General features: G+C 70.1%; 216 protein-coding genes and 16 pseudogenes (2 of these 232 cut by a window edge). 127 read left to right on the top strand and 105 right to left on the bottom strand.

Annotated features, from left to right (window positions below):
- A protein-coding gene (locus tag PV343_RS04625) for a PIG-L deacetylase family protein (protein WP_319145461.1) crosses the window boundary here: on the top strand, positions 1 to 499 show its 3' portion. Its footprint begins 377 nt before the window's first position; only the last 499 of its 876 coding nucleotides appear in the window; the start codon falls outside the window, past its left edge; the stop codon is at positions 497 to 499.
- Between the two features lie 133 nt (positions 500 to 632).
- On the opposite strand, the gene PV343_RS04620 is transcribed toward PV343_RS04625, so the two are convergent.
- On the bottom strand, positions 633 to 1178 hold the full coding sequence (locus PV343_RS04620; RefSeq protein ID WP_319145460.1) for a TetR/AcrR family transcriptional regulator: 546 nt from the start codon (positions 1176 to 1178) through the stop codon (positions 633 to 635).
- 171 nt (positions 1179 to 1349) lie between these two features.
- Here PV343_RS04620 and PV343_RS04615 point away from each other — a divergent pair, with 171 nt between their 5' ends.
- Complete coding sequence (locus PV343_RS04615; RefSeq protein WP_319145459.1) at positions 1350 to 2183, top strand: oxidoreductase; 834 nt, start codon at positions 1350 to 1352, stop codon at positions 2181 to 2183.
- A gap of 62 nt (positions 2184 to 2245) precedes the next feature.
- Here PV343_RS04615 and PV343_RS04610 read toward each other — a convergent pair whose 3' ends face one another.
- Complete coding sequence (locus tag PV343_RS04610) at positions 2246 to 2725, bottom strand: ATP-binding protein (protein WP_319145458.1); 480 nt, start codon at positions 2723 to 2725, stop codon at positions 2246 to 2248.
- A gap of 221 nt (positions 2726 to 2946) precedes the next feature.
- Here PV343_RS04610 and PV343_RS04605 point away from each other — a divergent pair.
- Positions 2947 to 3162: pseudogene (locus tag PV343_RS04605) on the top strand (DUF2975 domain-containing protein); the annotation flags it as partial.
- A gap of 96 nt (positions 3163 to 3258) precedes the next feature.
- On the opposite strand, the pseudogene PV343_RS40305 reads toward PV343_RS04605, so the two are convergent.
- From PV343_RS40305 to PV343_RS04585, 4 genes and pseudogenes are all read right to left on the bottom strand, one after another.
- A pseudogene (locus tag PV343_RS40305) lies at positions 3259 to 3411 on the bottom strand (dihydrofolate reductase family protein); the annotation flags it as partial.
- Between the two features lie 149 nt (positions 3412 to 3560).
- Positions 3561 to 3902 (bottom strand): SRPBCC family protein, encoded by a 342-nt coding sequence (locus PV343_RS04595; RefSeq protein WP_319145457.1) that lies wholly within the window; start codon positions 3900 to 3902, stop codon positions 3561 to 3563.
- A gap of 197 nt (positions 3903 to 4099) precedes the next feature.
- Positions 4100 to 5047, bottom strand: coding sequence for a sigma-70 family RNA polymerase sigma factor (locus PV343_RS04590; RefSeq protein ID WP_319145456.1), 948 nt, complete (start codon positions 5045 to 5047; stop codon positions 4100 to 4102).
- Positions 5048 to 5057: 10 nt separating this feature from the next.
- Positions 5058 to 6347, bottom strand: coding sequence for an NAD(P)/FAD-dependent oxidoreductase (locus PV343_RS04585; protein ID WP_319145455.1), 1290 nt, complete (start codon positions 6345 to 6347; stop codon positions 5058 to 5060).
- Positions 6348 to 6891: 544 nt separating this feature from the next.
- On the opposite strand from PV343_RS04585, the gene PV343_RS04580 reads away from it, so the two are divergent.
- Positions 6892 to 7050, top strand: a complete 159-nt coding sequence (locus PV343_RS04580) for a hypothetical protein (protein ID WP_319145454.1) — start codon at positions 6892 to 6894, stop codon at positions 7048 to 7050.
- 10 nt (positions 7051 to 7060) lie between these two features.
- Here PV343_RS04580 and PV343_RS04575 read toward each other — a convergent pair whose 3' ends face one another.
- Positions 7061 to 7807, bottom strand: a complete 747-nt coding sequence (locus PV343_RS04575) for an alpha/beta hydrolase (protein ID WP_319145453.1) — start codon at positions 7805 to 7807, stop codon at positions 7061 to 7063.
- A gap of 342 nt (positions 7808 to 8149) precedes the next feature.
- On the bottom strand, positions 8150 to 8638 hold the full coding sequence (locus tag PV343_RS04570) for a DUF3515 family protein (RefSeq protein ID WP_319145452.1): 489 nt from the start codon (positions 8636 to 8638) through the stop codon (positions 8150 to 8152).
- Between the two features lie 582 nt (positions 8639 to 9220).
- Here PV343_RS04570 and PV343_RS04565 point away from each other — a divergent pair.
- Complete coding sequence (locus PV343_RS04565; RefSeq protein ID WP_319145451.1) at positions 9221 to 9757, top strand: TlpA disulfide reductase family protein; 537 nt, start codon at positions 9221 to 9223, stop codon at positions 9755 to 9757.
- 217 nt (positions 9758 to 9974) lie between these two features.
- On the opposite strand, the gene PV343_RS04560 is transcribed toward PV343_RS04565, so the two are convergent.
- The 3 genes and pseudogenes from PV343_RS04560 to PV343_RS04550 all read right to left on the bottom strand — a co-directional run bounded on the left by PV343_RS04560 (position 9975) and on the right by PV343_RS04550 (position 11433).
- The gene (locus PV343_RS04560) at positions 9975 to 10331 is read right to left on the bottom strand and encodes a hypothetical protein (RefSeq protein ID WP_319145450.1); all 357 of its coding nucleotides are present in this window, start codon (positions 10329 to 10331) and stop codon (positions 9975 to 9977) included.
- 83 nt (positions 10332 to 10414) lie between these two features.
- Positions 10415 to 10515, bottom strand: a pseudogene (locus PV343_RS04555).
- Positions 10516 to 10773: 258 nt separating this feature from the next.
- On the bottom strand, positions 10774 to 11433 hold the full coding sequence (locus PV343_RS04550) for an MSMEG_1061 family FMN-dependent PPOX-type flavoprotein (protein WP_319145449.1): 660 nt from the start codon (positions 11431 to 11433) through the stop codon (positions 10774 to 10776).
- Positions 11434 to 11652: 219 nt separating this feature from the next.
- Here PV343_RS04550 and PV343_RS04545 point away from each other — a divergent pair, with 219 nt between their 5' ends.
- Together PV343_RS04545 and PV343_RS04540 are read left to right on the top strand one after the other, a co-directional pair.
- Positions 11653 to 12192 carry a winged helix-turn-helix domain-containing protein gene (locus tag PV343_RS04545; RefSeq protein ID WP_319145448.1) on the top strand — a complete coding sequence of 180 codons (540 nt, stop codon included), beginning with the start codon at positions 11653 to 11655 and terminating at the stop codon, positions 12190 to 12192.
- The gene (locus tag PV343_RS04540) at positions 12189 to 13484 is read left to right on the top strand and encodes an MFS transporter (RefSeq protein WP_319145447.1); all 1296 of its coding nucleotides are present in this window, start codon (positions 12189 to 12191) and stop codon (positions 13482 to 13484) included. Before PV343_RS04545 ends, PV343_RS04540 begins: the two co-directional genes overlap by 4 nt.
- A gap of 216 nt (positions 13485 to 13700) precedes the next feature.
- On the opposite strand, the gene PV343_RS04535 is transcribed toward PV343_RS04540, so the two are convergent.
- Both PV343_RS04535 and PV343_RS04530 read right to left on the bottom strand, forming a co-directional pair.
- Positions 13701 to 14378 (bottom strand): class I SAM-dependent methyltransferase, encoded by a 678-nt coding sequence (locus PV343_RS04535; protein ID WP_319145446.1) that lies wholly within the window; start codon positions 14376 to 14378, stop codon positions 13701 to 13703.
- A gap of 250 nt (positions 14379 to 14628) precedes the next feature.
- Entirely contained in the window at positions 14629 to 15228 is a 600-nt protein-coding gene (locus PV343_RS04530; protein ID WP_319145445.1) for a DUF6058 family natural product biosynthesis protein, read from the bottom strand.
- Positions 15229 to 15587: 359 nt separating this feature from the next.
- Here PV343_RS04530 and PV343_RS04525 point away from each other — a divergent pair, with 359 nt between their 5' ends.
- Together PV343_RS04525 and PV343_RS04520 are read left to right on the top strand one after the other, a co-directional pair.
- A complete protein-coding gene (locus PV343_RS04525; protein ID WP_319145444.1) occupies positions 15588 to 16802 on the top strand; it encodes an NAD(P)/FAD-dependent oxidoreductase in 1215 nt (404 codons plus the stop codon).
- A complete protein-coding gene (locus PV343_RS04520; protein WP_319145443.1) occupies positions 16799 to 17719 on the top strand; it encodes an RNA polymerase sigma-70 factor in 921 nt (306 codons plus the stop codon). Before PV343_RS04525 ends, PV343_RS04520 begins: the two co-directional genes overlap by 4 nt.
- A gap of 148 nt (positions 17720 to 17867) precedes the next feature.
- Here the strand turns inward: PV343_RS04520 and PV343_RS04515 are convergent, their stop codons facing one another.
- A complete protein-coding gene (locus PV343_RS04515) occupies positions 17868 to 18137 on the bottom strand; it encodes a DUF3761 domain-containing protein (RefSeq protein WP_319145442.1) in 270 nt (89 codons plus the stop codon).
- 273 nt (positions 18138 to 18410) lie between these two features.
- Complete coding sequence (gene sigJ, locus PV343_RS04510) at positions 18411 to 19331, bottom strand: RNA polymerase sigma factor SigJ (RefSeq protein ID WP_319145441.1); 921 nt, start codon at positions 19329 to 19331, stop codon at positions 18411 to 18413.
- Between the two features lie 301 nt (positions 19332 to 19632).
- Between sigJ (PV343_RS04510) and PV343_RS04505 the strand changes: the two genes are divergently transcribed.
- The gene (locus tag PV343_RS04505; RefSeq protein ID WP_319145440.1) at positions 19633 to 20040 is read left to right on the top strand and encodes a hypothetical protein; all 408 of its coding nucleotides are present in this window, start codon (positions 19633 to 19635) and stop codon (positions 20038 to 20040) included.
- 23 nt (positions 20041 to 20063) lie between these two features.
- Positions 20064 to 20816, top strand: a complete 753-nt coding sequence (locus tag PV343_RS04500) for an SDR family oxidoreductase (protein ID WP_319145439.1) — start codon at positions 20064 to 20066, stop codon at positions 20814 to 20816.
- Positions 20817 to 21011: 195 nt separating this feature from the next.
- Here the strand turns inward: PV343_RS04500 and PV343_RS04495 are convergent, their stop codons facing one another.
- Positions 21012 to 23906 carry an XRE family transcriptional regulator gene (locus PV343_RS04495; protein WP_319145438.1) on the bottom strand — a complete coding sequence of 965 codons (2895 nt, stop codon included), beginning with the start codon at positions 23904 to 23906 and terminating at the stop codon, positions 21012 to 21014.
- 156 nt (positions 23907 to 24062) lie between these two features.
- On the bottom strand, positions 24063 to 24275 hold the full coding sequence (locus PV343_RS04490; protein WP_319145437.1) for a hypothetical protein: 213 nt from the start codon (positions 24273 to 24275) through the stop codon (positions 24063 to 24065).
- 253 nt (positions 24276 to 24528) lie between these two features.
- Here PV343_RS04490 and PV343_RS04485 point away from each other — a divergent pair, with 253 nt between their 5' ends.
- Positions 24529 to 24948, top strand: a complete 420-nt coding sequence (locus tag PV343_RS04485; RefSeq protein ID WP_319145436.1) for a hypothetical protein — start codon at positions 24529 to 24531, stop codon at positions 24946 to 24948.
- Between the two features lie 222 nt (positions 24949 to 25170).
- Here the strand turns inward: PV343_RS04485 and PV343_RS04480 are convergent, their stop codons facing one another.
- From PV343_RS04480 to PV343_RS04470, 3 genes and pseudogenes are all read right to left on the bottom strand, one after another.
- A complete protein-coding gene (locus PV343_RS04480) occupies positions 25171 to 25392 on the bottom strand; it encodes a hypothetical protein (protein ID WP_319145527.1) in 222 nt (73 codons plus the stop codon).
- A gap of 124 nt (positions 25393 to 25516) precedes the next feature.
- A pseudogene (locus PV343_RS04475) lies at positions 25517 to 26407 on the bottom strand (S41 family peptidase); the annotation flags it as partial.
- Positions 26408 to 26878: 471 nt separating this feature from the next.
- Positions 26879 to 27457 (bottom strand): TetR/AcrR family transcriptional regulator, encoded by a 579-nt coding sequence (locus tag PV343_RS04470; RefSeq protein WP_319145434.1) that lies wholly within the window; start codon positions 27455 to 27457, stop codon positions 26879 to 26881.
- A 90-nt stretch (positions 27458 to 27547) separates the two neighbouring features.
- Between PV343_RS04470 and PV343_RS04465 the strand changes: the two genes are divergently transcribed.
- Together PV343_RS04465 and PV343_RS04460 are read left to right on the top strand one after the other, a co-directional pair.
- Positions 27548 to 27994, top strand: a complete 447-nt coding sequence (locus tag PV343_RS04465; RefSeq protein ID WP_319145433.1) for a DUF1772 domain-containing protein — start codon at positions 27548 to 27550, stop codon at positions 27992 to 27994.
- Between the two features lie 51 nt (positions 27995 to 28045).
- Complete coding sequence (locus tag PV343_RS04460) at positions 28046 to 28474, top strand: DUF4267 domain-containing protein (RefSeq protein WP_319145432.1); 429 nt, start codon at positions 28046 to 28048, stop codon at positions 28472 to 28474.
- A 140-nt stretch (positions 28475 to 28614) separates the two neighbouring features.
- Here PV343_RS04460 and arr read toward each other — a convergent pair whose 3' ends face one another.
- Positions 28615 to 29025, bottom strand: a complete 411-nt coding sequence (gene arr, locus PV343_RS04455; RefSeq protein WP_319145431.1) for an NAD(+)--rifampin ADP-ribosyltransferase — start codon at positions 29023 to 29025, stop codon at positions 28615 to 28617.
- A 285-nt stretch (positions 29026 to 29310) separates the two neighbouring features.
- Positions 29311 to 29913 carry an NAD(P)H:quinone oxidoreductase gene (wrbA, locus tag PV343_RS04450; RefSeq protein WP_319145430.1) on the bottom strand — a complete coding sequence of 201 codons (603 nt, stop codon included), beginning with the start codon at positions 29911 to 29913 and terminating at the stop codon, positions 29311 to 29313.
- Between the two features lie 399 nt (positions 29914 to 30312).
- On the opposite strand from wrbA, the gene PV343_RS04445 reads away from it, so the two are divergent.
- A complete protein-coding gene (locus PV343_RS04445; protein ID WP_319145429.1) occupies positions 30313 to 30630 on the top strand; it encodes a CU044_2847 family protein in 318 nt (105 codons plus the stop codon).
- A gap of 163 nt (positions 30631 to 30793) precedes the next feature.
- On the opposite strand, the gene PV343_RS04440 is transcribed toward PV343_RS04445, so the two are convergent.
- Positions 30794 to 31747 carry a LysR family transcriptional regulator gene (locus PV343_RS04440; RefSeq protein ID WP_319145428.1) on the bottom strand — a complete coding sequence of 318 codons (954 nt, stop codon included), beginning with the start codon at positions 31745 to 31747 and terminating at the stop codon, positions 30794 to 30796.
- Positions 31748 to 31848: 101 nt separating this feature from the next.
- Here PV343_RS04440 and PV343_RS04435 point away from each other — a divergent pair, with 101 nt between their 5' ends.
- Positions 31849 to 32853, top strand: coding sequence for an NADP-dependent oxidoreductase (locus tag PV343_RS04435; protein ID WP_319145427.1), 1005 nt, complete (start codon positions 31849 to 31851; stop codon positions 32851 to 32853).
- 129 nt (positions 32854 to 32982) lie between these two features.
- Here PV343_RS04435 and PV343_RS04430 read toward each other — a convergent pair whose 3' ends face one another.
- The gene (locus PV343_RS04430) at positions 32983 to 34284 is read right to left on the bottom strand and encodes an MFS transporter (protein WP_319145426.1); all 1302 of its coding nucleotides are present in this window, start codon (positions 34282 to 34284) and stop codon (positions 32983 to 32985) included.
- Between the two features lie 337 nt (positions 34285 to 34621).
- Between PV343_RS04430 and PV343_RS04425 the strand changes: the two genes are divergently transcribed.
- The 8 genes from PV343_RS04425 to PV343_RS04390 all read left to right on the top strand — a co-directional run bounded on the left by PV343_RS04425 (position 34622) and on the right by PV343_RS04390 (position 43009).
- On the top strand, positions 34622 to 35533 hold the full coding sequence (locus PV343_RS04425) for a hypothetical protein (RefSeq protein WP_319145425.1): 912 nt from the start codon (positions 34622 to 34624) through the stop codon (positions 35531 to 35533).
- A gap of 281 nt (positions 35534 to 35814) precedes the next feature.
- Positions 35815 to 36855: a radical SAM protein gene (locus PV343_RS04420; protein WP_319145424.1), complete on the top strand. Its 1041-nt coding sequence runs from the start codon at positions 35815 to 35817 to the stop codon at positions 36853 to 36855.
- 46 nt (positions 36856 to 36901) lie between these two features.
- Positions 36902 to 37144 carry a hypothetical protein gene (locus PV343_RS04415; RefSeq protein ID WP_319145423.1) on the top strand — a complete coding sequence of 81 codons (243 nt, stop codon included), beginning with the start codon at positions 36902 to 36904 and terminating at the stop codon, positions 37142 to 37144.
- Positions 37145 to 37149: 5 nt separating this feature from the next.
- Positions 37150 to 37338 (top strand): hypothetical protein, encoded by a 189-nt coding sequence (locus PV343_RS04410; RefSeq protein WP_319145422.1) that lies wholly within the window; start codon positions 37150 to 37152, stop codon positions 37336 to 37338.
- Between the two features lie 84 nt (positions 37339 to 37422).
- A complete protein-coding gene (locus tag PV343_RS04405) occupies positions 37423 to 39783 on the top strand; it encodes a radical SAM protein (RefSeq protein ID WP_319145421.1) in 2361 nt (786 codons plus the stop codon).
- Positions 39784 to 39787: 4 nt separating this feature from the next.
- A complete protein-coding gene (locus PV343_RS04400; RefSeq protein WP_319145420.1) occupies positions 39788 to 40390 on the top strand; it encodes a GNAT family N-acetyltransferase in 603 nt (200 codons plus the stop codon).
- Positions 40387 to 41637: a cytochrome P450 gene (locus PV343_RS04395; protein ID WP_319145419.1), complete on the top strand. Its 1251-nt coding sequence runs from the start codon at positions 40387 to 40389 to the stop codon at positions 41635 to 41637. Before PV343_RS04400 ends, PV343_RS04395 begins: the two co-directional genes overlap by 4 nt.
- Before the next feature lie 529 nt (positions 41638 to 42166).
- Positions 42167 to 43009 carry an ANTAR domain-containing protein gene (locus PV343_RS04390; protein ID WP_319145418.1) on the top strand — a complete coding sequence of 281 codons (843 nt, stop codon included), beginning with the start codon at positions 42167 to 42169 and terminating at the stop codon, positions 43007 to 43009.
- A 232-nt stretch (positions 43010 to 43241) separates the two neighbouring features.
- Here the strand turns inward: PV343_RS04390 and PV343_RS04385 are convergent, their stop codons facing one another.
- Together PV343_RS04385 and PV343_RS04380 are read right to left on the bottom strand one after the other, a co-directional pair.
- Complete coding sequence (locus PV343_RS04385; protein WP_319145417.1) at positions 43242 to 45698, bottom strand: ABC transporter permease; 2457 nt, start codon at positions 45696 to 45698, stop codon at positions 43242 to 43244.
- Complete coding sequence (locus PV343_RS04380; protein ID WP_319145416.1) at positions 45692 to 46429, bottom strand: ABC transporter ATP-binding protein; 738 nt, start codon at positions 46427 to 46429, stop codon at positions 45692 to 45694. Before PV343_RS04380 ends, PV343_RS04385 begins: the two co-directional genes overlap by 7 nt.
- Before the next feature lie 198 nt (positions 46430 to 46627).
- On the opposite strand from PV343_RS04380, the gene PV343_RS04375 reads away from it, so the two are divergent.
- The 3 genes from PV343_RS04375 to PV343_RS04365 all read left to right on the top strand — a co-directional run bounded on the left by PV343_RS04375 (position 46628) and on the right by PV343_RS04365 (position 50053).
- Positions 46628 to 47896 carry a sensor histidine kinase gene (locus PV343_RS04375; protein ID WP_319145526.1) on the top strand — a complete coding sequence of 423 codons (1269 nt, stop codon included), beginning with the start codon at positions 46628 to 46630 and terminating at the stop codon, positions 47894 to 47896.
- Positions 47896 to 48528, top strand: coding sequence for a response regulator transcription factor (locus PV343_RS04370; RefSeq protein ID WP_319145415.1), 633 nt, complete (start codon positions 47896 to 47898; stop codon positions 48526 to 48528). Before PV343_RS04375 ends, PV343_RS04370 begins: the two co-directional genes overlap by 1 nt.
- Positions 48529 to 48799: 271 nt before the next feature.
- Positions 48800 to 50053, top strand: coding sequence for a PP2C family protein-serine/threonine phosphatase (locus tag PV343_RS04365; RefSeq protein ID WP_319145414.1), 1254 nt, complete (start codon positions 48800 to 48802; stop codon positions 50051 to 50053).
- A gap of 96 nt (positions 50054 to 50149) precedes the next feature.
- Here PV343_RS04365 and PV343_RS04360 read toward each other — a convergent pair whose 3' ends face one another.
- Positions 50150 to 50878, bottom strand: a complete 729-nt coding sequence (locus PV343_RS04360; RefSeq protein ID WP_319145413.1) for a TetR/AcrR family transcriptional regulator — start codon at positions 50876 to 50878, stop codon at positions 50150 to 50152.
- 87 nt (positions 50879 to 50965) lie between these two features.
- Here PV343_RS04360 and PV343_RS04355 point away from each other — a divergent pair, with 87 nt between their 5' ends.
- From PV343_RS04355 to infA, 3 genes are all read left to right on the top strand, one after another.
- Positions 50966 to 51826, top strand: coding sequence for an SDR family oxidoreductase (locus tag PV343_RS04355; RefSeq protein ID WP_319145412.1), 861 nt, complete (start codon positions 50966 to 50968; stop codon positions 51824 to 51826).
- A gap of 219 nt (positions 51827 to 52045) precedes the next feature.
- Positions 52046 to 52837, top strand: coding sequence for a GNAT family N-acetyltransferase (locus PV343_RS04350; RefSeq protein WP_319145411.1), 792 nt, complete (start codon positions 52046 to 52048; stop codon positions 52835 to 52837).
- Positions 52834 to 53058 carry a translation initiation factor IF-1 gene (infA, locus tag PV343_RS04345; protein WP_319145410.1) on the top strand — a complete coding sequence of 75 codons (225 nt, stop codon included), beginning with the start codon at positions 52834 to 52836 and terminating at the stop codon, positions 53056 to 53058. Before PV343_RS04350 ends, infA begins: the two co-directional genes overlap by 4 nt.
- 393 nt (positions 53059 to 53451) lie before the next feature.
- Here infA and PV343_RS04340 read toward each other — a convergent pair whose 3' ends face one another.
- A complete protein-coding gene (locus PV343_RS04340; RefSeq protein WP_319145409.1) occupies positions 53452 to 54459 on the bottom strand; it encodes a hypothetical protein in 1008 nt (335 codons plus the stop codon).
- A gap of 222 nt (positions 54460 to 54681) precedes the next feature.
- Positions 54682 to 55119 carry a peptidoglycan-binding protein gene (locus tag PV343_RS04335; protein WP_319145408.1) on the bottom strand — a complete coding sequence of 146 codons (438 nt, stop codon included), beginning with the start codon at positions 55117 to 55119 and terminating at the stop codon, positions 54682 to 54684.
- A gap of 271 nt (positions 55120 to 55390) precedes the next feature.
- Between PV343_RS04335 and PV343_RS04330 the strand changes: the two genes are divergently transcribed.
- Positions 55391 to 56170 carry a hypothetical protein gene (locus tag PV343_RS04330; protein WP_319145407.1) on the top strand — a complete coding sequence of 260 codons (780 nt, stop codon included), beginning with the start codon at positions 55391 to 55393 and terminating at the stop codon, positions 56168 to 56170.
- A gap of 299 nt (positions 56171 to 56469) precedes the next feature.
- Positions 56470 to 57120, top strand: a complete 651-nt coding sequence (locus PV343_RS04325) for an FMN-dependent NADH-azoreductase (protein WP_319145406.1) — start codon at positions 56470 to 56472, stop codon at positions 57118 to 57120.
- Positions 57121 to 57396: 276 nt separating this feature from the next.
- Here the strand turns inward: PV343_RS04325 and PV343_RS04320 are convergent, their stop codons facing one another.
- The 9 genes from PV343_RS04320 to PV343_RS04280 all read right to left on the bottom strand — a co-directional run bounded on the left by PV343_RS04320 (position 57397) and on the right by PV343_RS04280 (position 69379).
- Positions 57397 to 59847, bottom strand: a complete 2451-nt coding sequence (locus tag PV343_RS04320; protein WP_319145405.1) for a SpoIIE family protein phosphatase — start codon at positions 59845 to 59847, stop codon at positions 57397 to 57399.
- A 55-nt stretch (positions 59848 to 59902) separates the two neighbouring features.
- The gene (locus PV343_RS04315) at positions 59903 to 62365 is read right to left on the bottom strand and encodes a SpoIIE family protein phosphatase (protein WP_319145404.1); all 2463 of its coding nucleotides are present in this window, start codon (positions 62363 to 62365) and stop codon (positions 59903 to 59905) included.
- A gap of 307 nt (positions 62366 to 62672) precedes the next feature.
- The gene (locus PV343_RS04310) at positions 62673 to 63290 is read right to left on the bottom strand and encodes a helix-turn-helix domain-containing protein (protein WP_415923450.1); all 618 of its coding nucleotides are present in this window, start codon (positions 63288 to 63290) and stop codon (positions 62673 to 62675) included.
- A gap of 146 nt (positions 63291 to 63436) precedes the next feature.
- On the bottom strand, positions 63437 to 64144 hold the full coding sequence (locus tag PV343_RS04305; protein ID WP_319145402.1) for an alpha/beta fold hydrolase: 708 nt from the start codon (positions 64142 to 64144) through the stop codon (positions 63437 to 63439).
- A 285-nt stretch (positions 64145 to 64429) separates the two neighbouring features.
- Positions 64430 to 65365 carry a diacylglycerol/lipid kinase family protein gene (locus PV343_RS04300; protein ID WP_319145401.1) on the bottom strand — a complete coding sequence of 312 codons (936 nt, stop codon included), beginning with the start codon at positions 65363 to 65365 and terminating at the stop codon, positions 64430 to 64432.
- Positions 65362 to 66408: an alcohol dehydrogenase catalytic domain-containing protein gene (locus tag PV343_RS04295; RefSeq protein WP_319145400.1), complete on the bottom strand. Its 1047-nt coding sequence runs from the start codon at positions 66406 to 66408 to the stop codon at positions 65362 to 65364. The genes PV343_RS04300 and PV343_RS04295 overlap by 4 nt, the downstream gene beginning before the upstream one ends.
- Positions 66409 to 66430: 22 nt before the next feature.
- Positions 66431 to 67699 (bottom strand): cytochrome P450, encoded by a 1269-nt coding sequence (locus PV343_RS04290; protein ID WP_319145399.1) that lies wholly within the window; start codon positions 67697 to 67699, stop codon positions 66431 to 66433.
- A 61-nt stretch (positions 67700 to 67760) separates the two neighbouring features.
- Positions 67761 to 69164, bottom strand: a complete 1404-nt coding sequence (locus PV343_RS04285) for an FAD/NAD(P)-binding oxidoreductase (protein ID WP_319145398.1) — start codon at positions 69162 to 69164, stop codon at positions 67761 to 67763.
- Positions 69161 to 69379 (bottom strand): ferredoxin, encoded by a 219-nt coding sequence (locus tag PV343_RS04280; RefSeq protein ID WP_319145397.1) that lies wholly within the window; start codon positions 69377 to 69379, stop codon positions 69161 to 69163. The genes PV343_RS04285 and PV343_RS04280 overlap by 4 nt, the downstream gene beginning before the upstream one ends.
- Before the next feature lie 691 nt (positions 69380 to 70070).
- Here PV343_RS04280 and PV343_RS04275 point away from each other — a divergent pair.
- The 4 genes from PV343_RS04275 (at position 70071) to PV343_RS04260 (ending at position 71607) form a co-directional block, all read left to right on the top strand.
- Positions 70071 to 70472, top strand: a complete 402-nt coding sequence (locus PV343_RS04275) for a hypothetical protein (protein ID WP_319145396.1) — start codon at positions 70071 to 70073, stop codon at positions 70470 to 70472.
- A 6-nt stretch (positions 70473 to 70478) separates the two neighbouring features.
- Positions 70479 to 70901 (top strand): SsgA family sporulation/cell division regulator, encoded by a 423-nt coding sequence (locus tag PV343_RS04270; RefSeq protein WP_319145395.1) that lies wholly within the window; start codon positions 70479 to 70481, stop codon positions 70899 to 70901.
- A gap of 41 nt (positions 70902 to 70942) precedes the next feature.
- Complete coding sequence (locus PV343_RS04265) at positions 70943 to 71272, top strand: NIPSNAP family protein (RefSeq protein ID WP_319145394.1); 330 nt, start codon at positions 70943 to 70945, stop codon at positions 71270 to 71272.
- A gap of 146 nt (positions 71273 to 71418) precedes the next feature.
- A complete protein-coding gene (locus tag PV343_RS04260; RefSeq protein ID WP_319145393.1) occupies positions 71419 to 71607 on the top strand; it encodes a hypothetical protein in 189 nt (62 codons plus the stop codon).
- 278 nt (positions 71608 to 71885) lie between these two features.
- On the opposite strand, the gene PV343_RS04255 is transcribed toward PV343_RS04260, so the two are convergent.
- Complete coding sequence (locus PV343_RS04255; protein WP_319145392.1) at positions 71886 to 72560, bottom strand: TetR/AcrR family transcriptional regulator; 675 nt, start codon at positions 72558 to 72560, stop codon at positions 71886 to 71888.
- Between the two features lie 198 nt (positions 72561 to 72758).
- Here PV343_RS04255 and PV343_RS04250 point away from each other — a divergent pair, with 198 nt between their 5' ends.
- From PV343_RS04250 to PV343_RS04240, 3 genes are all read left to right on the top strand, one after another.
- Complete coding sequence (locus PV343_RS04250) at positions 72759 to 75980, top strand: bifunctional cytochrome P450/NADPH--P450 reductase (RefSeq protein ID WP_319145391.1); 3222 nt, start codon at positions 72759 to 72761, stop codon at positions 75978 to 75980.
- Between the two features lie 162 nt (positions 75981 to 76142).
- Positions 76143 to 77189 (top strand): zinc-binding dehydrogenase, encoded by a 1047-nt coding sequence (locus PV343_RS04245; RefSeq protein WP_319145390.1) that lies wholly within the window; start codon positions 76143 to 76145, stop codon positions 77187 to 77189.
- 109 nt (positions 77190 to 77298) lie between these two features.
- Positions 77299 to 77949: a TetR/AcrR family transcriptional regulator gene (locus PV343_RS04240; protein WP_319145389.1), complete on the top strand. Its 651-nt coding sequence runs from the start codon at positions 77299 to 77301 to the stop codon at positions 77947 to 77949.
- Here the strand turns inward: PV343_RS04240 and PV343_RS04235 are convergent.
- On the bottom strand, positions 77918 to 78553 hold the full coding sequence (locus PV343_RS04235) for a TetR/AcrR family transcriptional regulator (protein ID WP_319145388.1): 636 nt from the start codon (positions 78551 to 78553) through the stop codon (positions 77918 to 77920). The two genes, PV343_RS04240 and PV343_RS04235, sit on opposite strands and share 32 nt — an antisense overlap.
- A 138-nt stretch (positions 78554 to 78691) precedes the next feature.
- Between PV343_RS04235 and PV343_RS04230 the strand changes: the two genes are divergently transcribed.
- From PV343_RS04230 to PV343_RS04200, 7 genes are all read left to right on the top strand, one after another.
- Positions 78692 to 79837, top strand: a complete 1146-nt coding sequence (locus PV343_RS04230) for a VOC family protein (RefSeq protein ID WP_319145387.1) — start codon at positions 78692 to 78694, stop codon at positions 79835 to 79837.
- A complete protein-coding gene (locus tag PV343_RS04225; RefSeq protein ID WP_319145386.1) occupies positions 79834 to 80775 on the top strand; it encodes a fumarylacetoacetate hydrolase family protein in 942 nt (313 codons plus the stop codon). Before PV343_RS04230 ends, PV343_RS04225 begins: the two co-directional genes overlap by 4 nt.
- The gene (locus PV343_RS04220) at positions 80772 to 82394 is read left to right on the top strand and encodes a bifunctional 3-(3-hydroxy-phenyl)propionate/3-hydroxycinnamic acid hydroxylase (RefSeq protein WP_319145385.1); all 1623 of its coding nucleotides are present in this window, start codon (positions 80772 to 80774) and stop codon (positions 82392 to 82394) included. Before PV343_RS04225 ends, PV343_RS04220 begins: the two co-directional genes overlap by 4 nt.
- Positions 82391 to 84412 (top strand): acetoacetate--CoA ligase, encoded by a 2022-nt coding sequence (locus PV343_RS04215; protein ID WP_319145384.1) that lies wholly within the window; start codon positions 82391 to 82393, stop codon positions 84410 to 84412. The genes PV343_RS04220 and PV343_RS04215 overlap by 4 nt, the downstream gene beginning before the upstream one ends.
- Complete coding sequence (locus PV343_RS04210; RefSeq protein WP_319145383.1) at positions 84409 to 84759, top strand: DoxX family protein; 351 nt, start codon at positions 84409 to 84411, stop codon at positions 84757 to 84759. Before PV343_RS04215 ends, PV343_RS04210 begins: the two co-directional genes overlap by 4 nt.
- A gap of 106 nt (positions 84760 to 84865) precedes the next feature.
- Positions 84866 to 85576, top strand: coding sequence for a hypothetical protein (locus PV343_RS04205; RefSeq protein ID WP_319145382.1), 711 nt, complete (start codon positions 84866 to 84868; stop codon positions 85574 to 85576).
- 155 nt (positions 85577 to 85731) lie between these two features.
- Entirely contained in the window at positions 85732 to 86145 is a 414-nt protein-coding gene (locus tag PV343_RS04200) for an SRPBCC family protein (protein ID WP_319145381.1), read from the top strand.
- Between the two features lie 257 nt (positions 86146 to 86402).
- On the opposite strand, the gene PV343_RS04195 is transcribed toward PV343_RS04200, so the two are convergent.
- From PV343_RS04195 to PV343_RS04170, 6 genes and pseudogenes are all read right to left on the bottom strand, one after another.
- A complete protein-coding gene (locus tag PV343_RS04195; protein ID WP_319145380.1) occupies positions 86403 to 86999 on the bottom strand; it encodes a cadmium resistance transporter in 597 nt (198 codons plus the stop codon).
- A gap of 169 nt (positions 87000 to 87168) precedes the next feature.
- The gene (locus tag PV343_RS04190; protein ID WP_319145379.1) at positions 87169 to 88089 is read right to left on the bottom strand and encodes an MBL fold metallo-hydrolase; all 921 of its coding nucleotides are present in this window, start codon (positions 88087 to 88089) and stop codon (positions 87169 to 87171) included.
- A 154-nt stretch (positions 88090 to 88243) separates the two neighbouring features.
- Positions 88244 to 88543, bottom strand: a complete 300-nt coding sequence (locus PV343_RS04185; RefSeq protein ID WP_319145378.1) for a hypothetical protein — start codon at positions 88541 to 88543, stop codon at positions 88244 to 88246.
- Positions 88544 to 88978: 435 nt separating this feature from the next.
- Positions 88979 to 89119, bottom strand: a complete 141-nt coding sequence (locus PV343_RS04180) for a hypothetical protein (protein ID WP_319145530.1) — start codon at positions 89117 to 89119, stop codon at positions 88979 to 88981.
- A 38-nt stretch (positions 89120 to 89157) separates the two neighbouring features.
- Positions 89158 to 89259 (bottom strand): annotated as a pseudogene (locus PV343_RS04175) (IS5/IS1182 family transposase); the annotation flags it as partial.
- A gap of 430 nt (positions 89260 to 89689) precedes the next feature.
- On the bottom strand, positions 89690 to 90490 hold the full coding sequence (locus PV343_RS04170; protein ID WP_319145377.1) for a maleylpyruvate isomerase family mycothiol-dependent enzyme: 801 nt from the start codon (positions 90488 to 90490) through the stop codon (positions 89690 to 89692).
- A 460-nt stretch (positions 90491 to 90950) separates the two neighbouring features.
- Here PV343_RS04170 and PV343_RS04165 point away from each other — a divergent pair, with 460 nt between their 5' ends.
- The 3 genes from PV343_RS04165 (at position 90951) to PV343_RS04155 (ending at position 94068) form a co-directional block, all read left to right on the top strand.
- Positions 90951 to 91598: a DUF4291 domain-containing protein gene (locus PV343_RS04165; protein ID WP_387954499.1), complete on the top strand. Its 648-nt coding sequence runs from the start codon at positions 90951 to 90953 to the stop codon at positions 91596 to 91598.
- A gap of 185 nt (positions 91599 to 91783) precedes the next feature.
- Positions 91784 to 93334: an alpha/beta hydrolase gene (locus PV343_RS04160; RefSeq protein WP_319145375.1), complete on the top strand. Its 1551-nt coding sequence runs from the start codon at positions 91784 to 91786 to the stop codon at positions 93332 to 93334.
- 188 nt (positions 93335 to 93522) lie between these two features.
- Positions 93523 to 94068 carry a GNAT family N-acetyltransferase gene (locus PV343_RS04155; protein ID WP_319145374.1) on the top strand — a complete coding sequence of 182 codons (546 nt, stop codon included), beginning with the start codon at positions 93523 to 93525 and terminating at the stop codon, positions 94066 to 94068.
- A 210-nt stretch (positions 94069 to 94278) separates the two neighbouring features.
- Here the strand turns inward: PV343_RS04155 and PV343_RS40300 are convergent.
- Positions 94279 to 94725, bottom strand: a pseudogene (locus PV343_RS40300) (thioesterase family protein); the annotation flags it as partial.
- A 241-nt stretch (positions 94726 to 94966) separates the two neighbouring features.
- On the opposite strand from PV343_RS40300, the gene PV343_RS04145 reads away from it, so the two are divergent.
- The 3 genes from PV343_RS04145 to PV343_RS04135 all read left to right on the top strand — a co-directional run bounded on the left by PV343_RS04145 (position 94967) and on the right by PV343_RS04135 (position 97153).
- The gene (locus PV343_RS04145) at positions 94967 to 95749 is read left to right on the top strand and encodes a helix-turn-helix transcriptional regulator (protein ID WP_319145373.1); all 783 of its coding nucleotides are present in this window, start codon (positions 94967 to 94969) and stop codon (positions 95747 to 95749) included.
- A gap of 136 nt (positions 95750 to 95885) precedes the next feature.
- Positions 95886 to 96476: a DoxX family protein gene (locus PV343_RS04140; protein WP_319145372.1), complete on the top strand. Its 591-nt coding sequence runs from the start codon at positions 95886 to 95888 to the stop codon at positions 96474 to 96476.
- A gap of 101 nt (positions 96477 to 96577) precedes the next feature.
- Positions 96578 to 97153, top strand: coding sequence for a GNAT family N-acetyltransferase (locus tag PV343_RS04135; protein WP_319145371.1), 576 nt, complete (start codon positions 96578 to 96580; stop codon positions 97151 to 97153).
- A gap of 222 nt (positions 97154 to 97375) precedes the next feature.
- On the opposite strand, the gene PV343_RS04130 is transcribed toward PV343_RS04135, so the two are convergent.
- Positions 97376 to 98683 carry a cytochrome P450 gene (locus PV343_RS04130; RefSeq protein WP_319145370.1) on the bottom strand — a complete coding sequence of 436 codons (1308 nt, stop codon included), beginning with the start codon at positions 98681 to 98683 and terminating at the stop codon, positions 97376 to 97378.
- Between the two features lie 497 nt (positions 98684 to 99180).
- On the opposite strand from PV343_RS04130, the gene PV343_RS04125 reads away from it, so the two are divergent.
- The gene (locus PV343_RS04125) at positions 99181 to 99726 is read left to right on the top strand and encodes an EF-hand domain-containing protein (RefSeq protein WP_319145369.1); all 546 of its coding nucleotides are present in this window, start codon (positions 99181 to 99183) and stop codon (positions 99724 to 99726) included.
- 391 nt (positions 99727 to 100117) lie between these two features.
- On the opposite strand, the pseudogene PV343_RS04120 reads toward PV343_RS04125, so the two are convergent.
- Positions 100118 to 100384, bottom strand: a pseudogene (locus PV343_RS04120) (hypothetical protein); the annotation flags it as partial.
- Between the two features lie 15 nt (positions 100385 to 100399).
- The gene (locus tag PV343_RS04115) at positions 100400 to 101071 is read right to left on the bottom strand and encodes a LysR family transcriptional regulator (RefSeq protein ID WP_319145368.1); all 672 of its coding nucleotides are present in this window, start codon (positions 101069 to 101071) and stop codon (positions 100400 to 100402) included.
- 166 nt (positions 101072 to 101237) lie between these two features.
- Here PV343_RS04115 and PV343_RS04110 point away from each other — a divergent pair, with 166 nt between their 5' ends.
- Positions 101238 to 101645 (top strand): STAS domain-containing protein, encoded by a 408-nt coding sequence (locus PV343_RS04110; protein ID WP_319145367.1) that lies wholly within the window; start codon positions 101238 to 101240, stop codon positions 101643 to 101645.
- A 503-nt stretch (positions 101646 to 102148) separates the two neighbouring features.
- Here PV343_RS04110 and PV343_RS04105 read toward each other — a convergent pair.
- The 3 genes from PV343_RS04105 to PV343_RS04095 all read right to left on the bottom strand — a co-directional run bounded on the left by PV343_RS04105 (position 102149) and on the right by PV343_RS04095 (position 104950).
- On the bottom strand, positions 102149 to 102622 hold the full coding sequence (locus PV343_RS04105; RefSeq protein ID WP_319145366.1) for an HIT family protein: 474 nt from the start codon (positions 102620 to 102622) through the stop codon (positions 102149 to 102151).
- Positions 102623 to 102959: 337 nt separating this feature from the next.
- Positions 102960 to 103745 (bottom strand): maleylpyruvate isomerase family mycothiol-dependent enzyme, encoded by a 786-nt coding sequence (locus PV343_RS04100; protein ID WP_319145365.1) that lies wholly within the window; start codon positions 103743 to 103745, stop codon positions 102960 to 102962.
- Positions 103742 to 104950 (bottom strand): MFS transporter, encoded by a 1209-nt coding sequence (locus tag PV343_RS04095; protein ID WP_319145364.1) that lies wholly within the window; start codon positions 104948 to 104950, stop codon positions 103742 to 103744. Before PV343_RS04095 ends, PV343_RS04100 begins: the two co-directional genes overlap by 4 nt.
- 47 nt (positions 104951 to 104997) lie before the next feature.
- Here PV343_RS04095 and PV343_RS04090 point away from each other — a divergent pair, with 47 nt between their 5' ends.
- Positions 104998 to 106440, top strand: coding sequence for a PLP-dependent aminotransferase family protein (locus PV343_RS04090; RefSeq protein ID WP_319145363.1), 1443 nt, complete (start codon positions 104998 to 105000; stop codon positions 106438 to 106440).
- Between the two features lie 253 nt (positions 106441 to 106693).
- On the opposite strand, the gene PV343_RS04085 is transcribed toward PV343_RS04090, so the two are convergent.
- Positions 106694 to 107473 carry a DUF1206 domain-containing protein gene (locus PV343_RS04085; RefSeq protein WP_319145362.1) on the bottom strand — a complete coding sequence of 260 codons (780 nt, stop codon included), beginning with the start codon at positions 107471 to 107473 and terminating at the stop codon, positions 106694 to 106696.
- Positions 107474 to 107931: 458 nt separating this feature from the next.
- On the opposite strand from PV343_RS04085, the gene PV343_RS04080 reads away from it, so the two are divergent.
- From PV343_RS04080 to PV343_RS04070, 3 genes are all read left to right on the top strand, one after another.
- Complete coding sequence (locus tag PV343_RS04080) at positions 107932 to 108615, top strand: GNAT family N-acetyltransferase (protein WP_319145361.1); 684 nt, start codon at positions 107932 to 107934, stop codon at positions 108613 to 108615.
- Between the two features lie 385 nt (positions 108616 to 109000).
- Positions 109001 to 111433, top strand: coding sequence for an aminopeptidase N (gene pepN, locus PV343_RS04075; RefSeq protein ID WP_319145360.1), 2433 nt, complete (start codon positions 109001 to 109003; stop codon positions 111431 to 111433).
- 170 nt (positions 111434 to 111603) lie between these two features.
- On the top strand, positions 111604 to 112344 hold the full coding sequence (locus PV343_RS04070; protein WP_319145359.1) for a class I SAM-dependent methyltransferase: 741 nt from the start codon (positions 111604 to 111606) through the stop codon (positions 112342 to 112344).
- A gap of 236 nt (positions 112345 to 112580) precedes the next feature.
- Here the strand turns inward: PV343_RS04070 and PV343_RS04065 are convergent, their stop codons facing one another.
- The 4 genes and pseudogenes from PV343_RS04065 to PV343_RS04055 form a co-directional block, all read right to left on the bottom strand.
- Positions 112581 to 113162 carry a suppressor of fused domain protein gene (locus tag PV343_RS04065; protein ID WP_319145358.1) on the bottom strand — a complete coding sequence of 194 codons (582 nt, stop codon included), beginning with the start codon at positions 113160 to 113162 and terminating at the stop codon, positions 112581 to 112583.
- A gap of 190 nt (positions 113163 to 113352) precedes the next feature.
- Positions 113353 to 113898, bottom strand: coding sequence for a hypothetical protein (locus tag PV343_RS04060; protein WP_319145525.1), 546 nt, complete (start codon positions 113896 to 113898; stop codon positions 113353 to 113355).
- A gap of 231 nt (positions 113899 to 114129) precedes the next feature.
- A pseudogene (locus PV343_RS40295) lies at positions 114130 to 114234 on the bottom strand (PAS domain-containing protein); the annotation flags it as partial.
- Positions 114235 to 114340: 106 nt separating this feature from the next.
- A complete protein-coding gene (locus tag PV343_RS04055; protein WP_319145357.1) occupies positions 114341 to 115141 on the bottom strand; it encodes an NAD-dependent epimerase/dehydratase family protein in 801 nt (266 codons plus the stop codon).
- A gap of 826 nt (positions 115142 to 115967) precedes the next feature.
- Between PV343_RS04055 and PV343_RS04050 the strand changes: the two genes are divergently transcribed.
- A complete protein-coding gene (locus PV343_RS04050) occupies positions 115968 to 116354 on the top strand; it encodes a DUF4440 domain-containing protein (protein ID WP_319145356.1) in 387 nt (128 codons plus the stop codon).
- Positions 116355 to 116497: 143 nt separating this feature from the next.
- On the opposite strand, the gene thrS is transcribed toward PV343_RS04050, so the two are convergent.
- Positions 116498 to 117733 (bottom strand): threonine--tRNA ligase, encoded by a 1236-nt coding sequence (thrS, locus tag PV343_RS04045; protein WP_319145355.1) that lies wholly within the window; start codon positions 117731 to 117733, stop codon positions 116498 to 116500.
- A gap of 563 nt (positions 117734 to 118296) precedes the next feature.
- Here thrS and PV343_RS04040 point away from each other — a divergent pair.
- From PV343_RS04040 to PV343_RS04015, 6 genes and pseudogenes are all read left to right on the top strand, one after another.
- Positions 118297 to 118649, top strand: a pseudogene (locus tag PV343_RS04040) (hypothetical protein).
- Positions 118646 to 121039, top strand: coding sequence for a glycoside hydrolase family 65 protein (locus tag PV343_RS04035; RefSeq protein ID WP_319145354.1), 2394 nt, complete (start codon positions 118646 to 118648; stop codon positions 121037 to 121039). Before PV343_RS04040 ends, PV343_RS04035 begins: the two are co-directional and overlap by 4 nt.
- A 1101-nt stretch (positions 121040 to 122140) precedes the next feature.
- Positions 122141 to 122344 (top strand): cold-shock protein, encoded by a 204-nt coding sequence (locus tag PV343_RS04030; protein ID WP_319145353.1) that lies wholly within the window; start codon positions 122141 to 122143, stop codon positions 122342 to 122344.
- A 301-nt stretch (positions 122345 to 122645) separates the two neighbouring features.
- Complete coding sequence (locus tag PV343_RS04025) at positions 122646 to 124124, top strand: DEAD/DEAH box helicase (RefSeq protein ID WP_319145352.1); 1479 nt, start codon at positions 122646 to 122648, stop codon at positions 124122 to 124124.
- 45 nt (positions 124125 to 124169) lie between these two features.
- Positions 124170 to 124571 carry a CBS domain-containing protein gene (locus PV343_RS04020; protein WP_319145351.1) on the top strand — a complete coding sequence of 134 codons (402 nt, stop codon included), beginning with the start codon at positions 124170 to 124172 and terminating at the stop codon, positions 124569 to 124571.
- A 48-nt stretch (positions 124572 to 124619) separates the two neighbouring features.
- Positions 124620 to 124937, top strand: a complete 318-nt coding sequence (locus PV343_RS04015; protein ID WP_319145350.1) for an SCO5918 family protein — start codon at positions 124620 to 124622, stop codon at positions 124935 to 124937.
- 87 nt (positions 124938 to 125024) lie between these two features.
- Here the strand turns inward: PV343_RS04015 and PV343_RS04010 are convergent, their stop codons facing one another.
- Positions 125025 to 125384 carry a hypothetical protein gene (locus PV343_RS04010; RefSeq protein WP_319145349.1) on the bottom strand — a complete coding sequence of 120 codons (360 nt, stop codon included), beginning with the start codon at positions 125382 to 125384 and terminating at the stop codon, positions 125025 to 125027.
- A gap of 490 nt (positions 125385 to 125874) precedes the next feature.
- Between PV343_RS04010 and PV343_RS04005 the strand changes: the two genes are divergently transcribed.
- Both PV343_RS04005 and PV343_RS03995 read left to right on the top strand, forming a co-directional pair.
- Positions 125875 to 126075: a hypothetical protein gene (locus PV343_RS04005; protein ID WP_319145348.1), complete on the top strand. Its 201-nt coding sequence runs from the start codon at positions 125875 to 125877 to the stop codon at positions 126073 to 126075.
- Positions 126076 to 126096: 21 nt separating this feature from the next.
- Positions 126097 to 126939: pseudogene (locus PV343_RS03995) on the top strand (LysR family transcriptional regulator); the annotation flags it as partial.
- A gap of 80 nt (positions 126940 to 127019) precedes the next feature.
- Here the strand turns inward: PV343_RS03995 and PV343_RS03990 are convergent.
- The gene (locus PV343_RS03990; protein ID WP_319145347.1) at positions 127020 to 127625 is read right to left on the bottom strand and encodes a dihydrofolate reductase family protein; all 606 of its coding nucleotides are present in this window, start codon (positions 127623 to 127625) and stop codon (positions 127020 to 127022) included.
- Positions 127626 to 128817: 1192 nt separating this feature from the next.
- Between PV343_RS03990 and PV343_RS03985 the strand changes: the two genes are divergently transcribed.
- Positions 128818 to 128970 carry a hypothetical protein gene (locus tag PV343_RS03985; RefSeq protein ID WP_319145346.1) on the top strand — a complete coding sequence of 51 codons (153 nt, stop codon included), beginning with the start codon at positions 128818 to 128820 and terminating at the stop codon, positions 128968 to 128970.
- Positions 128971 to 129383: 413 nt separating this feature from the next.
- Here the strand turns inward: PV343_RS03985 and PV343_RS03980 are convergent, their stop codons facing one another.
- Positions 129384 to 129953, bottom strand: coding sequence for a hypothetical protein (locus tag PV343_RS03980; protein WP_319145345.1), 570 nt, complete (start codon positions 129951 to 129953; stop codon positions 129384 to 129386).
- A gap of 292 nt (positions 129954 to 130245) precedes the next feature.
- Here PV343_RS03980 and PV343_RS03975 point away from each other — a divergent pair, with 292 nt between their 5' ends.
- From PV343_RS03975 to PV343_RS03965, 3 genes are all read left to right on the top strand, one after another.
- A complete protein-coding gene (locus PV343_RS03975) occupies positions 130246 to 131211 on the top strand; it encodes a DUF1152 domain-containing protein (protein WP_319145344.1) in 966 nt (321 codons plus the stop codon).
- A gap of 302 nt (positions 131212 to 131513) precedes the next feature.
- Positions 131514 to 131717: a cold-shock protein gene (locus tag PV343_RS03970; RefSeq protein WP_093471257.1), complete on the top strand. Its 204-nt coding sequence runs from the start codon at positions 131514 to 131516 to the stop codon at positions 131715 to 131717.
- 973 nt (positions 131718 to 132690) lie between these two features.
- Positions 132691 to 134643, top strand: coding sequence for a hypothetical protein (locus tag PV343_RS03965; RefSeq protein WP_319145343.1), 1953 nt, complete (start codon positions 132691 to 132693; stop codon positions 134641 to 134643).
- A 714-nt stretch (positions 134644 to 135357) separates the two neighbouring features.
- Here PV343_RS03965 and PV343_RS03960 read toward each other — a convergent pair.
- Complete coding sequence (locus PV343_RS03960; RefSeq protein ID WP_319145342.1) at positions 135358 to 136227, bottom strand: NmrA/HSCARG family protein; 870 nt, start codon at positions 136225 to 136227, stop codon at positions 135358 to 135360.
- Positions 136228 to 136419: 192 nt separating this feature from the next.
- Between PV343_RS03960 and PV343_RS03955 the strand changes: the two genes are divergently transcribed.
- Positions 136420 to 136572, top strand: a complete 153-nt coding sequence (locus tag PV343_RS03955; protein ID WP_319145341.1) for a hypothetical protein — start codon at positions 136420 to 136422, stop codon at positions 136570 to 136572.
- Here PV343_RS03955 and PV343_RS03950 read toward each other — a convergent pair.
- Positions 136551 to 137207, bottom strand: coding sequence for a TetR/AcrR family transcriptional regulator (locus PV343_RS03950; protein ID WP_319145340.1), 657 nt, complete (start codon positions 137205 to 137207; stop codon positions 136551 to 136553). The genes PV343_RS03955 and PV343_RS03950 overlap by 22 nt on opposite strands.
- Before the next feature lie 175 nt (positions 137208 to 137382).
- Between PV343_RS03950 and PV343_RS03945 the strand changes: the two genes are divergently transcribed.
- Both PV343_RS03945 and PV343_RS03940 read left to right on the top strand, forming a co-directional pair.
- Positions 137383 to 138168: an SDR family NAD(P)-dependent oxidoreductase gene (locus PV343_RS03945; RefSeq protein ID WP_319145339.1), complete on the top strand. Its 786-nt coding sequence runs from the start codon at positions 137383 to 137385 to the stop codon at positions 138166 to 138168.
- Positions 138169 to 138506: 338 nt separating this feature from the next.
- Positions 138507 to 139475 carry an ABC transporter permease gene (locus tag PV343_RS03940; RefSeq protein WP_319145338.1) on the top strand — a complete coding sequence of 323 codons (969 nt, stop codon included), beginning with the start codon at positions 138507 to 138509 and terminating at the stop codon, positions 139473 to 139475.
- 232 nt (positions 139476 to 139707) lie between these two features.
- Here PV343_RS03940 and PV343_RS03935 read toward each other — a convergent pair whose 3' ends face one another.
- Together PV343_RS03935 and PV343_RS03930 are read right to left on the bottom strand one after the other, a co-directional pair.
- Positions 139708 to 140253: a PaaI family thioesterase gene (locus PV343_RS03935; RefSeq protein ID WP_319145337.1), complete on the bottom strand. Its 546-nt coding sequence runs from the start codon at positions 140251 to 140253 to the stop codon at positions 139708 to 139710.
- A 97-nt stretch (positions 140254 to 140350) separates the two neighbouring features.
- Positions 140351 to 140857 carry a winged helix-turn-helix transcriptional regulator gene (locus tag PV343_RS03930; RefSeq protein WP_319145336.1) on the bottom strand — a complete coding sequence of 169 codons (507 nt, stop codon included), beginning with the start codon at positions 140855 to 140857 and terminating at the stop codon, positions 140351 to 140353.
- A 108-nt stretch (positions 140858 to 140965) separates the two neighbouring features.
- Here PV343_RS03930 and PV343_RS03925 point away from each other — a divergent pair, with 108 nt between their 5' ends.
- The 4 genes from PV343_RS03925 to PV343_RS03910 all read left to right on the top strand — a co-directional run bounded on the left by PV343_RS03925 (position 140966) and on the right by PV343_RS03910 (position 145485).
- Positions 140966 to 141664, top strand: a complete 699-nt coding sequence (locus PV343_RS03925) for an SDR family oxidoreductase (RefSeq protein WP_319145335.1) — start codon at positions 140966 to 140968, stop codon at positions 141662 to 141664.
- Between the two features lie 12 nt (positions 141665 to 141676).
- Entirely contained in the window at positions 141677 to 143260 is a 1584-nt protein-coding gene (locus tag PV343_RS03920; RefSeq protein WP_319145334.1) for an MFS transporter, read from the top strand.
- 168 nt (positions 143261 to 143428) lie between these two features.
- The gene (locus tag PV343_RS03915; protein ID WP_319145522.1) at positions 143429 to 144037 is read left to right on the top strand and encodes a DJ-1/PfpI family protein; all 609 of its coding nucleotides are present in this window, start codon (positions 143429 to 143431) and stop codon (positions 144035 to 144037) included.
- A 1124-nt stretch (positions 144038 to 145161) separates the two neighbouring features.
- Positions 145162 to 145485: a hypothetical protein gene (locus tag PV343_RS03910; protein ID WP_319145333.1), complete on the top strand. Its 324-nt coding sequence runs from the start codon at positions 145162 to 145164 to the stop codon at positions 145483 to 145485.
- 25 nt (positions 145486 to 145510) lie between these two features.
- Here PV343_RS03910 and PV343_RS03905 read toward each other — a convergent pair whose 3' ends face one another.
- Positions 145511 to 145942 carry a hypothetical protein gene (locus tag PV343_RS03905; RefSeq protein ID WP_319145332.1) on the bottom strand — a complete coding sequence of 144 codons (432 nt, stop codon included), beginning with the start codon at positions 145940 to 145942 and terminating at the stop codon, positions 145511 to 145513.
- 243 nt (positions 145943 to 146185) lie between these two features.
- On the opposite strand from PV343_RS03905, the gene PV343_RS03900 reads away from it, so the two are divergent.
- Positions 146186 to 146977 carry a hypothetical protein gene (locus PV343_RS03900; RefSeq protein WP_319145331.1) on the top strand — a complete coding sequence of 264 codons (792 nt, stop codon included), beginning with the start codon at positions 146186 to 146188 and terminating at the stop codon, positions 146975 to 146977.
- Entirely contained in the window at positions 146970 to 147356 is a 387-nt protein-coding gene (locus PV343_RS03895; protein WP_319145330.1) for a GntR family transcriptional regulator, read from the top strand. Before PV343_RS03900 ends, PV343_RS03895 begins: the two co-directional genes overlap by 8 nt.
- Before the next feature lie 544 nt (positions 147357 to 147900).
- Here PV343_RS03895 and PV343_RS03890 read toward each other — a convergent pair.
- The gene (locus PV343_RS03890) at positions 147901 to 148440 is read right to left on the bottom strand and encodes a 2'-5' RNA ligase family protein (RefSeq protein ID WP_319145329.1); all 540 of its coding nucleotides are present in this window, start codon (positions 148438 to 148440) and stop codon (positions 147901 to 147903) included.
- A 232-nt stretch (positions 148441 to 148672) separates the two neighbouring features.
- On the opposite strand from PV343_RS03890, the gene PV343_RS03885 reads away from it, so the two are divergent.
- On the top strand, positions 148673 to 149104 hold the full coding sequence (locus PV343_RS03885) for an HIT family protein (protein ID WP_319145328.1): 432 nt from the start codon (positions 148673 to 148675) through the stop codon (positions 149102 to 149104).
- A 478-nt stretch (positions 149105 to 149582) separates the two neighbouring features.
- On the opposite strand, the gene PV343_RS03880 is transcribed toward PV343_RS03885, so the two are convergent.
- Entirely contained in the window at positions 149583 to 150080 is a 498-nt protein-coding gene (locus PV343_RS03880; protein ID WP_319145327.1) for a GNAT family N-acetyltransferase, read from the bottom strand.
- Between the two features lie 300 nt (positions 150081 to 150380).
- Entirely contained in the window at positions 150381 to 150863 is a 483-nt protein-coding gene (locus PV343_RS03875; RefSeq protein ID WP_319145326.1) for a GNAT family N-acetyltransferase, read from the bottom strand.
- A gap of 528 nt (positions 150864 to 151391) precedes the next feature.
- On the opposite strand from PV343_RS03875, the gene PV343_RS03870 reads away from it, so the two are divergent.
- Positions 151392 to 152378, top strand: a complete 987-nt coding sequence (locus tag PV343_RS03870; protein WP_319145325.1) for a hypothetical protein — start codon at positions 151392 to 151394, stop codon at positions 152376 to 152378.
- Positions 152379 to 152464: 86 nt separating this feature from the next.
- A complete protein-coding gene (locus PV343_RS03865; RefSeq protein ID WP_319145324.1) occupies positions 152465 to 152887 on the top strand; it encodes a hypothetical protein in 423 nt (140 codons plus the stop codon).
- A 305-nt stretch (positions 152888 to 153192) separates the two neighbouring features.
- Here PV343_RS03865 and PV343_RS40290 read toward each other — a convergent pair whose 3' ends face one another.
- The 5 genes and pseudogenes from PV343_RS40290 to PV343_RS03850 all read right to left on the bottom strand — a co-directional run bounded on the left by PV343_RS40290 (position 153193) and on the right by PV343_RS03850 (position 157698).
- Entirely contained in the window at positions 153193 to 153372 is a 180-nt protein-coding gene (locus tag PV343_RS40290) for a helicase associated domain-containing protein (protein WP_415923453.1), read from the bottom strand.
- A gap of 134 nt (positions 153373 to 153506) precedes the next feature.
- Positions 153507 to 154166 (bottom strand): helicase-related protein, encoded by a 660-nt coding sequence (locus PV343_RS03860; RefSeq protein WP_415923449.1) that lies wholly within the window; start codon positions 154164 to 154166, stop codon positions 153507 to 153509.
- A gap of 172 nt (positions 154167 to 154338) precedes the next feature.
- A pseudogene (locus PV343_RS40285) lies at positions 154339 to 154514 on the bottom strand (amino acid permease); the annotation flags it as partial.
- A 255-nt stretch (positions 154515 to 154769) separates the two neighbouring features.
- Positions 154770 to 156014 (bottom strand): D-mannonate dehydratase ManD, encoded by a 1245-nt coding sequence (gene manD, locus PV343_RS03855; protein WP_319145323.1) that lies wholly within the window; start codon positions 156012 to 156014, stop codon positions 154770 to 154772.
- Between the two features lie 238 nt (positions 156015 to 156252).
- Positions 156253 to 157698, bottom strand: a complete 1446-nt coding sequence (locus PV343_RS03850; RefSeq protein WP_319145322.1) for a gluconokinase, GntK/IdnK-type — start codon at positions 157696 to 157698, stop codon at positions 156253 to 156255.
- Between the two features lie 309 nt (positions 157699 to 158007).
- On the opposite strand from PV343_RS03850, the gene PV343_RS03845 reads away from it, so the two are divergent.
- On the top strand, positions 158008 to 158226 hold the full coding sequence (locus PV343_RS03845) for a hypothetical protein (protein ID WP_317447699.1): 219 nt from the start codon (positions 158008 to 158010) through the stop codon (positions 158224 to 158226).
- 735 nt (positions 158227 to 158961) lie between these two features.
- Here the strand turns inward: PV343_RS03845 and PV343_RS03835 are convergent.
- Entirely contained in the window at positions 158962 to 159561 is a 600-nt protein-coding gene (locus tag PV343_RS03835) for a TetR/AcrR family transcriptional regulator (RefSeq protein WP_319145521.1), read from the bottom strand.
- A 55-nt stretch (positions 159562 to 159616) separates the two neighbouring features.
- Between PV343_RS03835 and PV343_RS03830 the strand changes: the two genes are divergently transcribed.
- Positions 159617 to 160081, top strand: coding sequence for an SRPBCC family protein (locus PV343_RS03830; RefSeq protein ID WP_319145321.1), 465 nt, complete (start codon positions 159617 to 159619; stop codon positions 160079 to 160081).
- Between the two features lie 393 nt (positions 160082 to 160474).
- A complete protein-coding gene (locus tag PV343_RS03825) occupies positions 160475 to 161254 on the top strand; it encodes an ATP-dependent DNA ligase (RefSeq protein WP_319145320.1) in 780 nt (259 codons plus the stop codon).
- 461 nt (positions 161255 to 161715) lie between these two features.
- Here PV343_RS03825 and PV343_RS40280 read toward each other — a convergent pair whose 3' ends face one another.
- Positions 161716 to 162036 (bottom strand): thioredoxin family protein, encoded by a 321-nt coding sequence (locus PV343_RS40280; RefSeq protein ID WP_387954707.1) that lies wholly within the window; start codon positions 162034 to 162036, stop codon positions 161716 to 161718.
- Between the two features lie 1251 nt (positions 162037 to 163287).
- Between PV343_RS40280 and PV343_RS03815 the strand changes: the two genes are divergently transcribed.
- The 4 genes and pseudogenes from PV343_RS03815 (at position 163288) to PV343_RS03800 (ending at position 165043) form a co-directional block, all read left to right on the top strand.
- Positions 163288 to 163512 carry a hypothetical protein gene (locus PV343_RS03815; protein ID WP_319145318.1) on the top strand — a complete coding sequence of 75 codons (225 nt, stop codon included), beginning with the start codon at positions 163288 to 163290 and terminating at the stop codon, positions 163510 to 163512.
- Positions 163513 to 163639: 127 nt separating this feature from the next.
- Positions 163640 to 163814: pseudogene (locus PV343_RS03810) on the top strand (transposase); the annotation flags it as partial.
- A gap of 100 nt (positions 163815 to 163914) precedes the next feature.
- Positions 163915 to 164484: a hypothetical protein gene (locus PV343_RS03805; protein ID WP_319145317.1), complete on the top strand. Its 570-nt coding sequence runs from the start codon at positions 163915 to 163917 to the stop codon at positions 164482 to 164484.
- A gap of 58 nt (positions 164485 to 164542) precedes the next feature.
- Positions 164543 to 165043, top strand: a complete 501-nt coding sequence (locus PV343_RS03800) for a GNAT family N-acetyltransferase (RefSeq protein WP_319145316.1) — start codon at positions 164543 to 164545, stop codon at positions 165041 to 165043.
- 479 nt (positions 165044 to 165522) lie between these two features.
- Here the strand turns inward: PV343_RS03800 and PV343_RS03795 are convergent, their stop codons facing one another.
- Together PV343_RS03795 and PV343_RS03790 are read right to left on the bottom strand one after the other, a co-directional pair.
- Positions 165523 to 165981 carry a hypothetical protein gene (locus tag PV343_RS03795; protein WP_319145315.1) on the bottom strand — a complete coding sequence of 153 codons (459 nt, stop codon included), beginning with the start codon at positions 165979 to 165981 and terminating at the stop codon, positions 165523 to 165525.
- A gap of 109 nt (positions 165982 to 166090) precedes the next feature.
- Positions 166091 to 166354 (bottom strand): hypothetical protein, encoded by a 264-nt coding sequence (locus PV343_RS03790; RefSeq protein WP_319145314.1) that lies wholly within the window; start codon positions 166352 to 166354, stop codon positions 166091 to 166093.
- Between the two features lie 846 nt (positions 166355 to 167200).
- On the opposite strand from PV343_RS03790, the gene PV343_RS03785 reads away from it, so the two are divergent.
- Positions 167201 to 167761 (top strand): GNAT family N-acetyltransferase, encoded by a 561-nt coding sequence (locus tag PV343_RS03785; protein WP_319145313.1) that lies wholly within the window; start codon positions 167201 to 167203, stop codon positions 167759 to 167761.
- A gap of 34 nt (positions 167762 to 167795) precedes the next feature.
- Here the strand turns inward: PV343_RS03785 and PV343_RS03780 are convergent, their stop codons facing one another.
- The 3 genes from PV343_RS03780 to PV343_RS03770 form a co-directional block, all read right to left on the bottom strand.
- Positions 167796 to 168998, bottom strand: a complete 1203-nt coding sequence (locus tag PV343_RS03780) for an NAD(P)/FAD-dependent oxidoreductase (RefSeq protein ID WP_319145312.1) — start codon at positions 168996 to 168998, stop codon at positions 167796 to 167798.
- Between the two features lie 112 nt (positions 168999 to 169110).
- Positions 169111 to 170052 carry an RNA polymerase sigma factor SigJ gene (gene sigJ / locus PV343_RS03775; RefSeq protein WP_319145311.1) on the bottom strand — a complete coding sequence of 314 codons (942 nt, stop codon included), beginning with the start codon at positions 170050 to 170052 and terminating at the stop codon, positions 169111 to 169113.
- 10 nt (positions 170053 to 170062) lie between these two features.
- Positions 170063 to 170293: a hypothetical protein gene (locus PV343_RS03770; protein WP_319145310.1), complete on the bottom strand. Its 231-nt coding sequence runs from the start codon at positions 170291 to 170293 to the stop codon at positions 170063 to 170065.
- 215 nt (positions 170294 to 170508) lie between these two features.
- Here PV343_RS03770 and PV343_RS03765 point away from each other — a divergent pair, with 215 nt between their 5' ends.
- Positions 170509 to 170817: a hypothetical protein gene (locus tag PV343_RS03765; RefSeq protein WP_319145309.1), complete on the top strand. Its 309-nt coding sequence runs from the start codon at positions 170509 to 170511 to the stop codon at positions 170815 to 170817.
- A 66-nt stretch (positions 170818 to 170883) separates the two neighbouring features.
- A complete protein-coding gene (locus tag PV343_RS03760; protein ID WP_319145308.1) occupies positions 170884 to 171369 on the top strand; it encodes a hypothetical protein in 486 nt (161 codons plus the stop codon).
- Between the two features lie 525 nt (positions 171370 to 171894).
- Here the strand turns inward: PV343_RS03760 and PV343_RS03755 are convergent.
- Together PV343_RS03755 and PV343_RS03750 are read right to left on the bottom strand one after the other, a co-directional pair.
- Positions 171895 to 172332, bottom strand: a complete 438-nt coding sequence (locus PV343_RS03755; RefSeq protein WP_319145307.1) for a cupin domain-containing protein — start codon at positions 172330 to 172332, stop codon at positions 171895 to 171897.
- Positions 172333 to 173283: 951 nt separating this feature from the next.
- Entirely contained in the window at positions 173284 to 173583 is a 300-nt protein-coding gene (locus PV343_RS03750; RefSeq protein WP_319145306.1) for a hypothetical protein, read from the bottom strand.
- Positions 173584 to 174040: 457 nt separating this feature from the next.
- Between PV343_RS03750 and PV343_RS03745 the strand changes: the two genes are divergently transcribed.
- From PV343_RS03745 to PV343_RS03725, 5 genes are all read left to right on the top strand, one after another.
- Positions 174041 to 174403, top strand: coding sequence for an STAS domain-containing protein (locus tag PV343_RS03745; protein WP_319145305.1), 363 nt, complete (start codon positions 174041 to 174043; stop codon positions 174401 to 174403).
- A gap of 190 nt (positions 174404 to 174593) precedes the next feature.
- Entirely contained in the window at positions 174594 to 175157 is a 564-nt protein-coding gene (locus PV343_RS03740; RefSeq protein ID WP_415923448.1) for a SpoIIE family protein phosphatase, read from the top strand.
- Complete coding sequence (locus PV343_RS03735) at positions 175111 to 175233, top strand: hypothetical protein (RefSeq protein WP_319145529.1); 123 nt, start codon at positions 175111 to 175113, stop codon at positions 175231 to 175233. The genes PV343_RS03740 and PV343_RS03735 overlap by 47 nt, the downstream gene beginning before the upstream one ends.
- A 132-nt stretch (positions 175234 to 175365) precedes the next feature.
- Positions 175366 to 176787: a PP2C family protein-serine/threonine phosphatase gene (locus PV343_RS03730; protein WP_319145303.1), complete on the top strand. Its 1422-nt coding sequence runs from the start codon at positions 175366 to 175368 to the stop codon at positions 176785 to 176787.
- Positions 176784 to 177152, top strand: coding sequence for an STAS domain-containing protein (locus PV343_RS03725; RefSeq protein WP_093471215.1), 369 nt, complete (start codon positions 176784 to 176786; stop codon positions 177150 to 177152). The genes PV343_RS03730 and PV343_RS03725 overlap by 4 nt, the downstream gene beginning before the upstream one ends.
- A 95-nt stretch (positions 177153 to 177247) precedes the next feature.
- Here PV343_RS03725 and PV343_RS03720 read toward each other — a convergent pair whose 3' ends face one another.
- Positions 177248 to 177643 (bottom strand): hypothetical protein, encoded by a 396-nt coding sequence (locus PV343_RS03720; protein ID WP_319145302.1) that lies wholly within the window; start codon positions 177641 to 177643, stop codon positions 177248 to 177250.
- Positions 177644 to 178038: 395 nt separating this feature from the next.
- Positions 178039 to 178494, bottom strand: coding sequence for a hypothetical protein (locus PV343_RS03715; RefSeq protein WP_319145301.1), 456 nt, complete (start codon positions 178492 to 178494; stop codon positions 178039 to 178041).
- A gap of 151 nt (positions 178495 to 178645) precedes the next feature.
- Here PV343_RS03715 and PV343_RS03710 point away from each other — a divergent pair, with 151 nt between their 5' ends.
- The 6 genes from PV343_RS03710 to PV343_RS03685 all read left to right on the top strand — a co-directional run bounded on the left by PV343_RS03710 (position 178646) and on the right by PV343_RS03685 (position 183535).
- Complete coding sequence (locus tag PV343_RS03710; protein ID WP_319145300.1) at positions 178646 to 178960, top strand: hypothetical protein; 315 nt, start codon at positions 178646 to 178648, stop codon at positions 178958 to 178960.
- A gap of 281 nt (positions 178961 to 179241) precedes the next feature.
- Positions 179242 to 179418, top strand: coding sequence for a hypothetical protein (locus PV343_RS03705; RefSeq protein ID WP_319145299.1), 177 nt, complete (start codon positions 179242 to 179244; stop codon positions 179416 to 179418).
- A gap of 169 nt (positions 179419 to 179587) precedes the next feature.
- Positions 179588 to 180193 (top strand): hypothetical protein, encoded by a 606-nt coding sequence (locus PV343_RS03700; RefSeq protein ID WP_319145298.1) that lies wholly within the window; start codon positions 179588 to 179590, stop codon positions 180191 to 180193.
- A 278-nt stretch (positions 180194 to 180471) separates the two neighbouring features.
- A complete protein-coding gene (locus tag PV343_RS03695) occupies positions 180472 to 180663 on the top strand; it encodes a hypothetical protein (protein ID WP_319145297.1) in 192 nt (63 codons plus the stop codon).
- A gap of 148 nt (positions 180664 to 180811) precedes the next feature.
- Positions 180812 to 181636 (top strand): MBL fold metallo-hydrolase, encoded by an 825-nt coding sequence (locus PV343_RS03690; protein ID WP_319145296.1) that lies wholly within the window; start codon positions 180812 to 180814, stop codon positions 181634 to 181636.
- A gap of 1242 nt (positions 181637 to 182878) precedes the next feature.
- Complete coding sequence (locus PV343_RS03685; protein WP_319145295.1) at positions 182879 to 183535, top strand: hypothetical protein; 657 nt, start codon at positions 182879 to 182881, stop codon at positions 183533 to 183535.
- A gap of 153 nt (positions 183536 to 183688) precedes the next feature.
- Here the strand turns inward: PV343_RS03685 and PV343_RS03680 are convergent, their stop codons facing one another.
- From PV343_RS03680 to PV343_RS03645, 8 genes and pseudogenes are all read right to left on the bottom strand, one after another.
- Entirely contained in the window at positions 183689 to 184468 is a 780-nt protein-coding gene (locus PV343_RS03680) for a hypothetical protein (RefSeq protein WP_319145294.1), read from the bottom strand.
- A 29-nt stretch (positions 184469 to 184497) separates the two neighbouring features.
- A complete protein-coding gene (locus PV343_RS03675) occupies positions 184498 to 186111 on the bottom strand; it encodes a DUF2589 domain-containing protein (RefSeq protein WP_319145293.1) in 1614 nt (537 codons plus the stop codon).
- The gene (locus tag PV343_RS03670) at positions 186108 to 186470 is read right to left on the bottom strand and encodes a hypothetical protein (RefSeq protein ID WP_319145292.1); all 363 of its coding nucleotides are present in this window, start codon (positions 186468 to 186470) and stop codon (positions 186108 to 186110) included. The genes PV343_RS03675 and PV343_RS03670 overlap by 4 nt, the downstream gene beginning before the upstream one ends.
- 226 nt (positions 186471 to 186696) lie before the next feature.
- The gene (locus PV343_RS03665) at positions 186697 to 187440 is read right to left on the bottom strand and encodes a DUF2589 domain-containing protein (RefSeq protein ID WP_319145291.1); all 744 of its coding nucleotides are present in this window, start codon (positions 187438 to 187440) and stop codon (positions 186697 to 186699) included.
- 288 nt (positions 187441 to 187728) lie between these two features.
- Positions 187729 to 188391, bottom strand: a complete 663-nt coding sequence (locus PV343_RS03660; RefSeq protein ID WP_319145290.1) for an NADPH-dependent F420 reductase — start codon at positions 188389 to 188391, stop codon at positions 187729 to 187731.
- Between the two features lie 210 nt (positions 188392 to 188601).
- Positions 188602 to 188948 (bottom strand): annotated as a pseudogene (locus PV343_RS03655) (transposase); the annotation flags it as partial.
- Between the two features lie 761 nt (positions 188949 to 189709).
- Positions 189710 to 189922 carry a helicase associated domain-containing protein gene (locus PV343_RS03650; protein ID WP_319145520.1) on the bottom strand — a complete coding sequence of 71 codons (213 nt, stop codon included), beginning with the start codon at positions 189920 to 189922 and terminating at the stop codon, positions 189710 to 189712.
- Positions 189923 to 190186: 264 nt separating this feature from the next.
- Positions 190187 to 190482, bottom strand: a pseudogene (locus PV343_RS03645) (ATP/GTP-binding protein); the annotation flags it as partial.
- A gap of 484 nt (positions 190483 to 190966) precedes the next feature.
- Between PV343_RS03645 and PV343_RS03635 the strand changes: the two are divergent.
- The 3 genes from PV343_RS03635 to PV343_RS03625 all read left to right on the top strand — a co-directional run bounded on the left by PV343_RS03635 (position 190967) and on the right by PV343_RS03625 (position 196918).
- On the top strand, positions 190967 to 194842 hold the full coding sequence (locus PV343_RS03635) for a DNRLRE domain-containing protein (RefSeq protein WP_319145289.1): 3876 nt from the start codon (positions 190967 to 190969) through the stop codon (positions 194840 to 194842).
- A gap of 1 nt (position 194843) precedes the next feature.
- The gene (locus PV343_RS03630; RefSeq protein WP_319145288.1) at positions 194844 to 195353 is read left to right on the top strand and encodes a hypothetical protein; all 510 of its coding nucleotides are present in this window, start codon (positions 194844 to 194846) and stop codon (positions 195351 to 195353) included.
- 722 nt (positions 195354 to 196075) lie between these two features.
- Positions 196076 to 196918 carry an MBL fold metallo-hydrolase gene (locus PV343_RS03625; RefSeq protein WP_319145287.1) on the top strand — a complete coding sequence of 281 codons (843 nt, stop codon included), beginning with the start codon at positions 196076 to 196078 and terminating at the stop codon, positions 196916 to 196918.
- Between the two features lie 250 nt (positions 196919 to 197168).
- Here PV343_RS03625 and PV343_RS03620 read toward each other — a convergent pair whose 3' ends face one another.
- Entirely contained in the window at positions 197169 to 198050 is an 882-nt protein-coding gene (locus tag PV343_RS03620; RefSeq protein WP_319145286.1) for a helix-turn-helix transcriptional regulator, read from the bottom strand.
- A 246-nt stretch (positions 198051 to 198296) separates the two neighbouring features.
- Between PV343_RS03620 and PV343_RS03615 the strand changes: the two genes are divergently transcribed.
- Together PV343_RS03615 and PV343_RS03610 are read left to right on the top strand one after the other, a co-directional pair.
- A complete protein-coding gene (locus tag PV343_RS03615; protein ID WP_319145285.1) occupies positions 198297 to 199382 on the top strand; it encodes a ketopantoate reductase family protein in 1086 nt (361 codons plus the stop codon).
- Between the two features lie 256 nt (positions 199383 to 199638).
- The gene (locus tag PV343_RS03610) at positions 199639 to 200622 is read left to right on the top strand and encodes an aldo/keto reductase (RefSeq protein WP_319145284.1); all 984 of its coding nucleotides are present in this window, start codon (positions 199639 to 199641) and stop codon (positions 200620 to 200622) included.
- A 194-nt stretch (positions 200623 to 200816) separates the two neighbouring features.
- Here PV343_RS03610 and PV343_RS03605 read toward each other — a convergent pair whose 3' ends face one another.
- The gene (locus PV343_RS03605) at positions 200817 to 201002 is read right to left on the bottom strand and encodes a hypothetical protein (protein ID WP_415923447.1); all 186 of its coding nucleotides are present in this window, start codon (positions 201000 to 201002) and stop codon (positions 200817 to 200819) included.
- Positions 201003 to 201357: 355 nt separating this feature from the next.
- Between PV343_RS03605 and PV343_RS03600 the strand changes: the two genes are divergently transcribed.
- Both PV343_RS03600 and PV343_RS03595 read left to right on the top strand, forming a co-directional pair.
- Positions 201358 to 201696, top strand: coding sequence for a hypothetical protein (locus PV343_RS03600; protein ID WP_319145283.1), 339 nt, complete (start codon positions 201358 to 201360; stop codon positions 201694 to 201696).
- An 8-nt stretch (positions 201697 to 201704) separates the two neighbouring features.
- Positions 201705 to 201890 carry a hypothetical protein gene (locus PV343_RS03595; protein ID WP_319145282.1) on the top strand — a complete coding sequence of 62 codons (186 nt, stop codon included), beginning with the start codon at positions 201705 to 201707 and terminating at the stop codon, positions 201888 to 201890.
- A 1105-nt stretch (positions 201891 to 202995) separates the two neighbouring features.
- On the opposite strand, the gene PV343_RS03590 is transcribed toward PV343_RS03595, so the two are convergent.
- Together PV343_RS03590 and PV343_RS03585 are read right to left on the bottom strand one after the other, a co-directional pair.
- Complete coding sequence (locus tag PV343_RS03590; protein WP_319145281.1) at positions 202996 to 203205, bottom strand: hypothetical protein; 210 nt, start codon at positions 203203 to 203205, stop codon at positions 202996 to 202998.
- Positions 203206 to 203374: 169 nt separating this feature from the next.
- Positions 203375 to 204808, bottom strand: coding sequence for an MFS transporter (locus PV343_RS03585; RefSeq protein WP_319145280.1), 1434 nt, complete (start codon positions 204806 to 204808; stop codon positions 203375 to 203377).
- Positions 204809 to 204895: 87 nt separating this feature from the next.
- On the opposite strand from PV343_RS03585, the gene PV343_RS03580 reads away from it, so the two are divergent.
- The 14 genes from PV343_RS03580 (at position 204896) to PV343_RS03515 (ending at position 216308) form a co-directional block, all read left to right on the top strand.
- Complete coding sequence (locus tag PV343_RS03580) at positions 204896 to 205504, top strand: TetR/AcrR family transcriptional regulator (RefSeq protein ID WP_319145279.1); 609 nt, start codon at positions 204896 to 204898, stop codon at positions 205502 to 205504.
- 225 nt (positions 205505 to 205729) lie between these two features.
- The gene (locus PV343_RS03575) at positions 205730 to 205993 is read left to right on the top strand and encodes an acyl carrier protein (RefSeq protein WP_319145278.1); all 264 of its coding nucleotides are present in this window, start codon (positions 205730 to 205732) and stop codon (positions 205991 to 205993) included.
- A complete protein-coding gene (locus PV343_RS03570) occupies positions 205990 to 207186 on the top strand; it encodes a beta-ketoacyl-[acyl-carrier-protein] synthase family protein (RefSeq protein WP_319145277.1) in 1197 nt (398 codons plus the stop codon). Before PV343_RS03575 ends, PV343_RS03570 begins: the two co-directional genes overlap by 4 nt.
- 2 nt (positions 207187 to 207188) lie before the next feature.
- Entirely contained in the window at positions 207189 to 208253 is a 1065-nt protein-coding gene (locus PV343_RS03565; protein WP_319145276.1) for an AfsA-related hotdog domain-containing protein, read from the top strand.
- Positions 208250 to 209209 carry a beta-ketoacyl-ACP synthase 3 gene (locus PV343_RS03560; protein WP_319145275.1) on the top strand — a complete coding sequence of 320 codons (960 nt, stop codon included), beginning with the start codon at positions 208250 to 208252 and terminating at the stop codon, positions 209207 to 209209. The genes PV343_RS03565 and PV343_RS03560 overlap by 4 nt, the downstream gene beginning before the upstream one ends.
- A 139-nt stretch (positions 209210 to 209348) precedes the next feature.
- Positions 209349 to 210380: a thiamine pyrophosphate-dependent enzyme gene (locus PV343_RS03555; RefSeq protein ID WP_319145274.1), complete on the top strand. Its 1032-nt coding sequence runs from the start codon at positions 209349 to 209351 to the stop codon at positions 210378 to 210380.
- Positions 210377 to 211399 (top strand): alpha-ketoacid dehydrogenase subunit beta, encoded by a 1023-nt coding sequence (locus PV343_RS03550; RefSeq protein ID WP_319145273.1) that lies wholly within the window; start codon positions 210377 to 210379, stop codon positions 211397 to 211399. Before PV343_RS03555 ends, PV343_RS03550 begins: the two co-directional genes overlap by 4 nt.
- 8 nt (positions 211400 to 211407) lie before the next feature.
- Positions 211408 to 211956, top strand: a complete 549-nt coding sequence (locus PV343_RS03545) for a biotin/lipoyl-containing protein (protein ID WP_319145272.1) — start codon at positions 211408 to 211410, stop codon at positions 211954 to 211956.
- A 42-nt stretch (positions 211957 to 211998) separates the two neighbouring features.
- The gene (locus PV343_RS03540) at positions 211999 to 212805 is read left to right on the top strand and encodes an enoyl-CoA hydratase/isomerase family protein (protein WP_319145271.1); all 807 of its coding nucleotides are present in this window, start codon (positions 211999 to 212001) and stop codon (positions 212803 to 212805) included.
- Positions 212806 to 212894: 89 nt separating this feature from the next.
- A complete protein-coding gene (locus tag PV343_RS03535) occupies positions 212895 to 213311 on the top strand; it encodes a nuclear transport factor 2 family protein (protein ID WP_319145270.1) in 417 nt (138 codons plus the stop codon).
- 58 nt (positions 213312 to 213369) lie between these two features.
- Complete coding sequence (locus PV343_RS03530; RefSeq protein WP_319145269.1) at positions 213370 to 213732, top strand: hypothetical protein; 363 nt, start codon at positions 213370 to 213372, stop codon at positions 213730 to 213732.
- A gap of 107 nt (positions 213733 to 213839) precedes the next feature.
- Positions 213840 to 214850: an AfsA-related hotdog domain-containing protein gene (locus PV343_RS03525; protein ID WP_319145268.1), complete on the top strand. Its 1011-nt coding sequence runs from the start codon at positions 213840 to 213842 to the stop codon at positions 214848 to 214850.
- A complete protein-coding gene (locus tag PV343_RS03520) occupies positions 214847 to 215488 on the top strand; it encodes an HAD family hydrolase (protein WP_319145267.1) in 642 nt (213 codons plus the stop codon). The genes PV343_RS03525 and PV343_RS03520 overlap by 4 nt, the downstream gene beginning before the upstream one ends.
- A gap of 58 nt (positions 215489 to 215546) precedes the next feature.
- Positions 215547 to 216308, top strand: coding sequence for a 3-oxoacyl-ACP reductase family protein (locus PV343_RS03515; RefSeq protein WP_319145266.1), 762 nt, complete (start codon positions 215547 to 215549; stop codon positions 216306 to 216308).
- A gap of 310 nt (positions 216309 to 216618) precedes the next feature.
- Here the strand turns inward: PV343_RS03515 and PV343_RS03510 are convergent, their stop codons facing one another.
- On the bottom strand, positions 216619 to 217761 hold the full coding sequence (locus tag PV343_RS03510) for an acyl-CoA dehydrogenase family protein (RefSeq protein WP_319145265.1): 1143 nt from the start codon (positions 217759 to 217761) through the stop codon (positions 216619 to 216621).
- Between the two features lie 261 nt (positions 217762 to 218022).
- Positions 218023 to 218117: pseudogene (locus PV343_RS03505) on the bottom strand.
- 968 nt (positions 218118 to 219085) lie between these two features.
- On the opposite strand from PV343_RS03505, the pseudogene PV343_RS03500 reads away from it, so the two are divergent.
- Positions 219086 to 219181 (top strand): annotated as a pseudogene (locus tag PV343_RS03500) (IS5/IS1182 family transposase); the annotation flags it as partial.
- Between the two features lie 6 nt (positions 219182 to 219187).
- Here PV343_RS03500 and PV343_RS03495 read toward each other — a convergent pair.
- From PV343_RS03495 to PV343_RS03475, 5 genes are all read right to left on the bottom strand, one after another.
- Positions 219188 to 219787, bottom strand: coding sequence for a hypothetical protein (locus PV343_RS03495; RefSeq protein ID WP_319145264.1), 600 nt, complete (start codon positions 219785 to 219787; stop codon positions 219188 to 219190).
- A gap of 469 nt (positions 219788 to 220256) precedes the next feature.
- Entirely contained in the window at positions 220257 to 221219 is a 963-nt protein-coding gene (locus PV343_RS03490; RefSeq protein WP_319145263.1) for a hypothetical protein, read from the bottom strand.
- A gap of 14 nt (positions 221220 to 221233) precedes the next feature.
- The gene (locus tag PV343_RS03485; RefSeq protein ID WP_319145262.1) at positions 221234 to 222130 is read right to left on the bottom strand and encodes a hypothetical protein; all 897 of its coding nucleotides are present in this window, start codon (positions 222128 to 222130) and stop codon (positions 221234 to 221236) included.
- Positions 222131 to 222504: 374 nt separating this feature from the next.
- Positions 222505 to 223437 (bottom strand): hypothetical protein, encoded by a 933-nt coding sequence (locus PV343_RS03480; protein WP_319145261.1) that lies wholly within the window; start codon positions 223435 to 223437, stop codon positions 222505 to 222507.
- On the bottom strand, positions 223430 to 224056 hold the full coding sequence (locus PV343_RS03475) for a hypothetical protein (protein WP_319145260.1): 627 nt from the start codon (positions 224054 to 224056) through the stop codon (positions 223430 to 223432). The genes PV343_RS03480 and PV343_RS03475 overlap by 8 nt, the downstream gene beginning before the upstream one ends.
- 260 nt (positions 224057 to 224316) lie before the next feature.
- On the opposite strand from PV343_RS03475, the gene PV343_RS03470 reads away from it, so the two are divergent.
- Positions 224317 to 227297, top strand: partial view of a WD40 repeat domain-containing protein gene (locus PV343_RS03470; protein WP_319145259.1) — the 5' portion only. Its footprint extends 1213 nt past the window's final position; 2981 of the gene's 4194 nt are visible here — the first part of the coding sequence; the start codon lies at positions 224317 to 224319; its stop codon lies off the right edge, out of view.

The raw sequence follows: 227297 nt of genomic DNA, 5'->3' as shown, positions 1-227297 counted from the left end.
GAAGGCCCTCGGAGTCGACAAGGTCATCAACTTCAAGCTGAGCGACAGCCCGTACAACTCCGACGACAACTACTACCGGTTCGTGGACTCGGTCAAGGCGAAGATCAAGGCGCTCGCGAAGCAGTACCCGGGAGCGTCGCACAAGTTCACCGCCGGCTGGCTGGAGGAGACCGACACCCACAAGGCACTCGCGGACGCGGCGTACTTCCTCATGAACGAGGGCGTGCTGACGGACGTGCGGTTCAACTACGTCTACGCCTACGACAAGCCCAAGAGCCAGCGGGCCAACGGCGCCGCGTACGTGCTGAACATCCCCTCGGCCCATATGGCGATCAAGCGCAAGGCGATCTACTGCTACAACACGTGGGCTCCCGACCGTAACCTCTACGCACTCGGCTACCACAGCGTGCCGGACAAGATGGAGAGCGCACACGAAGACCCCCGGGAGTTCGTGTTCACCATCCCGTCGAGGTACACCCCTGGTCCGATCAAGCACTAGACAACGACGTCCGGTCAGCTCCGTGTCGCCTCCACCCGGAGGTGGCACGGAGCTGACCACTGCACCGCCCGCCGCCTGGTCTCGGGCGGGTGGGGGCGTGGGGTTGCCGGTCGCCGTGTGGCGCCGCGCTTCGTCAGCGCGCGCCGAGGCCTCGCAGGAAGGTGTCCGCGACCAGGTCTGCCGCCTGTGGGGCCTGCAGGGTGGGGAAGTCGTGGGCCACGGTGTCGACGAGCCGGCCGAGGGTCGCGTAGGTCCAGGATGCGTCGACGTCGCTGCGCACGTAGCCCTCGTCGGCGGCGCGCCGCAGGAACGTGAGCAGCCGCTCGCTCAGGGCGTCGCGCCGGTCCCGTGCTCCGGGGTCCTGCTCCATCATCCGGCGGGTGTCGACCGGCCACTCGCGGCTGACGGGGATGATCCCCTCCAAATACCGGTGGAGGGCGACGGGAACCGGGGCCTCGGCCAGGCGGGCGTCGTCCAGGACGCGCTCGGACGCGTCGAGTTTGGCGTGGAACACCGCCTGCAGCAGAGCCTCCCGGCTCGCGAAACGGCGATGAATGGTGGTGCGGTCCACCCCTGCGGCCAAGGCGATGGCAGCCATCGAGGTGCTCGGGTCCTCCGCGAGGAGGCGTGCGCCGGTGCGCAGGAGGGTCGTCATGTTGCGGGCGGCGTCGGCTCTCATGGTCGGGCCATGTTAACGCATCGCTGCACTTGAAACACCAATATCCCCACGAACGTCGCGTCTGGATTGCGATCTGCGTCATGAATGTTGCATTTACATGAGGAAGCGCTACAGTCGAACGGCAGAGCTGCTGAAAGGGGCAGCCAGAGAGAAGATCATGAGGAGTGCGTCATGACGCAGACATGGCTGATCACAGGAGCGTCTCAGGGGCTCGGCAGGGCGCTGGCCGTTGAGGCGCTGCGGGCCGGTCATCGGGTTGTCGCCACGTCGCGCAGTCCGGAAGCGCTCGCGGACCTGGAGGCGGAATACCCCCAGCGGTTGGCGCCCATGGCGTTGGACGTGACGGCGCCCTTGGAAGCCCGCAAAGTGCTGGCGGCCGCGGTGGAGCGGTTCGGCGGGGTGGACGTCGTGGTCAACAACGCCGGCTACGCCACCAGCGCACCGATCGAGGACTTTCCCGAGGACGAGTTCAGGGCCCAGATCGAGGCCAATCTCTACGGTGTGATCAACGTGACCCGAGCCGCTCTGCCCTTCCTGCGCGAGCAGCGGTCCGGCGCCATCGTGCAGATTTCCTCCATCGGCGGCCGCGTCGGCGGCACTCCCGGACTCGGCGCGTACCAGACCGCGAAGTTCGGTGTCGAAGGCTTCTCGGAGGTGCTGGCGAACGAAGTGGCCCCGTTCGGCATCGACGTGATCATCGTGGAGCCGGGCGGCATCCGCACCGGTTGGGGCGCAGGCGCGGCGACGCCGTCCAGCCCGGTCGCCCCCGACTACCAGCAGACCGTCGGAGCCTGGCTGCAGCGCCGTATCGAGCACAGCGGGAAGGAATCGGGCGACCCGGTGAAGATGGCCCGAGCCGTGCTCGCGGCCGTGGCCGCGGACCAGCCCCCGCGCCGCCTCCTGCTCGGCGCCGACGCCCTGGACATCGCGGTGAAGGCGGAGGAAGGCCGGTTGGCCGAGGCTCACACGTGGGGAGAGGTGAGCCGCTCCGTCGGCCACCGGTGAACGAGCCGGCAGCAGGTGCCGCGCAGCCAACGCGTGTCCGGGACGGGCGGGCCGACCCGTGTCTACTGGGGGGTGAGTCCGGTGACGGCGCCGCCGGGGTCGTCGGCCAGCGCGATACGGGCGGTGATGCGTTTGCCGACCGGTTCGCGCTGTGCCTCGAAGCCCTGTGCGACCGCCATGACGATCTCCAGGCCGTGTTGACCCACCCGGCCCGCGTCGGCGGCCCTGGCCACCGGCAGCACCGGGTCGGAGTCCCACACCACGACCTCGACCGTGTCCCCGGCGATCCGCAGATCGAGCAGGACCGGCCCGGGAGCGTACTTGCGGGCGTTGGTGACCAGCTCGCTGACCACCAGCTGGGTCAGGTCCATCGCCCGCTGGGAGACCGGCAGACCGTGCACCGACTGCACCCGGGCCAGGAAATCGGCCGCCAGATGACGGGCCTGGGCGATCACCGACCCGTCCCCGTCCAACGCCACCGTGGTCTGGATCAACCGCTCGCCCGGCGTGGTGTCGTCCTCCCCCACGGGCACTGATTCCATCGCGGCCGCCTTCACTGCCCCAGTCACCTGACGCGTATACCCGCACCAAGCAGGGTGACGCCTGACACCCCGGTGTTGCCTTCGTCTCATCCACGCACCACCTGGCATATGCGGGGCAACGACTCCAGGCGACGATCTCGCCGTGCCAGTATCACCCACCCACCCACCCGATCGAGCAAGAAGTGGCGGACCCCGACAAGAGAGCACTGCCGTCCTGAGACTTGGTGGTGCTCGCCGGCACCGTGTTCGTCCAGGCGTTGATGGTCCGGGCGTTGGCCACCGATCCGGAGGACGGGTCGCTACCGCTGACCCCGCTGCGCGTGATCACGATCCTGGGCCTGGTGTCGGTACAGGTCGCTCTGGTGTGCGTATGGCGGCTGGTGGCGATGGTGCGGCGCGGAACCGTGTTCTCCCGCGCCGCTTTCAGGTACGTGGACGGTGCGGATTCGGTCGCAGACGAGGGACAGCGTTCCGTTTCGCCGGCGGCCCGGCGGCCCGGCGGACGAGCGTCCACTGTGCTTGGGCAGGCCGTCGTCGAAGAGGCGGGGCCCGCAGCCGAGGGAGACGGGGAAGATCGTCAGCGCCGGCCGGTCCACGATTTCGGCCGCCAGCAGCGCCTTGATCACGCTCACGCTGGAGAGCACGAGGACGTCGCCGCCTTTTGTTGCCTTCGGATCTCCGGCCACCTCGGCGGCCGGCTTGTCGACGATCCTCGTCCGCTCCCAGGGCGCCTGGCCGAGGGGCGAGGAGAGAACCACCTTGTCGGTGTCGACGAGCCACCTGGCGAAGCCCTCGTCGCGCGGATCGGCGGAGCCCGTGTCGGCGGGCCCGAGGCTCAGCTCGACATGGGCGGTGAAGGCGGGGCGGCCGTCGGGGAGCAGCGCTCGCTGACGCGGAGGTCTTCGGGTGTCCACCAGTGGACGAGCAGGTCGGCCTCGGTCAGGTGGCGCCAGACCGTCTCGGGGCGCTCCGTAAGCGACCGGCGGAAGGTGAACGAGCGCGCGTCGGCCCATCCCGGTTCCGTGGCGGCGTACCGCACCGCGTTCAGGCTGCGCTGGTAGCTGTCGTACGTCGCGTGCGGGCCGCTGGCCCGCTCCGCGGTGTCGGCGAGAGCGTTGGGCGTGGTCGCCAGGTCCCGCAGAGGGCCGGGCGTGAGCGCGTGCGCAGCGCAGGGCACCGTGCGGGACGTAGGCGGTCTGCCCCGCCCCGTGCGGCCCCCTGGCCCCGGAGCACGGCATGGCTCCCCATGGGGAGCCCGCGTCAAGCGCTGCGCACATCAGAGGAGTTGGTGGAAAGCGCCTGGCGTGCCCCTGGCTCACCTGGCGCCTTGGAGTCTCGTGCCCGGGTGCGGAGGCCACCAGGGCCGGGCCAGGGTCACCAGGTGTGGAGGGCGGGCGTGCCGGGGTGGTGGTGCTGCCAGGCCGCGTTCAGGCGCGTGAGCCGGTCTGTCGCGGCGATGCCGTGCAGGGAGGTGACTCTGCCGTCAGCGACTTCGAACACCACGGTGCCCACGACGTGTTCGCCGATCACGGCGACGACGGCGGGGCAGCCGTTGACCGGTGCGAAATGCAGGACGGGCCAGCCCCCGGCCAGCCGCCGCTTGGCCGGTGTGGGCCTGAACCCGGCTCGCACGAAGGAGGCGATGCGCTCGCGCGTGGTGTGGCGCAGCAGCCGCCTGCCCAGCCCGGCGCCGTCGGAGAGGGCGGTCGCGTCCTCGGTGAGCAGTGCCACCAGCTGCTCGGTGCGCCCCGATACGGCGGCGGCGAGAAACTCCCGAACGACACGGCGCGCTACGGCCGGGTCGGCCTCGCCGCCACCACCGCGGCGGGGGCGGCTCGCGGCGAGGCGGGTGCGGGCGCGGTGGAGGTGCTGCTGGCTTGCGGACTCGGTGATGTCGAGGATCTGGGCGATCTCCGCGTGGGGGTAGGAGAACGCCTCGCGCAGCACGTAGGCGGCCCGCTCGGTGGGGGAGAGGTGTTCCATGAGGGTGAGTACCGCCAGGGACACCGATTCGCGCTGCGCGACGGTGTCCGCGGGATCCAGCAAGGGGTCGCCTTCAAGGAGGGGCTCGGGCAGCCAGGCGCCCGCGGCGCGTTCGTGGCGTGCCTGCGCCGAGCGCAGCCGGTCGAGGCAGATGTGGGTGCAGACCTTGGTCAGCCAGGCCTGGGGCACCTCGATGAGTGCACGGTCGGCGGCCTGCCAGCGCAGGAAAGTGTCCTGCACGGCGTCCTCGGCGTCGGCGGCCGAGCCGAGCAGACGGTAGGCGAGCGAGGCCAGCCGGCTCCGGCCGGCCTCGAACCGTGCGACGGCTGCGCTGTCCATACCGGGCAGCCTAGGCCGCGGCCCCCACGCCGCTTGCGTGGGGTGCGGCGGCCAGGCGGCGGGTGCGCGCGGGCAGGCCGAAGGTCGGGTGGGCGACGTTCCATCCCGCGCCGGTGAGGATGGCCGACTTCAGCCGCGCGGCGCTTGCGCCGCCCAGGTACCAGGACGCGGAGCGGACGTCGGCATCGACCATCTGGAAGATCGCGTCCCGCCGGCCGAGGCTGATGTGGTTGCCGTAGTACTTCAGCCCGGTCAGCGGTACTTTACGGCCGGTCAGGCGCGCGGTGATCGCGGCGGTCGCCTGCTGGGCGGTGAAGCCGGCCGTCGCGCAGGACATCGGCAGCGGCCGGCCGTTCTCGCCGATCGCGTGCGCGCAGTCACCGGCGGCGTAGACGTCCGGGTGGGTCAGCGAGCGCATGGTGCGGTCGACGACGATCCGCCCGCTGCCGGTGACCTCGAGGCCGCTTGCGGCCGCGAGGGGGTGCACGGCGAATCCGGCCGACCACACGGTGACGTCGGCCGTAAGGGACCTGCCGTCGGCGGTGATCGCCCGGCCCGGTTCGACGGCGTCGATGCCGCTGTTGTCGTGGACGGTGATGCCGAGCCGGTCGAAGGCCCGGCGCAGGTGACGGCGGGCCCTGGGGGACAGCCAGCCACCCACCTCACCGCGGGCGGCGAGCGAGACGCACAGGTCGGGCCGTGACTCGGCGAACTCGGTGGCTGCCTCGATCCCGGTCAGCCCCTCGCCGACGACCAGCACGGTGCCGCCCGCGCCCAGGCGGGTCAGCCGCTCACGCAGCCGCAGCGCCGAGGACAGGCCGGTCACATCGAAGGCGTGCTCCGCCACACCGGGGACGCCGTGCTGGGCCACCGAGCTGCCGAGCGTGTAGAGCAGCGTGTCGTAGGCGAGTTCGCCCTCGCCGTACTCGCCGTACTCGCCGTACTCGCCGTACTCGCCGTACTCGCCGTACTCGCCGTACTCGCCGTACTCGCCGTACTCGCCGTGCCGGCCGTGTAGGCCGCCTTCGTCGGTGAGGGTGACGGTCTTGCGCTGGGGGTCGACGCCGGTGACGCGCGCCACGCGCAGCCGTACCCCGGATCCTGCGAACACGCCGGTGAGGGAGCGGAAGGAGAGGTCGTTGCCGGCCGCGAGCTGATGCAGCCGCATCCGCTCGACGAAGTCGGGCACGGCGTTGACGACGGTGATCTCGGTGTCGGCGGGGGAGAGCCGGCGGGCCAGGTTTCCGGCAGCCCAGGCCCCGGCGTATCCGGCACCGAGGACGACGATGCGGTGCTTCATGACATGGCTCCTGTCTCGTTCGTGCCCCCTGAACGAGACGGAGCCCCGATGGCTGACACAAGCAGCGTGTGACGTGGATTACCCAGGGCTGGGGTGGGTGGTCGGAGGTCCTGCGGCACGCGCCGCGGTCCGCCCGGGCGGTTCGAATCGGGCGCCGGGAAGCGGCCGTTGACGTGCAGCCGGTGCCCCGGGCGTGGGCCCGGGGCACCGGGGCCGCTGCGGCAGCCGCTTCCCTGTGCCGCAGCGACGCCTTCTTCTGCTGCGGGACCATAGTGGCCCGTGAACCGTCCGGGCCGCATCTGCCAACGCGAGCACGTCACCGCTCCGTAAGAAGGGCCGGGGGGATCCCACAGCCAACCGACCAAGCCGCCCTCAGGTACACGGATGAACACGAGGCGGAAGAGATTCAGCCCAGGCCGCCCGCACGGCAGATCCGAGATCCTATTGAGCAGAGGCATCAAACAGGCTTGATCTGCAGGCGACCGGTTACGTGGGCGTGCCTCTGTGTCTTCTGTGTCTTCGGATGGGGCAGTCGGATTCGTTCATGCCTTCCGGCCGTGCGGGCCCCTGCCCAACCTGGCAGGGGCCCGCGACGCAGACGGCGCAGGAGTGCCGAGACCTGTACCTGTTCTTGATGGGCAGCTTCCTGATGAGCAACTACCGGGTCACCGCTGCGTGGTGGGTGTCGGGCTCGGCGGCCTGAGTGCCTGGGCCTACGTCAGGTGGCGGGTGAAGAACTGGGCCGCGGCATCCCCTGCTGCCTGCGGGACGCCGGTGTGGCCGCCCATGTGGGCGTGCAGGGACTTCTCCTTCGAGCCGAAGGCGTCGAAGAGGTCCAAGGCGGCCTGCCGGTCGTTGCCTTCGTCGTCCCACTGCAGCAGGACGTGCAGCGGAATGGTGACCTGGCGTGCCTCTTCGAACATGGTGCGAGGCACGAAGCTCCCGGCGAAGAGAGTGGCGGCCACGATGCGCGGCTCGCGCAGCGCGAGGCGGATGCCGATGGAGATCACTCCGCCCGAGTACCCGACCGGGCCGCCGATCTCGGGCAGCGGCAGCAGAGCGTCGAGGGTGGCCTGCCATTCCGGTACCGCCTGGTCGACGAGCGGGAGGATGAGGGCGTCGATGATCTCGTCGCTGACCGGCTCGCCGGCCTGCATTGCCCGGCGCAGGTCGGCGCGGGCCTGCTCGAGGGGGGCCTGTCGGGGCCGTTCGCCGCTTCCGGGAAGTTCGATGGTGGCCGCGGCGAAGCCGTCGGCCGCGGCGTGGCGGGCCCGTGCCACCAGCCGGGGGTACATCTTGTGCAGTCCGAGCGTGGGGTGGCCGAGCAGTATCAGCGGCACCGGCGCGGATACGGATGCGGACGCGGGCGTCCACAAGATGCCGGGAATCTCGCCGAGGACGAATCGGCGTTCGAGGACGCCGTCGTCGAGGCGCTGTTCGGAGGTGAAGTCAAGGGCCATGGTCGTGCCTTTCGGGAGTGCGCGTGAACGGCGCTCCCGGGCGACTTATCGCCCGACCGTGACCCCGGAGGAGAGCACCCATGTCGAAACGTTCACGGGTACCACCTCCTTGTTTCCTCGCACGGTCTTCGGTGAAGGTAGCAGCGGCCGCTGTGGCCCGCCAATCGGTTTTTGCGCGCCTCTCGTGGAGGGGTTCCGCGCACCCCTTACGCTTGCCTCGTGCGTCATCTGACGGAGTTCTTCACCCTCGGGGCGCTCAGGCGGGGCAGGTCGGTCGAGCAGTTGGCCGAGTTGGGACGTCACCCGGGCCGGCCGCGGCCGACGCCCCTGTGGGGTGCGCGGTCAACGGGACGGGATGCAGTGGGAGGTCTGCCGGATCGGGGCGATGAGCTTGGACAGGTCTACCAGGGCGGCGTCGGTGTGACCCCGGCCGTCGAAGACGACCTGGGTGGCGGGGGTGCGGCCGTAGCTGACTATGACCTTGCGGGTGCCGGTGGACTGCGCCCGGTCGATGATCCAGTCCACGCCGTCGACCGCGAAGCAGGGATCCGGGGTCAGGTGCGGTGGTGTGACCCCGCAGCGCAGGATGATGTCCTGCTGCCCCCACACCGCCACGCCGGCAAGGCTGCTGCCGCGGCGGGGCAGGCCCCCGAGCGAGGAGGGTGCGGTGTCGGTGATGCGCCGGCAGTGCGGTGCGCCCGAGGCCTTGGCCGGCTGTAACCCGGCATCGGCGTCGGCGCCGGTGAGCGCATGGACGGTCAGGGCGGCGCCGCCGGCGAGCAGGCCTGCCCCTGCGGTGAGAACGAGTCGGGTGCGGCGGGTGAGAGGCATGCGCTGTAGTCGTCTTCCCGGGCGAGTCGGCTGGGTCCGGGCTCACGGTAGGGCACGGCGGCGGGCGCACCGCACGGGGTACCAGCCGCATTCCACCCGGGGCTGTGCTACCGGTCGCCGGGGTCGAGGGTGACGCAGCGGACCCGGTCGCCCCGTGGCCCGGCGCGCGGCCGTTCCCGAACGAACTGCGTTTCTTTCTATAGCTGTTGTACGACCCTGGTGTCCTGAGAGACGGCGGACGCTATGGCCCCCCGCCCACAGGAGCGTGGAACACCGGGAGGACAATGATCGTGCAGCGGGCCGCCGCCGGGGCCCGCACCACACGGGGGCTGATGTGACTTACACCTGGCGCGGCGCCGCCCTGCACGCGCTCAGCGCCGTGGGGCCGCTGACCGAGCTGCCCGACGGCCACCCGTGGACCGCGCCCAGCAGCGGCCTGAGCTCCCCACCCCGGACCGCACCGATGCGAAGGATCCCGCAAAGCCGATGACGACGCTCCGACGGCCCCGATCGCCTCGACGATCCCGCCCGCCCAGACGAACCTTCCTGACCTGGGCCGGGGGTGTGGCCGCGCTCTGCGCGATGGGGGCCGGTTGCTCGACGCCCGCCACGATTGGTGACACCACATCCTCCGGTCCCCTCAGCCAGACGCTGAAGGAAGGCGAACGCCCACCCGCCCCTGACTTCTCCGGGACCACGCTGGAGGGCCGCACGGTCCACCTGTCCGACTACCGGGGCAAGGTCGTGGTGGTCAACGCCTGGGCCTCCTGGTGCGGACCCTGCCGTATCGAGGCACCGCAGTTGAAGAAGATCCAGCAGCGCTGGAAGAGCCGGGGCGTCCAGGTTCTCGGCATCGACCACGACAACAACCGCGCCGACGCACTCGCCTTCCAGCACGACCACCACCTCGGCTACCCGTCCCTGCACGACCCCTCAGGACACCAGGCCCTGAAACTCCCGCACGGCCTGGTCAACCCCCAGTCCCTTCCCTTCACGATCGTCGTCGACGGGGACGGCAAGATAGCGGCCGCCCAGATGGGAGCGGTGACCGAGACCGCGCTGAAGAAGGCCATCACCCCGCTGCTCCGCACGGCCGGCAAGACCCCTGGGGCTTCCTGACACCGGCCGCCGGGTGGCGGGTGCGGTGTCCGGACACGGTGCGAGGGCGGCGGCGGTGGGCACAGTGTGGTGGGGGCGGCGCCGGGCAGGCGGACGCGTCTGAAAAGGGTGTTACCGCCGGCGGTCGGGAGCTGCCGGCGCGCCGCCGACCAGACGGTCTCGGACTCCTGCCACTCGGCCAGTGACGCCTCGTCCCGGAAGCAGCGGATCCGGCGGGTCACTGGTCCACCGCGTCGAAGGGCTCGTCGTGCCAGCGCCAGCCCGCGGTGCCGTCGTCATGGATGTGCAGCATGAACTCGGCGACCGCGCCGCCGTCGGGAAACGTCAGGGTGAGCGCACCGCGGATCCGCGTACGGCAAGCGTCGGCCCGCTCCCAGTCCTCCTCCTCGACAGCCCGCTCCTGCTCGCGGAAGAGGGGACGGAACTCCTCGAAGCCGGGGAGCGTTTCGACTTCGGCGTGGGTCCAGGGCATGTCCGCTCCGGTCACGGTCGGCCGGGCGATCTCCCGGCCGCCGTGACGGAGCCGCCAGATGCTGCCGGGGCTCCCGCCGGCGGTGAGGGCGGAGCAGCCCACCCCCACCTGCTACCTGTCCGGACCGCCGACGCGCGATCCGGCTGCGGTGGTGCGCAGGTGCGGGGCGATGCCACTGTGCCGTCTGGCGGAGAGGGCAGGATTCGAACCTGCGTGGACCCCGCAAGGGGGTCCGACCGTGAGGCATGCTCGCTGGTCCCCGATCAACCACTCCGGGCACCTCTCCCCGTGTCCGGCCCCGGGGTTCGTCCCCCGTGCGCCGTTCACCTGCGTCACTGTGGCAGCGTCCGCTGACGGCGTTCTGACGCGCGGCTGACAAGGTGGCAGTGCACAACGCCCCAGGACGCAGCCGCAACCGGACCGCGGGCCGGAACACGCAGTGGGGTGCGAAGGCCCCTGGGGCCGCCGGCGGCGCCATCACGCGGCGTGAGGTGATGGTCCGAGGGTCGGGGCACCGCCGACTCGGCTGTCGCGGGTCGGCCCGTTACTCGTAGCGGTACTTCAGTGAATCCGACTCCGCCCGCTCGATGTCGGCGATCGTCAGCTCCGGCATCCGCAGTTGGGCCAGTGTCACCTCGGCCGAGGTCGGCTGGGCGTCGGCCGGCAGCCACTGCTCCGGCTTCCAGGCTCCGCTGCGCAGGAGCGACTTGGGGCAGTGCGGGTAGACCTCCTCGATCCCCAGTACCAGCGCACTGGCCGGCGGCTTGCCCACCGCGGTCAGTTGCGACAGCAGGTCCGGGCGGGTGGAGATCACGGCCCGGCCGTTCACCCGGAGCGTCGTGGTGCGTCCCGGGATGACGAAAAGCAGCCCGGCCCGGCCGGTAGAGATGACGTTCTGCAGGGTGTCCAGGCGCTTGTTGCCGGTCGCGTCCGGTACGGCCACGGTCCGTGAGTCCAGCACTGCGACGAACCCGGCCGGGCCGCCGCGAGGGGAGACGTCGCAGTTGCCCTCGGCGTCCGCGCTGGCGACCAGAACCAGTGATGAGCAGGCGATCAACCGCCGCGTCTGATCGGTAAGTTCACTCATCTGCTTGCGTACGGCCGCTTCGCTGGGCAGCGCGTAGGCCCGACGCAGCGTCTCCTGATCGGACACGGCGTCGAGGCGGAGCGAGTCGAAGGCACTGCCGGCAAGGGGTGATGTCATGCCCCGACCCTAGTCAGCCGGAGTGCGACTGATGCTGCCGGGTGTTCCCGGGATTCGGGAAGAGCCGGGAAGCCGGGGGAGTGCGGGTCCGGGAGACATCCGCGTGGGCCGGTCACCGAGAGGTGCGGACGGGGCGGCGACCTACGGGGCAGCGATTCTCGGACTCCGTCCGAAAATCACCCCTTGTCCAATGGTCAAGAATCGTTGACCATTGCTGACATGCCTACCGATGATCTCCCCGAGGCGTTTCACGTCACCACGGACGAGCAGTTGCGCGCCGTCTCGAATCTCACGCGTCACCGGATCATGGCCGTGCTCCGCTTCGAGCCGGCGACGATCACACAGATCGCAGAGCGGGTCGGCCTGGCGAAGGGCAGTTCCAGCTATCACGTGCGGCTGCTGGAGCGGGCCGGCCTGGTCCACGTGGTGCGCACGCGGAAGGTGCGCGGAGTCACCGAGCGGTACTACGCGATGGCCGCGCGGTCGATCGTGCTGCCGGATCCGGGCGAGGGAGGGCCGGATGTGCTGATGCGGCACGCGGTGGCGGACCTGGAGGCAGCTCCGACGGATGGCGAGCGGCATGTACGGATGGCGCATCTGCGGCTCACCGACGAGCAGTTCGCGCAGCTGGGCGCGCGGCTGGAGGCCCTGGCGGACGAGTACCGGGAGCTGTCCGATCCGTCGCTGCCCGACGCCTCGCTCGTCTTCGCGCTGTTCCACCCGGCAGCGCGCACGGAGGCCCAAGGAGACGCCAAGTGACCTCAGACGTCAGGACGTTGCCGACCGGGTTCGGACGACTGTGGACTGCGCAGACCGTCTCCTCACTCGGGGACGGGGTGACACACGCCGCGCTGCCGCTGCTCGCATTGACGCTGACGCACAATCCGATGGCGCTCGCCCTCGTCACCGCCGCCGGAACGCTGCCGTGGCTGCTCTTCGGGATGCTCGGCGGCGCGCTGGTGGACCGCTTCGACCGCCGCCGCACGATGTGGGTCGCGGACACGGCACGCGCGGTGCTGCTCGCGATATCCGCGGCGGCGGCCGCGCTCGACGTACTGAGCATCGGACTGCTCGCGGCCGTCGCCTTCCTGCTCGGCCTCGGCGGACTCTTCTTCGACACGGCCGCCACGGCCTACCTGCCCGATCTGCTCAGCCGCGACCCCGCACTGCTGCAGCGCGCCAACTCCCGCCTGCGCGGCGCCCAGACCGCCATGTCCGGCTTCGCGGGGCCGCCTGCGGGCAGTGCGCTGCTCACGCTCGGGCGGGCGGTCCCGCTGCTCACCGACGCGGTGTCGTTCCTGGCCTCCGCACTGCTCGTACGGACGTTGCCCGCCCTTCCCCGCCCCGCGCCGGAGGTCCGCGAGTCGCTGCTGCGGCAGACGCGGGCCGGGGCTGCCTACGTCATGCGGAACCGGCTGCTGCTCGGCCTCGCACTGCGCCCGGCGGTCGGGAACATCGCCTTTTGCGCCGTGGAGACCGTCCTCGCCCTCTTCGCGCACGACCGCCTCAACATCAGCACCTACGGCTTCGGCCTGCTCCTCACCGCGGAGGCCACCGGCGGCCTGCTCGGTGCGGGCATCGCCTCCCACCTTGGCCGGCGACTGGGCACCGGCACCGCACTGACCTGCACAGCCGCCGTCGAAGGGCTCGCCATCCTGGGCCTGGCCGCTGCCCCGAACCCGTACGTGGCCGGCCTCGCGCTCGCCGTCTGCGGGGCCGCGATGGGCGCCACGATGGTGCTCGGGCCCTCCCTGCGGCAGACGATCGTCCCCGCCCACCTCATGGGCCGGGTCGCCTCCACCTCCCGCATGCTGGCCATGTGCGCCGCCCCGGTCGGGGCCTTCCTCGGCGGTTGGCTGGCCACCACCTACGACATCCGCACCCCGCTCTACGCCGCCGCCGGCCTCCTGTTGGCGATGACGGCAGTCACCGCATCCATGACCAGCAACCGCCAGGTCGAAGCGGCGCTGCAAGCCGCAGCCCCGGCCCGCGCTCCGGGTCACCCAGCACTCGACGATCCTGCCCGGAAGCATGCATCCGACGTGTTGTGACTTGTGCCGCGACGGCGTCCCAACGCGTCGGATGCAAGGCCTCCGCGTGGCGCCAGGACGAAGACGCCGCCTGCCTCTCCCGGCTCAGGGTCCGGCACATCGACTTCCTGGGCCGCTGCCTGTTGAGCAACAGTGGGCTCGATGTGGCCCGGGGCGGGACGGTGCGGAGAACGAGCGGGCGGTCCAGGTCGGCTGGGTAGCGGTGGCGGTCTCGCCTCAGCGCGTAGCCGCCTCCTGAGTAGCCGCCTCCTGCGGAGGCGCGTCGGGGACCTGGACCGAGCCGGCCCGGAGTTCACGTCCTGCCGCGAGCCGGAGGCCGAGATAGGTCCAGGTCACTCCCGGACGTCCGTGCGGATCCTCACGCCGCGCTCGGTGGAGGACGTCCAGGCCGTGGCTGTGAGCGAGGCCGACGGTCTCCTCGGCGGAGACGGGAAACATACGGCTGCCCGCCGGGACCGGGCCATGGCGCAGGGAGAGGATCATCCGGCCATCGCTCTCGAGCAGTCCGACGAGACGGGCCATGGCTGAGGCGCGCTGTCGTTCGTCGAGATGCATCCAGACGGCGGTGAGCAGGATCAGGTCGAAGCGGCGCTTCTGTCCGGTCAGCTCAGGAAGGTCGGGAAGCGCGTCATCGAGCCATTCGATCTCCTGGTCGGCATGGAGGCGCCGGCCCAGTGCACGCAGCTCGGCGGTGGGTTCCGCGGCGACGACTCGGTGTCCCCGGGCGGTCAGCGCCGCCGCGTCGCGCCCGCTGCCCGCCCCGACATCCAGGACGGAGCTTGGCCGGGAGGGGAACAAGTGCAGCACCTCGCGGTGTACTTCGGCGAAGGTCTCGCTCTCGTACTGCTCGGCGAGGGCTTCAGCCGCCTCGCCGTATCCGGCGGTGGTGGCCATGGCCTGCACCTGTTCGCTGACTGTCTCGCTGGTCATGGCGAGGCACGCCACGTCTGCTCCGATCCGGTCACCACGATGAAGATCACTGCTCGCGGATGATGCGCCGCCGGGCCGTGCAGTGGTAGACCCGGCCGCCAAGGGCGTTGCTCCGCAGCGGTGTTCACGCCAGGCAGGCCCGCCGGGCCGCGGGCCTTCACGGTCGGCCAACCGACGACTTCCGGCGCCGCAGCACGTCACCCACGGCTTCGGATCACGGGCGCGGGAAGCGGGCGCGCATGGCGTCGATGCAGGTGTCCCGGGACGTGGGGCCGCCGAACCGGAGACGGTCATATGCCGTGAACGCCGGTTCCAGTGCGTCGAGTTCGTCGATCAGAGCGTGCAGCCGTTCACTCCACTGCGCCGAGGCGGCGTCCGGCTCGTTCGCTGCGGCGCCGATCGCCGCCGTCAGGTACTCCTTGCGCTGAATGGTGGCCGGGGTGACCGAGTGCAGACACACGTACTGCCCGCTGAGATAGGCATCCCACTCCGCCTTCCCGGTGGTCGGGTCGGCCCAGTGAGCGGTGAACCACGCTTCGAGCAGGTCTGTGCCGCCGGCCTCGTCGACGAGAGCGAACAGGTCGCCCGGCACCATCTCAGCACCGTCGGACCGCAGATATCCCGGTAGCGGCAGACGCCGCCCCAGCATCAACCGGCGGACCGCATCGACGTCGCGACCCCGGGCCGCGCACAGTTCCTCCAGGGCGACGAACTGCGCGCTGACATAGACGTCGTCCGCATCGGTCATCGGATGGTCGCCGTTGACCTCGTGGAAGCGCTCCATGAGCTGCTGCTTCAGGTCCGTCTGCTGCATAGGGGCCCTCCGGCTTCGTCAGTGCGGGCGTCTCCCGCACAAGACTGCGCACGCTACGGGCCGGACGGTTCGGCACTCGCCGAACTGTCGACGGAATCGGCTGGCTCCTGTCCGAGGACTGATCACCTGACCCGGTCCCGGTTCCAGTCGTTCGCGGCCGGGGTCGGTTCCGGCGGGGCCGACCCCGACCGGCCTCGACTGCGCCTTCTGCCCCCGGGCTTGTGCCGGTGAGCTGTCCGGATCCCCGGATTAAGAGCCTGGACCCGCCTGTGGCGCGCCTCACATCCGCCCCATGTCACGTTCGGCCCGTCCGCTCCCATCTGGTGGGTGTCAGCGAGCGAGACGAGGAGACGAGAGCGATGAGCGCATCACAGCAGACCGCCGGCACCACAGGCGCGCCCCACGTGGTGATCCTGGGGGCCGGATACGCGGGGATGGCCGCGGCCGTCCAGCTGGCGGCGCGGACCAAGCGACGCCAGGACGTACGGGTGAGCGTGGTCGACGCCCACGAGCGGTTCACCGAGCGGATGCGGCTGCACATGACGGCGACCGGGCAGCAGCTCGCCGAACTCAGCATCCCCGCACTGCTGGACGGCACCGGCGCACAGTTCGTACGCGGCTGGGTGACGGCCCTGGACGCCGACACCCGGACCGTGCGGATCGACGACGACCGTGTCCTGCACTACGACACACTGGTCTACGCCCTGGGCACGGTCGCCGACACCCCCTCCCTGCCGGGCGCCGAGGAACACGCCCACACCCTGAACAGCGCCGAGGACGCCGAGTTGCTGGCCGGCCGGCTGGCGCGGCTGCGGCTGACCGGCGGCACGGTGGCGGTCGTGGGCAGCGGACTGACCGGTATCGAGTCGGCCGCGGAGATCGCCGAACGGCACCCCGGCCTCGACGTCGTGCTGCTGGGCCGAGGCGAGCCCGGAGCGGCCATGAACCCGAGAGCCGGGGCGTACGTGCGCGCCGCACTGGACCGGCTGGGCGTGACGGTGCGCGCCGGCAGCGACGTGGTCAAGGTCCTGCCCGACGCCGTCGAACTCGCCGATGGGCAGCGGGTGACCGCCGATGCCGTGCTGTTCACCAGCGGCACACGGACCGCACCGTTGGCGGCCGCCGCCGGCCTCACCGTCGACGACCGCGGACGCATCGTCACCGACACCACCCTGCGCTCCGTCTCCCACCCCGAGGTGTACGCGATCGGCGACGCCGCCGCGATCCGCCAGCGCTTCGGCGTCCTGCACGGCACCTGCCAGAGCGGCATGCCGACCGGCGTGCACGCCGCGCTCAGCATCCACCGGGCACTCAAGGGCAAGCAGCCCAGGCCGTTCCGCTTCGGCTACTACCACACACCCGTCAGCCTGGGCCGCGCCGACGCGGTGGTGCAGTTCACCCGCCCCGACGACCGGCCTCGCCGTATCTGCCTGACCGGCAGCGCGGCCGTCAGGTACAAGGAGACGGTGACCGCCTCGCCTTGGCCGACTTACGGCCGCATGAAGAAGACGCCCGCCTCGGGGGCCCTGTGGCCCCGCGGGGGCCGCTACACCCGCACCCAGGAGGGCAGGTGAGCGGCCTTCCCACGGACGCGGGCCAACAGGTCTTCCACGAGCACCGTCGCCTGCTGTTCTCCGTGGCCTACCGCCTGCTGGGCAGCGCGGCCGACGCGGAGGACGCCGTACAGGACGCCTGGCTGAAGTGGTCCGCCGCTGACCGCTCGCACGTTGCCGACCCCAAGGCCTACCTGACTCGGATCGTCTCCAACCTGGCCCTGGAACGCCTGCGTTCCGCCCAGCACACACGCGAGAGCTACATCGGCCCCTGGCTGCCCGAACCCGTCCTCACCGCCCCCGACGCGGCCGACACCGTCACCGCCGCCGAATCGGTGTCGATGGCCCTGCTGGTCGTCCTGGAGACACTCAGCCCCCTGGAACGGGCGGTGTTCGTCCTCAACGAGGTCTTCGGCTACAGCCACGCCGAGACGGCACGGATGGTGGAACGCTCCGAACCCGCCGTACGCCAGGCCGCGCACCGGGCCCGCGCCCACGTGCGGGCGAGGCGACCGCGCTTCACCGCCGACCGGTCCCGTCAACGCCAGGTGACCGAACGGTTCTTCGCCGCCGCGACCGGCGGCGACGTGAGCGCCCTGATGGAACTGCTCAGCCCGGACGTCACCTTGTGGACCGACGGCGGCGGCAAGGTCCGCCAGGCCCTGCGCCCGGTCGTCGGCGCCACCACGGTGGCCTCCTGGTTCGCGGCCATCGGCACGGTGACCTACCAGGGCGTCGAACCCGCCGACATGCGCGCCGAACTCGCCCAGATCAACGGCAGTTCGGGCATCGTGTTCCGGGCGCCCGCACGCGTGATCGCCACCGTCACCTTCGACTTCGACGCCGACGGCCGCATCACCGCCATCCACAACGTCGCCAACCCGGACAAGCTCCAGGCCGTCACCGGCGGCACCACGCACGACCTCGGGACACGGTGAATTGCTTGTCTGGCGGCGAGGGCAGGATTCGAACCCGCGTGGACTCCTCAAGGGGGCCCGACCGTGAGGCATGCTCGCTGGTCACCCGGTCGGCCGCCACCTCCGGGGTACGGAGGAGACGGCCGGCGAAGTGCCGTGCGTGGGCGGCCTACTTGAACCAGTAGCGCACGCCGTGGTGGTGCGAGCAGGTGCCCTGCGAGTGCCGCGAGTACGACAGGGAAGCGTCCCTGCACTTCGCCGTCTCGTACTTGTCGGCCGGCTTCTTGTGGTGCGTCCAGCCGCACACCCCGGTGGTGTGGTGGACGCAGTGATGGGCCGTGTTGGTGGACGGCAGGGTCGCCGCAGACGCGGTCGGGGCGCTGAAGAAGACACCGGCGACAGCGACGGCAACGGCCGAGGCAGCAAGACGTGCGCGCAAAGGACCCCCCTTTGACATGAACGGAAACAGCGGGAGTTTATAGGATGTTCAACTAGGTGTCCGGTGGTTCCGGTGGTTTTCGTGTTTCCGGTCGTTTCGTGGCGGGCGGGCGCGCGCCACCGCCCGGCGGTCGTGCAGGACCCGCGACCGGCCGGTCGTCGCCCGGCGGCGGCTGACGTATCTGTTCGGGCACGGCTCCTGCACCGACTGCCTGGTGTCGGCCGCACCCCGCCGCCGGAGGGGCGCCCGCGGCCAGGTGGCCGGTCGGCCCGGTCAGCCAGGCGGCGCGGCGGGCGAGTTCCACAGCGAGAGCTTGTCCGGGTTGAGCATCATGCGCACCCCGGTGACCAGGCCGTCCGCCACGTCCAGCGTGATCACCCCGGTGATCCGGCCCTCATCCCACATCGCGAACCCCAGGCCGTCGGCGGTGTCCTGCTCCACCACCTCGACGTGGGGGCGGGACTGGGCGGCGCCGAGCAGGAAACGCGCCACCCGGTCGGCGCCCCGGACCGGATTGCGGGCGGCACTGACCTTCCCGCCCCCGTCCGAGCGCAGCACCGCCCGCGGATCCAGCGCCGCCATCAGCGAGGCCAGGTCACCGGCCCTGCAGGCTGCCGCGAAGGCCCGCACCACGGCGTCGTGGTCGCGCCGGGTCACCTCCCGTCCCGGCGAACTGCGCACCCGCGAGCGGGCGGACGCGGCGAGCTGCCGGCACGCGCCCGCACTGCGTCCGACGGCCTGGCCGATCTCCGCGTACGGCACCGCGAACACGTCGTGCAGCACGAAGGCGACCCGCTCCGCCGGGGTCATCGCCTCCAGCACCACCAGCAGCGCGGTACTCACCGAGTCGTCCAGCGTCACCCGCTCCAGCGGATCGGACCCGCCCGGCTCACCGAAGGCCGCGGTCGGCACCGGCTCCGGCAGCCACGGCCCCACATACCGCTCACGGCGCGCCCGCGCGGAGGTCGCCATGTCCAGGCAGATGCGGCTCGCCACCCGGGTCAGCCACGCCCGGGGCACCTCGATCGCGTCCCGCTCGGCCTGACTCATCCGGTACCAACGCGTGTACGTCTCCTGCACCGCATCCTCGGCCTCGGCGACGGTGCCGAGCATCCGGAACGCCAGCGAGACCAGGTACCGGCGCTCACCGAGCACCGCGCTGTCGACCTCGGCCGGCTGCTGTTCGTGCCCCACGGCCCACCTCCTCGCTGTCCATGACGACACAGCCACTCAGAACGTCAGGCCCGCCCGCAAAGTCCCCGCGCAACCACCCGGCCACCGGCCAACCTGCCCCACGGTCCCAGGGGGCCCATGTCCCCACGGCCCCACGCCTCAGGCTAGCCACGGCCCGCACCGACCGCCCCGGGGGACACGCACGACGCACCCCGTAGGCCACGGAGCCCTCGGAGGGGCGGGGACAGGGGTGAAAATTGAAAGTGGGCGGCGTCACACCGCCGCGACCTGACACTTGAACCGGGTGCGTCGTCATGCAGGCATGACCCTCCGCACCAAACAGGTCCTGGCGGCGCTGCTCGCGGCGACCGCCGGATACGTCGGGATGTGGGCCGCGTTCTGGCCCACCTCCTTCTACGACGGCTTTCCCGGCCTGGGCCGGCACTGGGTGACGGGGCTCGGCCCCTATGACGAGCACCTGGTGCGCGACGTCGGCGCCCTTTACCTGGCGATGGGCGTGGTCTCGGTGTGCGCGGCGGTGATGGCGCACAGCGAGCTGTTCACCGCTGCGGGGCTGGGATGGCTGGCGTTCAACCTTCCGCACGCGGTGTTCCACATGCGGCACCTGGACATGTACGGGCCCGCGGACACCGCGGGCAACATCGTCGCGCTGTGGGGGGTGGTGGTCCTGGCCGCATTGCTGCTGGTGCCCTCCCCGTGGCGCCCATGAGAAACAAGGACGGCACAACAGTCATGCGTATCGCAGTGGCCGGTGGCACCGGCCTCACCGGACGGCTCGTGGTCGACGCCTTGCGGGCCGACGGCGACGAGCCGGTGGTCCTGGCCCGTTCGGCCGGCGTCGACCTGACCACCGGAGCGGGCCTGGAACCCCGTCTGGAAGGGGTGCGGGCCGTCATCGACGTCAGCAACATCGTCACCACCCGCACGAAACCCTCCGTGGCCTTCTTCCAGGCCGCCACCGCCCACCTGCTCGCGGCCGAGGAGCGGGCCGGGGTCGCCCACCACGTCGCGCTGTCGATCGTCGGCGTGGACCGGGTGGATTTGGGCTACTACCTCGGCAAGCGTCGCCAGGAGGAACTGGTCCTCGGCGGCCCGGTGCCGGGCACGGTGCTGCGCGCCACCCAGTTCCACGAGTTCGCCGCGCAGACGCTGGCCCGCACCGGCCCGCTGGTGCTCGCCCCCAGTCTCCTCGCCCAGCCCGTCGCGCTCGCCGAGGTCGCCCGGCACCTGGTGGACCTCGCGCACGGCCGGCCGCTGGGCCTGGCACCCGAACTGGCCGGGCCCGAGGAGCGGTTGCTGATGCCGGACATGGTCCGCCGGCTCAAGCGGGTGGTCGGCGACCGGCGGCCGGTCGTCTCCGTCCGCCTTCCCGGGGCGGTCGGCCGCGCCATGGCCGGCGGCGGGCTGCTGCCCACCGGGCCGGGCCCGCGCGGCTCCGTCACCTTCGAGCAGTGGCTGGCCACCCGCCGCCCCGACCCCCGGTAGGAAAAGGGCCTGCGCCGGCCCTCTGTCGCGCTCGGGGACCGGGCATTCACGACACCGTCCCCGAGCGGGAGCCCGAGCCGGAGACAACGGGCGGGGCACCTGCCACGACACGGCCGCGGCCCCGGCTACGCCACGCCGGACGGATTCCGTCCGGCGGCCCCTCGTGCCGTGCGACGCTGTCGCCGCAGCGTGTACCTAGCACGGCCGGCGGTACGGCACGGAGCCCAGGTAGTGACGCCATTGGCCGTAGGTGAGGGGTGGGCCCGTGTAGGCGCATGCCCGGGGGAGCACCCGGCCGGGATTGGTGGGCAAGGTGTGGGCGGTCCCGTCGAACACGCCGGTGATCATCTGCTCTCCGTCCGCGGTGAACCTCAGTCCCAGGACCGCGGTCGTGAATCCCTCGAGCAGCATCCCCTTTCGTGGCCGCCGAGGTGAGGACACCTGCCAGATCCGGGCGGTGCGGTCGTCACTGCCGGCCGCCAGCATGCGGCCGTCAGGGCTGAACTCGACGTCGCCGACCACATCGGTGGGCCCGTCGAGCGCGGTGAGCAGCACCGGGCGGCGCGTCTTGGCGACCCGCCACAGCTTCACCGGCCGCTCCCCGCCGCCGGAGGTGGCCAGGACGGCGCCGCGCGGGCTGAAGGCCACGGACAGTGCGGTCGCCGTGTGGGCGTGCCAGTCGGCGCGCTCGACGGGGTGGGTGGGGGAGGTGGTGTCCCAGAGGATGACGCGTTCGTCACCGCCTCCCGCACTGGCCAGCAGTCGCCCGTCGGCGCTGAAGGCCACCGACCGCACCTCGTCGTGGTGGCCGGGCAGGCGGACGCCGCGGACGGGTCGTTCGACGGACCGGGTGTTCCACAGCACCACGTCCCCGTCGCTGCCGGCGCTCACGAGGGTCTGCCCGGACGGGCTGAAGGCCAGCGCGCGGACCGTCTTCGTGCCCGTGTGCAGGGTGGAGAGCCGGCGCGGCCGGTGCGGGTCGGCGATGTCCCACAGGATGACGGTCCCGTCGGCTCCCGCGCTGGCCAGTACGGAGTTTCCGGGGCGCAGGGCAAGCGCGTAGACCGCGTCCCGGTGGCCGGTAAGCACCGCTGTCTGCCGGGGGTGACGTGCGGCGCGCACGTCCCACAGGCGCACAGTGCGGTCCCGGCCCGCCGTCGCCAGCACGCTCCCGGCGGGGTTGGCGGCGATGGCGTACATCTCGGCCCGGTGGGCCCTCCACGTGGACATCAGCGTGCTCAGGAGCGCGTCCCGGTTGTGTCGGCCGGGCCGCATCCGGTAGGCGGCCAGGGCGACTTGTGCGGCAAGGCCCGGTGAACGGTGCCACAGTCCGGTGGCCACCGCGCTCGCGTTGCGGGCGACGGCTTCGTCGCGCTGGGCCGCGACCTCGCGGTCGGCGCGCACGGCGAGAAGGGAGGCGGTCAGGGAGACCACCACCAGCACCACGGACGCGGCGGTCAGCAGCCGCCGGACGCGCCTGCGCCGGGCCGCTGCCACGAGGTCCGCGCCTTCCGCCGCCAGACTCGCGTCGAGGAACTCCTTCTCACGTGCGGTCAGGCCCGCGTCCGTCGCCCGGGCCAGGGGGCGAGCCGCCTGCAGCCGGGTGCCGCGCAGCAGGGCGCCCGGGTCCTGCTCCAGGTGGGCCCACGTCGCGGCCGCTTCCGTCAACTGCCTTCGTGTGCGCAGCAGTTCCCGGTCCTCGTCGAGCCAGCCGCCCAGCCGTGGCCAGGCGCGGATGAGGGCTTCGTGGATGAGTTCCACGTGCTGCCCGTCCACGGTGATCAGCCGTTCGGCGGCGGCACGCTCGACGACCTCCCCGGTGTCCGGATCGGGGGACAGCTCCGAGCGGCCGATGCGGCGCTTGGTGTCCTCCGTGCTCTCCCCGACGGCGACGAGCCGCAGGAAGAGGTGCCGGGCCGCGTCCTTCTGCCGAGCGCTGAGCGCCTCGTAGAACCGTTCGGCGGTGTGTGTCAGGGCGTGCTCGATGAACCCCGCGCTCCGGCACGCCTCCATGGTCAGCACGGTGCCCCGGCGGCGCCTCCACGTCTCCAGCAGCGCGTGGGAGAGCAGTGGGAGCAGCCCGGCACTGCCCTGGGCCTGGGCGATCAGGTAGGCAAGCAGCCGTCCCTCGACGCGGCAGCCGACCGCCTCCGCGGGCCGGCAGATGGCGCGGTGGAGCTCGTCGCCGTCCATCGGTCCGAGCGTCACCATCGCCGCGTCAAGTGCCCTGGCGAGCTCGACGTGTGCGATGCAGGGGGCGTAGAAGTCCGCCCTGACCCCCAGCACGACCCGGCACGCGCTGTTCTCCGCCCGGGCGGCCACGAGGAGCGCTTCGATGAAGTGGTCACGTTCCTCGGGCCGGGTGCAGAGAGTGAAGAGTTCCTCGAACTGATCCACGATGAGGATCACCTCGCCCCGCCCGGATTCGTCGGCGGCGATCTGGCGCATGAGCAGGTGCAGGTTCCCCGGGTGCGCACGCAGTTCCTCCAGCAGGCGCCCGGGCGTGCCGCCCACGGTGGCCGCCAGACGTACCGCCAGCTCCTCCAGCGGCCGGGCCCCCGGGGTGAGCGTGACGACGACGCGGCCCCCGGAGCGCAGGCACGGTGACAACCCCGCGTGCAAGACCGAGGACTTCCCCGCCCCGGATGCGCCGAACAAGGCGATGAACCGCTGTTCCGTCAGCCGCCCTCGCAACTGTTCGACCACGCGTTCGCGCCCGAAGAAGAACCGGCTCTGCCGTGCGCCGAAGAAGGCCAGTCCTGGGTAGGGCGAGTCGTCTGGATCCTGCGGGTGGGCGGCGGTGTCCGCCGTGCTTTCGGCGGCGGCGATGCCGGCGGCCGTGGTGTGCCACAGGGCGTCCCACCGTTCCACGTCACCGCCGCAGGCCCGGACATAGCCCCGGGTCACCTGTAGCGACGGCAGCTTCCGGCCCGCGGCGGCACTCGACAACGTCGCCACCGAGTAGTGGGCGCGCGCCGCGAGTTCGGAGTAGGAGGGCCCACCCGCCGTGCGGCGCAGTTCCCTCAGACCGGCGGCGAACCTCACCACCGGGCCGTCGCCCTCAGGAAGCGGTGACTCTTTGCGCGGCATGCCATTTCCCCCGGGTTCGACCTGTTCTGCGACAAGTTTCGTCGCCCAGGTCAGGCCCCCGCTGCCACGACGCCGATTTTCGGCCCCTCGTCACCGTTCGGTACCGCTGGGGTCCGGCTGTTCCCGCGCAGCGCAGGCGCACACGGGCGTTCGACCCTACGCGTAGCGCTCGAACAGGGCCGCCATGTACGCCTCGAGTCGGCCGGCGAGAAGCGAAGGGGTGAGGTCGGTTCGGCCGAGTTCGCGCCAGGACGGGTAGTCGCACCGGCTCCCCGTCAGCGAGTCGCTGCTCCACCCACGATCGCGTGGCACCCCAGGCTTGCGTCCCGAGATCACCATCGATGCGCGCTCGTCCGCGTCTTTGATCATGAAGGCAGACTGTCGGCGCCGCAAAACAACCCATCCTCCGAAAACGGAACTTCACCCGCACCGAGCATGGGCGCTCATCCGGAGACGGTCGGTAAGCCGTCCCCGGCCGGACGGCCCGCGCCGGTCGGCCCTGTGATGTTGTGCGATTGATTGTTCACCGTCGCCGTTGGGACACCGAACAAAGAATTCCGGCTATCCCTGAGTCCGGGCCCGGCGCACGGCCGGGTCCAGCACCCCTCACACAGGAGGCATGATGCGTTCGGTACTTGTCGCGGCAGCGGTGTTCGGTCTGGTCGTAGGAAGCGGCACGGCCGCCTCAGCCGCGCAGGCGGCCCAGGCGTCCGGCGCGAACTGGACGTGCGCGAAGGACGTGTGTCTTCGGGTGGGCGACGAGTCCCAGCTGAAGGACGCGCACGGATGCAACCACAAGGTCTGCATCAACGTGACCGGCAACGCGTCCGGCTACACGACCAGCGGCTACTACAGCGGCTCGAACCGGTTCTACGGCCACATCAACGTCTGGGGCCCCAACATGAGGGTCAACGGCCGGGACAGCGCCTACCCCGGCGTCGCGGGGTCCGGCAGGGGATCGGGCCAGACCTGCGCCGAAGGCTGGGAGCTCTCCGGTGGCACGTACACCTCCGTCGGCCTGCCCTGCGAGGACGTCAGCTGACACCGACAGCCGCGGGGCCTGCGCGCCGAGCCCACCCACGACCGCCTGGACACCTCGGTCCGGGGGATCAGAGCTTGGCGCCAGGCCGGGCGTTCTCATCGGCGTAGTGCGCCCCTCGGCCGAGCAGGTCGCTGCAGCCGCAAGCCACGAGGAGCACGGGCAAAGCCTGCTCGGCGAGTGTCGAATGCGGGCCGGTCGCACGCAGCAAGGGCGTCCGGGGCCTCACCCCCTGCGGGCGGGGCCGTCCGAGGTGGGCGGCCGGCTGTCGTGGGCGCGCAGGGCGGCGAGGGCCTGCGTGAAGGCCGAGTCCGGCGTTCCCCGGCTGATGTCGTGGACGAAGTCGCCGGCGCGGATGTCGGGAGGGATGCCGGGGCCGTCGAACGTGGTGCCGGAGGGCGTGAGGTATTCCTCGTTCGGGAGACCGAAGGTCCAGCCGTCGGGCAGGGTGCGGGTCAGGATGTCGGAGAAGACGCCCTGGGTGTTCTGCCCGGACGGTGAAGGCCGGGCGCTGCATGAGGGCCTGGGTCAGGGTCTCGCCGGCGCTGTAGGTCTCGCCGCCGGTGAGCACTGCCAGGGGCCCGGTGTATCGGTGTCGCCCGGGGGCGGGGGTGACGCGGACCGGCTGCGGGCGGGTGAACCCTGTCGGATCGTGCGGGTTGTCGCGGGTGCGCTTGGCGTAAGCGAAACAGGGGTGGTCGGTGAGGCGTTCGGCGACCTGCAGTGCCAGCGCGTCGGAGCCGCCGCCGTTGATCCGCAGGTCCAGGATCAGGTGCTTCAGGTGGGGCGTGATGACCTCGGTCAGCGCGCCGTCCAGAACAGCGCTGTCGCGTGCGTAGGCGCGGCTCGCGCTGTCGTATCCGCCGAAGCCTGATATCCGCAGGTAGCCGGTGCCGTCGGTCAGCCGGGCGTAGCCGATGCGGCCGCCTGCGAAGCTTCGCGGCGCGGTACCGGCGAGGTCCTGCCGTTCGACGTAGTGCTGGGCCTTCTGGTCGAGTTCGGGGGAGGGGACCACGGTGCCGGGGCGGCCCTGGGCGAAGAACCCGGTGTCGCCGGCGTCGAGGAACACGTGTGCGTCGTGCAGCGGTCGCACCATCGCCCGCAGCAGCGCGAACAGTTCACCGTCCGGCATCCCGTCGTGGACCTTCGCCCGGTAGCGGTCCCGCACCGCGTGCCAGTCGAGGTGTTTGGCGGCGAAGAAGGGATAGTTCTCCTCGAACGTCTGCCAGAAGACGTCGAAGGCCGCCCGTGCGCCCGCCGGTTTCGCCTGCGTGCACCTGCCGGGCAGCGCGGGAAGACGGAGCAGCCGGCGGTCGCCGACGGAGCCGTCGGCATGCAGGCGTGCGCGGCCGCGTCCCTGGGCGCGTATCCGGTAGACGGTCTCGTCGTCGCCTGTGTAGAGCGCCGTGCCGTCGGCGCTGCGGCCGGTGAACTGCGCGCTGTCGCCGGGCAGACAGCTCACGGCGGTCGTCTGATATTCCCGGAGCTGCCCGTCATCCAGGGCCAGTACGGTGCCGTAACCGTCACTGCGCCATACACCGTCCACACCGTCGGCCGCACCGGACGCACCGGGTGCCCCGACGGCGGGACCCGCGGCCGCCGCCGGACCGGCCACCACTGCGAGCAGCACGGCAACCGCCCTACGCGTGCCCCGCGTTCGTCCTGCGAGCCTCTTGCCCGCCCCGCTTCGCCCGTCCCCCGTGCGCACGATGACCCTCCTCGTCAGCCTGTCCCGCTCCAGCCCTTCAAGGATCTTCAGTCAGGGCCGGGTGCGGTATCCGGCTGCCCGGCCCAACCGTGCGGGGGAAATCCCCACCTCGCACGCCGCCGAGGAGGGCTGAGGGCCGCCGTTCGGTTCCTGACATCTGATCAGGGGCGGCTCGGACCCCGTTCGGACCAGCCACCACAGCGCCGGGCGGCGGATCTCCCGCAGTCACAGACTCGCGAGCCGGTCCACCAGCAGTTCCACCCTCGACTCGGTGTACTCCGGCGGCAGTCGCCCCGACCGGGTCAGAGTCGCCACCCCGTGCAAGGACGCCCAGAACACCTCGGTGAACAGCCCGGGGTCGACGCCGTCCCCGGCGACCTCGCCCAGGCTTTCCAGCAGCGCGGCGAAAGCGTCCTTGAGAGGTTCGGGAGTGTCCTCCCGCGCGTACGCCAGACCGCCGTCGAGCTGGAAGATGGCGTCGTAGACCGCCGGGTTGCGTGCGGCGAAGTCGAGGTAGGCGTGGGCGAGGGCGGCGACCCGCGCGCGTGGGCTGTCCGCGGCGGCGGTCGCGGCCCGCACCGCCACGGCCATCTCGGTGGCGCCCTGGAGGGCGACGGCGCCGATGATCTCGCGCTTGCCGCGGAAATGGCTGTAGAGCACGGGTTGGCTGTATTCGATGCACTCGGCGAGGCGGCGGGTGGTGACCGCGTCCCAGCCCTGCTGCTCGGCGAGTTCGCGGGCTGTCGCCACGATGAGGCGCTCGCGCTCCGCCCGTTCGCGTTCCTTGCGTTCTTGTACCGACATGATTTGATTCTAGCACTGCTAGACAATCGAGCGGCAGTAGTACTAGCGTTGCCTCATCCGCTAGCAGCACTAGCCATCACGGGGGTCATCATGCTCAGCACGCTCGAGGTCGTCACCACCGTGACCGTCGGCCTGATGGTGGGGGTGGAGTTCTCCGTCCTCTTCGTCATCAACCCGATCCTCAACGCCCTCCCCGAGGACAGCGGCCAACTCGGCCACGCCCACGGGGGCCGGCTGCTCGGCGCCGTGATGCCGGTCTGGTACCTCGGTTCGCTCGTCCTCGTCGCGCTCTGGGCCGTCGCCGGACGGCACCACGACCACGTCGGCCTCGTCGTCACCGCCGCCGCGCTGCTGCTCCTCAGCGTGGTGATGTCGATCCTGCTGCTCGTCCCGATCAACAACCGCAACAAGACGTGGACCCCCGAGAACCGGCCCGAGGACTGGAAGCAGCAGCTGGACCGCTGGCAGCGCTGGCACTACGTCCGCGTCGCCGTCATCATCGCCGCCTTCGTCCTGCTGGTCACCACCCTCACCTGAGCCCACGGCTCACCAGCCCCGCTCACGAAGACTCGCAAGGAGAGGAGCACCATGCCGCTGAAGAAGATCAACACCTTGCTGACCGCCGCCTTCATCCTCTTCATCCTCTGGTTCGGGACGGAGTTCATCCTGAGCCCGGAGACGACGGCGCCGGGCTTCGGCCTGCCGAGCTGGCCGTCCGGCGACGGCGACGGGTTCCTGATCATCAAGGGAGTCCGCGACGTCGTTCTGGCCCTGGTCCTGGGCGTCCTGCTGCTGACGGGCCACCGGCGGGCACTGGGCTGGGTGTTGCTGGTGGAAGCCCTCGCCGCCTACGGCGACATGACCACAGTGCTGGCCCACCACGGCTCTGTCGCCACCGCGCTCGGTGTCCACGGCCTGACCGCGACACTGATGGTGGTCAACGGCCTGCTGATCATGCGCGAGACCCGCAAGGTGCCGTCCGCTCCGGCGACGCCCGCCCCGCCGCAGCCCGCCTGAACGCATCGGCCGAAGGTGGCCCGGACCCCGGCCGGGCCACCTTCGGGCGCGTGTCGCTCTTCGCGTGTCACCGCCTGCCGGGAAGGGCGGGGCAGCCGATCTTCCACCCCTGACGACCAGACGGCCATTCCCCGAAACCGTCAGTTGATGATTTCGGCGCGGTCATCCGCAAGGATCGCGGCCAGCCGGTCCCGCCACATCTGCAGGGCTTCGGGCGTCTGTCGCGTCCAGTCGGTGACCTCGCCAACGATCCGCAGCGGTTCCCTGCTGCGGTAGGAGCGAGTCGGATTGCCGGGGAACTTCTTGTCGGTGACGTTCGGGTCGTTCTCGAACTCCCCGGTCGGTTCGACGACGTAGACCCGCGGGACCCCGTCGCCGGCGGCGAGCTCCGCGGCGAGTCCCGCGCCGTCGCGCAAGGCGGTGAAGTAGATGTGGTTCATCACGATTTCGGGCCGATAGTTGGAACGGAAACCAGCGGTGAGGTGATCTCCGACCCGCAACTCGGCCTTTGTGCCGTGAAAGAACGGCCCCTCGTCCAATGGCTCATCCATCGCGACAGGCTATCAACCAGGCTGTCGCGACGGCGGGCGATCCAGGACGACTCAAGGACCGTACCGGAGCCGCACGGGCGGGCGTCGCGTGCCCGCTAAGGGGCCAGGCCGGCCAGGGAGCGGTCTCCCTCCCCGTCGTCGATCAGGTTCCGGATTGAGGTGGGCCAGGCGACAGGGCTGCTCAAAGGCATGTTGGCGCGCACCGACATGGACACCGGCACCGGCACCTGACGGTCGGGCCACCTCAGCATGGGTGGCCCTCGCTCTTCCTTCCCCAGGGGTGTTTCACCCGCGCAGTCGGTCGGCGACGTCGGCCAGGTGCCGACCCTGGTATCGCGCGGCCTCCAGCGTCGCCTCGTCCGGTCCTTCTCCGCCGCCGCTGGGCCAGCTCGTGCCGTAGGGGTTGCCGCCGGCCGCGTACACCAGCGGGTCCGTGTACCCGGGAGGCACGATGATGCAACCCCAGTGGTAGAAGACATTGTTCAGCGACAGCAGGGTGGACTCCTGACCGCCGTGGCGGTTCATCGCCGACGTGAAGCTGGTCGCCGGCTTGTTGTGGAAGACGCCCGCCTGCCACTGGCCGCCCGTGCGATCGATGAACTGCTTCAGCTGCGAGGCCACGTTGCCGAACCGGGTCGGCGTGCCGAAGGCGTAGGCGGTCGCCCACTCCAGGTCGTCCAGCGTCGCCTCCGCCACCTCGTGCTTGGTGGCGTCGACATGCGCGCGCCAGGCGGGATTGGCGTCGATGGCGGTGTCCGGCGCCAGCTCCTGCGCACGACGCAGCCGCACCTCCGCGTTGCGGCCGGCGGCGCCCTCAGCCACAGCCTCCGCCAGCTGGTGAACATTACCGGTGGCGCTGTAGTAGACCACGGCTACACGCACACTCATGAGCGAGCTCCCGACGTCGACGGCACGTGCGTCCCACTGTTCCTGCAATCCGGGGGCTCGAACGGCGACACACCAGACGCCTTCGGACACCTCATTCCAACGACGGACGCGCATCGGATCGAGCGCCGTACGAGCGGTGATCGTCCTCTCGAGCCCACGTGTGGGCCCATGCGGCACGGCCGCGCCGACATCGCATCCGCTTGCGCCAGGCGGGTGGGCGCGCCTCATGGCCGCGGCCACAGCGAAGTCCAGCCGGGCGGCCGGACGGCTGGTGGGCTGCACCCGGCCGATGTGGCGTCGTCTCCTGCGTATGGCTCACTCCGGGCTGCGGGATCGACCGCGCGGCCGGATGCTGGCCGGGATCCCTGACGAACGCCCTCGAGCAACGCAGGAGCCACCTTGACACCGCTGAACCGGATTCCGCTGGAGGGCGGAGGCTTCGTCCTGGTGGAGGCCTCGGCGGGGGTGGAGGGCCCGGTGAAGGCTGGGCGCTTCGGAGACGTCGTCCGGGAGGTGCCCGGCACCTTGCAGGATGCTCTGGAGCCGATCACGGAGGCGGCACAGGCGGCCCTCGACCAGCTCCGCAAGGCGCGGCCCGACGAGATCACGGTCGAGTTCGGCGTGGATCTGGCGGTCGAGGCCGGCGCGGTGATCACCAAGGGCAGGGCCGCCGGCCATCTGCAGGTGACGGTGTCGTGGAAGAACGGCGGTGGCTAGCGCCGGGCGAAGAGCCGATGGCAGCATGCGGTCGGATCCGCCCACCACGATGGGGACAGGCCACCCACGGGCCGGGGAGTGACCGCTGTGGGGCATGCCTCCTGTGGCGGTGCCGGCGAACCGCAGGGGGCGTCAGGGATGACATGCGTCCCAGCCGTGGACTTCATCCGGCTGAGAGGGACGCCGCCGGTGCGCGGGTGTGGGCGCGGAGCCGAGCAGAGTCCTGGGCGCTGGCGGCCCGCAGCTCCCGCACCAGAGCGCGTACGACGGCGGAGCCGGCAAGCTCCGGGGTGGTCACGTAGCCGATACGGCGCGTTGGGCGCTCCGGACCGAGATCGGTGATCTCGACCGAGTCCGGTGCTCCGACCAGGGAGAGCGCGGGCATGATCGCCATTCCGTGTCCCCCGCTCACAAGCGAGAGCACTGCTCCGTCGTCCTCGGCCTCGATCGTGGCCCTCGGGATCCAGTCCTGAGCGCCCCACCAGGCCCGGGTGTACGAGCCGCAGTTCTCGGCCCAGTCGACCAGGGGCAGCGAGCGTGGAGCGGGGTGTCCGGCCGGGTGCACCAGGAAATAGCTCTCCTCGAAGAGGCCGCTCGCCACCAGCCCCGTCGGCAGCCGTGCTCCCTCCAAGGTGGCGACGGCGAGATCCGACCGCCCGTCGGCCACCTCGCCCGCCGTGCCGCGCCCGACCTCGCGAACGATCCGTACCTGCGGCTCGATCTCGGGATACCGCGCGCGCAGCCGCTGCAGGACCGGCGGCATCAGGTGCAGCGCGGTGCTGCGGAAGGCCGCGATCCGCAGCGGGCCCTCCGGCTCCCGCGTCGCCTGTGACCGGGAGGCTTCCCGCGCCTCGGCGACGAGCACGTCCAGCAGCCGCAGGACACGGCGTGCATGCGCCACCGCCTTCTCTCCCGCCGGAGTGGGTGTCGCACCGCTGCGGCCGCGTTCGAACAGAACGGCGCCGATCTTGCGCTCGCTGCCGCGCACCGAGTGGGAGACCGCGGACTGCGTCAGGCCCAGTGCCTCGGCCCCGGCCGAGAAGCCGCCGGCGTCCGCAACCGCCACCAGGATGCGCAGTTCGCGCGGAGCGAGATCGGTGTCGGTCGTGCGGGCCACAGGGCGCTCACCTCAGGGTATGAGAACAATTCATGGAACGGCGCGTCACATGAGCCCAACCGCCTGCCCGAGGGTCCCATTCCCGTTCTACGGTCACCGTCATGTCCGAGAACGCGATCACCGTCCAGCAGACCGCCCGCCCCCACGGCTTCCCCACGCCCCAGGATTTCGTCTTCGTCGAGTCCGCGATTCCCGATCCTGCCGTCGGGACCGCGCTCGTGAAGAACCTCTTCTGGTCCGTCGACCCGTACCACCGCGAGATGATGGACGATGTGCCCGGCGGCTTCGCACTCCGCTCACCACTCGAGGGCCGGACTCTCGGGTGCGTCGTCGCCTCGCGGACGCCGGAGCTGACCGAGGGCGAGATCGTGTTCCACCGGCAGGGCTGGCGCACGCACTCCGTGGTCCGGCCCGAGGAGATCCGAAAACTCCCCCGCTTCGACGGGGTCCCCCTGACGGCTTACCTGAGCGTCCTCGGCGGCACCGGACTGACCGCCTACGTAGGCCTCACCCGCATCGCCCGACTCCGCGAGGGTGACGACCTCTTCGTCTCCGCCGCGGCGGGCGGCGTCGGCACCGCCACGGGTCGGTTCGCCCGGCTGCTGGGCGCCGGCCGACTCGTGGGCAGCGCGGGCTCGGCGGCCAAGGTCGACCACCTGACCCGGGACGTGGGCTACGACGCGGCGTTCGACTACCACGACGGCCCCGCCGCTGAACTGCTTGCCAAAGCCGCGCCGGACGGCGTCGACGTCTTCGTCGACAACGTCGGCGGTGAACAACTGGCCGCCGCGGTGGGCGCACTGCGCGAGTTCGGGCGCATCGTCCGGGTCGGCACGATCAGCCGCTACAACGCCCCGGACGCGCCCCCGCCGCACATCAATTACTCGGACATCGTGGAAAAGAGCCTCCGCATGGAGGGCTTTCTGGTCAGCAACTACCGTGATCTGCAGGACGAACTGTACGAGTTCGCGGTCCCTCATCTGCAGAGCGGCCGGCTGGCACTGGATGAGACGGTGGTGGACGGCTTCGAGCACATCGTGGACGCGTTCCTCGGCATGCTGCACGGCGAGAACACCGGCAAAATCATCGTGCGGGACCGCGCGTAGGCTCCGAGAAGTGGAGGGAAACGTGCGGCTCTGCCTGCTTGGTCTCCCTGTTCTGCATATCCTGCCCGCGCATCCGCACGCGAAGGGCCTGATGACGCAGAGAGAGGGTAATCGCGTAGGTTGCACAGATCAGGCAGGAGGCGCCTGCTCGTCCTCGGCCGACTGCGCAGCCCCTTCCGTGCCGGGGTCATCCGATCGTTCCGGCGACGGCATCCGGTAGAGCAGGGGAAGGCAGCCCAGGAGCAAGAGGCCTGCCGCGGCCCACGGGGCGCCGGGGCCCACGTGCCCCGCCAGGACGCCGCCCAGCGCTGCGCCTACGGGCATGGTCCCCCAGGCGGCGAGGCGGTATCCGCTGGTGACACGGCCCAGCATGTGCGGCGGAGCGAGCCGCTGCCGCAGCGAGACCGTGCAGACGTTCCACAGCACCACGGCGGCGCTGTTCACGGCCAGCATCACGGCCACCAGAGGCCACCAGGGCACCACCGCGACGACCAGGTAGCCGAGCGCGGACACGGTCAAGGACACCACCAGGCTCCGTGCGGTGCCCAGCCGCCGTGCCGTCCCGGGTGCCGCCCTGGCGCCGGCCAGGCTGCCGAGGGCCGCTGCCACCAGCATCAGGCCGTACCCCCAGGGCGGCAGGCCTAGCCTGCCCTCCACGTACACCACCAGCACCGCGTAGACCGCCTGCTGGCCTACGCCGAGCACCGCGACCACCAGCATCAGGCGGCGCAGGACCCGGTCCTGCGCGAGCAGCCGCAGACCGGACCAGGTGCCGCGCAGCAGGCCGGCGACACCACGCTCCGCCCGCGCGCCGCGTTCCCTCCACCCTGTCGGCGCGTGCGCGGTCAAGCCCCTGAGCAGCAGCGCCGATACGAGGAACGTCAGCGCGTCCACCGCGAACGGCCACGGCCGTCCGACCGCCCACAGCGCTGCCCCGAGCGGGGGCCCCAGGAAACCGGTCCCGGTGATCTGCGCGGCGATGATGTGGGCGTTCGCCCGCTCCAGCTCCTGGTCCGCGGCCAGTCGCGGCACCACCGCCTGGGCCGCGCTGTCGAAGAACACCTCGGCGATTCCGCACAGGAAGGCCGCCGACATCAGCAACGCGACAGGCATCCGTCCCGTGGCCACGCCCGCGCACAGCACGGTCAGCACGGCGCAGCGCGCCAGATCGGCGCCCACCAGGGAGCGGCGCGCCGGCATGCGGTCCACCAGGGTGCCGATGATCGGCGCCGGCAGCCAGGCCGCGCGGCCGGCGGCCGCGACCGCGGAGACCCAGAGCACATCGTGCGTGACGGTGGCCGCCAGCAGGGGCAGCGCGGCGAGCCGCGCGCCGTCCCCGACCGAACTGAGCGCGTTGGCGACGACCAGTCGGCCCAGCGGGGTCGCACGGCGAGGAAGGAAGGGGACGGCGGACCGGGAGCCGAAGTTCATGAGGTCCGCACGTTCCGCGTCGGCGGGGGAGGCAGGACTCGATGGCGGGTCGTTTCCCTCGTGATACACCACACCATGCCCCGGTACCCGGAGCCGGCTCCTCCGCACCCATGGGTGAACGGACTTTAATTCTTCTTTTCCGAGTCGCACGTGCATTGTGCACTACAACGACCGTGTGGTTGACATCCGTTGTGGCCCATGGCACGTTCGATGTAACGCAAGTGACCCCGAATAACGCTGAATTGACTGTTCGTCACGTCAATTCCGGCATGATTCGACCCTCTGACCGGGCTGTGATTCCGGTCCCTGAGGTCGGCTTCCGAGCAGGGACACCAGTATGCGAGAGCCCAGGATTGTGGCGCTGGCTCGGCATCCTGTTTTCGCCGATGCCGCCAATATCCTCAACCGGTTATACGAAACCTACGACTTCCTCCTCGAGTGCGTCGTCCCCGACATCCAGCCCGCCGCGTCGGACGGGCGCCGGATCGCACTCGGCACCGCCCTCGAACCCACCGTACGACATCGGCTCGACCGAGCCGTGCGAAGGATCCGTGACGTTCCGTCCTGCCGGGAGGAGTTGGCCGGCCTCCTGGGTGAACTGCGTGACAGGCGCGAGGTCACGCTCGCCGCGGAGGCGGAACGGGCCGGAACGCGGCGCGTGTTGGCCGCGAGTCGCGGACATGTGGACCTGCTCAGCCGCCCGGACACGCCGACGCGCACCCACCAGGACTTCACCGCGCTGTTCCGTGAACACCTCAGCGCCGGTGAAAGCGACGATCACCTCGCCCCGCTGACTCCGGACCAGGTCGCGGTCGCCCGGGACGCCGTGGACCTGATGACGGACACCGCGCCCGACCTGTGCGCGGGACTGTTCCGGCACGCCCGCTACCTCGTCGCTGTCGACGGCCCCGACGCCTTCGACAGTGCGTCCACCCGGGAGATCCCCGGCGCCGCGTTCGTCGCCCTGCGCTGCATGCGCACGCCCGAGCGGCTGGCCGAGGCCATGGTGCACGAGTTCGTGCACCTGCGCCTGTACGACCTGCAGATGACGCGGTCGGTCTTCGCTCCCGACTACGACACGCGCACGGCCCCCACGGTCGCACCCGAGTGGCACCGGGAATCGACGGTGTCCCGCTGGCCGGTCGCGACCGGGCACTCGCGGCCGCCCACGTCTACGTGCACCTGGCCGCCTGGTTCGAGGAACGTGCCCGCACCAGCCCGGACCCGCAACTCGAACGTTCCGCGCTGACGGCGGACTTCAGGGCATCGAGCCTGCTCGGCAAGGTGGCGCAGTCGGCGGACACGTGCCTCGGCCCGGCCGGCCGGGACTTCCTGGGCTGGCTGACGCAGGTGCACCAGGACAGAACGGCCCCGCGTCCGGCTACCGGCGTGCCGGTGGCCTCGTAACCCCGCCGCGACGACAGCGGACGAAGACTTCGCGGCCGTACCGTGCCCCGACGCGCCCAGCGCCCCGCCGTTTCCCTTCGGCGCGAGGCGCGTCCGCCCCCGTGCCGATCAGGACGGAGACCCATGGAACTCGTGCTCCACCAGCCACTCAAGAGCTGGCTGCAAGTCACCCAGTCGTGCAACCTGAAGTGCCGTCAGTGCTACGGCGACTGCTCCTCCCGGCCGCGGGACGGCGAACTCAGCCGCGACGAATACGCCGCGCTCATCAGGGAGATGGCCGACTCCGGGCTCATCGAGGTCTTCGTCGAGGGCGGGGAGCCGCTCAACCGCCCCGACGTCCTGGAGGTGTTGAGCGAGCTGACCCCGCACGTCATGACCCGCGTCCGCACCAACGCCACCCTGCTGACCCCCGAGGTCGCCCGGCGGCTGAAGGAGATCGGTGTCGGCGAGGTGTACGTGGACGTCATGGGGGCGACGGCCGTCACCCACGACTGGCACGTCGGCGTCGACGGCAGCTTCGCCCGGACCATCGACGGACTGAAGAACGCCCAGGCCGCCGGGCTGCCCGTGGTCCTCCTGGTCATCATGACCCGGCGCAACGTCGGCGAACTGCAGCAGGTGCTCGACATGGCCGCCGAACTCGGCGTGCCACGGGTCGGCGTACTGCGGCTCTACCCATTGGGACGGGCTCGCACCCAATGGAAGGAACTGGCGCTGCGCCTGCCCGATCAGATGGCCGCGCTGGACGCGCTGAGCGTTCCCGCGTCGGTGCACCTGATGACCTCCTGGCATCCCAAGGACGGCAACTGCTGCTGGCAGAACGCCGGCGTCGACGCCACCGGCCGCTCCGTCGGCTGTGCCTACCTGCGGGACTACGCCGACTACGGCAACGTCCGTGAAGTGAGCTTCCTGGAGACCTGGAACAACCCGGTCTACGTGAGCAACCGCTCCGGACACGTCGACGGCGGCTGCGGCGACTGCGAGGAGACCCAGGGCTCCTCGGGAGGTTGCAGGTCCACGGCGTTCGCCTTCACCGGCCGCTGGGACGCCCCCGACCCCTTCTGCTCCGAGACCGACGGAGGCATCGATGTCTCACAGCTCCCCGACGACCTTGAGGAACGACGCGTCCGTCCTGCCGTACCGGCGACGAGCCGACTGCTTTGAGCAGAGTTCCTCAGCCCGGTTCCGCCCGATCCCGGAGTGGAACTGCATGCTCGCCTACACCCCGCACAAGCCCGCCATCCACTACCTCAACCCGGTGGCCTGGGTGGTGACCGAACTGTGCGACGGATCGTCCGGATCACAGATCTACGCCTCGTTCGAGCAGCTCAACAAGGGCCGGATCGGTGAAACGGAACTCAAGGAGGCGTTCGAGTCGGCCATGGCCCAGCTCGTCGACGGCGGGCTGGTGACCGCCGAGGCAGCCGACTCGGCCCTGACGGGAAGGAGGTGACAGTCATGACCAGGAAGAAGACGGACCTCGAGCAGCTCATGGCCGCGGCCAGCGCGACCGGTGAGGGCCCGGCGGTGGAGGTGGTGCAGCCCGAAGTACGCACGGGCGCGCAGTACGCCCTGCTGCCGTCCATGAAGGCCAAGCGGCCGGAGACGTCCGCGGCGACGCCGCAGACGGGGGCGGAAGGCGAGTAACGACGTCGCCTGCCGACGTCGTGCCGGCCGGCATCCGGGCACGCTCCCGGATGCCGGCCGGTCCCGAAGACCGATGGGGAGAAGATGGGCAAGAAGACCGTCCTGGTGAACCCACCCCTGTGGAACGCGTACGCGCCGCACCTGGCGGTGCCCCTGCTCCTCGGTGACCTGCGGGCCCGCGGGTACGAGGCCGCCGCCTACGACCTGAGCATCGAGTGCGTCGACTGGATGCTGTCCGAGGCCGCCCTCACGCGGCTGCGCGACAAGGCGCACCGGCGTCGGGCGGTCGGCCTGCGCGACGAATGGGCGCGCCGGCGCGCCCTGCTGGTCGCCCCTGCCGCGATCGCCGGGGTCGAAGAGGCCAAGGCGCGGCTGAAGTCAATGCCGACCCTGCACGAACCGGACGCCTTCCACCGGGCCCGGCGCACCCTGCGCGACGCGCTGTGGCTGATCTCCGGCGCCTTTCCCGACTGCGAGTTCGACCTGGTGTCCAACACCTGTGCGTACTCGGCCGAATCGACGGCGCAGGTGCTCGCGGCGACGGAGGACCCGGACGGCAACCCCTACCGCTGGGCCTTCGACCACATGCTCGACCGTGACCGCTTCCTCGATGCGCAGGTCGGTGTCGTCGGGCTGAGCATGTCCGCCGACACCCAGTTGATCGCCGGCGTCACGTTCCTGCGGATGCTGCGGGAGTTCCGGCCGGACGTGCACGTCGTGCTCGGCGGCAACTACGCGACCCGGCTGGTGGACCGCTGGCAGCGCCGCCACCCGCTGTTCGACCACGTCGACACGGTCGTGACGGGCGAGGGCGAGGGAGCACTCGCCGCCGTCGTGGACGCGTTGGACGCGCCCGCCGAGGGCGAGGGAGACTTCCGCGAGAAGATCCCCGGCGCCGTCTGGGACGACCACGGCATCCTGCTGCGGACCCCGCGGCAGAGCGCCGACATCACCACCGCGGCCACGCCCGCCTACGCCGACCTGCCCCTGGACAAATACCTCGCGCCCGGCCCGATCCTGCCCGTCTACGCCTCCCGCAGCTGCCCTTGGGACTGCGCGTTCTGCTCGATCCCCTTCGCCAGCAACTCCTTCCGGCAGCGTCCCGCGGAAGCGGTGGTGGACGAGATCGGCCGGCTGCGCAGGGACGTCGGGTCCCCGTACTTCATGTTCGTCGACGAGATCATGAGCCTGCGCACGCTGCGCCACGTCGCCGAGGCACTGGTGCGGACGTCGGCCGGCGTGCGCTGGTACGGCGAGACCCGGTTCGCACGCGGCCTCGACGGGGAACTGGCCGAACTGCTGCACGCCTCCGGGTGCCGCCGGATGAACTTCGGCCTGGAGTCGGCCAGTCAACGCGTCCTCGACCTCATGCGCAAAGGCACCAGGATCGACGACGCCTGCGCGAACATCGAGGCCATGCTCTCCGCGGGCGTGCCCCTGCACCTGTTCGTCATCCACGGTTTCCCCGGAGAGACCGAGCAGGAAGCGGCGCGGACCGTGGCGTTCGCGGAGGCGGTACGGCGTCTGTCCGTGCACACGTACGGAGTCGCGCACACCACGTGGGGCGGCTCGCCGTTCGTGCTCGACGTGCACTCGCCGGTCGGCACGCGGCCCGATGCCTTCGACGTCCGCATCGAGCCCCCGGCGCCCGGGGACGACCTGAGCCTGCGGCGCGACTACACGGTCGGCTCGGGCATGTCCCAGCGGGACAGCGTGCGGATCGCCGAGACGGCGGCGGAGTCCGTCAGCGACACGAACGTCTGGTTCCGGGCCGCCCGCGACCCGCTGGCCCGGGAGATCGAGGAATTCACGTTCCTGCGGGCCTGTGCGGGGGCGCCGCTGCCCGAGACCCCCGACGTGCCGCTGTTCGACTGGCCGCCGCCGGATCCCGAGGCCCGGCTCCGCCTCGACCCGGACGTGACGTACAGCCGGGTTCCCTGGCCGGCCACCGAGACGGAGACCGGCCCCGCGACCGCGCTCTACCACCCGCGGCACGACCGGTTCCTGCAGCTCAACGCGCGGGACGCGGACTGGCGGGAGCTCGACGGCTCGATGTGGCGCGACCTGGAGACCTGGCTGGACGCACACGAGTGCCGCTACCTGGGCGCCGGCCCCGCCGCCACCGCGGCGCTGCTCGTACGGCACGGATTCCTGGTGCCCTCGCGGCGACGGGCCGGACCGGTCCCCGGCCGGCTCCGGCCCGAGATCGGCATCGCGGTGGAGAGCCGCGACGGCGTCCACTGCCTCACCAACCCGGTCACCGGAGTGACGGTCCGGCTGCGCGGCTCGGCCGTCGGGACGTGGGAGCGATGGACGAACGGCGAGGAGCCCCAGTCGGACCCGGCCGGCACCGACGCCCTGGTGCGGTTCGGGTTCCTGTACCGCGGCCCGGCCGACCACCGGACCTCGCGGCCGGCGTACGTGCGACAAGGCCAGGTGGTGTGAGCCGATGGAACCCAGCACGACGCGTATCCCGGGCGGGCCCGCCGTCCGGCCACTGCGCCCCGAGGACGAGCCCGCCGTCTCCCGGCTGCTGACGGACTGCGGCGACTACTTCGTCGCCGCCACCGGCTCGACCGCTCTGCCGGCGGATGTGCAGAGCCTGTACTACTCCCTGCCGGACGGTGCGGACTTCGCCGGCAAACATCTCCTGGTGCTGGAGCACGAAGACCGCCCAGTGGGTCTCGTCGACGCCGTGGAGGGCCACCCGGAGCCCGCCACCTGTTCGGTGGGGCTGTTCCTGGTCGGGCCACACGCCCGAGGGACGGGGCTCGGCCTCCGGGCGGCGCGGTACCTGCTCCGGGAGGCCGCAGGCCGGGGGACGCGACGTGTCACGGCCACCTGTCCGGAGGGCTGGACCACGGGCATCGCCTTCCTGCGGCGCCTCGACTTCGACGTGCGCCCGCCCGCACCCGAACCGTCCGCCACGGTCGGCAACCGGCTGCGCCGCCCCCAGGAGCGGCGCCTGTGCACCGCCGTGCGGACCCTCACCGAGGAGGACGCCGACGGTGCCGCCGCAGCCCCCGGCCGCGCCTGGGGCGGCACGCCATGACGGCCGCACCGCCGCTTCTCGAGGCCGGCCCCGGCGGCGTCGAGAAGGATTTGGCCGCAGCACACGCCCTGGTCAGCGCCTTCGACACGGACCAGGGCGGACCGGGGGCCGCTGATCCACACACGGAGTTCGCCGCCCTGCGCCGGACCGGCGCGGTGCACCGGTCGACCCTGGAACGGGTCTTCACCGGGGAGGACCTCCCCGGCACCACCGGCACACCGGTGTGGCACGTGGTGTCCTTCGCCGCTGCCGACCGGGTCCTGCGCGACGAGCACACCTTCTCGTCCTCCGCCTACGCCGACAGCATGGGCCAAGTGGTCGGCCGGTCCTTCCTCGAGATGGACGGCGGCGAGCACCGGGCCTGGCGCACCGTCCTGAATCGAGGCTTCCACCGGCAAGCGGCCGCCGGGTGGCAGACGCGGCTGCGCGCGGACGTCCAGTCCCGGCTGACGGCGATGGCCGGCCGCGGGGGAGGGGACCTGGTGGGCGAGCTCGCGTTCCCGGTCGCGCTGACGACCATCGCGGGCATCATCGGGTTCCCGCCCGGAACACGGATCGGCACCCTGTACACCTGGGCGGTCGGCCTGCTCGACGACACCGACGGCAAGATCGCCACCGCGGTGACGGAGTGGCTCGGCACGCCGTCGGCGTGGTCCGCGGACAGCGTTGTGGGGCGACTGCTGCGCTGCGAGGACCCAGCCATCGGCTCGCACCCAGCCGCCCTCCTGCCCGCGGTCCGCCTGCTGCTCTCCACCGGCACGGAACCCCCGTTCCGCGCCCTCGCCACCCTGATGTACGCGGTCCTGCACGATCCGACGGTCCTGGAGGCCGTCCGCGTGAACGCGTCCCTCACCCCGGCCCTGGTTCAGGAGTGCTGGCGATGGGAGTGCCCGCTGACCTGGGTCCTGCGACGCTGCACGGCTGACACGGAACTGTGCGGCGTGCGGCTGCGCGCGGGCGATTCAGTCTGCGTCAACCTGGCGTCGGCCAACCGGGACGAGAGCCGTTGGGCCGCCGCGGACCGCTTCGACCCCCATCGCCGGCCCCTGCCGCACCTGGCCGTGGGATCAGGCCCGCACCTCTGCCTGGGCCGGCACCTCGCCGCGCTCGAGGCCGAGGAGATCCTCGCCGGACTGCTCCGCGTGGCCGAGCCCACGCCGACGCGGCCGTCCGGCCCCGCTCTGGACACCGATGGCGTGAGCGGACGCGGCTTCCGGTCACCGCGACGGCTCACTCTGCGGTTCTGAACCCCGCCCCCGGCGGGGCCGCCGGCCCGCGCTTGGCGGCCGACCGTTCCGGTCGGCGCCGGCGGGGGAGCGGAGGGGCTGGCCTGGGGCGGTTCTTCAGCGAGCACGGCTGGGATCTCCTCCCTCCTGTCGGCCAGTTCGAGCAGAAACGCCTCACTGCTGAACGACTCTGAGGCGGGCTCGGTCGAGCAGAGCGACCCCGGCACGGTTCGAGTCGACTGCGGCGACACGGGTCTGGACGCCGATCTGGTGGTGGCGGCCGACGGCATCGGCAGCAAAGTTGTCCTTGACGGTGGCCGTGGGCAGGACGTCCAGGTAGGTGCTGATCTTGTTCCGGGCGTCGTTCCGCGTTCTTGCGGCACCGACCGCTCCGGGTACACGAGTGATGAGGCCGTCTGGCGGGCGTGAGGTCGCGTGTGCTTAGAGTGGGGTGGGTGCTTCGGCCAGCAGGCACTGCAGTGCTTCCGCTCGTGCGCGGACGCGGCAGCGTGCCGGCGTACGGGTGTTTCCAGTTGAGGGAGGCCCGTCAGTGACCGAACAAACCCGAGCACCGGCCACGCCGACTGCCGTGGGACGCCCGGGAGACCGACAGGCCGCGGGGCCGGTCATCGATGAGCGCAATCGCCGGTTGGCTCACGCGGGTGTCGCCCGCGCCGAGAACCTGCTTGTCAAGCATTACAACCTGTCCTCGCAGCGGCAGGCGTTCGACCTTCTCCGCGACGCCTCCCAGGAGTTCAACATCAAGCTGCATACGCTGGCCGATGTCGCCGCGCAGCTCCCCGCCCCTGAACTGGACGCCTCGGGCTGGATGCCCAGCCGTCCGCAGGGCGCCGCACCGCCGGTGCCCGCCCTACGAGCTGTCGGAGCCAGGCTCGACAGTCCGGGCGCCATCCTCACCGCTGCCCTGCGCCGAACGCTCGGGGTGACCGGTGCTCGGATGGGCAATGTGCAGTTGGTGGAGAACGGCATGCTGCGGATGGCCAAGCACGTTGGGGTGAACCGCCGTTTCAGCGACTACTTCGCCTTCGTCGAAGCCTCGACCACCTCGTGCGCTCAGGCGGCGCTGGACCGCCGGCAGGTGACCGTCAAGGATGTCGCCTCGTCCGGCACGTTCGACGACGGGTCCCGGCAGGCGATCCTGCAGACAGGCAGCCGGGCCTGTCACAGCGTTCCCCTGCTCCGCCCGAACGGCACCGTGATCGGGATGATCTCCTCCCATCACGGACACCCGTTGCGCGACCTGGCCCCCGCCCAACTGACGGGGTTGCAGGAACTCGGCATTCAGGTCGGCAGGTGGTTGTCGTGGTACCGCAACACCGCGGTCGTCACCGCCCTCAACCACCTCCACACCCGCGCGGTCGGCCACTCCTGATCGGGCTCCACAGCCTCGACCGGCCCCTCCCCGATGGGAGCCCCGATTACTTTGGCCCGACCACGAAGAGGCCAGGTTCCCCCGCTCCGCCGCTTCGAGGTCCGAAGAGAGGAGCGTTCCGTGTCCGGCACCGAGCAAGCCTCCGGCGCGGCGGAATCCCTGGCCGGCGCGTCGCTCGGCACCCGTCGGCTGGGGGCCGGGGCGCGGCCCTGGGCGGTCAGCCCGCCAACGGTCACTCGCGTACGCCCGCCAACTCCACGGCGCTGCGGCGCAGGGAGAGGGCGGCCGGGGCGACCGCCGAGATCACGGCGAGCACCGCGCAGGCGCTCAGGGCCACCGCGAGCGTCGCCCACGGGATCTCGATGGACGTCCACACCGAGAGCACGCCCAGCGCGCTCCACATACCCAGCAGGTCGAGCCCGGCGACCAGCGCTCCCAGCAGCCCACCGACCATGACCACCAGCAGCGCCTCGGCGCCCACCAGCCGCAGCACCTGTCGTCCAGTGGCGCCGGCGAGCCGCAGCACAGCCAGCTCGCGGACCCGGTCGGACGTCGCCATGACCATCGTGTTGGCCAGCGAGACGGCCGTGTAGAGGAAGGCGATCCCGAGGACCAGGAAGAAGCCCATCCGGGTCGTCCGGTCGGTCGGGGGGTACGCCGCCCGCACCCAGGCGTCCCTGGTGAGAACCTCCCCGCCCGACGCGCGCACCGCCCGACGCAGACCCGCGGCCACCATGCGCGCGTCGGCACCGTCCGCGAGGCGTACGTCAACCCGGTCGACGGGCGCCGCGGGGGCGTTGCGCGGAGTGACGTAGACGCCGTTGTCGCCGGTACCGATGGTCATGACCGCGGCGATCCGCAGGGACTTCCTCGTGCCGTCACCGAGCCACACGTCCACTCGCTCGCCCACGATGGGCTTCTCCCACTCCGCGTTGACGATGATCGAGTCGTCGTCCAGGTCGCTCACCTTCCCCGCCGCGAGCGGGAGACGGGCCGTCGCCGCGAGCGCTTCCGGCTCGACGGCCCTGGCATCGGACCTGACGAGCGCCACGCCGTCCTCCAGGACGTACACGGCGCTCGACGAGCTCGCGGAGACCTCGGCGCCGGACACGCCCCGAAGCCGCCGCAGCGTCGCCTCGTCGAAGCCGGCGTCGCCCACCGGAGTGACCACGAACTCGGCGGCCGTCCGCATGCGCAGCTCGGTGGCCTGCGCCTTGTCGAGCGTGGCGGTGGCACCCAGCAACGAGCCCGCCAGCGCGACCGTGACCAGCACGGGCGCCGCGACGGCGGCGGTGCGGCGCACCCCGGCGGCGGCGTTCTCCCGCACCAGCATCCCGCCCGCGCCGGGTAGTCGGGCCGGCAACCAGGCGACCAGCCGGACCAGTGGTCGCACCAGCACCGGAGCGAGCAACGCGACCGCGGTGATCAGCAGCATCGGCCGGCTCACATAGGTCTTGCGATGCAGCAGGTCGCCCGGATCCCTCACCAGGGCCACGGCCAGCGTCACCGCCGCGGTGATCAGGAGGGCCGCGCCCAGCAGCCGGCGGCCCCGTGTCATCGCCCGGACGTCCACGGACGCCTCGCGCAGCGCCTCGGCCGGATCGGTGCGCCCCGCCCGCCAGGACGCGGCCACCACGCCGCACAAGGCCACGAGCAGGCCCGTCCAGAACGCCATGAGGTAGGGCCAGGTATGGTCGCCGATGGTGAACCAGCGGGGCGCGAGGCTCTCGTCGACCGCCCACTCGGCGAGCCTGGGAGCCCCGTAGGAACCGAGCACACAGCCGGTGGCCGAGGCGAGTACGCCGACCACCAGCGCCTCGTGGACGACCATGCGGCGGATCTGTCCCGGCGTCGCCCCGGCGATGCGCAGCAGCCCGAACTCGCGGCGCCGCTGGGCCACCGTGAACGCGAAGGTCGAGGCCACCACGAACACCGACACGAACCCGCTCACGCCGCCGGCCGTGCCGAACATGGAGTTCATCGCGGTGAGGGCTTCGCTGTCCCGGTCGGGGTCGGCGTCGGCGTACCGGCGCGCGTCCCCGGTGAGGACCCGCACGCCCTGGCTGCCTCGTACCGCCTCGCGCACGGCCGCGGCGTCGGCGTCGATGACGAACTGCATTCCGCGCGGCGACAGTTCGGCGGCCCGGGCGTCGGTGTAGAACACGGCGTGCTCGAAGCCGAGCCCGACCACGGTGCCGACGACGCGCACGACCCCGCCGTCGGTACGCACCCGGGTGCCCGGACGGGCCCAGTCACCGCTGACGACGACCTCGTCCGCGGCCCTGGGCACGCGTCCCGCGTCTAGCTCGTACGGAGCGAAGGCCGCGGTCGACCAGGGGTGGCCCACCAGATCGGCGGGGCCGCCCTCGGCCCGCACGGCGAACGAGCGGTCCTCGACGACGGCCCCGAGGCGCCGCAGCTTCGCGACGACGTCGTCGGGCACGGGACGCGGCTGAGCGAGCTTCTGGGCGCGGTCGCCGATCGCGGTCGGCACCTCGAGGGTGTCCTGGCCCTTGACCACCACCGGCGCGGCGGCGAACCGCTCGGGCTGCCGGTCAGGTGCGTCCAGCGAGGACGCCAGGGCCAGCCCCATGACGGCGATCAGCGCCACGCCCAGGGAGAGGGCGACAAAACTGCCGAGGAAGGTGACCCAGCGGGTGCGCACGGTGCGCAGCGTGGTGCTCAGCACGGCGCCGCCTCCAGCTTGGTCAGGCGCGCCGCGATGTCCTCGGCCGAGGCGCCGGTCAACTCGCCGTCGACACGGCCGTCGACGAGCAGGACGACGCGATCCGCGAAGGAGGCGGCGACGGGGTCGTGGGTGACCATGATGATCGTCTGGTCGTCCCGGTCGACCATGCCGCGCAGCAGCGTCAGCACCTCGCGGCCGGTCTGCGAGTCGAGCGCGCCGGTCGGCTCGTCGCCGAACAGCACTTCGGGACGGGTGATCAGCGCGCGGGCCAGGGCGACCCGCTGCTGCTGGCCGCCGGACAGCTCCGTCGGCCGGTGCCGCGCCCGGTCGCCGAGGCCGACCTGTTCGAGCACCTGGCGCACCTGTGCCTTCTTCGGGCGGCGGCCGGCCAGCCGCAGTGGCAGGGCCACGTTCTGCTCGGCGGTCAGCGAGGGCAGCAGGTTGAACGCCTGGAACACGAAGCCGATGCGTTTGCGGCGTAGCAGGGTCAGCTTGGTCTCGCTCATCGTGGTCAGCTCCGTGTCGCCCACGGTGACCGAGCCCGACGTAGGCCGGTCAAGGCCCGCGGCGCACTGCAACAGGGTCGACTTGCCGGACCCGGACGGCCCCATCACGGCCGTGAAGGTGCCCCTCGGGAAGGCGAGCGACACCTCGTCGAGGGCGGTGACGGACGTACCGCCCGAGCCGTACCGCCGGGTCACGGAGCGCAGCCGGATCGCGTCGTTGGTCATGAGTCCCCCACCAGCACCTTCTCCTAGGCTCGTTGATGCCTCCACTCCATCCCGGAATCCCCTCGTGACGCAGTACGGCCAGAACGAGACCTGGGGTAGGGCCAGGCCTACCCCTGATATGGACACTGGACCGATGGCCGCGAACCGGTGGGGTCACTTACGGTCGTGGTCATGCATCCTCGGAACGTGTGGCAGGCCATGTCCCGGCCGGGCTTCCTGCTGTCGGCCTGGCCCTGGCGCTCGACCGCGTATCTGCTCACCGGCGCGGTGACCGGCGCCGTCGCCCTGGTGGGGATCCTGACGGTGTCCACGGTCTGTGGTGCGCTCGCCGTCGTCCTGGTGGGGCTGCCGCTGCTCGTCCTGGTCGCGCTCAGCGGGATCCCGGTGGCCGAGGTGGAGCGGCGCAGGCTGCGCCTGATCGACCAAAGCGCGGTGTCCGGCGGGCACTTGGTCCCGGCGGCACCGGGGCTGTGGGCCTGGCTGACCACCCGGCTGCGCGAACAGGCGACCTGGCGGGAGCTCGGGTACGCGCTGTTGTTCGCCGCGCTGCTGTGGCCGGTCGATGCCCTGGCGATCACGGGCGGCCTGTTCTTTCCACTGTCCATGGTCTCCACCCCGCTGCTGATGGCCACGGTCGGCGACGGTCAGACGAAGGTGCTCAAGCAGTGGACGGTCACCGGCTGGCCGGCCGCGTTCGGCGTCGCCGCGCTGGGCCTGCTCCTGATGGCCGTGTGCGGCTACCTGCTCGGCGTCACGGCGGGGGCCCGAGCCGCGCTGACCCGGCTGCTGATCACCTCTCGTGAGGGCGAGCTCGACGCCAAGGTGGTCGAACTGGCCCGCTCCCGCGTCCGGTTGGTCGAGGCCTTCGAGGCCGAGCGGCGCCGTATCGAACGCGACCTGCACGACGGCGCCCAACAGCGCCTCGTGGCCCTGACGATGGCCCTCGGGCTGGCCCGCCTCGACGCTCCACCCGGCCCGCTCGCCGACCAGCTCACCAAGGCCCACGAGGAGGCGGTCAGGGCACTGGCGGAGCTGCGCGAGCTCATCCACGGCATCCATCCCAAGGTCCTCACGGACTACGGCCTTCAAGCCGCGGTCGCCGACGCCGCCGACCGCAGCGTGGTTCCCGTCGATGTCGACCTCGAACTGCCGGGCCGGCCCACGCAAGCGGTCGAATCCGCCGCGTACTTCGTGGTCTGTGAGGCACTGGCCAACGCCGCCAGACACAGCGGGGCCGACCGTGTGCGGGTGAGCGGCGGTCATCACGACGGACGCCTGTTCCTTGAGGTGCGAGACGACGGCTGCGGCGGCGCGGACGCCTCGGCGGGCAGCGGCCTCACCGGTCTCGCGGACCGGGTGTCGGTCCTGGATGGCAGACTTGCCCTGACCAGTCCGCCGGGTGGACCGACTCTGATGCGCGTGGAGTTTCCTTGCGAGTTGACCAAGGCGGCCGATCACTCCGCGTAGTGCTGGCCGAGGACAGCGTGCTACTGAGGGAAGGACTCGTCGGCCTGCTCAGCCGCTGCGGCCACGAGGTGGTGTCGGCCGTCGGGGACGCGCAGGCACTGGTCGCCGCGGTCGAGGAGCATGCGCCCGACATCGTGGTGACGGACGTACGCATGCCGCCCGGTTTCCAGGACGAGGGCCTGCACGCGGCAGTGCGGCTGCGCGCGAGGCGCCCCACATTGCCGGTCCTGGTCCTCAGCCAGTACGTGCAACGGACGTACGCCGCCGAGCTCCTGGACTCCGGCGACGGAACGGGTGTCGGCTATCTGCTCAAGGACCGGGTCGGCCAGGTCGAGGAGTTCGTGGAAGCACTGCACAAGGTGGCGGACGGCGGGACGGTGGTCGACCCGGAAGTGGTACGGCAGTTGCTGCGCCGCCGCCGCGATCCGCTGGAGCAGCTCACCCCGCGCGAACGCGAGGTGCTGGCACTGATCGCCGAAGGCAGGTCCAACAGCGCGATTGCCCAGGAGCTCGTGGTGTCGGAAGCGGCGGTCGGCAAGCACATCGGCAACATCCTCACCAAGCTGAACCTGCCGCCGACGGCGAGGACCCACCGCAGGGTCCTCGCCGTCCTCACCTACCTGCGGGCCTGACGACGCACCGGCCGCCGAGGTCCACACAGCCGCCAAGCGCGGTGCGGCGGGCGCCCCGACCGTGAGCGACGACCGGTCACCGAGCGTGCAGTGATGCGCCGGGACCCTCCACGCTTCCGGTGCGCACCGGCCCGCCCGGCCGTGCGGGTTCCCTGCGCCGCGATCGGGAAGGCCGAGGCGGGCGCTGCCGGCCTAGGTCGTGGCGTGTTCCAGGGCGCGCTGGAGCGGGGATCTCCGTAGATTGAAGGGAGGACGGCACTGAGGATCGTGTGTGGCGGCTTCGGAGATCGATTACGCGGCGGCTTTCGCCGCTCTGCCTAGTCCGTGTCTGGTGCTGGGCACGGATCTGGTGATCGCCGATGCCAACCGGGCGTTCTGTGAGGTGACCGGGCGGCACCGGGGGGAGCTGGTAGGGCAGTATCTCTTCGATGTCTTCCCGGACAATCCCGCCGACGCGGAGGCCGGAGGGGTGGCGACGTTGAACGCGTCGCTGCACCGGGTGCTGTCGTCCGGTCAGACCGATCACATGGCGTTGCAGAAGTACGACATCCCGGTCTCGGGGAGTCCGGGGGTGTTCAAGGAGCGGTGGTGGACGGCGATCAACGTGCCTGTTCATGACAGGGACGGGAAGGTCGCCTGGATCATCCACCGGTCCGAGGACATGACCGAGGTCGTGCTGGCCCGGCGCACGGAGCACCAGCCGTCGGTCAGACCGGGGCGGGAAGCGGCGATGGAGGCCGAGCTGTACGCCAGGGCGCGGCAGCTGCAGCGGCTGAACGAGGAACTGCGCCAGGCCCACGCCCGGGAGCGGCGCATCGCCGTGGCCCTGCAGGAGACCATGCTCCACACGCCGGACCTGGCCCGGCACCCGGACATCGCGGTGCGCTACCTGCCCGCGACCGGGTCGCTGAACGTGTGCGGGGACTGGTACGACGCGGTCGACCTGTCCGCGGGCCGTTTCACCGTCGCGGTCGGCGACGTGGTCGGTCACGGCCTGATAGCCGCGACGATCATGGGAAGGCTGCGCAGCGCGCTGAGCGCCGCCGCCCGCACCGTCCACGGCCCCGCTCGGGCCCTGGAGGTCCTGGGGTTGTACGCGCGCTCGGTCGAGGGGGCTCTGGCCGCCACCGCCGTCCAGGTCCTGATCGACTACCGCGGTCGTCTGCTCATCTACAGCAGCGCCGGTCATCCTCCGCCCGTGCTGCTGCACCCGGACGGCTCCTGCGACCTGCTCGACCAGGCCACCGACCCGCCGCTGGGGGCCCGCCCCGAACACGTCCCGCGTCCCCAGGCCACCACGACCTACGCCCCCGGCGACACCCTCGTCCTCTACACCGACGGCCTGATCGAACGCCGCGGTGAGGACATCGACACCGGCCTGATCCGCCTGACGAGCACGCTGGCCACCTGTACCGGGTTCGGGGCGGAACACCTCGCCGACGCCCTCCTCGCCCGCCTCGACGTCACCAGCGGCGCGAGCGACGACATCGCCTTGGTCGTCGTCCGCCTGCGGGACGCGCTCTGACCCTCCCGGTCGCAGCGCTGCTGCCACACGCTGTGGGCGGTGATCGAGCCACCGCTCCCCGGAGGTCGAGCCTGCGCCAGAGCTCCTGACACGTGATCAGGTCCGCCGAGCGCCACTGTGCGCCGCGAGGCGGGTGAGCCACTCGCGGAGCAGGTGCTGCTCGGCGTCACTGAGGACATCGGCATCGTCGGGGAGGGCGGCGCGCAGCGCGCGGGCAGCCGCGGCGGGGCCGCTCTCCGCTTGGGGGATGGCCGGCTCGGCGCGGGTGATGGCGGTGACCATGGCCTCGCGGAGGGCGGTCAGCAGCGCCGGATCGCGGCGGCCTGCCGGTGTGGAGTGCCAGGTGGTGACCGCGCCTCGGCCGGTGGCCTGGATGATCTGGGCAGCCAGCTCCTCGTCGACCCGCAGCCACCCCCCGGCCGCGAGTCGGCGCACCCGGCCATGGAGGATCTCCAGGCCCGCGCGGTGGGCCAGGTCCGCCTCCCGGCCGGTGGCCCTGCTCATCACCGCGAACAGCTCGGGGCGGGAGATCCCGAACTCCACCACCAAGTCCCAGCCGCGGCGAAGGTCCTCCACCGCGTCCTGTGGTTCGGGATCGAGCTGCGCGCGCTTGCTCTCGAGGAACTGCGCGTAGCCGTGCTCCGCGACGGCCTCGAGGAGACCCTCCTTGTCGCCGAAGAGGCGGTAGATCGCCGGCGGCTGCATCCCGGCCGCGGCGGCGACCGCCCGGGTGCTCACCGCGTCCGGGCCGCCCTTCTCGAGTAGCTCGACAGCCGCCTCGACGATGCGGCGACGAGGGCTGTCGGTGGTGTCGCGCGTGGTCATGAATCGATGATATCGAAGATTTGATTCCATCGATATTCCAGTGTTAACGTCAGAACGGTTCCACTGGAAACAACATCGGGAGAACTTATGATCATCGTGACCGGAGCCACCGGAAAGCTCGGTGGCCGCACCGTCGAACACCTCCTGGAGCGCCTCCCCGCCCACCGCGTCGGCGTCAGCGTCCGCGACCCCCGCAAGGCCCAGCACCTCGCCGACCGCGGCGTCCGCGTCCGGCACGGCAGCTTCGACGACCCCGCCTCGCTCGTCCACGCCTTCGAAGGGGCCGAGCAGGTGCTCCTCGTCTCCCTCGACCGCATCGGCGAGGAGTGCGTCGCCGGCCATCGCACCGCCATCGACGCCGCGGTGAAGGCGGGCGTCGGCCGCATCCTCTACACCAGCCAGATGGGCGCCGCCCACGACTCCCGCTTCCAGGCGTGCCGCGACCACGCCCGAACCGAGGACCTGCTGCGCGCCACCGGTCTGCCCTGGACCTCACTGCGCAACGGCTTCTACGCGGCCAGCGCCCTGCAGTTCCTGGAGTCCGCCCGTCACACCGGCGACATCGCCCTCCCCGCCGACGGCCCCGTCGCTTGGACCGGCCACGACGACCTCGCCGAAGCCACCGCCGCGGTCCTCGCCGAGGAGGGCCGCTTCGAGGGACCCACTCCGCCGCTCACGGGTGCCGCGGCGCTCGACTTCGGCACCGTCGCCGAGATCGCGTCCCAGGCCACCGGACGGCCCTTCACCCGTACCGTCGTCCCCGACGACGCCTTCCACGAGCAGGTTTTGGCGCACGGCGCCCCGGCCTCGATCGCCGAACTGATGCTGAGCATCTTCGCAGCGGCGCGGAGCGGCGAGTTCACCGCCGTCGACTCGACGCTCGCCGAGCTGATCGGGCGAGAGCCCGCCACCTTCGGCACCCTGCTCGAGCGCGCCTGGGCCCGATAGACCCGGTGCGACGCGCAGAAGGCGTGGCGTGACGAAAGAAGTTGAGCCAGGCGACGCCCCGCTGCTACGTTCCCGGTGGACCGTGAAGTCGCCATCTGGAGGTGAGCCCCGTGAACACAGTTACCCGTGGGTGCTCCCTCAACCCGTCACGGTCCGGCGGCTGACGTTCGGTGTCGCCAGGAGCGCCTGAGATCAAGGCACTTCTGGAGGGAGACTCCGATGAACACAAAGCCTTCCACATCTGGCCTGAGCGACAACGCGGTGGTGATCACGCGCGTCGCTGACAGGCAATGGCATGCGCTGGAGGACGACCTGGTGGTCGGTCGGGGGCATGCGCTGCACCGGCCCGACGGGCGCTTGTTCGTCAGCATCGACGCCTGGCACGACACCGCCTTCGACCGGCTCGCCGAGGCGATGCTGGCGGAACTGCCATCGCCGCTGTACACGGTGGTCGACGAGGCCGACATCGAGCTGACGGCCGGCTGGCAGCGGGCCGGTTTCACGGTCCGGCGCCGCGAGTGGGAGTACGCCGTGCCGACCGATCCGCGGGTCACAGGGCTGGAAGCGGTCCTGCCGCCTTCGGGGGTGACGATCGTGCCCGCCGGTGAGGCGGACGAGAAGCTGCTGAGCGCGGTGGACCGCGCGATCCGTGACGAAGTCGAGGCGACCGCCGGGTGGCAGTCGATGCCCGCGGAGGTTGTCGCCCGCCCCGAAGGCGACACCGTAGTCGACCCGTCGAAGTACGCGGTGGCCGCGGCGCCCGACCGCTACCTGGGTCTGATCCGGGTGGTGACGGCGATCCGGCCGCGCATCGGGCTGCTCGCGGTGCGGGCCGGCGAGCACCGGCGCGGCATCGCGCGGGCGCTGCTGGCTCACGCACTGAGGACGCTGCACGTCTCCGGGTTCACCGAGGCCTGGACCGAGGTCCACGAGTCCAACCACGCAGCCTCGGCACTGTTCGAGGGCATCGGCGCCCGAGCGATGAGCAGCAACCTGGAGCTGGTGCGATGACGAAGAACAAGAACGTCATCCAGATCGAAGGCAGAGTCGTCGAGTGCCTGCGCAGCGCCATGTTCACCGTGGAGCTTGAGAACGGCCATCAGGTGCTCGCGCACATCAGCGGGAAGATCCGCAAGAACTACATCAAGATCATGCTGGAGGACCGGGTGCTGGTGGAACTCCCGCCGTACGACCTGACGCGCGGCCGGATCGTGTTCCGGTACCGGAACTAGCGTCGGCCGGGGGCCCCTCCCCGGTAGCTGATCACTGGCCCCGCTCACGGCGTTCCTGTGACCGGGGCCAGTGACGGCCGGCCCGGGGCACTTGCAGGGCCCCATCGACGCTTGACCTCAACCAATCTCCGTGATGCGGCGGGATGCTGCACGCCAAGATCACCATCGGCCGGTCGGCCCTGATGCTGGGCGACGCCAGTGTGGAGGAGGCGGAAGCCGCCTCCTTCGCCGCACCGTCATCCTCAAGGACCCTTGGGGCACATGTGGGTGTTTCTGACGCACGTGGAAGACGTGCCGCAGGAGGAGCTTCGGCGCCGCTCGACCGCCGCCGGGTGATCGGACCCCGTCGCTGAACTCAGCACACGGTGGGACCGCACTACCCCCTGAGTGTGGTCACCGGCGGGTCGGCCCGGCGGGCTGCTTCGACGGTGTTTCCTGGCCCGGGTCCCAGTCGGTCCGCTCACCACCCGCGGTCCCGGTGACCTCCACGATGGCGGCTTCCTGCGGGACGATCAAGGATTCGGTGGGTTTGCCCACCTCCGACAGCGTCATCTGCGCGCGGTCGTCGACCAGGCGGGTCACCAGGTGCTGCGCGGCGCCGAAGACGGCGGCCCAGGCCAGGACCTGCGCCCGACTGTCCAGGTCGCTCAGTCCGGGGACGAAGGCGCCCCGGATCAGCAGTACCCCGAGGAAGGCGGACAGGGCGCCGGTGGGGAATTTCAGCACCGCCGACGCCAGAGGCAGCATGTAGGGCGTGCTGGTGCCCCGGATGTGGCGCAGTGAGGCGATGACGGTGAAGGCCGCGCCGGCCAGTCCGGCGACCTCGACGGTGAGGATGTCCGTCGGCCCGGCACGCATGCTGGGCACGGTGTCCGCCGGCAGTCCGTGGTAGTCCCGGCTCGGGCAGACGATGTCGCTGAGGTTCCCGCCACCTGGCCCGAGCTTGGGCGCGAAGCACAGGCTGAGCGACTGGGGGAAGAACCAGCCGTACACGGCGAGGCCCGCCACCCCGAGAAGGACGATGAACGTGGCGGTCCAGAGAATGTTGCGCAGGCTCCGTACCCGGGCCAGTTCGGCGTCGAGGGTGGTGTACGCGCTGTCGAGCGCCCAGACCAGCAGCATGCGGTCGGTGGGCGTCAGTTCGCCGGCGGCGATGGGACCGATCCGCTGGGCGAGTCTGAGGCGCTGGGGGTCGTTCTTGCCCAGATGGCGCTCGACCAGCGTCATGACCTCACTGGCGCGGCCCGCGGCCTCCTGGTCGGAAGCCAGTTGGAGCAACAGCACGTCGGCGCTGCGCAGATTGGACCAGACGCCTTCCCGGGCCGTCGCCCCCGACCACAGCCGTCGCCACCCGAACGTCTCCTCCGCCGCCGCGCGGGCTTTGGCGAGGTGGATTTCCATTCCCCGGAGCAGGGCCTCGCGTTCGGCCGAGGGCGGTTTCGCCTCCTCGCGTCTCAGCTGTACCTCTAGATAAGCGAGACGGGTTTTGGCCCGGGACCGCCAAGGCGACCGCGGCGGCCGGGGTCGCAGTCCGGCCTGGAGCCGTCGGTGTGTACGGGCCCAGGGGCTTCCCCGGGCCGCCACGGAAGTGGCCATGACGGGTTCCCCTGACGCTCCGGCAGGCTAGCGACTGAGGGCAGGCACGTGGAGTTTCCTCCACGACTCCGGCCCTGGCGTTCCGTCGGCGTCGCTGCCGCCGAATCCGAGTTTGCGCTGCCACAGGGAGTAGGATTCCCGGTCCTCGTGGCTCCATTGGAAGTCGGGCTCGTCGCCGGGATACGCCGAGCACCCCTCCTCGATGAGGCGCCAGCCCATGACCTCGATGATGGGGCTGCTCACGGTCGGCTGGAAGAAGTCCTTGCCCGGGAAGGGCTCGTCCTGACCGACCGGCCCCTGACTCGGCGCCGTCACACGGACCTGCTGGCCCACCTGAATGATGTCGGGATTCTTGATCTGCGGGTTCCACTCCTTGATCTGGTCCAGAGTCACATGGAACTTGGACGCGATTTTGGAGAGGGTGTCACCCTCCCTTACCACGTAGAACTCAGATGCGCCGTTCATAAGGCCATGTTAATGACGGATGGACGGGAAGTCGACACGGGAAACGCGGCCTAGAGCCGGTTGAATTGGCGCCAATTGAATATTCACTCAGCTCGCGAAAGAAGCGCTGGGGCTGGTTTCCTTCCCGAACTACTGTGACCCCTTCCGCTCACCCCTGAGTCCCGCCGCCCGGGAGACTGCCGACGGGCTTCGGGCACACCCCGTGGATTGCCTGCCGGGGCGGATCGCCTATAGTCGCGGCTGCACGTGAGGGGGCAGTGAGGGTGGGTTCGTGGTTTCGGGTAAGGCAAGACGGCTGGCAGTGCTGGGTGCGTTGGGAGTGGCTCTGGGGCTGACTTCTTGCGAGAGTGGGGTAGGCGGCGCAGGTGAGGACAGGCAGGGGACGGACGGTGCGCTGCTGTCGCAATCGCTTCGGCTGTTCGAAGACGCCTCATCGGTGCGGGTGACAGCCAGGGCTGCGGTGGCCATGGGGAGCAGTGTCGAAATCACTGCCGACCGTGAGGAGAACTGCCGCGTCGATGCCCAAAATCAGGCCTTTCACGTCGTTCTCCAGAGCGGTGGGCGTACGTGGATGCGTTGGAGTGACGCTCTCCTCGAGCGAGGTGCAGCCCTCGGGCCCGAGGAAAGGCAGCTGTACCAGGGACTCCACGGCAAGTGGCTGGAGCTGGACCGCCACGGCAGGATCCGCGAGAGCATGGTCGACTTGTGCGCACTGGACGCCGTACACACCATCGCCAACCAGATGTCGGGCCCCGGCCGGCGCGCCGAGCGCCGACCCGTGGTCACGGAGAACGGTGAACGCCTTCTTCCGCTGCGCCAGGGCGAAAAGGGGAACTCGCTGACCGTCTTCGTCAAGGCCGACGGGAAGCCCTATCCACGCAAATTGGTGATTGACATGCCCACATTTGCCTCGGAACCAGTCGGCTTCAAGTTCGACTTGTACGGTGGCCCAGTCTCAGCAGAACCGCCTGAGGCTGCGACGACCGTGCGCTCAGCGCGGCTCGAAGCTCTCGCGGAGACGCACCTGGCGTCGGGTTTGCCCAGCCGCTGACCATCCGATGTCGCGCGGCTCAGCGGTAAATGGGCGCGGATCGGGGTCGCTTGGTCCAGAAGCCGGTGCGTATTCCGCTGGCCGGCAAGGATGCGCGAGAGGGTGGCGTGGCCGGCACGGCCGCGAACAAGCGTTCTGACCACTCCGTCGTCCGCTTCGCGGAGGCTCACTGACTCCTGGGGATCGGTGATGTGGATCACAGGTCCTGGACCTCAACCATGCTTGAGGAAGCAGGCTGTTGGACATCACAGGGCGGCCGGGCAACGGCAGCCCTTCATCCGACGTCCAGGAGAACCGGTATGGCCACGCTGCTGCACATCGACACCTCCCTCAACGGTGAGAACTCGCACTCACGCGCTGTGACCACCGCCTTCCGCGAGGTATGGGAGAGCCGGCATCCTCACGGCACTGTGATCCACCGGGATCTCGACGCCGACCCCGTACCCCACCTGCGGGCCGACGCCTACTACGCGGGGTACGTCGCCCCCGCCGACCGGTCCCCCGAGGAGAGGGATGCCTTCGCCCTGCGCGCCCGGTTGATCGAGGAGGCCGAGGCGGCGGACGTGATCCTCCTCGGTGCCCCGATGTACAACTACTCCATCCCCTCGACGCTGAAGGCGTGGATCGACCACGTCTTCGTCGTGGGTCGCACCGCGATGACCGAGCACCCCTCGCTCGCGGGCAAGCCGGCCGTGGTCGTGACGAGCCGCGGCGGGTCTTACCAGGAAGGCACCCCCCAGTACGGCAACGACTACGTGCAGAGCTACCTGCGGCAGGCCCTCGGTGACGGTCTCGGCCTGAACGTCAGCTTCATCGTCCCCGAGCTGACCCTGGCCCCGACCGTCCCGGCGATGGCCGACTTGGTCCCGCTCTTCGAAGCCTCCCGCGCCGAGGCCCTCGCGGCCGCCGCCTTTCACGCCCAGGAACTGACAACACGTCTGGCCGCCTAGGGCCTGTCCGAGGGCCGTGTGCAGCGGCTGAAGCAGCGGACCTCTGAGCGGGTTGGTACAGGTCCGCGTGCGTCGACGGCCGGACTGAGCAACCGGCCCTCAACGGCGGGCCGGTGGACGAAGTGCCGGACGATGCCGTCGGGGTCGGTGATGAGAGCGACGTGCCGGCCATGGGAGGTCCGGTGCGTAAGACGGTCTGGGTCGAGCTGAACGGGAAGGAGCCTGCCGGCTCGGCGCTGTGGGCCTCTCGCCATGCGCAGAGTGTTCGGGTCGCGATCAGCGGGGGAACGCGATGGGCTGCTCGGACCAGATGGTCTTATGGTTCTGGCCATGGCGGCAGCCCCAGCGCTCGGCGAGTTGGGCGACGAGGAACAGACCGCGTCCGCCCTCGTCGGTGGAGCGAGCGCGTCGCAGACGTGGTTGGGCGGTGTTGGCGTCGGTGACCTCGCAGATCAGCGCATCGTGCCGGATCAGTCGCAGCTCCGCCGGCGGACGGCCGTAGCGGATCGCGTTGGTGACCAGTTCGCTGACGATGAGTTCGGTGGTGAAGACGAGGTCGTCCAACCCCCATGCGGTGAGTTGGCTGGTCGCCCATGCCCGTGCGTCCGAGACGGCAGCCGGATCGGCCGGTATCTGCCAGTGAGCGGTGTCCTGCGCCGGTAGCGTGCGGGTGCGGGCCAGCAGCAGGGTCGCGTCGTCACGAGGTGCGTCGTCCACAAGATCGGTGAGGAGGGCCCTGGCGGTCTCGTTCAGAGCGCGGTCCGGGCGGCAGGAGGCGGCGAGGGCACCGGTCAGGCGCCGGAGCCCATCGTCGCTGTCGTGCGCGCCGCGGTGGACCAGGCCGTCGGTGTAGAGCGCGAGGACGCTGCCCGGCTCGAGGACGATCGTGGTTGTCTCGTACGGCACCCCGCTGACGGCGAGAGGCGGCCCTGGGGAAACGTCGGCGACTTCGGCGGTCCCATCGGGCCGCAGCACGATAGGGGGCGGGTGGCCGGCGCTGGCCATGGCGCAGCGTCGGGTGACCGGGTCGTAGACCGCGTAAAGGCAGGTGGCGCCCACGATGTCGTGGTCGCCGGGTGGTGCTTCCGCCGCGAGCCGCTGGACCAGGTCGGCGATCCGGGTCAGCAGCTCGTCCGGCTCCAGTTCGAGGTCGGCGAGGGTCTGGATGGCGGCGCGCAGACGGCCCATGGTGGCGCTTGCGGGTATGCCATGACCGATCACGTCTCCGGCGACAAGGGCCAGCCGGAGAGAGGGCAGTGCGATGGCGTCGTACCAGTCGCCGCTCGTGCCCGCCCCACGGCCCGTGGGCAGGTAGACGCCGGCGGTCTCGGCCGCTGGAGTGTCGGTCGTGGCCGGGGGAAGGAGTCTTCGCTGCAGGGCCATGGCCGCTCTGTGCTCGCGTGTGTAGCGGCGGGCGTTGTCGATGGCGAGTGCTCCCCGTGAGGCGATTTGTTTCATGAAGTCCACCTCGTCCTCGGTGAACGGTTCGGAGGGGCCGCTGCGCCAGACCACGGCCGCGCCGAGGGTGAGGCCGCGGGCGTGCAGCGGTGCCACCATCACCGTGTGGGTGTCGTGCGGGAGGAGCTGTTCGGCCGAGTGTGCGCCGCCGATCAGGGCGATGTAGTCGTCCCGGCCGTATACGACCGTCTCGCCGTGCTGGAAGCGGAGCAGTAGGGGGTGGTCGGACAGGGGTGGGACGAGGTTGCCGCGCTGGATGCCGGACGGCCAGTCCGCGGTGGTCGGCGCCAGGGCCGCGTTACGCAGATGCAGATTTCCTCCGCCCAGCCGTTCGACGGGTTCGTCACCGTCGAAGACGGCTTCGGCAAGGTCGACCGCGGCGAGATCCCCGAAGGCGGGTACGAGGACGTCCGCGAGATCCTGGGCGGTCCGCACGACGTCCAGGGAGCCTCCCACACGCTCGGCGGCCCTGTGGGCAAGATCCAGCTGTCGGCGGGCGCGTAGTTGGTCGGTGTCGTCTATGTAGAGGGCTGCGACCCCGGCGGGGCGTCCTCGCGCGTCCTCCAGGCGGAAGGCGGACAGCGACAGCGCGTGCCGCCGCGCCGGACGGTGCCGCCAGCTCGCCTGTTGGTTCCTGTGGATCACCGGGATGCCCGTCTCGAGCACCTGACGCAGTACCGCCTCGATGCTCTCGGCGTCCTCGGCGCACAGCACGTCGCCCAGTCGGGCGCCGGGCTGTATGGGACGGCCGTGGGGAGTGTTCGAGAAGGCGTTCGTCTGGACGGTGATGAGGTTCCTGTCGTGCAGAGCGATCGTGATCTGGTTCTGGGCGGACAGCGCGCGCAGGAGTGCGGCGCCGTGCTGGTGGTTGGCGACATGAGGGGTGGGGGCCGCGAGCACGAGGAAGTCCGACGAGCCGTTTACCTGTGTGGTCCGGAATATGACCTCGATCGTGTCACCGCACCGGTGCCGCAGTCGTACTCGACCGGTCGCCGGCGCCCGCGTGTGCCTGCGCGGATCGTGCGGGCGGTCGGCCACCATTTCTTGCACGGGTCGGCCGTGGACCTCGTCGGCGCGGAACCCGGTCAGATCCTGTGCTGTGTCGGTCCACCCCACGACCTTGCCTCGATCGTCGAGTACGGCTGCGGCCAGACCGTCGAAGGCGGTCGGACTGCACTCGGTGCCGGAGACGCTCGTCGCTTTTCGGAAGGCGTCTGCCGGCGGGCTGGTGTTCTGAGTATTCGATACGTCCATGTCTCTGGCTTCCATGACGAGAGCCTGCGGCTACGAAAGGAGGGGGGATCCTGTGTCGTCGGCCGGCGCGTCAGAGCGCACCGGCTGTTGATGGCAGGTCTTGTTCGGCCCAGACGACCTTGCCGTCCGCTGCCGAGCGGGAACCCCACCTGCGCGACATCCGGGCGACCATGTAAAGCCCGCGGCCGTGCTCGTCGAGAACGCGGGGATGACGGGGGCGCGGTTGGCTGGTGTTGGTGTCGGTGACCTCGCACGTCAGAACCCGGTGCTGGATGAGCCGCAGGCGGCTCGGGCCGCCACCGTGGCGGATCGCATTGGTCACCAGTTCGCCGACGATGGACTGCACGGGCGTCACCAGCGGCTCCAGACCCCATTGTCTGAGCTGACGGGCAGCCAGGTGCCGAGCCGTCGGGACGGTGACGAGTTCGTGCGGCAGGTCCCAGGATGCGACATGGGTGGGTTGCAACGCGCGCGTCCGCGCGAGAAGCAAGGTGACATCGTCGGCCGACGCCTGGGCCGGCAAGCTCTTCATCGCCCGCGAGCACAGCTCCTCCAGGGACGCTCCCGGCTTCGCCAGTGCGGTGGCGAGGCACTGCAGGCCGACGTCGATGTCCTCGCCGCGGGACTCCACCAAGCCATCGGAGTAGAAGGCGAGCACACTCCCCTCGGCCAGCTCCAGTTCCACGGACTCGAAAGGCACCAGGCCCAGACCGAGGCCGAGCGGGGCTCCGGTGGGCAGGTCGGGGGCGGTGACACTGCCTTGGGCGTCAACGATCAGGGGCGGCGGATGTCCGGCACGCGCCATCGTGCACCGTTGGGTGACCGGGTCGTAGACGGCGTACAGACAGGTGGCACCCACCACCGCGGGGACCGGGTCGGAGACGTCGGCGTCCTCATCGTTCAGCCGCCGGACCGTGTCATCGAGATGCGCCAGCAGTTCATCGGGGGGCAGGTCCAGGTCCGCGAGGGTGCGCACTGCGGTGCGCAGCCGGCCCATGGTCGCCGCAGCGTTGATGCCGTGTCCCACCACATCGCCGACGACAAGGGCCACCCGGGCACCGGACAGCTCGATCACGTCGAACCAGTCACCCCCCACACCGTGGTCCGCGTCGGCAGGCACATAGCGTGAGGCGACCTCAACGGCGGCACCGCCCTGTACCCGATGAGGGAGCAGGTCGCGTTGCAGCGTGAGGGCGGCGGTGCGCTCGCGTGCGTACTGGAGCGCGTTGTCCAGGCAGAGTGCGGCCCGGGTGACCAACTCCTCGGCAAGGAGCAGGTCGTCCTCCTGGAACGGCGTCTGTTCCAGGGAACGGCCGAACAGTGCCAGTCCCAGCACGCAGCTCCGGGCGCGGATGGGGACGACCATCAGGGAGTGGACGCCGCTGTCGCGTACCTTCCGCACCCGCAACGGGTCGTGGCCGACCCAGGGGCCGGAATGCGTGTCCACCACCGGCTCCAGGTACGACCGGCCCGTACGCATGGCGGCCGAGAACGGCGAGTCGGGATGGGCGTGGACCACCTCTTCACGCACCCACGGCAGTTCAAGGACACCCAGGTCGACGGAGGCCACACCGGCACGGCGCAGCAACTGCGCCCGGTCACTCGAGGTGCAGGTGCGTGCCGACGGCTCGACGCCGAACGGAACCGACTCCACGAGGTCGACGAGTGCGTGGTCGGCCAACAGGGGTACGGCGAGATCCGCCAGTTCCTGGCCGGTCCGCATCACGTCGAGGGTGCTCCCGATGTGTGTGCTGGCCTCGCTGAGGATGGCGAGGCGCTCGCGCGCCCGCCGGTTCCCGGTGACGTCCACCGTCATGGCACACACACCCAGCGGCGCGCCGTCCGCGTTCTGGAGACAGAAGAACGAGGCCGCGTACGCATGCTCACGGGGGCGGTCCGCAGGCGGCCACGCACGGTACTCGTGCACCGTCGTCGAGCCGCTCTCCAGTACCTGCCGCATCACGATCTTGAGTGCTTCGGCCTCGACGGCGGGCAGTGAGTCCTTCAGACCGCGCCCGAAGCGTCGGTGACGAGGAATGCCGTCGTGACGCTCCATGGCGTCGTTGGCCCACACACAACGCAGCTGCGGGTCATACACGACGATGCCGATCGGGGCTCGGGCAAGGAGCGACTCGCGTACCGGTCCCCCGGTCGCCCCCGAGGACAGGGACCCTATGTCCGTCACGGACACCAGCCAGCGAGTGCCGGCGTCCTGCCCCCGCAGCAGCGAAACCCGCAGCGTCATGCTGAGCGTGTGGCCGTCGCGGTGGCGTATCGCCGCGGTGCCGGACCAGCCGCCCTGTGCACGGCACTGCTCGGAGAACGCCGAAGCCCTACGGGCGTCCTCGGAAGGCGGCAGCACGTGTGCGGCGGACCGGCCCACCACCTCCCCTGCCGCATAGCCGACGAGCTGCTGGGCGGCGTGCGTCCACCCCACGACGATGCCCTCGTCATCGATCATCGCTATCGCGGCATCGGGCACCTCGGGAGGGCTCACCGGCTCGGTGAGGAGGCTGTGGTCACTGTTGGTCATCGCGGTGTGTCCCATCGGTGCGGAAGTAAGAGCGTCGGGCATGTGGCCCGGCGACCCTGTGTGCAGCCGTGGTGAACGGCGATGTCCCTATGAGCGGCACACGGTGCGGTATGTCTTGTTTAGGGGATTCGTTCATTTCTGATGAAATAATCAGATGCAATCGCCCGGGCGTCAAGAGCCTCAGATCTGATCAAAAGGTCAGATTCGGAGCTGTGGCTGCCGACACCGCAGGCCGCGCCGCCTGTAACGACGTCGTCGGCTATTGATGTTGAGGCGTGATGACCTGAGAGTTCGGCTGGTGGTTGATTTAGCAGGTCATCGGGGTGACGGGCACGAGTTCGGTGCTCGGTTTGCGGCGGGTGGGCCGCTGGGCGGCTCGGTCGGAGACCAGGCCAGCGATGGCCCGGTGCGTGGCCGGGTAGTGCTCACGGCGGCCGAGGAAGCGCTGCAGGGGGCGCCACTGCTTGTACTCGTACTGGTCACCGAGCGGGGCGTCTTCCTTCGGCTTCTTCGGCGGCGCACTGACCTGTTCGGGTAACTCGTTCGCCAGACCCCGGTAACCCTCATCCACCTCGGCTCTCACGTCCGGGTGGAGACGGAATCGCTCGGCGATGCCTTCGGTGCGCATCGCGGTCTGAGCGTGCATTCTTCCGGGCCGGTCGACCCCGGACCACAGGGTGCGGCCCGCCCTACGCCGATGCGGAGGGGGTGACCTTGCGGATCGATGGGACATGTCGGCCAATGTTCGCAGGCGCAGTCCAGACTGGCCGGGGACAGCGAAGCCGCGGTCGGCGAGCAGCGGGCGGATCTCGCCGATGGCCTCGGTGACGGTGGAGCGGCCGACCCCGTACAACTCGGCGAGCGCGGCGTGCGGGAGCTGACTGCGCAGGTGGACCAGCGCGACCAGCACTCGGTCGGTGAACACCGACGGCCAACTCCTCGATCAAACCGCCGAGATGTGCACGCGAGACGCCGGTGAAGGCAGGATGGGACAAAGCCGCACGGGCCCACTTCTTGGGCACACTCGAAGCACCCGTGCGGCCGTCCCCACGTCACGGCCTGTGACCGCGCTCATACTTGGCGGGCAGGCCGGAAGTTTTCCTCCAGGAACGCCGAAACCGCCTCGGTGAACGCCTCCGGAGCTGCGTGGTGGATCAGGTGTCCAACCGGGATGGTGACCACTCGCCCGCCAGGGATTCGGCTGGCGAGCTCGGCGACACCGTCCTGGGGAACATGACTGTGTGGGCCGCCGGCGAGCACTAGGGTTTCGGCGGTGATCAGGCCGAGTCGCTCCAGCCACCTGGGATCGGGCTGGTCGATCTGCCGCCTGACGGCCAGCACCATCTCCCAGTCAAAGGTCAGGGCGCCGTCCGGCCTGGCCGGGGTGCTCGGCTCGCGGGGACGGGGGACCGGCACATCCTCCAGAACGAGCCGGTTCACCCGCTGCGGATGGTCCTCCGCGAGCAGGTAGGCCACGATCCCGCCCATGGAGTGCCCGATCAGATCCACTGGTCCAAGTCCCAGCGCGTCCAGGAACCGGAGCACATCGGCCTGCATAAGTTCGAGTGAGTAGTCCCCCGGCCAGTCGCTTCGGCCGTGACCGCGAAGATCGAGGGCATACGCCCTTCGACTCCGGGCGAGGGCGGGCACAACCGCCTCCCAGTCGGTGGCATCCTCGCCCAGCGCGTGCAACAGGACGAGCGGCGGAGCATCCGGAGGACCCGACATCTGATAAGCCAGCCGGACCTCGCCGACGTCGACCGAGCGTTGATCAACCATGTCCGGAGGATATGCGGACGGGTCCTGCCGGAGATTGGCGTTCACCAGCAGCCGAACCACCTGCACCGGGCAGGCGGCGACGGCACGCGCCGGCCGCTCGCGCTGCCCCAGTCAGCAGCTCGGGTTCTCAGCCACACGGTTCTGGCCCGATCTTCAATTGCCGACAACGCCGTAACCGGTGGCGTGCTGCGCCGGTACGGCTCTACCGCCACTGGACGCCGGTGGGGCAGCGCCCGAAGAAACGCGCCGAGCGATGACCAGTCGCTGATGTGCTGTCCAGCCGGTTCAGGGCCGACCTGGTAGTCGCACGGAGGTCCCGGCGCCGGGACGATGCCGGGGGACCCATACCCGGAGCGCCCGAGGGCTGATAAGACACCGTACGGGCGTCGGCAGGCTGACGGCTTCGCCGTCCAGGCCGGCGGTGAGGGCGGGGACGTCCGCGTACACGACGACGTCGTCGGGCGTGGCGAGACGGGTGAGGCCGTGCGGTTGCCCACTGCGAAGCCTGGCGGCCGTCTCGGCCGGCGTCTCTGCCCTGGCGGCCAGTACTCCCAGAAGGCCGGAGTCGAGGTGCGCCCGCCTGCCGAGCCCGGCGAAGTCATCCACTTGGTAAGGGTTGTTGCTCACCAGCACGGCATCCGGCCCGTGCACCGTGAGCGGCCCGGCGTGAACCATCAACTCCGGGCCTTCGTGGCGGGCCAGGAATTCCGGAAGGATGCGCACCGCGGTGCCCAGTTTGTCCTGCCGGTAGGCGGGGTCCTGCACCAGGGCGGCATAGGCGCCGAACGACACGTTGTTGACGAAGACCCGTACGCCTGCATATCCCAGATCCACGCGCAGCTCGACGCCGTCCCTGAGGGCCTCCAGCGCGGCCGAAGGGTCCGCACGGTCCAGACCGAGATCCATCGCGAAATGGTTGCGGGTACCCGCCGGAACGACCAGGAAGGGCAGGTCGCTCTCCGCGGCCACCTCGGCCACAAGCGCCTGCGTACCGTCTCCGCCGGCCACCCCCAGCAGGTCCGCACCGTCCTCCACGGCACGTCGGGCGACAGTCGCCAGGTCCTGGGTCAGCGAATGATCGATCAGGAAGACCTGAGCTCCCAGAGCACGTGCTCGTTCCGCGATGCGGAACCGTCTTGCTTTCCCTCCCCCCGAACGCGGATTCACGATCAGATAGGGCCGCCGTACGCCGGTCGTCAGCCGTGACGCCTCCTCGGTCACGGTGCGTCCCCAGGAGCAGCATGTGCCGGCCCGGCGCACACTCCTGTCGGCAGCGGGACTGTCACGATCACTCCTGCGGCTGACAGCGCCACCCCCCGCCGGGCCGACGGTCCGGCGATTGCACCTGCGGCCACCGCAACCATGGCACCTCTCTTGGTCGGCGTGCCCGCTCGGGGGCGACGACGGCATTCACGACTGGAGAGATCGACGGGCAGGGCTCCGCCGCCGAGGCCGACGATGGTCAGGTGACCGAGCGTCCTTGCCACTTGAGCAGCCATCCGCAACGTCGGGTTTACGCCGACCATGTCCAACACGAGCTGAGCGCCCTGCTGCGCCGTCATGTCCTTGATGCGGGTGATCGCCTCGTCGCCCGAGAACAGAGCCTCGTCGGCGCCCATGCGCCCGGCGGTCTCCAGCTTGCCGGCGTTGGTGTCCACGGCGACGACGGTGATCGCCGCGCTGAGTGCGCGCAGGATCTGGATGGCCATCTGGCCCAGACCGCCGGCCCCGATGACTACCGCGGTCGCCCCCGGCCCCAGCAGGTGCAGCGACCGCTTCACGGCGTGGTAGCCGGTCAGTCCGGCGTCGCTGAGCGGGGCGGCCTGGCGGGGATCGAGGGAGCCGAGCGGAATCAGGGAGCGCGCCGCTGGGACCAGCAGGTACTCGGCCATGCCGCCGTCGTGACCACCACCCAGGCCCGTACCCTGGCCGCCGAGGTGCTGGCAGTAGTTCTCCCAGCCGTGACGGCAGTTGGCGCAGATGCCACAGCCCCAGCAGCCGTAGACGATCACAGGTTCTCCGGGCTCGAACCCGGTGACGCCCGCTCCCAGTCGTTCCACCCATCCCGCGTTCTCATGGCCGAGCGTGGAGGGCAGCTTCGTGAAGCCGGATAGCGGTGCTGATGCCTGCATGATGTGCAGGTCCGAGTGACAGGCACCGGCACCCGCAACCTTCACCAGGACCTGCCCCGCGCCGGGCTCGGGCACCGGTACCTCGCGCAGCTCGGGCGGCTGCCGCCAACCGGCGAGTTGAAAAGCCCGCATAGCGCTTCCTCATGGACACGGGTCAGTCACGGATGCCGTCGATGTCGACCAGGACGTGTCGCGGGCCACGGAAGATCTGGTTGTGCCGGTAGGGCGGGGGGTCCTGGACGAGCCGGGGGTTCTGCACCCGGCGGACGAACTCGGCGACCGCCACTTGGACTTCGAGCCGCGCGAGCGGAGCGCCGAAGCAGAAGTGGATGCCCTGACTGAACCCGAGGTGCTCGTTGTCACGGCGTTCGAGGTCGAGTCTGTCGGGGTCGGTGAACCGTTGCGGGTCGCGGTTCGCCGAGCCGTACGCCAGGAAGATCGGCGCGCCCTTCGGGATGGTGGTGCCGGCGATGTCGATGTCTTCCACGGCGGAGCGGGTGTGCCAGAACTGCACCGACGACTCGAAGCGCAGCAACTCCTCCACGCCGGGGACGATCAGCTCGGGCCGACGGCGCAACCTCTCGAGTGCGTCGGGGTGGCGCAGCAGGGTGAGCACGCTGTGGGCGATGAGGTTGACCGTGGTTTCGTGTCCCGCGAAGATCAGGAGCAGGGTGTTGCTCACGAGCACACCCTTGGACATCCGTCCCTCCGGGCCGTCCTCGTTCACCAAGGCTGAGAGCATGCCCGGTCGTGGCTCTTGGGCGAACCTGTCGAGGAGCTCGGCTGCGAACTGCCCGAACTCCTGCACGGCCTGTCTGCCTCCGGCCTGCCGGCTCTGGATCTCTTCGGAGGCGGCCTCGGGGCCGAAGTCCAGAGCGTCCAGTGCGGTCTCGATCCACTGGTGGAAGCGCGGCTCATCCTCCAGGGGCACGCCCAGGACCTTGCAGATCACCGTCACCGGCAAGGGGTAGGCGAAGTCGTCGACGGCATCGATCCGGGTCTTGCCCTTCATGTCGTCCAGGAGGCCGTCCACAAGACGGCGGATGTCGGGCTCCAGGTCGGAGATCAGATGAGGCGCATGCGGCGGGCCGGCGAAGTGCGGCATCATCGTCCGGCGGTCCCGATCGTGCTCGGGCGGATCGCAGGTGATGATGTTCGGCTCGGTCAACGCCTCCCTGATCGGCTCGGCCACCGGCTCCGCCGAGCCCGCCGCCCGGGCCGCGGCCGGGGCGGGGCACTTCCGTGGATCCGAACTGACCCGGGGGTCGTGCAGCAGCGCGACGATCTCCTGGTAGGTGCTGACGACATAGGTGCCGTCCGGCTGCCGCGCCACCGGTTGCTTGCGCAGTTCTTCGTAGAAGGGGTACGGATTGGCGCGGTTGGCGTAGCGGAGGGCCTGTTGCCAGGGGGTTTCCTCGACCACGAAGCTCCCCTCCTTCTTCCTGTCGATGCTGTCCGCCTACGGGCTCGGCCCGACGAGGGTGTCAGTGCGCGCGCGGCCTGAACTGAGCCGTCCGCTCGCTGGGCGCATGTCCGGTCAGGACGACGTCGGGGACCGCCGTCGGGACCCGCGGGTCCGGAAACTCCGCTGGCATCGGCTTCGCCTCGGGCGGCTGGTCCCAGCCCGGCGGCGGAGGCGGGAACGGGCCAGATCGCTCGATCAGCTTCCCGTAGTACTCCAGCCACTTGCCGTGGTCGAAAGTTACGGCCGCGACGATCCGGCCTCGGTAACCGTAGGCGGCGGCGAAACGGCGCTCTTCGACGGACCCCTGGGTGAAGACGATCTCGTCACCGAAAGGCGGCACACCGACGGACTTGATGTTCACACCGAACTGACCGGACCAGAAACCGGGAAGCAACAGATGCGGACGATAGTGGGGCTCGAGGTTCACCATGTTGTGCGCCGCGATCTCGGCGCCGAACACAGCGTTGTCCCAGTGCTCCATCGCCAGGAACTGGTATTCGTACAGCACATGTGGCGCACGCGCCACGTCGCCGGCCACGTAGACACTGTCGGTGACCACGCCGTTGATGTCGAAGGCTCGCCCACCGGCATCGCACCCGACGCCCCAGAAACCGGCCGCCAGCCCGGAGCCCTCCAGCCACTCCACGTTGCGGATCGACCCCAGCGAGGCCACCACCACGTCGGCGTCGACGGTGGATCCGTCCGACAGATGCGCACGCCGCACGTGCCCTTCGGAATCGCCCTCCAGTGACGACACGCCCAGCCCACAGCGCAGGTCCACGCCGTGATCGCGCTGCATCTGCGCGGCGATCTCCCCGATCACCCCGCCCAGCGCGCCGACCAATGGCGCCGAACCCCGCTCGGCGACGGTCACCGGGATGTCCAGTTCCCGGCAGACAGAGGCCACTTCCGAGCCGATGAAGCCGGCGCCGATGACCAACACCCCCGACGGCGGCTCGGCCAGCTCCTTCTGCAACTGCTCCGCATCGTCACGCGAGCGGATCGTGTGCACCCCGTGCAGGACGGCCTCGGCCGGGTTCGGCCACTGTCGCGCGCGGGTGCCCGTGGCGATCAGCAACCGGTCGTACGGGACATGCTCCCCGTCGGCCAGGCGCACCTGCTTGGTGACCCGGTCCAACCCGGTGGCGGCCACCCCGAGCCGCCAATCAGCATCCACGTCCCGCATGCGCGGCAGCTTCGTGTGGTCGGCCGGCACCCAGCCCTTGAGTACCTGCTTGGACAGCGGCGGACGGTCGTAGGGCTCGTACGGCTCGTCCCCGATGATGGTCAGAGAACCCGTGAAGCCTTCGTCGCGCAGGGTCTCCGCGGCCCGTAGTCCGGCCAGGGAGGCACCCACGATGACGATCCGGCCGTTGGCCCGGAACCCGCGCACCAGCTCTGCGACCGTTGCCGGCAAGGTCATGACGCCTCGCTCCCCTCCGCGCCGTCCACGCGGTCGATCATGATCGCCTGCACCGGGCACGCCGCGGCCGCTCGCTCCACCTGCAGGCGCCGCGCGTCATCGGGGTTCGGCTCATAGGTGAGTGCCTCCTGACCGTTCAGCCTGAAGACCTCGTGCGCCAGATACACGCACTGTGCATAGCCCTGGCAGCGATTCAGGTCCACGACGATCCGCATGGGCAGACTCCTTCCGTTCTGCCTCCCACCCCACCGCGACCAGCGACCCGGTCAAGAAGTCCTGGTCATGAAGCCACGGGTCGGCTTCTCGAGGCTCCCGTCAGGCGACCGGGCCGGGTGCCCCACCCGTCGCCCCGGCCAGGCCACTGACTGAGCAGATTCGGTCCCGTTCCTTCACGGCGACGCGTGTGGCTGGGAGCGTGTGCGCAACCAGGAGGGGGCGCTACGTCGACGGCGTCGGCACAGGGTGTGCGCGGTCATCTCGCCCTAGAAACATAGTCGTCCCGCCTTCCGGCGATCGCAAACCCGACACTGCAGGGCCGGTGCAGTGGGGGAGCGGTCCAAGCTCAGCAGGACGTTCTGTCAGCTGCTGACGAAGCGGGTCCGTGGCAGCCGGCGAGTAGGCGCGGACACGTCCATGACTTCGCCTTGGGCTGAGCCGCTCTTCGAGCCGGTGAAGCCACCAATCACCGAGGCCCGCTCCGGCCGCCGTCGTCCGGCCGACCCGACCGCGTGCTGGCGCGTACGCCGGGTAGTTGCCTTTGTCACGTCACCCCATCCATACGGCGTATGTTAATAATGGGAGCACAGTTCCATACGACGTATGGAACTGCCTGCCGGACCCGGTCAGGCGCACACAGCACCTGACAGAACCGCCGTTGGCGCATCACGCCACCGGGAAGGAAAGATCATGAAGAAGCTCACGAAGCGCATCGCCCTCACTGTCTCCTCCGTCGCGGTCGCCGGTGTCGCCGCCCTCGGTGCCGGTGGCACCGCTTCGGCCGCGCCGCTTGCGTCCACGCATGCCCAGCGCCCGACCGACGGGGCCGCGGCCGCTGACAACAGCTGGGACCACGGTGTCGGCTACCTGCTCGAGCGGGGCTACTCCTGCGACGACCTCCGCGGTTGGCACCAGGACCACCACGGCACCGACTCGGCCCGGCACGACTGCGACGGTCTCTACTACCGCGACGGGTACTTCTACCGCTGGGATGGCCAGGGACACGGCCGGACGTCCGACAGGTCCTACCGGCAGGACGGCAACCGCTGGGAGCGCGACGGCTGGGGCGAGCAGAGCCACACCCAGGAGTGAAAGTCGATGAAGAAGCCCTTGAAGGCCGTAGCGCGGCGGGTGAGCGTGCAGTTGATCGTCTCGCACGCCTGCTCGTTGCCCCTCTGCGTACGTCTGCGGTACGAGCCCGCTGATCCCTATGTCGTCCACGCCGATTTCTTCGTCGACTGTGACGAGACGGTCGAGTGGGTCCTGGGGCGGGATCTTCTGGCTGACGGCCTCAAGGGTTGTGCAGGCCACGCGGACGTCCGGATCTGGTCGGCAGCGGGGCGGGGCGACCAGTCGGTCTACATCGCCCTCGGGTCTTCCGCGGGCACCGCTCTGCTGGAGGCCCCCGTGCAGGAGATCCGCTCCTTCCTCCGGGAAACGGAGGCTCTGGTCCCCCGGGGTACAGAGTCCGGACACATCGACTGGGATGCCGAACTGGCACACCTGCTCCGCCCCGGCTGACCGACCACCATCCATGCTCAGAAAGCAAAGGAACCAGCGTCATGTCGCAGTACCAGCTCCGTGTCTACACCTTGCGCAGTCCCGACGCGCTCTCCGCCTACGAGAACGTCTGGGCCCGGCACATTCCCGGTATGGCTAAGCACCGGATCACCACACACGGCGTCTGGACGGTGCCCGCGGCACCCGGAAGCGGGACGCCCCGGCTGTACGCCCTCGTTTCCTACCGGGACGCCGACAACATGCGGGAGCGGCTGGAGGCGTACCTGTCGAGTCCAGAATTCCGCGCGGACATGGAGGGTTTCGACATCGGTCAGATCATCGATGTCGACGAGTCCGCACTGACGCCCACGGCCGACTCGCCCTTGCGATGACGTTCGACGCTCCTGCAGGTGACGCGACCAGAAGGGCAAGTCCCCTCAGGGCTCTTGCGGATCTGGGCGATCTCATCGCGGAGGTCCACCGGAGATGCGACACCACGCGTCCTGCAGGTCCGGAGCAGCACGACCGGATTGCCCGGTTGGCCGTCGCCGCGGAGCTCGCCGGCCAACTGCAGGAGCTGGCCCTTGCCTTGATCGAGGAACACGTCAAGCACTGTCGGACGCACGGCTCCTCGTGGGCCGACATCGGTGCCGTCCTGGGGGTGACTCGACAGGCGGTCCAGCAGCGCTTCAGCGGCGCGACCAAGCGCTACAGCCCCAATCGCTGACCAGCGCCACTCGGCTCCCGCAGGCCGCCGGTGTCTCGCCGAGAGCGGTCCGTGACGACCTGCTCATCGGTCTTGCCCAGCTCGGCCGCGGAGCAACCGCCGACATCCTGGCGCAGGCTCGCTTCGCCCTGTCCTGTCTCGGCGCCGGGCCTCGGGCAAACCGGCAGCGGCTGCTCCGGGACGGTCATCCTGCAGGGGACGGGTGGCTCCAAGTGCGTCGCAGGCTGGACTCGCCCGATCACGGGCGCGCCAGTCTGCAACGCCTTGGGACTCCCGACTCAGCGGCTGGCGTCCTGGCCGTTACGACCTGCGCCGAGCTGGCCCTCCAGGCCCGTGATGAGTGTGTCGATGACCAGACGGAACATGTGCTCCTGGTGAGGGCCTGCCTGGTCTGTGTCCGTGACCTCGTCGACGGCGGTCCCGGCCGGTTTGAGGCTCGCCCATTGCCGGAGAGAGCCGTTGAGTTCGGCGCTGAGGACACCGACGACGACGGCGACCATGAGAGCGGCGGTCTCCGACACCTCAGCCTGCGACACCCCTGCGGCGGCCACGATCGCAGTGAGCGCGGTCCAGAAGGGATCGTCGGGCTGGATGAAGTCCGGCTGGTGGCTGAACGAGTAGGCCAGCAGTTCGGGATGACGGTGCGCCAGGGTCCGGAAGTCCATCGCGAGCAGGCGGAAGCGCTCTTGCCACGGCGCGTCCTGCAGCGTCACGGTGCGGAACTGGGCGCCGACCATTCTCGTCACGCCGCGGAGCACGGCTTCCTTGTTCGGTACGTGGTGGTACAGCGACATCGGGTTCGCGTCGAGCACCGTGGCGAGTTTGCGCATGGTGAGCGCCTCGACCCCGTCCTCATCGATGAGCCGCAGGGCGGCGTCATAGATGCCTGCCTCGGTAAGCGGCACATCCCTTTTTCTGGTCCCCCGCGGGGGGCGCCTCACCTTCTTTTCCATATCACGTACGGTACCAGTTTCGTACGCTGTATGGAAGTGAGTCGAATCACTGCGTCACCGGCCTGCCTCGCGGGTTGCGCAGGGTTTCCGTACGGCGTACGGTACTAGTTCCATACGGCGTATGTTTCTGTTCTGGCGCAACAGCATCGACCTGCGCGACGCGCCCTTGCCCATCCCCTCCACGCCGAGGAGCAAGCCATGACCACGCACTCCGCGAACGACCTTCGCCCCATCCGCTCCCCCCGGGGCATACCCCTGCTCGGCCACACGCCGCAGATCCCCGCCACCAACCCGGTGGAGTACTTCAACGAGCTGTCCAAGCAGTTCCCCGAAGGCATCTACGGCATGGACATCGCCGGCATCGAGCAAGTCTTCGTCTACGACCCCGACCTGGTGGCCGAGGTCTGCGACGAGAGGCGGTTCTTCAAGCAGATCGAGAAGACGCCGCTGAACCATGTGCGGGACTTCACCGGTGCGGGCCTGTTCACCGCCCACCAGCATGAAGAGGAGTGGGCCATGGCCCACCGGATCCTGCTGCCGGCCTTCAGCCAGCGGGCCATGAAGACCTACTACGGGCAGATGCTGGAGATCGCCCGGAACCTGGTCGGCAAGTGGGAGAGCCGGGAAGGCCAGCCGGTCAACATCACCGACGACTACACCCGGCTCACCCTCGACACCATCGCCCTGTCCGGGTTCGGCTACCGCTTCCAGTCCTTCGACAAGGAGGAGCTGCATCCCTTTCTCAACGCGCTGCTGGAGGCGCTGATCGAGTCGCTACGGCGCTCACAGGAGCTGCCGATGATGACCAAGCTCCGCAAGGGCGACGACAGGAAGTACCGCGAAAACATCCAGCTCATGCGCGACCTGGTCGAGAGCGTGATCAAGGAGCGCCGCGAGGGCAAGGGCACCGGCGAGGAGGACCTGCTGGGACTCATGCTGGAAGCGACCGACCCGGACACCGGCAAGCTGCTTGCGGACGAGAACGTCCGCGACCAGGTGGTGACTTTCCTCATCGCCGGTCATGAGACGACCAGCGGCCTGCTCTCCTTCGCCACGTATTCGCTGATGCGCAACCCGCACGTCCTGGCGCAGGCATACGCGGAGGTCGACCGCCTGCTGCCGGGCGACACCATCCCGGACTACGACACGATCATGCAGCTCGATGTCATCCCGCGGATCCTGGAGGAGACCCTGCGCCTGTGGGCTCCGATCCCGATGATCGCCAAGGCGCCCATCGACGACACCGTCATCGGCGACCGGTACGAGCTGAAGAAGGGAACCAGGGCCAACATCCTCATGGGTGCGCTCCACACCCACCCTGGCGCGTGGGACCGGCCGGAGGAGTTCGACATCGACCGGTGGCTGCCGGAGAACCGCGCCGAGCAGCACCCGCACGCCTACAAGCCGTTCGGCAACGGTGTGCGTGCCTGTATCGGCCGGCAGTTCGCGCTCACCGAGGCCCGCCTGGCCCTGGCGCTGGTGCTGCAGAAGTTCAGGTTCTCCGACACCGCCGACTACAAGATGGACGTCCGCGAGGCGCTGACGCGCAAGCCCGGCGACTTCCAGCTCGTCGTCCGCAAGCGTCAGGAGCACCAGAGGACCGTCTTCGGCGCCGCCGACCTGCAGACCGGCGACACGCAGGCGCAGGCAGCGGTCAGCGGTGTCGGTGTGAACCTGACCGTCGCCTACGGCTCCAGCCTCGGTTCCTGCGAGGACCTGGCGCGCACCATCGCCGACCGCGGTGAGCGCTCCGGGTTCGGCACCACCCTGGTGAGCCTGGACGAGCTGGGCGACAACCTGCCCACCGAGGGCCTCCTCGCCGTCGTCGCCGCCAGCTACAACGGCAAGGCCCCCGACAACGCCCAGCGCTTCGACGACCTCCTCGCCGCCGGCCTGCCGGAGGGCTCGCTGTCGAACGTGCGGTTCGCACTGCTGGGCGCCGGCAACACCCAGTGGGTGGCCACCTACCAGGCATTCCCCAAGAGGATCGAGGAAGGTCTGCTGGCGGCCGGCGCCACCCCGGTTGTCGAACGCGGCATCGCGGACGCCGCCGGTGACTTCGACGGCATGGCCACTCGGTGGATGGACACCCTGTGGGCCACCCTGGCCGAGGAGTACGCCGCCGACACCTCCGAAGTGAGCGGCCCGCGCTTCCAGGTCCAGCTGCTCACCGAGTCCGACGTGCGCCCCGCCATCGTCTCCGAGCAGGCGTACCCGCTCACGGTGGTGGCCAACGAGGAGCTCGTGGCCGACGCGACCGGCCTGTGGGACTTCCGGATCGAGCTGCCGCGCCCGTCCGCGAAGTCCATCACCTTCGAACTGCCTGACGAGGTCACCTACGACACCGGCAACCACCTGGCCGTCTTCGCCAAGAACGAAGTCCCCTTGGTGGAGCGCGCGCTGAAGCGGCTCGGAGTCGACTACGGCCAGGTCCTCCGGCTCGAGCAGCCGGCCGGGGGCCGCACCCACCTGCCGGTCGGTACCCCCGTCACTGCCGGCATCCTGCTCACCGAGTTCCTGGAACTGCAGGACGTGGCCACCCGCTCCCAGATCCAGACCCTGGCCGAGTACACCCAGTGCCCGTGGACCCGGCCGCAGCTGCTGGCGTACACCGCCGACACGGAGGAGGCCGAGGAGCGCTACAGCAAGGAGATCCTCGGCAAGCGGATCTCCGTGCTGGGCCTGCTGGAGCGCTTCGAGGCGGTCGAACTGCCGCTGGCGGTCTTCCTGGAGATGATGGGCCCGATCCGCCCTCGCTTCTACTCCATCTCCTCCGCCCCGTCGGCCAACCCGCGCCATGTGCGCCTGACCGTCGGCCTGCTGGAAGGGCCGGCCCTGTCCGGCGACGGCCAGTACCGCGGCACCTGCTCCTCCTACATCGCCGGCCTCGAGCCCGGGGACGTCGTCTACGGCTACGTCCGTGTGCCCTCCCCGACGTTCGCCCCGCCCGCCGACCCCACCACGCCGCTGATCCTCATCGGCCCCGGCACCGGCATCGCGCCGCTGCGCGGGTTCCTGGAGGAGCGGGCCCGGCAGCACGCAGGCGGCATGCAGGTCGGCCTGTCGCAGGTCTTCGTCGGCTGCCGCCACCCGGAGCACGACTACTTCTACCGTCAGGAGATGCAGGACTGGGAGCAGGCCGGGATCGCGCAGGTCCACACCGCCTTCTCCGCGGTGACCGGCCACCCCGCCCGGTTCGTGCAGAACGCCATCGCGGGCGCCGCCGACACGGTATGGCAGGCCATCGAGGACGGTGCGTACCTCTACGTCTGCGGTGACGGCCGCCGTATGGCACCCGCTGTCCGCGAGGCACTGGCCGCCATCTACCGCCAGAAGACCGGCTGCGGCGACGAGAGGGCCCAGCAGTGGCTCGCCGAGCTCGAAGCCGCCGAGCGTTACCAGCAGGACGTCTTCGCCTGACCGTCGCACGCCGTGCAGACGTGCGACTCCCGGCCGCCGGGAGGCGTGCGGCATCCTCCGCTGCCGGCCGTACGCCTCCCGGCCACCACAAGCCACTCGAAACATCCCATGGCACCCATGTCCCCAGCCTCGGGCGGTGCCGCTCAGAGAAAGCAGATCTTCATGGACACCATGCTCGCCGGACGCTTCCACCTGGACAGCAAGAAGTTCGCCGTGGAGGAGGTCCCCATCCCCGTGCCGGGCCCGGGCGAGGTCCTCATCGAGGTGAAGGCCGCGGGCGTCTGCCTCTCGGACGTCCACCTGATCGACGGCTCCCTCGTCCCGCTGTTCGCCGCCTCCGACACGGTCACCGTCGGCCACGAGGTCTCCGGTGTGGTCCACACGCTCGGCCCCGACCTCAGGCGCGGCCTGCCGGTCGGCACCCGTGTCACTTTGGAGGCCGGCAAGACCTGCGGCACGTGCGCCGGATGCGTGCGCCGCCGTCCCTGCACCCGGATGCTCACCGCCGGCATCGACTACGACGGCGGCTGGGCCGAGTACGTGATCGCCCGTGAGGACACCCTCATCCCGATCCCCGACAGCCTCCCCTTCGACCAGGCCGCGATCATCCCCGACGCGGTCTCCACCCCCTATGCCGCCGTCGTCACCACCGCAGGTGTCCGTCCCGCCCAGTCCGTCGGCGTCTGGGGCGTGGGCGGAGTCGGTGCTCACAACGTCCGCCTCGCCCGCCTGGTCGGCGCCGCCCCGATCATCGCCGTCGACCCGCTGCCCAGCGCCCGCGAACGCGCGCTGGCCTTCGGCGCCGACTACGCCCTGGACCCGGCCGCGCCCGACTTCGCCGACCAGGTCCGCGCGGCCACCGAAGGACGGGGCCTGGACTTCGCCTTCGACTGCGCCGGCGTACCCGCCGTGCGCGAGCAGGCCGCCTCCGTGCTCGGCCTGGGCGGCTCCCTGATCCTGGTGGGCATTACCCCCAGGCCGCTCACCATCACCGAGGGTCTGACCTTCAACTACATGTGCAAGCAGGTCCGCGGTCACTACGGCGGCAGCCCCGAGTCGGTGTCCGAACTGGTGCGGCTGACCGCGGCAGGCCGCCTCGACCTGGCCCCCTCCATCACGGACCACATCCCGCTGGTGGACGCGGCCGACGCGGTCAGCCGTCTGGAGAACAAGGTCGGCGACCCGATCCGCCTCATCCTCGTCCCCTGACGCCTGTCAGCAGGACATCGAGCCACCCTGGGCAGGGGTGAGTCGGGCGCCGGTGCGTGAGGGAGCACCGGCGCCCGCGGTTCTCCGGCAACCGTGGAGAGAGACAGCCGTGCAGACGACCGACATCATGGGCCGTGCTCCGCAGCGCAGGGATGCCCATTCCAACCGCAGACGCATCCTCGCGGCCGCCCGGCAGAGACTGCTGGAGGACCCCGACGCGAGTCTCGAGTGCATCGCCGAGGCGGCCGGCGTCGCCCGGCGCACCCTGTACGGACACTTCTCCGGCCGGCAGGCGCTGATCGCCGACCTGATCCAGGAAGCAGGCGGCGAACTCCAACAGGCGTTCTCCGCAGGTCGTATCGCGGATGCCGACCCGATCGAGGCGATGACGCGGATGGTGCTGGCGGCATGGGCGGCGGGCGATCACTACCGCATGCTCTTGGCCTTGGGTCGGCGCTGCCCGGGCGAGGACGCGTTCCGTGCCCCCCTCGCACCGGCCCGCGAAGCGGCCGTCGCGACCCTACGGCGCGGTCAGCGTGAAGGCGTCTTCGCGGACCTTCTTCCCGCCCCCGTACTCGCTCAGGCGCTGGAGGCACTGGTGCTGGCCCTCGCCGAGGAGAACGCCGGGTGCCCGTGGGCGGACCCCACGGGTGCGGCCGCAGCGGCTGCGTTCCTCGTGGCCGCCGGCGTGGCACCACAGGCGGCTGCGCTCCGGGTGCGGGACGTTGTCAGGCGGATTCGGGCAGCGGGCGCCGGGTGACCTCGTGCGCGTCGTCCGGGGGGACGCCGAGCATGCGCAGGACCATCTCGGCCAGGTCGGCGGCGGCTTCGTCGCCGTCGAGGTCCGGGCGGTCCAGCCGGAGAGCCACCAGGGACAGCAGGGTGCCGCCCAGGGCGGACAGGGCGGTGGCCGCGTTGGCGCAGGTGAAGCGGCCCGATGCGATGCCGATCTGCAGATCGCGCAGGGCGCGCGGGGAGAGGCCGCGGTCGGAGTGGATGTGGGACAGGCCGCGGTCGCGCAGGATCCGCATGAGTTCGGGGTGGGAGTCGGCCATCCGGGCGGCGAGCCGGAAGCCGGCCGCGACCAGCTCGGCCGGATCGTCGATGCCTTCCACGCGTTCGTCGATGACCTGCCCGAACTCCTCCAGGGCGTCGGTTACCGCGGCGTCGAACAGCTCCGTCTTGGACGCGAAGTGGTTGTAGAAGGATCCGAATCCGACGTCCGCGCGCTCGGCGATGGCCTGGATGCTGGCGCTGGTGTCGCCGGTCTCCGCGAGGATCTGCCGGGCTGCGCGGACGAGGGCCTGACGGGTTTCGGCGCGGCGCCGCTCGAAGCGGTTCTGGGGCGGGGCTGACGTCGGCATACGGATCAGTGTAACCGTCGCCCCGATGACTCTGCCATTACTGATGAGATCCTCAACTATCTGGGCGGTACCCATTGACTGAGGGAAGCAGCAGAGTTGATTATTTCCTCATTACAGCAGTGTTGCCTGGAGGACACCATGTCCCACATCCCCGTTGACAAGGGCGGTCCACTGACGCCCCACCAAGACCTCCACAGTGAGCAGGGCGCCCTGCGCGGCGAGCACCCCGGACGAGCCCAAAACCCCGTGATCAAGGTGGCGGACCTGGCCTGGCTCGAGTTCGAGAAGCCGGACCTGGACCGGGCCGAGGTGTTCGCCCGTGACTTCGGCTTCGCGATCGCCGCCCGCACCCAGCACGAACTCTGGCTGCGCGGCACGTTCGCGGGCTCACCCTGCATGCTCATCCGGCGCGGGCGCGCCTCCCGCTTCCTCGGGCCGGCTTTCCGCGCGGCCGAGCGGGCCGATGTGGACCGGCTGGCCGCCGCCGTCGGACACGGCGTCCGGGACATCGACGTCCCCGGCGGCGGCCGGTCCGTCGCCCTGTTCGATCCCTCGGGCCTCCCGGTCCGGGTGGTGCACTGCGCCCAGCCGCTGCCCGCGCTGCCGGAGCAGCCGCCGCTGACCCTCAACACCGGCACCGAACCCCGCCGTACGAACGCCACCCAGCGCCCGCCGCGCGAACCCTCCCGCATCCAGCGCCTGGGCCACGTCGTGCTGGAGACCCGGACGTTCGCCCGCACCCTGGACTGGTATCTGGACACCCTCGGGATGATCGTGTCCGACTTCCTGTTCCTGGACGGGCAGCGCGGGCGCGGGCCCACCATGGCGTTCATTCGCTGCGACCAGGGCAGCCTCCCCGTGGACCACCACACTCTCGCCCTGCACCTAGGGCCCGGTACCGGCTACGTCCACTCCGCCTACCAGGTCACCGACCTCGACGCGATCGCCGTCGGCGGGGAGTACCTGGCCGAGCGCGGCTACCAGCGCAGCTGGGGGATCGGCCGGCACATCCAGGGCAGTCAGCTCTTCGACTACTGGCGTGACCCCGACCGCTTCATGCTGGAGCACTTCGCCGACGGCGACCTGTTCTCCTGCGACCTCGAACCCGGATGGGCACCGATGTCGGCAAGCGGCCTGGCCCAGTGGGGCCCGCCTGTCACCCGCGACTTCCTGGGCACCAGCCCCTCTCCCGCCAAGCTCCGCGAGGTCATGACGGCCCTGCGCGGCGACAACGAACTCGACCCGGCACGCCTGCTGGGACTGATGAAAGCGATGAGCTCATGAGCACCAACGTTCTGCGCACCCCTGGGGGAGGCTGGTGGGCCGTCCGGGACGAGCGCGCCGTCCGCATCGAGACCAAGGCGGTCACCACGGCCGAGCTGCTCGCCGACCGGGACGCCGTGCGGGAAGCCGCGGCCTCCGGCGAAAGCGGCACGCCCGTCGCCGACCTCGTGGCACTGCCCCCGGTCACCACCCCCTGCCGCGTGGTGGCCCAGATGGTCAACTACCGCAGCCACGCCAAGGACTCCGGGTTCACCGGCGACATACCGCCCACCTTCTTCCGCAAGGCGTCCGGCTCGGTCAGCGGCCCGCACGAGCCGATCGCCCGCCCCGCGCACGTGAACTTCCTCGACTACGAGGTGGAACTCGGCCTCGTCATGGGCGCGCCGCTGCCCGTAGGCACGGTGGTGGAGGAGCGGGACCTGCCGTCGTATGTCGCCGGGCTCGTCCTCACCAACGACGTCAGCGCCCGCGACGTCCAGCTGACCAAGACCCAGTTCTACGAGAGCAAGTCCTATCCGACCTTCACCCCGACGGGGCCGTACCTGGCCCTGCTGGAGCCCGAGGACTTCGCCCGGCTGATCGACCTACGGCTGCGGCTGAACGTCAACGGTGTACCGCGCCAGGACCGCACCCTCGCCGACATGATCGTGCGACCGGCGCAGGCGCTCACCCTGCTCGCCCGCTTCCAGACCCTCGCCCCGGGCGACCTGCTGCTCACCGGCACACCCGGCGGCACCGCTCTGAAGGCCCCGCCCAAGCCGGTCGAGAAGATCGCCGCTCTGCTGCCGCCCGCGCTGAAGTGGAAGGCGTTCTTCAAGGGCCAGGCGAAGAATCCCCTGTACCTGCGCAACGGTGACCTCGTCACCGCCACCATCGCCACCCCCGACGGGCACATCGACCTGGGCGAGCAGCGGACCGCTGTGGCGGACGCGAGGTGAGCGCCGCATCTCGGATTCCAGTGGTGATCATCGGCGCGGGACCCGTCGGAGTCACCGCCGCGCTCCTGCTCGCCAGGCACGGAGTGACCAGCCTCGTCCTGGAACGCCACCAAGACGTCTACCCCCTGCCGCGCGCTGTCGTCGTGGACGACGAGGTGCGCCGGATCCTGCAGAGCGTCGGCGTCCACGAGGAATTCGCCGCCCTCGCCCGGCCGGCGCGCGGGCTGCGGCTGCTGGACGCCCGGCACCGCGTGATCGCCGAATTCGCGCGATCCCGGCACGGCCGTCACGGCTTTCCCCAGACCAGCATGTTCGACCAGCCGGACCTCGAGCGTCTGCTGCGCGACGCCCTGGCGCGCCGCCCGGAGTGTGAGCTGCGGGGCGCAGTGGAGGTCGTCTCCGTCACGCACAGCACCGACGGGACGGCTCCGGTCCGGGTCAGCTTCCGCCGCGAGGGCAGCGAAGAGGAAGAGCACGTCTGGGCCGATGCCGTCCTCGGCTGCGACGGCGCCGGCAGCCTCACCCGCGACACCATCGGCGCCGCATGGGAGGACCTGCACTTCGAGGAGAGCTGGCGAGTCATCGACGTGCGCACCAGCCGACCGGTGCGGACCTGGGAAGGCGTCGACCAGATCTGCTGCCCCACCCAGCCCGCCACCTTCATGCGCCTCGGCGAGGACCGCTATCGCTGGGAGTTCCGGCTGCCCGCCGACGTGCACCTGGACGGCCCGGACGGCCGGGAACGCCTGCGCGAGCTGGTCGCCCCGTGGTTGGACGTGCCGTCCGGCGCCGCGGGGGCCGACGACTTCGAGGTGATCCGGCAGGCTCAGTACACCTTCAGGGCCCGCCTCGCCGACCGGTGGCGCAAGGGACGCGTCTTCCTGCTGGGCGACGCCGCCCACCTCACGCCTCCCTTCATCGGCCAGGGTCTGTGCGCGGGCCTGCGTGATGCCCGAAACCTCACCTGGAAGCTCGCCCGGGTTCTCCGGCAGGGCGCGGGGGAGGGGCTTTTGGACACCTACGAACGTGAGCGCAAACCGCACGCCCGCCACGTGATCCGGCTCGCGGTGGCCGTCGGCTGGGCCATGACGGGTGGACAGGACCGCGGTGCGGCCCTGCGCCGAGCCGTCGTCGGCGCGGCATGCCGCCTCCCCGGCGTGACCGCGGCGGTGAGCCGCGACCTCAGCCCCGCGCTGAGGGCCGGCCCCTTGGTACGGCGCCGCCCCGGCTTCGTCGGTCGCGGTCTTACCGGCACCATCTGCCCGCAGCCCTGGGTGATCGTCGACGGCAAGCGGATGCGCCTGGACGACGTCCTGGGAGACTCCTTCGCCCTCCTGACCGCTGTGCCGCCCACCGCGCACATGGCGGCCGTGGCCACGGCACTTGACGCAGCCACCCTCCACGTCGACGACCTGGACGACGACGGCACGCTGGCCGCCTGGCTGGCACGCGGCCGGGCGGACGCCGCCCTGCTGCGCCCCGACCGCGTCGTGATGGACACCGTCCCCGCCGGGACCGGCCACTTCCCGGACCCCACCGCCTGGGCCGCCCTGCTCCACCCGGCCCGCACCGTCACCGATGCCCGGCCCGACCCCCTGCCGAGGAGCACCGCACCATGACCACCCCGCATCCGGAACCGTTCCTGCCGCCCGACCCGGCGACGGCCACCGGCAGCCGCATCGCGGATTTCGCCCGCTGGGCCGCCCGGCACCAAGGCGTCGAAGGGATCCAGGACCCCGGCGACTACGAAGCCCTGCATCACTGGTCCGTCACCGACCTGGAGGGATTCTGGACGGCGGTGTGGGACTACTTCGACATCGACGCTGCCACCCCGTACGAGCAGGCGCTGGCCGAGGAGACCATGCCCGGCGCCCGCTGGTTCACGGGCGCCACCCTCAACTACGCCCACCACGCGCTGCGCAACCTGCACCCGGACGCACCCGCGATCACCGCACTGGACGAGACAGGAACCGGCTACGAGATCACGGGCCGACAGCTGCGCGCCCAGGTCGCCTCCGTCGCGGCCACCCTGCGCGACCTGGGCGTCGGCCAGGGTGACCGGGTAGTCGGCTACCTGCCCAACACCCCCCACGCCGTCATCGCCTTTCTCGCCACGGCCAGCCTGGGCGCGGTGTGGTCGGTGTGCGGCCAGGACTACGCCCCCAAGGCCGCAGCCGACCGCTTCGCGCAGCTGGAACCGACCGTGCTCCTCACCGCGGACGGCTATCTCTTCAACGGCACGCGGCAGGACCGCCGCGCCGCCTCACTCGACCTCGCCCAAGCCCTTCCCACGGTGAAGGCCACGGTGCTCGTGGACCACCTGGGCCTGACCTGGCCCGAGACCGGGCACAGCAGCCTGACGGTGCCCTGGGAAGACGCCGCCACGCGCACCGAATACCTCACCATCACGCCGGTGCCGTTCGACCATCCGCTGTGGATCGTCTTCTCCTCCGGTACCACCGGCCTGCCCAAGGGCATCGTCCACGGCCACGGCGGCGTCCTGCTCGAACACCTCAAGATCCTCGGCCTGCACTGCGACCTGGGCGTCGGGGACCGCCTGCTGTGGTACACCACCACCCACTGGATGATGTGGAACCTGGTCGTCTCCACCCTGCTGACCGGCGCCACCACCTGCACCTACGACGGCAGTCCCGCGCCGGTTCAGCGCCCGGGCATCCTCTGGGAGCTGGCGTCCCGCCACACAGTGACCGTCTTCGGCACCAGTCCCCAGTACCTGCTGGCCATGGCCAAGCTGGGCATCGAGCCCGCCGTGCACGACCTGTCGGCCATCCGGGCCATCGGCAGCACCGGTTCCGCCCTGCCCGCCTCCGCCTACCCCTGGGTCCGCGACCACGTGGGCGCCGGTATCCAGCTGGCCTCCACCAGCGGCGGCACCGACGTCGTCTCCGCCTTCGCCGGCAGCGCCCCCACGACCCCCGTCTGGGCAGGCGAGGTGTCCGCCCCCAACCTCGGCGTCGCGCTCGCGGCGTACGACGGCGCAGGACGGCCGGTCGTCGACCAGGTCGGCGAGCTGGTCGTCACCCGCCCCATGCCGTCCATGCCGCTGTACTTCTGGAACGACCCCGACGGCAGCCGCTACCGCGACGCCTACTTCACCGCCTACCCGGGCGTATGGCGGCACGGCGACTGGATCACCCTCACCTCCCACGGCTCGGTGATCGTCCACGGCCGCTCCGACGCCACTCTCAACCGCAACGGCGTACGCATGGGCAGTGCTGACATCCACGACGCCGTCGAACGCCTCCCCGAGATCACCGAGGCCCTCGTCATCGGCACGGAGGAACCCGACGGTGGCTACTGGATGCCCCTGTTCGTCGTCCCCGCGCCCGGTGTCACACTGGACGACACTCTGCGCGAGAAGATCCGCGACGCCGTCCGCACCGGCGCCTCGCCCCGCCACGTCCCCGACGAGATCATCGCGGTGCCGGCCATCCCGCACACCAGGACCGGCAAGAAGCTCGAGGTCCCGCTCAAGCGCCTCTTGCAGGGCGCGCCCGCCGAGCAGGTCCTCAATCCCTCCGCGGTCGACAACCCGGACCTGGTCGCCTACTTCGCCGATCTGGGAGCCGACCGCCGCCAGGCCCGTCACCCGCACACCGACAAGGACGCTTCATGAGCCTTTCCGCCGCCCTGGCCTGCCCGATCGTGCTGATCTTCACCCTGCTGGGCGTAGCCAAGACGCTGGCGCTCGGCCCGATGCCCGAGCTGGCCGCCCACGCCGGCTTCACCACCGCCTCCTACCGGGTGATCGGCGCGTTGGAGCTGGCAGGCGCCATCGGTGTGGCCCTCGGTCCGGTCCTGCCGCTGTTCGCAGAGCTGGCCGGCCTCGGCCTGCTGATGCTGCTCACCGGCGCGGTGATCACGCATGTACGCAAGAAGGATGGGCTGGCCAAACTCGTCCCTGCGGCGCTAAGCATCGCACTGGTGGCCTGGTACCTCGTGCTCCTTGCCGACGTCAGCTGACGGCCTGCCGCGTGACCGGTGATTTCACAGCAGGGGGCTCTGGTCGTGCCGTCGACGTCACGCAGTCCTGTTCGCGAGCCCACGCCGGCGCTGGCAGACTGAAGTCGTGTTCTGGCCGATGGCCGCTACCAACCAGTACGCGTCCTCAGCTCTCGCCGGCGCCAGTGTCGTGTCGACATGTGCGTTGCTCTTCACCGTCGCGTCGTTCTGGTGGCTCAACGCGAGACAGGGACGCCTCAAGGCGTGGGAGCCGCACGCTTTCGCAGCGATCGTCCACTCGTCCACGGCCCGCCTGCGACTTCCGCTCGTCCTTCACAACACGGGCCCCAAACCGATCATCGTGCAGGACCTCATCCTGACCTTCCCCGACGAGACCGCCTCACATCTGCCCCTCCTGTGGGTGTCCTCGCCGTCTCGTCTTCAGCCGGGTCCGGACGAGGAAGCGAAGCTCCCGGCCGGCTTCGTCGTGGCGGGTCGGGAGGCGCAACAACTCTTCCTCGAGTTCGAGGCACCCTTTTCCGGACTCCTTCCGGAGGCTCGAGACTACAAGGCGCAGATACAGGTGAGGGTCGGCCACCGCAAGGGATGGCGTCCACTCCTGACGTTCACCTTGAGGGCCGCCAATATCGTCGATCGCCACCGCTACACCGTGTACAGCAATGCGCCGGTGGAATTGACGAAGCAGGATCGCAAGAGAGCAGACGCTGCGCTGCTGGAACTGCTGGAAGAGCATGGACACACCTCCGCCCCCGACAACAGGAGTCAGCAAGACTCGCCGGATGATGACGGCGAGCCCGGCATGGGGCGAGGAGGCTAGCGGCCACCACGCGCATCCTGGCCCGTCTCCGCCCGGACGATCGCCCTCGAGCACTCGCCGGCCCCGCGGGTCGCAACGGGTGACCGTTGCGCGAACCGGGCGACGGCACCAACTTTCGGTTTCGCTTCGTCCCGGTTCAGGGGATCTGGTGGGCTATGGGTGACTACAGCGACAGCATCACCGTGCATGTGCCCTCTGACCGGCTCTTCGCCTACCTCTCCGACGTCCAGCACCTGCCCTCCTACATGCCGCGGCTGACCTCGGCACGCCCTCAGGAGGGTGACAAGGTGACCGTCACTGCGCACATCGACCCTCCGGGGGCGCCGGAGCGGGACGTCACCAGCGAGGCATGGCTGCGTGTGCGGGAGGAGGGAAAAAGCCTGGAGTGGGGCGCGCCTGGCTCGCACGACTACCACGGCCGCTTGCACGTCGAGGACGGTGAGGAAGACGGCACCTGCCGTCTGACGGTCGAACTCCACACCGAGCACACAGAGGGCGAGCAGGTCGGTCAGGGCATTCAGGAAGCACTGAACGGCCTCAAGCGGTCGGTCGAGAGTGCCGAACGCTGACCCAACTCCCGTTGGGTGCCCGGGACCCGTTCGGTCAGCACTCCGACGGTGGTCGTCCGCACAGGCCACGCCTTGTTCGCGTGGACAGCACACGAGCAGCTTCACCGGTCGAGTGGAACACCGCAGCCCTGCGAAGCGAACAGTGGCGCCGCCGAATTGCTGAGGCCCGAGAGACTTTGAACGCCTTGCTGTCCGATGCCGTTCCTTGCTCATGGAGCGATCGTGGACGGGATAGAGCTACGGATCAGAAGGCCGCGTTAGAGACCGAAGGCTCCACCCTCGATGAGGATCAGCAGTCCGATGGCGATCAGGACGACCGGCAACAGGATGTGCCCCCACCGACTGAGCGCCTTGGCGACCAGAGGGCGAGTGGCGAAGAAGCGCCCCGCGAAGCACCACACAGCGACGAGGATCAAGAACACGAGGGCGTACACGCTCATGCCGCCCACACCGGCTGTGGCGAAGACGGGGACGTAGACGCCGATGTTGTCCCCGCCGTTGGCGAAGGTGACCGCTGCGACCTCCAGCGCTTTCGGGCCGCCCTCCTTCGCCGCTTCCTCGTCGTCTTCGTCGCCCCGGTGCTTCCAGGCCTGCCAGGCCGCCTTGAGTCCCAGCGCCAGCGGCAGCAAGCCGAGGTAGGGGATGGCCGACTCGGGCAGCAAGGTCGCGCCGAACGCGGCGGCGACGGCTACGGCGAGGATGGCGGCGAAGCCGAGGTACTGCCCCAGCACGATCCGGCTTGTGGCGCCGGGGTGTCCCGGTCCCTGAGCGAAGAACAACGACAGGATCAGGATGTCGTCGATGTTGGTGACAGCGAACAGGCCGGCCGCCTGTCCGACGATGCCCAGGTCCACGGAAACGGCCCCTCCCGCTCGGTTTCCTCGGACCCTACCGGCCGTGCGCCGGCTCGCCGACGGCCAGGCCCAGCACGAAGGGGCGCGAACCCTGATGACTGCGTGGCCCGCGTCGGAGAGCCAGCGCCCACCCCCCCCATTGACCGCGGACCTCGAAGGTGCCCGGAGTTCACGTGAGACCGACGAGGGGCGCGCTGGGTTGCCAGGAGACGGGCAGGACGACGTCGACGCCGTCACGGTGGGCCAAGGGCAGCAGCCGGTTCATGGTGGTGCCGAGGTCATCGAGCAGGTAGGGCATGGGGCGCAGTGGCCGGTCCAGGCTGAGGAAGAAATCGTCCCAGTGCACCAGGATGACTCGCCTGGCCCCGGTCCTCACCACGACCTCGTCCCAGTAGGTGTGAAGAAACTCGGCGGGCTGTTTACCCAGCATGCCGACGCCCAGGTAGATGACGTCGGCGCGGTGACCGCGAAGCGCGCCGGGCCGGAAGTTGGCGCTGGCTTGCAGGAGCACGCGGCCGTGGGGGTGGGTGACGAGCACGGAGTAGGCGGTGCCGGTCTTCCACGAACCGGCGCGGGCCGGCGGCACCAACGGCCGTTCAACGGTGCCCGGATAGTGGTCGCCCGGGCTGTGCACGGAGTCCAGGAAGGTCAGCGTGAAGCTGCCGTACGTGGCGGTGTCGCCGTCGCCCACCACCCGCAAGGACGACTCGGGAACTCCCAGGCCGCGCCCGATGTTGGCGGTGGACTCCGAGCCGACCAGTTCGGCGCCGGTCTCCAGCGCCCATACCGGTGCGTCCAGGGCGTGGTCGTAGTGGGAATGTGCGCACACCACAGCGGCGAGGGCGCTCATCCGAAGCCGCTGGATGGCGGCACGGACCAGCGCTCGGTCTGGGGCGATCTTGCCCATTCCCACTCGGAGCATCCCGGGGCGGGTGACGAACCCGTCACTGAGCACCGAGGTCTGTCCGTCCGACAGCAGCACAGAGCAGGTGCCCAAGAAGTGAGCGATCAGCCCCTCATGGTGCGTTGCAGTGCGCTGCTGGTAAGGCAGGTAGGGCCGCAGATTCGGGCGACCGATCGGCACCTTCATACGATCATTCTCAGGCCCCACAGGTAGGAGAGCCAGGTCAGGATCTCGTGTGTCCTCTCACAACGGCCCCCATTGCGCGTCCCTGTGGGTAAGCGCGGGCGGCCTTCAGTGAAGGGCACCCGACCAAGTTGGCTGGTCAGGGGCCGATCTAGCGCTACCGCGGGGTCAGGACGCAGAGCGAATGGCCGTCGTCGGGATCTCCGACATATGTCCAGAGCTTCAGTGTCTTGCCGTCTCGCAGGGCCTCGTAGGTGGAGCTCACGCGATCAGCTTCGAAGGACACCGTGACGCTGCTCTGCCCGTCCGAGTCATCCTCGTCCCAGGTACCCGATCCCGACCGCGGTTCGTTCTGCGGCCCGTAAGCATCGATGTCGTAGTCACCGCAGACGTCATCGGCGGTGAACGTTCCATCCGGCTTCAGCTCCAGCCTTCCGCCCTTGCCGTCACCCCACACAGTCGCTGCCTGCGATCGGGATAGCTCGGCCTGCTTGCCGTCAGGAACTGGCGGGAAAGCGAACCTGCCACATGCGACGAGGGCGAACGCGACGGGAGTAAGGACCAGGACCGCCCGACAGGAACGCAACTCACGCCACCCCAACACTTCACGCAGGACACACAACGACCGGGTTCGGCCAGTCCTCGAACAGGTGCACGTCATCTTGGCAGCATTATTGAACATGTTCAACTTCTCGGTGCGGCCCGTGCACAGAAACGGGTGCTGCTCCGGACCGCGCGGTCGGCCCCCGGCGCTACAGTCGCACTGCTGCCTGGCAGTCGCACAGGTCCGTGCCCCCGCCGTGTTCGATCGACCGGTGGCCAAGGGGGAGCCGCCGGGGGGGTGTCGGCCAAGGGGGAGTCGCCGGTGGGGTGTCGGCCAGGATCAGGGAACTCACGCGTCGGCCCCGGCCCGCTCGCGGACCAGGCGGCGGAGCCGGTCGTGGAACTCGCGGACCAGATCGTGGTTGCGCCAGCGCCGGAAGAACGCGTAGACCCGGTCCGACGGTGGGAAGTGGCAGGCATGGCCCGCCACTTCGTGCCGTTGTCGACCAGGTGGCGGATCGCGTCCAGCATCGCGCGGTGGCCATAAGCCTCCGGTTGCCCGCCCCGGCCCCGCAGCCGGCACGGCACCGGCAGCAGTGGCCGGACCACCGCCCACTCGGCCTCCGACATGTCGGTGGGATACCGACGCGCGCGCCCCGTGGTCTCTGGCGTTCCCGAACCTGTGAGCCAGACGGTCAAACGCGAGAGTGGCCGAAGTGGACCCCACTCCCGCGTTGCCGTAGAAATGCGACAACAGGGCCCCCTGGACCGCACGTTGGCTTCGACACCCTTCGAGCTACCAAGAGGCCCTGCTCTCATGCACGGCAGCCGCCGCAGTCACCCGATCGACTGACTTCTCGACGAGATCGGGACGACGGCAGTCGCGTCGCTTCTCGTGATCGCTGGGACGGACAAATTCGCACTGCCCTCCAGGTAGACGGTCGGCTTGGTGACGCCCCGAGGCCGCCTCGCGGGTTTGAGCCCGGTGTCGCGACTGACGAACCTGGCGAAGAGTCGTGTCCTACCGGCTCGAGGCGCACCCAACCGCCCCCGCTACGTCCTACTTCTCCTCCGGCTCCCAGGCGCGGAGCAGGTCGAGCAGCCCTGCGTCTCCGTCCACGTGCAAGGAGTCGGCCTGGATCCGGTCGTACAGGTAGAGGACCAGCTCACTGGCCGTGCCGTGGACGGATGCGCCGGCTGCGTCCGAGTCCTCGCCGGTCGCGGCGGTGGGCGCGGGGATGCGGCTGGTGCGTGCGCCGTCGCCGTCGACGGTGAGGCGCCAGGAGCGGCCCTCGGCGGCGTGGAAGTCGAAGGCCGTGGGCTTGTGCGGCCAGGCACTCGGCGTTGCGCAGACGGTGAACAGGAACTCCTCCACACCGTCGAGTGCCAGCTCGGCCGGCAGCGGCTGCGGGGCGCCCCCGGCGAGCTGGGCGTCGTAGGTGTGCACCGCGGTCTCCTGGACCCGGTGCCGGGCGGTGCCGCCGGCGGTCTGCGGTGACTGCGACGCGGGCCACCACGTCCAGCAACCGCTTTCCGGTCCCGCCGCGCGCAGGGCGCCCAGCAGAAGCTGTGTCGACGCGTCCAGCCAGGCCAGCAGGGCCTCACGCTCCTGCGGCACTTCCAGCGCGGCGCGCGCGGCGACGGCCTCGGCCGGGGGCGCGTCGGCGGGCCCCGCGCCGACGATGGCGGCCCAGAAGCGGTCTCCCCCGCCCAGGTGCTTCACCAGATCGAACAGCGTCCACCCCGGGCAGGTCGGCACCTGTGCGTCGAGACCGGGCGCGGCGGCTACCACGGCGCGGAAGGCCGTCGACCGTTCATCGATCAGTCGCAACAGGTCGGGGAACTCAAGATTCTCTTCCACACCGGATGTCTATCACCGTGCTCCGGTGATCGGACAGCGATTTTCACAGTCGCCGCCGGTTGGCCATTGCGGAACTCGCCGCGCGGCCTGGCACCTCGGCGACGTGACAAACAGAGGCCTCCCAGCAGGCCGACCCAGCTCAACATAAAAGGGGCAGTTAACGGGGGCAACTACCCCCCGCCCCGCAAGGACGAGAGACCCGCACACGGTGCGGGTTCTGGTTGAACCAGTGGACGCACATGACGGGAGGGGAGTACAGCGGTCACGGCGCGCGCGATCGGCCCGCCGAGCGGGTGACCGCGGCACCCTGACGCAGGGCGCGAGGGATCACGGCGACCTCGTGCGACCGGCATCTCCTACGCCGTCGAGGTCGACAGCGACGCGCCCCAAGCGCTCATCGCGGCGTTGGTCGCGACCGTCCGCTGTCGCAGACGCGGCGGCCTCGCGCCGCGGTAATTGGATGGCGCGTATCGAGCAGTGCGCCCACCCTGGTCCTGTGCCAGAACCCAAGTACCGGATACGAGCACTGCACTCGGACTCCACGATCACCGTCTACCAGGCGTACGCCCCGGAGATAGGCCTGCCGGCAGCCCGGGAGGGCCGCTTCCCGGTGGTGTGGCAGCGGGACCGGATGACATGGATCAAGCCGTCGTTCCTCTGGATGATGTACCGCTGCGGATGGGGCACCAAAGCAGGGCAGGAGACCGTCCTCGCCATCGAGATCTCGCGTGACGGCTTCGAGTGGGCGCTGAAACACGCTTGCCTGTCCCACTACGAGCAGGGCCTCCACGCCGACCGCGACACCTGGAAGCGCCAACTGAAGCGCGCCCCTGCCCGGGTGCAATGGGACCCCGAACGCGACCTGCACCTGCGGCCGTTCTCCCACCGGTCGCTCCAACTCGGCCTTGCCGGCGAAGCGGCCCGCCTCTACGCCGACGAGTGGACCGTCTCCATCACCGACATCACGCCGCTGGCCCACACCATCCACGCGCATGTACAGGCCGGTGAGCTCGACGCCGCCCGGCAACTGCTACCCCGCGAACGTCCTTACCCCATGGCCGACGGGAGCCTGACTCACCTGACGAACGAACCGTGCCACGATCAGTGAAGTGGCCGTAGGCGAGGACGTCGGGTAGGGACCGGGACAGGCAATTTGACCCGGCCCGGGGACAGGTGACTGGTAGGCGCTGAAGTCGAGGCTTGTATCCTGAACGCATTCGCCGATCGGACGATCACGGGTACGGGCACGCGGGCACGGGGCGGGCGTCCAGGGGCGGGAGCGCGGGGATTCAGATGAGTGACGCAGGTCCGACACGAAGCCGCAGACCGGGCCTCTCGGCCGGCGCGTACATCATCGCCGGGGTCATGCTCGCCGCGATCGGGGCCGTTGGCGCCTGGCTCCAGCACGACGCTCGCGGCCGGAGTACGGAGCCGCGTACGGAGTTCACCGCGCACAACCCGCCCGCCGGTCTGCCCACCGCGCTCACCACCGGCCAGCGGCTCCACTGGTCCAGGTGCACCTCGCCGCCCACCGCGCGCACGGGCTACGACTGCGCCACCATGAAGGCCCCCCTCGACTATCGGAAACCGGACGGCAGGACGATCGACGTCGCCCTGATCCGCCGCAAGGCCACCGGGCCGAACGCCCGGCGCATCGGCTCGCTCGTCCTCAACTTCGGCGGTCCCGGTGTGTCCGGCGTGAGCGGACTACCTGAACGCCTCGGCCAGTACGAGCCGCTCCTCGACCGCTACGACCTGGTCTCCTTCGACCCGCGTGGCGTCGGCGCGACCATCCCCGTGCGATGCGGGAAGACCGCGGACGACACCCGCTACGACGGGGCCGACGCCTGCGCCGAGCGCTCCAGGGCGCTCCTCCCGTACATCGGCACCTCGCACACTGCGCGCGACCTCGACCTGATGCGCTACCTCCTCGGCGACGAGCGGCTGCACTACTTCGGCGTCTCGTACGGAACGGCGCTCGGCGCGGTCTACGCCCACCTGTACCCGTCCCATGTCGGACGGCTCGTCCTCGAAGCGTCCGTCGATCCGACCGAGAACCTCGACGAGGCGCAGGTGTCGCAGGTCAAGGCGGTCCAGGCGGCGTTCGACCGGTTCGCCGCGCACTGCGCGGCCCGTATCCGCCACTGCCCGACCGGCGAAGGGCCCGAGGAGGCCGCGCGGCGCATGGCGCGTCTGGCCGACCGCCTGGAGAAGAAGCCCGCCCCGGCCGGCGCCGGACGGAACCTCGACGCCGACGACCTCGCGTACGCCGTCAGCGACCATCTCGACCGCGGCACGGAGGGCTGGACGTCGCTCGCCAAAGCCCTCACCGCGCTGATCGACCACAACGACGGCCGTCCGCTCAGCAAGGGCGCGGACGGCATGGGCTCCGCCGACCGTGCAACGCCGAGCGACTCCAGCCGCGCCGCCCTGGTCGCGATCACCTGCGCGGACTCCAGCCTGCGCCCCGGCTTCGAACGCCTCGCCCGGGACAAGGCCCGCGTCAAAGCCGCCTCCCCTGTCTTCGGCGCAGCCTGGTCCACCGGCGTCTACCTCTGTTACGACTGGCCGTTCGACGGCGAGCGCGCCACGCTCCAGGTGAACGCCGACGGCGCGGCCCCCGTCCTGGTGGTCGGCGGCACCGGCGACCCGAACACCCCCTACCCCGGCGCCCGCCACATGGCCCGCGCCCTGGGCGACGGCGTCGGCGTCCTCCTGACGGCCCGGGAGGAGGGTCACGGCACATACCCGCAGAACCGCTGCGTCGCGGAGAAGGTCGACCACTACCTCCGCACGGGCCGCACCCCGGCACCGGGGACGGTGTGCCGGGGCAGCATGTCCTGATGCTTTCCGGCTCCGTCCACGCCATGAAGCGACACCAGAACCACTCACGGACTCACGAACCGCCTTCTCAGACCGCCGCGAGAACCTCCAAGGCTGTGATCGTCGGATTGGCCCTTGGGGTGCAGTGATGTGCGGTGCTCGAAGATATTCGCTGGTCGCCGCCTGTTGATGGTGGTCATACTGCCGTGATGGACCCGGTGACGCTTGAGACCGACCGTCTGGTGCTGCGGGCCTTCCTGCCTGCCGACGTGGATGCGGTGTACGAAGCCTGCCAGGACGAGGACATCCAGTTCTACACCCCGGTGCCGGTGCCGTACCGGCGTGCGGACGCGGAGAAGCTCATCGGTGAGAAACTGCCCGTTCAGTGGGCCGAAGACAGGGACTACACCCTGGGCGCGTTCCGCAAGGACACCGGCGCCCTGGTCGGGTCGTACTGCCTGACCCTCATCAGCAGTGGCGTCTGGGAGCTTGGTTACTGGGCGGTCAAGGAGCAGCGCGGACGCGGCTACTCGGTCGAGGCCGCTCGGGCCTTGTGCGACTGGGGCTGGGCCACCCTCGACATCCACCGCATCGAGTGGTGGGCCATGGCCGGGAACACCGGCTCGCGTGCCGTCGCCGAGAAGCTCGGCTTCACCGTGGAAGGGACACTGCGCAATCGCGGCATCGCCAACGATGGCAAGCCGCACGACTGGTGGGTGGGCGGACTGCTGAGGCCGTCACCGTCGGGCCGCTGATTGGCCTCGCATGTTTGCTTGTTGACCTTCTGTCGGCGGAACGGTCGTGTCAGCGCCGGCCGTTCGTCGGACCTCCCCGTCCCGCAGACCGTGATCGGCGAGCAGCGGGTGCTGCGTGCGGCGCTGTCCTCGAGCCGGGGCGGGTGTCCCGCGCACGGCGGGTTCCGGCCGGGTGTCGGCTACCGGTGGTGTTTCGGGCGGGGTGGTGGCCGGTTGTGGCCGGACGGTGAGGATCTGCTGGGCGTGGCCGACGGGGCGGTGGATGTCGTGCAGGACGGTGGTGGTGACGCCCTGGCCGGCGGCGCCGAAGGTGACGGTCGTGTCGAGGCCGGTCCAGCGGCCCTCGGGGGTGCGGTGGAGGTGGAGGGTGAGGTCGACGTGGGGGAACATCCAGGCGGTGGGGGGCGGCTGGCGCACCGCGATGCCGTTGGCGGTGTCGACGAGCGCGACGTAGGAGGCGAGCGGGCTGCAGCGGAGTCCGGCGACGAGGTCGAGGTCGGTGGAGATCCAGGCGGCGGTCCTGCCCGGCCGGGGTGCGGCGAGGGGCCGTACGTCCAGGGAGGCGATGTAGCCGCCGGGCCACACGTTACTCAGCGGCCAGGAGGCGAGCCGGTCGGGCGGGGTGAGCGGGGCGGGGGCGCCGCCGGCGACGGCGCTGGCGACCGGCAGGTCGTGCAGGCAGTACAGGACCAGGATCACCATGCCGCCGGCGGGCATGCGGCGGCTCGGGTAGCGCACGGTGGTGCTGGCACGCACAGCTGAACGCCGCCCGGAGGGCCGTTTCGCCGGGCAGTTCCACCAGCAGTTCCTGGCGCTATCGCCCGGGGCCGCCAAGGTGTGCAGGACGCCGTGCCAAAGAAGCACTTGTGCCCGCGCGGATGGGAGATACCGTGGTCGTGTGGCTTCCGACCTGACCGCGCCGGCCGACGAAGCCGACCGCGCGATTGACTCCGTCAGCGCCCTGGGCGAGGACTCACGCCGGCGCATGTTCGCCTACATCCGCCGCGCAGGCCGCGCCGTCACCCGGGACGAGGCCGCCGCCAGCGTCGGCATCTCCCGCAAGCTCGCCGCCTTCCACCTCGACAAGCTCGTGGACGCCGGCCTGCTACGCGCGCGCTACGAGTCACCCGGCGGGATCCGCAAGGTCGGCCGGAAACCGAAGGTGTACGAACCCACCGACGCCCAGATCACCGTGAACATCCCCGACCGCCGCCACGAACTCCTCGCCGACCTGCTCCTGGAGGCGGTGCTGACCGAAGGAGCCGACGAGAGCGCGACGCAGGCGGCCATGCGGAGCGCCGAACACCGGGGCCGGCAACTGGGTGAGGCCGCCCGTGAGGCGACCCGCCCCGGACGCCTGGGCCCCGAGCGCGGACTGACCGCCTGCGAACGGCTGCTGGAACGGTACGGCTACGAACCCGTCCGGGAGAGTCCCACCGAGCTCCGGCTGCGCAACTGCCCCTTCCACCCTCTGGCCGCGAAGGCCCCGGAACTGGTGTGCGGCATGAACAAGGCCTTTGTCTCCGGCTGTCTCCACGGCCTTCAGGTCAGCGGTCTTCAGGCCGTCCTGGCACCCGAGCCGGGGGAGTGCTGCGTGCGTCTGGGCCCCAACGGCACCGATCAAGACGGCACCGATCACGACGACGCCGATCACGATGACGCCCTGGCACAGGACCGCTGACGCGAGACCGGCCGCCCGCCCGCGTGGACCGCCGCCGCGCTGCTCGCCGTCATGCGAAAGTCCGCCCGTCACCGGTTGCTCGGGAACCGCCCGAGCTGGGGAAACGCGCGTTCTGGCGTTCAACCGGAGCATTGCCATGTCGACCAAGCGCATTCTGAACCATCCCGCTCTATCCATCCGGCCGGTCACCCATCCCACCGGCACCGGCACCAGTACTGGCACCGACGCCCGAGCGACGGCCTCTGTGACCGCCGCCGACTGCGGCTTGCTGCTGTTGCGGCTGACCTTCGGCCTGCTGATGGCCGCCCACGGTGCCCAGAAACTTTTCGGGCTCTTCGGCGGCCATGGCCTTGCAGCGACCAGTAAGGGGTTCGCGGCCCTGGGCTACCGCCCGGGCAAGCTCTTCGCCGTGGTCGGAGGGCTGTCCGAATTCCTCGGTGGCCTCGGTCTGGCCGTCGGCCTGTTGACCCCGCTGGCCGCCGCCGCCCTGATCGGCGTCATGATCAACGCGATGGTCACGGTCACCGGCGCCCACGGCCTGTGGGACACGGACGGCGGCGTGGAGTACAGCGTCTGCATCACCGTCGTCGCCCTCGCCGTCGCCGCCATCGGGCCTGGCAGGCTGGCCGTCGACCGCTTCTTCCGCTGGGGCACGGGCGGCTGGCCGCAGGCGGCCTTTGCCCTGGGGGTGGGTGGCCTGGCCGCCGTGATCACCCTGAGCCTGTGAAGCCTGCCCCCGCCTCTGGGCACGCCCGGGGTGCGGGCCTGGTCTTGCCCTGCCGCGGCGTGCCCCGCCGCCTCGCACACTTCAGCATGATCGAATAGGGCATGGCATCGTCCTGGACCGGTGAGCGGGTACGCCTGCGCGCCATCGAGCCCGACGACTGGACCGCGTTCAAGCGCCTCGCCGACGAGGAGGGGCGGGCAGGGAGCCGGCTGCATCTGCCGCGCTCCGCCGAGAGCTTTCGTGTCTGGGTCAGGGAGCAGGCCGTTGCCGGGAGCGGCGACGACCGTTTCCGGCTGGACGACTGCTTCCGGCTGGTGGTGGAGTCGACGGCCACGGGGGAGTGGGTCGGCGCCGTCGGCACGCACCACGCCTCCCCCCGGTCGGGCCGGTTCGAGTTCGACGTCGCGATCGCCGTCGACCACCGGCGCCGGGGGTATGCGACGGAAGCCCTGGTGCTCCTGCTGCGCTTCATGTTCGCCGAGCGTCGCTACCACAAATGCCTGGCTACGGTCTTCGCCCACAACGAGGCGTCGCTGGCGCTCACCCGACGGCTCGGCTTCGTCGAGGAGGGGCGCCTGCGGCAACACGTCTTCTTCGCCGGCCGCTACCACGACCTCGTCCTGACGGGCCTCCTCGCCGACGAGTTCGACCTGCGGCACGCGGTCAGCGGACCTTGAGCCGGCCGAGCGGCCGGCGGACGCCGCTCATGCACGGACGCCGCTCGTGCACCGAAGCCGCTCACGCACGGAAGCCGCTCACGCACGGAAGCCGCTCACGCACGGACGCCGCTCACGCAGGGAAGCCGCTCACGCACGGACGCCGCTCACGCACGGAAGCCGCTCACGCACGGACGCCGCTCGCACGGGTGCCGCTGCGCACCCGCGCGACCAGGGCCGCCCTCAGCCGCGCGGGACGGCGCGCAGGCGCAGTCCCGCGGTGGTCAGTCCTTCGAAGGTGGTGACCCGGTGGCTAGGCTCCGGTTCGGACGGCTCGCTCAGGCGGTGGTGGCGGGCGGTGTGCGCGGTGAGCAGCGTCAGCATCGCCATGGCCAGAGCGGCTCCCTCACAGCCGTGCGGCCCGGTGCCGAAGGACAGGAAGGCCCCGGGGTCCTCGGACGAGCCCGGAGTATCGAGCCAGCGTTCGGGCCGGAACCGGTCCGGCTCCCGGTACTCGCGCGCATCGCGGTGGGCGGTGTAGGGGCAGACGAGAACGGTGGAGGCGGCCTCCACGGTGTAGTCGGCGAGCTGGGTCCGTTGCGGGGCACGCCGGGTCAGCAGCCAGCTAGGGGGATACAGCCGCAGCACCTCGCGCACCAGCGCCTGGGTGTAGCGCAGGCCGTCGAGGTGGGCGGCGGTCGTCGCGGCCGGGTCGGCGGGCAGCAGGTCGGCCTCGGCGGCGACGCGGTCCGCCGCCCCGGGGTGCCGGGCCAGGTGGAGCAGGATCCATCCGGCTGCCCGGGTCGGGGTCTCGAAGGTGGCGACCGTGATCCCGGGGAGCGTGTCGAGGACGGCCTCCGGCGGCAGCGGGCCGTGGCGGGAGGAGGGTCGGAGCATCTGCCCCAGCATGTCCTCGCCGAGACGGCCCGACGTACGGCGCCGGTCGACGACGGGCCGCAGCGCGTCGGTGAAGGCGACCTGCTGCCGGGTGCGGAACCGCTGCGCCGGTGTGGGGATCCAGCGCGGCCACACCCAGTGCGCGGGGCGCGCGAGGACCTCGCGGGCCAGGAAGAGCTGTGCGGCGAAGGGCAGCAGAGCCGGGGCGTCCTCGGAGAAGAGGTAGCTCACGCCGATCTCCGCCAGGGCATGCCGGACCAGGGGTAGCACCTCGACGTCCCGGCCCGGTGGCCACCGGCCGGAGAAGCCGGCGGCCTGGGGCGCTATCTCACCGATGCGGGCCGCGACCGCCTGCGCGCGCAGTCCGCGCATACGGGCGGCGTGCGCACGCGCGCGGGCCTCGGGGGCTGGGGCTGGTTCTCCGTTTGGCCGCCGCAGCGGCGGGAAGAGGGGCGAGGGCGCCTTGGGGAAGTCCTGGGCGCGGTGCAGGACCGCTTCGCACGGTCCGGCCGCGGTGGCCACGCAGACCCCCGGTTCCAGCAGCCAGACGTCCCCGCACTCCGCGGCGCCACGGCACGCCAGTGCCAGCCGGTCGCGGCTCCAGGCGGCGAAGCCGCCTCCGGGCAGCCGTGGCGGCTCGTTGATCCGGCCCATGAGAATCAATCCTGGCTTTCCGCGCGCAACTGTCCGGGCCCAGGCGTGCCGTCGCCGGTGTGGGCGGGGGCCGGCGGGCCCGAGGGGCGCCCGCCGGCCGTGCGGTCAGGACTCAGTCGTCGCCGGCGTAGGCGTCCCATTCGTGGGCGCCGTACGCACCGTAGTGGCGGGTGAAGAAGAGTCTGCCGAGTAGCTTGGCGATCATGTTGCACTCCTCTCGCCTGTCTCCAGCACCTGATGCCACACGCGCCATATTGCCATACATGTCTTGTATGTGATATGCGTTCCGGCTTTCGTGCCGCCCGGCCGCGGACCGACCCGGGCCCGGCGAACGGGCTGGGCGAACGGGTCGGGCGATCGGGCAGGGCAAACAGGGGCGCGCGCGGCATCGGGTGCACGAGCGCCGGGCCGGTCCGCCCTCACGCGTCACCGGGCGCCGTTGGGACGCGGCGGGCCGTGGGCAGGATCGCTGAGGATCCTGAGAGGAAGGGCCTGACGTGGCAAGTGAGTTCCAGCGTGACAAGCTCGTCAACATGTTCCGCGCGTTCGACGCCGACGCCAACGGCTACCTCGACCAGCGCGACTTCCAGGCCCTCGCGGAGCGCTGGAGGGGTCTGCCCCGGGTGAGACCGGGATCCGAACTGGCCGCGCGGGTGGACGCGGTCATGCTGGGCTGGTGGGACCACCTCGCGGCCCACGTGGACACCGACCGGGACGGTCGGGTCGACCTGGGCGAGGTCCTCGCCATGGTGGACCGGTTGCCCACGATGCGCGATGTCGTCGCCACGACCGCCGAGACCGTCTTCGACGCCGTCGACGAGGACGGCGACGGCCGTATCTCCCCGGCCGAGCACCAGCGGCTGGTCGACACGTGGCACGGCGAGAGCGTCGACGTCGCCGACGTCTTCGACCGCCTCGACGCGGACGGGGACGGCTACCTCGGCCGCCGCGAGTTCACCGGGCTGTGGGTCCAGTTCTGGACCAGCGACGACCCGGCCGAACCGGGCAACCAGCTGTGCGGGCCGGTGCCCACCCGCACCTGACGGCCGCTGTACGGCCCGGGTGCACACCCGCACTCAGCGGCCCGGGGGACTGCGGCCGAACCGAAGCCCACCGCGCCATCGAGGGCGCCGCATCCCCCGTCATGGGGTGATACTGCCGCTTCGCGGTCGGCCTCGGCCGTAGGACCCGCAGGCCCGCAGGACCCTCGCCCCCGACCTGCCCCGACCCCCCTCTCGCTCCGTTCCAAGCGCGTCACAGCTCGTGGAGTCCGTCCGCGCCGACCTCCTTGACGGCCGGGGCCGGGCGACGGCCATCGCGGTCCGCCGCGTCATCCGGACCGCGACCACATGGACGTCGCCCGCCGCCCGCAGCAGGGGCTCGTCGCGGCGGCCCAGGGGAGTGCGGTCCGCCGAGCCGCCCGGGGCGCCTGCCTCACGCGCCCCAGAGCGTCACGTACACCGGTGGCCGGAACCGGGAGGGCGGTACGCCCGCGCCGGGCGCGCGCATGATGCGGGTCGCCGCGGGCGTGCGCAGGAAGTACAGGAAGGCGTCGGTGGCGGGGGAGCGCACCCCGGGCGGCAGGACGACGGCGTGCCAGGTGGCGTCGGGCGGCGTCGCCGGGGGCTCCAGGATCCGCAGCTCCTCCCGCCAGAAGCGGGGCGACACCAGATGGGCCGGCGCCGGGGCCACCCCCGCGCCCTTCGCGGCGGCCGCTCAGGTCGTGGCCTGGTTGGGGAACACCCACACATGCCCTTCGGCCACTCCGAGGCGGCGCGGCAACCGCCTGGAGTCGGCTTCCGGATCGGTCCCGGAGGAATCGACCGGCCACGACCACTGCGAGGGCGGACCCGGCGGCCGCGGCGACCGGGCGCCGGTCACCACGACCAGCTCGGCGCGGAAGGGCGGCTCGCTGACCAGTTCGCCCCTGCGGGCGGCGCCGACGCAGGGCCCGAGCCCGACGTCCGCGAGACGGTTCTCCACCAGCACGCGTCTCGCGCTGCCGGAGCCCACCCCGAACGAGGTCTCGGTCCGGCGCCCCGAACGGCAGGCGAAGGCCTCCACCAGCGAGGGGAGCACGCACTCGGCCAGCGTGCTCGTAGCGACGACCCGCAGCTCGTCGGGCGCACCCCGTGCCGCCCGAACCGCCGCCTCGGCGGCCGCGTTGAGCGCGACCATCCGGGAGGCCACCGGCAGCAGCCGCGCCCCGGCGGGCGTCAGCCGCATCCCGCAGCCGGTGCGCCGGATGAGCGGATCGCCGTAGTGGGTGTGCAGCGCGGTCAGCGCCTGCGATACCGCGGACTCGCTCACGTCCAGCGTCCGTGCCGCCGCGCCCGCCGAACCGAGCCGGGCTACCAGCACGAAGGAGCTGAGCTGCGTGACGGTCACAGGATGTTTCTGGTCACCGGTGCTTGAGGGACCGACGAAGTCCGCGCGACAGTCCGGAACGGCGTAGGCCTTCGGTTGCCCGCCGGAAACCGCGTCCCACGCGGATGAACGTCACCGGACGGGGTAGCTGGGCTGCTGCCGTGCAAAGTCCGTCCGAGGAGAACTTGTGAGCGAATCAACAGGTCTGGGTGTCGAGGTGGCCGTGATCGGCTCCGACGCCGCGATCATCACCGTCTGCGGAGAACTGGACGATGACACCAGCCTCGCCCTTCAGCACCAGTTGGCCGGTCAGGTGGTGCACGGACGACGTCACCTGGTGCTGGACCTGGCGGACGTGCCGTTCATGGACTCCTCCGGACTGCGTGTCATCGTACGGACGGTCAACGACATGCGAAACGTCGAGGGATCCGTGTCCCTTGCCGCGCCCACCCAAGTGGTGCGACGTGTGCTCGACCTGACCGGGGTCGGCATGAGCTGCCGGATATTCGACACTGTGGACGCGGCCTGTGAGGCCCTCCTGGGCCGGGAGGGCGAGGTGTCGGATCACACGGTGCGCGACACGGCGGATCGATAGCGAACCCACCACGACCAAACCCTCCCCGTGGCGGCGGTGCGCGCGGGCGTCCCGGCGGGGCCCCGAGGCGAGAACAGGACCGAGGGGCCTCGAGAGCTGTTGCCGGGGTCCTGTTCGTACCGCACGTGATCCGGGCCGGCGAAATCGCCCCTGATCGGTCTGGCCTTCACCGACGAGTGGCTCGCGCGCATCGCCGGACTGCTCACCGCCCCGCCGCTGCCGCCGGCGGTGGTCGGCATGCATCTGTTCGGGCGGCCCTGAGCGGCCACCTGCGCGATGCAGGTGGCCGGCTGCTGCGCCAGCACGACACCCCGGCCTACCGGCTGTACGCACTGGACACGGTGCCCGCGAACCCGGGCCTGGTCCGGGTCGGCGCGGGCCCGAACCCACTGCTGGTGACCGGACGAGCAACGCCGCCGGGCGGAGTGGCGCGGGTCGGCCTCGGCATTGGAGGGCGCCGAGCCCGCCTCCATGAGCCGACAGGCGGTCGGTGGCCCGTACCGTCAGGCCGTCAGCTGGTCCAGTTCACTGCCGATCGCGTTCCGCAGCCCGTCGTGCTGCGGGCCGAGCCGGAACCGCTCGTCACACCACCGGTCAACCGGATACAGCCATACCGGCTTGTGCACCACCTCGGCCGGCTCCCACTCGAACCGCGGCCAGACGTGGGCGTGCAAGAACGGATCCGAGTTGCCGAGGATTTCCAGGTTGACCCGGCGGAATCCGGGGTCCAGTCGTCGGCAGGCCCGCTCGACCGCTTCTCCGAGTCGGTCCATGTCGGACAGGAACGACAGCCGCCTGGCCCTGGGCAGGTCGGACAGCCGCTGAACACCCGGCTCGTCCGCAAGGAGAAGTGAGTACCCGGGCAGGAACTGGACGTCGCCGATCACTGCGAAGCCAGCATCGAGTCGTCGCAACACGGTCGGATTCTCGCCCCGCAGAGCAGCCCGGATCCGGTCCTCCCGCCAGTCACTGATCATGCCCTGAGGCTATCCGCCGGTGGCGCCTATGGTCCGTGGTGCGGGGGACGGGACCTGGTGGGCAGGCGGGGGCTCCGAGGCCCTGCCGGAGAACAGGGTGCTCCTGGCGCTGGGCGCGATGATCATCCCGCGGCCCTCGCCCGCCGCCGTCCAGCCCGCAGTGGATTCGCAGCACGTAGCCGTTCACGGCCAGCCGCATCGGGTCGTGTGGAACCTGCCGCCCGAGCTCCGCGGCGAACCGGCCGAGGCGTTCCACGCGGCACGCGGCACGCGGCCCGCGGCGGCGGTGGAGGTCGGGAGCCGAACCGCTGCGCATGCAGTGATCGGACGCCGGGACTCACCCGTCGTCGCCCACCTGGCCCCACCCGGGCAGCGGCGGCTGGGGCCACGCGGGCGGGTGCGGCAGGAGACGCGCCGGACGGTCGGCCGTCAGCGCGTCGGCCGGAGTCCGCCCGGTGAGCCAGCCGAGCACCTGGTGCCCGGCCCCGGCGACCGAGGCTCCCTGGGCCACCAGGGACCAGCGCCGGCCGAGGTCCACGGCCTTCACCGAGGCGAGTGCGAAACCCTGGGCGCGCAGGGTGGCGAGGGTGTCGTCCAGTGCCCAGGTGACGTAGGCGTCGGGCCATTGCTCGGTGCCGTGGCCGCTGTCCAGATCGAGGTGATGGGTCTCCAACTCGCGCAGGCAGCGCAGCAGGACGTATCGGGCGGGGTGTCGCCAGCCGGCCAGCGCCGGTACCAGGCGCTCCCAGGCGGAGACGGGCATCGCGCGGGCCCGGGCGGTGAAGCGGTCCAGATTCTGCCGCAAGCGGGCCGCGATGCCGTCGGCGGACAACAGCGCGTCCCGCTCCACCGCGGACGCGAGTGCCGCCGCGCCAGTGCGCGGTCCCGGTTCACGGCCGGTGTGCGCGAGCCCGAGCAGCCACACGTACGCGTCGACGCCGTGGGTGACATGCGCCAGGACGTGGCCGCGCGTCCACCCCGGCAGCGCCGACGGGGCCCGCAACGCGGTGTCGGAGAGGCGCGTCGCGGTTCGTACGAGGCGGGCACCGGAGGCGACGACGTAACCGACGGCGTCCTCCTCCGTGCCGAAGGCCGGGTGCCCTTCTTCTGCCGGGCCGTTCACGGCGCCGACCGCCGGTCACGCGTCGCCGGTCCCAGCGCGGTCAGCATCAGCAGCGCCGTCACCGCGAACCCCCAGGCGTACCCCGTGTGCGCCGTGAGCAGGCTGAAGCCTGCGGCGCCGATCCCCATGCCGCCGTCGTAGGCGAGGTTCCACAGTGCGGAGACGGTGCCGTACGACGCGGGGGAGACACGACCGTACATCAGGGTAAGGGTGGCGTTCTGGACGACGCCGAAGCCGGTGCCGAAGAGGGCCGTGCCCGTCAGCACGGCGACCGGGCTGGCCGTGGCCGCCAGCATCGACAGCCCTGCCGCCGACGTGAGCAGACCGGGGGTGACCAGCCACGAGGCGCCTCGGCGGTCGCCGTACCGGCCTGCCACGCAGCGGGCCGCGGTGGACGCAGTGCTCTGCACCAGCAGGGCCATCGTGGCGATGCCAGCCGACGCGTGCGGGACGGCCAACGGCAGGAACGTCACCAGGATCCCGGCGGCGAGGGCGGTGGCGAAGAACACCGAGGTGGGACGCCGCAGCCCGGCGGCGCGTAGAGCGGCCACCATGCCGAGTGTTCGCGTATCCGCGCTCACGGCCGGGGGACCGGGGCTATCCGGCGGCTGCACCTCCCGAAGTGCCGCCACGGTCGGGATCGCCGCCAGGGCCGCCAGGCCCGCGGCCATGGTGAGCGGGGTGTAACCGACGTGTTCGCACATCCAGACCCCGAGGGGCAGGGTGACGAGCGCCGGCACACCGCCCACCACGCCGACGAGGGCCAGTCCCTCGCCCCGACGCTCGGCTGGGATCAGTGCCGCGGTCAGGGCGCCGCCGGCGACCATCGTGAGGCCGAACCCCAGGCCGCGTACCAGGCACATCGACGCGGTCCAGGCCGCGCCGTCATCGAGAGGCAGTGCGAGGGCGGGGGCGCCCAGCAGGCACAACCCGGCCGCCAGCGGACCCCGGTGGCCGTACCGGCCGAGGATCCGGGGACCGGCCAGCTCGCCGAGCACCGTGGACAGCATCAGGGCGCCTGTCGCGAGGCCTGCCCCGCCGCGGCCGGCGTGCGTGGGCACCGCCGACAGCAGCAGGAAGAAGCTCACGGTCACGGCCACCACGCTCACGAGCCGCAGCAGCAGGGCGCGGCTGAGCAAGGGTGGTCGTAGGGGTGCGGGGACCGTCGCGGCGGGGGCGGCGGCCGCGTTCTCAGCAGAGGTCATGCCGTCGACGTTAGGGAGTGACCGGATCGCCGGTAAGCTCCAATTCCATGACTGTGCAGTGGGCCGGTTTGTCACCCGAGCTGCTGCTGGCCGTCGACCGGAGCAGTGGGGAGCACCTGCGTGCCCAGGTGGAACGCCAGCTGCGGGACGCGATCCGCGGCGGCCGCCTCGCCGCCGGCGAACGTCTTCCCTCCTCACGTGAGCTGGCCCGTTCGCTGGGTCTGTCCCGCGGTCTGGTCCAGGACTGCTACGCCCAACTGCAGGCCGAGGGCTACCTGGTCACCCGGGTCGGCTCGGCCACTCGAGTCACCGCCTGCGCACCCGCCGCCCCCGCCGCGCCGCCGGCCGAGCGGACGGCCGAACTCCCGAACCTGATAGCCGACTTCCGGCACGGCGTGCCCGACCTGGCCTCGTTCCCGCGTGCCGACTGGCTGTGGGCGGTCCGGGAGGCGGCCCGCCGGATGCCGACCGCAGACCTCGACTACGGAGATCCACGCGGCAGCCTGGACCTGCGCACGGTCGTCGCCGCCTACCTGCGCCGGATCCGCGCGGCCGCCGCCGAACCCGACCGCACCCTCATCTGCTCCGGCTACGCCCAGGGACTGGCCCTCGCCCTCCAGGTGCTGGCCCGCGCCGGCGTCCGTGCCGTCGCACACGAGGATCCCGGCAGTCCCGCCTCGACGAGCGCGGCCATCCGTGCGGCGGGCCTCACCCCGGTCCCCGTCCCGGTCGACGCCCGCGGAGTCGACGTGGCGGCCCTGGAGGCGAGCGGCGCTCGCGCGGTGATCGTCACCCCCGCCCACCAGTGGCCCACCGGTGTCCTCCTTGCCCCGGAACGCAGGCACGCCCTGCTTGCCTGGGCGCTGCGCCACGACGCGTATGTCGTCGAGGACGACTACGACGCCGAGTTCCGCTACGACCGCGAGCCGGTCGGCTCTCTCCAGGGCCTCGCATCCGACCGGGTCGTCTCGATCGGCACCGTCAGCAAGTCACTGGCCCCTGCCCTGCGCATCGGCTGGGTGCTGAGCCCCCCGGCGCTCACCGCGCCGCTCACCGAGGCGAAGCGGAGCGCGGACCGCGGCACGCCCACCCTCGACCAACTCGCCCTGGCCCGACTGATCGAATCGGGCCGCTACGACCGCCATCTGCGCCGTATGCGCACCCTGTACGGGGCCCGCTGCCGGACGCTGCGCGCCGCTCTGGCCGAGCATGCCCCCCAGGTACGCCTGACCGGCCTCGCGGCGGGGTTCCATGCCGTGGCCCATCTACCGGGCGGATCAGACGAGTTGGCGGTGATCGCTGCGGCCCGCGCCCGCCGGGTCGGCCTGTACGGGATGAGCGCGTGCCGTGCCTCGGGCGGTACCGGGCCGCCCCAACTCGTCCTCGGCTTCGGTGACGTGCCCGAGCGGGCGATCGCGGAGGGCATCGCGGCGGTCGGCGACCTGCTCGGCGACGGCCGCCGAGTGCCGGAGGCAGACGTCAGCGGCTGACCGGCGAACGCTGCGTCCCGGCCGTCGAGAGCGATCGCCGGGCAGGTGTCGGTACGGGCTCCGCCCCGTCCACCCCTGCGCGGCTCTCTCGCAGCGGCCGGGGTGACGTTGCTGCCCTCCTGGGCCCTGGACGCTGCCGCGGCTGCTCCGCCTGCCCTCATCGAGGGCGTCATGGTGCGCCCGGCCGGTCATCTGCTCACCCGAGCCATCCGCTGGGCCATGTCCGCGTCCCGGTACACCAGTCGCCGGCACGTCAGAGCTTGCGCCAGCGGGCCTCGCACAAGGAGAAGACGCCGAACGCCGCCAGACCGAGCGCGATCACCGCGAGCAGCCACGGCCCGGCCGGCAGATCCCGGAACGCGCGCAGGGTGTCGTCCATGCCCTTCGCCTTGCCGGGCTGGTGCCGGACCGCCGCCGCCACGGCGAACACACCCGCGACGGCGAACACGATCCCGCGGGCCGCGCCACCCGCGACACCGAAGAACTCGGTGACCTTCCGCGCCTTCGCGGACATGACCGCCGTGTTCAGGTGCTTGCGGAACTTCTTCATCACGGCCCGGGCCGCAATGTACAGCCCGGCGGCCACCACGGCCGCTCCGGCGATCCCGACGATCCACTGGCCGCCCGGCCACCCCAACACCTTGGCGGTCAGGTCGTCGGTGCGGCGGTCGGAGGAGCCGCTCCCGCTGCCCTTGTCGCCGGCCGCGTACGAGAGCACCGACCACGACACGACGGCGTAGAAGACGAACCGGCCCGCGGCCATGACCCGCTTCGAGGGCTTGCCCCCGTCCGTGCCCGCACCGCCGATCACAGCCTGCGACAGCCGCCACAGCGCCATGCCGGCGAGCGCGATGCCGACGATCCACAGCATCGCCGACCCGAACGGGCGCTGGGCCAGCTCGCTCAGCGCCCCACCGCGGTCGGCCTGCTTGCCGCCGCTGTCACCACCGAAGGCGATCTGCAGGGAGATGACCCCCACCAGCAGATAGATCAGCCCGCGGGCGGCGAAACCCGCACGCCCCGCCGCAGCCATCGCCGGGCTGTCCGCAGCCCGGCGCGCCCCGCCCCGTCCACCCACTGCCCATGCCTGTGCATTCATACTTCAGCCGATGCCCCCGGACCCCGGTCCGACACCTGGGCCCGGGGAGCCCGGCGCCCGGACTCAGCGGGCGGGGTCTTCGCCGCGCGTCCGAACCCGCTCCTTCCAGCCCAGCAGACCGCGGTCGAGGGGGCGCACATCCGCTGCCCGCCCGGGTCGTGGCCGGCGTCGAGGAAGGTCAGGTGCGCGGTCACCACTCCGGCCTCGTGGCCGATCCCCGCGACCAGCAGTCAGCCGGCGTACCGGCCCTGCTCGCGCGCGCCCCACTCCAGCCGCATCCATGCACGATGGGCGCGGCACGCGTCCGTGGGTGCCTCCTTGGAGTGCTTCGCCGCTGGGTGGGCAGCGGGAACAATCACTGGAGACGCAGTCTCACATGCTCTAATCGCCGGATGGCGAAGATCGATCCAGAGTTGATACGACGCTGGCTGGGTGGCTGGACCGCGGCTCGTTCCCTGCCCGCGGCCGAGCCGGTCGAGGCCGGCGGGGACGGCCTGCGGTCCGAGTGCGGCCAACCCGGCCGCGAGGTCGAGGTGTTCGCGCTACGTGCGGATGAGGAGCCGGAGTCAGTGGCACGGCTGGCGGCAGCCGTCGCCGCCGCGAGGCGGACCACCTGGCTCACGGTGCCCACGCTGCGCCCAGGCGCCGTCGAAGCCGTCGTCGGCGCCGCCGGACTGGAGGTACTCCACCGGTCCGAGTGGTTCATGACGACCGACCTGTCCGAGCACCCGCAGCACGCGCCCGCCGCGCCGTACACGCGCCAGATCCGCACGGAGGGACCGGTCACGGTCGTCTCCCTCCATGACTCCTCGGGAGAAGTGGCGGCGCGCGGCACCATCGCCGTGGTCGGCGCCGACGCGATCGCCGATCGCATCGAGACGGGCGCTGCGCACCGGCGACGTGGCCTGGGCCGCGCCGTGATGAGCGCTCTGGCGGAGGCCGCCGTGGCCCAGGGCGCCCGGACCGGTCTTCTCATCGCCAGCGAGGAAGGCCAGCGCCTCTACTCCTCCCTCGGCTGGCGCCACGAAGCCGACGTCCTGATCGCCCGGGGGCCAGTGGGTTTCTCAAGCAGGTAGGACTGGCTCACGCCGGTCGATCCGCCCTCATGCCACGGTGCACGACCGCGGAACCCACCGAGGCTGTCGGCACACTCCGCTGGGTTCGGCGTGCCCCTGTGGCCGGGCTGGGCACGCCCGGCCCCACTCCGCCGGACCAGTCGCCCGCACGTCCGGCCCTGATCATGACCGGGCGGCCCCATGACATCGGGGGAGGGGCGGGGCAGACTCGAAGCGGACCCGGGGAGAAGCCTGTGGTGGCCGCACAATCGATTCACCCGCACGACTCGGCGCGGGCGCGGCGCAACGCCGAGACGGACGTGACGGACACTCCCGGTCCACGTGGGCTTCTTGCTGCCCACCGGGTGGTTCGTAACGAATGGACGAACCTTCGAGAGGGGTAGCGATGAGCGACAGGAGTCTGACCCAGACTGAGGCCGAGGGGCGTGCGCGTCTGCTGACGGTCGAGCGATATGACGTCGCCGTCGACCTTTCGGGTCTGCTGACCGGCTCGCGGGTCCGGTGCGAAACGACGATCACCTTTGCGTGTCACCGGCCCGGGGCCGAGACGTTCGTCGATTGTGCGGCGACGGTCGAGAGTGCCACACTCAACGGGGTCGTGCTGCGGTCAGCTGTTGCGGGCCGGATCATGCTGCCCGATCTTGCCGAGCGCAACATCCTCACGGTGGTCTCCGTGGCGGAGTGCTCGGCCGATGCCCGGGGCGTGCACAAGGCGGTCGATCCCGCCGACGGCGAGACGTACGTCTACACCGACTTCACTGCCGACTACGCCCGCTACGTGTGGGCCTGCTTCGACCAGCCGGACCTCAAGGCGCCGTGGGCGTTCACCGTGACCGCTCCCGGCGGCTGGCGGGTGCTGAGCAACAGCGGTGACCCGCAGATCGAAGACCTCGGCTCCGTGCGACGCTGGACCTTCCCACCGACGCCGCCGCTGGCCACGTACAACACGGTGATCAACGCGGGTCCGTACTACGAGTTGCGCCGTGGCGGAGCTGGTCATGATCTCGGGCTCTTCGCCCGGCAGTCGCTGGCTTCCGTCCTGGACCGAGACGCCGACGAACTGTTCACCCTGACCACCCAGGGGCTCGAGTTCTTCGCCGATAAGTTCGGCATGCCGTTTCCGCAGCACAAGTACGACCAGGTCTTCACGCCTGAGTTCCCCGGCGCGATGGAGAACTTCGGCTGCGTCACGTGGATGGACTGGTTCCTGCGCAGGAGCACGCCGACCAGGGCGGAGTGGGACATCTTCTCGCGGTACCTGCTGCATGAACTCGCGCACATGTGGTTCGGAAACATCGTCACGATGCGCTGGTGGGACGACCTGTGGCTGAACGAGGCCTTCGCGGAGTTCGCGAGCAACTGGGCCGCCGTGAGCGTGACGTCGTACACCGATGCCTGGACGGCTCATCTGGCCGGCGAGCAACTCAAGGCCTATCTCGTCGACCAGGGACCGACTACGCATCCGATCCGCCAGCAGGTCCGCGACGTCTCCGAGGCCGAAGCGACGTTCGACGCCATCACCTACCCCAAGGGCGCGTCCGTACTGAAGCAGCTGATGACGTACGTCGGCGAGGTCGAGTTCGCCGAGGGGTTGACCAACTACTTCGCCACGCATGCCTGGGGCAACACCACACTGCAGGACCTGATCGACGCGGTCGCCGACGCCGGCGGACGTGACCTGGACCGGTGGCGCGCGGGATGGTTGGAAACAGCGGGCACCGACCGGCTGACTCTCAGCCATGCCCCAGACGGGTTTGCCCTGCTCGCTCAGGGACCTGGGGGCCGGCCGCGCCCGCATGTCCTCGCCGTCGGAGCCTACGAGCGTTCGGGGGACCTTCTGGAGCGCAGGGCACTCGTCGAAGTCGAGGTAGCCGGCGAACGGACCCGGATCGACCTGCCGGCAGGAGCCGATCTGTATCTGGTCAACGATGAAGACCTGACCTTCGCCTCGACGAGACCTGACGCCACGACCAGGGACGCGTTTTTCGGCAACGCCGCCCGTCTGCCCACTGCTACCGCGCGGGGTGTCGCCGTCACCACGGTCTGGGACATGCTGATCAACGGCGAAGCGACAGCCACCGAAGCCGTGCAGTGCCTGACCGGAGTGCTCGCCGTCGAGACGTCGGCGTCGGTGATCGAGCCGTATCTCAACCTGGCTGTCGAAACCGCAGATCTGTGGAGCCCGGCGTCGGAGCGGGACGAGTTGCTGCGAGCGGTGGCTGAGACGTGCCGCGGTCTCTCCGGCGTCGGCGCCTACCGCAAGGCGGCGTTGCGTGGCTTCGCCCGCACCGCGGCCGAACCGGAAGGGGTTGCGTGGCTCCAGGACGAGGCCGGAGAGGACATCGATCTCCAGTGGCGAGCACTCGTTCGCAAGGCCCAGCTCGGGATCCCGACCGCAGCCGAGGCACGCGCTCTGCTCGACCGCGACCCGGATCCCGAAGCATGGGTCAGCAGGCTCCAGGTCAGCGCTGCGACCCCGGACGCGGCCGAGAAGAAGGCGGTGTGGCAGACGCTGGTGACGGACCGCGCTGTGCCGCTCGCTTCAGTCCACTCAGTTGCGACGCTGTTCTGGAGTGCTGGCCAGGACGACCTGCTGAAGCCCCATGTGGAGGCCTACCTCGATCTCGTGCCGACCGTCCACCGGGGAGGAAGCATGCCGGCGACGGTTTTCACCAGAAGCCTCTTCCCTCTGTTCGGTATCGACCTGACCTTCGTGGAACGAGCGGAAGACCTGGCGGCACAGGCTGTCCCGGTCGTCCGCACGAACCTTCTGGAGCGAGCCGACCGCATGCGCCGCATCCTGCGCTCTCGCGGTTGAAGTCGCCAAAGGCGTACGGACCGTCTCTCGCGGCGTCTGGCGTGATCACGGCGTCGATGCCGTCCTGGACCCCCGCGTTCACCGGGCGAGCCAGGGCCGGCCCGCGGCGAGGGCAGGCCAGTGTCCTAATCGTGTTGACCGCCCCCGGCAGGCAGTGCTGGAGTCGGCACGTGGACAGCATCCCCGCCAACCGGCGGCTCTGGAACCGGATCAGCAGCGCCTACCAGCAAGAGCACGATCCGCAAATCGGGGCCGCACCCCGGCTGTGGGGCATGTACTCCATCCCCGACGCGCACCTGAACGCCCTGGGCGACGTCACCGGCAAACGCGTCCTCGAACTCGGCTGCGGCGCCGGCCAGTGGTCCAGGGCGCTCGCCGCCGAGGGCGCCACCGTGGTCGGGCTCGACCTGTCCGAAGCGCAACTCACCGCAGCGGCACGCACGATGGGAGCGGTCCGCTACCGGCTGGTGCAAGGCGCCGCCGAACAACTCCCTTTCGCTGCCGACAGCTTCGACCTGGTGTTCTGCGACTTCGGTGGGCTCAGTTGGGCGCCCCCGCACGTGGCCGTCCCTCAGGCCGCACGCGTCTTGGACCGAGGCGGGCGCCTGGTGTTCAACGTCGCCAGCCCATGGTTCGAAGCTTGCTACGACGAAGCCGCCAGCCGTGTGACCACGACGCTGCAGCAGGACTACTTCGGGCTGAACACCATCGCCGAAGGCGACGGCGCGACCAGCTATCAGCTCACCTACGGCGACTGGGTCAAGGTCCTGCGCGGCGCGGGTCTCATCATCGACGACCTCATCGAGCCGCGGCCCGAACTCGGAGCACCCAACGGCTACAACGAAACCGACCCACCCGACTGGGCACACCGCTGGCCGGCGGAACTGCTCTGGGTAACCCACAAGCCGTAAGCCTGGTCGCCCGGCTCGGTAGCCCTCGGCCGAACGAGGTGGGATACAGGCCGCGCCCCAACATAGGGGGAGAATCCCACCCGGCCGACCGCTGGCGCTGCAACAGTCCGGTCCTGCCTCCGCACCGCCGTGCGGAGGCCGGGCTGAGCCCCGCTGTCTCCACGAACTCGTGACCGCGCTGCGCCGCGACGGAGCGGTCCGGCGGGGCCGCTTTGCCCGGACTGCGCCCGCGAGGTTCAGGCGACGGATGGGCGCCTTGGATCGGTTGGGACGATCGCGTGCTCGTCGAAGAGCTGCTCAAGGGCTTCGTGACCGTGCTCGTGGCGGTATGCCATCTCGGCTGCGGTGACTGGCAGAACCCACAGAATGCGGGCATGGCCGTCCGCCAGCGGGCAGTGTTCCAGGTCAGGGCCATGGAGGTAGGGAAGGCTGATCAGCAGGTGGTCGCAGTGGGACCCGGGCAGCCACGGCTCTCCAACGGGCAGGCTGTGCCCGAGACCGAGGTGGTGATCGGCATGGTAGTAGGCGGCCATGGCCAGGAGATCAGCGAAGCGTTCGTCACGGACGGGCGCGGTGAGGACGAATTCGAGGCCATGGCCGTCCGTCTCAGCCGTGGACCAGCAACCTGCGGTGATGTAGGCCCAACTGTCAGCGCGCGGTCCTGGGCTGACGGTGAGGATCCTCAGGTCGGGAACCGCTCCCCTTCGCCCAGGTCCCAGGTCGTAATCGCTGACCGTGATCGCATGGCCGGTGAAGAAGCCGCGCACGTGGGCCTCGACGCCTGCCATCGCCCGCTGGCTGCGCTTGCTCTCGAACATGATGGAGAGGCTCTCACGAGCCGGTCCGGGCACTGGGAGTCTGCCCCGCCAGGCGGCCCGGACTCGGATGGTCCGGCCGGCCTTGACCGGTTCCTCGGGCAAGGGCATCAGCAGCGGCTGTTCGAGGGCGAAGTTCTGGCGATCGGCAGGTGAGCCCCGTGCACCAACCTGACGCCCTGGGGGCGCGTACTCAGCAGCCGTCGCCGGTCGGTGTGAACTCCATGCGCGCGTGCTTGTCTGTGTCCCGTGCCTTGTCGTAGACCGCGCGGGTGACCTGGTACCAGATGTCGTCCCTGGCCTTGTCGCCGTCCACGTCGTCCAGACGCACGCACCACTTCTCCGGGCGGACGGTCCGCCGGTAGCTCTCGGTGCCGCTGCTGACCTTCCTGCAGGACGTGTACCGCTCGCTGGTGTACCAGGTGCGCGTCCGCCGCCTGGCGCCCGCGCCCGAACTCGAGGTGTGGCTGACCCGCCGCGTACCGGTGGTGCACGTCCTGACCAGACGCGGTCGGGTAGCCCGAGCGGTTTCCACGGGAAGGTGGCGGACCGTGTCCCGGCGCCCGGACACGGTGTCCGGCTCTGGCGGCTTCGGCCCGGTTGCGGCGCCGCCGCTGTTGTCCGCGGCGACCACATAGCCCGTGCCCTCGTCGGCGCCCCCGCTCCCGCTGGAGCACGCGGCGAGCCCGGCCAGCAGGACCGTCGTCACACCGGCCACTATCAGGTGTCTGCCGAACATGTCTTCTCCTTGTGGGCGCTGGACGGACTCGGGCAAGGCCTCGGGAAAGCATGCGTCCGAAGCCTGGAGCGTCATCGTCCGCGCCGAGGCAGCGGTCAGATTATCCGATCGACCGCTTCCCTCGGCTCGTGGCCGTCGCAGGGCACGCAGACATGCGGGGGGGGGCTTCTGCCGACTGTTGCGCTGACGAGAGGGAGCACGAGCAACAGGGGCGGATCCAGGCGAGCCGAGCGGGTTGTCGGGGAAGACGTCGAAGAGGTAGCGGCCCACCACCTGGTCGCGGCTGCGTCCGGCCTGCCGCAGAAACGCCGGGTTGGCGTCGGCGAAGATCAGGTCGGCCGGCCTGTGCCACTGATGGCGACGGCTGAAAACCCTCACCTCTGCTCGTCGTTCCTTGAGGGACCGTGGTGCGAGCGCGAGTCGCGTGCGACGGTTACATGCGTCAAGGCCGCATGTGCTTGAGGGTGAACTCGGGTTCGGCATAGAGGCCGGCCTGGACTCCGGTCGGATCGGCTGGGAGGACTCCGGGGATGTCGGCGGCGTGGGCTTCGGCGTTGTCGACGGGGACGTAAGCCAGTTCCGTCGCGTCGGGGAGCTTCCAGAAGCGACGGGCGTTGGCGGAGACGGCGTACGCCGTGACGAAGCGGGTGGCGGACGGTGCAGTCAGGGCGGCCCGGAAGTAGCCGACGGCATCGCGCGGGCTCAGCCAGGTCGCCAGGTGCCGGGGCTCGGAAGGCAAGGGCTCGAAGCTGCCGATGCGCAGGCAGATCACCGACAGACCGAACTTGTCGGCGTACAACTGCCCGAGGGCCTCGACGGCCACCTTGCTCACCCCGTAGAGGCCGTCGGGGCGTGCCGGCTCCTGTGGGCCGGTGAGATGTCCGGCGGGGTAGAAGCCGGTCACACGGTTGCTGCTCGCCAGTACCACCCGCTCGATTCCCGTGCGCCGCGCCGCCTCCAGGACGTGGTGCGTGCCCAGCACGTTGGCTTCGAGCAGGTCTGGAAGAGGAGCCTCGTCGGGCACGCCGCCCAAGTGGAGCACGCGGTCGGCTCCCGAGAGGGCCGATTCCACTGCGGCGGTGTCCCGCAGGTCCACGGTGTGCACGTCCTCGTTCTCGGCCTCCGGGCGGAGCGGTACGCGGTCGAGCAGGATCAGGCGTGCCGCCTCGTGTCGTAGCGCCTCACGCACCACGGAACCGATGGTGCCCGCCGCCCCGGTAACCGCCACCGTTCCCAGACTCATGCTCTCCCCCTGGCTTCGTTGTCGCTGCGCGCATTTCCGGCGCAGCCCACCTGGCGGGCCACCCTGCCATAAGTGCTCACGCTGACTCCCCGCCCTGACGGGAGCGCACCGGTCCTCCGGCGCGGCTCCGACCGGGGCAGCGCACCGCGTATGCGGTTGCCGAAGTACGTCGTCTGGGACGGCGACGACAGCGGTCCCTGGCAGGGAACGGACTCCCGGTGCATCATCCAACGCCCCCGACGTCAACGGCTACTTGAATGAGACGAAGCTGCGTGCGGAGGTGGCCGAACAGCATGCGCGGACCGGTCCAGCGCCGAGGAGACGGTCCGGTGACCGGCCGCCGCCATCGCTGACCCTCCGGTAGTGCGGTGTCCGCAGGACAGACAATGTGACGAGGTCCCGCCGCCTTGGCACGCATCGCCCCGACGTCGCGCCAAGCCGATCCGGTCGTTGTGTCGGTTGCGACCCACTACGCCCACGTCCTCGGACCTACTACGCCCACGTCCTCGGCCGGCCCGACGACGCCGAGCTGCGCGACTTGCTGCCGGCCCGGCCGGAGAGCATGAGCGACCCGCTCCGCGACCGGCACGCCCAGCCGCGCGCGGTGATCAACGGCTGGCCCGCTCCCTGAGAAAGTGGCCCCGGCCGGCCGGAGACGCTCAGGCTGCCACCCCGCGCCGGACGGGAGCACACCCGTTCTCCGGCGCAGGCCCGACCGGGGCAGCACGAAGGGGGCGGCTCGATAGGGGTGCCGGCCATCCTGGAACTGTGCTCCGGGCGGGAGCCGGGTTGTGACACGCTTGGCCTCCTGAGCAAAGATGCCTGTATGAGCCGAGAGACAGATGAGGTGCACGAAGCGATCGCAGGCGAGCTACGCCTCATGGATCCCAAGGTGCGCGCATCGCGCTCGCTCGCCCAGCAACTACTGGACCCGGACTTCGTAGAGGTCGGTGCTTCGGGGCGGCGGTGGACGTATGACGAGATCCTTGCCACGATGCCTGAGATGGACGGTGCGGTGGAGGACGGTCCGCGCTACGAGGCCTCAAAGTTCACTGGTGATCTGCTGGCTCCCGGGCTGGTGCACCTCACCTACGAGACCACGCTGGGTGGAAGCCGGGCACGACGCAGTTCGCTCTGGCGCAAGCAGGGAGCGGACGCGACCTGGCGGATGTACTACCACCAGGCCACGCCCATCCCGCTCGACAGCATGTAACTGTGACCCGGCTCGGGCATGCACGGGCCTTGCCGAAGGCCCCCCGGCTCGATGGACGCGGTACCGGCGTCACGCACTACCACCGCGGAGATCACAGTCTCCTCGCCCCGGGCGACAGCAGGCTCCTCTGATCGCGACGCCCGCTATGAGGTGGCGTCGGTCCACAGGTCGGTGCTGTGTTTCCCGACGAGAGCGCTGATGTGGGTGAGTGCGTCGCTGACCGGCTGTGGGTCGAGTCGGCGTCCGTCACGCAAGCGCAGTGCGACGTGATCGTCAGCAGCCTCCTTGGCACCGATGACGGCCTGGTAGGGAACCAGGCGCGCCTCGCGGATTCGGGCCCCCAGGCTGCCGCGGTCCGGTCCCGCGACCTGGGCACGCAGTCCGAGGCGGATGCACTGTCGCGCGAGGGCTGCGGCGTTCGGGAGTTCGGTGTCGGAGATCGGGAGGATCACCAGCTGGGTGGGGGCGAGCCAGGTGGGGAAGGCGCCGCCGTGCTGTTCGATGAGATGGGCGACGGCTCGCTCCACACTGCCGATGATGCTGCGGTGGACCATGACCGGGCGGTGTTTGGCGCCGTCGGCGCCGATGTAGTGCAGGTCGAACTGCTCGGGCTGGTGGAAGTCGACCTGGACGGTGGACAGGGTGGACTCCCGGCCGGCGCCGTCGGTGACCTGGACGTCGATCTTGGGGCCGTAGAACGCGGCCTCTCCCTCGGCTGCCTCGTAGGGCAGGCCGGAGCGGTCGAGGACGTCGGTGAGCACGGCGGTGGACCGCTGCCACTTCGCGGGGGCGGCGACGTACTTGCCGCCGGGGCCCGGGAGGGAGAGCCGGTAGCGGGTCGGGGTGATGCCGAGCGCCTTGTACGCCTGGCGGATCATCTCCAGCGCCGCCTGCGCCTCCTCGGCGACCTGGTCCAGGGTGCAGAAGATGTGCGCGTCATTGAGCTGGATGGCCCGTACCCGGGTCAGCCCGCCCAGCACGCCCGAGAGTTCGGAACGGTACATGCCGCCCAGCTCGGCCATCCGCAGGGGCAGCTCTCGGTAGCTGTGGGAGCGGGAGCGGTAGATCACCGCGTGATGAGGGCACAGGCTCGGACGCAGGACGACCTGCTCCCCGCCGAGGTCCATCGGGGGGAACATGTCGTCGCTGTAGTGCGCCCAGTGCCCCGAGATTTCGTACAGCTCCCGCTTGCCGAGGACTGGTGAGTACACGTGCTGGTAGCCCGCCCGCCGCTCGGCGGCACGGATGTACTCCTCCAGGGTGTGGCGCACGGTGGCGCCGTCGGGCAGCCAGTACGGCAGGCCGGCACCGATGAGCGGATCGGTGTCGAACAGGCCCAGTTCACGGCCGAGCCTGCGGTGGTCGTGCTTGGCGGTCATCGCGGTCTCCTTGCTGCTGCGGAGCAAGTGACCGGGCCTACGACGACGCCCCGGGGCACTTGCCCCGGGGCGTCGGATCAGGTCGTCTGTCAGCGCGCCGGGACACTCTCCGGCGTCGTCGTCACAGCAGCGCGCTTCATGTCGCAGACGTTAGCAGGGTGCGTCGCCGTGTACTCGGTCTTTCCTTGTCAGGAGAGCCGCCGGACAGGCTGAGTGCGGGTCGTCGTCACCGGCGGCGCACGAGCACTTCGTGCTGTCCATCAGGTGGCTGGTTCAGCGACGAGGTGAGTGTCGGTGCTGACGCGTGGCTTGAACAGGTGAGCTGGGATGGCCGGCATCCGGTACTCGCCGGAAGCGGGCGCGCTGACCATCCTCCGCGACCCTCACAGGCCGGACTCGTCCCCGCCCCGCCGACAGGAGACTCCCGCCGTGGCCCACACCGGCCCCGTCACCCCCTGTCACGCCACCTCCGACTACCGCCGGGTGGACTGAGTGGGTGTCTTGTCGTGTGTGTGAGGGTGTCTGCGCCCAGTTTGCCGGGGGATGGTTTCTAGCCTGGGGGCGTGCTGGGTTTGCCTGTTCGTGTCGGTGTCCGCCTGTTCGATCTTGACGTGGTGTTCCCGCGGACTGCGAGGGTGCGTGTGGCTGCCTGGAGGGAGATGTTCGACGAGTGTCTCCGCGAGTTCCTGCGGGCGGTGCGCGCGGCAGGGCTGCGTACCGCGGTGGTGTCCTCCAGCAGCGGATCGACGCGGTGGCCGCTGTGTTCGAGGACGCGCTCGCCGGTGTCGAAGCGGGGCGGGCCGGACGGTTCGGTTCCGTCGTGGGGGTAGACCGGGTCGGCCAGGCGGAGCAGTTGCGGGCGCACGGCGCGAATCTGGTCGTCCGAGACCTGGCCGAACTTCTGGAGTCGCCGTGATCACCCATCCCAGCTTCACGGTCGAGCCGTGGTGCCTGCGCGAGACCGAGCTGAACCTGGACGTCCTCGCCCAGAGCGAGTCGGTGTTCGCCCTGTCCAACGGGCACATCGGGTGGCGCGGGAACCTGGACGAGGGGGAACCGCACGGACTGCCCGGTGCGTATCTCAACGGGGTCCACGAGCGGCACCCGTTGCCGTACGCCGAAGGGGGCTACGGATATCCCGAGTCCGGTCAGACGATGATCAACGTCACCGACGGCAAGATCATCCGTTTGCTGGTCGACGACCACCCGTGCGACCTGCGCTACGGGCACGTGCCGGCGCACGAGCGAGTGCTGGACTTCCGCTCGGGCATCCTCAGCCGGACCGCGCGATGGGTGTCGCCCGACGGGCGTACGGTCCGGATCTCCTCGCAGCGGCTCGTCTCCTTCACCCAGCGTGCGGTGGCCGCGATCGTGTACGAGGTCGAGCCGCTCGACGGACCGACCACGATCGCCGTGCAGTCCGAGCTGGTCGCCAACGAACAGCTTCCCCACCTCGAGGGCGATCCGCGTGTCGCCGCGGCGACCGAGTCCCCACTGGTGGCCGAGGAGTCCTTCGCGCAGGACACCCGGTTGAGGCTGGTGCACCGTACCGGCTGCAGCGCGCTGCGGGTGGCGGCGGCGGCCGACCACCTCGTCGAGGGGCCGGAGAGCACCCGTTGGACCGCGCAGTGCGAGCCCGACGTCAGCCGTCTGACGGTGACCGCGGACCTGGTGCCCGGACGACCGCTGCGCTTGGTCAAGTTCGTGGCCTACGGCTGGTCGGGGGAGCGGTCGCTGCCCGCGGTGCACGATCAGGTGGACGGCGCGGTGGCCGCCGCGGTCAGTACCGGCTGGGATGGTCTGGCCGCCGCCCAACGTGACTACCTGGACCGGTTCTGGGCCGGCGCGGACGTCGAGGTCGAGGGCGACGCGCAGATCCAGCAGGCGGTGCGGTTCGCCCTCTTCCACGTGTTGCAGGCCGCGGCCCGCGGGGAGAACCGGGCGATCCCCGCCAAGGGACTGACCGGAACCGGGTACGACGGACACTGCTTCTGGGACACCGAGTCCTACGTCCTGCCGGTGCTGACCTTCACCGCGCCGGAGACCGTCCCCTCACCGCTGAGATGGCGGCACCGCACGCTCCCGGCGGCCCGGGAGCGCGCCCGCCAGCTGGGCTTGTCCGGGGCGGTGTTCCCGTGGCGGACGATCGAAGGCGCCGAGTGTTCCGCCTACTGGCCGGCCGGTACCGCCGCCTTCCACATCAATGCCGACATCGCCATGGCCGCGGTCCGCTATGTGGCGATGACCGGCGACGAGGAGTTCGAGCGCCACGTGGGGCTCGATCTCCTCGTGGACACCGCCCGGTTGTGGCGTTCTCTGGGCCACCACGACGCGCAGGGCGTGTTCCACATCGACGGGGTCACCGGACCCGACGAGTACAGTGCCGTCGCCCGGGACAACCTCTACACCAATCTGATGGCCCGGCAGAACTTGCGGGCCGCCGCGGACGTGGTCACTCGTCATCCGGAACGCGCCGAGGAAGTGGGGGTCGACGACGAGGAGGCCGCCGGTTGGCGGGACGCCGCGTCCCGCATGGCGATGCCGTACAACGAGAGCCTCGGCGTGCACGAACAGTCGGCCGGATTCACGCACTTCCAGCGCTGGGACTTCGACGCGACCCCGCCGGAGAACTACCCGCTGATGCTGCACTATCCCTACTTCGACCTGTACCGCAAACAAGTGATCAAGCAGGCCGACGTGGTGCTGGCGATGATGGAGTGCCCCTATGCGTTCACCGACCAGGAGAAGGAACGCAACTTCGCCTACTACGAGGCACTGACCGTCCGCGACTCGTCCCTCTCGGCGGCCTGCCAGGCGGTGCTCGCCGCGCAGACGGGTCATCTGCGGCTCGCCTACGCCTACCTCGGCGAGGCCGCGCTGATGGACCTGGACGACCTGGAGCACAACACCCGCGACGGACTGCACATCGCCTCCCTCGCCGGTACGTGGATCGCCCTGGTCGCCGGCTTCGGAGGCCTGCAAAGACACCTCAAGGACGGTAGGGCGGACCTGCTGGGGTTCGCGCCACGCCTGCCCGAGGCGCTGTCCAGGGTGGCGTTCACGGTGGCGGTGCGCGGACGCAGACTGAAGGTGGACATCGATCAGACCCGGGCACGTTACCGACTGGTCGACGGCGACCCGCTGGAGGTTCTGCATCACGGTGAACCGGTGACCGTGACCGCCGGCGACCCGGTGGACCGCCCGGTGCCGCCCGCCCCCGTGCTGCCCGAACCGCAGCAGCCGCGCGGCCGCCGCCCGGCAGGACGGCCCAGCCCGGAAGTCGCCCGGACGGAGCCGCAGGACTGAAGGTCCGTCTTCGTTCACGGCGCCCTCGCTGGCATCCTCGCCGGCATCCGCGCCCTGGCGAACCGGCTGCCCAGGACGCGCGATGTCGTCGCCGCGACCGCGGGGACCGGTTCGACGCTGTCATCGAGGGGGGACGGGGCCTGATTCTCCGCTCGCCCGGGTCAGCGGGGGCGTGAGGAGACCCGCGCGAACACCCGGCCCCGGCACTCCGGGCATGCCGGCTGCAACCCCTTGACGCGGTGAACTTCCTTCCAGGCACGCCCGCACTCGAGATCCTCCAGCGACGCGTCCAGCCGCCCCCAGTCCGCATGGACCGCCGTGAACCTCATCCGCGCCCTCCCCCCACCCGAGCGTTTCCAGGAACCAGCGTTCCCCACAGCGGCCAACCGCGCCCCCGCCCCGCAGGCGCGCCCACCACCGACCCGGCAGTCCGCGTCGTGCGCGAGGAGCTCGCATGCACCCGCGCAGCCAAGGTCGGCGCGAGGCTTCGCCACGGCGTCACAGCCGCCCCGTTCTGGTGGCCGCGCTCGGCTGCGCGATTCTGATGACGTACGGGCCGGGCGAGATTCCACCGGGTGATCCGAACGCCACCGGCGACCTACCGGTTCCCCTTCCTTGGGATCTTCCCTGGCCGCCGCAGTCGCCCCCTACCTCCGCCGAGCCCAAGCCGCTCAAGGAAGCGCCGCTGACCTGCATCGACAATTGCCGTGGCAACGAGCACACAAAGCGCATCAACCGTCGAGGCGTCCTAGGCTGGCCCCCGCAGGAGCGGGGCCGCCCGGGGAGAAACGCCGAAACGTTGCGCTCTGGTCGGGTCAATATCTGTGCCCGCGGGCTGAGATTTCAACGAAACATGCGGACAGATTCTCTGCCGCAATAAGTGGAGTGGATTTTTGCAACGCACGCAGGCCGCTGCGGCGTGCTACTGTCGATCTCAGTTGCAGTTGTGGTTCCCGAAACTTCAGGTGCTCTCCAGGCGGCCCCCGTGCCGCTGGAAGGCACTTTTGTATGTCCGGTCTTTTTCCGGGCGGGGTGATCATCGCGGCGACACGGTGTTCGCGAAGTGCGGACATCGAGGCACTGCCCCGAAGGAGAAATGACATGGCTACTGGTACCGTGAAGTGGTTCAACGCGGAAAAGGGCTTCGGCTTCATCGAGCAGGACGGTGGCGGCGCTGACGTGTTCGCCCACTACTCGAACATTGCCGCCCAGGGCTTCCGCGAGCTGATCGAGGGCCAGAAGGTGACCTTCGACGTCGCGCAGGGCCAGAAGGGCCCGACGGCCGAGAACATCGTTCTCGCCTGACGTTCACGCGCACTGAGTAGCTGGGGCCCGCATCCTTCGGGGTGCGGGCCCCAGCTACTCGCGTTTCCGCCAGTGGTCTCACCTGTGGACGGTGACCAGGAAACGCGTGGGCTCACCGCATATGCGAGATGCCCCGAACATTGCGTCCACATCGCGTCACCCAATTCAGCGCCTGCGCCCGCACGGATTTTCCGCCGGGCAGGTATTCGCTGCAGCGTTCCACTGGCCCATTCTTGCAATTCCTCGTGCACTCATCGCTGCGGGAATTCCTTGATATGTGCCGCATCGAGGAAGGTTCCGCATGAACCGCACACGCACGAACGACCGCTTCGCCCGCACGCGTAACGGCAGTGCCGGCTCCGGCAGGGGCGGCAGCCGATTCGGCTCGTCGGCCACGAGCCGTTCCGGTGGTCGGACCCGCCGGCCCGCCGCGATCCAGGGGGAGTTCGCCCTCCCCGAGACGGTCACCCCCGCGCTTCCGGCCGTGGAGGTCTTTGCCGATCTCGACATGCCCGGGGCACTGCTGGCCGCGCTCGGCCGGGAAGGCGTGACCGTGCCGTTCCCGATCCAGGCCGCGACCCTGCCCAACTCCCTCGCCGGCCGGGACGTACTGGGCCGGGGGCGCACCGGCTCCGGCAAGACCCTCGCCTTCGGGCTGGCGCTGCTGGCCCGTACGGCCGGGCAGCGCGCCGAGGCCCGGCAGCCGCTGGGGCTGGTCCTCGTACCGACGCGTGAGCTGGCTCAGCAGGTCACCGACGCGCTCGCCCCGTACGCCCGCTCCGTGAGGCTGCGGCTGGCCACCGTGGTGGGCGGGATGCCGATCGGCCGACAGGTGAGCGCGCTGCGCGGTGGCGCCGAGGTCGTCGTCGCCACACCGGGACGCCTCAAGGACCTCATCGACCGTGGCGACTGCCGACTGGACCAGGTTTCCATCACCGTCCTCGACGAGGCCGACCAGATGGCTGACATGGGCTTCATGCCGCAGGTCACCGCCCTTCTCGACCAGGTCCGCCCCGAAGGCCAGCGCATGCTGTTCTCCGCCACTCTCGACCGCAACGTCGACCTGCTCGTGCGCCGCTACCTCAGCGACCCCGTCGTGCACTCCGTCGACCCCTCGGCCGGGGCGGTCACGACGATGGAGCACCACGTGCTCCACGTTCACGGCGCCGACAAGCACACGGCAACCACCCAGATCGCCGCACGGGACGGCCGCGTCATCATGTTCCTCGACACCAAGCACGCCGTCGACGGCCTCACCGAGCACCTCCTGAACAGCGGGGTACGGGCCGCCGCCCTGCACGGCGGGAAGTCGCAGCCACAGCGCACCCGCACGCTGGCGCAGTTCAAGACCGGGCACGTCAACGTTTTGGTGGCGACCAACGTCGCGGCGCGCGGCATCCACGTCGACAGCCTCGACCTCGTCGTCAACGTCGACCCGCCGACCGACCCCAAGGACTACCTCCACCGCGGCGGCCGTACCGCCCGCGCGGGAGAGTCCGGCAGCGTCGTCACCCTCGTCACCCCGAACCAGCGCCGCAGCATGACCCGCCTCATGGCAGCGGCCGGCATCGTCCCGCAGACCACCCAGGTCCGCGTCGGTGAAGAGGCCCTGCACCGCATCACCGGCGCCCAGGCCCCCTCCGGCGTCCCGGTCGTCATCACCGCACCGGTGGTCGAACGCCCCAAGAAGCGCAACGCGACCTCACGCGGCCGGCGCCGTCCCGCCTCGGCGGCCCGTCGCACGTCCGTACGGCAGCCCACCGCCCGGGCGGCGGCTTAGAACCTTCGTGAGCAGGAAGCCGGCCAACTCCGCAGGAGGCACCCTTTGACGCACCAGACGCAGTTCCGCCCGGCGAGCGCCCAGCCCGCGCACGGCACGGTGGCCGAGATCATGGACGCGGCTGGACCGCAGATCTGGGAGGACATGACCGTGGAGGTGGCACTGTCCGTGATGACCGCCGCCCGTACCGGTCGTCTGGTCGTCTGCGACGAGGACGGCACGCACACCGGCCTGGTCACCCGGGCCGGGCTCACGGCCGTTCGTGACGGCTCCGGGTACACGGACCGGATCCGGCTGCGGGACGTCGCCGACGTGATCGGGCCCTTGGCCTCGCCGCTCACCACGACGGCCGAAGCCGAGCGTGCGGTGCGCTGTGGCCGGCCCGGGGCCCTGCCCGTGGTCGGCCGGCACGGCAGCGCGCTGGGCGTCCTCGCCCTCTCCCGTTGAACCGCCTCACTCCGCCCGGCCCCGTCTTCTCTTCTGCCTGGAGGCACCATGCGCTGTGTCATCGCCCGCTTCCCGTTCGACCTGACCAAGAGCGGCGTGGTCGCATCGATGAAGGGCGTCACACCGGAGCTGGTCACCGGTGAGTCCGTCATCATCGGACGACGCCATTACCCTGCCAAGCAGGTCGGGCAGGTCATCACCCGCCAGGACCGCCGGGATTTCACCGCCGGTGAGGTACTGCGGGCCATGACCCAACTCGGCTTCACCTGCCGCACCCGCCCCGCCGCCGCACCTGCCCCCGTGGCCGGCTCGTACCAGCGGGCCTCCGCGATGCTCGGCACACCCCCGATCGGCCTGACGTCCTGACGTACGGGCAGGTGTGAGCCGTGCAGAGCGGTGAGGCCCGACCGGCCCAGGCCGGTCGGGCCCCTTCGTGTGCCGCGTTCCGGTGGGTCAGTGGTCGGAGTAGCTGAAGTCGCCCACGGTCCAGGCACTGACGTCCTCGATCGCGACGCGGTACATCCCGCCCGTCTCCGGGATCCCCACCGGACCCTGCAGGATCCGGGCGACGTGGAAGTGCAGATGTGTGGGCGGCCCGTCCTGCCTCGCGGGTGTGTCGAAGGCAGCGGAGAACTCGCCCAGCTGGGCGGAGTCCGTCAGCACCTCCCGCACCCTCTGCCTCCACATGGCTTCGGGAGCGAGTCGACCGGTGATGACAGCACCACCGGTGACCACGGTCAGGGACATCTGACTGCTCTGCCCGGACTCCACAAGGGCGGCGATGTCAACGATCAGGTCGTCAGGCCTCGGCATGGCATCGGATTCTATGCCCTCACGCGTCCGGCCGGGCGGCGGGGTGGTGGCACTACAGGGCAAGACGGCTCGGGCATGCCCCGCCGGCGCCGCCTGGCCGAGTGGACCGTGGCCGGGGTACCCGGCGGAGCACCGAGCACGGCTCCGGCCCGAGCATTAAACGTTGGTTCGAGGAACGGGTGTTCGCCCACCCTGCACTGATTCCGCCGCCTGCGGTGCGGGACTCCTGGAGGCGACTGCCGGGCTGTTCATCGCCCTGTGGGCCGGCGAGCCCTGTGGGCCGGCGAGGGAGCGGACGGGTCGCTTGTGGGGCGTCGTTTCCGCTACGGGACAACGGATGGCAAGGGTGCCTTCGAGGCGTCGGTCCCACCGGATACGCAAAGGCCGGTGCCCCGCGGAGAGCGTCTCCGCGGGGCACCGTCGGTCAGTGATCCTGAGCCAGTGATCAGCCCTGGGTACCGCCCTGGGTGTTGCCGTTGCCCGCGCCTGGGTGGCGCTGGCCGTCGCCCGGTCCGTCGGGCTCGACGGCAAGGTCGCCTCCCTCACCCTGGAACAGGCCCGCGAGCAGATGGGCCCGATCGCGGACGCCCTCGCTCTCGACCAGCAGCTCACCCCCGCGCGCGCCGAGCGGGAGCTCGGGTGGGCCCCCGTGCGGACCGACCCGCTGGCGGTGCTCGCCGCCGGTGAGTGAACCAGTGAGCGGGCATCGTCGGCTACGACCCAGCGCCTTCACTTCGGACGCGCGGCCGAGCGGCTGCACATCGCCCAGCCCGTGCTGTCCCGGCAGATCCGGAGTCTGGAGAACGAGCTGGGCGCCGAGGTCTTCGACCGTGATCGGCGCGGCACGGTCCTCACCCCGGCCGGCCGGCAGTTGCTCGAGGACGCCGTCCCACTGCTCGCCTCGACCCAAGCGCTGATCCGGCGGGTGCAGGCGGCGACATCGGAGAGCCCCACCCTGACCGTCGGCTTCATGCCCGGCATCACGGTCACCCCTGCCACGGCGGCCTTCACCAGACTGCGTCCTGACGTCAACGTACGCCTTCTGCGAACCAGTTGGAACGATCAGGTGGAGGTGCTCCTGGACGGCCGGGCGGACGTGGGCGTCGTACGGCTGCCCATCGACCGGCACGGCCTTCAGGTGCGGCCGCTCTTTCGCGAGCCGCGGGTCGTCGTACTGCCCGTGTCGCACCCGTTGGCGGACAGAGGATCGGTGTCAGTCGGCGACCTCGCTCGCGAACACCTGCTTCAGGACCCGGACGCCGTTCCGGAATGGCGTGACGTGGCATTGGAGTTGCGTGACAAGCAACGCCCGGAAGTTCCGCCGATCCACCAGGTGGAGGAGAAGCTCGAACTGGTGGCCTCCGGAGCCGGCATCTGCGTGCTCCCGCTGTCCACTGCCGGCTTCTACACACGCCCGGACGTCGTCCCGGTGCCCGTGGACGACATCGGTCCGAACGAGGTGGCCCTGGCGTGGGTGATCTCCCGCCGCTCGCCACTCATCCGCGACTTCACCCAGGCCGCGGCGGAAACTCTGCGTGGTCCCCGGATGGAGTAAGACACACCCAGGCGTGCTGAGCCTCTCACCACCTGCCGGGGACGCCGGAGCGAACAGTCACATGATCGGCCGCACAGCTCCTAGTAGCTGTCGTAGCTGGGCGCACCGTTCGGCCGGTAGACGCCGACGATGGTGCCGCCCTTCGTGGTCGAGACGCTGACCGGCTCCAGCGCAGTAGGGACCGCTCCGTGGGCGAACAGCCGCTTGCCGGTGCCGATGATCACCGGATGGATGGTCAGCCGGTATTCGTCGACGAGGCCGTGCTGCATGAGGGTCTGTGCGAGGTCGCCGCTGCCGACCACGTTGATGTTGCCGCCCTCGGACGCCTTCAGCTGGCGTACGGCATCGACGATGTCCCCCTCCAGCAGGGTGGAGTTCTGCCACTCGACGGACGTCAAGGTCCGAGACGCTACGTATTTGTGCATGCTGTTCATCCGATTGGTGAACGGGTTGTCGGGATCGGCGGTCGGCCAGTACGACGCGAAGATCTCGTACGTCTTGCGGCCGAGCAGCATCGCGTCGGAGTGCTCGTACCAACCCGCGATGGCCGTGCCCACTTCGTCGTCGGACACCGGTTTCTGCCAGCCGCCGTGCTCGAAGCCGCTCTCAGCATCCTCATCCGGACCGCCTGGCGCCTGCATGACGCCGTCCAGCGTCAGGAACGTACAAACGATGATCTCGCGCATGATGAGCTCCCTTTTCGTCGACGGGTAGACCGCACAACCGCCGGAAACTCATCGGACAGTCACCCAAGCTTCCCGAGAGGTACAGCCAGCCCGGCCGGAATGTATCTTCAGCGGCGAATTCAAGCCCCTCAGTCGCAGCGCTTCCTCCGCAGGGACGCATCCGGGGCTGTGGTGGCTGTCGGGCACGTCGGCACGATCTGTCAGGCCACGAACGCGGTCTACATGGGCCGGGACCGGGCCCCTGGCTCAGGGCGTCGTGCCCGTCGCGCTGATCCTCCACGCGCGGGCCGACGGCCATTCTCCGGCCACGGCCGGGCTGCTGGCCGCGCTGTACGGCGTCTGTCCGGCGCTCGGGCTGCCCCTGCAGGGGCAGCTGGCTGGTCGACCGGCGCGGGCTGCCCCTGCCCTGCCACCTGGGAGCCGCGCTGGTCGCGGCGGCGCTGAGCGCCCTGGCCCTCGCCGGCACCACCAGCCTCCCCTTCACGGCCGTGTGCGTCGCCCTGGGCGGAGCCGGAGGCCCGCCCCTCGAAGGCGGCCTGCGATCGCTGTACCCCGCCGTGCTGCCCGACGCCGCCCACGTGCGTGCGCACCGCCTACACCCTGGATGCCTCCGCAGATCGTCTGTGTGGCAGGCCCCGCCCTCGCCGTCGCCACCGCGACCTGGCTCTCCCCGGCGGCGGCCCTCGCCTGGCGGCCACCGCCACTGTGACCGGCCCCTCGTCTTCGCCACCGCGCCCCCCGCCCGAGCCTGGCGCGCTGCGGGTGGCCGCCCGGACCCGCTGGGCGTGCTGCGCCCGCCCGCCATGCGCCTGCTGCTGTGCGCGCAGGTCTTCCTCGGCGGCACGGTCGGGGCCCTCGACGTCGCCGGGATCGCCGTGGCCGGGCGGCAGTACGCGGCCTGGCTGGCAGGCGCGCTGCCCGCGGCGTTCCCCGCGGCCGGACTGCTCGGCGGCGTGCTGTTCGCCCGCCTCCAGAGCGCGACCGCTTGCCAGCCAGGGCACCTGCTGGTGTTGGCGGCCCTGTTCGCGGCCGGGTGGCTGCCCTTGCTCGCCCCGCTCCCGGCCCCGGCCGTGCTCGCCCTGGCGGCGGCGCCGGGTGCCTTGTTCGTCCCCCTGCTCACCGTGGCCAGTGGCCAGCCTGACCGTCACCGCGCTCGCGCCGCCGGGCGCCTTGACGGAGGCGGTCGGGCTGCATGTCCAGCGCGATGCGCCTGGGCGTGGCCGGCGGCACGGCCCTGGCCGGCCCGCTCGGCGGGCACTTCCCCCTCCCGCCGCCGGCCGCCGCTCTGTGCGCACTCCTGCTCTCGGCCCCCACCACGCCCGCGGCTGCACCGGCCGCCGCCTGAGGAGCGACAGCCGGTAGGTGCACGTCGAGGCGCTTTCTCTTTGTCCTCAAACACAGGTACGACTTATGATCACCAGCAAGGCGGGGTCGTAGCACAGAGGTAGTGCGCCGCGACGTCATCTCGGAGGACGTCGGTTCGAATCCGACCGCCCCGCCCCTTTCAAGGCGGCACCTGCCGGCCGCCGGTGGACCTCCGCCACAGTCGGCGGTGCTTCGTCGGCACCCTACAGCCCCCTGGTTGCCGTCCTGACATGTCCGGGGGCGGCTGGGCCTCTTGGGTTTCGCCGCTTCTCTCGCTCGCGTGACGCCAGCTACAGTGGTGTCCGTTCGGGTGGCGGTCACGGTGGCCGATCCTGGAACGGACACCCAAAGCCCCCCTGTCGATCTGATGCGCGCTGACCTGTTGATGCGGCTTCAGAACGGCTTCTGAGTCCGGGCACACCACCGGGGGAGTGGCCCCACCTCACGGAACGCCGTCCCCGATCGCCATGGCGGCCCTGGCACGCGCGGGCCCGGCACCGGTTGCGGGCGGCTGCCCGGCTGGAGGCTCCTCCCCTTGGCCACCACCGAGCAAGGGGAGATTGCCGTGCCGTTTACGTCCGCCCTCCGCCGCACCACGCCCGCGCACCGCGCCCGGACCATGACCGTGGCCACGGCCGTGGCCGCCTGCCGGTCGGTGTCGAGGTCGAGGAGGCCGTGCGGTCCGCCGTGGCAACGGTCGCGGGGCAGTTCCCCGGACGACTTCTCCCACTCGTCGTGCCGGACCAGCCGGAGGTCGTCCTCGTGACCGGGGAGTACCGCAAAGGGGCAGTTGGAGCCGGAGACGAACCAGTAGTCCCACTCGCCCACCCAGTTGGGGTGCGGGAGGGGCTCACTGTCGTAGTGGTACGGCGCCATGACCTCCCCGATCGCCCGGTGCAGCGCGTCGGGGGCGGCAGGATCGCTGGGTGATGGGACGCAGACGGTGATGCGTTGTTTGGCCACGGCTGTTCTTCCCGTGAGGTCGTCGGGTCGGGCGATGGGCCGGGGGATCGACATCTCAGTTTGCCGATTCCCCATCGCCCGCCAGGGTGCCGCTCCAGACCGGGCCGGGCCGTTGTGGTGGGGGCCGACCACAAGCCTGACCGTGCCGGTCGTGGCGCCTGACCACGAGGCCGGGCCAGGAGTAACAGACCGACTTTTCTGACGACCTGTGTCCTGTCTCCTAGACCTTGACCGAACTCGGTGAAGTTTGATCGGCCGCTGTGCCGGCTCATCCTGCTGCTAGCTTCATCCGGTGAACTCTCTGGGGGAACCGGCATTCTTCACCCGCTTGCGTGACGCGCGGCGGGTTCTCATAGCTGGTGCGGGCGGTGGCTTCGACGTGTACGCCGGACTGCCGCTCGCACTGGCGCTGCGGTCGGCGGGCAAGGAGGTGCACCTCGCCAACCTGTCCTTCGCCGACCTGTACGGCTTGGACCTCGATGTGTGGGTGGATCAGGATGTTGCGGCTGTCGGACCGGACACCCCTGTGCGTGGCGACTACTTTCCGGAACGGACGCTCGCTCAGTGGCTCGTGACACAGGAACTGCCGCCGACCGTGTACGCGTTCCCGAGCATCGGCGTAGGTCCGCTGCGGGCGGCATACCGGGCGCTGATCACCCATCTCGGCGGTGTCGACGCGGTCGTGTTGGTGGACGGCGGGACCGACATCCTGATGCGCGGTGACGAGCACGGGCTCGGCACCCCGGAGGAGGACATGGCGAGCCTGGCCGCCGTGAGTAGGCTCGACGAGGTCCCCCACCGCCTGGTCGCCTGCCTCGGCTTCGGGGTGGACGCCTACCACGGTGTGAGTCACTCGCTCGTGCTGGAAAACCTGGCCGCCCTGGACCGGGACGGCGCCTATCTCGGCGCGTTCTCGCTGCTCGGGTCAGGGCGGGAGGGCGCGCTGTATCTCGATGCGGTGGCGCATGCCCAGCGCCACACCGCGAGCCACCCCAGCATCGTGAACGGATCGGTCGCCGCCGCCGTGCGCGGTGACTTCGGCGACGTCCGGTTCACAGAAAGGACCAAGGGCAGCGAGTTGTTCGTCAACCCGCTGATGGCGCTGTACTTCTGTGTGGACCTGCCCGGACTGGCCCGCCGCAATCTGTACCTCGACCTGCTGGAACCGACATCGTTGATGCGGCAGGTGAGCTCGGTGATCGAGGAGTTCCGCACCACGCTGCCCCGTCAGCGTCCATCTCGGGCATTCCCGCACTGAGCCTTCCTCCGCCACGGGCGAGCGGGGCCCGCTTGGGCAAATGGCTGGGCCGGCTGCCTCGGACTCCCAGGCGGCGAGTGCTCGGCACGTCGGGGCGACACGCCGCGATGACCGGAACTGCGTGGCCGAGCCTCACCATCCGGTGTAGCGTCGTGACCAGCAGTCGTGGTTCCGAAGTCCCGTTCGCCCGTGATCGCAATCGCGGGCGTTTTTGCTGTTCGACGCCTCTCCGGACCAGGGCGATCACCTCCGGGTTCCGCATGGTGCGAGACCCGATACGAGTCCTTTCGAAGGAGACAGGCATGGCCAAGGGCACTGTGAAGTGGTTCAACGCGGAAAAGGGCTTCGGCTTCATCGAGCAGGAGGGTGGCGGCCCCGACGTCTTCGCCCACTACTCGAACATCGCCACCCAGGGCTTCCGTGAGCTTCAGGAGGGCCAGAAGGTCGAGTTCGACGTTACGCAGGGCCAGAAGGGCCCGCAGGCGGAGAACATCCGCCCCCTGTAACGAGGGAACAGGGAAGAGGCCTCAGCCGGAACGCACCACCGGCTGGGGCCTCTTCGCTGGCAGGGCTTGGGCGGGATGACGAGCCCCCCGCACGGGCGCGAGGGGTTCGTCCGAACGTAGAGCGCGCCCAAGCCCGCTGATCCCTATCAGGTCCAGCCACCGGCGCACGCCCTGTGCCAGATGAGGGGACCGCCGTGTGTACGCGGTAGGTACGCGAGATGTTCGCCCGGGGCCGGGGCTGTCGCATGCCGCTGTGCATCCGGGCCCCGGCAGGCCGGCCGCCGCGTTATGACCCCGACCCCGAACCCCGGCAGGATGACTTGCTGGTGCCGCCCCCTTGCCCGCGCTGTGACGGTGCCCGGCCGAGTACCGCGTCAAGCCCACGACTGACGCGCACGGGTCCCAGCAGGCGCCGGATCGCGGGACATCCACCCGCGCAATCAAGATCCCCCCACGGCCCGGATCCGAGCAGGCCCATGCGACGGGCTCGCTCACGGGAGCCGTCTGACCTGTACCTCGCTGTCATAGGGGCCACCCGCACGGTGTGGCCTGTCTGGGCGCGGATCGCGGTCACCGCGTGTCGCAAGGCGGAGCGCTTTCCCTCGTGATCCCCGGGGTGGCGGTGCCCTGGCTAGAACACGGCAGAGGCGCCCCTGGCCGTCTTCCCGGGCGTCTCCTGCGCCTGGGGCGGCAGCGGTGTGACACCGACGCCCGTCAGCCGTTCGCGCTGCCGTCGACTCTGTCCGCGGCTCCGGCATGTAGGCAGGGCGGCTGTCAAGTGCCGAGTTCTCGGGGAGTGACTGCGTTTCGCCAGCGGGGCCTACTTGATGTACGGGGCTCGTCGGACATGCGCTCCGTCGGAAACCCGCATTGAGCGGTCTTTCTTACCGCTATCGCCGGATGTCCCGGGATGACGGCCATCCTCGCACCGATCCCGAACCACGTCGGAATAACCCTCCGGAAGGACAAAACCATGCCCTGTGACGTTCACACCCACCACGAAGGGCGCATCCGCCGTTTCCTGCACGGAGCGGTGCGCCGAGCGGTACTGGAGTACGCGATCAACCTCTGTGCCTGGCAGCGCATTGCCCTGACCACGCGTCACCGCACCGACGAGAGCTACGTCCAACGCCGCCCGTTCCCCCTGCGCGGGCCGGACGACGTGGCGAGCTTGCGTACACGAGTCGAGGAACTTGTGGCGGGGCTGCTGGAGGACTATCCCGCTGAGGCAGGTGAATTCGCCGATCAGATGGCAGCGATCCTGCCCACTGTCGCGGACCGGCAGCAGGGGATCGACACGCTGAAGGAGCAGTGCCGCCGGCTGTACGTCATCGAGCACGGGACGAGCGGGACCGAGCCGCCGGACGACGGGGATTTCCGCATCGTCACAACCGAGGACGCGGCGGAAGTCCATGTCCGCTCAGGGGCGCAGGACCAGCTGTCCGCGCACCGGCCTGAGCAAACGGACCTGGACAGTGATGACTATCTGACCGCTGTGTCCAGGTGTCTCGTCTCGGCCCGCGAACGGGGCAGGGCACTCAGCGAGGACGAGGTCCTCGCCATACACCTCGCCTACACACTGGCCTCGGACGGTGAGAGAGTGCCGTTGCCCGTCCGCCCATGGAGCAGCCCCGGCTTCCGAGACACCCAGAGCTACATGTCGATCACCGACCCTGGCGAAGGGCACCTCCTCGGCACCACACGGCGCAGTGAGAACCTCCGAGGGGTGATCGTGCACATCGAGCACCTCGAGCGGGGCAACACTCAGGACCGTGAGGCCGTGGAGCCCTACCGGATCCCGGCACCGCAGTCGATCTCCCGGGTTCGCCTGCACACCGGCACGCAGGCACCGGTCTCCTCCTACGTGGGCCGCCCCATGTTCGAGGGCAATGTCGCCGACTCCCTGCTGAAGACGGTGCACACCGTGTCCGCCGCATGCTCCGCGCTGTTCATGGACGGCCTGACCGAGTGCAAGCTGGCCATGGAGCGGATGACGGCCACCGAGGCGATCGACTTCATGCGCGCCATCGCCGGGAATGTACGGCGCAACCGTCACACCCAGGCCCTGTCCGCCGCTTTCAACCTCAACACACCCATCGTCGACGACCGGCCCGCGACGATGCGGTCCCAAGCGGGACGTCCCCGTACCATCAGCGACCGCTTCGAGGTGGGGCTGCTCGGCATCGAGCTGGTCGCCGAGGCCGGGTTCGACAAGGTGACCTGGGACGGTACGGCCGACACCTACCCCAGCCGCTGTGTCATCGAGCAGCTCACCTTCGAGCAGGCGGTCACCCTGGTGCACCGCGCGCACGAGGCCGGTCTCCTCACCTATTTCTCCGCCGGCTTCCGTTTCCACCACCTCGCCGACGTCACGTACACCGGCACCGACGGAGTGGGGGTCGGCGGCGCCCAGATCCTGCGGTACATGGACCAGCAGACGGGGCACCACGGACCGTTCAAGGAGGAGAACATCGCAACGATCCTTAAGATCCGCGACGAGGCCGCCGCGTCCGTCCTCGGGCAGGGCGCGGCACTGTTGGCCCGGCTGGACCAGATGTTCTTCGAGAAGAGCATCACAGCGGGGCAGAACCAGGCGCGAGAGTCCCTCTACCCGGCTCTGGCACAGCGCGACGAGGCGCGCGTGGCCGCCCTCCTGCCGACGACGCGCCATGCGAGGGTCATCCCCGACTCGGCCATCGAACCTCCCGTACTCGGCTCCGCACGCAGGCTCATCGCCGCAGGTCACGCTAGTCTGGCGGCCACCGCATACACCCCGCTGGAATTCTCGCGGCTGCTGGTGCGGCTGGAGCGCGCCGTGCGCCAGCGCGACGCGGAGCACGCCGCCGAACTGCTCTCCGCGGCCAGAGCCCAAGTAGACGAGTCCGACGGGGACTTCTCGTCCGAGCAACTCCCTTCCGTCGCCTGAACCCCTGAGGGAGATACCGAGGCGTCGTCAGCAGGAGTGAGGCCTCGGGCCTGGGATGATCACCGGGTTTGCTGATCTTCCGGGGAGGAGCCGTTCGTGGAGTCCGTGGGACCGTCGTACAACGGGTTCCGGTTCCCGGCACAGGTCATCTCCCACGCGATGTGGCTGTATCAACCAGGGCTCCCACCCGGCCCCGCCACACCCCAACCGGCAACCCCCGCGAGAAGAGCGAGGAGCGCTCCGTGCTGGCCTCAACGCGCAGCGCGGCAACCGTCGCACGAGACCGGCTAGGGCTCCTGATACTCACGGACCCCGCGCTACTGGGTGCCGCTGAGACAGCCTGGAGGACGGCGATGGAACTTCCCGACATCGCCTTGGGCCCGCTAGTCGACGGGCGATTGCGACCCGACGTCGAAACCGCCCTGGAGGCCGCCCGGGACCGGTCCCGGAGCGCGCATGCGGCACTGCGGAAAGCAGGGGCGGCATACATCGACAGCGGTCACTGATCCTCCGGCGAGTGCCCCGCCGTGGAGCGAGAAGCGGCCCGCACCCGCCAGCACCCGACTCTGCCAAGCTCATGATCGAAAAGACCCTGGACAAGTCCTTGCGATAACCCTCATCCCGGGCCGGTGACGCCGCAATTTGAGCCGCTCCACGTCGGTGACCGTTCCTCGGAGGTGCGTCGGGAGCGCCGGTCTGCCGAGGCCATCAAGGTCACCTACGCCAGTCGTGGGTGCGAAGGTAATCCTCCAGCGACAGCATTCCTGGGCGGATCTCACGCAGTCGGCCCAGGTCCGCTTCGTAGCCGCTGGTCTCGAACCACCGGTTCATGACGTACATCTCCTCGCCCTGCTGGGCGCGGAAATCGTCCCATGACACACGCCGTACCTCGACCGGGCGCCGCAGGACCCGGGAGAAGGTATCGGCTGACTGCGCCATCGACAGCTCGTCCCCTGCCAGGTCCACCGATCGCCCCTGCCACCGCTCGGGCCGACTCAGTGCCAGAAGGGTGAAGGCGCCGATGTCCTCGACGCTGACCTGCTGCACCGGTCGCTCAGGCGACAGCGGCGTCACCAGAAGACCGTCCGCGATCTCCTGCCGGCGGCCTTCCCAGTTCTCCATCAAGAACACCGGCCGCAGCACCGTGTAGGGCACCGCGCTCCGCGCAAGATGGCGTTCGACCTCGTACTTGCTGTCGAAATGCGGGATTCCGGTGTTCTTGTCCGCGCTGCCCACCGAGCTGAACACGAAGTGCCCGATTCCGGCCTGCGCGGCGAGGTCGACCATCAGCCGGCCCTGGGTCACCTCTCCCTCGTAACCGGCTGTGAAGAACTGCGTCACGCAGAACACTGCGTCTGCGCCTGCCAGAGCCTCACGCAGCGAATCCGCGTCCCCTAGATCACCGGCCACCACCTGCGCACCCTGATCCGCCAGAACTCGGGCGGCGGGCTTGCCCGGATCGCGGGTCAGAGCCCGCACCGGCCAGCCTGCCGCCAACAGATGCCGTGTCACCGCTCCCCCCTGCTGGCCCGTGGCTCCGACCACCAGCACGACACCGCGAGGCCCGTCGACTGCAGACGCCATCACAACCTCCCTCTCGGCCCGCCCAGCGCCACGGAGCACTTCGGGAGCAGGCCATGCCACCAGCAGCAACGGCTCATCGGTACCACCGGCCACTTCGACGGCAAACCGAGGCCGCCGCTGCCACAGGCCGAGAAGGACATGCCGGATCACCGGACAGGCTTCCCTGATCCACGGCGCGTCTGCAGGAGGACGGTGGGAGGAGGTAGCCATGGTCTGGCCACCGCTGGGTCGGTGGTCGACGGGGACAGCGTCAGCGGTGCCGGCCAGGCCCCGGGCCGCGGACAGAACCTCCGCGAGGGCATCGCCGACAACGGCGCCGCCGACTACGCCTCGGCGACGAGGTGAGCCGTCATCTCTTCGTGGGTGGGCGGTGAGGGCAGGGCGCGCGTGTGCTCCGGGCGTAGGCCGTCGAGGAATACACGGAGGTGCCGTGTGGCGAGCGTGGCGGCCTGCTCGGGGGGCAGGTGGGGGAGGGGGCGGCAGATCAGCGCGGCGGTGGCGATGAGGTCCACGGCGGTGATGTCACACCGGAGCACCTTGCTGCTGCGTCCTGCGGCCAGGATGTCTTCCAGGGTGGCGGCGATGTGCTGCTGCAGGTCGCGGGCGTGAGGATCGTTCGTCATGGGCCCGCCGATCAGCGGCAGGGACAGCAGCTCACGGCTGTCGATCATGCCCTGCAGGAAGGACTCCACGGCCGCGAGCGGATCGGTCCGCGCCGTCTCGGCGGCTGTTCGGGCGGTGTCGAGCACCAGTCTGAGGGCGTCCACGACGACCTGGGTGATGAGGGCGGCGCGGTCGGGGAAGCGCCGGTACAGGGTCGCGATGTTCACGCCTGCCCGGCGAGCGATCTCGTCCAGCGGCACGGCGGTCCCCGACTCCCGGAAGGCGGCGCGAGCCGCAGCCAGGATCTGGGCGCGGTTGCGCGCGGCATCGGCCCTGAGCCGCGGGGCCGGCGGTCCCTTCGGAGTGCTGGCAGTCACCCTGTGCACCTCTGCTGTTCTCAACGTCTGCGTACGTGCCGAGGCTACGTCCTCCGGAGTAAGTGAAGGATTTCCTTCACTTAGGTGTTAGTGTCATGTGCCGACGACGCGGCGCACCAGCCACTCGGTCCGGCCGACGCCCATCGGCCGGCCGGATGCGGAAGGAAGAACCCTCATGACGGCAGCGGACAACGATCGTTTCGCGGGCAAGGTCGCGGTGGTGACAGGAGGCAGTCGAGGCATCGGAGCAGCGGTCGCCGTACGTCTGGCGGCCGAAGGAGCAGCTGTTGTCGTCGGCTATCGCGGCAACCAGCACGCCGCGGACGAACTGGTCCGCTCGCTGGCGGCCAGTGGTGGCAAAGCCATGGCACTACGCGCGGACGTGGCCGACCCGGACCAGACGGGCACCCTGATCGACCGGGCGGTCTCCGAGTTCGGACAGCTCGACGTTCTGGCCTCCTGCGCAGGCGTGGAGCACTTCGACGCACTGGAGAACATCACCCCGGCCGACTTCGACCGCGTCTTCTCCGTCAACACCCGCGGCCAGCTCTTCGCGGCCCAGCACGCCGCCCTCCGCATGCGAGCGGGCGGCAAGATTGTGCTCACGTCCTCGGTCAGCGCGTCCAAGGCGTTCTTCGGACACACCCTGTATGCCGCTTCCAAGGCCGCCGTGGAAGCGATGGTTCTCAACCTCTCGGCCGAGCTCGGCCGGCGTGGCATCACCATCAACGCCGTCGCCCCCGGCGGCACGGCCACCGACATGGCAGCCGAGCACGGAGCCAGCTACCAGCACCCCCGGCTCGTCGGGAAGCAGGCCATGACCGAGTGGCTCGACGTGCAGGTGGCCCTGCGGCGGCTCGCGGACCCCGTCGAGATCGCGGCCGCATACGCCTTCCTCGCCAGCGACGACGCCGCCTACATGACCGGCCGCACCCTTCAGGTCGACGGCGGGATGTTCTAGCCGGCCGACCGGGCCCGTCGCCCGGTGGGCTCCCCCTCACTCGTTCCTCGGCGGCCGGGTGTCCTGGCCGCCGACCTGCTGCCCGCACCAGTTTCCCCGGAAGCCGCCTTCCCGGGGAAAGACCCTCATTCGCCTCCCTCACCCAAGCCCGGAAAGTCCCTCACCTCATGCACCACGGCACTCCCCTCCCGCTCGACGCCCTCCCTACGACCACTCCGCACGAACAGGACCATGACCCTGCGGCCGGCCGCACCGGGCGCGCCCGACACACGCTGGTGGACACCGAGCCCGGGGTGCCGGGTGCGGTGCTCGCGGCGGCTGCGGGAGTCCGTAAGGCGATGCTCGTGCCCGTGGTCACCGCGCTGGCGATCGGCACTGTGTTCGTTGCCGTGTACCTCGCCGCTTTCCACGCGCCGTCCGCGCGACACCAGCCTCTCGGTATCGCCGCGCCCGACAAGGTGGCCGCCCGTACGGAACTCGCCCTCAACAACGCGGCACCCAGCGGGTACACGTTCTACCGCTACCCGGACGCGGAGGCCGCCCGTCAAGCCGTGACCCACGACGAGGTCCCGGCCGTCCTGGTGGCCGACAGCAGAGGGACGCGCCTTGTGGTGGCAGGCGCCCAGGGGCCCTCGACCGTCTCCAGCCTCGCGATGGCGGTCGCGGAGGGCGTGGGGAAGACGGTTCCCGTGCAGGATGTGCGGCCCCTCGCGGCAGGTGACTCCCGAGGCCTGTCGGTCTTCTACGCCTCCTTCGGCGTGGTGCTCGCAGGATTCCTCTTCGCCGTGTCCTCGTACCAGATCGCCCCACGCCTGCGGCTGGCCGCTCGCGTCATATCGATGCTGGTCTTCTCGGCCGCCTCGGGAGTGACGGTGGCGCTGATCGGACGCACCGCGTTCAGCGCACTCCCGGCGTCGTTCGCCGTCGTCACGCTCCTGGTGGGACTACTGGCCTGGGCATCCGCCGCCGTCGCCGGAGTACTGCTGCGGTTGTTCGGACCGATCGGCATGCCTGTCGCCTCGGTCGTGCTGCTGATACTCGGCAACGCCACCTCGGGGGGAATACTCCCGGCCACGTTCCTCCCGGCATGGCTGTCCCCGCTGGCCTCGGTGATGCCCCCGGCTGCCGCGGTCCGGGGCCTGCGCGGTGCCTCCTACTTCCACAACGCGCATCTCACCGACGCGGTGCTCACCCTGTTGGCCTGGACAGTGGGCTGCCTCACGGTCCAGTACGCAGTGGACCGCTTCGCCACCCGTCGAACCGGGCGAGCAGCGACGAGGGCCGGCCGGACGGCACTCCAGCCCTGACCGTTTGGTCCAGGACGACCGCGATCCCCGCTGGAAGAGCCGCGGGCGCTTCACATCGGCCTCTGGGCTGGGCCCGCCCGGCGTACTCGGCCTGCGTGTGATTGGCACGCCATCCTGTACCCACCGATGCGTCGCGTCCTCCAGGGCGACGAGTCCGCGAGCATAGGGTCTGAGAACGAGCCCGGGCGGGTCGGCCAGTGCGGTGGGTCCCCTCTCGCGCTGTGCGTGGTGGTCAGGGTGTCGGGACCGGGAAGAGCATGCAGCTGCTGGTGGCGTGGGCCAGCAGCCGGTCGTCGGAGTCGCGGAGCTCTGCCTGGGCGAGGGCGGTGCGGCGGCCGCTGTTGAGGACGGTGCCTATGGCGCGGACCTTGCCGGTGTCAACGGTGATCGGGCGCAGGAACTTCAAGGTCAGGTCGATCGATGTGTATCCCGTGCCCTGAGGCAGCACGGACTGCACCGCGCAGCCGGCCGCCGAGTCCAGGAGCGTGGCGTAGACGCCGCCGTGGACGCTGCCGATCGGGTTGTAGTGCTCCTCGCCCGGCACCAGGACGAAGACCGCTCGGCCGTACTCGGCTTCCTCCAGGGTGAAGCCCAGGGTGGCGGCGATCGGCGGGGCGGGCAGCCGTCCGGCCAGGATCTCGCGGAGGAAGTCGATGCCGCTGTGGTGGGGGACGGCGCCGGCGGAAATGGCGGGGTCGTCCCAGCCGAACACACGTGATCTGCCTGTCGCCGCTGATGTCTCGCCGGTGGTCAGGGACTTGTTCGATGTTTCGGACACGCGGTCGCTCCTCGGGGCATGTGTTGTCAGTGTGGCGTGCCAGACCGCGAAGGGCGGGCGCGCCCGTACAGCGGTGGAGTCGTTACTGCCGGGTGTTTCAGCCGCCGCTCGATCCAGGGCTGTCCGGGTCGACGCGAATGAGACCCGGGCCGGCGTCGACGAACGACTCCCCAGGCCGCACGTCGTGGCCGTTGTCGCAGCGGAGCACCGCATGTACCGGCGCACCGCAATTTTCGTGGCGTACGACCACCGGGGGCCCGTGTTCGTCGGCGGCCCAGGTGTCGCCCCACTGCCGCAGCGCCACGATGACGGCCCGGAAGTCCCGCCCCTTCTGCGTCAGTTGATAGGCGTACCGGGTCCGCTGGCCGGGATCCTGGTAAGGGACACGCTCCAGGAGACCGGCGGCGGTCAGTTCTTTCAGGCGCGCCGCGGCGGCGGGTTCTCCGATGCCCACACGCTTGGCGAAGTCGTCGAACCGACGAGTGCCGAAGAACGCCTCGCGCATGATCAGCATCGCTGTCCTGTTGCCGACGATCTCCAGAGCCCTGGCGATGGAGCAATTGGCCAAGGACCAGGCGTCCCGGTCCTTCAGTAGATCCTTCATCTCCCCACCTTCCACCTGGCTTGCCTCACGCGAAGCCAGCCTATACCGTCGAGGCTGACTTATGGAATCGTAAGTCAGGCTGGGATCAGGTATCCCGAGGGAGGAATCATGAACATCGGTACATCAAGGGTCCTGGTCACAGGGGCCAACCGCGGGCTCGGCAGGGCACTGACTCAGGAACTGGCCGCGCGCGGTGCCACGGTGTACGGGGCGTCCCGCCGACCGGACGAGATCGATCTGCCCGGAGTGAAAGCGATACGGCTCGACGTCACCGACCCCGCCTCCGTCGCCGCGGCTGCGAAGGAGGCCCGCGACATCACAGTGCTGATCAACAACGCGGGCAGCTCCACAGGCGCCGATCTACTGACCGGCAGCTGGGACGCCATCCGTCTGGAGATGGAGACCCACTACCTCGGCACCCTCGGCATGATCCGGGCCTTCGCCCCGCTGATCGAGGCCCAGGGCGGGGGTGCCGTCCTGAATGTCCTTTCCGCGCTGTCGTGGATCAGCTTCCCCGCCGTCGGCGCCTACGCCGCAGCCAAGTCCGCGGAGTGGAGCCTGACCAACGCGCTGCGACAGCAGCTCGCCCCCCGGGGCATCACTGTGTCCGGACTCCACGTCGGCTACATGGACACCGACATGGCCCGCCACGTCACCGAGCCCAAGACCGCCCCGGCGGACGTCGCCCGCGCGGCCGTCGACGGCATCGCCTCCGGGGCTGCCGAGATCGTCGTCGACGACCGCAGCCGCCAGGTACAGGCCGACCTCTCCGGTGGCGTCGCCGCCCTGTACCCGCAGCTCGGCTGAGACGAGGACACCGTGACCTTCACTCCGCCCCCCGCCCCGGGCCGGCTCAGGCCGACCGACCGGCACCCCGATGTCCGCCCCTCCTCGAACCAGCCCTCCCGGCACGCCGCCGCCGTCACGCTCATCGCGATGTGTCTGGGCGCCATGACGACCTTTCTGCTGATCACCGCATCGGTGTCAGCGATGTCGGCCATCCAGGATGATCTGCACGTCTCTCCCACCGGCCTGGTCTGGATCCCCTCCGCGTACGCCCTGCTCGTGGCCTGCCTGGTGATGTCCGCGGGCACCGTCGGCAACCTCTACGGCCGCAAGCGCACCTTCCTCACCGGCGCCGCGATCATGATCGTCGGTTCGCTCACCGTCTACGCCGCACATTCAGCGGGAGTCGTCATCGCCGGCCAGCTCGTCTCCGGCCTCGGCGGCGCTCTCATCCTGCCCAACAGCCTGGCCATCCTGGGAGCGGCATTCCCCGACCCCCACCGGCGCACCGAAGTCGTCACCGCCTGGGCGGCCTCCTCGGGCATCGGGCTGGCCGCCGGCCCGCTGATCGCGGGCACTCTGCTGGACCACTTCCACTGGAACACGGTCTTCCTGTCGACCGCTGTCCTCGCCCTGGTCACCATGGCCGTCGCCGCCTTCGTCACCGAATCGCGCGGCCCCGACGGCAAGCTCGACATCCCCGGCCAGATCCTGGCCGTCGTGGGCATCGCCGCTCTTGTCTACGCCCTCATCGAAGGCGGACACGACGGCTACACCAGCCCCAGCATCCTCACCGCCTGGATCATCGCGGTCGCGGCCCTGAGCGGTTTCGTCCTCGTCGAGCGCGCCGGCCGCACCCCCATGCTGGACATGACCCTGTTCCGGTCGGCGTCGTTCAGCGCCGTCATGTTCGTAGGTGCCGTCTCCCTGTTCGGCTTCACCGGCATGGCCATCGTGTCGGTGCTTTTCTACGAGCGCGTCCAGCAACTGTCCGCCCTGGACGTGGGATGGCGGCTGCTTGCCTTCTTCGGCGTCTACGTCGTCGTCGCCTACGCGACCGGACGCGTGATCCGCCGTACCGGCTTCAAGCTCCCGCTGACCCTCGGCTTCCTTCTCGGCGCCGGCGCCGCAGCCGGACTCACCACGCTGGACCCGACCACCCCCTATGTCCGGGTGTGGTGGCTGTACGCGCTCTTCGGCGCCGCAAGCGGGATGGTGGCCGCGCCGAGCACCGCCGCCGCCCTGGTCAGCGTCTCCCACGAACGCGCCGGCATGGCTTCCGGAGCCGTCAACACCTTCCGCCAGATCGGATCCGTCACCGGCTCCTCACTGCTCGGCGCACTCCTCGCCAGCCGGCTTCAGTCCCAACTGCCGACCCAGCTCGGCGCCCACCACGTCCCCCGCGCAGCCTGGCCCGCCGTCGAGCACGCCGTCTCCACCGGCAGCGGCGCTCACCGAGCGGCCCCGCCGAACGTGAGCGCCGCGATCGGCGACGCCTTCACCTCAGGCGTCCATGCCGGCATGACCGTCATCGCCGCCGTGTTCCTGTGCGCGGCCCTCGCCTCGGCCCTGCTGGTACACAACCGTCCGCACCACACCACCGCCAGGACGAACTGACGCGTGACTTCCAGGGGCGACGCCGCGAACTTGCGACTAAACGCGGTGGTCATCTCCGCCGAGCCAGCGGTGGTCATCTCCGCCGAGCCAGCCCCTGATCCGGCTCTCACCCCGGAAAGGGGCGCCATGGAAGGATGCACAGCCATTGCCGTACTGGAAGGAAACGTGATGCAGGTAGCCGTGGTCACCTTCGACGGGTTCAACGAACTCGACAGCTTCATTGCATCTGCGCTGATCAATCGATGCCGTAAGGACGGCTTGGAAGCCTTCATCACCACTCCGACACCGGTAGTCAGGTCGATGAACGGTGTCGAGGTGACCGGACAGCGCCCGATGGAATTCGTAAGGGAAGCCGAGGTGGTGCTGATCGGCAGTGGCGTGAAGGCACAAGACGTGGTTGCCGACGACCAGTTGATCTCCCGGCTGCCGCTTGACCCTGCGCGACAGCTCGTCGGTGCGCAATGCTCCGGCGCGCTGGTGCTCGCCCGGCTGGGGTTGCTGGACGGCATGCCGGCTTGCACCGATGTGAAGAGCCGGCCCCTTGTCGAAGCCTGCGACGTGACCGTGCTGGACGCGCCGTTCCACGCCGAGGGGAACATCGCCACGGCGGGGGGTTGCCTGGCGTCCCAGTACCTCGCCACCTGGGTGATCACCCGCGTGCTCGGAGAGGGCGCCGCGCAAGACGTCATCGGCTACGTGGCTCCGGTCGGCGAAAACCAGGAGACCATCGACCGCGCCATGCGCGCCGTCCACACGGGCGCGATCGCACTGCGCTGACATCCCGCGATCAGCCTCGGCGCAATGGGCCCGAACCACGCCTCGCACATGTGCGAGTGCGAGCCGCCGACGTGGCCTCCTGCGGGGAGTTCGGTGTGGCGTAGTCCGGCACGCTCGATGAAAAGAGGCCGTGGTTCGCCGCCGCGGAGGGGCGGGCGGCGTGGGATGGCGTGGGCGGCGGCGTGGAGTGCTCGAAGCGCGACGGGACAGTACGGCTCACCGACCCGAACGAACCGCCCAAAGCCGGTGACACGGTCTTTCACAAAACGGCTCGCACGGCCTGACAGCCACGACGACGGCCAGCACGGACATGGGCTTCAACCGGTAACCCGGGGGCACGTTGAACCCCATGACGACCGAGACCTACTACTCGACGCACCAGGCTGAGTGAACAGCATGGACTCTGTACAGATGGCTCGTGGCGCATTGGCGGCAGCTATTCCGACATGGCTCCTCATGGTGAGTGTCGTGCTGCTTATAGGGGTGGTGATCGTCCGCTTGCGTAGAAAGTGAACGAATCGGTCGATGCGGTGGCAACTCGGGCTGAGGTGTGGCGGAAGTGGGGTGCCATCGCCTTTACGGTAGTTGCCCAGGCGGGTTGGGCTTCGCCGGGCCATGCCGACGGCTCAGCGTGCGGTGTGCCCGGGACGGAGTTCGTCCATATCGACCGTTGTCAGCGCTACGCTCAGGGGCACGCCGATGCCGGCCGCGGCGGCCAGCCGCTCGCGTACCTCGCGCGGTGTTCGAGGCCGCCAGCCGGGCCCGTCACAGCAGCCAGAGTGGAATGTGACACCCGCGTTCAGTAGGGCGGTCAACGTCCGCCACCCAGCGGTGTCCCTCCGCTTCGGCACGGCGAGGTCCTGGCCTGCGTCGATCAAGTCTTCACCGCAGCGCGGGCATCGGCTTGCCCACGTGCCGCGCTTCTTGAACGAAGAACGGCAGGGCAAGCACACGTAATGCCGGTTCGGAGTCCCCCCACGAAAGCACATGGCACCAGTATGGCAAGGCCACTTTGCCCATCCCAGCGATTTGCGAGCGAGGCGCTCCGCGCCTGCCCACTGCCCCTGACGGCTTCGACCACAAGCTGACCGCCACCGGCACCTGGAAAGGCCCTGCACGCCGCCGTGCAGGCCTCCACACCCCGCACGACCAGCTACCCCCACAGCCACGCCGGGGAGCCGGTGCTCGGTCTGCGCTCAATTGAAGACAGCCCGCACATCGGCCAGGCCCGCACCGGCGGGACCGTCATCGTCACTCCCGACGGCATCCTCAGCGTCCGCGCCTATGCCGTCCCCGGCCACCGCTGGCTCACCGCCCTCCGCTACCTCGTCACCCTGCCCCACGACGCGCTCAGCCTCGGCGCACCGACGGCGCCCACCGACCCCGCCACGCTCACCTGGTCGCTGCGCCCCCACTGCACGGACCGCAGCTTCTCCGGCCACCGGTAGTCGACGAGGTGGTGTACGGGACACATCAACTGGAGGCGGTCTTTATACCCTTGAGGGTGTCCCGTTCCTCCTGGCGCAGCCGGTTCCGCTCCCGGCCCTGGGCACAGAGGGCTCGCAGTGCTTCGGGGTCGGCGGCGACCTCGCTGTCCGCAACGGTGCATGAGCCGTCGCCGACTTCGACGATCTGCTGGTCCATGCGACCGCTGCCGAGAATGCCCATGATGGTCAGCCACTCGTCGGGGACAGCCGGAGTCAAGTCGACGTTCAGGTGGCGCTCGGAGCGGGCATCGTGCGGGTCGATGGGCTCGGCCATCGCCGCGAGCGAGGCGATTGTAAGGGCGCGCAGATTCGTGTACTCCGCGGGGCTCATGAGGTTTTCGAGTGTGTCGAGGTAGAGCCTGACCAGTTCGTGGGCCTTGGCACGCGGAGTGGCGTCGGCGCTCATGTGGTCGGGCAAGGAGCTTCCTTCCGTTGCTTTTCGTCGGCGGTCTGCTGGTGACCCTTCACTCGGCAGACGAATGGCAGGCCTGCGCGCAGCCGGCGCAACGCCGGCACGACCAAGGTCAGCACCACGTGGGGGTGTCTCGCGCCGGAGGCCACCTCCACCTGCGTCGCCTTGTATCGGACGTTTGACACAAGATCGCGGCTAGGGCATCTTGTGCTTGCTGCTTGGTACAAGATGACGCGAGGGGGACCCTCTATGCTCGACGCCGCCCCGTTCCAGCACCGCTTTCTCGATCACGCGAACTACTACGCCCGCTGGTCCGGGCTGGCCATCGGCATCGTGGCCGCACAGGCGCTGTCCACACTGGGGCACATCGAGTTCGAGCAACGCTTGGTCTTCTGCATCACGGCCTTCGGTCTGTGCGCGGTGGCGGGCGTGCTTCTTGCCGACGCGCTGACCCTGCTACCTCAGGACCCGGTACGCACCGCGAGTCTCGCCCCGCGCCTGGTCAGAGACCATGTGCCACCCCGCATGGGCCCCCTGATCGCCCTTCAGGGGGTCTCGCTAGCAGTGCTGCTGGTCATCACGGCTGCCACGGCCTCCGTCGATCCGCACCGCATTTTCAGCACGGGCAAGGTCATCGCCGTCACCTGCTACGGGGTGCCCGCAACTCTGGGCCCCTGGCCAGGGATGTACTACAGCCTTCCGACGTTCGGCGCCTTGGCCATAGCTACCCCGACCTGCATGTGGGCCCTGCGCCGTATCGTTCACGGGCCGGGCGGGGCGCAGCAGCGTCGCGACCGCGCGTGGGCGGTCACTGGGGCTTGGGGTTTGCTGGTGTCGAGCCAGCAGCTGTACGCCGTGCTGATGATCTCCGTCTCGCTCACGGAGACGGGCTGCGCCGGTGCGATGGGCGCGCTCACCTTCTGGGTGTTCTATCCCTTGGCCCTGCTGAACCTGTTCACGGTCGTCTGGTCGCTGATCACCGTGGTGGCCCCCCGAGCCGTCGACGACGATGCGGTGAGGGGGTCCCTCGACGATGAATGAGCCCGCCGTCCGCGTCGATACTGCCAGCCAGGTACCGCCGTACGCGCAGATCCGCGCCCAACTCGGCGCGCTGATCGTCACCGGCCGGCTGGCCGAGGGCGACCGGCTGCCGACCGTCCGCCAGCTGGCCACGGATCTCGGCCTCGCACCAGGCACCGTGGCCCGCGCCTACCGCGAACTGGAGACCGCTGGGCTGATCCGCACCCGCCGCGGGGCGGGCTCCCGGGTCGCGGCACCCCCAGCCGGCCCGACCCGTCCATACGCCTCCGAACTCGCCACCCTCGCCCGCGACTTCACCTCTTCCGCCCGCGCGCTCGGCGCCGATACCGAGGCCGTCATGGCCGCCGTCCGCGACGCCCTGGGTCCGGACCGTCCCTAGCAGCTTGCTCCTGCGGAACTTCGCACGTTCCTCTGGGCAGAACTGGTGGGGCGTATGGCCACAGTCGCTCAGCCGCCCGCATTCGGCCCGCTGTTCTTCTCGCGGAGCGTGAACGAGTTGGGTGCGCCGCACGGTTGCGGCTTACTGCTTTTTGGCGTGCTCGCCGCGTGGGCCGTGCTCGTGCTGTACGGCGTCCTCGGCGGCGACGGGGACGGCACCCGGGCCCGGCACGGACCCCCACCGCATTCGTCATCTACGACGTGACCGGCACCGGCACCGCCGACCTCGCCTTCCAGGCCCGCAGCGAGCCCGGGACGGCCACCGTGGTCCGGGCCGCCCGGACGTGCCCTGACCGTGCGGCCCGCCCGTCCATGTGTGGCACCCGGCTGCCCCGTCGTGCCTCGGCCGCGGACCGGACCGCGCTTCCGGAGCGCCCCTACTTCCCGACGTCGAGAAGCGAGCACCACGCAACTGAGGACCGCCAGCACTACCTTTTCACTGGTCCGCTGCCCGTTGCGGTGGACCAGCCAGGCTTTCGGCCCGTTCAGCCAAGGAGGGCGAACGACGCCCGCTCTTGCCACGTCGCGCCGTCATGCACCATGAGGTCAACTGACGAGACGTGCGACGTGAGGGGGAGCCTGCCGAGCAGGTCGGCCTCAATCTCATCCAGAACTGCATCGTCCTGGCCGTCAGCCACGGTCAGGTGGGGCACAATCTCGGCGAACTGGCCCCCATAGGGACGGGCCTCGGGCCAACGGTCGGCGATCACCTCAGTGAGCCGCCGCAACTGCGTGTCTGGCTCAGGTGCGAGATACAGCACCTCTGGAAAACGCCCACAGTTGGCAAACCTCAAGTCAAAGGCGTGAAGACTGCCGAGCATCTCAGCGAGAGCCGAGCAGACGCGTGCATCTATTCGGCTCTCGTCGAGGAACGGGAAGAGCACGGTGACATGCGCTGGCACTCCTGCTTGGGCTGACGGATCGAACCGCTCACGCCATGCGCGGACGGCCGGATCCGCATCCGGGATCCTGACGATGAGACCCGTCTGACCTGCCTGAAACCTACTCGTGCTGTCATCTGCCATGACACGGCATGCTGCCACCTCAAAGGCCGACCACAGCACTCATTATGCGCCCGTGATCACGACCGATCCCGCACACAGGACAAGCGGCATGACGACGGCGCCGAACCACTACTGCCGTCATATCCCGGGATATGGCTCAACTTCTCTGAAGTCACGGCCCAGCCGCTGCAGAACCCGCAGTCGTGCCCATCCAGCCTCGAACCCCCCAGCGGACTGTGACAGGGTTGGCGGCGTGGACTGCGTCTTCTGTCAGCTCATCCGTGAGGGCACCGCACGCTGGGTGGCCCGTGAGGCTGAGAGCTGCTCCTTCACCCCGCTGAACCCTCTCGCGCCGGGACACACGCTGGTTGTCCCCACCAGCCATTACACGGGCGTGTTTGACACCCCGCCCGACGTCCTGACCGCATCGGTGACGCTGGTCCAGCGCGTGGCAGCAGCCATGCGCGTGGCCTTGGACGCTTCGGGCGTCAACATCCTGAGCGCCAGCGGACCTGGATCGGAACAGTCTGTGCCCCATCTGCACTTCCACGTCATTCCGAGGTGGGTGGATGACGGTATCTCGACATGGCCGACCGGCCAGTCCCGCCGGTGCCCCACCGGCGATCCAGGCAGGCGACTGGCCGCCGCCCTCAATTGTGACTTCAAGCCGCCCCACGAAAGTTGAGCCAGATCCATTTCCCGTGAACATCCAGAGGGCCGACGATCGGCACCAGCAGCCGACGGGGACGAAGTGCCGGACCCGGCCGAAGGACCCCCGAACCTTCATCTGGTCCTGATGCACACGATGCGGCTGGTACGCGTGCTTCCTGGAAGACCAGCAGGCGATGGAACACACCATGGCCGTGCGAGACCTCGCCTGCGACGTCTGCGCGCGGGACGGTCAGCTGCTGTTGTCATGCGGGTGCTGCACCACGGATGAAAAGGCATCTTCGCCCCCGCAACCTTGCGGCGCCTTGGCCACCCCCTGCCCATCTACCAATGTGTGGAGGAGAAGAAAGGAATGCAGGAGAAGGCTGAGGTCTTCTACCGGCCTGCAACCGGCGTCTGCAGGGCCTTGCGGGAAAGACATTCGTCAGAGCGGACGCCCCCTCGCCGCCGCAGCCTGACCGAGTGCGGGATCCCGCCGTGCCCGGATGCGGAGATCAGACAGCGGTCAGGCTCTTCGCCATGACCCGCTCCCTGCCCATGCCATCGGGCAGAAGATCACCGGGCTCACCCGTGTCCAGGAAACCGTGCCGCTCATAGAGCGCGGTCGCCTTGCGGTTGTCCGGCATGACGGACAGCCGCAGCGTCGTGGCACCGCGCTCCACTGCCCACCGCTCGACTGCGTGGATCAGGTAATCACCCACGCCCTTGCCCCGAGCCGCGGGGTTGACCCACATCGAGATCAATTCCACGGTCTCCGCTCCCTCGCACGGCACTCCACTGGCCATGCCCACCGGAAGGCTGCCGAGGAGCGCGACGAGATCGTGCGCGCCAGGAATCGACAGACGGGCACGCCAGCGCTCCTCTCGGTCGCCGGAGCCCTGCCAGTGAGACAGCGTCGATCCGAACGCGTAGGGCGCCTCAGTAAGGGCAGCCAGTCGCAATTCCCGCCAAAGGGGCCAGTCGTCTGATGCCAAAGTGCGTAGTTCAAGCATGATTCCGAACCCTGCCCGTCCGCCGGGGCGAGCAGCAAGTTGATTACCGCCATGCAAACGAGGCCGTTCACCCCTGCCAGTCCTGCTGTGAAAGGGGAGTTCCTGCCGTGTCAATTCTCGTGAACGCCCGTAGACCGGCTTCGCCCACATCAGCACCCGACCCGCCCGACCTGCCGGTGGGAGTTGCGGCGGGGCGGTGTCGGCAAGGTGTCGCTTCCTTCGGCGAGATGCCGGTGGTTCGGCACGGCGGTCAGCGCGAGCGCCGATCGTCCCGGCCGCGACGCCGGCTGGCGACCGCGCTCACAAAGCGGCCTGCAGAGTCACGGACTGGCTCGCGAAACCGTTCCGTTCGTAGAAGCGGATCGCGTCGGAGTTGCTGGAGTACGCGGTCACCTCGACCAGTTCGGCCCCCGCTTCCTTTGCCCAGGTCGAGAACTGCGCGATCAAGCGCGCTCCAAGCCCGCCGCGGCGGTGGGCCGGCTGCACATACATGCTCACGAGCGTGGCGATCTTTACCGGCCTCATCGCAGATCCCTCGGCGACGGCCCCGGTGAGGTGTCCGACGACCTGCCCGCCGCAATCTGCGACGAGAAGGAGTCTGGTCGGGTCGTCTACTCCAGCGGCAAAGCGTTCAGGCCCGAAGGCGCGAGGCCAGCCCACGTCTACGCTCGGATCCCTCGTTCCGGCGTCTTCCGCAAACAGCGCGCTGCTGCACGCGACCAGCCCATCCACATCGGCACACTGGGCACGACGGACGATGACCTCATGCGGTTGATCACTCATACCGTGTGACGCTAGCTCAACGCACTGACAGCCACGCCTGCTCTGAGACCGCCCGGCCCGGGTGCCCGTAGGGCGTCCCCGAGGCACCCTCTCGGGGGTCCTCGCGCAGCTAGGCATCGTGGGACCCACCGCCAGCAGCAAAACCGCCCGTGACCAGCGAACTCGATCACCGTACCGCCGGCCCCGTGCTTCTTGTGCTGTCTTCAGAGGCGGTGTGTGTTCTCCAAGCTCGCACGCACCCGCGCAGCCGAGGTTGGCGAACTGGTCGACGACAGAGGCGCCCGGCCACCTTCAGTTGTCGGTGGTCAGCGTGTTCGGACGCAGGCTCCCTAGGCGTCCGTCCGGCGCAGCACGCTCGCCTCTTGGGCGGGTGCTGGCCGGTGCTGGAGCACCATGTGCTCGGATACGCACGGCCCCGGTGGCCTGGCGCGCCTACGACGGCCGTCCGCCGGTTCGCCGACGTCGCTGAGCCGCCACCGTGGCTCGGCTGACAAGGCGTCAAAGGGAGCCGCCACCGGCATCCCCGGCGTGTTCGCCGTGCCGGACGAATCCACTGTGGAGATTGTCAGCTCCCAGCAGATCGGCACGTGCCCGAAGATGCCGGACGCAGCCCTCAAAGGCTGCGACGCCACGTACGACCTGGTCGTCACCTACGAGGCCGACTTCTACCTGTGCACCGACGACCAGGCCCAGGCCTCGGCCGACGGGTGCCCAAAGCCGGCATGGCAGTTCCTCCAGCGAGCGACGCTGAACAAGGTCAAGATCGACAACTGGCAGCACCACTTCTCCGGCAGTGACATCATCCGCGCCGGATGGCAGAGCCTCTTCGGAGACGTGGCCGGATCGATCCTGTTCTCGTTCTTTGCCGAAGACCTGATGGACTGCTTTCACGGCAGTGCCAGCGGCTGCGCTTGGAGCGTCGCCACCTACGTCCCGGTCGAGGGCCTGCTCACCCCGGTCGCGCGCGCCGTCAAGGCCCTCGACGCCGCTGCCAGAGCCGGAATCGGCTTCGAGGACGCCTACAAGGCACTCCGCGCCCTCGACGGGCTGTCCGAGGCGGCCATCGTCAGCATCGGCAACAAAGCGCTGAACATACTGAAGAAGGGCTGCGTGCACGGGCTCGCGCGCAGGGGCGTTCGAGCGGCGGGCGGCGGCTACTGCAAGTGGCTGGAGCTCGGAGGTCCTGGCACCTGGATGGCGGAAACCGAGAACATGTCGCAGGCCGACCGCGCCTACGAACAAATGGTGACGAACGGTGTTCCGTCGGGGATCTCCTATAAGGTTCCGGCGGACTGGCGAAAGAGTGGATACGTCAAGTTCGACGGCTACCAGGACGGCGCTCTCATCGATGCAAAGAACCAGGCGATGAACGATCGGATGTTCACCCCTGAGGGCAAGCTCCAGAAGTGGGTCACCGAACCGGTCAAGCAGGCGAAGAACCAGGCTCGGCAGGCGACACGCCGATCATCTGGTATGTCTCAGACGAGAGGACTGCCACGGCCTTCAAGCACATGATGATCGACAACGACCTCAAGACCATCACGGTCGTCTACCGGGCCGGCCCCCAGTAAGACACCTCCCAGTGCAGAAAGAGACGTTGTGTGAGCTACAGCCCGTCGATCTACAAGTTCGTCGAGGGCAGCGATGCGCCTGTTCCTTTGGACCTGGAGGTGGTGCGTTCCGTTCTCACTCCCTACGACGTAGGTGACCCCGGCCGGACGATGACGGAGGACGGGGGCCTGCAGTATTGGGTCAGGGCAGCAGACGGCAGTGAGGCCGAGATCTTTGTCGACCGGACCAGCATTCTGGTGGAGCGTCCTCACTCAGGTCCCGGTGTCTTCGCCGTCGTGGCGGAACTCGCCGCGCGGCTGGCAGCCGTGATCTTCGATCCGAGCCGGGGCACGTTCTTCTGCGGCCCCGAAGCGCATGCGCACCTTCCTGTGGACATGCGCCAGGAAGCCGTACTGATCGACATGACCGGTCAAGCAGTCGAGGCCGCGCTGATCGGACCACGGCTTGCCTAATCCCGCCAGCCCTCGACGACTGGCACGTACTGTGGGCGGCTCCCCTGCAGGGGAGCCGCCCACAGTACGATCAGACGGCGACCACGCTGCACGCCGCACCGGGTAAACCTTGCACACGGCGTGGATGAGCTGGTCGTTGCTGGGCGGCTCGAGGCCCTTGTTGTACCGGTCGATGCCGTAGCCCTGAGGTAGGCGACTCGGTCACTGTTAGTCGCGGGGGCGGCAGCGAGTAGGCGCGGCGGGCGACGACGAGCCGCGCATTGGGGGAGTCGTGGCGAGCCAGCACGTACGAGTCCGCGGGGCCCTCAGATCATGCCGAGCTTCGCCAGCTGCGCGATGCGGTCGGGGTCCATGTCGCCGCGGGCGTAGATGCGCCGGCTGTCGGCGATCCATTGCCCAAGGGGGAACCCGGCGAGCGTGGCTGGCCACCCCTCTGCCTCCGCCGCCTGGTCGTCGATGGCGGGCACGCGGAACGTGAACGGCACCTTCAAGTAGCCGTGCTCGCGAGCGTAGATGACGGCGGCTTCGATACCGCGTCACCAGTGGGCGTGGTCGGGGATGAGGACGCGGAGGTTGATGAAGGCGGTCAGCTGTGCGGGGTTGCGTGGGGTGGAGAATTTCAGCAGTTGTCGGGCCGGTACCGACAGCCGGCCCTGCCCCTCGGCGTCCGGGCCCTCCCGTTCCTCGTCGTCTCCCTGTCCGGAGCGGGTCTGGACGCCTGTGACACGGCTGCGTGCCTGGGGCTCGGCGAGTGCTTCCACGAACGCGCGTCGTGCGCCCGGAGCGCTTCCAAAAGCCTTGCCAACCCGCCGAACGCCCGCGAGGTGAGCATGCTGTCCGCCGTCTCGCCGGGCCCGAGCAGGACCGGCACCACGAGCGCGGCGACCTTGCCCTCACCGGGGCGGATGCGCAGGGCGCGGCCGACGGCTTGGACGAGGTCGGGCATGGAGCCGCGGACGTCGGCGAAGTACACGGAGTCACAGCGGGATGTATCGATGCCTTCGCCGAGCACCCGGACGGAGCCGAGAAACGTCTTCTCCACGACGGTGCCGTCAGCGGCGACTCCCTGGGAGAACTCGTCCAGGACGCGCGGCCGGTGAAGCGGCTTGTGCTCGCCGCACAGCCAGTCCGCCCACACCGCGCGCGGGTAAAGCCCAGGATCCGCAGCGTGCAGCCGGCCGGCTACGCGGTGAAGACCGGCCGCGAACGCCTCCGCCTCCTTCACCTGGTGGTGAAAGACCAGCGTCGGGTGAAAGCCCTCCTCGGCCGAGGCCTTCACCAGCGCCGTCTGCAGAGCAGCCAGCCGGGCCCCCCGCACCTCGTCCGAGCGGCCCCCGGCTTCAGCCGAATCTGCAGAACGTCGGGTTCCGCAGAGCGTCCAAAGTCGTAAAGACCCGCAACCGAAATGCCGTGTCACCTCCAGAGGACCTCAACCCGGCCGGTGTGCCGATGATCCGGTGGGCCCAGAAGCACAGGCCGGCCGACGTCGGGTAGGCGGAGCAGATCTCGGCCATCGACAGGCCCACGAGCAGGGGCATCGGCCTACCGCGACCCAGCCCCAGGTGATCACCGCCGGGGCCGCCGGTGATCATGCCGAAGAGTACAGGGTGGGGCAGCCGGACCGGATCGGGGACGATGCATGGTGACCGGTGGCCGCATGTACTGGGCGTAGATCGACGGTGACCTCGACGGCCCGGCCTGCTACCAGGCGATGCCCACCCAGTCGTAGCCCGTCGGCGGTGCCGGGGCGGTGGCCGGGGTCGGTCGTGCCGCCCCGGCCGTGATCGCCGTCGACCGCGGGCCGGATTGCGGCGGCCCTCACGGGCCGCGGGAAAGCACGGCGGAGCGATGCGCCGGGGCCGGGCGCACCCCGGCGCCTGGATCACCAGTCGTGGACGGTCCCGTCGCGCAGCCTGTTCACCGGGAGGTACGCCGGTTGGTACGGGAAGTGGGCGGCGGCCTCTGTGTCGAGGCCGACGCCGAGGCCGGGGGTGTCGGACGGATGCAGCAGTCCGTCCTCGAACCGGTAGGAGGTGCGGAAGACTTCCAGGGTCTGCGGCGAGTGCCGCATGTACTCCTGGATGCCGAAGTTGTGTACGGCGAGGTCCAGGTGGAGCGCGGCGGCCATGCCCACCGGGGAGATGTCGGTGGGACCGTGCATGCCGGAGCGGATGCCGTAGACGGCCGCGAGGTCGAGCAGCTTCTTCATCGCGGTGACCCCGCCGGTGTGGGTGACCGCGGAACGCACGTAGTCGATGAGCCGCCCACTGAGCAGCGTGGTGTAGTCGTGGACGGAGTTGAAGACCTCGCCGATAGCCAGAGGCGTCGTCGTGTGGTGCCGAATCAGGCGCAGGGCCTCCTGGTCCTCGGCCGGGGTGGCGTCCTCCAGCCAGAACAGATCGTACGGCTCCAGGTCACGGCCCAGCCGGGCGGCCTGAATGGGTGTCATCCGGTGGTGGCCGTCGTGGAGGAGCGGCAGCTCCGGGCCGAACTCCGACCGTACGGCCTCGAAGACGGCGGGCAGGTGCCGCATGTAGGCGCGGGTGTCCCAGGTCTCCACGACGGGCCGCAGCCGCCCGCCACCGCCGACACGGCGCGCCGGCTCGTAGTCGTAGCGCTCTCCGCCGCCCGCGCTCGACGTGGCGACGCCGTACACCGACTCCAGGCCGGGGACCCCGGTCTGGATGCGGATGGCGCGGTAGCCCAGGGCCAGGTGGGCGCGTACCGAGTCGAGCAGTTCCGGTACGTCGCGGCCGGAGGCGTGTCCGTAGGCCAGGGCCCCGGTACGGCACGCGCCGCCGAGGAGCTGGTACAAGGGCATTCCGGCGTACTGGGCCTTGATGTCCCACAGCGCTGTGTCGACGGCCGCGATCGCCGCCATGGTCACGGGGCCGCGCCGCCAGTACGCACCGCGGTAGAGGTACTGCCAGGTGTCCTCGACGCGGGCGGCGTCCTCCCCCAGGAGAAGGGGTACGACGTGATCGTCGAGGTAGGCGCGTACGGCCAGTTCGCGGCCGTTGAGCGTGGCGTCGCCGAGACCGGTGACACCGTCCTCGGTGGTGATACGCAGGGTGACGAAGTTCCGTCCGGGACTGGTCACGTTGACTTCGGCGGACTTGATACGCATGAGGGGTCCCCCCTTGTCTGCGGCTCTCTGCGGTTCTTTCCGGTGCGTTCCTTCGGTTTTCGGCGGGGCGGCACAGCGGTCCAAATGCGGTGTGCGGTGTGCGCCGGACGCGGTCGTAGTGGTGGACAGGGCGTAGTGGTGGACAGGGCGCGGTGCTGGACGGGTGCCCGTCCCGCTCGGGGGCGGCGTGGTCTGTCGGTGGGCCGCCGGGGTGTGGGTGGTGGGGCCGGAGCCCGGCTCAGCGTGTGCGGGCCCGGCCGGCCAGTCTTGTCTGGATCTCGGCGGCGATGCGTTCGACCTGCAGGGTCGCGTCGATCGACATGCCCGCCTCGTCCTTCTCCAGCGGTTCCAGGTCCTCGAACTGTGACGCCACCAGGGAGGCGGGCATGTAGTGCTCCTCCCTGGCACTGACACGCGCCGTCGCCGTGTCCTCGTCGAGTACCAGATGCACGAAGAAGGTGTCGGGCTGCGCCATGCGCAGCAGTTCGCGGTAGATGCGTTTCAGGGAGGAGCAGGCGACCACCAGTCCCTCCTCCGGGTCCGCCTGGCGCAGACGGCCCCCGATAGCGGCGAGCCACGCGCTGCGGCTGCGGTCGTCGAGCCGTTTCCCGTGGCTGAGGGACTCCACGTTGCGCGCGGGGTGAAAGTCGTCCCCCTCCTCGAAAGGCGCTCGGAGCGATTCCGCCAGGTACCGGCCGACGGTGGACTTGCCGGAACCGCAGACCCCCATGACGACGACGGGAGCCCGCCGGGCCTGGAAGAACGGGACCATCGCGTTCCGGAACCCGTCTCGGTAGGCGCTGGGCAGGCCGTTCGTGTTGAACTCCTCCAGTGCCGCCCGCAGCCGTGCGCGAATGCCGGGATCGAGCAGCCGTCCGCTGCGGATCTCGGCGAGGAGGGTCTCCGCGAAGGCCTCCGCGGCCGTCGGCAGTCCCTGGTCGACGGCGTACGCCAGGGCCATGTGCAGCCACATGGCGATCGGCTCGGGCTTGGTGGGGTACTTCTGGACGGTACCGGCGCCGACGACGGCCGGCCGGGGCGTGACGACGGTTTCCTCGTGCGCTCCCGCCCAGTCCCTGTCGAGCCTGTGGTTCATCGCCATGACGACCGGGTCGGAGAGGCGTACGAAGAGTTCGTTGCGCGAGCCGGCCAGCAGGGTCCGGTGGAACGCGGCGTCCACGTCGCGGAAACGCTGTCGGATCGGTACGCCCTCCACCGTCCGCCCGAAATTGGGGTGCTCGCTGAGAGCGAGGAGGGTGCGGGCGCCGCTGGTGAGGTCGTGGCAGACACCTGCGGACCGGCTCAGCGCGGCGAGCCGAGCCGCCCGGGGTTCGAGCACCTCCCGCAACTCGGTGAGCGACCGCATCTGGCTGTCGGGCGCCACCTCAAGGCGCCACTCGATCACGTCGCGATCGAGCAGGTCCCAGCGTTCCAGCGGCTGCACGGTGGCGCCGATCCGCGCCTGCAGATTGACCAGGCCCTTCTGATGCAGCGCCTGCAGGGCCTCGCGGGCCATGGGCCGGGTGGTGCCGCACTCCTGGACGACGGTGTCGACCGTCAGGTGCTGATCGCGGGGTTTGCCACCTTCGACGATCTGGCAGCCCAGATGTCTCACCACCTTGGCGGTGGACCCACGCGACGCGTCCTCGGGACCTTCGGGCAGGTCTTCTGTGGGACCAGTCATGCCAGCAAAGCTAAATCACAGCGCCCGTCTGGTCAGCTCCTGGAGCCGGGCCGGAGGGAGCACTGTGGGCCGTACAGGCGCACTGAGGGGCGCGCGAGGCGCAATCTCCGCCCTTTTGCACCCCCCATCCTTCCTTATGGCACATCAAGAAGCTTCTGTAGTACGGGTCATAGACCTATCTTGTTCACACATTCCAGGGTGCTTCCGAAGTGCTTCAGGAGACGGCTGACGCACCGGAAGCAGCGCGCACGGCGGCCGGTTGGCCGCCGGTCGACGTCTCGTCTCTTCACGCGACCGCAGGAGAGCTCCATGCCCGAACCGACCTCACCTCCGCCCCTGCCCCCGCCGGACCCGGCCGCGCCCGAGCGGTTGTCACTGCGCTGGGCGCTCATCCTGTTGGCCGCGATCGTGGCAGGGCTCGTCGCAGGGCTGCTGACGTTCGCCCGGACCCACAACTGGCCCGCCGCCGTCATGGCGGCGCTCGCCGCGAGCGGAGCGGCGCTGGTGGGCCTGCCGCCCCTGGTGTAAGGGAGTCGTGGAGGCGGCTGCCGGCCGGGCGCGTCCCCGGATGCCGGGCCACGACACTCCTCGAGACCGGAACGCCAACGACCGCATCGCTCGAAAACCGCTGGGACGGGCGAAGTGGCCTTGCCATACTGGTGGAATGTGCTTTCGCGGGGGGACTCCGAACCGGCATTACGTGTGCTTGCCCTGCCGTCCCTCGTTCAAGAAGCGCGGCACGTGGGTGCGCTGGAGAGTTGATCGACGCGGGCCAGGACCTCGCTGTGCCGAAGCGGAGGGACACCGCTGGGTGGCGGACGTTGACCGCCCTGCTGAACGCGGGTGTCACGTTCCACTCCGGCTGCTGTGATGGCCCCGGCTGGCGGCCTCGAACACCACGCGAAGTGCGCGAGCGGTTGGCCGCTGCGGCTGGCACCGGCGTACCGCTGAGCGTGGCGCTGACGACGGTCGACATGGACGAGCTCCGTTCAGGGCACACCTCACGCTGAGCGGCTCGCTGATCATCCAGGGCCTCCGCCGCATGGGACGCCCTGTGCCCTCGCAGTACGGGGAGGATGCGCGGACGCGTCGGCCAGTTCGAGCAGGGGACTAGGAGTTGTCTTCAAATGTCACGCCCACATCAGGAGTGATGCGAGGGTGACGGCTGCCTGGTAGGACTCGGCGGTCTTGTCGTAGCGGGTAGCGATGCCGCGCCACTGCTTCAGGCGGTTGAAAACCTGCGAGGCCTGATCGGTGATCTCCTCACTCCGAACCGTAGTACAGCCGGAGGAACTCCTCCATCGCCGCGTCGACGCCGGCGCGGTCACCGGTGGCGAGCAGGTCCAGCAGCAGGCCGCGGACGGTGGCGAGTCCCAGCCTGGCCCGGTTCCGGGCCAGGGCAGGGCCCGCCCCCGCCGCGACCTCGGCGGCCACGAGCGGCTCCAGCCAGTCCGTCACCAGCCCTTCGAGGACCGGGGCGGCCTCGGGGCGGCCGCGCAGCGCGTGCCCGCAGATTTCGAAGAAGAGCCGCTCCTGACCGGCCAGCCGAGGGGCCGTGAGCTGCCGCCACAGCAACCGCGCGATATCGGCGGGCGAGAGGCCGGGCTCCAGGCGGAGCCGGGACAGCACGTCGCGCTGGCGTCGCTCCGACGTCCGGACGATCTCAACGAGCAGCTGTTCCTTGGAGCCGAAGTAGTGGATCAGCATGCGGTGGCTGACGCCGATCGCGGCGCCGAGCCTGCGCAGGGTCAGGTCCGCGATGCCGTGTGCCGCGACGTGATCGACAGCCGCGTCCAGCAGTTGTGCGCGCCGAGCGCCGTGCGCGCCTTGCTCGGCCTCGCCCTCGGGATGCGAGTCGTCCATGGTCACCACGTCACGACTGTACCAATCGGTACAAGGTGTATGTACCGTGTGGTACATGAAGTCTGTCATCGTGTCGATCGACCTACCTCAGACTCCCGAGCAGGTCTACGGCTTCCTCGACGTCATGGCGAACCACGAGCGGTTCACCGACCACTACCTGACCAACTGGCGCTACACCGGCCCCGCCAGGGGCATCGGATCGTGCGCCACGGTCACCGCCGCGCTGGGCGGCACGAAGACCGACGTCACCATCGATGTCGTCGAGGCCGAGGCCCCTCGGCGCATCGTCGAACGCAACGTCAGCGCGGCCGGCCGGCGGCAGGGCCGTGGCACCTACACCATCGAGCCGCTGCCCACCGGCGGGGCCCGCGTCTCGTTCACGTACACATGGGTACGTGCCCCGCTCGCCGACCGGCTGCTGGCCCCCGTCGTACGGGCCACGATGCGGCACGCCAACCGCACGGTCATGCGACGCCTGGCTACCGAGTTGGCTTGCCACGTGTCCGCCGCCGAATCCTGACGGCGGTAGGTGCCGCACCTTCTCCCCGGCGCAGGCTCGACACCCACCGGGGCCCTGCCCTCGGGCACGGACTCCTCCAGCCGGTTCTGCGTCCCAAACAACTGCACACGCCAGTTCTTGGCGCAGGCCGCGCACATACCGGCCACCCCGCACCGAGGAGACACCCCACCAGTACGCCGAAGGCCCGAGCCAAGGGCATAACGAATTCGGCAGAAGCTGCGCGCAGGTGTCTCATGAGACATAGCCCAGTCTGGAGAAGGACGGCTGGCGTGCCCTGCTGACCTGGGACGCTCACCGCCCGGTCTTGCGCTCCCGCGGGGTACCGATCTCGAGCCCTCCTTCCCGGAGCTGCGCGCCGGTGTCGCGCAGCTCCCGGATGCGACCGCCCTGGACGTGGAGCTGGTCGTCTGGGACGCCGCGGGCCGTCTGGCGTTCGAGCGGTTGCAGGGCCGCTTGCAGCGCCGCGGCGCCGGCGCGCTCCGCCGGGCTGAGCAGTGGCCGGTGCACTTCGTGGCCTTTGACCTGCTCCGGCTCTCCGGCACGGACACGCCCAGGCGGACCTACCGCCGCCGCAGGGCCGCCCTGGAAGCCCTCTTCACAGACCGTCGGCTCACCGCGCTGTGGGTGCTGTGCCCCTCCACTACCGATGAGGCCACCGTGCGTGAGTTGCTGACCAGCTGGACGGCGGTCGGGCTCGAAGGCGTGGTCTACAAGAGGCTGGAGGGACGGTACGAGCCGTCCCTCCGAGGATGGCGCAAGCGCAAGGCCGGGGAGACCGAGGACGCCATCGTCGGCGCGTTCACCGGCTCCCCGGCAGCGCCCCGCACGCTGCTGCTGGGCCGCTACGACACCGACGGGCACCCGCGGTACATCGGGCGCGGCACGACGCTCCCGCAGACCGCGGGCCGGGCTCTCGCCGGGCTCCTCACCCCGGCCGGAGACGACCACCACTGGACGGGCTGGACGTTCAGCGCCGGATGGGGCTCACGCGAGCGCCTGCACGTCACCCTCGTGGAGCCGGAACTGGTGGTGGAGGTCGGCGTCGACGTAGCCCGCGACAATGCCGGGCGGTGGCGGCTTCCCGCGAGCTGGCAACGGCCGCGCCCGGACCTGTCGCCCACCGACATCCCGGCCTTCGGGTCCGGACCCACCAGGCCGAAGGCGGCACCCTGATCCGCAGCCGTCCGAGCAGCGCTTCGGCGACCCGGCGGATACCGGCACGCGCCCTGGTACGGGGCCGCCCCGACAAACATGTTCATCGCGGACAGAGCGATTGCGCTGTGCGGCAGTCCCGGCCCGGTCATGTACGGGGGCGGCGAGCATCGGCTCCGGTAGCGCTTGTCGTCGGGCCCGTTCGGCGGGGCACCGGTGAATTGATCAAGCTGGGCCGATCCGCTGATCAGGAACGCGCGAAGCGCGCGGGCCTCACCGGGGCGGAGTACGACGCCTGGTGCCGCTGGCGCGAGGTGACCGAGGCCGCTCCAGTCGGCCATCACCGCGCACTCGGCTCGGCGCATGCTCGGGCGGCACTCGCCGACGACCGCGCAGGGGGACGTACGTGCCGGGGCCGAAGCCCTGGCACGGGACGGCGTGCGGCCCCCGCGTCGCGCAAGCGAGTCGGGTGGGATCGGGCGCTAGACGCCGGCCAGTTCGTTGACCAGCCTGCGGAGCTTTCGCGGGTCGGCCCCGAGGAGTTCGCCCTTCTTCTCTCCATCGAAGTAGGTCTGGAACGTGGGCATGGCTCTGATGCCGGCCTTCTCGGACACGTCTGGAACTTGGTCGACGTCAATGGCTGCGAACGCGATGGTGCTGTTCTCCGGCGCTGTCGAGAGGCGCTCGAATTCGGGCTTGATGAGTTTGCAGGGGCCGCACCAGACCGCCGTGAACAGCACGACGACCTTCGGATTGGTCTGGAGCAGCGTGGAGAACTGCTCTGCGTTGGTCACCTGGATCACGGCTTTCCCGTACCTCGCGGCGGCGGGAGCCTCGACCCTTCCCGGCGCCGTTCTTTGATCTGCGGGGCGGGGTGCGGCGGATGCACCGGCGTACGGGGCGGCAGCGAGCGTCACGCCCAGAACAACGGCGGCGGACCGGCACAGCCGACGCCAACGTGGTGCTGTCGGCCGGAGGGCGGTGGAGGCAGAGGTCTGGGTATCTGTGTTCATGCGGTCAACGAGTACCTGCTCACCTTGCGAAAGGTTGGGAAGAACGATCTTGAGTCACGCGGAAGGGAAGCAGCGCTCGCCCCAATAGCCCAGGGCGGACGGAATCCGGTCGCCTCCGGCATTCGCTTCACGAGAGGCATTCCATGCGCCGTAGGCGGCAGCAGCGGGCTCGAGGGCCTCACCGCACGCCGCCGTGTACGGCACAGCGAACTCATCGAACCTACCGCAGCGGGACCCCACGCATCCCAGTTCAGCGCCCGACGTGCCGTGTGCTGGAGCTGCCTGGATCAGGCGGTTGTCGGCGTGGTGCGTCGGGTGGCTGCGGCTCGGGTGCGGGCGCTGTCGGGGGGTGGATGCCGTGGCCGACCGGGTCGAGGCTGATCAGGTCGCGGTGCAGGTGGCGTATCCGCAGGGCCAGGTCGAGGTGGAGGCGGGGACGCACGCGGTGTATGCGGTGGGACACGAGCGGACAGACCACGCAGACGGTCCTGCTCGCGCTGGCGGCGGGCACGCAGTCCCGCCTGGCGGCAGGCGGCGCGGGCGCAGCCGTAGTCGGCGCACGACGCCTGTCCGTGATGGACCGACGACCGCCGCGGCCTACGCTGCCGCGCGGCCGGCACGGCGACGGAAACGGACGGTTCTCCAAGACGTGGTGGCATGGTGGTACCTGCTGCGAGTTGGCTGTGCCGGCCCACGCTACGCGCCCCACCGACAGAACACCCCTGCTGCGCACCGCCTGTGAGATCCACAGGCCCGGGCAGCAGCGCACGCCGCGCCCCCTCCCCAGGCCGGTCGAGACAACGGCGGCGTAACCGCCACACCGTGCAGCCGGGCTGGCCACGTAGCAGGTCGGCGGTGCTTCCCGAGAGACGGCAGGCCGCCAGGGACAGTCCGCACACTGCTCCCCACCCGTGCGACGCGCGCCGCAAGCCGATGGCCCTCGACCCCGCTCAGTTCGGGCGCGGGGCTGCCTGTACGTCCCCCGAGGGGGCGTCTTTCGAAGCCCTCCGGGCGGGCTTGGGCCGCTGCAAGTCTGCCGATATGGCCAGAGAGATTCAGGTAGCTGTCTACGACGCGGCGTACGACGCCCTCGTCGAGGAGGCCGAGCGCACCGGCGTCACGGTGCCGGAACTGGCCGGACGGGTCCTCGAGCACGATGTCGCCCGGCGCCGGTTCGTGTCGGCCGTGGGCGGCTTCGTCACCGCCTGGGGACCGGCCTTCGACGAGGCGTTCGGCACGAGCGGTGCCGGCGGTGCCGCCGCGTGATCCTGCACGTCGACCGCGCCTTGCTCCTGGAAGCCGCGCAGCACTACATCCGGGCCGCCCCGGAAGTCACCGACTGGGGAGCCCTCGCGGCCCTCGCGGGTGTGGTCTGCGGGCAGAGCGAGGCAAGTCGCGCCGCTTGGGACGGCACCGCTGGGTGGTCGAGCGGACGATGTCCTGGCTGAACGGGCTGCCGCCGCCTGCACCGCCGCTACGAGCGCATGGCTGGACACCTCCTCGCCTTCGTCGGTATCGCCAGCACCCTCACCTGCTCTCGCCGCACCATCATTGAGACGACTCGGTAGGCGAGCCTCGGGGTATTGAACATCGCCGCCCAGTTGACCGGAGGGATCAGACCGGACCATTTCTGATCACCGGCAGGGTCCGGCCGTGTTGGATGGGCCCATGAGCCAGACAGCTGCCCTGCGCCTGCGGCAGGCCATCGCCCGGACCGAAGACGCAACACGAGACCGTATCCCCGTCGGGCGCCGCCCTGAGGAAGCCGACGATTTACTGGGCACCTTCGCCACCGACGGGGCGCTCGGTTTCGATCCCTTCCCCTTCCTCCAAGCAATCCACGACGCCGGCTCGCGCGCGGTCGTCATCGGTCAGGTCGCCGGCATCATGCACGGCTCCACCGAACTGACCGGGGACCTCGACCTGCTCTGGGACGGCACCCCTGAGGAGGCGCACGCCTTGCGTGACGCCCTGGCCCGGTGCGGCTGCACCGAACTGCCCGGTCTCGACCGCTCACAGGTGGGGTACCGGGTCACCGGTGCCAGCGGAGACTTGTGCACTCCCGAGCTGCGCTGGGGTGCCATGGATGTCACCCCCTGCCTGACCTCGGCGGAAACCATCCGTGACCCTGCAGGGTTCACCATCCGCTACGCCGCACTCGACGACCTGATCCGCATGCGGCGGGCCCTCGGCCGCCCGAAGGACCACCGTCGCGCAGACGAACTCGCCCGGCTATGACCTGACTCGGCATGACCAGCGCTCACCGTCGTTTCATGCGTCGTGCGATGCTCACGCCGTGACTGATCAACGCGAGGTTGCCATCGTCCGCTGGTCAGGCCAGGCCCCTTCCGTCCAGGACGGCCTGGCAGATCTGCTGGCGGCCTACCATCTGCAGACGCAGGCCGAGAAGGGTGAGGCCGTCCCCGGTGTGGATGGATTGCCGGACCGCTACCGGGTAGAGATCGCGGATCCACAGGCCGTGTTCGTTGACGATGTCGTGCTGCTGGCGTTGAGCGGGGACACCGCGGTGGGCTGCCTGGTGGTGACCGCATCCGTCGAGGGACGGTCCGAGGTCAAGAGGCTCTGGACGGATCCGGCGTTCCGGGGACGGGGCGTCGCGTCCAGCCTGGTCAGCGCCGCGCTCACGCATGCTGCGGAAAGCGGCGTCAGTACGGTTCGGCTGTCGGTGTGGAAGTGGCGGGCAGCCGCGATCGCCCTGTACGAGCGGCTCGGGTTCACCGTCACCGAGTCGTGGGACGAGCGGGACCAGCTGGTCTGCATGGAACGAGCCGTGTGAGTGCTCACAGCCATTCGCTGATGGCCGCGGCGAGGACGGTCGCCTCGTAGCGGACCGCGAGCCCACGCGCAGGCCCTCCCATGCCACCCGCGCCGAGAGGCAAAGCCACCCCCCTGGCGGCGGACCGGTGAGGGGGAACGCCGCACAAAAGGCTGCGACTGCTGCCAGACCGATGCAAAGCCATCCGGCCTGTCGATCCGCGCTTGCCCGCCCCTGGCACCGGGTCCGCTTTCCAGCCGGGGCTGGTGAGGTGGGCGGGGGTGATGACGGTCTGGCTGCTGGCTCTGTTCACGAGAACGGGCAGGACTTCGACACCGGTTCGGGAGCCGGTTAGCAGCCGCGGGCCGGCCGGAATGTGCGCGAGTTCCGACAGCACTGGGGCTTGCTGGAGGGTCTCTGTGACCCTGACGCGGAGCTGGTAGAAGCCCGCGGTCGGTCCGCCTCAGCACCAATGGCGCCGCTGGGTGCGAACAGACCTGCTACCCGCAGTTGTCCGGCCGGAGCGAGTACACCTTCGCCCGAGTGAGCGTGGTGCGCCTGAGCACCTGAGCCCGGATGAGCCGGACCGTGGGCGGGATCGGCAGAGTGACTGGGGTGCGGCTCCACCGAAGCCATAGCGCCAGGTGGCCAAGCGCGGCGGCCTGGACGAGCTTTTCGAGGGACCACGCCTTCGTACCCCGATCCACCTCGATGCTGATCAGCCGCCCCTTACCCGAACAGTGCCGCAGTTGCAGGTCGAGGCGCCCGATCCGGTTCTGCCGAGTGGCGGTGGGCAGCTCTACCTCCCGCTGGACTTCATATCCCTGGTCGGTCGCCCAGTCGGTCACCGAGTCGGTGAAGAAGGCAGTCACCTCGGCGGTAGACAGGTCACTGAAGTGCTGTCGATTGAGCCAGCCCCGCATGGATCGAGCGGCGGCGTCGAGCCCGGCTTCTGTCATGAGCGCCAGTCTGCCCTGCGGGCCTGACAGAGATCGTCGCACCATCGGCTGTTCCTCACCCTGGCCGGCCGACGGTACACGAGGTGCCTCCCGTTCTCGTGAACATCAATCACGGCCCGGACGGGGCGCCTCCCGGAGCGGTGAACATCTGCTGCCAGAAGTCGTGAACAAAACCAGCCGCCACCTCCTCAACCGGGACATGGCCGACCGTGAGCCGCGGACCTGGCTCGGCTACGCCCGCAACGCCGCCCGGCACGAACCCGGCGACGACGAGCAGGTCGAGCAATGGCTTCAGCAGGCCCGCGCCGATACCGCGCTCGCCGGGGACGCCGACACGCTCGCCGACGCCTGGCAGCAGCTCGCCGCCGACCACCGGGCCTTCCTGAACACCTACGCCGCCGACTGCCCCGAGGTCGAGGCCTACAACGGGACCCGGGACGCGGTGCGCCGCTCGGCTGGCTCCCCCAGCGCCAGACCCGGTGTGGTCGGCCGCCCGCTCGCGTGGACACTCCCGAGCCGACACGGCCACCGGCAGTGCACTGATGGCCCAGGCCGACCGCGACCCCGACGCCGCTCAGGCGCTGACGCGGATCAGGCAGGACCGCCACCAAGCACTCAACCAGCTCCTGGCCCCCTCCGGCGTGCAGATGACGGTCGACGAGTTCGCGCTGCTCACCGGGCCGGTGATGTTCCGTCGCTTCCTGGACCGCCAGCCCGTCACCGACGCCTATATCGACACCGTCGTCACCCACTGGCTGACGACGACCACAGCCCGAGGACGACCCACCGGGCCAGTAGGGTGGCGCCGACACCGGTGCCCCGTGGCTCGAGGAGACAAGCGCCTTCATCGCAAGGACAGTCAACGAAGAGCACCGGTGGAGGGGCGGCACGTGGCCGCGGCCTGGGTGAGTAGCCGCGGTAGTAGGCGAGTTCGCCGGTGGTGCGGTTGCAGCGGAGCAGCAGCTGGCGCCCCGGGCGGGGGCCGACCAGCTCGACGACCGGCAAGACCCAGCTCGCCGCCGACTACGCCCACCCGGCCTGCAGAATCCCGCTGGCGCCATGCGCGGTGCCGGGTCCCGCCTGCCGCCACATCCGTACAGGCGGCCGACGGGGTGCCGGGGTGGGAACCCTGCCGGGGCCGACCAGGCACGGCGCCTGGCCACTCCCACCGGAAATAACCGGTGGGAGTGGCCAGGCGCCGCTGGCTAGTGTCACGCGGATGGAGATCCGAACGTTCGAGGAGTCCGATTGGCCGCAGGTCTGGCCGATCGTGGAGCAGATCATCCGCAAGGGGGACACCTTCTGCTATGACCCGCTGCAATCCGAGGCGCAGGCGCGCGACCTGTGGGTGGTGCCGCTGCCGGGACACGTCGTGGTGGCGGTGGAGGACCGGCGCGTGGTCGGCACCTCCAACATGTACTCCAACCGGCCCGGCCCGGGTTCGCACATCGCCAGCGGAAACTTCATGGTCGCGCCGGAGGCACGCGGTCGGGGCGTGGGTCAGGCGCTGGGCGAGTATCTGCTGGACTGGGCGCGGGGCCGCGGATTCGACGGCGTGCAGTTCAATGCCGTCGCGGCGTCCAACGCGCCGGCCGTCAGGCTGTACGAGCGTCTCGGGTTCGGCCTGATCGGCACCGTACCCGGCGCGTTCCGGCACCCGACACTCGGTCCGGTCGGTCTGCATGTCATGTACCACGACCTGACTCGTGACCACGCCGGGCGCGAGGTTCTCGCGCCACGGTCTCCCACTCGCCGTAGCGGGCGCTCCGGTGCTGCGTAGGCCCCGGCGGACGCGAACCAGACGGGCGCCGGGATCAGGTGGCGGCGCGTGCTGCCGCGTCGATCGGGGTCCGTGGCTGTGTGATCCGCCGACGCCTGGAGGGCATGCCAGTGGTCGGGTGGGCGACGCCCCAGGCCGCGCCCCGGCAGATCAGTTCCTTGTAGACAGCGGCCAGACGGCCCGTCAGGGCCCGCTCGACCGCTCGGTCGTCGGCGGTGACGAATTGGATCAGGCCGCCCCTGCGGCCGAGGGAGATGCACTGCTGGAAGTAGCGGATGGAGATCATGGGGACCTCGACGCCGGTGAGGCGGGCAGCGATGGCGTCGGCGGCCTGCCAGGCCATGGGGACGCCCGAGGCGCAGGACATCCGCAGGGGCTTGCCGCCCGGGCCGATCGCCATGGCCGCGTCGCCCACGGCGTACACGTCGTGGTGGGAGACCGAGCGCATCGTCGTGTCGACCACGATCCGGTCGCGGTCGGCGGCCTCCAGCGTGGTGGCCCGGACGACGGGGTGGACGGCAAAGCCGGTGGTCCAGAGCGTCACGTCGGCGGCGATCGCCCGACCGTCGGCCGTCGTCACGGTATCCGCATCCACGCGGGTGACCACCGTGTGCTCATGGACTGTAATGCCGAGTCGGTCCACCACCTTGCGCAGATGGGCCTGGCCCTTGTGCGAGAGCCAGTCGCCGAGGGTGCCGCGGACGGCAAGGGCGACGCTGAGGTCCGGGCGGGCTTCGGCGATCTCGGTCGCGGCCTCCAGGCCGGTCAGACCGCCGCCGACCACGACCACGGGCCGGCCCTCGCCCAGTGCGGCCAGGCGGTCGCGCAGGCGCAGGGCGCCGGGGCGGCCGGAGACGTCATAGGCGTGTTCGGTGGCGCCCGGCACACCCCCGTCATCCCAGCCGCTGCCGAGGGCGTAGACCAGGGTGTCGTAGCCGACCTCCTCCCGCTCGGGGCCGTCCGCGGCGGTGACCGTCACCGTCTTGCGGTCCACGTCGACTGCGGTGACCCTGGCGAGCTTGAGCTCCACGCCCGTCCTCGCGAACATCTCGTCGAAGGGACGCGGCCTGAGGTCCTGGCCGGTCACCAGCTGATGCAGCCGGACCCGCTCGACGAAGTCGGGTTCGGAGTTGACGAGGGTGATCGAGACGTCATCGCGGTGCAGCCGCTTGGCGAGGCGGCCGGCGGCAACGGCTCCGGTGTAGCCGGCTCCGAGGACGACGATGCGGTGCTGCATGGGCCTGCTCCTGTCTCTGAGGGTGCGCCGCTTGCCTGTGCGGTTCCGCTCTTTGAACCGGACAGCTCGGCGTTTCCTGACAGGAACTGTGTGTGAACCACGTCACGCAGGATCAGAGGGTGTACAGCGGGTTCCCGTGGTCCGCGGCGGCCCACTGCTCGCTCGCGCGGACCAGCTTGTCGGGGTTGACCTGGCTGCGCAGCGCGGCGATCCCGTGCTCGGTCACCTCCAGGCAGGTGACCCCGACGACCCGGCCGCCCACGACCGCCACGATGGCGGGGTCGCCGTTGGCCGTCGTGGTGAAGATCTCCGGTGCACCGCCGACGTGAGCCCGTTTGGCGTCGCTGGGCTTGAACAAGCCGCGTACGAACTTGGCGACCGCAAGGGCTCCCTCGAACGCCTTCGCCCGGGCCGGGACCTTCCCGCCGCCATCACCGACCGAGACGGCGTCCTGGGTGAGGAGACGCACGAGAGGTTCGGTCCGGCCGCTCGTCGCCGCGGCCAGGAACTCCTCGACGATCCTGCGGGCGGCGGCCTCGTCGACCTCGGTACGTGTCTTGCCGCCGGCGACGTGCTTCCTGGCCCGGTGGAGGATCTGCTGGCTGGCGGCCTCGGTGATGTCGAGGATCTCGGCGATCTCCCGGTGCGGGTAGGCGAACGCCTCCCGCAGCACGTACACCGCCCGCTCGTCGGGGGAGAGCCGTTCCAGCAGGACGAGGACGGCGTATGACACCGACTCGCGCTGCTCGACGGTGTCGGCTGGGCCGAGCATCGGGTCCCCGGCCAGCAGCGGCTCGGGCAGCCACCTGCCCACATACGTTTCCCGCCGGGCGCGTGCCGAAGTGAGCTGGTTCAGGCAGAGATTGGTGAGAGTCTTGGTCAGCCAGGCCTCGGGCACCACGATTCGGTCGACGTCGGCCGCCTGCCAGCGCAGGAACGTCTCCTGCACGGCGTCCTCGGCCTCGCTCGCCGAGCCGAGCAACCGGTAGGCGATGGCCTCCAACCGGGGCCTTGCGGCCTGGAACCGATCGACGTCACTGGTGATCAGGGCCATGTGAACGATCCTAGGCCATGATTTTGGAAGGCCGGGCCCCGGTCGGCGCGGCGATCGCCCACGGCTGCACCGGCGGAGCGGTCGAGGCGGCCGCCACGGCCTCGACGTGGCCGCGGTCATCGCCGGCCGAGCCGAGGACGCCGGAGCGGTGAGCCGCGCCGCCTTCAACGGCGGCCGGCCGCACGCCAGTAGTACGCTGTGGAAGCTGCTCTTGGCGGCCATCGCTCGACTCCGGCGACATCGGGCTCAGAGTTCAAGCGCCGCTGTACGGGCCACGGCCGCGCCGTTCCAACGCCGGCACCCGCACGCGGAGGTGAAGGAGCGCGGCGGCCCGGGGGACTCGGGCCAGTGTGTGCTGTGCCCAGCCCGAGGTCGGCGAGGCGAGGCTCGCGCACTCGCTCTTGAGGCCGAGGCCGGCCTGCGCGACGTTGTCGGTCCGCCGGACGTCCAGGGGGCTTGCCGCAGATCAAGCGGCTCGAACATCTGCGGGAAACACTCGCGGTCCTGGCCATTGCCCTCGCGCGCACTCACGGCCGCCTGGCCTGGTTTATCTCCGGTGCTCTGAACGCGCTCGAACCGGTCCTGCGCTGGCGTGTCCTGCCATCTGAGCATGGTGGCACCTTCGGCACTGTCCTTCCGAGCCCTGAGGAATACGCGGAGGCGGAGGACGCCGTCCGCCAACTCCAGGAGGCCCTTGCGCAGATCACCGCCGAATCAGTGGACCCCGGCAGCGTTGACTCAGATCAACAAGCAGATGGGGCCTGAGCGCAGCGAGTGGTGTCTCGCTCACAGCTCCCTGATCAACGTGAAGGGGTGGGACGAGGTGTGCCTGTGACCCATGGTCCGCGAGGGCTCTGCCTGCTGCCCTGGCACGGTGAGCCCCCCTACGGGCTGACCGCGCTGGGCGTCGCCCCGGACCGGCTGACCGAGGCGGAGGAGAAGGCCGCGGCGGCCCTGGTCGGCCTGGCCCTCCCCGCCTCGTGGGAGGACGCGGACCCTACACTGCGGCGGCACCTCGTCGCCGCGTGCCGACCGGTGCCGACGGCGGGCCTCTGGCACGTCACGGACGACCGTCCGGCCCTCGGCGAGGACCGTGCCCGGCACGACTGCCTGCGCGCCCTGACCGCCGAGTGGCCCGGCAGCGAGCCTGTGCTGACCGAGGAGGCCGACCGGCTGCTGGGGCTGACCGCCCTCGCTCGGCTGACCGCCCTGGTCTGCCGGATGCCGCCGGAGGTGTGGCTGGAAGCAGAGGAGGACCTCCTCGACATCTACGACACCTACACGGTCGGGACACTGCCACAGCAGCTCGGCCGATGACCGGCCGGCAAGGGAGGAGCGGCGGCGAACCTATTCACCGGGAGCACCTGCTCCCGCCCTGGGAGCCCGTTCGCGGATCGGGCCTCTGGCGACCCCGGCTGACGCGCCCCCCGCTGAGCACGCCCCGATCCCGGGTGTGCGGCCGCGCCGCCCATCTGGGAGCGGAGCGGCCATGGCTTGTGTCTGCCCCAGGTCGCCGGGGAAGTCGGCCACGTCCATACCGGTTGACGGCCATGGAGACCGGGCGCGCGTCGAGGCGCCGGCCGGCGGGCTGGCCTAGGAGTGCGCGCAGTGTCGTCGGGTCTTGACGGGTTGGGTCGGGCCAGGCCTCGTAGTAGCCCCGCGGGACGGGCTTCAGGACCGCCCAGACGTCACCAGTCGGGGCGACGGTCCAGTTCGGTGCGGCGCCACTCGGCGCCCGGAACCGCTGCGCCAAGTCCCGGGCGCCGGGTGGAGACGTATCGGCCGCACACGTGACCACTCTCCCACCGCCCGGTCGGGCTGTTCGACAGGCGGGGCCAGGGGTCAGCGCATCTCGAAGTCGTCGTAGTGGAAGCCGGGTGCGACGATGCACGACACCAGCACCGGCTCGTCGCCCTCGCACTGGGCGGTCTGCCAAACGCCGGCCGGGACGAGGTACTGGGGCCGCTGCCCGCGTTCGACACCGGGTCCCAAAACCACCGCCCCCGCCGGGCCAGGGTCCGGGTCGGGGCCGTGGCCGCCGAGCCGGAGACTCAGGGTGTGGCCGCGGTGCCACAGCCACATCTCGTCCGACCGGACCCGGTGCCAACGTGAGACCTCACCAGGATGGAGCAGGTAGTAGATCCCGGTGGCGCAGGAGCGTACGGCGCGGCGGCCGTCCGCGACGGTCCGCGCCTCCGTCTGCCAGGTCCGCCGGAACCAGCCGCCCTCCGGGTGCGGCTCCAGTCCCAGCTGTTTCACCAATGGAGAGATCACGGTCATGATGACCAGCCTGCCCGAACCTCTGGCTGGCGCGTTCGCGGCCGAGGATGCCGTCGTGAATGGGGAAGCGGTCCGAGGGGTCACCAGCGCCGGTGGCGCCAGTGTTGGTACGTGTCACTTCAGACACCCCCCACCCGAAGACGCGGTCGGGGTCGAGGTGACCGAGGGCCGACACGCGGCGGATCGGGTGCAGGCAGGGCGGACTCGGGCCGGCAAGAGCCGGCCGGGCTCGGCGGGCTTCTCCTAGGGCCGCCGCAAGTCGGCGGCCGTCTCGCCCAGAAGGCCGCACACCGCCCGCTGCGTTCGCAGTGAAGTCCGGTGAATCGGGTGCGGGGCCGCCCGGAGCGAGAGCGCGGGAGTGGGCGCAGTCTGGGTGTGTGGTGGAGCGTTTAACGGGCGGAGGGCCAAGAGTGCCGCGCGCGTCACTCCCCGCGTTGCCACGCACCGGTAGACCGGGCCTGCTTCAGCGCAGGGCAGCAGCAAGTAGGAGGCCGTTCACCAGGCCGTGGGGCAGGGCGGGTCGAGCAGGTGGGTTGTTGTCGCATCAGCGTTTCCACCAGCCCCCCACCCCCTCCCGGCGGTAGCGGCCCGCATCCGCCGCACCGTCACCATGCTGGCGGGCAGACCAGTCGTCGACAGCTTCGCCGCCTTCGCCTCCTCGCGCTGCCCCAGCGTCCGCGTCTGCGGGTCGTATTCCGCCCGTGGCAAACCTGCAGTGCCCGGGCCGGCCGGCCGCCCCGTCTCCACCTCCCGCACATGCCGATCCCAGACCAGCGCTCGTTCCCGACCCGAGCGCGGTGGCAGCTGTTCCCGGTGGCCATTCCCCCCACGGTCATCTGATGGCTGCGCCCCTGGACACCGCTTGGGTCCGGGGACGCGGCGGGCGACACCATGTGGCGCGGCGAGTGGTCAGCAGACGGCCGAGGCCGCCGCTACGGGGCCACTAGCCCGTCATACGCGAAGGCGCCCGGTGCGTTGGCCGACGTACTGCAGCACTCCTCCGCTGACAAGCATGAGCAGGCTGGTGCCGAAGACGGCGTCGGAGTCGGTGAGGTCGCGCACTGTTGCGCCGTAACGGGCCAGCGCCATCCCCGCGGCGAACATGAGGGCTCCGTAGCCCCACAGGCGTGGCCGCAGGATGTACCCCTGTTGCCATGGCACGGCCCGGCCGGTCGTGAGGGCCAGAACACCCGCCACGGCGTAGAGGACCACGGCAGCCGCGACCGCGATCAGTGAAATGACGTCCAGCATCGAGCCCCCTCGCCCAGATGTCGAAGATCATGGCACCGCGTGCTGGGGACGACAAGATCAGCCGCCTGTTGTCCCGGGCACCTATGGGGTGGCGGCTGGACACTTCTTTCGTGAAGCCGCCCTGCCCGCCACCTCAGCGAGGCCGGCTGGTCGCGCGGGTGGGCAGCGCCGGAAGCGCCTGTGTCTCAACCTTTGGGCTTGATCTCCAGATAGGGGCGCGGCGTGTGCGACGTCCTGTCTGCCGGAGACCGGGATCGCGGTTGTGCGCGTGAGTGTGGGACGGTGGGGGACAACGAGACCGGCCGACCGCCCCTCGCAGGGAAGGGTCGGCCTTTTGGGGAGCCGGGCGTTGCCCCCACCACGGGCATCCGGCTCCCGCCATCGTCGTTCCCCCGCCCCTTGCTTGGGAGGGTGTTTCGCCTTTGGGCTCACCAACCCCGACAGGGGGGCGCCCAGCATGGACATCATCACCACCAGCGACGGCACCACGGCCCGTATCACCCCGCGCGGGGACATCGACTTCGACACCCTGCCCCCGCTGCGCGCCGCTGCCGACACGCTCCCGGTACAGGTGACCGACCTGCTGTGGGACCTGAGCCACACGCGGTTCATGGACATCGCCGGCCTGCACCTGCTGTTCACCCCGGCCCAGCCCGACGGCCGCGGCCGCCGCACGATGGTCACCGGCCTGCGCCCTCAGCCGCTGCGGCTGCTGCTCCCGGCCGCCGACACCAACCCCGCCACCTTCGACCTCGCCCGCCTGCTCTCAGACACGCCGCTCACCGACTTCCGGCAGCCGGCGCCCGAGGGTCCCCGATGAGGTGGGGGTTCTGGATCACCCTGGTGACCGCTCAAAGGGTCCTGCGCGACGGGGAGCTGCTGCGACCGGCGTCTGCCGGCCCCGCGGCCGGGCCGGAGGGCGGGGCGGCGCGCTGGAACGCGATGGGGCCCAGGTCCTCGCCGCCCTGCGCGGCATCGTCGTACGCAGCGGCGACCGGCGGGCGGCGGTGATGTCCGAGCTGAACGCGTATCTGCACCGATACCACCGCGGTCAGATGGCCACCGCCTGCTACCTGCTCTACCGCCGGTCCACCCGCACTTCGACCTACGTCAAAGCCGGACACCCTCCGCCGCTCGTTGTGGCCGGCGACGGCACCAGCCGCTACCTCGACGGCCCCATCTCACCGCCCGTAGGACCCGTCCCCGGCGCCCGATACCTTCAGCTGTCCCAGGCCGCCGGCCACGCCCTGGCCGACCGGATGTCGCAACCGACGGGCACGCATCCGTGGGCGGGACGGACGCTCACCGCAGTGTGGGGAGCGCAACGGACCCTCGGGGTGCACCTGGTTTCAACCCGACGTCGTCCTGGAGGTCGCCGTCGACGTCGCCCGCGACGCCTCGGGGCGGTGGCGGCACCCCGCCCGGCCACACCGCATCGCACGGACATCGACGTGGCGCAGGTGCCGCCGTTCGGCGCAGACTGGATCAGGTGTGCTGGAGGCCTAGGTGTTGCGGGATCGGCCGGAAGTGGACGACATCGTGGGGGAGTGCGTGGGCATTGTCACGTTGGCTGACCGCGAGCGCGTACGTCCGTGGGACATGGGCTTCTTCCGCATGCTTCTGGACCGGCCGCTGGGCGGCGCCTCCTGAACGGTGACGCTGGGGGCGTTCGGTAGGGTTCCGGGGTGCTGGCTGTCTGGTCGGTGCCTTCCTGGGGGGGATGACGAGACGAGGAACATGCCGGAGCAAGCGAGGCCGCCTGTGATAGCACCGAGCGGGCCTGTGGCCGCGCCGGTCGAGGCGGCGCGGATGGCGGCGGTGCGCCGTTACGACATTCTCGACACTCCGCCGGACGGCGCCTACGACAGAGTCGCGGCGCTGGCGGCACGGTTGTTCGAGGTGCCGGTGGCGACGGTGACGATCGTGGACGAGGACCGGATCTGGTTCAAGGCCGCGCACGGCCTGGAAGGCGTCAGCGAGATCGGCCGCGATCCGGGCCTGTGTGCCTCGGCGGTGCTCACCGATGACACCACCGTCATCCCCGACACTCTGCTGGACCCGGTCGCCTGCTCCAACCCGCTGGTCGCCGGCCCGATGGGGGTACGGTTCTACGCCGCCGCTCCGATCATCACCGCCGACGGGTACCGGCTGGGCACGGTCAACATCCTCGACACCCGTCCCCGCGAGATCAGCGAGGCCGATGCCTCCACCCTCGGGGACCTGGCCGCGGTAGTGCGTGACCAGCTCGAGCTGCGGCTGTCGGCACTGAACGCGGTACGCGCCGAGCAGGAGCGCCGCAAGGTCGAGCAGGAGAAGCGCCAGGCGGAGGAAGAGGCCCGCCAGCGTGCGGAGCGGGACAAGGCGGCCATCGCCGCGTTCGCCTCCACCCTGCAGCGCACTCTGGTGCCCCCGGCACTGCCCGCGGTGCCGGGCCTGGAGCTGGCCTGCCATTACAAGACCGCCTCCCCGCAGGAAGTGGGCGGTGACTTCTACGACGTCTTCCCCGTGGATGGGGGCCGGTGGGCGTTCTTCCTGGGCGATGTGTGCGGAAAGGGCGCCGAAGCCGCCTCGATCACCTCACTGACCCGCTACACGCTGCGGGCCGCAGCTCTCGTCGACGCGGATCCCACGGCTGCGCTCAAGGCCCTGAACACCGCGCTGTTGCTGGACGCGGCGGTCGGTACCCGCTTTTGCACCGCCGTCTTCGGCCTGCTCGATCCGGCCCGGGACGGCGGTTTCACGGTCACGCTGGCCACCGGCGGTCACCCGCCCGCCTACCACCTGAGCCCCGTCGAGGGCGGCGGCGTGCGGGTGGAGGCGGTCCGCGCCAAGGGGGGCATGCTGGTCGGCGCGTTGGCCGAAGCCGCCTTCGCCTCACGCACCCTGCACCTGGCACCCGGTGAGGGACTGCTGCTGTACACCGACGGGCTGACCGAGGCCCGCACCGCCGATGGCCGCATGCTCGCCGACACGGGCCTGACCGACTTCCTGGCCCGGCGGCCGGCGCCGGTCAGTGCCGGCGCCCTGATCGACGACACCGTCGCGCTCCTGGACACCCTCCCCGACACCGAACGCGACGACGTGGCCCTGCTGGCCCTGTCCGTCCCCACCCCCGATGCTGCTCCCGCCGGCATCACCACCACCGCCCACAGCGCCGCCGCCCCGACCGACGTCTCCGTCGGGCAGGAGAACCCACGCCCATGACCGACGCATTCCACATCGACGTCCCGCACACCGACGGTGCCTTGGCCGTGATCGCCCTGTCCGGCGAGTTCGACATCGCCGCCGCACCCGCCGTACGGGCCCGCGCCCTGGAACTCATCGCGAACGGCCACCCTGACCTGGTCGCCGACCTCTCAGGCGTCACCTTCTGCGACTCCTCAGGACTGGGCGCCCTCGTCGGCATCTGGCGCTGCGCCAAGGAAGCCGACGGCTCCCTGACCCTGGCGGCCATCCCCGACCGGCTGAGCCGCCTGCTCAGCGTCACGGGGATGGACGCCTTCCTGCCCGCCTACTCCAGCGCCGACGCCGCGCTCGCCGCACGCCAAGGCAACCGCACCACCGCCTGAAACCCCTCGCTCGCCAGTCAATAGCTGGCTGGTGCTGCTCAGCAGAAGTTCGTGGAGGGTTGTCAGAACGAGCCTGGATACCTTCGATGTCTCGGTCAGCGGAAGGAAAAGCGTTCGGCGGCTTCGGCGGGTGTGACCCCTTGGCGGCGTCCGGGGACGTCGTGGATGGCTGCTGCGCCTTCCGAGCGCAGTTGGTCGGTGCTGGCGTCCCGCATCATGGTCGCGGCGTAGGCGCGGACATCCGCAGCAGTGACATCTGGGCGTCCCCGCTCGCCGTGCTGTTGCAGGAGGTCGGTGATGTCGGGGGTGAATCGCAGCATGGTCACCCGGGCATTGAAGCGGCTGGCGATGGTGAGGAGTCGTGCGCGGGCCTGCGGGGTGACCTGCTGGTCCTGGTCGGGGCGCTGTTCATCGGCGCACTCGCGTACGCCGTCTACCGCCCCCCGGCTTACCCAGCCGCTGACGGTGGCGCTGGCCGGTGCCGGCGTCATGGTCGGGATGGTCACCGCCGTGGCTCGGAGTGCTTGCGGTGCCACCTGACCACCCCGCATCCTTCCGGCCCCGAACCCCCGGCCGCGCGCCGCGGGTTCGGGCCGACGCATGTCCGCCCGTTCGTGGTGGGGGTGCGGGGCTTGGCCCCGGCGGGGGCAGTGTCGGTGGGCCGGAAGACGCTCCCCCCCCGCCCCCCGAGGGGCGTGGTCGAGCCACCGGCGGCCGGGCCGCCCCGCCCCCGCTCTGCCGGTGCCAGACGCGGAGCTCGCCGCCCGGGTGCCCCGACTCCACGCCTTCAAGGTGGGTGACCGTCCTATGAACGCATCCGCCCGGTCGACTGCCGACGGGCGGTGCGGGGCGCCATCACCCCGCACCGCCCGTCGGTCCTCTCACGTCACGCGGAGGAGTCGTCGAACGGAGCGTTCATCACCGACGAGGACTCGCAGGACGAGATGACACCGGTGCTCACCCTGATCTTGCAGACCTCGATGTAGGCGTTGTCGATGTAGCCGCCCGGCGAGGCGTACGTCGTCCACGTCGCGGTGTCTTGACCCGACGGAATGGTCCGCAGCCGCCACACGATGTGGCCGTTGTCGCCGTTGGTGACAAGGCGGGCACCGATGGCGTAGCCGTCGGTCGCGGTGTCCTCGACGTGGATTGTGACGGGGTCCAGACTGTACGGCCGGAGGCGCCAGCCGATGTCCACGCGGCCGGAGTACGAGTAGTCGGTCGCCCGCACGCTGGCCGACGTGGTCAGCGGGGCAGCGGCGGCGGGCGTGGCGGCGGCCGGGACGAGGACGGCGGCCAGAGCTACCGCCGCAGAGGCAGCCAGAGTGTGCTTGAGACGCAAGAATCCCCCAAAAGATGAGCTCAGTAGAACTGAGGTGCGAATGATCATTCTAGTGCCGGTTGACTGGATCTGGCGCACACTCGACTGACGTCCGGATGCCGCTAGTGCTGTGACCGCAAAGGTTCGCCGGGTTGCCTGGCAGGATCTCCCCATGCTTGATGAGAAGCTCGACGCGCTTGCGCAGATGATGGCAGAGCACATGGCCAAGCCGTTCCCGCCCGGCTTCCGCGGCCTGGACATCAAGGGCCGGGACATGGTGATGCTCGACTCGGACGCCTATGCCTACGCCGCCTGCGTCCACGAAGACCTGCTCAGTGAACAGGCCCACGCACGCCTGACGCGGCTGACGTCGGCATTCGAGAAGGTCCTTCCGGCGATCGATGACGAGTACGCGGCCAAGTACTACACGCATCTGCACAACATGGTCGTGCTGTCTGCCGAGATCGAGAGCCAGCGCAAGAAGTAGTCCCCGCCAGGAGTGCAGCAAACCCGGTGAACCTTTGCGGTCAGAGCACTAGCGGTCGCCCTGGACGACACCCGGCACCTACAGCCTGGCCCCCTCCACACGGTGGTCGCCACCTGGACGGCCCGCCTCACTGCCCTGCCAGCCTTGACTGCCTGGCGAGCGGCATGGACGTCCGACGGCATCGACGCCTAAGACTCGCCTGTGAGTGACGCCTTCAGCGCCGCCTCTCCGCGAAGGCCCAGGACGTCCTGACCGAACTGCCCGACCACGCGCGGCAGATCGTGCGCGACGTACTCGACATCGCCGGCCGCGACCCTTGGGCCTTCCCGCCGTTCGACAGCCGCGACCCCGAAGGCGAAGACGATTGCTCCGCCTCGGTCGGCCGGCTCACCGCCGTGTACTGGATCAACCGAGCAGCCGGGCGCCTGTACGTCCTCGACCTGATCTGGGTCGGCTAGGCCACCCCGTTCGGATCTAGTGGCTCATCTCAATTCGATGACCAGGCAATTGATCGTTGTCTCAGAGAAGGCTGCTTCTAGGTTGAGCGTGGCTATGTTCGTGGCCCACCGAGCGGTGGGCACTGAACTGCGTTGAGGGCGGCAGCGGTGTGTGGAAGAGTCCCGGCGCATGAGTACAGCGGTTGCTTATCCCGTCTTGAGAACGACGGATCTGACCGAGGCCTTGACCGCGGCCCATAGAGTGCTGCGGATCGCCGACTTGAGTAAGGCGGAGGTTTACGCGCACGCGAAGCTGACCACCGTCGAGGAGCTGCTGCGCCTGCGGGCGGCTGTCCCCGGAGCCTGGTACTGCACAGAGTCTGCTGTGGTCGGGGCCGACGGTGAGCCCGTCTATGGGTTCCTGGAGGAGGAGTTGCCCGGCGACGCTGATGATCTGGCAGGACTGCTGCCGCTGGAGTTCACAGAGGAGGGTCAACCGATCGGCGACGTCCCCGACGGTTACGAGGAGACGTTCCTGTCCGCCGTGGGAGCCGGACCCGCCTCGCTGGCGTGGTGGTGGACCACGTGGCCCGCCGTGCCGGAACTCAACCTGCATCCCGGGGCGAAGCATGCCGAAGTGCAGATCGCTGTCCACAGCGCGGACCTTTTCCGGGAAGTCCCGGCCGACACTCACACCCTGTACGTCTACGTCGGACCGCGCGAGGCCGCCCGCGCCCACTGGATCGCCGCACGGGCCGGCCTGCACGTCATCGGCCCCGGGCTGTGGGACGGCTAGAGCGTGTCTCTCTGATGGGTGGGGCAGTTGATCTGGTGTGTCTGACTCCCTGGCTCTCTGCTGGCGCCCGGCCGTGCTGCGGACGAAGCGGAAAAGCGATCGCTTAGCTTGACCCTGGCCGGTACATGTCGTCCACAACCACCCCTGGAGGGAGTCCCACTGAACACCGACGGTGGTGCGCGCCTCATGGACGCTCCCGGTTTCCCGGCGGAGTACCGGGGGGAAGCGCTGGCGCACGCGGACCTCCTGTAGGCGCTCGGCCGGGCCGAGGACCTGCTGTGGACGTCAGTTCTCCCGCCGCGGTGATCGCGCCGGGCGAGCGCACGGGCGTCTTCCGCACCGGTGGCGACGATCTCCTCACCGCCGCGGACGGCGACAGCACCGTCAGCGCCGAGGACTCCGCCATCGCCTTCATCGACGAAATCGAGCGCACTGCGCACCCGCGCGCCCGCATGTCCGTCGCCTACTGACCTTCTCGAGACACGTCCTGACGGCACGGCCGTTTACAGCTGATCTGCAGTCCTGCCGCGCCGACCCGCGTTTCCCAGGCCGTGGACCTGAGTGCGCCACAATGCGTCATGCCCTTCTTGCCCCGCTTCTTCCCCATAGGAGAGACCTGTGTCCGTGACCGTGACCCGGTTCGCCGCGCCGACAGCGAGCGTGAACAGCTGGTTGGTGGCCGATGACACCAGCCTCATCGTCATCGACGTCCTGCGCAGCAGCGCCGAGGCCGCCGAGCTGGCGGACGAGGTAGCCGCCTCCGGCAAGCAGCTCCTCGCGGTGGTCGTCACCCACGGCCACCCCGACCACTACATCGGCCTGCGCACCTTCGCCCAACGCTTCCCACACGTTCCTCTACTCGTTGCGTCCCAGGAGGTCGCCGACGACATCACGGGCTTTACCGCCTGGATGAAGTCCGTCGGCTGGCTGGACGCCGAACCCACCATGAAGCCGCTCAGCACCACCAACCCCGACGGCTTCGACTACGGCCTCATCCAGGTCGCCGACCGCCCGGAACTGACACTCGCCCAGGGAGCGGTCCTACGGCTGGACACCGACTGGCCAGCCGCGGAGGCCGACCACACCACCGTGGTGCACGTCCCCGCCGCCAACGCCGTCCTCACGAGCGACCTGGTCTACTCGGGCGTCCACGCCTGGGAGGGCCCGCAGGTCACCAAGGACAAAATCCAGTCGTGGCTGTCGGCCCTGGACACCCTGCGGGAACGCTACGGCACCGATGTGACCGTCCACCCCGGCCACGGCCCGCAAGGCGACACGACCCGCTACGAGGAGATCCGCCACTACCTCCACGACTTCCTCACCGTCACCCAAACCGCCACCAGCCGACAGGAAGCCCTGACCGAAATGACCCGCCGCTATCCCGACCACCACCAGGCCGACTTCCTGCTTCCCCTCAGCATCGACTTCCACGTCCACCCCTGACGCCCCGGAGCCGCAAGCCAGGCGCCGGCTGGGTGCGGCTGACCCTGCCCGTCTACAGGGACGTAGGACGAGTCAGGCAGTGAGTCCTGCTCGTCTGGTTTTGGTGTTGGACAGAAACACCCCCAGCCGGACCTCTGTGCCGTCCGACAGAACCTCTAGTGCCCTCTTGAGACCGTTACAGAGCCTGCCCGCTCCCGGTACTGTGCGAGGGGGCTGCGCACCCTCGCTCGAACGCCCCTGAGCGCCCTCCGGAGGCTTTCGCGGGCGTCTCCCGTGCTTCGGGCGGTAGCGGGGTGACGCCCAGGCCCGCGAGCCGTTCGCGTTGTCCCGTCTTGAGCCCCTGCCAGATGACGTGTTGGCGTTGTCGTTGCAGCCAGCGGCCTCGACTCCGGCAGACCACGAAGGCCAAAGCGCTGTACGACACCAGAAGGACGTGCCACCAGTAGCCGCAGGGGCGGGCTCTGCTTCAGTGCGCCGGCTCTCTTTGCGGGGCAGCTGCGGTCGTGCCCATGGGTTCCTCCCGGATGGCGCGGCTCAACTGACGCGCCCCACGTCCTGAGGGGCGGCTAACGGCGGCGCCGGGTTCGCCGTCCCAGACCGCAGAAGCCGTGCCACTTCTTGGGCTGCCGGACCAGTCCGGCGGCAGCTTGCGCTCGCCGCCCAAATAGACGCGCCCGCCTTGGCTGCCCGGCCCAAAGGCATGGGGGCGCGACCGTGGCAGCGCGGGCAGGGTGACACCGCCGGCATCCGCCGGTGGGAGGTCGTGACCGTCTAACGAGCAGACGAGATTGGCGAGCCGGTCGTAATCAGGTTGCTCGACGAGCTGCCGCGGCGCCCTGGCGCTCTGGCTGACACGCTCGGGCTTTGAGCACGCACGCCTCCGCGGTGCGCAACGGGGTGGGAGAGGCGCTTGGGTTGGGTCTGCGTCACGCCCTTTGCAGGGTGATCGCCTCTCGGCGATACAGGACGGTTGTCGCCGCTGCATACCGCGACGCGACGGCGACAGCACAGTCTGTTTCGTCAGCGTCGCGCCTGGCGTTGCCTCGTGAGGGTGGCTGGCCTTTCGGTCGCGTGGGGCGATTCCGGAGGCGGCCGCCCGGGCGGCCGCCTCCGGTGCGCAGTGGATCGACACCGCCCCCAACTACGCCACCGGCCGCGCGCAGACCCTGCTGGCCCGGCCCTTGCCGCCCACCCGTCCCTGCGCGTCTCCACGAAGGCCGGTTACCGGCGTGGCTGCGGCTGGTGTCCGCACCGGCAGACAAGGCATCGGGGAAACTGTGGGACGGCGCCCTCGACGCCCAGCACGCCTTCGGCGACCTCGACGGGCACCGGCCCGCGCTCCTGGCCGTCCACGACGCCGTCGACGACGGCACCGCCTACCGGGTGGAACTCTCGGTGCGCGTCGACCAGCCGGTCCTGTCCGACGACCCGATCCTCCAGCACGACCTTCAGCTGCCGGACTGCTGGTGGCAGGAGCTCGCCGGCACGCTGGAGAAGGTCTCGGCCGTCGACACCGACCGAGTCGCCGTACGCCAGCAGTACATGGACCGGGCGATCCCCCAGTTCGTAGGCATCCCGGCACCCGCCGTCACCTGCTGGACCACCGCCCACTCCGACGTGCACTGGGCAAACCTCACCAAGCCCCTTCGACTCTTGGACTGGGAGGGCTGGGGCCGCGCGCCAGAAGGCTTTGACGCCGCCACGCTCTACGCCGACACCCTGCTCCAGCCGGACACCGCGGCCCGCGTCCGCAATGTCTTCCCGATCCTGGGCAGCCCGGCTGGCCTTGCTGCCGAAGCGACCGTGTGCGCCCAGTTGCTGCAGACCGTGGCACGCGGTGACAACCTGGCCATCGAGGACCGACTCCGGAACTGGTCCGAGGAGCTCCGCAGGCGCTGACGGCAAGGGCCGCTTGGAGTTCCAGGCCTGCTCTTCGGCGGTTGGCACCGGGTCGGGGACGTGGACCACCGGGATGAAGTCGGTGTGTTGTCCGGGTCCGCCGGACGTCGGCGGGAGCCGCTCACGGCTCACCACGGTTCGCCGGGGTCCGGATCAGGACTCCGGGGTTGAGCTGCCGTGCTCGATCTGGTGAACGAGTTTCGATACTGCGGTGGCGAGTGCAATCAGGGCCGGTGGGGCGTTCGGGTCGAGGTTTTCGGGGTGGGGAGCGTGTGTGATGAGGCGTGGGTCGACCGGTGGCCCGCCCGCGCACCATGTGCACACGGCCGCGGCCAGGTCTTGTGCGGCCCGCACGGACGCGGTGGCGGCCCGGTGGCCGGGGGCTTGGGTGTTCAGCCGCTCGATGGAGCGGTAGAGGCTCGGCAGGTGCCTGAAGGCCGCTACGGCCCGCCGGGCCGGCGCAGACGTCCGGTCGGTGGTGGGTGGGGCGGGGGTGAGTGCGGCCGCGACGAGTTCGTCGGCGAGGGGCGGGGGGCCCGGCCGGGTGCTGAGCCGGATGGTGGCGGTCATGGTCGCGGTGGCGGTCGACGTGGGGATCGCGGGGTGCAGGACGTTGTCCGGTCCGGGGGGTGCGGGGATGGTCAGGTGAAGGGTGAGGCGAGCGGATTCGACGCTGTAGAGGGGCCATCCGCGCAGGTCGGCGAGAGCGATGTGTCGGGTGCGGCGGGCCGGGCCGGCGGCTGCCGTCTGCGCGACGGGCTGCGGGCGACCGTCGTCGTCGCAGGTGAGCAGGGTGTGGGCCGCGCTGGCCAGTCCGGCGCCTACCGCGCTGATGTGTCCGTCCAGCACCGTGTGGCAGGCCTGGGCGAGGAGCGCGGTCAGGGGCGTGGCCTGACTTGGGACCTGTTCTGATTCCGTGCGGAGTGCGGGCATCTGGCCAGGGCCGGTGTCGTCCGCGCAGCTCACGAACTGCTCTCGATGCAGGCGAGGTCGGTGAGCGGGTGGCCGTTGGTGTCGATGAGGTGCCTCCAGAACTGGCGGGCTGCCTTGTTCCAGGCCCGAGCGGCGGAATTCCATGTGGCAGGTTGGAGCCGCTGCAACTTGCTGTATGCGTCCACGGTCCAGTTGGCCTGCTCGATAAGTGAGTTGGAGTGGCCGAAACTTTCGATGACCTTTTTCCTGGTGTTGTCGGGGATCTGCTTCCCGAGCTGCAAATCCTCTTTGGAGGCATTCCATGCTTTTCCGGCCCATTTGCTGGCCGTGCACATCTCGTTGAGGGGGTTCCTCGGATTGTCATAAAGTTCCATGAGCTGCTTTCCCAGCTCGGCAAGCTCCCCCAGCAGTCGCGTGCACTCTTCGATCTCGCTGGTGCTCATTCGGCTGTCGGTGCGGAAGTCGACCGGCACCATACGGGGCCCGAGCGCGTCCCACATCTTCTCGGCGGCTGCGGCCAGCTCGTCTTGTGCTTCCCGGGACTCGGCGCTTTGGACAGACGGGTTCCACATCTCCCGGATCGCCGTAGCGGTTTCGTCGTAGCGATTCGCAGTTCTGGTGACGACGTCCTGCGGCTGCTCGTACTTGCGAGCGATGCAGCCTTGGGCAACGGCCGCTTCGAGGTCGCGAAGCCGCTCAGGCATACCTTCCAATCCCGGTGGAGCATCAGCCAGCGCGGAGACGGCCGCCTCGAACCGGACGCGCAGCTGATCCAGGGTGGGCGGGCCGAATTCGGCGACCGGCGCGCCCGGCAGGAGTGCATTCCACACGTTTCTGGCGGCCGCGATGAACGACCGGCGTAGCTGCGCCATGGTCTCCGGCTCGGTATGCCGGTCGATCCACTTCAGGTTCTCGCACTGGGTGTTCCAGCTCTGGTGGAGCTGGGGAATCTTCTCCATCAGTCCGTCGCGGTAGGCGCTCACCGCATCCGTGACGCTCTCCTTCAACTGCCACAGTTGCTGCAGCCACTCCCGTACCCCCTCGCCGTCGCCGGTGGGGCCGGTGCGGGCGACGGTGTCGATGAACGTTGCAGCAGCCGCGCGGAACGCCTCCGCCTGATCGAGCACCTCGTACCAGACGCTGTCATGGTCGCTGACCGCTGCGTCCAGCAACTGCGAAAGCCGGCTGCTTTCCAGCAGGTCGCGCTGCTTGAGGGTGGACTCGATGGTCAGGACGGCGTTGCTGTCGCTTCGGTGGACAATGCGCCCCTTCAGTCTGGGCGTCGTCCCCTCCACCGCCGGCACCTCGCCGCCTGCCAGCGAGGCATGGGCGGGCCCGGTCTCGGTGCCCTGGCTGATCAGGTGCAGGCTCATGCTGATCGCGGCCTTGTCGATGCTGATGGCCGGCGGGTTGATCAGCGACAGCAGCGGCACGGTGGCATGCACGGTACGCACCTGCGGGCCGTCTTGCGTGGCCTCCGTGCGCTGGTAGGCGAAGCGGAACGGTTTCGCGGTGCCGTCCTTCTCGAATCCGAGATCCCGGACCAGCTCGACCGCTTCGCGTGCGGCCAGGTTCTGCCCGTGGACCACCGCCTGGTACGCCGCGCCGAGCAGTGCGCCGACCGGGACGTCGTCGTCGCTCATCGCTCGCCTCCCGCGATTCCGGCGGGGACGATGTGATGGCGGCCGTTGACTTCGAGGCGCTCCACCGGTCGGTTGCGAACGGTGAGGGAGACGGTGTGCACGTGCGTGGCATCGGCGAGGGCCTGCTGGTCGACGGCGATAGGGACTTCTTCCCCAACCTGGCCGGGAGCGGACACAGCCGAGGGAGCGACCGGGTCGGCGACGAAGGAGAGGGTGAAGGTGACGTCGTCGATGACCATCTGCGGCTGGATTCCCACACAGTCGCTGTCCGGCTCCTGGGCCCGGCGTACCGCCTGGTCGGCTTCGGCCACGGCCTGCTGCAGCCCTTGCAAGAGCCGACGTACCGTCAACTCGCTCACTTTGCTCCTTGATTGGCTGTTACCCGCCCGGGGCAACCGCAAGGAGCCCGACCGGGGGAAATACGAGGGGTAGGTGGGCACGGCGGACACACCCTCAGGCGCGGTTCGGGCGCCGGATACCGATGGCCCGCGGGGACGGTACGGGGCCCGAGATGAGACAGCGCCGCACCTGGACTTGTCGGAGACGAACGCATGAGGATGCGGCGCCGGAGCCCCGTCAGCCCGTCTATGAGCCGTCCGGCTTCACGGTGACGGCATTGTCGGTCAGCATCGAAAGGATCTTCTCCATGCCGCCCGGCATCGGCCCTTGCTCAGCCTCCACATGGACCGACATCGACGCACTCCGGCTGACCGTCTCGGAACTCGAACTGCTGGAATCGTAGCTGGCCTTGAGCGAGGCTTTGACGCCCCAGAAGCCGCCACTCGCCGACGTCTCGGCCCCGATCTTCTGCTCTTGCTTCCGGGTCGAGACCGAGTCGATCTTCACATTGAAGTCGAGCGTCACCTTGGAGAGCTGCAGGTAGGGGATCGGCACCACCGTGAGAAGGGGCACCTCCACCTTCCTCACCACATTGTTCTTCCCGGTGGTGCCATCGGTTTGCGTGGGCTCCGTCGAGGTGTAGGAGAACGCCACCGTTTCGGGGTGGCCGTCCTGTTTGAAGCCCACGCTCTTGATGAACTGTGCGGTCTCGTTCGCGGCCATCGCGCTGGACCGGATGACCCCCTGCAGCGGTCCGCCGATGATCTGCTCGAACGGCAGCGACAGTTCCGCCCCCAGATCGACTGGGGAAGCCGGTGCGGCCGCTGCAGAACCGTCCGGCACCAGCGGGACGCTCGCCACCAGCGGGACGCTCGGCACGGCGCGTCCGGGGCCCGTGCCGTCGGATTCGCCCGGCGCCGGCTTCCTGGCCGCCGCCTTCGCCGCCGTCGTCCTCTTCCTCGCTGAACTCGTCTTCTTCGCCTCCGGCATCGGCCACTCCCTCAACCAGGTACTGGATCTTGAAGTGATCCTTTGCTGCCCCCGATCACCGCACCCTGCCGACACGCCAGGGCCCTCGAAAGTAGTACCGGCCCGCACCGAAGCGGACGATGCGGTGCGAACCAGCGAGCGACTTGTCCGGACCTGTGATCAGGGGGGTCTTCCGTGCGTCGCCGTGACAGGGAGTTTTTCGCTTTCAAGTCACCCGGGGGATCTGGCCGGGATCGAGTTGCCGGAGGGCGCCGTACCGGTCTTTGGGGATCGTCTGAGCCGATCGAGTCAGGCCCGCCACTCCGCCGTACGCTCGGGGCTTGCCGCGGCCAGCGCCTTCGTCACTCCGTCGACGCCCTCGCGCAGGCCGTACACAGGGGTGCCCGGCTGCTGGCGCCAGGAGTCGTCGAGCCCGCCGGCGTCCACGGTGTCGAAGCCGAGCTCGTCGATCAGTGCCCTGACCTTCCGCTTGGCTGCCTCGTTGTCGCCCGCCACCGGCAGGGCCTGCCGGTCGGGGGCGCCGGCCGGGCGCGCGCGTTCCAGGATGTCGATGGCGAAGGTGCCGTTGAAGGCCTTGACGACGGGGTGCCCGATCTGCCGCTCGGTCCAGCGGCTCTCGGTCAGGCCCTCGTCCTCGATCCCGGCGATCCTCCCGTCGCGCTGCTGCGGGTAGTAGTTGCCGGTGTCGATCACCACGACGCCCTCGGCGGCCCCGTCGAGCAGGCCGGAGGGCAGGTTCGGGACGGCCTTCAGGGGAACGGTGACGACGACGATCTCCGCGCCACGCGCCGCCTCCTCCACCGGCACCGGCGTCGCTCCGGTCTCCTCGGCCAGTCCTGTGAGGGTCTGCGGGCCACGGGAGTTCGCCACGGAGACGTCGTGACCAAGGGCGGTCAGCCGCCGGGTGAGGTTGCCGCCGATGTTGCCCGCGCCGATGATGCCAATCTTCACGACAGGCCCTGCCTTTCGGGTCGATGCACACGCATACGTCTGGTCGGCGTCAACCTAGGGCCTCTCCGGGCTATTCCGTGAGCCGTCCGGACGGGTGAGCCGGGGGTGGGTGCCCCTACGTGTCTGGTCAAGGTCCAAGGCCGGTAGCTTCGTCCGGTCGAGGGCGGGCTGAGCGGTAGGGGTGTGCATGAGTGATAGCTAGGTCACGATCCGGGTCGCGGGGGCGAGGCCGGCGTAGGCGGCGAGGTGGCCGGCGGTCGGAAAGGTGCTGCCGTCGCCGACCGCGATCAAGATGCGGGCTCCGGTCCGGACGGCGATTCCCGGCATCGACGTCAGGATTCTCGAAGAGGGTGGGCCTATAGGAGCTCCTCGATCGGCCCGGCCAGCAACTTGCGTTGGTCACGGACAGCGGCCAGCGATCCGGCCAGGCTCGGGACGATCAGCGCGGCCGCGTCGGTCCCCGGAACGGTCACGGTCTGCTCGTCCAGCGCGGCGAAGATCTCCTCGACCAGCGGCTCGGCCATCCGCGGGGCCTTCGGCCGCAGCAGGGTGACCAGCCCCGTGTTTGGTCTGCTCGTGGCCTGTTTTAGGCGGTGACGGTGCGGTAATGCGGTACAACCACGACCGCAGCGACAAACGCCCCTCGAACCGCTCAAGGTTCCGCCAAGCCCGCATCCCCGGCGAGACGCCGAGCCGGAAGGAGCCGGGGACGGTCTTGCCGCCCGAGTCGTAGGGCAGGACGCCGTGGGGCCCTCGGCCCCCGCCGCCAGTGCAACTCGGCCCGGCTGGTCACCCGTTGCCGCCGTTGCCACCGCGGCCGCCCTGGCCGCTCGTCTCGCGCCGTCCCCGCCGCCCACGGCGTCGCCGCCGGTGCCGCCGGTGCCGCGGCCTCCGGGTCGGCGGCCATGACGCGAGGCTGAGATTGGCGCGGGAGCGGACGAGGCGGACCGACTCAGTGAGGAAGCGGGCCTGTGGCGCCGCGCTTGGGGCGCCGCGTTAGCCGCGGTGCCGTGAGCGTCGATGCGGACGCTCGACCGCGCGTTCCGGGGTGCCGGCAGTCGGTGCGATGCTGGCAGGGGAGAGGGGGGACCTGCCACGGAGGGATCCAGCACGGAGACCCAGCAGGCACCCGGCGCACCCCTCGGCGACGACGGTGTACAGCTGCCAGTACCACTGGTCGTTCCAGGGACATCCCCGGCAAGAGGGGCGCGACGCCAAGGCCTGCGGCCTGACGACACTAACGAGAGGACTCAATGCGTACGCCTTTCGTACGCCATATGTACCCTTCATACGGCAGCCGCTGCGCCCTGGGGGGCGGTCACGTCCACCGCATGCCGATGGCGGCCAGTTGTTCCACGCCGTCGGGGGAGAGGGTCGCGGTTCTGGAGCGTTGGTTGCTGACCCATGCCCCTAGCCGCAGGTGATGTTCCTCTGCCCCTTCACTGCCGCAGCCGTCGTTCTCGTCGTGGCTGTCGCCGTCTTGGTCGCCGTCGACGACGATCCGTTCGATGTGCTTCCTCGGCACCCGCAGGTGCCCTTCGCGCTCGAAGAACTGTCGGGCGGCCTCGTAGTTGAGGGCCCATTTGTCGGCTTGGGCTGCGTCGCGGCGTCGGTTTCTCGTCGTCGCCGGGGGGCTGGATGCCGAGGATGTGTTCCAGCATCCATTGCTGGGCGCTGGTGAGTTTGTCGAAGGCGAGCTGCTGGGGGCGTACCCATCGGCCGAGGTCCTCGCCTTGGCGTACGACCGTGCCGGGCTGGGCGGGAGGGTGCCGCCGGTCTCGGCGAGGTGCTGCCTGGCGGTGCGCTGGTGGAGGTAGGGGGTGTGGCGGGGGAGGGTGCCGGGTGACGTCGCGGAAGGGTTGGCGGGTGCCGTGGCGGGCGGGGAGCGGGCCGCAGTCGACAAGCGTGGCGCGTCCGGCGAGTTGGGCGCCGCGAGTGCCGGTGAAGAGGGGTTTCGGTGACGTTGATGCCGGCGTAGACGAAGGTCGCGGGGAGGCGTTCGCTGAGGTCTTTGAGCAGGTCGGCGGTTTGGGCGCCGGTGGTGGTGTGGGGGTTGAGGCGGTGGATCTCGTCGATAGCCGGCACCGGCACCCTGCGCACGTCTCCTCGGACCGCCTCGTTGCTGGAAACGCCGACCTTCCACCGCGGCTGCCCATGGCCGAGCCAACTCCTCGACCAGCGACCCAAGATGAGCCATCGAAACGCCCGTGAACAACGGATGCGCCAACACCGCCCGATCGACCGTGCCCCTCACCACACGAGCATGCCCACCCGTTATCACGCACCAACTCGTTAGGGCCTCCGCCCTCCTGACCGCCCATGCGGACGCGCCCGCCAAGCAAGGCACCAAAACCCTCGCGAGGCTCTGACCACAGACAATGCGGTAAGGATGAGGTAAGTAGACCCCTCAACATCTTGAAGGCGACATGAATCCCTTGTGAATATTCACCGACTCTCGTCCTTGATCAAGGGAAGCACTTTGCACCTCGCCAGGCGCCTGAGACACTCCGCGGTAATCGTGGCCGCCGCTCTCACGCTCGACATGATGCTCGCAGGCGGAGGCGGAGGAACGGCCATGGCCGTTCCCGCCCTGTCGCAGAGCGGTGAACAGACGGACCCCACGACCGGTGACGCGGCATCAGCCCTGTCCAAAGCCGCGGACACCGGCGAACAGGTCCACATCGAGGGCCTGGACGACGAGTTCTCCACCACGTTCGCCAACCCTGACGGCACGCTCACCACGCGGATATCCGAGGGCCAGCAGCGCGTCGCCGACCCCGACGGCACCTACAGCGCCGTCGACCTGGCGCTCAAGCGCTCCACCTCCGGCTGGGTCCCGAAGAACTCGCCGGTCCACATCCGCATATCCGGCGGTGGCTCCCGAACCGCCGCCACCATGACCCAGGCCGACGGCTCGAAGGTTGGGGTCGGCTGGCCCTCGAAGCTCCCCGCCCCCACAATCCGCGGCGGTGTGGCGACATTCCGGGTCGCGGCCGCCGAACGGCTGGTCGTATCGACCACCGCCACCGGGTTCACCGCGCACGTCGTGCTCACCAAGCGTCCGACGAAGAGGGTCTCCCTCACGCTTCCCCTCCTCCTCGGCGGCAGCCTCAGCGCCCACCAGTCCACCAACGGTGCGATCGCGCTGCACAGCAAGGCATCGGGTGCCACCGTCGCCTCGGCGCACCAGTTCACGATGTGGGACTCCGCACACGGTGCCGAGCAGCTCCCCGATGCCGAGCACACAGTGGCCACCACCCTGACCAAGAGCCAGGACGGCACCCCGCGGATGCGGCTGCGGCCCTCCATGAAGTTCCTGGACAGCCCGCACACGGTCTACCCGGTGACGATCGACCCGGACATCTCCTCGCTCAGCCGCAACGGCGACACCTACGTCTACACGGGCAGCACCACACCCCAGATCAGCAACTACCGGCTGATGGTGGGCACGTTCGACAACGGCACCACCAACTACCGCTCCTTCCTGAACTGGAAGACCGACGCCATTCAGGGCAAGCACGTCGTCAGCGCGAACCTGAAGCTCTACCAGTACGACGCCAACACGTGCACGCCTCAGCCGATGTCGGTCCATCCGCTGAACGGCAACTTCTCCGGTTCGACGGTGTGGTCCAACAAGCCGGCCGCCGACTACGCGGGATCGTGGTGGATCAGCGACAGCTTCAACCACGGTGACGAGACGGACGGCTGTGGCAACGGCTCCGAGACCATCGACATCACCAAGATCATCAAAGGCTGGGTGGAGGGCACCCACGAACAGCACGGCATCCAGCTGAACAACGCCGACGGCGACTACACCTACGGCAAGCGCTTCTGCTCGATGAACCCGGACTCCTCGCACAGCGTCTGCTACACCGCCACCCGCGAGCCCACCCTCTCCGTCACGTACAACACCCTGCCCGCCAAGCCGTCGGGTCTGCAGGCCATCCCGGGCAGCACCTCGGGCGACGCCTCGTATGTCACGTCCACCACTCCGGCACTGTCCGCCCTGGTCAAGGACGCCGACTCCAACAGCCTCACCACCCAGTTCTCCGTCGCCGACAGCAACGGCACCGTGCTGACCACCGGCTCCGGAGCCTCCGTGGCCGCCGGAACGAAAGCCACTTGGAGCGTTCCCACGGGTCTGCTCTCCGACAAGAAGACCTACAAGTTCAGGGTCCGCGGCTACGACGGCACGGACTACTCGGCGTGGTCCGGCTGGCTGACCTTCGACGTCGACACCTCGAAGGCGCCCAAGCCCGCCGCGGACCTGCCGACCGCGCCCCAGACCGGCGCGGCCCAGACCCTCACCCCGATCCTGTCCGGCGTCGTCTCGGCCCCCTCCGGTGACACGGTCCAGGCCGAATTCCTGCTGTACGACGGCACCGGGGCAACCCTGGGCGGCAGCCCCCTGGCCACGGTGGGAGCGGACAACGGCGCCCGCGCGGCCGTCCAGGTCCCGGTCGGCCTGCTGAGCGACGGAGCCGGTTACACCTGGAAGATGCGGGCCTGTTCCAACAGCCGCTGCTCCAGCTACACCGCCTTGCAGAACTTCACCGTCCATCTGCCCCAGGCGACGACGGCACCGACCACGACGACCAAGGTCATCAGCGGCACCGCACTCACGCAGGCGACCGTGGACGTCGGCGCCACCGACTGCTCCGGCGCCGCGTGCACCGGATCGGCAGCCGCCACCCTTAAGGTAGGAGCCTCCGGCACCACGCACTGGCGCAGCTACGTCCGCCCCGACCTGTCCGCTCTGCCCGCCGGGGCGCAGATCACCTCGGCGACCCTCAGCATGGGCACGGCCGGGTGCCTGGGTAGTTGTGAAGCGCACGACGTCGAGGTCCGCCCGCTGAACGCCGACTGGTCGAGCACAGGCAGCGGCACCGACCTCGTCACGGCCGCCAGCGGCGACCCGCTCGACCTGGGCGCCGCCGACCCGGCCGCGCTCGACGTCACCTCCGCCGTACGCCTCTGGCTCGACGGATCGAACCCCGACCAGGGGCTCGCCCTCCAAGCCGCCGATGAGGACTCCGACACCAGCACGGGGACCACCTACCCGGCCTCCGGCACCAAGCTCACCGTCACCTACATCGCCCCCGGCGCCCCGGACGCCCCCACCGCCGTAACTGCGACGCCGACCGCCGCCGGCTTGCTGGTGCACTGGAACGCCCCCGAGAACACCGGCTACTCCGGCGACATCACCTCCTACCAGGTCACCGCCTACGCCGCCGGTACCACCACCCAAGCCGCCCAGACCACGGTCGACGCCGCGACCGTCGGCACCACGGCCGTGCTCACCGGTCTGGCCAACGGCACCGGGTACACCGTCTCCGTCACCGCGACCACCGGCAACGGCACCAGCGCGGCGGCAACGTCCGCTCTGACCGTGCCCGCTGCGACACACGCCTCGAGCACCACCGCGTACCAATCCATCGTCCAGCAGTACCTCGACGCGCGCAGCGGGCTGCTGACCGGAACCTACGCGAACGCCGACGCGGCCGTAGCGGCCAAGGCCGACGGAGCGTCATTCAGCACCCAGTTGCACGCCGAGGAGGACGACCTGCTCGCCGAGAAGGCTCGTTACGCGGGCGACGGACTCGGCTACACCGCCATCACCGTCACCCTGGCCGGCACCACCGCGGGCCCCTCGGGCGACACCTCCGACTTCGTCTACACGCACCACACCGGCACCGCCACGATGACCGACGGCAGCGCCCAGAACGAGGAGAACGCCTACGAGGTCTACACCTTCGACACCAGCGGCACGGTACCCGTGCTCTCCCAGCGACTTGCCGCGGACGACTTCCTGACCAGCCTGCCCTCCTCCGACAGGGCGGCGGCGCAGGTCTCTCTCGACGACGGCGACACCGACACCACCGCACCCGCCATGGACGCCTTCTACACCGACGGTGACTCCCTCCCGGCGGCGAGCGGCGTCTCCACCGCGAGCTACGCGTCCTTCACCCGAAGCGGCGTGGCCACCTGGGCGTCGAAGCACTACAACGACAAGGACGAACTGAGAACCGACTGCACCAATTTCGCGTCCAAGGCCCTCAATCGGGGCGGAGGCGCGCACATGGAGTACGGGTCGGTCGTCGACATCAAGCGCAGTCCCTACGAATGGTGGCGCAAGTCCAAGTCCGACATGACCTACTCCTGGTCGGCCGCGAACAACTTCGCCAACTTCATGGGCAACGAGGACAGCGTCACCTGGGTCAAGAGCATCAGCAACATCGTGCCCGGTGACATCATGCTGCTGGAATACGCGGGAGACGGGGACTCCAACCTCGACCACGCGGGCGTGATCTACAGCGCCGGCTCCACGACGGGCTCCGTCAAGGTCTACCAGCACTCCAGCAAGTACAGGAACACCACCCTCTCCGCGATCATCAAGCGCCGCAAGGGCGTCACGGTCTACGTCGCCCACATCACCCCGCATTGGTACTGACGTGAAAACGAAGCGCAGCTACGTGCTGTGGTCCGCCCTCACCCTGGTCGTCCTGCTGGCAGCGGGAACGGCGGCGTGGGGCGCGCCGCGCACCCAGTGGGACTACCGCCGGGCAGCCCGGACGGGGCTGCCCGCGGTGACCTTCACCGGTGACAAGACCGCCCCCGACACCCTCAAGCTCTACATGCGTCTGTTCATCGAGCGGGTACGTGACGGCGACACGGAGGGTCTGGAGGACCTGTCCTGGCACAACCACTGGTTCGCACGCCGCGACGAGGCAGCCGGCGCCCGCCGGCTCATCCGCGCCTACCGGAAGGGAGCGGCGGGCCCGGTAACGGTCGACATGACCGCGGAAGACCCCTACGACGTCCGCGGCGGCACCATCCGCTTCCGCCGCACCGGCCAGCGGCAGAACTTCACCGTCTTCAAGCGGAACGGCCTGTGGCTGTTCGCCATCACCGACTGGAACCCGATGCCGGACACAGCCGGCAGACAGCCGCTGAAGACCTGACATAGATGATCATCGCTGTGAGGGCGAAGCCCGGCACCAGCCCTCACAGCGGTGATCGCAGCAGCGGACGTGCAAGCTCTCTCGCGAGCCCCATCCGGCGGAGAACGTCCAGCCCGTCCAGGGGTGGTCGTCGCCGGACGGGGTGAGCAGAGCGGCGACCGCCCGGCCTGCGGTCTGCGGGAGCGTGGTGCTGTGTCCGACGTAGCGCAGGCGTCCGTCGGTGTCGTAGCGGCCCAGCAGCAGGGTGCGGGGCGCCGCCGGGGAGCCGGTGAACGCGCCGACGATGGCGTCCTCGGTCTCCCGGGCTTACTGGCGAAGGCTCGGTATTCGAGAGGCGCAGTAAACCCGGCGGTTCGGCGTGCGGCGAGCCGAGTGGTGCTGGCTGCGACTGCGGAGCCGAGGCAGCGTCGTAGTCGCGTTCAGTGGTACCGATGCTGCTCGTGGCATGGCGGTGACTGTCCGGAGCCATTGGAGCCATGGGAGTCGGTGGGCTTCGTCGTGATCACTGGACCCTATGGCGTTCCAGAATGGCTGGCGAGCAAGATCGTGTCGTAGGTCAGCGCCTCGTTGGAGATCGGCAGGGCAAAGTGGTACCGGCGCTCGGACCCGGCTACTGTCGAAAGCGCCTGAAGGTCGAATTCAGCACATTTCCGGCCACCGTGGCTCGGCCTCATTTGTTGGCTGGCCCGGCCGCTGTACGGTCCGAGACCGCGGGAGTCGTGATGACCGCACTCGCCTACACCGTCCACGTCGCTCCGTCGAAGCCGGCGGTGTCCGACGACCTCCCACCGGGCGAGGATCAGCGGATGTGGTCCCCGACATCGTCGACGCTCATCTACGGCGAACGTGACGCGGTGCTCGTGGACCCGCTGCTGACCGTGGACGAATCGCGCCGCCTGGCCGACTGGGTCGCGGCGCAGGGCAAGAACGTCACCACGATCTTCGTCACGCACGCGCACGGCGACCACTTCTTCGGGGCGCCCGCAGTACTCGACCGCTTCCCACAGGCCCGGCTGGTCGCCGCACCGGACGTCGCGGCCCACGCTGGGGCGCAGTGGGGATCCGCCTGGTTCGACGGGTTCTGGCAGCCCCGCTTCCCCGACCAGCTCCCCGACCGTCACCTCGTCCCAGAGCCGCTGTCCGACGGCCGGATCGACTTGGAGGGCGAGCAACTGCGAGCGATCGAACTCGGCCACACCGACACCGACGGCACCAGCGCCCTGCACGTGCCCACCCTCGGACTGGTGGTCGCGGGCGACGCCGTCTACGGCGACGTCCACCTGTACCTCGGCGAGGCCAAGGGCGACGGCACGGAGCACTGGCTGCGCGCCCTGGACGTCATCGAGGCACTGCGCCCGAGCGCCGTGGTCTCCGGCCACAAGCGCGACGGCGACCCGGACAGCCCCGACGACGTGGGGCGCACCCGCCGCTACATCGAGGACTTCACCGCCGCGGCGGCGACGGCCAACGACCACACCGACCTCTACACGTCGATGCTCCGCCTCTATCCCGACCGCGTGAACCGCGGCGTGCTCTGGAACTCGGCCAAGACCGCGCTCTCCTGAGGATTCCCGGCGCCGCTCTTGGCCCCGCTCCGGTCTGTGCACGGGTACGCGCGTCGTGAAGGCGCCGCTCATGGACCCGTGGCGTCTGCGGGCAGGATCATTCGGTCGAGCGTTAGCTGACCGGTCGGCGTTGACGGGCGGTCAAGGAACCACGAGGTGGACGCAGAGCCGGCCGATTCGGACTGCGAGCGGCTCTCCGTTCAAGATGGGCAGCGCAGTTCACGTCCAGCGCCTGCGTTGCCACCGTTGTTTACGTGAGGCGTTCGTGAAGGTCGGCTTGCGACTGGTTCTGGGTGGCGGCCCAGGTGGCCAGGAGACGGAGAGCGTCGGCGCTGGGGCTGTGGGGGACGGCGGTGTAGATCACGAGCGTGAGGCTGGGGTCGGAATTCAGGGACATGGTCTCGAAGTTCAGCTCCAGGTTCCCGACGGCCGGATGATGGATCTTCTTGGGTCCGGTGCGGTGTTGCCGGACGTCGTGGTCTGCCCAGCGTCTCCGGAAGATCTCGCTGCGGGTGGACAGTTCCCCGATGAGGTCGGTGAGGTCCTTGCTGTAGGGGTTTCGGCCGGCCTCCCCACGGAGCATTGCGGCGACGTCGTTGGCGGCCTTGTCCCAGTCGGGGAGGAAGTTGCGGGCGGCTGGGTCGAGGTAGATGAACCTGGCGATGTTGGCGGGGCGGCGCGGGTCCGCGATAAGTGGGGCGTAGAGGGCCTGTGCCAGGTCGTTGGCGGCCAGCAGGTCCTGGCAGTCGTTGTGGACCCACGCAGGTGCGTCCGTGATGGCGTCCAACATGTACTGCAGGGCGGGCCGGAGGCGCTTCGCCGCGGTGCGGCGGCGGGCCGTAGTGGGTGGGGAGGTGCGCCGGGCGAGGTCGAACAGGTACTGGCGTTCGGCGTCGTCGAGGTGGAGGGCGCGGGCCACGCCGTCTAGGACGCTGTCTGAAGCACCCGAGAGATTGCCTCGCTCCAGTCGCACGTAGTAGTCGACCGAGACACCGGCCAGCATCGCGACCTCTTCACGGCGCAACCCCTTGACCCGCCGGTGGCCGCCGTAGGCGGGCAGTCCCGCCTCCTCGGGGGTGATGCGGGCCCGGCGGGAGGCCAGGAACTCCCTGATCTCGGCTCGGTCGTCCATCTCTCCACGGTAAGCGAGCGTCCTGGGGCGAGACAGGTACTGCCATTACCTGTAACACCAGGCACTGCCACCTGTAGGGGAAGCAGGATTTGCTGGAGGTGGCTGTTAGGGCGGCCGGCGCCGACGCATCGGCGACACCGCCGGCCGCCAGTAACCAGCGGCGGCGACCGCCTCCGACCCGGGAAAGTGATCATGAAGCAGACGGCTCTTGGACATTCCGAAGGATCCGGCATCGGCAAGCGCACGATGGACACGTCTTCCCGCCCCGCCGACGGCGGCAGCGGCACGCGCTACATCGTCATCGGAGCGGGAGCGATCGGCGGAACCATCGGGGCGCGGATGGCTGAGGCAGGGCACGAAGTGGTCCTGGTCGCCAGGGGCACGCAGTACGCGGCGCTGAAATCGGGCGGCCTGCGCTTCCGTGCCCCCGACGGCGAGCGCGTCCACCGACTCCCCGTCGTCGACGCTCCGGAGACATTGGGCGCGTTGCGCGCCACGGACGTGCTCGTGTTGACCGTCAAGACACAGGACTGCGAGGGCGCCCTGGACACCTGGGGCCAGGCACCGGTGGAAGGCGGCGGCACGGCCGCGGAAAGGCTTCCCGTGGTGTGCGCGCAGAACGGCGTCGAGAGCCAGCGGATCGCCCTGCGCCGCTTCCGGCACGTGTACGGCGTCTGCGTCTGGCTGCCGGCCACCTTCGTGGAACCGGGTGTCGTCTCCGCGTCGGGCGCTCCGCTCAGCGGCATCCTGCACCTCGGGCGGCACCCCCATGGCATCGATGACACCGTCCGCCGGATCGCCGCCGACCTGGAGACAGCGCGCTTCGAAGCCCCCGTGGTGCCAGACGTGGCGCGCTGGCAGTACGCCAAACTGCTGGGCAACCTCGCCAACGCGATCGACGCGTTGAGCGGGCCGGTCCCAGGTGACGGAGGCCGGCGACTGTACGCGCAGGTACGCACCGAGGGCGAGACAGTACTCGAGGCCGCCGGCATCCCGTATGCGAGCGCGCAAGAACAGCACGACGCACGCGGCGCCAAGGTCCAATGGGCCCAGGGAGGCGGTGGCTCCTCCTGGCAGTCCCTGGCTCGCGGCACGGGCACGATCGAGGCCGACTTCCTCAACGGTGAGATCGTCCTGCTGGGCCGGCTGTACGGCGTCCCGACCCCCGTGAACGAGCTCCTGCAACGTTTGGCCACCAAGTTCTCACGGGAGAAGCGGCCCGCCCGGTCACTACCGGTCACCGATCTGCTACGGCTCACCGACGAGGCGGTGGACACAGCCCGGGTCCGCAGCGGAACACATGCCCCACAGGACCGCCCGGCGCGCGCCTGACGTCGGCGTTCCGTACGGCTTGGCGCAGCGGTGCGCCAAGAGCATCCACAACGACGGCGGGCCCCGGTTGCGAGGCAGGTACTGGCGTTACCTGGAAGACCAGACACTGCCACCGGACAGCGAAACGAGATTCCCTGGAGACGGCTGTTCGCCCGGTGACATCCGGTGCAATGACATGGGTGTCCGAGCAGCAGCGCCGTCCGCAGCGTGTCGCAATCTGCGGCGGGCCGTATCCGCCCACTCCAAGAAGGTCATCATGAAGCACACCACTTTGGGAGATCTGAAGGTCGCCCGTATCGGCCTGGGCACGATGGGCATGTCCTCCTACTACACCGGCGCCGGCAGCGACGACGCCGAATCCGTCCGCACCATCGCGCGGGCCGTCGACCGGGGCGTCACTCTGATCGACACCGCCGAGGTCTATGGCCCTTACGTCAACGAGGAACTCGTCGCCAGGGCGCTGGCGGGCCGCCGTGACGAGGTCGTGCTGGCCACCAAGTTCGGCCTGATCTCGCACGCCGCACCGGAGCGGGGCACCCATGTCCTCGACAGCAGCCCGGCCACCATCCGTACCGCTGTCGAAGGCTCCCTCAAGCGGCTGCGTACCGACCACATCGACCTGTACTACCAGCACCGCATCGACCCGGGCACGCCGATCGAAGACGTGGCCGGCACGGTCGCGGAGCTGGTGCAGGAGGGCAAGGTCGGGCATCTCGGCCTGTGCGAGGCTGGCCCCGAAACGATCCGCCGGGCCCACGCCGTACACCCGGTGACCGCGGTCCAATCGTCGTACTCGCTGTGGAACCGTGAGGTCGAGGAGCGCGTGCTGCCCACGCTGCAGGAACTGGGTATCGGTTTCGTGCCGTACTCTCCGCTCGGCCACGGCTTCCTCACCGGCACGATCCGCTCCCCCGAGCAGTTCGCTGAAGACGACTGGCGCCGGACCAGCCCCCGCTTCCAGGGGGAGAACTTCTACCGCAACCTAGCTCTCGCCGACGAAGTCCGGGCGCTCGCCGACGAGGTCGGGGCCACGCCCGCCCAGGTCGCTCTGGCGTGGCTGCTGGCCAAGGGGGAGCACATCGTCCCGATCCCAGGAACCAAGCAGGTGACGCGCCTCGAGGAGAACATCGCCGCCGACGGCGTCGAACTCACCCCGGAGCAAATGGCCGCGCTCGACAGCCTGCCACCAGCTGCTGGCAGCGCCGAGAACGACGAGGCCAGGCAGCGGATCGAGCGCTGACACACTCGCAGCCCTCGGCCGGCGCAGCCGGCACCTTCGAAGATCGGTCGGCAACTTGCCGCTACTTCACCGCGGATCCAGGCCGTCCCGGCCCCAGGGGACCACCGTCCCACAGCAGCCAGGCGCGCATACATCGCCGTCCACGAGGCGTTCGAGGCCCCGGGGGCCTTCGAAGACTGGGCGAGATCCCGGGGCTACGACCTCGGCTTCTCGCTGAAAATGGTGGCTTCGACGTCGGACTCGGCCGCCCTGTGTGTCCGCAGCTTCTCGATGTCCGTCAGCGGCGTGTTATGCAGGGCAGCGCGCGAGCGCAGGAAGTGCCCAGCTTGGGCAAGGAACGCGTCCATGTCCAGGGTGAGGTGCCAGTCATCCGGATGCATCCTTCATGTTCCCGGACGACCTAGACTCGGGGCCGCTCCTTCAACTCCTTCCAGCCACGTCCCGTCCTATCGTCTGGTGCGGGCGAGTCGCGGCCAGGTAGTCGGACCAGTTCTCGCCGGCCATGGCTGCGAAGCGTTCCGCGGTTCTTGGCTGGATGCCGATCAAGTCGGAGAGCACGACGGGTGGCAGGTCGGCGAGCGCTTGCATCATGGCCGTGTTCCGGGCTGCGCGGGCGGGCAGGCCGTAGCGCTTGAGTTTGTCGGACAGTCCCGAAGGGTTGCGGGGGCGCCCGGGGGCTCGGCCCGGCAGCAGGTACCTGGTGGCTTCGTTGCTGTGCCGGGATCCGTCTTCGAGGTGATCGTCGATGAGGCGGGCGAGCTTCGGCGGCAGGACGACGGGGTGGCGGATGATCGTCAGGTAGGTGTGATCCGCGTCGTGGTGGAGGTGGTCGGTGGTGAGTTCGACGATGCGGGTCAGAGGGAGGGCGTAGAGGCGGATGAGGGCTGCGGCGATGCGAACGTCCGACGGAAGCGTGGGGTCGTTCAGGCACCGGCGCAGTTCCTCGTAGTGGTCTTCTTCGATCTGGAACTGGCCGGGGAGCTGGCAAGGCGGGTGTTCGAGTTGATGAGCAGGGCGAGGTTCTCATCGCGTGGCGGAAGTAGGCCTGCGGTGGTGAGCAGGCTGCGGACGTAGGTGGTGGCGTGTCCTTGGGGCAGCGCGTCCAGGGCCGCGTGGTCGACTTCGTCGGGCGCGGTTACCAGCTGGCCCAGGAGGCGCGCGGCGGGGCTTCGGTGCAGCCAGGCCAGGACGGGGTAGGGGTTGGGAGCGTCGCTGAGTACATCTGCGAGCGGCCGCAGGGAGGCGTCGAGGGCGGTTCCGTCGCGTGAGAGCAGGCTGGTCACCTTGGCGAGCAGGGTGCAGCGTGGACAGCGGCGTCCGGGCATGAGGTCAGCCGGTTGCTGGCAGGACGAGCAGTAATCGAGCCGCTCGTTGGGGAAGGAGCACGCCTTACAGATCCGGCCGCCGTCCGGGGTGCGGCGCACGAGAATGCGCTGCCGGCCGCACATTGTGCACGATTCCGGCTGCGTCAGAGCAGTCCGGTGGCACACGGGGCAGACGGGCCCTACCGGCCAGAACACGCCCACCTTCCGCTCCTGGCCGCACAATGCGCACACGTGCAGCTGCCGCTTGCGGGCCTCGCGTGGGACGCACCCATCGCAGTGGAACGGCCCATTGCCGTGGTCGATGTGGTGGCCGCGACGGATCCGCCCGCATACGGTGCAGAGCTTCTCCGGCCGCATGTAGCAGCGGTAGCAGATGTCGGGAGCCTCGCCTTTTGCCCGCACCCTGATGGGCCCCACCTGCTCGCAGATGCCGCACCGGCGCGCAGGGCTCGCGTAGCAGGTCCCACAGACGGGCCCGTCAGCGGTCAGTGCGTTTGCCCGCCGCAGGCGGCCACAGCGGCAGCACGTCTGGAGCTTCTTGGGGGCGCAGGTCTGGCACAGATAGGTGCCGTCCGGCAGGTGCCGGGTGGGAATCATCATCCGGCGGCAACTGCCGCATTTCTTGCGCGAGCCCGGCTCCTTCTCCTTGCACACTTGGCAGATCCGTCCGTCCGGACGTCGTGCCACTGCCTTCGCGAGCTTGCCGCACCGCGCGCACGGAACCGCCAGGCGCCGACTGGAGCAGCCGTGGCACAGCCGTCCCTCGGGCCCCGCCATCCAAGCAGTCAGCCTGCCGGAAGGCGGCCTCTCGTCAGGCATCAGCAGCACCACCCGCGAGATCGGCGCGGTGCTGAGACCGGCGCTCAGTGGGCCGTGGACCCGCGACCATGCTCCGGCTGAGCCTGCCGGGACCGATCTGTCTCGCCCCAGTCGACTGCTGCCAACTCGACCCAAACTGATCCAGGGTCTGCTGCAGGTTTAGGTGACAGGTTCGATCACGCGGCCTGGAGGGCCGGTGTGGTCATGACGGTTTCGTATTCGACGGGGGTCAGCCGACCGAGCGAGGCACGAACGCTTCGACACCTTCCGCGCTGAACGGGGCCGGCTCCAGGCGAGCTACGGCGCCCTCGGCGCCCTGGCGGCGACCGGGGACGTCGCGCGGAGCCGTGTCGGCTGATTCCGGCTCGCGGGAGTGCCGTATCTGGATGACGACCTCCACGAGCTGGATCAGCAGTTCGCCGATCCGTTCGGCGGGCATGCTCCGCCATCGCGTCGTCGTGCCTGCGGCCGTGCGGCCTCGCCGAGCGAGAGGTGGCCGCGGCCAGGGAACCGGGCTGAGGAACTGCTGAACGGTCCTGACTGACCGCTGACCCACCCTGCGCATGGCCCGGCTCGTCGTCGCGAACGCCCGCGCCACCCCCTGGAGTTCAGGCCTGGTCGGCGGCGAGCGGCGTCTCGCCGTGCTTGGCCTGAGCCGGGACGGCCTCCACAGGGGCCGCCGTCTGCACACGGCCGCGGGGGAGGACCACGGCGACGACGAGCGAACCGGCCGCGGCCACGCACGCACCGGCGATCATCGGTGGCGTCACGTCGTTCAGGGCCCCCGTCGACGTCGTGCTCGCCGCGGCGCCCATGACGGCGATGCCCAGGGCCCCGCCGAGGTTCATCGCCACGTCGGCGACTGCCGAGCCCGCGCCCGACTGCTCCGGCGGAGCGGCACCGACGACCGAGTCGACCGAGGTCGGGGCGCCGAAGCCGATGCCGAAGCCGAGAAGTCCGAGCGAGATGATGATCCGCAGGCTGGACGGATCGCCTCCGAACGCCAGGACCGCCATAGAGACGGCGACCAGCAATGGGCCGAGCGCGGACACCGGTCCCAGTCCGAACCGCTGCACCAGCTTCGGCGCCATCGGCGCGATGAACATGACCGTGCACATCCCGAGCATGTGCAGGCCCGCAGTCAGCGGACGGTAGTCCAGGGTGAACTGCAGGTACTGGGTGATGACGAAGAGGCTGCCGAAGACCCCGAAGAAGACGGTCGAGATCGTCACGAGTGGTCCGCCGAACCGGCGGTCCCGGAAGACGGCATGACTGAGCATCGGGCTGCTGGTGCGCTGCTCCCACCCGATGAAGGCACCCAGGATCGCCACGCCGCCGATGAGGAACGTCAGTGTGCGCGGCGAGGCCCAGCCGTGGGAAGGGGCCTCGATGATGGAGTCGATGAGCGCGAGCGAGCCGACGGCTGTGAGCACGAGGCCGAGCAGGTCGAGGCCGGTGTGGCGTTCGTTGCGGGATTCGGGGATGAGCATCAGGCATCCGGCGACCGCGACGGCGATCATCGGGATGTTGATCAGGAACACCGAACCCCACCAGAAGTTCTCCAGGAGGAGGCCACCGACGATCGGGCCGAGCGGAATGCCCAGCGAGGCGACGCCGACCCAGATGCCCATCGCCTTGGCCCGCTCGTGGGGCGGAAAGACCTGGCCCAGGATCGCCAGCGTGCAGGGCATGATCATTGCCGCGCCCAGGCCCATGCCCGCACGGGCCGCGATGAGTGTTTCTGCGGAACCGGCGAATGCGGCCGCCGCGGAGGCGGCGAGGAACACCAGCAGCCCGGTGAGCAGGCCGCGCCGGCGGCCGTACCGGTCCGCGAGCGCACCGGCGAAAAGGATCGGGGCGGCGAAGGCCAACGAGTAGGCGTCCACCGTCCACTGCAACTGTCCTGGCGTAGCGCCGAGTTCAGTTCTGATCGACGGGATCGCCATCGTGATGATCAGCATGTCCAGAGACGCGATCACCAGCGCTAAGCACATGATGCCGAGGATGACCCACCGACGGGGGTGACCCTGAGGCGTGTTCATAAAAAGCCCTTCCTGCAGTGGTCAAGGCCGGGAGCGCCACTGTAGGACCGTCAAGTTGACAGCGTCAACCTGGGTAAAGTTCGCCGCGTGGGAACAATCAGTCGAGGCGGCACGGGTGGTGCCCGGTCCGCGCTGGTCGAGGCGGCGAGCGCGCTACTGACGCGCGGGGGCCCGGAGTATGTGACCCTGCGCGCGGTGGGCGCGGCGGCGGGGGTGTCACGGACCGCGCCGTACCGTCACTTCTCCGACAAGGACGATCTGCTTAGCGCGGTGGCCGCGCGGAGCATGGACCGTCTCACCCAGGCGATGCGGCACGGGGCGGAGGACGAGGCCGCAGGGGGGACGCGGTTGTACCGGGCGTGCATCGCCTACGTGCGGGCCGCGAGGGAGATGCCGGCCCACTATCGCCTCATGTTCGGCGACATCGCGATCGACACTCCGAGCGAGGAGCTCGAGCGCGCCACCGACGCGTGCGCGAAGGTCCTCTGCACCCTCGTCATCGAGGCGAAGGGTGACGGCGTACTCGCCGCCGGCGGCGTACGGGAGGCCGGCACCTTGCTGTGGGCGGCCCTGCACGGCCTGGTGGACCTCACGCTCTCGCGCCGCCTGCGCGAGCCGCGCACGGTCGACGGCGTCGAAGGCATGCCCGATCTGGTCGCACTGGCTCTGCGGAACTGGGTTGCCGTGAAGGGCTGAGGCCGCCCCTTTCCTTCACTCGAATGAGTGACGAGCGTCACAGTGCATCTGGTTGACGATGTCAACCCCGAGGGTCACAGTGGATGTTGGTTGACGTTGTCAACCTCGGGTCGCCGACGGCACCTCTGCTGCCGGGCGGCACCTCGATCGCGGATCAGGGATCCAGTTAAGAGAGCGCGCCGCAGAGCGCGCTCGGAGCACACGGTCAATTACGGGGAGAGTACTGTGCCGACCGATTCCCACACGCACGACCGCACGCGCATCCAAGAGTTCGTGATCAACCAGATCGAATCCATCGGCGTCGAAAAGGACTTGGTGTCCCTCGACGACACGCTGGACACCCTCGGCCTCGACTCGCTCGACGTCGTGGAACTCAGCCAGACCGTGAAGAAGAAGCTCGGTATCCCCGTCAAGCCCGGTGATTTCGTCAACACGGTGACGATCTCGGACGTGCTGTCCGTGATTTGTGAGCGCGCGGAAACAGTGTGAGGCGGCGCGTCGTAGTCACCGGAATGGGAGCGGTCACTCCTCTCGGAGCCGGGGCCGAAGCACTCCACCACGGTGCCGTGCGCGGGGACAGCGGTATCGCCGACGGACTGGGCCGATGCGCCGACTTCGACCCCATGAAGGTGCTGAGCAGGCGCGAGGCGTTACGCATGGACCGGTTCTGCCAGCTCGCGGTCGCGGCTGCGGACGAGGCCGTCCGGCAGGCAGGCTGGGGCGATGCTCCGCCCGCTCCGGCCGAGCGGGTGCACTGTGTCGTCGGCACCGCGATCGGCGGCCTCCACACGCTGGAGGCCCAGCTGAACGTCCTGCGGACAGAAGGCCCGGAGTATGTCTCGCCGTTGACGGTCCCGCTGCTGATGGCCAATGCCGCACCGGCTCACCTGTCGATGCGCTTCGGTCTCGCCGGCGAGGCTTCCGCCCTGGCCACCGCCTGTTCCAGCGGAGCGCAGGCGATCGTCGCCGGCGCCCGGGTCATCCGCTCAGGAGAGGCCGACGCCGCTATCGTCGGTGGTGCCGAGGCAGCGACGAGCGACTTCACTCAGGCGATGTTCACCTCCAGCGGAGCACTGTCGCCGACCGGGACGTCGGTGCCCTTCGACCGCACACGGGACGGGTTCATCCTCGGCGAAGGCGCGGGCGCCCTCGTCCTCGAAGAGGCGGAGACCGCCCGGGCCCGCGGCGCCCCGGTGCTCGGGGAGATCCTCGGCTACGGCGTGACGAGCGATCACCACCACGTCACGGCCCCAGAACCGTCCGGCGCCTTCGCCGCGGCCGCGGTCCGCGCGGCGCTCGCGGACAGCGGGATCGACGCGCGGGACGTGGCGTACATCAACGCGCACGGCACCGGCACCCGGCTGAACGACGCCGCGGAGTCGACCGCACTGCGCCGCGCACTGGGGGACGCTCTGGCGGGCATCCCGATCTCCTCCACCAAGTCCTACGTCGGGCATCTGCTCGGTGCCGCGGGCGCAGTCGAGGCGATCGCGACCCTGCAGGCGCTCCGGTACCGGACCGCACCGCCGACCCACGGACTCACCGAGCCGGACGAGGAGCTCGGCCCGCTCACGCACGTGCAGGCCGCGCTCGCGCTGAAACCGTCCGACAAGGGGTGCATCGGGCTCACGAACTCGATGGGCTTCGGCGGCCACAACGTCACCATCGTGATCGGGGCCTGAACGTGCAGATCACTCGACAGATCACTCGACCCGCCCACCGGGTGCCCGGCCGCGAAGCGACCGCCGCACCCTCGTGGCCGTCGTACACACCCGACAAGCTCGGCCTGAACACCACCACGACCGTCGACCGCAGGTACGCGCACAAGGAGTCCGGCGAAGACGTCTTCATCAACGACGTCGCACGCCACCCGGGCACCGGCATGCTCACCGCGGTCGGCACCCTGCCGAGGGCGCACCGCTATTTCAGTGACTCGGTGATCGACCGGTACGACGCGCTGCACCTCGCCGAGTTCATGCGGCAAGGCGTGGAAGTCATCGCGCACACCCTGCTCGGCGTTCCGCTGACCCACCAGTTCGTGCTGCGCACCGTGGACCTCCGGATCAGCGAACCGGCTGCGGCCGTCAGTGCCGAGCATGCGGTCATCGTCTTCTCCGAGGAACTGGTGCGCCGCAATGGATCCAGTGTTCCCTATGCCGCAGCGGGGCCGGTCCACTGCGTCGTGGACGGCCGGCCCCTCGCTCGGTGCGACGGCCTGGTCGGATTCCTGGCGCCGGAGACGTACAGCGCGATGAGGGGCGAGGACGGGCGCAGACGACCTGAGGCGCCCGTGGGCCGCGTCGTCCCTGAGCGGCCGCAGAGGGTCGGCAGGCGATTCCCGGAGAACGTCTTCATCGGCCAGGTCACCGGGCCTGTGCGTGAGGCGAGTTGCTTGCTGCTACCGCAGACGCCTCCCACATTCTTCGACCGCCCGCTCGACCACTATCCGGGCATGATGATCGCGGAGGGCGCCCGCCAGTTGGCCGTGCTCTCCTTCGCCGAGGCCACCGGTACTCCGGTCGACCGCGTCCACACGCAGGACACCGCGCTGGACTTCACCAGCTTCGCGGAGCTGGACACGCCGCCCGCGCTGCGGATCGTGTCGTGGGTCGCGTCCGAGACCGCGGGCGCCGGCGACGCGGGCGCCGAGATCACCGTCGTAGCACGTCAGGGTGCGCGGACCACATCGACGTGCACGTTCCGGATGTCCACCTGCACCGAGAACCCATCGGAAGGGAGGCTGCCATGAGCGTCGTCGTCTCCGGAGTGGGCGCGGCCCTGCCTGCCACGGCGGTCGAGAATGCTGCCTTCGCGGACCTGGGGGTCTCGGACGAGTGGATCCTCGACCGGACCGGCGTGCGCCGCCGGTACCACCTCCAGCCCGGTGAACGGCTCGCCGAACTCGCCGCCGCCGCGGCCACGCAAGCGCTCGACGACGCCGGCATCGGCGCTTCGGACGTGGACTTCGTCGTCGCGGCGACCAGCACGCCCGACCGGCTGTCACCCGGCCTCGCACCGGTTGTCGGCCACCTGATCGGCGCCGGGTCGCCCGGCGCGGTCGATGTCAACGGCGCCTGCACCGGGTTCCTCTACGCACTGGACTACGCCATCTCGCGGGTCAGCCACGGTTCGGCGGACCGCATCCTGGTCGTCGGCGCGGACGCCATGTCCCGCCTGACCGACCCGGCGGACCGCAACACCGCCGTACTGTTCGGCGACGGCGCCGGAGCCGTCCTGGTCGAGGCACAGCGCGGTGCCGTGTGCGACGTCTGCGTCCCGTTCCTGTCGTTCGGGTCCGCGGCCGAGTACGCCGACGCCCTGTACGTCGACCATGAGGACAGAGCCGTCCGCATGGACGGCGCCCAGGTCTATGCCTCCGCGGTCGAAGCCATGACCGACGAGGTCGAATCGGCCCTGGCCGCGCACGACATCACCCAGGACGACGTCGACCTGCTCGTCTGCCACCAGGCGAACAGCAGAATCCTCAAGGCGGTCGTCCGGCAACTGGGCTTCAGCCCCGAGCGCGCCGCCTCCTACGTCGATCAGTTCGGCAACACATCAGCGGCCTCGATTCCGCTTGCCCTTCGCCAAGCGCACGACGACGGCAGGCTCAAGCCGGGGCACACCGTCGTGCTCGGCGCTTTCGGTGCCGGATTCACCTGGGGCGCCGGCGTGATCGGGTGGAAGGCGTGCAGGCACGCGTGACCTGCACGGCCACTGTCTGACACCGGTTCTGCGGAACCGGCCCCTCACCCCCTGCACGCTCCTGGCCCCAGGCCCATCGATTTCCGTACAGACACGGGGGATCCGTGTTGCGTCCAACCTCATCGAGGAGTGGAGTGCAATGACCAGCTCGAATGCGGCCACCACCATGGTGTCGCCGCCGGCAAGTGAAGAAGACGCCGTGCTGCTGCGCGGCTACCGGAAAATGGTCATCGGCCGCCGATTCGATCAGCAGGCGACGAACCTGGCCAAGCAGGGCAGTCTCGCGGTCTACCCGTCGTCGCTGGGCCAGGAGGCCTGCCAGGTCGGCGCCGTGACGGCCTTACGGAACACCGACTGGCTGTTTCCCACCTACCGTGACTCGGTGGCCGTCGTCAGCCGCGGCGTCGGACCCGGAGAGGCGCTGACACTGTTGCGCGGCGACTGGCACTGCGGCTACGACCCCAGGGCCACCCGCACCGCGCCGCACTGCACGCCACTGGCGACACAGGCCGCCCACGCGGTCGGACTGACGATGGCCGCGCGGCTGAGCGGGGACGACGTGGTCGCGATGGTGCTGTGCGGCGACGGGGCCACCAGCGAGGGCGTCTTCCACGAGGCCGTGAACCTGGCGGCGGTGTACGACACGCCGGTGGTCTTCCTCGTGCAGAACAACCGCTACGCGATCTCAGTGCCCCTCGCCAAGCAGACCCGAGCCGAAACGCTGGCTGCGAAGGCCGCGGGCTACGGGATCACCGGCTTACAGATCGACGGCAACGACTTCGGCGCGGTCCACCGGGCCGTGGCGAACGCCGTCGACGCGGCCCGCGCGGGACGTGGACCGACCCTGATCGAAGCGCTCACCTACCGCATGGCACCGCACACCAACGCCGACGACCCCTCCCGCTACCGCGACCCCGCCGAGCCCCTGGCCTGGCGGGACAAGGATCCCGTCGCCCGCCTCGCCTCGACGCTGCGCGCCCACGACCTCCTCGACGACGCCGCGCAGCGCGCGATCGACGAGGAAGCCGCCGACTTCGCCGCACGGACCCGGCAGGAGGTCACCCGCTACGAGACGCCGACGCCCGCCGAGATGTTCGAGCACGTCTACGCCCGGCCGACGCCCCAACTGCTGGAGCAGGCACGGGAACTCGCCGAGAGGGGGATCGCATGACGACCGAGACGACAGCCCAGATCACCACCGCGCCGGCGACGGCACCGGCCGTCTCGATGGTCACCGCCATCAACTCCGCGCTGAGCGACGCGATGCGGGACGACGAGCGCGTGGTCGTCTTCGGCGAGGACGTCGGGCACCTGGGCGGAGTGTTCCGCGCGACCGACGGTCTGCTGGCCGAGTTCGGCGAGCACCGCTGCTTCGACACCCCGATCTGCGAAGCGGGCATCCTCGGCGCCGCGATCGGGATGTCGTTCTACGGCGCCCGGACCGTCGTGGAGATGCAGTTCGACGCGTTCGCCTACCCGGCCTTCGAGCAGATGGTCAGCCATCTGGCGAAGATGCGGAACCGGACCCGGGGCACCCTGCCGGCCCCGGTCGTCGTCCGCATCCCCTACGGCGGCGGCATCGGCGCCGTGGAACACCACAGCGACTCGTCCGAGGCGTACGCGGCGCACACACCGGGCCTGCATGTGCTCACACCCGCCACCGTCGCCGACGCCTACGGCATGCTGCGGCAGGCGATCGACGGCGCCGACCCCGCGCTGTTCTTCGAACCCAAGCGGCTGTACTGGGAGACCGCCCCCGTCGACCTCCCCGCCGAGGTCGAGCCCATCGGCCGGGCGGTCGTACGCCGTACCGGAACCGACGCCACGTTGATCACCTACGGGCCCGCGCTGCCGATCGCACTCGCGGCAGCCGACGCCGCGGCGGCGGACGGCTACGACCTATCCGTCGTGGACCTGCGCTCACTCGTGCCGTTCGACGAAGACACCGTGTGCGAGGCGGTGATGCGCACCGGCCGCGCGGTGATGGTGCACGAAGCCTCCGGCTTCGGCGGCTTCGGCGCCGAGGTGGCCGCCCGCGTGACCGAACGCTGCTTCGCTTACCTGGAGGCACCGGTGCGGCGCGTCACCGGCCTGGACATCCCCTACCCGCCTCCTCAACTGGAGCGGTTCTACCTGCCGACCGTCGCCAGGGTCCTGGACGCCGTCGCGGCCACCTTCAAGGATGCGTGAGCGCCCCGATGACGACACCTGACACGGCAGGGACGGCGAGCGAGGACACGACCGAGTGCGTGTTCGTCCTGCCCGACCTCGGCGAGGGCCTGGTCTCAGCGGAGATCATGGAGTGGCTGGTCGCGGTCGGTGACGTGGTCGAGATCGACCAGCCGGTGGTGGTGGTCGAGACGGTCAAATCGACCGTGGAACTGCCCTCGCCGTACCGGGGACGCATCACCGTGCTGCATGCCGACGTCACCAGGACGGTGCCAGTGGGCGCACCCCTGGTGTCCGTGATCGGGCCACGGGGCCAGCAGCCGCCCGCGGGCGGCACCACCCACCTCGTCGGTCAGACCCCGCCACCGGCGGCCGGGGCGGCCGAGCACCCGGCCCGCAGGCTGCCCGCGAAGGGGCAGCAGCGTGGGCGCGTCACGGCGGCTCCCGTCGTACGGCGGCTCGCCCGCGAGCTGGGCGTGGAGCTCAGGGACCTCACGGGCACCGGCGACGGCGGTGCGATCACGAAGGACGACGTCCGTGCCGCCGCGGCCACCGCAGGTCAGGAGGATGCGAGTTGAGCACGAACCAGGCCTTCACCACGCACCAGGCCGTGGTGTGCCATGACTGAAGGGCCGGCCGTGCGCCGTGACTCGTTCGGCGACGTGGTCGTGCTGACCATGAACAGGCCGGAGCGTCACAATGTCCTCGACGTCGAGATGACCGACGCGCTGGTGAGCGAGACGTCCGCGCTCGCCCGGGACGACAAGGTCGGCGCGGTGATCATCACCGGTGCGGGCCCGCACTTCTCGCTCGGCGGCCCGCTCGACGAGTTCGACGCAGTGCTCGGCGGTGCCGACGACGCGGTCCGCGCACACTGGCTGCGCCGCACCGAAGTGCTGGCGACGCTCGTGGAGAACCTGTACACGATGCCCTGCCCGGTGATCGCCGCCGTGCACGGCCAGGCCGCGGGCGCCGGATTCTCCCTGGCCCTGGCCTGCGACGTGCGCGTCGCCTCCGACCGGGCCAAGTTCAACTTCGGCTACGGCGCGCTCGGTTCGTCGACCGACGGAGGGATGAGCTGGCTGCTGCCCAGGGTGCTGAGCCCCGCAAAGGCCCTGGAACTGCTCCTGGAACAGCCCGTCATCCGTGCGGCCCGGGCGCACGCCCAGGGGCTCGTCACCACGGTGGTACCGGCCGCGGACCTGCACGAGCACGCTCTTGAGCTCGCCACGGGCCTCACCCGCAGCGCCCGCCATTCCGTGACAGCGGCCAAACGACTGGTGCATGACTCCGCCTTCGCGACGCTCACCGAGCACATGAGGAACGAACACCGCGTGTTCGCCGAAGGAATGCTCACCGACGACATGCGCCATGCGCTGGCAGCCCGCCGCCACGGCGAACTGCCCACCTTCGGGAGCGCGCGATAACCCGACCCCCGGCGCCGTTGACGCGCCGGCACATCTGACCCGCCGGCAGCACCGCGGGAAACGAATCCCAAACAGAAAGGGCGCTGCGCATGTCGCACCACCTTGAGAACGCCCCCGTCGTGACCGACAAGGACGCCGCGGTCGTCGGGGAAATGCTGGCCGCCGCGAGGCGGCAGGACTGGGACCGGGTGGCCGAACTGCTCGACCCCGAAGTGGTCTGGTCCCTGCCCGGAAACTCGCGCATCTCCGGCGACGCCGTAGGGCCGAAGGCGGTGGTCGAGCGGGCCCAGGCCATCGACGCCGCACAGCTCACCACGGACCCGCAGCACCTGCACATCGGCAGCCGCAGCATCGTCGCGACCATCCACAACACGGCCGACAAGCCCCTCCCGCTCGACGAATGGCTGGCACTGGTCTTCACGGTCAGGTCCGGGCGCATCACCACCATCGACACCCACCTGACCGACGTCCCGATGCTCGAGCGGTTCTACGCCGCCACAGCCTGAGACAGCCGAACTCGCCGCAGTGCAAGGAAAAACGCACACCCCGACAAGAGGAAACCGAGTGGACGTCAAAGAACTCATGGACACCCTGCTGATGGCCTGGCAGACGCACGACGACGAGCAGCGCCGCGCCTTGGCGGAAAAGGTCTTCGCACCGTCCGCCGTCCACCGAGTCGCGGGGGAGAATCTCAAGTTCACCGGGCGCGACGAGATCGTGGCGAACATGGCCCAGGTGAACCGGGACCAGATCCAGGGGGCCGGCGTCGCCTTCAACTACGGGAAAACCGTGGAGAACGACAACGGCATCTACCAGGAGTGGACCATCACTGCCCCCGACGGCAACATCCTCCGCTCCGGCCGGGACTTCTACGTCCGCGACGACGAGGGGCGGATCACCGCCTTCTACATGTACGGCGGCGTGTGATCCATGAGCCCCGCCGCGGCGCGCCTGCGGCGGGGCTCCCCCCACGCGCGGCGCAGTGCCGTGTCGAGATTCCTACGACTCCAGCAGCGTGAGAGGTGACACCGGGCGTGACGCACGTCAATGTCGTGGAAGACCTACAAGAGTGGCGGCTCGACGAGGATGTCGCCCTGTCGTTCGACCGCACGATCGATCGCCGCCGAGTGCACCGGGCAGCGGTATCCGAGGTGTTCATCACCGACGTCCGCGCACTGGGAGACGGCCGCGTGGCCCTTGCCGCACAACTCCCGGCCTACCACGCGTACTACAACGACCACGAGCCGGCGATGACGGTGGACCCCCTGCTCATCATGGAGATCTGCAGGCAGGCGGGGTCCGCGACGGCCCATGAACTGGGCGTCGACGCGAACGTCGTCGCGATCCCCGAGGAATGGCATCTGCACGTCGCCGAGCCGGCCGCGTGGCCCGGCGACCAGCCCGTCACCGATCTGCGCATCGCCGGCGAGTTCCCCTTCACCCGCGTGCGCCGCGGCCGCCCGCGCGCCGGGATCTGCAAACAGCGCGTCTTCGCCGGCGGCCGGCAGGTCGCGACCCTCCAGGCCAAGGGCCGATTCCTGGACCACGCGGAACAGGACATGCTGCGCACCGCGCAGCGCGGCACCCCACCGCCGTGGACATCCGACCTGGTCTACCGGCCGGAGCCCGGGCTGGCCCAGCCGCACACCGTGGGCCGGCGCGACCCCCTGAACGTGGTCCTCGCCGACCTGGCGCACGACGCGGGCGAGATATCGGCACGGGTCGCGCTGCCACTGGCCAATCGCGCGCTCTTCGACCACCCCTACGACCACGTCACGATGTCCGTACTCACCGAGGCCGCCCGGCAGTTGATCACGTCGGCCGTGAACACCCCCGGACACGCCCTGCGCGGCCGACACCTCACCGGGCTCGCCGGACGGTTCGCCCAGTTCGTGGAGTTGGACGCGCCAGTCACGGTCCGTGCCGCGCTGCCCGCGTCCCAGACCGAGACCGGCGCATGCGAGATCCTTGTCGCCATCGAACAAGGGGGGCAAAGGATCGCCGAGATCGGCGTGACCCTGACCCGCGGTGTGGAGGAATCATGAGCGCATACCCGGTCAAGACGGTGTGGACCGACTTCGGCGGCGTCCTCACCCCTCCCATCGAGGAAAGTCTCGCCAAGTTCTGCGCGGACAACGGCCTCACCCCGCAGGAGTTCCTGAGCGCGGTACGGACCGTCAGCGCCCGATTCGGCACCTCGGACCTCCTTGAGCCACTCGACACGCCGATGATCGACGAACCGGCATGGCTGCACCTGGTCTCCGAAGCGCTCGGCAGGCCGGTCGGAGTGAGCAGCTTCGGCGAAGCCTGGTTCGACGGCCGGCCGGCCAACCACGAGTGGGTCCAGACGCTGCGCACGCTACGCCGGCGCGGTGTCGGGGTGAACCTGATGTCGAACATGGTCCCGAGCTGGGACGAGCGGTGGCGCCGCATGGTCGACGTCGACGAACTGTTCGATCACGTCGTCCTCTCCTTCGAAGTGGGATGCCGCAAACCGGGTGCCGAGATATTCGAGCTGGCGGCGAGCCGGGCAGGGGTACCGCCCGAAGCCTGCGTGCTGATCGACGACACGGAGAAGAACTGCGCGGGCGCACAGGCCGCGGGCTGGCACGCCATCCACTTCACCGACGCGCGATCGGCCGCCGGACAACTGGCGCGACTGACCGGCGAGCAGCCGAAGTGAGCGGCACGTGACATCGAGCCCACCCCTGACCCGAAGAGCTGAGGAAAGCGAGCAGGAAGTGGTCGATCCGCACGTCGGCTGTGCCTTCGTGACCGGCGGTTCCCGAGGCATCGGCGCGGCCGTCGCACGCGCACTCGCCGCCGCCGGGCGTCCGGTTGCGGTCGGATTCCTCCGCAATCGCCAAGCCGCCAAGTCGGTCGTGTCCGACATCGAGGGCGCGGGCGGCACGGCGATCGAAGTGGCCTGCGATCTACGTGATCCCGACGCGCTCGACCGGACTTTCGGGACGCTGGAAGAACGCTTCGGGCGGGTGGCCGTCCTGGTGAACAACGCCGGTATCCGCGCCGACGGCCTGCTGCTCGCCATGGACGAAGACGAATGGCGCCAGGTGCTCGACGTCAACCTGACAGCCGCCTACCATGCCTCGGCGCGCGCCCTGGGACCGATGGTGCGGGCCCGGCACGGCCGCATCATCAACGTCACCTCGATCCTCGCCCAGCAGGCCCTGCCCGGCGCCGCTAACTACGCCGCGGCGAAGTCGGGCCTCGCCGGCCTGACCCGGGCCCTGGGCGTCGAGATGGCACCCAAGGGAATCACGGTGAACGCGGTCGCTCCCGGGCTCATTCGCACGGACCTCACGCGTGAAGTAGGGCATTTCGAGGATTCGGCCCGCACGCAGGTACCCATGAGACGACCTGGACGCGTCGAGGAGGTCGCGGCCTGCGTCCGCTTCCTGGCCAGCGACGACGCGTCCTATGTCACCGGACAGACCCTGACGGTGGACGGCGGCATCGCGGCGTCGGCGTTCAGCATTACGTGACGCGCAGGCAGGCGGCGCGAGTTCCCTCGGGGGCTCCCACGCGACGGCCCCTCGCCGTCCGGGACACCGCCGCTCGGCTCCACCGCACGCGGGCCCCGTCGCCGGCGCGCCGAACGGCCACACCACGCACCACGCACCTCGAAAAGCGGTGCAGCAGGCCGTGGCGACGCACCGCTCCCGGCACCGGCACCGGCAGCGGCTTCCACACGCGGCTGCCGGAACCCGGGGCTCGCCGCCGGACGCCCACCGTCGTGCCTGACACCCAGCCGCAGAACGGTGCGGCCGACACGGCTCCCTGGGGCCGGCCGGGTCAGACCGGCCCCAGGGAGCCGCAGTCGAAGTACCTCAGCAGCGACTCCGCGCTCGCGGAGCGGGACGGCGGGTGGAAGGCGAGGGCGCGCATGGCCGCCGCGACCTGGGCCTGCTCGCTTCCACAGATGAACGGCATGCCCCCGAGCAGCTCCAGGGCGCGCGACGCGATGTCCGGCAGGGCGTTCTGGACGGTGTAGCGGGCCACCAGGACGCGGGCCATCGCATCCTCGTCGCCGGGAGCGGGGTCCGTCGCCCGGGCGACGCTCTCGAGGAGCGCGACGGCGGCCTCCATGTCGACGGTGAGGGTGGCCCGTTCCGCCGCGGTGCCGCGCTGGTGGTCGAGGACCTGCTCCACGAGCCACATGGCGCCACCCGCGTAGCCGGCCGAGATCAGCATCTGAAACCAGACGAACCCGGTCGACCGCAGGCCGTCGAGGAGGGTGGATCCGTCGGCACCCGCCCGCACCATGAGGCCGCTGGGAACGAACACCTCGGCCAACCGCACCTCGTCGCTCTCCGCGCCTCCAAGCAGGGCGTTGACCCAGAACGGGTGCACGCTCAACCCGGGCGCGTCGGCGGCCACCAGAGCGAGCGCCGGCTCGGGCCCGGACCCCTTGCCACCACGGATGTCGACGCTCGTGACGAGCAGGTTCATCGAACGCGACAGACTGCACGGCTTCGTGGCGCCGGACAGCAGAAACCCACCCTCCACGGGACGTGCGACCACGGCGGGCTCGCCAATGTCCTGGGCGCTGCGGCCCTCGGCCCAGCCCGAGGCCAGCACCAACTGTTCGGGCACGATCCGGTGCAGCAGCGCACTCTGTTCGTCGGTGAGCCGACCCCCTTTGGCCGCGAGCGAGGAGAGCATCGCGACGGCGAAGTGGTGCATGGAGACCGCTGCGATCAGCGAGGGCGACACCGAGCCGAGCGCCAGCTGGACCCGGAGCGCGTCCAGCGGGTCGGCCTCGTGGCCCCCGTACCTCCCGGGTATCAGCAGGCCGACTCCGCCATGCATGCGAAACAGGTCAACGGCCGGGCTGCCAGGCCGCTCGCGTTCGAGGTAGGGGCTCTGCTCGAGTTCCTTGAGCAGCCAGGGGTGAATGCGCTCGCACACGGAGCGGGCGGTGTCGAGTGAACGCACGGAAAACCTCCGGAAAGGACGTGCGGAGCCGGCCTCACCTGCCGAACACCGCTTCGTACAAGCTGACGTCGCGGCTCACTCCCCAGACGCAGGAGGTCTTGAGCATCGGAGAGTCGGCCTCGCCGGAGACACGGCACATCCTGGAGCAGATCTTCAGCCCATCCATCAACGTCGTTGACGCTCGGCGTGCGCACCGCCGGAACCTGCGCGGCGGACCAAGCCATTGCCGCGCCAGCCGTGCAGACACGAGAGGCCGTTCGGCGGAGAGGGCAGGATTCGAACCTGCGTGGACCCCGAAAGATCCGACCTCGAGACGCGCTCGCTGGTCCCCGATCAACCACTCCGGGCACCTCTCCTCGTTTCCGGCCCCGGGGTGATGCCCCGCTGCCTTCACGCGGAAAAGACTGACAGGCAGCGCTGACGCGCCGCTGACGGAGCGCTGACGGCAGCGCTTCTACGCAGGAGGCACAGTGATGCTCGCGCGCCCTGCCGAACTGATCGCCTACGGACCGCGGCCCGGCCAGGCCACGGGCCGAACTGCGGTCCGATGCCCCGTTCAACGCCCACCTGACCTCGGTCCCGCGTTCGCGGTCCCAGGGCCGGCCCGGCTCAACTGGATGTCACCCGTCGATGTCGGGAACACCGGCCTCTCCCAAGGAGGCGGGTCGTCGGCCCACTCCAGCGCGCAGTGCTGGAGCCGGGCATCGACTCCGCCGGCGGCTTCGCCCCCTGAGCCGACCCAACGCCCGAAGCACTCCACACTTCCGCGACGGGAACGGCTGTCACCGAGGCGGATGCGGTGGCTCAGGCCAAGCGGTCGGGGCATCTGGTGGAGATCACCTCGCTGCGCTCGGAAAGCGGTGAAGTCTTCGCGGGACCGGACGGCAAACTGGAGTCCCGCGAACACCTCCGCCCGGTGAGGGTGCGCGTGGATGGCGTGTGGAAGGCCATCGATACCGATCTGGCCAGGACAGGCGATGGCATGGTGGCACCGAAAGCCACCACGATCGGCCTTGAGTTCTCCGGCGGCGGCGACGCCCCGATGGTGAGGATGACGAAGGCTGGACGAGCACTGGCCATGTCCTGGCCCGGGAGGCTGCCCGCCCCGCAACTCGAGGGCGACACGGCGACCTATCCCGAGGTGTTGCCCGGTGTCGACCTGAGGCTGGGAGCGCAGCAGGACGGCTTCACTCAGCTGCTGGTGGTGAAGTCGGCGCAGGCCGCGTCCAGCAAGGAACTGACCGAGCTGAGGCTTGAGTTGGACGCCGACGGCATGGACGTCAAGGAAACCAGCGACGGCGGGCTGCAGGCATTGGACAAGGGCGTGAAGTCCTGGCACATCTTCCGCAGAGCTCGCTGCAGTCCCAACCGGATGACCGCCATCGCCGCCGCCGTCCTCACCCTGGAGAGGCAACGCTGAAAGAGCTCAGTAAGAGGTACCACTGGCTGGAGCCTGCGGTCCGTGCAGGGTCTGGGTGATGTCCCTACGCCAGGGAATCGCGGTGTCCCGGCCGTGACACAGAAGACTTAGGTGCACAGGGAAGGGATACTTTCGCTCCGGCGCTAGGTCGATATACACGGTGGCTGTTCCACCGGCGGCGAGCGGCCCTGTCGAGACGGCGTCACCGCCGCTGACCTCGTCGCCGTACTGATTGTTTCGGTGAATTTTGCGAGCGATGGCGAGGTTGCGTAGGTAGATACCGTCCGCCCGGACGATCGCCTCCAGCAAGGCGGGTCCTGCCGTCTGCCGCAGGGCGATGGCAGCACAGCGCGTGTCGTTGGGTGCTGTTGGCCTGCCTCCCGGGCGGCTGCGCATCAGGACATCAGCGGGATGAGGACCATACGTGACGGACTCCACTTCGAACTGCGGACCGCTCGCCTCATGCCGGTCTTCCTCCTGTGCCTTCCACTGCTCCTTCGTCAATTTCAGCTGCTCTTTGGCGCTGCGAGCCTGCGAACCTGAAATGACCGCCGCCGCGATGCTGATGCCCGCACCCGTGATAGCGACGATCGTCTCTGCGTCCAACTCCGTTGATCTCCGCTCACCGACCGGTCAGGCTTCGAAGCCTGAGTATGCCGACGTGTATTGTGCGCTAGCTGCAGCCTCCCGGGGAACTCCAGGGGATGAAGCTGCACAACTCCTAGACGTCACTGATCAGGCGCTGGTCGTCGCGGACGAAGTCGACGGATGCGCGTCATGCCGCGCATCGGCAGCGGAACGACCAGTCGGCCGCCCATCTTGAGCCGGTGCACCCACGAGGGATATCGGTTGTCTGTACGGTGGCCAGGGCGCCGGCGCGGTCGAGCGGTGCGAAATCCACAGCGCCGCTGAAGCCGCACGACGACGTTGCGGTGCCCGGTCGTCTGCGAGAAGCCCCTGGCCCACGCTGTGACGGTCGGATCGACGTCCCATGGTGACCACCCGTGTCTGGCGAGCGCTGGCGCTGGTGGTGTCCGGGGTGTGGGGGGGAGTGAGGTCGTGTTCGGACGTCCCGCTACAGGGTCTGCACGGCCGCAACCTGCCATTTTGCGAAGCCGGTCTTGTGTAGTTCCAGTACGACGTCGTGCGCGCCGTTGATGGTGGTGGGTAGCAAGCACAGACGCTCGAAGGATTCGATACCGGCGTTGGCGAGCAAAGCCGCTGTGTCGGACGGGAAGGAGTAGCTGCCTCCATAGCAGGTGACGGGGGCACCGTACGCGTCTGAGTGGGTGCGTAACTGCTGGGCTGTCAAGTCCGCGACGCCGGGCGCGGCCAGGGCAGAGGCGGCTTCGACGTCGTCCTGTTTAAGGGCAGTGAGGAAGCGGTGGACGGTCGGTCGTTCCGTGGTCCCGTTCGGCGAGGTTGGGTTGATCTTCCGTCCGTTCCAGCGGAGGTCGACTTGGTAGTCGAGGCTAGGAAATGCGGCCGGGTCGTCGTCCTGCTGGGTGGACCATCGAGCGGTCACGGCACCGTGGTGGTAGCGCAGCGTTTGGACGCTTGCGTTCTCCCCGCTCTCGACGCCGCGCAAATGCAGGTTGCGCAGGTCGACGGAGCCCAGCAGGGCGGGGCCTTTGGTGTAGAAGGCGATGACGTCGGGCCAAGGCACGCCGCCCGCGTCGCATGTGATGACGGCTGCGGCGTCTTGCTGCCGGTCGCCGTCCAAGTCACCCATAGCAAGCAGGTCCGGTTGGGACGTGGGCCGGTCGATCCAGCCGAGTTGCACCCTGCCGTGAGTGCTGGGGATACCGGGAAGCTGGCCATGGACCAGCCGGCCGGCGGGGTGCCCGCAGGCGGGTGGGACGGGAGCTGTGAGCAGGCTCTGGGCGGTGATCGGTGGTCCGGCCAAACCGTCGGCTCCGCCTTGTGAGGGGCGGCCGCTTGTGGTCGTTCCACCGGCCTGGCGCTGGGGATCCGTGTGCTCGGAGGAGCAACCTGCGGCCAGGGTGCTCACGAGCACGGCGGACAGCAGTGTGGTCATCGCACGCGAGGGGGTCACGACGTGTCTCCTAGCTCATGGCTCCCCTGCTTCGGCGCCCAGCGTAAAGCGGTGGGCGCGGCCGGGAGTGTGACGCGCTTGTGGTCGATTTCCACTCGGGCGGCGCCGACCGTGGTGGTTGCCGGATTGCCGCCTTGGTCGAGGGTGCAAGCCATGTCGCCGGAGATCGTGGCTAGTTGACCGTGTGGTCCGCGCTGGGCGGATATGACGTGCTGGGCGACGGCGCTGATCCGCCCGTTTGGGGACAGTTCGAAAAGGGTGGAGGGCAGCTTCACGGGACTGTGGATCGCGGCGTCCTGGGCAGGGGGGCGGCAGACGGGCCCGGTGTCGAAGCCCACCACATCCAGTGTGCCGTCGGCGCCGTAGACCAGGTCGCGTAGACGCCACAAGGTGCGGGGGCCGCCCGGCAGCGGTCGGCGTAGCGGCGCCTGGTCTTTCTTGGCGACCGTGTAGAGGGCCGAGGGCGGTCCGATGCCGCAGACGTCGGTGTGGTCGCCGCGTTCAGCGGCCAATCGCTCACCCCGTGCGTCGGCGGCGTACGTGCTGTAGGCCGACATCGACGTGGTGGCCGGCAGCCGGGTGAAGGGGCGGGCCAGGCCGTCGATTCCGGTGCGGTCGATGGTGATGGGCGAGGTGGAGTCCTCGTAGTGAGCCAGCAAAAAACCGCGGGCGAACGGGACGGGGGTGGCCGCTCCGGTGGTGATGAGCGACTGGCTGACACTGCCATTGAGGGGGTACCGCGTCAGATGCCCATCACTTCCCGCCGCGACCACTCCCTTGCCGTCGACCACGAGGGCGTCCGGCGCCAAGTCCACTGGCCAGGCGTTGCTCTGCGGCTTCGCCCCGGTCAGGCGCACTTCGACGATCTGGGTGCCGCGGTCGGCGGTCACCACCCAGGCGATCTTCCGGCCGTCCGCCGACCAGGTTAGCGCCGACAATCGCGGTGCCGTCTCGCTCTGCGGCGGAGGAGGACCGATACGTCGTGCTCGGCCGGTGTCCGCAGACCACAGATACACCCTGGAGCCGGCCACGACGGCAAGAGTGTCGTGGGAGGAGCCGGAGTCGCCCGATGCCCCGCCGGTGAACCGGCACCCCGCCGCCAGGAGCACGAGGACGATGGCCAGCACCACCGTGGCGGTCGGGTACCGGGCGGGCGCTGCGGCCACAGCGTAGCGACGAGCGCGCAGGGCAGCCGGGCCCCCGATGAGGGCTGATGGCCGCCCGGCCGTCTCCGACGGTCGCGTGACTGCGCCGGACTGCTCCGCGATCACGTGGCGGACCCGCCGAGGGCCTCCCGCACTGCGTTCCGCGTGGCGGGGTCGGCAGCCTCGGCGAGCGTCTCCCATGCCTGAAGCGTGCGCAGCCCAGTGGAGCGGGCCACAGAGGCTGCGACGACGGCGGAGTCCGTCCCGGCGAGGTAAGCGACAGCAGGCAGCGGCTCGGCCTGCCACGGCGCGTAGGGGTCCAGGTCGGGCAGATGCGCGATCGCCGTGACGCGGTCGGCCAGCTCGACGATAGGTAGCAGGTGCACGGACTCGTCGCCGGATACGGTGGTGAAGCGCAGGACGAGGACGCGTGGCGGCCGCGCAGGACCGGTGGAGGTGGCCTCCACCTCGTAGCCGGCGCCGCCGGGCAGTGCGCTGACGGCCAGGGCCAGTTCGTCGTCCGGGAGGAAGATCTGCCGGTCGGCGCCGCCGGCGGCTTGGGCGGCGGTCGGCCGTGCCAGGTGTGGCAGGGTGAGAGCGGTGCCGCGGGTACTCGTGCGGGGGCGCCCTAGCAGTCGCAGCTTCCAGGGCAGAGCTGGGACCCCGGCCAGCGAGGCACAGCCGAAGGCGTCAAAGCGGGTCACCGCGTGCAGGGCGGGGCTCAGACGGAGGTGCAGCGTGGCTTGGTCGAGAGCGTCGGAGGGCTCAGGGTCGCAGTTGACCGACAGTTCGATGCGATAGGTGCCGTCACCTTCCTCGACGGCGACAGCAACCAGATCGAGGTCCTCGGCGTCGATCTCCTGGTCGGGCGCCTCCGGGGCGAAGCCGGCTGCATCGAGGCGTTCCAGCGCCGCGGCCAGACGCGTCTGAGCGCGCTCGCGGGCTCGCTGCTGTGTCCGCCCCTCTTCGTGATCGACGGCGCCGAGGAGAACGTCAGCCAGCTCGGCGGTGGAGCGGCGGCGCGCAGCGCCCTGGTCGTCTTGTCCGTCAGCCATCCGCCTCACCCTTTCCGCACTGTCCTGGCCAGCCTGTGCGCAGCGTCGACAGAGCGCGGCGCAGTCTTTGCCGGCAGCGGTTCTCGAACCGGGTCTGCTCTGCGACCGGAAGGTCGGCGTATGCCTCGCGGCGGTAGTCAGCGTACGCGTGATAGAGCCGCGCGAAGTCGTGCCGCTCGCCGTTTCGCAGCAGAGTCTCGACAAGGAAGCGCTCGTCGGCGGTGAGCCCGAGGGCCGCCATGTCACGTCGCAGGTCCGCCCATTGGACTTCCTCCGGCAAGGGCAGTTCCTCCACGGCGCCGGGCACGGGCAGCACGCTGGGGTCGTGAGGGTCGGAAGAGGGTGCCTCCTTGTGCGTCTGAGTGAGGAGCCGCCGGATTGCCCCGGAGGCCGCGGCCATGATGGTCGCGTTGATGTTCCGCACCGCCCCCGCGGACCACTGGCTCCATAGCCACTCGCGTTCGCACTGGATGTCTTCCAATATCAGGGCCAGCACGTCGTCACCGTCGTAGGGGCTGCGGTTACGCAGCTGGCGGTCCCCACGCTTTCGGATGCGCTCCGCGCGCTCAAGGACCAACTCGGCCAGTTCAAGCTGGCGTTGACCCCCCGCATCGGTCATGTGGCAACTCTTCCACACATCGCGGCCACCTCGTGTACGTTCTGTCCAAAACGGCCAGGAGCAGGGCGGCAGGCGGCTGTAGGCCAGGGTGAGCGAGAGGTCCGACCGAGGTGATGATGCGGATACGACTCGGGCGCAAGACTGGCCGGAAGGCTCCTGCTCCGGCCCGCAGCGCCGGGTCGGGCGCATCTGCTGCGGCCGCCTTAGGCGTACTCAGTGAATGGGCGCGCGAGGACCGTGCCAGCCGTTCGGGGTCCGCCATGGCCGCAGCGGTGCGCGCAGAGGCGCTGGCCGGGGGCGAGAAGAGTAATGCGGAGCGCTTTCGACGACTGGTAGGTGCAGACGGCGTCTGGTGGCGGGCGTGCGCCGAAGCGGCGGCGCAGCGTCCGGGATGGCTCGTCTCCGCCCGGCGCTGGCTGGAGGAGGGGGAGACGCGGTCGGCGGCACCGGACACGGCCGATGACGACCTGCGGTACGCCGCCGAGCTGCTCACCGAGAACGCGGGCGGTTTGGAACTGTCCTCCCACCGACGGCCCGAGGACGCGACTGCCGTGCTGGATCGCACACGGGCGGCCAGCGCGGGCAGCGCTCATCTGCGGTCGGCAGCCAGGGCGATGGCTGCGACCGCGCTCGCGGTCTCCGAGCGGGCCGACCTCATGCCCGACGACGCCCTTGCGGGCCTTTTGGGCGAGGCGGCGGAGCACTGGAAAGGGGCGCATGTGTGGCCCCAGCCGACCACGGACAGTGCCCTCGCTCTTCCCGCCCCGCCCCCGGCCGCCCCGGACCGGCTGCGACGCGCCTGGGAACTGCTACGGGGCACGGGGGCGGAGGGCCGGCAGGTGTGCGCGGCGGCCGCACAGATGTCCCTGCCCGGCTCCGCGGTGGGCCGCAGCGAGCGGATCGACATCCTGGTCGCTGTTCCGGCGGGCACCCCCGAACCATCGGGACAACAGCGCTGGCAGGGCATGGTGGGCGCGCTGACCGTCACCGTGCTGCCCCAAGGGCCGCCCGGGCTGTACCCGGACCTCACGCGCATGGGCTTCTTCCTCGGCGACGAGCACTTCAGCGCCTCGCTGCGCAGCGCCTGGCGGTACGCGACCGGCGGCGAGGCGGCGCGGACGGCCGAGCAGTGCGTCCTGTGGCGTATCGACCTGCCCGAGCAAGCCCACCTGCGCGTCGACGGCCCTTCCTTCGGTGCCGCCCTCGCCCTGGTCCTGACCGAGCTGCTCGGCCCTCCCGGGCCGTGGTACCGCAGGCTGCCGCGTCCGCTGACGTCCTACCTGCGGCTGCGCCCGCGCACCGCGGTGACCGGCTCCGTCGACGCACAGGGGGGAATCGGCCGGATCGGCCACCTCGACGTCAAACTTGCGGCGGCCGGCGAGGTCAAAGTCCGCGTGGTCGCGCCCCAGGCCAACCGCCGCGCCGAACTCGCCGCCGCAGACGACGTCCGCTGGGTCAGCACCGTCCACGAGGCGCGGCGGCACGTGCGTGAGCTGGACCGGCACCGCAGGAACATCACCGCCATCGTGCTGGCACTGCTCCTGATCGGCTCGGGAATCTACGCCGGAGTGCAGCACTCCGCCGACGAGCAGGCCCTGCGCACCCGGCGCGCCGCGGTCGCCGACCGGCTGATCGATGCCGCACGACAGAACCTCACCACCAACCCAGACCTGGCCACCCGTCTCATCCTGGAAGCAGACGCGCAGCACAGCACGCCCGCCGTGCAGGAGGCCCTGCTGGGCGACCTTGCTGCCAACGGCCAGCTCGCACACGTGCTGCGCGGCCACTCCAACGCGGTGACAGCCTCCGCCATCACCACGGTCCACGGCACCACGTACGGGGTGACCGGAGACTTCAACGGCGACTTACGGGTGTGGAACCTGGCCACCGGTACCTCCGCCTCCGTCGTGAGCAGAGGGCACCGGCACGTGACCGGTCTGCTGGTCAACCCGCTGCTTCCCGATCACCTGATCTCCGCGGGTTCGGAGGGAGAAATCACCTTCTGGACCCTCACCGCAGCCGGCCACCTGGTCCTCAGCGGCGGCTGCTGCCAGGGCAAGCTCAACGCCTCGACGGTTCTCGGAGAGGCAGTGAGCCCCGACGGCACGACCCTCGCCGTGATCCAAGAGAACGGCACCTTGACCCTCGTCCGCACGGCCACCGGGGAGGTCATCAGCACTACCAAGCCGCTCGCCCAGCTCGGTGACGCACCGACGGCGGCCGCCCGAGAAGCGGAAACCCTCACCGCCGTGACCTTCGGCACGAACGCGCACACCGTCTATCTCGGCACCAGCAGCGACACGACGTTCGCCGATGAGCAGGGCCCCGGTCACGTCTACCGGATCGCCGTCCCCGCCCACGGAAGTCCCACAGCGAACGCGCTGGCCACCGGGCAGCACGGAGGCATCTCCGCCCTGCGACTGCTGAAGAACACGCTGAACGACAACGAACAGTTACTCATCGGGACCGCACAGGGACTGCAGGCCTACGACATCACCGCCCGAAAAGACGTGACCGACTTCCCCGTCGCGGGCGTCGACAGCACAGTCGAGGACATCGGAGTCGGCCCCCAGCACGTCGCGGTGAGCACCGTGTCAGGGTCCTACGTCCTCGACGCGCTCAACCTGACCCGAAAGGGCGGCGTCCGGGCAGGCGTCCGGGCCATCGCCCTCGATCCGCGGGAGACCTATCTCCTGACCGCCACCGCCTCCGGCGAGCTGTACGAGTGGAACCAGCAAAGCCGCCCGCTGGCCGAGGGCTTGGAGCCGACAGAGGTGGCCTGGAGCCTGGCCTACGCGCCCGACCGCAGTCTGCTCGTCATGGCCGCCGGGGGCTCACTGCGGCGCTACCCGGATCCCCGACGCCTTCGGGACGACGGCGTCAGCGGGTCGTCCACCTACCAGACCATCGCGTATCCGCAGGCGTTGCGGCCGCAGTCCCTGGTCGTCGCCCGACACGGCGGTCATACTTATGCCGCGATCGGCGACTGGAGCAACGGAACCCACAGCGTGCTGATCATGGATGTCGACTCCGGCAAGACGGTGGCGACACCCGCCCTGGACCGGGCCACCCGGCAATGCGAAGGCGTGCGCGGAATAGCTTTCACCCCAGACGGCTCGCGCCTCGTCGTGGGCTGCTGGAACGACAGCACCCTGTCGATGTGGAGCACCGGCACCTGGCAGCGACTGCGCTCCACGAAGCTCGCCGACCAGCACATCCAAACCCTCGGCGTCTCACCGGA

It is taken from the genome of Streptomyces sp. WI03-4A, from assembly GCF_033792105.1.
Taxonomy (GTDB): Bacteria; Actinomycetota; Actinomycetes; order Streptomycetales; family Streptomycetaceae; genus Streptomyces; species Streptomyces collinus_A.
This window is presented reverse-complemented; position numbering and strand designations above follow the sequence as displayed.

Excerpts from the sequence above, each read along its gene's own strand:
- PV343_RS04575 (WP_319145453.1), bottom strand. The coding sequence starts at position 7,807 with ATGGCCCTTGACTTCACCTCCGAACAGCGCCTCGACGACGGCGTCCTC.
- PV343_RS04105 (WP_319145366.1), bottom strand. The coding sequence starts at position 102,622 with ATGATCAGTGACTGGCGGGAGGACCGGATCCGGGCTGCTCTGCGGGGC.
- PV343_RS04215 (WP_319145384.1), top strand. The coding sequence starts at position 82,391 with ATGACCACCCCGCATCCGGAACCGTTCCTGCCGCCCGACCCGGCGACG.
- PV343_RS04235 (WP_319145388.1), bottom strand. The coding sequence starts at position 78,553 with ATGCCGACGTCAGCCCCGCCCCAGAACCGCTTCGAGCGGCGCCGCGCC.
- PV343_RS03770 (WP_319145310.1), bottom strand. The coding sequence starts at position 170,293 with ATGTCGCCGGAGTCGAGCGATGGCCGCCAAGAGCAGCTTCCACAGCGT.
- PV343_RS03990 (WP_319145347.1), bottom strand. The coding sequence starts at position 127,625 with ATGCGCGAGATCATCGTTTGTACGTTCCTGACGCTGGACGGCGTCATG.
- PV343_RS04470 (WP_319145434.1), bottom strand. The coding sequence starts at position 27,457 with ATGTCGGTACAAGAACGCAAGGAACGCGAACGGGCGGAGCGCGAGCGC.
- PV343_RS04590 (WP_319145456.1), bottom strand. The coding sequence starts at position 5,047 with ATGGACAGCGCAGCCGTCGCACGGTTCGAGGCCGGCCGGAGCCGGCTG.
- PV343_RS04545 (WP_319145448.1), top strand. The coding sequence starts at position 11,653 with ATGCCTACCGATGATCTCCCCGAGGCGTTTCACGTCACCACGGACGAG.
- PV343_RS04280 (WP_319145397.1), bottom strand. The coding sequence starts at position 69,379 with ATGCGGATCGTCGTGGACCTGAATCGCTGCCAGGGCTATGCACAGTGC.
- PV343_RS04245 (WP_319145390.1), top strand. The coding sequence starts at position 76,143 with ATGGACACCATGCTCGCCGGACGCTTCCACCTGGACAGCAAGAAGTTC.
- PV343_RS04095 (WP_319145364.1), bottom strand. The coding sequence starts at position 104,950 with ATGACCTCTGCTGAGAACGCGGCCGCCGCCCCCGCCGCGACGGTCCCC.
- PV343_RS04265 (WP_319145394.1), top strand. The coding sequence starts at position 70,943 with ATGTCGCAGTACCAGCTCCGTGTCTACACCTTGCGCAGTCCCGACGCG.
- PV343_RS03835 (WP_319145521.1), bottom strand. The coding sequence starts at position 159,561 with ATGGACGACTCGCATCCCGAGGGCGAGGCCGAGCAAGGCGCGCACGGC.
- PV343_RS03725 (WP_093471215.1), top strand. The coding sequence starts at position 176,784 with ATGACCGACGCATTCCACATCGACGTCCCGCACACCGACGGTGCCTTG.
- PV343_RS04320 (WP_319145405.1), bottom strand. The coding sequence starts at position 59,847 with ATGGAAGCCAGAGACATGGACGTATCGAATACTCAGAACACCAGCCCG.
- PV343_RS03550 (WP_319145273.1), top strand. The coding sequence starts at position 210,377 with ATGACGACCGAGACGACAGCCCAGATCACCACCGCGCCGGCGACGGCA.
- PV343_RS04160 (WP_319145375.1), top strand. The coding sequence starts at position 91,784 with ATGAGTGACGCAGGTCCGACACGAAGCCGCAGACCGGGCCTCTCGGCC.
- PV343_RS04550 (WP_319145449.1), bottom strand. The coding sequence starts at position 11,433 with ATGACATCACCCCTTGCCGGCAGTGCCTTCGACTCGCTCCGCCTCGAC.
- PV343_RS03700 (WP_319145298.1), top strand. The coding sequence starts at position 179,588 with ATGAGTACAGCGGTTGCTTATCCCGTCTTGAGAACGACGGATCTGACC.
- PV343_RS03480 (WP_319145261.1), bottom strand. The coding sequence starts at position 223,437 with ATGGCTGACGGACAAGACGACCAGGGCGCTGCGCGCCGCCGCTCCACC.
- PV343_RS04495 (WP_319145438.1), bottom strand. The coding sequence starts at position 23,906 with ATGCCGCGCAAAGAGTCACCGCTTCCTGAGGGCGACGGCCCGGTGGTG.
- PV343_RS04255 (WP_319145392.1), bottom strand. The coding sequence starts at position 72,560 with ATGGAAAAGAAGGTGAGGCGCCCCCCGCGGGGGACCAGAAAAAGGGAT.
- PV343_RS03745 (WP_319145305.1), top strand. The coding sequence starts at position 174,041 with ATGGACATCATCACCACCAGCGACGGCACCACGGCCCGTATCACCCCG.
- PV343_RS04585 (WP_319145455.1), bottom strand. The coding sequence starts at position 6,347 with ATGAAGCACCGCATCGTCGTCCTCGGTGCCGGATACGCCGGGGCCTGG.
- PV343_RS03965 (WP_319145343.1), top strand. The coding sequence starts at position 132,691 with ATGCCCTGTGACGTTCACACCCACCACGAAGGGCGCATCCGCCGTTTC.
- PV343_RS04080 (WP_319145361.1), top strand. The coding sequence starts at position 107,932 with ATGGCGAAGATCGATCCAGAGTTGATACGACGCTGGCTGGGTGGCTGG.
- PV343_RS03880 (WP_319145327.1), bottom strand. The coding sequence starts at position 150,080 with ATGCTTGAACTACGCACTTTGGCATCAGACGACTGGCCCCTTTGGCGG.
- PV343_RS03795 (WP_319145315.1), bottom strand. The coding sequence starts at position 165,981 with ATGACAGAAGCCGGGCTCGACGCCGCCGCTCGATCCATGCGGGGCTGG.
- PV343_RS03665 (WP_319145291.1), bottom strand. The coding sequence starts at position 187,440 with ATGCCGGAGGCGAAGAAGACGAGTTCAGCGAGGAAGAGGACGACGGCG.
- PV343_RS03490 (WP_319145263.1), bottom strand. The coding sequence starts at position 221,219 with ATGACCACACTGCTGTCCGCCGTGCTCGTGAGCACCCTGGCCGCAGGT.
- infA (WP_319145410.1), top strand. The coding sequence starts at position 52,834 with ATGACGAAGAACAAGAACGTCATCCAGATCGAAGGCAGAGTCGTCGAG.
- PV343_RS04350 (WP_319145411.1), top strand. The coding sequence starts at position 52,046 with ATGAACACAAAGCCTTCCACATCTGGCCTGAGCGACAACGCGGTGGTG.
- PV343_RS04610 (WP_319145458.1), bottom strand. The coding sequence starts at position 2,725 with ATGGAATCAGTGCCCGTGGGGGAGGACGACACCACGCCGGGCGAGCGG.
- PV343_RS03815 (WP_319145318.1), top strand. The coding sequence starts at position 163,288 with ATGGCCAGAGAGATTCAGGTAGCTGTCTACGACGCGGCGTACGACGCC.
- PV343_RS03680 (WP_319145294.1), bottom strand. The coding sequence starts at position 184,468 with ATGCCCGCACTCCGCACGGAATCAGAACAGGTCCCAAGTCAGGCCACG.
- PV343_RS04135 (WP_319145371.1), top strand. The coding sequence starts at position 96,578 with ATGGCATCGTCCTGGACCGGTGAGCGGGTACGCCTGCGCGCCATCGAG.
- PV343_RS04395 (WP_319145419.1), top strand. The coding sequence starts at position 40,387 with ATGACGGCCGCACCGCCGCTTCTCGAGGCCGGCCCCGGCGGCGTCGAG.
- PV343_RS03555 (WP_319145274.1), top strand. The coding sequence starts at position 209,349 with ATGACCAGCTCGAATGCGGCCACCACCATGGTGTCGCCGCCGGCAAGT.
- PV343_RS04425 (WP_319145425.1), top strand. The coding sequence starts at position 34,622 with ATGCGAGAGCCCAGGATTGTGGCGCTGGCTCGGCATCCTGTTTTCGCC.
- PV343_RS03750 (WP_319145306.1), bottom strand. The coding sequence starts at position 173,583 with ATGCTGGACGTCATTTCACTGATCGCGGTCGCGGCTGCCGTGGTCCTC.
- PV343_RS03720 (WP_319145302.1), bottom strand. The coding sequence starts at position 177,643 with ATGACGCCGGCACCGGCCAGCGCCACCGTCAGCGGCTGGGTAAGCCGG.
- PV343_RS04465 (WP_319145433.1), top strand. The coding sequence starts at position 27,548 with ATGCTCAGCACGCTCGAGGTCGTCACCACCGTGACCGTCGGCCTGATG.
- PV343_RS04525 (WP_319145444.1), top strand. The coding sequence starts at position 15,588 with ATGAGCGCATCACAGCAGACCGCCGGCACCACAGGCGCGCCCCACGTG.
- PV343_RS04620 (WP_319145460.1), bottom strand. The coding sequence starts at position 1,178 with ATGAGAGCCGACGCCGCCCGCAACATGACGACCCTCCTGCGCACCGGC.
- PV343_RS03585 (WP_319145280.1), bottom strand. The coding sequence starts at position 204,808 with ATGAACACGCCTCAGGGTCACCCCCGTCGGTGGGTCATCCTCGGCATC.
- PV343_RS03805 (WP_319145317.1), top strand. The coding sequence starts at position 163,915 with ATGAGCCAGACAGCTGCCCTGCGCCTGCGGCAGGCCATCGCCCGGACC.
- PV343_RS04535 (WP_319145446.1), bottom strand. The coding sequence starts at position 14,378 with ATGGCCACCACCGCCGGATACGGCGAGGCGGCTGAAGCCCTCGCCGAG.
- PV343_RS03940 (WP_319145338.1), top strand. The coding sequence starts at position 138,507 with ATGCTCGTGCCCGTGGTCACCGCGCTGGCGATCGGCACTGTGTTCGTT.
- PV343_RS04405 (WP_319145421.1), top strand. The coding sequence starts at position 37,423 with ATGGGCAAGAAGACCGTCCTGGTGAACCCACCCCTGTGGAACGCGTAC.
- wrbA (WP_319145430.1), bottom strand. The coding sequence starts at position 29,913 with ATGAGTGTGCGTGTAGCCGTGGTCTACTACAGCGCCACCGGTAATGTT.
- PV343_RS03890 (WP_319145329.1), bottom strand. The coding sequence starts at position 148,440 with ATGGCAGATGACAGCACGAGTAGGTTTCAGGCAGGTCAGACGGGTCTC.
- PV343_RS03535 (WP_319145270.1), top strand. The coding sequence starts at position 212,895 with ATGTCGCACCACCTTGAGAACGCCCCCGTCGTGACCGACAAGGACGCC.
- PV343_RS04420 (WP_319145424.1), top strand. The coding sequence starts at position 35,815 with ATGGAACTCGTGCTCCACCAGCCACTCAAGAGCTGGCTGCAAGTCACC.
- PV343_RS03540 (WP_319145271.1), top strand. The coding sequence starts at position 211,999 with ATGACTGAAGGGCCGGCCGTGCGCCGTGACTCGTTCGGCGACGTGGTC.
- PV343_RS04025 (WP_319145352.1), top strand. The coding sequence starts at position 122,646 with ATGAACCGCACACGCACGAACGACCGCTTCGCCCGCACGCGTAACGGC.
- PV343_RS04500 (WP_319145439.1), top strand. The coding sequence starts at position 20,064 with ATGCGTATCGCAGTGGCCGGTGGCACCGGCCTCACCGGACGGCTCGTG.
- PV343_RS03740 (WP_415923448.1), top strand. The coding sequence starts at position 174,594 with ATGTCCGAGCTGAACGCGTATCTGCACCGATACCACCGCGGTCAGATG.
- PV343_RS03895 (WP_319145330.1), top strand. The coding sequence starts at position 146,970 with ATGAATGAGCCCGCCGTCCGCGTCGATACTGCCAGCCAGGTACCGCCG.
- PV343_RS03590 (WP_319145281.1), bottom strand. The coding sequence starts at position 203,205 with ATGCCCGCCGAACGGATCGGCGAACTGCTGATCCAGCTCGTGGAGGTC.
- PV343_RS04315 (WP_319145404.1), bottom strand. The coding sequence starts at position 62,365 with ATGACCAACAGTGACCACAGCCTCCTCACCGAGCCGGTGAGCCCTCCC.
- manD (WP_319145323.1), bottom strand. The coding sequence starts at position 156,014 with ATGCGTATCAAGTCCGCCGAAGTCAACGTGACCAGTCCCGGACGGAAC.
- PV343_RS04355 (WP_319145412.1), top strand. The coding sequence starts at position 50,966 with ATGATCATCGTGACCGGAGCCACCGGAAAGCTCGGTGGCCGCACCGTC.
- PV343_RS04295 (WP_319145400.1), bottom strand. The coding sequence starts at position 66,408 with ATGCGGGCTTTTCAACTCGCCGGTTGGCGGCAGCCGCCCGAGCTGCGC.
- PV343_RS04285 (WP_319145398.1), bottom strand. The coding sequence starts at position 69,164 with ATGACCTTGCCGGCAACGGTCGCAGAGCTGGTGCGCGGGTTCCGGGCC.
- PV343_RS04165 (WP_387954499.1), top strand. The coding sequence starts at position 90,951 with ATGGCGCGTATCGAGCAGTGCGCCCACCCTGGTCCTGTGCCAGAACCC.
- PV343_RS03520 (WP_319145267.1), top strand. The coding sequence starts at position 214,847 with ATGAGCGCATACCCGGTCAAGACGGTGTGGACCGACTTCGGCGGCGTC.
- PV343_RS04275 (WP_319145396.1), top strand. The coding sequence starts at position 70,071 with ATGAAGAAGCTCACGAAGCGCATCGCCCTCACTGTCTCCTCCGTCGCG.
- PV343_RS04060 (WP_319145525.1), bottom strand. The coding sequence starts at position 113,898 with ATGTTCGGCAGACACCTGATAGTGGCCGGTGTGACGACGGTCCTGCTG.
- PV343_RS04335 (WP_319145408.1), bottom strand. The coding sequence starts at position 55,119 with ATGAACGGCGCATCTGAGTTCTACGTGGTAAGGGAGGGTGACACCCTC.
- PV343_RS04400 (WP_319145420.1), top strand. The coding sequence starts at position 39,788 with ATGGAACCCAGCACGACGCGTATCCCGGGCGGGCCCGCCGTCCGGCCA.
- PV343_RS04340 (WP_319145409.1), bottom strand. The coding sequence starts at position 54,459 with ATGGAAATCCACCTCGCCAAAGCCCGCGCGGCGGCGGAGGAGACGTTC.
- PV343_RS03930 (WP_319145336.1), bottom strand. The coding sequence starts at position 140,857 with ATGAAGGATCTACTGAAGGACCGGGACGCCTGGTCCTTGGCCAATTGC.
- PV343_RS03970 (WP_093471257.1), top strand. The coding sequence starts at position 131,514 with ATGGCCAAGGGCACTGTGAAGTGGTTCAACGCGGAAAAGGGCTTCGGC.
- PV343_RS03620 (WP_319145286.1), bottom strand. The coding sequence starts at position 198,050 with ATGGACGACCGAGCCGAGATCAGGGAGTTCCTGGCCTCCCGCCGGGCC.
- PV343_RS04270 (WP_319145395.1), top strand. The coding sequence starts at position 70,479 with ATGAAGAAGCCCTTGAAGGCCGTAGCGCGGCGGGTGAGCGTGCAGTTG.
- PV343_RS04230 (WP_319145387.1), top strand. The coding sequence starts at position 78,692 with ATGTCCCACATCCCCGTTGACAAGGGCGGTCCACTGACGCCCCACCAA.
- PV343_RS04435 (WP_319145427.1), top strand. The coding sequence starts at position 31,849 with ATGTCCGAGAACGCGATCACCGTCCAGCAGACCGCCCGCCCCCACGGC.
- PV343_RS04015 (WP_319145350.1), top strand. The coding sequence starts at position 124,620 with ATGCGCTGTGTCATCGCCCGCTTCCCGTTCGACCTGACCAAGAGCGGC.
- PV343_RS04490 (WP_319145437.1), bottom strand. The coding sequence starts at position 24,275 with ATGATCAAAGACGCGGACGAGCGCGCATCGATGGTGATCTCGGGACGC.
- PV343_RS04065 (WP_319145358.1), bottom strand. The coding sequence starts at position 113,162 with ATGTTCGAGAGCAAGCGCAGCCAGCGGGCGATGGCAGGCGTCGAGGCC.
- PV343_RS03945 (WP_319145339.1), top strand. The coding sequence starts at position 137,383 with ATGACGGCAGCGGACAACGATCGTTTCGCGGGCAAGGTCGCGGTGGTG.
- PV343_RS04565 (WP_319145451.1), top strand. The coding sequence starts at position 9,221 with ATGGGGGCCGGTTGCTCGACGCCCGCCACGATTGGTGACACCACATCC.
- PV343_RS04530 (WP_319145445.1), bottom strand. The coding sequence starts at position 15,228 with ATGCAGCAGACGGACCTGAAGCAGCAGCTCATGGAGCGCTTCCACGAG.
- PV343_RS04050 (WP_319145356.1), top strand. The coding sequence starts at position 115,968 with ATGAGCCGAGAGACAGATGAGGTGCACGAAGCGATCGCAGGCGAGCTA.
- PV343_RS03830 (WP_319145321.1), top strand. The coding sequence starts at position 159,617 with ATGAAGTCTGTCATCGTGTCGATCGACCTACCTCAGACTCCCGAGCAG.
- PV343_RS03985 (WP_319145346.1), top strand. The coding sequence starts at position 128,818 with ATGTCCAGCGCGATGCGCCTGGGCGTGGCCGGCGGCACGGCCCTGGCC.
- PV343_RS04570 (WP_319145452.1), bottom strand. The coding sequence starts at position 8,638 with ATGCCTCTCACCCGCCGCACCCGACTCGTTCTCACCGCAGGGGCAGGC.
- PV343_RS04460 (WP_319145432.1), top strand. The coding sequence starts at position 28,046 with ATGCCGCTGAAGAAGATCAACACCTTGCTGACCGCCGCCTTCATCCTC.
- PV343_RS04305 (WP_319145402.1), bottom strand. The coding sequence starts at position 64,144 with ATGGTTGATCAACGCTCGGTCGACGTCGGCGAGGTCCGGCTGGCTTAT.
- PV343_RS04030 (WP_319145353.1), top strand. The coding sequence starts at position 122,141 with ATGGCTACTGGTACCGTGAAGTGGTTCAACGCGGAAAAGGGCTTCGGC.
- PV343_RS03605 (WP_415923447.1), bottom strand. The coding sequence starts at position 201,002 with ATGCATCCGGATGACTGGCACCTCACCCTGGACATGGACGCGTTCCTT.
- sigJ (WP_319145311.1), bottom strand. The coding sequence starts at position 170,052 with ATGGCCCTGATCACCAGTGACGTCGATCGGTTCCAGGCCGCAAGGCCC.
- thrS (WP_319145355.1), bottom strand. The coding sequence starts at position 117,733 with ATGACCGCCAAGCACGACCACCGCAGGCTCGGCCGTGAACTGGGCCTG.
- PV343_RS03915 (WP_319145522.1), top strand. The coding sequence starts at position 143,429 with ATGCAGGTAGCCGTGGTCACCTTCGACGGGTTCAACGAACTCGACAGC.
- PV343_RS03545 (WP_319145272.1), top strand. The coding sequence starts at position 211,408 with ATGACGACACCTGACACGGCAGGGACGGCGAGCGAGGACACGACCGAG.
- PV343_RS04010 (WP_319145349.1), bottom strand. The coding sequence starts at position 125,384 with ATGCCGAGGCCTGACGACCTGATCGTTGACATCGCCGCCCTTGTGGAG.
- PV343_RS03850 (WP_319145322.1), bottom strand. The coding sequence starts at position 157,698 with ATGACTGGTCCCACAGAAGACCTGCCCGAAGGTCCCGAGGACGCGTCG.
- PV343_RS04580 (WP_319145454.1), top strand. The coding sequence starts at position 6,892 with ATGCCTTCCGGCCGTGCGGGCCCCTGCCCAACCTGGCAGGGGCCCGCG.
- PV343_RS04415 (WP_319145423.1), top strand. The coding sequence starts at position 36,902 with ATGCTCGCCTACACCCCGCACAAGCCCGCCATCCACTACCTCAACCCG.
- PV343_RS04090 (WP_319145363.1), top strand. The coding sequence starts at position 104,998 with ATGACTGTGCAGTGGGCCGGTTTGTCACCCGAGCTGCTGCTGGCCGTC.
- PV343_RS04360 (WP_319145413.1), bottom strand. The coding sequence starts at position 50,878 with ATGACCACGCGCGACACCACCGACAGCCCTCGTCGCCGCATCGTCGAG.
- PV343_RS03925 (WP_319145335.1), top strand. The coding sequence starts at position 140,966 with ATGAACATCGGTACATCAAGGGTCCTGGTCACAGGGGCCAACCGCGGG.
- PV343_RS04250 (WP_319145391.1), top strand. The coding sequence starts at position 72,759 with ATGACCACGCACTCCGCGAACGACCTTCGCCCCATCCGCTCCCCCCGG.
- PV343_RS04505 (WP_319145440.1), top strand. The coding sequence starts at position 19,633 with ATGACCCTCCGCACCAAACAGGTCCTGGCGGCGCTGCTCGCGGCGACC.
- PV343_RS03560 (WP_319145275.1), top strand. The coding sequence starts at position 208,250 with ATGAGCGTCGTCGTCTCCGGAGTGGGCGCGGCCCTGCCTGCCACGGCG.
- PV343_RS04615 (WP_319145459.1), top strand. The coding sequence starts at position 1,350 with ATGACGCAGACATGGCTGATCACAGGAGCGTCTCAGGGGCTCGGCAGG.
- PV343_RS03875 (WP_319145326.1), bottom strand. The coding sequence starts at position 150,863 with ATGAGTGATCAACCGCATGAGGTCATCGTCCGTCGTGCCCAGTGTGCC.
- PV343_RS04485 (WP_319145436.1), top strand. The coding sequence starts at position 24,529 with ATGCGTTCGGTACTTGTCGCGGCAGCGGTGTTCGGTCTGGTCGTAGGA.
- PV343_RS04190 (WP_319145379.1), bottom strand. The coding sequence starts at position 88,089 with ATGAAGGTGCCGATCGGTCGCCCGAATCTGCGGCCCTACCTGCCTTAC.
- PV343_RS04410 (WP_319145422.1), top strand. The coding sequence starts at position 37,150 with ATGACCAGGAAGAAGACGGACCTCGAGCAGCTCATGGCCGCGGCCAGC.
- PV343_RS04140 (WP_319145372.1), top strand. The coding sequence starts at position 95,886 with ATGTCGACCAAGCGCATTCTGAACCATCCCGCTCTATCCATCCGGCCG.
- PV343_RS04130 (WP_319145370.1), bottom strand. The coding sequence starts at position 98,683 with ATGGGCCGGATCAACGAGCCGCCACGGCTGCCCGGAGGCGGCTTCGCC.
- PV343_RS04375 (WP_319145526.1), top strand. The coding sequence starts at position 46,628 with ATGTCCCGGCCGGGCTTCCTGCTGTCGGCCTGGCCCTGGCGCTCGACC.
- PV343_RS03635 (WP_319145289.1), top strand. The coding sequence starts at position 190,967 with ATGGCCGTTCCCGCCCTGTCGCAGAGCGGTGAACAGACGGACCCCACG.
- PV343_RS04430 (WP_319145426.1), bottom strand. The coding sequence starts at position 34,284 with ATGAACTTCGGCTCCCGGTCCGCCGTCCCCTTCCTTCCTCGCCGTGCG.
- PV343_RS03615 (WP_319145285.1), top strand. The coding sequence starts at position 198,297 with ATGGACACGTCTTCCCGCCCCGCCGACGGCGGCAGCGGCACGCGCTAC.
- PV343_RS04210 (WP_319145383.1), top strand. The coding sequence starts at position 84,409 with ATGAGCCTTTCCGCCGCCCTGGCCTGCCCGATCGTGCTGATCTTCACC.
- PV343_RS03785 (WP_319145313.1), top strand. The coding sequence starts at position 167,201 with ATGGAGATCCGAACGTTCGAGGAGTCCGATTGGCCGCAGGTCTGGCCG.
- PV343_RS03780 (WP_319145312.1), bottom strand. The coding sequence starts at position 168,998 with ATGCAGCACCGCATCGTCGTCCTCGGAGCCGGCTACACCGGAGCCGTT.
- arr (WP_319145431.1), bottom strand. The coding sequence starts at position 29,025 with ATGGATGAGCCATTGGACGAGGGGCCGTTCTTTCACGGCACAAAGGCC.
- PV343_RS03960 (WP_319145342.1), bottom strand. The coding sequence starts at position 136,227 with ATGGCGTCTGCAGTCGACGGGCCTCGCGGTGTCGTGCTGGTGGTCGGA.
- pepN (WP_319145360.1), top strand. The coding sequence starts at position 109,001 with ATGAGCGACAGGAGTCTGACCCAGACTGAGGCCGAGGGGCGTGCGCGT.
- PV343_RS04085 (WP_319145362.1), bottom strand. The coding sequence starts at position 107,473 with ATGGCTGCGGCGGGGCGTGCGGGTTTCGCCGCCCGCGGGCTGATCTAT.
- PV343_RS04225 (WP_319145386.1), top strand. The coding sequence starts at position 79,834 with ATGAGCACCAACGTTCTGCGCACCCCTGGGGGAGGCTGGTGGGCCGTC.
- PV343_RS03845 (WP_317447699.1), top strand. The coding sequence starts at position 158,008 with ATGCCCGAACCGACCTCACCTCCGCCCCTGCCCCCGCCGGACCCGGCC.
- PV343_RS03625 (WP_319145287.1), top strand. The coding sequence starts at position 196,076 with ATGACCGCACTCGCCTACACCGTCCACGTCGCTCCGTCGAAGCCGGCG.
- PV343_RS04325 (WP_319145406.1), top strand. The coding sequence starts at position 56,470 with ATGGCCACGCTGCTGCACATCGACACCTCCCTCAACGGTGAGAACTCG.
- PV343_RS04055 (WP_319145357.1), bottom strand. The coding sequence starts at position 115,141 with ATGAGTCTGGGAACGGTGGCGGTTACCGGGGCGGCGGGCACCATCGGT.
- PV343_RS03475 (WP_319145260.1), bottom strand. The coding sequence starts at position 224,056 with ATGACCGATGCGGGGGGTCAACGCCAGCTTGAACTGGCCGAGTTGGTC.
- PV343_RS03710 (WP_319145300.1), top strand. The coding sequence starts at position 178,646 with ATGCTTGATGAGAAGCTCGACGCGCTTGCGCAGATGATGGCAGAGCAC.
- PV343_RS03610 (WP_319145284.1), top strand. The coding sequence starts at position 199,639 with ATGAAGCACACCACTTTGGGAGATCTGAAGGTCGCCCGTATCGGCCTG.
- PV343_RS04200 (WP_319145381.1), top strand. The coding sequence starts at position 85,732 with ATGGGTGACTACAGCGACAGCATCACCGTGCATGTGCCCTCTGACCGG.
- PV343_RS03755 (WP_319145307.1), bottom strand. The coding sequence starts at position 172,332 with ATGACCGTGATCTCTCCATTGGTGAAACAGCTGGGACTGGAGCCGCAC.
- PV343_RS03675 (WP_319145293.1), bottom strand. The coding sequence starts at position 186,111 with ATGAGCGACGACGACGTCCCGGTCGGCGCACTGCTCGGCGCGGCGTAC.
- PV343_RS04380 (WP_319145416.1), bottom strand. The coding sequence starts at position 46,429 with ATGACCAACGACGCGATCCGGCTGCGCTCCGTGACCCGGCGGTACGGC.
- PV343_RS03900 (WP_319145331.1), top strand. The coding sequence starts at position 146,186 with ATGCTCGACGCCGCCCCGTTCCAGCACCGCTTTCTCGATCACGCGAAC.
- PV343_RS04155 (WP_319145374.1), top strand. The coding sequence starts at position 93,523 with ATGGACCCGGTGACGCTTGAGACCGACCGTCTGGTGCTGCGGGCCTTC.